218 protein-coding genes, 1 pseudogene and 3 riboswitches (2 of these 222 only partly in view) are annotated in these 230,686 nt (G+C 38.2%); of the genes and pseudogenes, 161 read left to right on the top strand and 58 right to left on the bottom strand.

Annotation, left to right across the window (positions count from 1 at the left end; genetic code table 11):
• The 11 genes from SCI76_RS09020 to rpiA form a co-directional block, all read left to right on the top strand.
• Positions 1 to 749, top strand: the 3' portion of a protein-coding gene (locus tag SCI76_RS09020; RefSeq protein ID WP_407545159.1) for a PTS sugar transporter subunit IIC. It extends 553 nt beyond the left edge of the window; only the last 749 of its 1,302 coding nucleotides appear in the window; the start codon falls outside the window, past its left edge; it ends in the stop codon at positions 747 to 749.
• A 54-nt stretch (positions 750 to 803) separates the two neighbouring features.
• The gene (locus SCI76_RS09015; RefSeq protein ID WP_033578208.1) at positions 804 to 1,070 is read left to right on the top strand and encodes a hypothetical protein; all 267 of its coding nucleotides are present in this window, start codon (positions 804 to 806) and stop codon (positions 1,068 to 1,070) included.
• Between the two features lie 16 nt (positions 1,071 to 1,086).
• Positions 1,087 to 2,403, top strand: a complete 1,317-nt coding sequence (locus tag SCI76_RS09010) for a 6-phospho-beta-glucosidase (RefSeq protein ID WP_394554512.1) — start codon at positions 1,087 to 1,089, stop codon at positions 2,401 to 2,403.
• Position 2,404: 1 nt separating this feature from the next.
• Positions 2,405 to 3,550, top strand: a complete 1,146-nt coding sequence (gene anmK / locus SCI76_RS09005; protein WP_328171663.1) for an anhydro-N-acetylmuramic acid kinase AnmK — start codon at positions 2,405 to 2,407, stop codon at positions 3,548 to 3,550.
• A 17-nt stretch (positions 3,551 to 3,567) separates the two neighbouring features.
• A complete protein-coding gene (locus tag SCI76_RS09000; RefSeq protein WP_013055725.1) occupies positions 3,568 to 3,903 on the top strand; it encodes a PTS lactose/cellobiose transporter subunit IIA in 336 nt (111 codons plus the stop codon).
• Positions 3,900 to 4,988: a DUF871 domain-containing protein gene (locus tag SCI76_RS08995; RefSeq protein WP_394554514.1), complete on the top strand. Its 1,089-nt coding sequence runs from the start codon at positions 3,900 to 3,902 to the stop codon at positions 4,986 to 4,988. Before SCI76_RS09000 ends, SCI76_RS08995 begins: the two co-directional genes overlap by 4 nt.
• 4 nt (positions 4,989 to 4,992) lie before the next feature.
• Complete coding sequence (locus tag SCI76_RS08990) at positions 4,993 to 5,886, top strand: BadF/BadG/BcrA/BcrD ATPase family protein (protein WP_255899518.1); 894 nt, start codon at positions 4,993 to 4,995, stop codon at positions 5,884 to 5,886.
• A gap of 35 nt (positions 5,887 to 5,921) precedes the next feature.
• Positions 5,922 to 6,836, top strand: a complete 915-nt coding sequence (gene murQ / locus SCI76_RS08985) for an N-acetylmuramic acid 6-phosphate etherase (RefSeq protein WP_394554516.1) — start codon at positions 5,922 to 5,924, stop codon at positions 6,834 to 6,836.
• Positions 6,837 to 6,932: 96 nt separating this feature from the next.
• Positions 6,933 to 7,691 carry a carbon-nitrogen hydrolase family protein gene (locus tag SCI76_RS08980; RefSeq protein ID WP_394554518.1) on the top strand — a complete coding sequence of 253 codons (759 nt, stop codon included), beginning with the start codon at positions 6,933 to 6,935 and terminating at the stop codon, positions 7,689 to 7,691.
• 132 nt (positions 7,692 to 7,823) lie between these two features.
• Complete coding sequence (locus tag SCI76_RS08975) at positions 7,824 to 8,414, top strand: hypothetical protein (RefSeq protein WP_048020142.1); 591 nt, start codon at positions 7,824 to 7,826, stop codon at positions 8,412 to 8,414.
• Between the two features lie 82 nt (positions 8,415 to 8,496).
• On the top strand, positions 8,497 to 9,165 hold the full coding sequence (gene rpiA, locus SCI76_RS08970; RefSeq protein WP_028412258.1) for a ribose-5-phosphate isomerase RpiA: 669 nt from the start codon (positions 8,497 to 8,499) through the stop codon (positions 9,163 to 9,165).
• 32 nt (positions 9,166 to 9,197) lie between these two features.
• Here the strand turns inward: rpiA and SCI76_RS08965 are convergent, their stop codons facing one another.
• Positions 9,198 to 9,791, bottom strand: a complete 594-nt coding sequence (locus tag SCI76_RS08965) for a YdbC family protein (RefSeq protein WP_407545158.1) — start codon at positions 9,789 to 9,791, stop codon at positions 9,198 to 9,200.
• A 136-nt stretch (positions 9,792 to 9,927) separates the two neighbouring features.
• On the opposite strand from SCI76_RS08965, the gene SCI76_RS08960 reads away from it, so the two are divergent.
• Complete coding sequence (locus SCI76_RS08960; RefSeq protein WP_063248233.1) at positions 9,928 to 11,859, top strand: hypothetical protein; 1,932 nt, start codon at positions 9,928 to 9,930, stop codon at positions 11,857 to 11,859.
• Between the two features lie 59 nt (positions 11,860 to 11,918).
• On the opposite strand, the gene SCI76_RS08955 is transcribed toward SCI76_RS08960, so the two are convergent.
• A complete protein-coding gene (locus SCI76_RS08955) occupies positions 11,919 to 12,974 on the bottom strand; it encodes a peptidoglycan-binding protein (RefSeq protein ID WP_014461286.1) in 1,056 nt (351 codons plus the stop codon).
• Between the two features lie 569 nt (positions 12,975 to 13,543).
• Positions 13,544 to 14,218 (bottom strand): trans-aconitate 2-methyltransferase, encoded by a 675-nt coding sequence (locus tag SCI76_RS08950; protein WP_048020144.1) that lies wholly within the window; start codon positions 14,216 to 14,218, stop codon positions 13,544 to 13,546.
• 131 nt (positions 14,219 to 14,349) lie between these two features.
• On the opposite strand from SCI76_RS08950, the gene SCI76_RS08945 reads away from it, so the two are divergent.
• On the top strand, positions 14,350 to 15,219 hold the full coding sequence (locus tag SCI76_RS08945) for a LysR family transcriptional regulator (RefSeq protein WP_407545157.1): 870 nt from the start codon (positions 14,350 to 14,352) through the stop codon (positions 15,217 to 15,219).
• Between the two features lie 32 nt (positions 15,220 to 15,251).
• Positions 15,252 to 15,605 carry a DUF4181 domain-containing protein gene (locus SCI76_RS08940; protein WP_323873837.1) on the top strand — a complete coding sequence of 118 codons (354 nt, stop codon included), beginning with the start codon at positions 15,252 to 15,254 and terminating at the stop codon, positions 15,603 to 15,605.
• 37 nt (positions 15,606 to 15,642) lie between these two features.
• Here SCI76_RS08940 and SCI76_RS08935 read toward each other — a convergent pair whose 3' ends face one another.
• The 3 genes from SCI76_RS08935 to SCI76_RS08925 form a co-directional block, all read right to left on the bottom strand.
• The gene (locus tag SCI76_RS08935) at positions 15,643 to 16,575 is read right to left on the bottom strand and encodes an aldo/keto reductase (RefSeq protein WP_048020145.1); all 933 of its coding nucleotides are present in this window, start codon (positions 16,573 to 16,575) and stop codon (positions 15,643 to 15,645) included.
• A 184-nt stretch (positions 16,576 to 16,759) separates the two neighbouring features.
• A complete protein-coding gene (locus SCI76_RS08930; protein WP_230683440.1) occupies positions 16,760 to 17,482 on the bottom strand; it encodes a suppressor of fused domain protein in 723 nt (240 codons plus the stop codon).
• 139 nt (positions 17,483 to 17,621) lie between these two features.
• On the bottom strand, positions 17,622 to 18,332 hold the full coding sequence (locus tag SCI76_RS08925; protein ID WP_028412265.1) for a M50 family metallopeptidase: 711 nt from the start codon (positions 18,330 to 18,332) through the stop codon (positions 17,622 to 17,624).
• Between the two features lie 203 nt (positions 18,333 to 18,535).
• Between SCI76_RS08925 and SCI76_RS08920 the strand changes: the two genes are divergently transcribed.
• Positions 18,536 to 19,735 (top strand): amidase, encoded by a 1,200-nt coding sequence (locus tag SCI76_RS08920; protein ID WP_407545156.1) that lies wholly within the window; start codon positions 18,536 to 18,538, stop codon positions 19,733 to 19,735.
• Positions 19,732 to 20,616 carry a fumarylacetoacetate hydrolase family protein gene (locus tag SCI76_RS08915; RefSeq protein WP_394554528.1) on the top strand — a complete coding sequence of 295 codons (885 nt, stop codon included), beginning with the start codon at positions 19,732 to 19,734 and terminating at the stop codon, positions 20,614 to 20,616. The genes SCI76_RS08920 and SCI76_RS08915 overlap by 4 nt, the downstream gene beginning before the upstream one ends.
• A 38-nt stretch (positions 20,617 to 20,654) precedes the next feature.
• On the opposite strand, the gene SCI76_RS08910 is transcribed toward SCI76_RS08915, so the two are convergent.
• Positions 20,655 to 21,671, bottom strand: coding sequence for an acyltransferase family protein (locus SCI76_RS08910; RefSeq protein WP_407545155.1), 1,017 nt, complete (start codon positions 21,669 to 21,671; stop codon positions 20,655 to 20,657).
• 239 nt (positions 21,672 to 21,910) lie between these two features.
• Here SCI76_RS08910 and galE point away from each other — a divergent pair, with 239 nt between their 5' ends.
• The 13 genes from galE (at position 21,911) to SCI76_RS08845 (ending at position 33,497) form a co-directional block, all read left to right on the top strand.
• On the top strand, positions 21,911 to 22,891 hold the full coding sequence (gene galE, locus SCI76_RS08905; RefSeq protein ID WP_407545154.1) for a UDP-glucose 4-epimerase GalE: 981 nt from the start codon (positions 21,911 to 21,913) through the stop codon (positions 22,889 to 22,891).
• Positions 22,892 to 23,120: 229 nt separating this feature from the next.
• Positions 23,121 to 23,303 (top strand): DUF3973 domain-containing protein, encoded by a 183-nt coding sequence (locus SCI76_RS08900; protein ID WP_013055747.1) that lies wholly within the window; start codon positions 23,121 to 23,123, stop codon positions 23,301 to 23,303.
• A 205-nt stretch (positions 23,304 to 23,508) separates the two neighbouring features.
• Positions 23,509 to 23,898, top strand: a complete 390-nt coding sequence (locus SCI76_RS08895) for a PepSY domain-containing protein (RefSeq protein ID WP_048020148.1) — start codon at positions 23,509 to 23,511, stop codon at positions 23,896 to 23,898.
• A 258-nt stretch (positions 23,899 to 24,156) separates the two neighbouring features.
• Positions 24,157 to 24,843, top strand: a complete 687-nt coding sequence (locus tag SCI76_RS08890) for a hypothetical protein (protein WP_048020149.1) — start codon at positions 24,157 to 24,159, stop codon at positions 24,841 to 24,843.
• Complete coding sequence (locus SCI76_RS08885; RefSeq protein WP_048020150.1) at positions 24,836 to 26,449, top strand: DUF6792 domain-containing protein; 1,614 nt, start codon at positions 24,836 to 24,838, stop codon at positions 26,447 to 26,449. The genes SCI76_RS08890 and SCI76_RS08885 overlap by 8 nt, the downstream gene beginning before the upstream one ends.
• Positions 26,450 to 26,812 carry a hypothetical protein gene (locus SCI76_RS08880; RefSeq protein ID WP_034269884.1) on the top strand — a complete coding sequence of 121 codons (363 nt, stop codon included), beginning with the start codon at positions 26,450 to 26,452 and terminating at the stop codon, positions 26,810 to 26,812.
• 304 nt (positions 26,813 to 27,116) lie between these two features.
• Positions 27,117 to 27,617 (top strand): hypothetical protein, encoded by a 501-nt coding sequence (locus SCI76_RS08875; RefSeq protein ID WP_308012840.1) that lies wholly within the window; start codon positions 27,117 to 27,119, stop codon positions 27,615 to 27,617.
• Complete coding sequence (locus SCI76_RS08870) at positions 27,614 to 28,300, top strand: hypothetical protein (protein WP_028412277.1); 687 nt, start codon at positions 27,614 to 27,616, stop codon at positions 28,298 to 28,300. The genes SCI76_RS08875 and SCI76_RS08870 overlap by 4 nt, the downstream gene beginning before the upstream one ends.
• Before the next feature lie 91 nt (positions 28,301 to 28,391).
• On the top strand, positions 28,392 to 29,069 hold the full coding sequence (locus tag SCI76_RS08865) for a hypothetical protein (protein ID WP_221832715.1): 678 nt from the start codon (positions 28,392 to 28,394) through the stop codon (positions 29,067 to 29,069).
• 110 nt (positions 29,070 to 29,179) lie between these two features.
• Positions 29,180 to 29,857 carry a hypothetical protein gene (locus SCI76_RS08860; RefSeq protein ID WP_088048643.1) on the top strand — a complete coding sequence of 226 codons (678 nt, stop codon included), beginning with the start codon at positions 29,180 to 29,182 and terminating at the stop codon, positions 29,855 to 29,857.
• A 236-nt stretch (positions 29,858 to 30,093) separates the two neighbouring features.
• The gene (locus SCI76_RS08855) at positions 30,094 to 30,258 is read left to right on the top strand and encodes a hypothetical protein (RefSeq protein ID WP_407545153.1); all 165 of its coding nucleotides are present in this window, start codon (positions 30,094 to 30,096) and stop codon (positions 30,256 to 30,258) included.
• A 267-nt stretch (positions 30,259 to 30,525) separates the two neighbouring features.
• Positions 30,526 to 31,299: an EAL domain-containing protein gene (locus tag SCI76_RS08850; protein ID WP_407545152.1), complete on the top strand. Its 774-nt coding sequence runs from the start codon at positions 30,526 to 30,528 to the stop codon at positions 31,297 to 31,299.
• Positions 31,300 to 31,523: 224 nt separating this feature from the next.
• On the top strand, positions 31,524 to 33,497 hold the full coding sequence (locus tag SCI76_RS08845) for a diguanylate cyclase domain-containing protein (RefSeq protein ID WP_407545151.1): 1,974 nt from the start codon (positions 31,524 to 31,526) through the stop codon (positions 33,495 to 33,497).
• Between the two features lie 23 nt (positions 33,498 to 33,520).
• On the opposite strand, the gene SCI76_RS08840 is transcribed toward SCI76_RS08845, so the two are convergent.
• Positions 33,521 to 33,835 carry a helix-turn-helix domain-containing protein gene (locus SCI76_RS08840; protein WP_013055757.1) on the bottom strand — a complete coding sequence of 105 codons (315 nt, stop codon included), beginning with the start codon at positions 33,833 to 33,835 and terminating at the stop codon, positions 33,521 to 33,523.
• Positions 33,836 to 34,124: 289 nt separating this feature from the next.
• Here SCI76_RS08840 and SCI76_RS08835 point away from each other — a divergent pair, with 289 nt between their 5' ends.
• Positions 34,125 to 34,976 (top strand): GRP family sugar transporter, encoded by an 852-nt coding sequence (locus SCI76_RS08835; RefSeq protein ID WP_028412283.1) that lies wholly within the window; start codon positions 34,125 to 34,127, stop codon positions 34,974 to 34,976.
• Positions 34,977 to 35,038: 62 nt separating this feature from the next.
• The gene (gene gdh / locus SCI76_RS08830; RefSeq protein WP_014461262.1) at positions 35,039 to 35,824 is read left to right on the top strand and encodes a glucose 1-dehydrogenase; all 786 of its coding nucleotides are present in this window, start codon (positions 35,039 to 35,041) and stop codon (positions 35,822 to 35,824) included.
• Positions 35,825 to 36,013: 189 nt separating this feature from the next.
• On the opposite strand, the gene SCI76_RS08825 is transcribed toward gdh, so the two are convergent.
• A complete protein-coding gene (locus tag SCI76_RS08825) occupies positions 36,014 to 36,976 on the bottom strand; it encodes a bile acid:sodium symporter family protein (RefSeq protein WP_013055760.1) in 963 nt (320 codons plus the stop codon).
• Between the two features lie 201 nt (positions 36,977 to 37,177).
• Here SCI76_RS08825 and SCI76_RS08820 point away from each other — a divergent pair, with 201 nt between their 5' ends.
• From SCI76_RS08820 to SCI76_RS08760, 13 genes are all read left to right on the top strand, one after another.
• Positions 37,178 to 37,378, top strand: coding sequence for a DUF3311 domain-containing protein (locus SCI76_RS08820; RefSeq protein WP_034269918.1), 201 nt, complete (start codon positions 37,178 to 37,180; stop codon positions 37,376 to 37,378).
• A complete protein-coding gene (locus tag SCI76_RS08815; RefSeq protein ID WP_407545150.1) occupies positions 37,375 to 38,838 on the top strand; it encodes a sodium:solute symporter in 1,464 nt (487 codons plus the stop codon). Before SCI76_RS08820 ends, SCI76_RS08815 begins: the two co-directional genes overlap by 4 nt.
• 843 nt (positions 38,839 to 39,681) lie before the next feature.
• On the top strand, positions 39,682 to 40,989 hold the full coding sequence (locus SCI76_RS08810; RefSeq protein ID WP_033578240.1) for a HAMP domain-containing sensor histidine kinase: 1,308 nt from the start codon (positions 39,682 to 39,684) through the stop codon (positions 40,987 to 40,989).
• Between the two features lies 1 nt (position 40,990).
• Positions 40,991 to 41,914, top strand: a complete 924-nt coding sequence (locus tag SCI76_RS08805; protein WP_048020160.1) for a response regulator — start codon at positions 40,991 to 40,993, stop codon at positions 41,912 to 41,914.
• Positions 41,915 to 42,131: 217 nt separating this feature from the next.
• On the top strand, positions 42,132 to 43,403 hold the full coding sequence (locus tag SCI76_RS08800) for a cation:dicarboxylate symporter family transporter (RefSeq protein ID WP_028407730.1): 1,272 nt from the start codon (positions 42,132 to 42,134) through the stop codon (positions 43,401 to 43,403).
• A 133-nt stretch (positions 43,404 to 43,536) separates the two neighbouring features.
• Positions 43,537 to 43,716, top strand: a complete 180-nt coding sequence (locus SCI76_RS08795; RefSeq protein WP_013055768.1) for a YfhD family protein — start codon at positions 43,537 to 43,539, stop codon at positions 43,714 to 43,716.
• A gap of 499 nt (positions 43,717 to 44,215) precedes the next feature.
• On the top strand, positions 44,216 to 44,680 hold the full coding sequence (locus SCI76_RS08790) for a C40 family peptidase (protein WP_063248216.1): 465 nt from the start codon (positions 44,216 to 44,218) through the stop codon (positions 44,678 to 44,680).
• Positions 44,681 to 44,875: 195 nt separating this feature from the next.
• Positions 44,876 to 45,751 carry an N-acetylmuramoyl-L-alanine amidase gene (locus SCI76_RS08785; RefSeq protein WP_221832736.1) on the top strand — a complete coding sequence of 292 codons (876 nt, stop codon included), beginning with the start codon at positions 44,876 to 44,878 and terminating at the stop codon, positions 45,749 to 45,751.
• Positions 45,752 to 45,968: 217 nt separating this feature from the next.
• Positions 45,969 to 49,283 carry an Ig-like domain-containing protein gene (locus SCI76_RS08780; RefSeq protein WP_407545149.1) on the top strand — a complete coding sequence of 1,105 codons (3,315 nt, stop codon included), beginning with the start codon at positions 45,969 to 45,971 and terminating at the stop codon, positions 49,281 to 49,283.
• Between the two features lie 183 nt (positions 49,284 to 49,466).
• Positions 49,467 to 50,309, top strand: a complete 843-nt coding sequence (locus tag SCI76_RS08775) for an aldo/keto reductase (RefSeq protein WP_048020164.1) — start codon at positions 49,467 to 49,469, stop codon at positions 50,307 to 50,309.
• 94 nt (positions 50,310 to 50,403) lie between these two features.
• Entirely contained in the window at positions 50,404 to 50,616 is a 213-nt protein-coding gene (locus SCI76_RS08770) for a hypothetical protein (protein WP_168760330.1), read from the top strand.
• A gap of 160 nt (positions 50,617 to 50,776) precedes the next feature.
• Complete coding sequence (locus SCI76_RS08765) at positions 50,777 to 50,944, top strand: Fur-regulated basic protein FbpA (protein WP_016766442.1); 168 nt, start codon at positions 50,777 to 50,779, stop codon at positions 50,942 to 50,944.
• 49 nt (positions 50,945 to 50,993) lie between these two features.
• Positions 50,994 to 51,197 carry an IDEAL domain-containing protein gene (locus SCI76_RS08760; protein ID WP_230683439.1) on the top strand — a complete coding sequence of 68 codons (204 nt, stop codon included), beginning with the start codon at positions 50,994 to 50,996 and terminating at the stop codon, positions 51,195 to 51,197.
• Between the two features lie 528 nt (positions 51,198 to 51,725).
• Here SCI76_RS08760 and SCI76_RS08755 read toward each other — a convergent pair.
• The 4 genes from SCI76_RS08755 to SCI76_RS08740 all read right to left on the bottom strand — a co-directional run bounded on the left by SCI76_RS08755 (position 51,726) and on the right by SCI76_RS08740 (position 56,337).
• Positions 51,726 to 53,081 (bottom strand): arsenic transporter, encoded by a 1,356-nt coding sequence (locus SCI76_RS08755; protein ID WP_033578244.1) that lies wholly within the window; start codon positions 53,079 to 53,081, stop codon positions 51,726 to 51,728.
• Between the two features lie 489 nt (positions 53,082 to 53,570).
• Positions 53,571 to 54,680, bottom strand: coding sequence for an o-succinylbenzoate synthase (gene menC, locus SCI76_RS08750; RefSeq protein ID WP_394554544.1), 1,110 nt, complete (start codon positions 54,678 to 54,680; stop codon positions 53,571 to 53,573).
• On the bottom strand, positions 54,677 to 55,504 hold the full coding sequence (locus tag SCI76_RS08745; RefSeq protein ID WP_328175429.1) for a GNAT family N-acetyltransferase: 828 nt from the start codon (positions 55,502 to 55,504) through the stop codon (positions 54,677 to 54,679). The genes menC and SCI76_RS08745 overlap by 4 nt, the downstream gene beginning before the upstream one ends.
• Positions 55,505 to 55,530: 26 nt before the next feature.
• Positions 55,531 to 56,337, bottom strand: a complete 807-nt coding sequence (locus SCI76_RS08740) for a MurR/RpiR family transcriptional regulator (RefSeq protein ID WP_048020168.1) — start codon at positions 56,335 to 56,337, stop codon at positions 55,531 to 55,533.
• Positions 56,338 to 56,528: 191 nt separating this feature from the next.
• On the opposite strand from SCI76_RS08740, the gene SCI76_RS08735 reads away from it, so the two are divergent.
• The 9 genes from SCI76_RS08735 (at position 56,529) to SCI76_RS08695 (ending at position 67,289) form a co-directional block, all read left to right on the top strand.
• The gene (locus tag SCI76_RS08735) at positions 56,529 to 57,899 is read left to right on the top strand and encodes a sigma-54-dependent Fis family transcriptional regulator (RefSeq protein WP_028407737.1); all 1,371 of its coding nucleotides are present in this window, start codon (positions 56,529 to 56,531) and stop codon (positions 57,897 to 57,899) included.
• A gap of 73 nt (positions 57,900 to 57,972) precedes the next feature.
• A complete protein-coding gene (locus SCI76_RS08730) occupies positions 57,973 to 59,289 on the top strand; it encodes an aspartate aminotransferase family protein (RefSeq protein ID WP_048020169.1) in 1,317 nt (438 codons plus the stop codon).
• A gap of 63 nt (positions 59,290 to 59,352) precedes the next feature.
• Entirely contained in the window at positions 59,353 to 60,759 is a 1,407-nt protein-coding gene (locus SCI76_RS08725) for a sodium:solute symporter (protein WP_407545148.1), read from the top strand.
• 130 nt (positions 60,760 to 60,889) lie between these two features.
• Entirely contained in the window at positions 60,890 to 62,227 is a 1,338-nt protein-coding gene (locus SCI76_RS08720) for an MFS transporter (protein WP_028407739.1), read from the top strand.
• A 331-nt stretch (positions 62,228 to 62,558) separates the two neighbouring features.
• Positions 62,559 to 65,588, top strand: a complete 3,030-nt coding sequence (locus SCI76_RS08715; RefSeq protein WP_407545147.1) for an efflux RND transporter permease subunit — start codon at positions 62,559 to 62,561, stop codon at positions 65,586 to 65,588.
• Between the two features lie 166 nt (positions 65,589 to 65,754).
• Positions 65,755 to 65,934, top strand: a complete 180-nt coding sequence (locus SCI76_RS08710) for a hypothetical protein (protein ID WP_230683438.1) — start codon at positions 65,755 to 65,757, stop codon at positions 65,932 to 65,934.
• A 215-nt stretch (positions 65,935 to 66,149) separates the two neighbouring features.
• Positions 66,150 to 66,281 (top strand): Fe3+ hydroxamate ABC transporter substrate-binding protein, encoded by a 132-nt coding sequence (locus SCI76_RS08705; RefSeq protein ID WP_308012829.1) that lies wholly within the window; start codon positions 66,150 to 66,152, stop codon positions 66,279 to 66,281.
• Between the two features lie 105 nt (positions 66,282 to 66,386).
• Positions 66,387 to 66,650, top strand: coding sequence for an autorepressor SdpR family transcription factor (locus tag SCI76_RS08700; protein ID WP_013082079.1), 264 nt, complete (start codon positions 66,387 to 66,389; stop codon positions 66,648 to 66,650).
• Positions 66,651 to 67,289, top strand: coding sequence for an SdpI family protein (locus SCI76_RS08695; RefSeq protein ID WP_048020172.1), 639 nt, complete (start codon positions 66,651 to 66,653; stop codon positions 67,287 to 67,289).
• A gap of 149 nt (positions 67,290 to 67,438) precedes the next feature.
• On the opposite strand, the gene SCI76_RS08690 is transcribed toward SCI76_RS08695, so the two are convergent.
• Together SCI76_RS08690 and SCI76_RS08685 are read right to left on the bottom strand one after the other, a co-directional pair.
• Positions 67,439 to 68,431: a DUF3231 family protein gene (locus tag SCI76_RS08690; protein ID WP_028407744.1), complete on the bottom strand. Its 993-nt coding sequence runs from the start codon at positions 68,429 to 68,431 to the stop codon at positions 67,439 to 67,441.
• 153 nt (positions 68,432 to 68,584) lie between these two features.
• Complete coding sequence (locus tag SCI76_RS08685) at positions 68,585 to 69,100, bottom strand: cupin domain-containing protein (RefSeq protein WP_048020173.1); 516 nt, start codon at positions 69,098 to 69,100, stop codon at positions 68,585 to 68,587.
• A gap of 247 nt (positions 69,101 to 69,347) precedes the next feature.
• Between SCI76_RS08685 and SCI76_RS08680 the strand changes: the two genes are divergently transcribed.
• The 6 genes from SCI76_RS08680 to SCI76_RS08655 all read left to right on the top strand — a co-directional run bounded on the left by SCI76_RS08680 (position 69,348) and on the right by SCI76_RS08655 (position 75,377).
• Positions 69,348 to 69,566: a hypothetical protein gene (locus SCI76_RS08680; RefSeq protein ID WP_034269982.1), complete on the top strand. Its 219-nt coding sequence runs from the start codon at positions 69,348 to 69,350 to the stop codon at positions 69,564 to 69,566.
• Positions 69,563 to 69,823 carry a hypothetical protein gene (locus SCI76_RS08675; protein ID WP_048020174.1) on the top strand — a complete coding sequence of 87 codons (261 nt, stop codon included), beginning with the start codon at positions 69,563 to 69,565 and terminating at the stop codon, positions 69,821 to 69,823. Before SCI76_RS08680 ends, SCI76_RS08675 begins: the two co-directional genes overlap by 4 nt.
• 292 nt (positions 69,824 to 70,115) lie before the next feature.
• Entirely contained in the window at positions 70,116 to 70,862 is a 747-nt protein-coding gene (locus tag SCI76_RS08670; RefSeq protein WP_048020175.1) for an alpha/beta fold hydrolase, read from the top strand.
• A gap of 306 nt (positions 70,863 to 71,168) precedes the next feature.
• Positions 71,169 to 73,700: an EAL domain-containing protein gene (locus SCI76_RS08665; RefSeq protein ID WP_048020176.1), complete on the top strand. Its 2,532-nt coding sequence runs from the start codon at positions 71,169 to 71,171 to the stop codon at positions 73,698 to 73,700.
• Positions 73,701 to 73,757: 57 nt separating this feature from the next.
• Positions 73,758 to 74,402 (top strand): GTP cyclohydrolase I FolE, encoded by a 645-nt coding sequence (folE, locus tag SCI76_RS08660; protein WP_025749591.1) that lies wholly within the window; start codon positions 73,758 to 73,760, stop codon positions 74,400 to 74,402.
• A gap of 48 nt (positions 74,403 to 74,450) precedes the next feature.
• Positions 74,451 to 75,377 (top strand): NAD(P)/FAD-dependent oxidoreductase, encoded by a 927-nt coding sequence (locus SCI76_RS08655; protein WP_048020177.1) that lies wholly within the window; start codon positions 74,451 to 74,453, stop codon positions 75,375 to 75,377.
• A gap of 40 nt (positions 75,378 to 75,417) precedes the next feature.
• Here the strand turns inward: SCI76_RS08655 and SCI76_RS08650 are convergent, their stop codons facing one another.
• Positions 75,418 to 75,696, bottom strand: a complete 279-nt coding sequence (locus tag SCI76_RS08650) for a hypothetical protein (protein ID WP_048020178.1) — start codon at positions 75,694 to 75,696, stop codon at positions 75,418 to 75,420.
• 182 nt (positions 75,697 to 75,878) lie between these two features.
• On the opposite strand from SCI76_RS08650, the gene SCI76_RS08645 reads away from it, so the two are divergent.
• From SCI76_RS08645 to SCI76_RS08630, 4 genes are all read left to right on the top strand, one after another.
• The gene (locus SCI76_RS08645; protein ID WP_240962043.1) at positions 75,879 to 78,359 is read left to right on the top strand and encodes an EAL domain-containing protein; all 2,481 of its coding nucleotides are present in this window, start codon (positions 75,879 to 75,881) and stop codon (positions 78,357 to 78,359) included.
• A gap of 509 nt (positions 78,360 to 78,868) precedes the next feature.
• On the top strand, positions 78,869 to 80,248 hold the full coding sequence (locus SCI76_RS08640; protein WP_168760403.1) for an APC family permease: 1,380 nt from the start codon (positions 78,869 to 78,871) through the stop codon (positions 80,246 to 80,248).
• Between the two features lie 52 nt (positions 80,249 to 80,300).
• On the top strand, positions 80,301 to 81,173 hold the full coding sequence (locus SCI76_RS08635) for a carbon-nitrogen hydrolase (RefSeq protein WP_048020180.1): 873 nt from the start codon (positions 80,301 to 80,303) through the stop codon (positions 81,171 to 81,173).
• Between the two features lie 38 nt (positions 81,174 to 81,211).
• Positions 81,212 to 82,333 carry a class II histone deacetylase gene (locus SCI76_RS08630; protein WP_394531498.1) on the top strand — a complete coding sequence of 374 codons (1,122 nt, stop codon included), beginning with the start codon at positions 81,212 to 81,214 and terminating at the stop codon, positions 82,331 to 82,333.
• 104 nt (positions 82,334 to 82,437) lie between these two features.
• Here the strand turns inward: SCI76_RS08630 and SCI76_RS08625 are convergent.
• The 5 genes and pseudogenes from SCI76_RS08625 to SCI76_RS08605 all read right to left on the bottom strand — a co-directional run.
• A pseudogene (locus tag SCI76_RS08625) lies at positions 82,438 to 82,551 on the bottom strand (flagellin); the annotation flags it as partial.
• A 344-nt stretch (positions 82,552 to 82,895) separates the two neighbouring features.
• A complete protein-coding gene (locus SCI76_RS08620; protein ID WP_048020182.1) occupies positions 82,896 to 83,630 on the bottom strand; it encodes a flagellin in 735 nt (244 codons plus the stop codon).
• A gap of 227 nt (positions 83,631 to 83,857) precedes the next feature.
• On the bottom strand, positions 83,858 to 84,499 hold the full coding sequence (pcp, locus tag SCI76_RS08615; RefSeq protein WP_168760404.1) for a pyroglutamyl-peptidase I: 642 nt from the start codon (positions 84,497 to 84,499) through the stop codon (positions 83,858 to 83,860).
• Positions 84,500 to 84,513: 14 nt separating this feature from the next.
• The gene (locus tag SCI76_RS08610) at positions 84,514 to 85,479 is read right to left on the bottom strand and encodes a DUF979 domain-containing protein (RefSeq protein WP_168760405.1); all 966 of its coding nucleotides are present in this window, start codon (positions 85,477 to 85,479) and stop codon (positions 84,514 to 84,516) included.
• Positions 85,480 to 86,184: a DUF969 domain-containing protein gene (locus tag SCI76_RS08605; protein WP_034270060.1), complete on the bottom strand. Its 705-nt coding sequence runs from the start codon at positions 86,182 to 86,184 to the stop codon at positions 85,480 to 85,482.
• Positions 86,185 to 86,708: 524 nt separating this feature from the next.
• On the opposite strand from SCI76_RS08605, the gene SCI76_RS08600 reads away from it, so the two are divergent.
• The 3 genes from SCI76_RS08600 (at position 86,709) to SCI76_RS08590 (ending at position 90,760) form a co-directional block, all read left to right on the top strand.
• On the top strand, positions 86,709 to 87,668 hold the full coding sequence (locus SCI76_RS08600; RefSeq protein ID WP_168760406.1) for a glycosyltransferase family 2 protein: 960 nt from the start codon (positions 86,709 to 86,711) through the stop codon (positions 87,666 to 87,668).
• Positions 87,661 to 88,035: a GtrA family protein gene (locus SCI76_RS08595; RefSeq protein WP_053074066.1), complete on the top strand. Its 375-nt coding sequence runs from the start codon at positions 87,661 to 87,663 to the stop codon at positions 88,033 to 88,035. Before SCI76_RS08600 ends, SCI76_RS08595 begins: the two co-directional genes overlap by 8 nt.
• A gap of 91 nt (positions 88,036 to 88,126) precedes the next feature.
• On the top strand, positions 88,127 to 90,760 hold the full coding sequence (locus SCI76_RS08590; RefSeq protein WP_407545146.1) for a YfhO family protein: 2,634 nt from the start codon (positions 88,127 to 88,129) through the stop codon (positions 90,758 to 90,760).
• A gap of 61 nt (positions 90,761 to 90,821) precedes the next feature.
• Here SCI76_RS08590 and SCI76_RS08585 read toward each other — a convergent pair whose 3' ends face one another.
• Complete coding sequence (locus SCI76_RS08585) at positions 90,822 to 91,379, bottom strand: HPP family protein (RefSeq protein WP_025749576.1); 558 nt, start codon at positions 91,377 to 91,379, stop codon at positions 90,822 to 90,824.
• Between the two features lie 231 nt (positions 91,380 to 91,610).
• Between SCI76_RS08585 and SCI76_RS08580 the strand changes: the two genes are divergently transcribed.
• Positions 91,611 to 92,402, top strand: a complete 792-nt coding sequence (locus SCI76_RS08580) for a histidinol-phosphatase HisJ family protein (RefSeq protein ID WP_407545145.1) — start codon at positions 91,611 to 91,613, stop codon at positions 92,400 to 92,402.
• A 114-nt stretch (positions 92,403 to 92,516) separates the two neighbouring features.
• Here SCI76_RS08580 and SCI76_RS08575 read toward each other — a convergent pair whose 3' ends face one another.
• Both SCI76_RS08575 and SCI76_RS08570 read right to left on the bottom strand, forming a co-directional pair.
• Positions 92,517 to 92,639, bottom strand: a complete 123-nt coding sequence (locus tag SCI76_RS08575; protein ID WP_080968635.1) for an anti-repressor SinI family protein — start codon at positions 92,637 to 92,639, stop codon at positions 92,517 to 92,519.
• Positions 92,640 to 92,659: 20 nt separating this feature from the next.
• Positions 92,660 to 92,746, bottom strand: a riboswitch (cyclic di-GMP riboswitch).
• Between the two features lie 100 nt (positions 92,747 to 92,846).
• Positions 92,847 to 93,197 (bottom strand): helix-turn-helix domain-containing protein, encoded by a 351-nt coding sequence (locus SCI76_RS08570; protein WP_099330688.1) that lies wholly within the window; start codon positions 93,195 to 93,197, stop codon positions 92,847 to 92,849.
• Positions 93,198 to 93,764: 567 nt separating this feature from the next.
• Here SCI76_RS08570 and SCI76_RS08565 point away from each other — a divergent pair.
• Positions 93,765 to 95,807, top strand: a complete 2,043-nt coding sequence (locus SCI76_RS08565) for a SpoIID/LytB domain-containing protein (protein ID WP_394530580.1) — start codon at positions 93,765 to 93,767, stop codon at positions 95,805 to 95,807.
• A gap of 53 nt (positions 95,808 to 95,860) precedes the next feature.
• On the opposite strand, the gene SCI76_RS08560 is transcribed toward SCI76_RS08565, so the two are convergent.
• Entirely contained in the window at positions 95,861 to 96,319 is a 459-nt protein-coding gene (locus SCI76_RS08560) for a VanZ family protein (RefSeq protein WP_325090466.1), read from the bottom strand.
• 542 nt (positions 96,320 to 96,861) lie between these two features.
• Here SCI76_RS08560 and SCI76_RS08555 point away from each other — a divergent pair.
• The 26 genes from SCI76_RS08555 (at position 96,862) to SCI76_RS08430 (ending at position 130,874) form a co-directional block, all read left to right on the top strand.
• Positions 96,862 to 97,629, top strand: a complete 768-nt coding sequence (locus SCI76_RS08555; RefSeq protein ID WP_394530581.1) for a tyrosine-protein phosphatase — start codon at positions 96,862 to 96,864, stop codon at positions 97,627 to 97,629.
• 312 nt (positions 97,630 to 97,941) lie between these two features.
• Positions 97,942 to 98,835, top strand: a complete 894-nt coding sequence (galU, locus tag SCI76_RS08550; RefSeq protein ID WP_394530582.1) for a UTP--glucose-1-phosphate uridylyltransferase GalU — start codon at positions 97,942 to 97,944, stop codon at positions 98,833 to 98,835.
• Between the two features lie 19 nt (positions 98,836 to 98,854).
• A complete protein-coding gene (locus tag SCI76_RS08545; RefSeq protein ID WP_394530583.1) occupies positions 98,855 to 99,541 on the top strand; it encodes a sugar transferase in 687 nt (228 codons plus the stop codon).
• Positions 99,542 to 99,587: 46 nt separating this feature from the next.
• Positions 99,588 to 100,910 (top strand): UDP-glucose dehydrogenase family protein, encoded by a 1,323-nt coding sequence (locus SCI76_RS08540; protein ID WP_394530584.1) that lies wholly within the window; start codon positions 99,588 to 99,590, stop codon positions 100,908 to 100,910.
• A 38-nt stretch (positions 100,911 to 100,948) separates the two neighbouring features.
• Positions 100,949 to 101,713, top strand: coding sequence for a WecB/TagA/CpsF family glycosyltransferase (locus tag SCI76_RS08535; protein ID WP_394530585.1), 765 nt, complete (start codon positions 100,949 to 100,951; stop codon positions 101,711 to 101,713).
• 97 nt (positions 101,714 to 101,810) lie between these two features.
• Complete coding sequence (locus tag SCI76_RS08530) at positions 101,811 to 102,935, top strand: glycosyltransferase family 4 protein (RefSeq protein ID WP_394530586.1); 1,125 nt, start codon at positions 101,811 to 101,813, stop codon at positions 102,933 to 102,935.
• Positions 102,922 to 103,434 carry an acyltransferase gene (locus SCI76_RS08525; protein WP_394530587.1) on the top strand — a complete coding sequence of 171 codons (513 nt, stop codon included), beginning with the start codon at positions 102,922 to 102,924 and terminating at the stop codon, positions 103,432 to 103,434. Before SCI76_RS08530 ends, SCI76_RS08525 begins: the two co-directional genes overlap by 14 nt.
• Before the next feature lie 100 nt (positions 103,435 to 103,534).
• On the top strand, positions 103,535 to 104,713 hold the full coding sequence (locus SCI76_RS08520; protein ID WP_394530588.1) for a glycosyltransferase: 1,179 nt from the start codon (positions 103,535 to 103,537) through the stop codon (positions 104,711 to 104,713).
• 99 nt (positions 104,714 to 104,812) lie between these two features.
• Entirely contained in the window at positions 104,813 to 106,072 is a 1,260-nt protein-coding gene (locus tag SCI76_RS08515) for a hypothetical protein (RefSeq protein ID WP_394530589.1), read from the top strand.
• Between the two features lie 129 nt (positions 106,073 to 106,201).
• Complete coding sequence (locus tag SCI76_RS08510; RefSeq protein ID WP_394530590.1) at positions 106,202 to 106,765, top strand: acyltransferase; 564 nt, start codon at positions 106,202 to 106,204, stop codon at positions 106,763 to 106,765.
• 56 nt (positions 106,766 to 106,821) lie between these two features.
• Positions 106,822 to 108,300, top strand: coding sequence for a lipopolysaccharide biosynthesis protein (locus SCI76_RS08505; protein ID WP_394530592.1), 1,479 nt, complete (start codon positions 106,822 to 106,824; stop codon positions 108,298 to 108,300).
• Positions 108,301 to 108,414: 114 nt separating this feature from the next.
• Positions 108,415 to 109,854 (top strand): glycosyl hydrolase, encoded by a 1,440-nt coding sequence (locus SCI76_RS08500; protein ID WP_394530593.1) that lies wholly within the window; start codon positions 108,415 to 108,417, stop codon positions 109,852 to 109,854.
• A 77-nt stretch (positions 109,855 to 109,931) separates the two neighbouring features.
• Positions 109,932 to 111,317 carry a sugar phosphate nucleotidyltransferase gene (locus SCI76_RS08495; RefSeq protein WP_407545144.1) on the top strand — a complete coding sequence of 462 codons (1,386 nt, stop codon included), beginning with the start codon at positions 109,932 to 109,934 and terminating at the stop codon, positions 111,315 to 111,317.
• Between the two features lie 32 nt (positions 111,318 to 111,349).
• Complete coding sequence (gene manA / locus SCI76_RS08490; protein ID WP_394530595.1) at positions 111,350 to 112,357, top strand: mannose-6-phosphate isomerase, class I; 1,008 nt, start codon at positions 111,350 to 111,352, stop codon at positions 112,355 to 112,357.
• Entirely contained in the window at positions 112,317 to 114,065 is a 1,749-nt protein-coding gene (locus tag SCI76_RS08485; RefSeq protein ID WP_397377800.1) for a phospho-sugar mutase, read from the top strand. Before manA ends, SCI76_RS08485 begins: the two co-directional genes overlap by 41 nt.
• Before the next feature lie 132 nt (positions 114,066 to 114,197).
• A complete protein-coding gene (locus SCI76_RS08480; protein ID WP_394530598.1) occupies positions 114,198 to 114,950 on the top strand; it encodes a YveK family protein in 753 nt (250 codons plus the stop codon).
• Entirely contained in the window at positions 114,940 to 115,650 is a 711-nt protein-coding gene (locus SCI76_RS08475) for a CpsD/CapB family tyrosine-protein kinase (RefSeq protein WP_279400977.1), read from the top strand. Before SCI76_RS08480 ends, SCI76_RS08475 begins: the two co-directional genes overlap by 11 nt.
• 666 nt (positions 115,651 to 116,316) lie before the next feature.
• Positions 116,317 to 117,198 carry a UTP--glucose-1-phosphate uridylyltransferase GalU gene (gene galU / locus SCI76_RS08470; protein WP_209368451.1) on the top strand — a complete coding sequence of 294 codons (882 nt, stop codon included), beginning with the start codon at positions 116,317 to 116,319 and terminating at the stop codon, positions 117,196 to 117,198.
• A gap of 66 nt (positions 117,199 to 117,264) precedes the next feature.
• The gene (locus tag SCI76_RS08465) at positions 117,265 to 118,518 is read left to right on the top strand and encodes a glycosyltransferase family 4 protein (RefSeq protein ID WP_407545143.1); all 1,254 of its coding nucleotides are present in this window, start codon (positions 117,265 to 117,267) and stop codon (positions 118,516 to 118,518) included.
• A 52-nt stretch (positions 118,519 to 118,570) separates the two neighbouring features.
• Complete coding sequence (locus SCI76_RS08460; protein WP_407545142.1) at positions 118,571 to 119,854, top strand: glycosyltransferase; 1,284 nt, start codon at positions 118,571 to 118,573, stop codon at positions 119,852 to 119,854.
• Between the two features lie 76 nt (positions 119,855 to 119,930).
• Positions 119,931 to 122,657 carry a glycosyltransferase gene (locus SCI76_RS08455; RefSeq protein ID WP_407545141.1) on the top strand — a complete coding sequence of 909 codons (2,727 nt, stop codon included), beginning with the start codon at positions 119,931 to 119,933 and terminating at the stop codon, positions 122,655 to 122,657.
• A 2-nt stretch (positions 122,658 to 122,659) separates the two neighbouring features.
• Positions 122,660 to 123,847 (top strand): glycosyltransferase family 2 protein, encoded by a 1,188-nt coding sequence (locus SCI76_RS08450; protein ID WP_048020205.1) that lies wholly within the window; start codon positions 122,660 to 122,662, stop codon positions 123,845 to 123,847.
• The gene (locus SCI76_RS08445) at positions 123,810 to 125,978 is read left to right on the top strand and encodes a CDP-glycerol glycerophosphotransferase family protein (RefSeq protein WP_407545140.1); all 2,169 of its coding nucleotides are present in this window, start codon (positions 123,810 to 123,812) and stop codon (positions 125,976 to 125,978) included. The genes SCI76_RS08450 and SCI76_RS08445 overlap by 38 nt, the downstream gene beginning before the upstream one ends.
• Before the next feature lie 175 nt (positions 125,979 to 126,153).
• A complete protein-coding gene (locus SCI76_RS08440) occupies positions 126,154 to 126,960 on the top strand; it encodes an ABC transporter permease (protein ID WP_221840228.1) in 807 nt (268 codons plus the stop codon).
• 16 nt (positions 126,961 to 126,976) lie between these two features.
• The gene (gene tagH, locus SCI76_RS08435) at positions 126,977 to 128,665 is read left to right on the top strand and encodes a teichoic acids export ABC transporter ATP-binding subunit TagH (RefSeq protein WP_407545139.1); all 1,689 of its coding nucleotides are present in this window, start codon (positions 126,977 to 126,979) and stop codon (positions 128,663 to 128,665) included.
• Positions 128,666 to 128,789: 124 nt separating this feature from the next.
• Positions 128,790 to 130,874 (top strand): DUF6270 domain-containing protein, encoded by a 2,085-nt coding sequence (locus tag SCI76_RS08430; protein WP_221840230.1) that lies wholly within the window; start codon positions 128,790 to 128,792, stop codon positions 130,872 to 130,874.
• A 34-nt stretch (positions 130,875 to 130,908) separates the two neighbouring features.
• Here the strand turns inward: SCI76_RS08430 and SCI76_RS08425 are convergent, their stop codons facing one another.
• On the bottom strand, positions 130,909 to 131,859 hold the full coding sequence (locus SCI76_RS08425; protein ID WP_098627419.1) for a LytR family transcriptional regulator: 951 nt from the start codon (positions 131,857 to 131,859) through the stop codon (positions 130,909 to 130,911).
• Positions 131,860 to 132,056: 197 nt separating this feature from the next.
• Between SCI76_RS08425 and SCI76_RS08420 the strand changes: the two genes are divergently transcribed.
• The 5 genes from SCI76_RS08420 to SCI76_RS08400 all read left to right on the top strand — a co-directional run bounded on the left by SCI76_RS08420 (position 132,057) and on the right by SCI76_RS08400 (position 138,305).
• On the top strand, positions 132,057 to 132,842 hold the full coding sequence (locus tag SCI76_RS08420; protein WP_099330711.1) for an SGNH/GDSL hydrolase family protein: 786 nt from the start codon (positions 132,057 to 132,059) through the stop codon (positions 132,840 to 132,842).
• A 217-nt stretch (positions 132,843 to 133,059) separates the two neighbouring features.
• The gene (locus tag SCI76_RS08415; RefSeq protein ID WP_407545138.1) at positions 133,060 to 133,812 is read left to right on the top strand and encodes a CpsB/CapC family capsule biosynthesis tyrosine phosphatase; all 753 of its coding nucleotides are present in this window, start codon (positions 133,060 to 133,062) and stop codon (positions 133,810 to 133,812) included.
• Positions 133,813 to 134,091: 279 nt separating this feature from the next.
• Positions 134,092 to 134,859, top strand: a complete 768-nt coding sequence (locus tag SCI76_RS08410) for a tyrosine-protein phosphatase (protein ID WP_098332214.1) — start codon at positions 134,092 to 134,094, stop codon at positions 134,857 to 134,859.
• Between the two features lie 100 nt (positions 134,860 to 134,959).
• A complete protein-coding gene (locus SCI76_RS08405) occupies positions 134,960 to 136,681 on the top strand; it encodes a pyruvate oxidase (RefSeq protein WP_407545137.1) in 1,722 nt (573 codons plus the stop codon).
• 43 nt (positions 136,682 to 136,724) lie between these two features.
• A complete protein-coding gene (locus tag SCI76_RS08400; protein ID WP_407545136.1) occupies positions 136,725 to 138,305 on the top strand; it encodes an FMN-binding glutamate synthase family protein in 1,581 nt (526 codons plus the stop codon).
• 24 nt (positions 138,306 to 138,329) lie between these two features.
• Here the strand turns inward: SCI76_RS08400 and SCI76_RS08395 are convergent, their stop codons facing one another.
• Positions 138,330 to 138,956 (bottom strand): GntR family transcriptional regulator, encoded by a 627-nt coding sequence (locus SCI76_RS08395; protein ID WP_342835663.1) that lies wholly within the window; start codon positions 138,954 to 138,956, stop codon positions 138,330 to 138,332.
• A 294-nt stretch (positions 138,957 to 139,250) separates the two neighbouring features.
• On the opposite strand from SCI76_RS08395, the gene garR reads away from it, so the two are divergent.
• The 4 genes from garR to SCI76_RS08375 all read left to right on the top strand — a co-directional run bounded on the left by garR (position 139,251) and on the right by SCI76_RS08375 (position 143,673).
• Positions 139,251 to 140,153 carry a 2-hydroxy-3-oxopropionate reductase gene (gene garR / locus SCI76_RS08390; RefSeq protein ID WP_407545135.1) on the top strand — a complete coding sequence of 301 codons (903 nt, stop codon included), beginning with the start codon at positions 139,251 to 139,253 and terminating at the stop codon, positions 140,151 to 140,153.
• Positions 140,150 to 141,589, top strand: a complete 1,440-nt coding sequence (locus SCI76_RS08385) for a four-carbon acid sugar kinase family protein (RefSeq protein ID WP_221832824.1) — start codon at positions 140,150 to 140,152, stop codon at positions 141,587 to 141,589. The genes garR and SCI76_RS08385 overlap by 4 nt, the downstream gene beginning before the upstream one ends.
• A gap of 106 nt (positions 141,590 to 141,695) precedes the next feature.
• Positions 141,696 to 143,054, top strand: a complete 1,359-nt coding sequence (locus SCI76_RS08380) for a gluconate:H+ symporter (RefSeq protein ID WP_013055857.1) — start codon at positions 141,696 to 141,698, stop codon at positions 143,052 to 143,054.
• A 139-nt stretch (positions 143,055 to 143,193) separates the two neighbouring features.
• Positions 143,194 to 143,673, top strand: a complete 480-nt coding sequence (locus tag SCI76_RS08375) for a competence protein ComK (protein ID WP_048020218.1) — start codon at positions 143,194 to 143,196, stop codon at positions 143,671 to 143,673.
• 100 nt (positions 143,674 to 143,773) lie between these two features.
• Here the strand turns inward: SCI76_RS08375 and SCI76_RS08370 are convergent, their stop codons facing one another.
• On the bottom strand, positions 143,774 to 144,265 hold the full coding sequence (locus SCI76_RS08370; protein ID WP_045293088.1) for a sigma-70 family RNA polymerase sigma factor: 492 nt from the start codon (positions 144,263 to 144,265) through the stop codon (positions 143,774 to 143,776).
• Between the two features lie 464 nt (positions 144,266 to 144,729).
• Here SCI76_RS08370 and SCI76_RS08365 point away from each other — a divergent pair, with 464 nt between their 5' ends.
• From SCI76_RS08365 to SCI76_RS08345, 5 genes are all read left to right on the top strand, one after another.
• On the top strand, positions 144,730 to 145,476 hold the full coding sequence (locus SCI76_RS08365) for an SGNH/GDSL hydrolase family protein (RefSeq protein ID WP_048020219.1): 747 nt from the start codon (positions 144,730 to 144,732) through the stop codon (positions 145,474 to 145,476).
• Between the two features lie 612 nt (positions 145,477 to 146,088).
• Positions 146,089 to 148,503: a nitrite reductase large subunit NirB gene (gene nirB / locus SCI76_RS08360; RefSeq protein WP_338705315.1), complete on the top strand. Its 2,415-nt coding sequence runs from the start codon at positions 146,089 to 146,091 to the stop codon at positions 148,501 to 148,503.
• 18 nt (positions 148,504 to 148,521) lie between these two features.
• A complete protein-coding gene (gene nirD, locus SCI76_RS08355; RefSeq protein WP_013055862.1) occupies positions 148,522 to 148,848 on the top strand; it encodes a nitrite reductase small subunit NirD in 327 nt (108 codons plus the stop codon).
• 71 nt (positions 148,849 to 148,919) lie between these two features.
• Positions 148,920 to 149,690, top strand: a complete 771-nt coding sequence (gene cobA, locus SCI76_RS08350) for a uroporphyrinogen-III C-methyltransferase (RefSeq protein ID WP_048020221.1) — start codon at positions 148,920 to 148,922, stop codon at positions 149,688 to 149,690.
• Positions 149,691 to 149,714: 24 nt separating this feature from the next.
• Positions 149,715 to 150,551 (top strand): formate/nitrite transporter family protein, encoded by an 837-nt coding sequence (locus SCI76_RS08345; protein WP_053074067.1) that lies wholly within the window; start codon positions 149,715 to 149,717, stop codon positions 150,549 to 150,551.
• 215 nt (positions 150,552 to 150,766) lie between these two features.
• On the opposite strand, the gene SCI76_RS08340 is transcribed toward SCI76_RS08345, so the two are convergent.
• Positions 150,767 to 151,093, bottom strand: coding sequence for a cyclic-phosphate processing receiver domain-containing protein (locus SCI76_RS08340; RefSeq protein WP_014461165.1), 327 nt, complete (start codon positions 151,091 to 151,093; stop codon positions 150,767 to 150,769).
• A gap of 456 nt (positions 151,094 to 151,549) precedes the next feature.
• On the opposite strand from SCI76_RS08340, the gene SCI76_RS08335 reads away from it, so the two are divergent.
• The 8 genes from SCI76_RS08335 (at position 151,550) to SCI76_RS08300 (ending at position 158,644) form a co-directional block, all read left to right on the top strand.
• Complete coding sequence (locus SCI76_RS08335) at positions 151,550 to 152,527, top strand: carbohydrate kinase family protein (RefSeq protein WP_407545134.1); 978 nt, start codon at positions 151,550 to 151,552, stop codon at positions 152,525 to 152,527.
• Positions 152,528 to 152,980: 453 nt separating this feature from the next.
• A complete protein-coding gene (locus SCI76_RS08330) occupies positions 152,981 to 153,844 on the top strand; it encodes a GRP family sugar transporter (RefSeq protein WP_014461163.1) in 864 nt (287 codons plus the stop codon).
• A gap of 262 nt (positions 153,845 to 154,106) precedes the next feature.
• Positions 154,107 to 154,565, top strand: a complete 459-nt coding sequence (locus tag SCI76_RS08325) for a VOC family protein (protein ID WP_048020478.1) — start codon at positions 154,107 to 154,109, stop codon at positions 154,563 to 154,565.
• A gap of 100 nt (positions 154,566 to 154,665) precedes the next feature.
• Positions 154,666 to 154,803, top strand: a complete 138-nt coding sequence (locus SCI76_RS08320) for a hypothetical protein (RefSeq protein ID WP_168760442.1) — start codon at positions 154,666 to 154,668, stop codon at positions 154,801 to 154,803.
• A gap of 166 nt (positions 154,804 to 154,969) precedes the next feature.
• Positions 154,970 to 156,103 (top strand): DUF2087 domain-containing protein, encoded by a 1,134-nt coding sequence (locus SCI76_RS08315; RefSeq protein WP_407545133.1) that lies wholly within the window; start codon positions 154,970 to 154,972, stop codon positions 156,101 to 156,103.
• Positions 156,104 to 156,165: 62 nt separating this feature from the next.
• Positions 156,166 to 157,488: an MATE family efflux transporter gene (locus tag SCI76_RS08310; RefSeq protein ID WP_205827024.1), complete on the top strand. Its 1,323-nt coding sequence runs from the start codon at positions 156,166 to 156,168 to the stop codon at positions 157,486 to 157,488.
• A 110-nt stretch (positions 157,489 to 157,598) separates the two neighbouring features.
• Positions 157,599 to 158,240: a cupin domain-containing protein gene (locus tag SCI76_RS08305; RefSeq protein ID WP_048020225.1), complete on the top strand. Its 642-nt coding sequence runs from the start codon at positions 157,599 to 157,601 to the stop codon at positions 158,238 to 158,240.
• Between the two features lie 131 nt (positions 158,241 to 158,371).
• Positions 158,372 to 158,644, top strand: a complete 273-nt coding sequence (locus SCI76_RS08300) for a hypothetical protein (protein WP_080968639.1) — start codon at positions 158,372 to 158,374, stop codon at positions 158,642 to 158,644.
• On the opposite strand, the gene SCI76_RS08295 is transcribed toward SCI76_RS08300, so the two are convergent.
• Positions 158,595 to 159,425, bottom strand: a complete 831-nt coding sequence (locus SCI76_RS08295) for an LCP family protein (protein ID WP_338705320.1) — start codon at positions 159,423 to 159,425, stop codon at positions 158,595 to 158,597. The two genes, SCI76_RS08300 and SCI76_RS08295, sit on opposite strands and share 50 nt — an antisense overlap.
• A 76-nt stretch (positions 159,426 to 159,501) precedes the next feature.
• Positions 159,502 to 159,873 carry a PilZ domain-containing protein gene (locus SCI76_RS08290; RefSeq protein WP_034270461.1) on the bottom strand — a complete coding sequence of 124 codons (372 nt, stop codon included), beginning with the start codon at positions 159,871 to 159,873 and terminating at the stop codon, positions 159,502 to 159,504.
• A gap of 614 nt (positions 159,874 to 160,487) precedes the next feature.
• Between SCI76_RS08290 and corA the strand changes: the two genes are divergently transcribed.
• A complete protein-coding gene (gene corA / locus SCI76_RS08285) occupies positions 160,488 to 161,459 on the top strand; it encodes a magnesium/cobalt transporter CorA (protein WP_013055874.1) in 972 nt (323 codons plus the stop codon).
• 42 nt (positions 161,460 to 161,501) lie between these two features.
• On the opposite strand, the gene SCI76_RS08280 is transcribed toward corA, so the two are convergent.
• On the bottom strand, positions 161,502 to 164,690 hold the full coding sequence (locus SCI76_RS08280; protein ID WP_407545132.1) for an Ig-like domain-containing protein: 3,189 nt from the start codon (positions 164,688 to 164,690) through the stop codon (positions 161,502 to 161,504).
• Between the two features lie 453 nt (positions 164,691 to 165,143).
• On the opposite strand from SCI76_RS08280, the gene SCI76_RS08275 reads away from it, so the two are divergent.
• The 3 genes from SCI76_RS08275 to SCI76_RS08265 all read left to right on the top strand — a co-directional run bounded on the left by SCI76_RS08275 (position 165,144) and on the right by SCI76_RS08265 (position 166,534).
• Positions 165,144 to 165,653, top strand: coding sequence for an SUKH-4 family immunity protein (locus SCI76_RS08275; RefSeq protein ID WP_223546654.1), 510 nt, complete (start codon positions 165,144 to 165,146; stop codon positions 165,651 to 165,653).
• A 142-nt stretch (positions 165,654 to 165,795) separates the two neighbouring features.
• The gene (locus tag SCI76_RS08270; RefSeq protein WP_328179933.1) at positions 165,796 to 166,074 is read left to right on the top strand and encodes a YesK family protein; all 279 of its coding nucleotides are present in this window, start codon (positions 165,796 to 165,798) and stop codon (positions 166,072 to 166,074) included.
• A 1-nt stretch (position 166,075) separates the two neighbouring features.
• Positions 166,076 to 166,534, top strand: coding sequence for a GNAT family N-acetyltransferase (locus tag SCI76_RS08265; protein ID WP_407545131.1), 459 nt, complete (start codon positions 166,076 to 166,078; stop codon positions 166,532 to 166,534).
• Between the two features lie 748 nt (positions 166,535 to 167,282).
• Here SCI76_RS08265 and SCI76_RS08260 read toward each other — a convergent pair.
• The 4 genes from SCI76_RS08260 to nagA are packed head-to-tail and all read right to left on the bottom strand — an operon-like array spanning position 167,283 to position 170,731.
• Positions 167,283 to 168,008 (bottom strand): SIS domain-containing protein, encoded by a 726-nt coding sequence (locus SCI76_RS08260; protein WP_099330728.1) that lies wholly within the window; start codon positions 168,006 to 168,008, stop codon positions 167,283 to 167,285.
• Between the two features lie 15 nt (positions 168,009 to 168,023).
• Complete coding sequence (locus SCI76_RS08255; RefSeq protein WP_034270436.1) at positions 168,024 to 168,749, bottom strand: GntR family transcriptional regulator; 726 nt, start codon at positions 168,747 to 168,749, stop codon at positions 168,024 to 168,026.
• A gap of 57 nt (positions 168,750 to 168,806) precedes the next feature.
• Positions 168,807 to 169,544 (bottom strand): glucosamine-6-phosphate deaminase, encoded by a 738-nt coding sequence (nagB, locus tag SCI76_RS08250; RefSeq protein ID WP_063247604.1) that lies wholly within the window; start codon positions 169,542 to 169,544, stop codon positions 168,807 to 168,809.
• Between the two features lie 2 nt (positions 169,545 to 169,546).
• Positions 169,547 to 170,731 (bottom strand): N-acetylglucosamine-6-phosphate deacetylase, encoded by a 1,185-nt coding sequence (nagA, locus tag SCI76_RS08245; protein ID WP_048020238.1) that lies wholly within the window; start codon positions 170,729 to 170,731, stop codon positions 169,547 to 169,549.
• Between the two features lie 327 nt (positions 170,732 to 171,058).
• Between nagA and nagE the strand changes: the two genes are divergently transcribed.
• The 5 genes from nagE (at position 171,059) to SCI76_RS08220 (ending at position 175,007) form a co-directional block, all read left to right on the top strand.
• Positions 171,059 to 172,936 carry an N-acetylglucosamine-specific PTS transporter subunit IIBC gene (gene nagE / locus SCI76_RS08240; RefSeq protein WP_048020240.1) on the top strand — a complete coding sequence of 626 codons (1,878 nt, stop codon included), beginning with the start codon at positions 171,059 to 171,061 and terminating at the stop codon, positions 172,934 to 172,936.
• A gap of 115 nt (positions 172,937 to 173,051) precedes the next feature.
• Positions 173,052 to 173,234: a hypothetical protein gene (locus SCI76_RS08235; protein WP_407545130.1), complete on the top strand. Its 183-nt coding sequence runs from the start codon at positions 173,052 to 173,054 to the stop codon at positions 173,232 to 173,234.
• A gap of 151 nt (positions 173,235 to 173,385) precedes the next feature.
• A complete protein-coding gene (locus SCI76_RS08230) occupies positions 173,386 to 174,105 on the top strand; it encodes a DUF554 domain-containing protein (protein WP_033579488.1) in 720 nt (239 codons plus the stop codon).
• A gap of 130 nt (positions 174,106 to 174,235) precedes the next feature.
• Positions 174,236 to 174,610: a VOC family protein gene (locus SCI76_RS08225; RefSeq protein WP_221832828.1), complete on the top strand. Its 375-nt coding sequence runs from the start codon at positions 174,236 to 174,238 to the stop codon at positions 174,608 to 174,610.
• A 79-nt stretch (positions 174,611 to 174,689) separates the two neighbouring features.
• On the top strand, positions 174,690 to 175,007 hold the full coding sequence (locus SCI76_RS08220; protein ID WP_034270421.1) for a hypothetical protein: 318 nt from the start codon (positions 174,690 to 174,692) through the stop codon (positions 175,005 to 175,007).
• Positions 175,008 to 175,060: 53 nt separating this feature from the next.
• Here the strand turns inward: SCI76_RS08220 and SCI76_RS08215 are convergent, their stop codons facing one another.
• Entirely contained in the window at positions 175,061 to 175,378 is a 318-nt protein-coding gene (locus SCI76_RS08215; RefSeq protein WP_407545129.1) for an iron-sulfur cluster biosynthesis family protein, read from the bottom strand.
• Positions 175,379 to 175,895: 517 nt separating this feature from the next.
• Here SCI76_RS08215 and SCI76_RS08210 point away from each other — a divergent pair.
• The 4 genes from SCI76_RS08210 to SCI76_RS08195 are packed head-to-tail and all read left to right on the top strand — an operon-like array spanning position 175,896 to position 180,677.
• Positions 175,896 to 177,590: a DUF6583 family protein gene (locus tag SCI76_RS08210; RefSeq protein WP_310884259.1), complete on the top strand. Its 1,695-nt coding sequence runs from the start codon at positions 175,896 to 175,898 to the stop codon at positions 177,588 to 177,590.
• 14 nt (positions 177,591 to 177,604) lie between these two features.
• A complete protein-coding gene (locus tag SCI76_RS08205; RefSeq protein ID WP_407545128.1) occupies positions 177,605 to 178,828 on the top strand; it encodes an ABC transporter permease in 1,224 nt (407 codons plus the stop codon).
• On the top strand, positions 178,828 to 179,970 hold the full coding sequence (locus SCI76_RS08200) for an ABC transporter permease (protein ID WP_407545127.1): 1,143 nt from the start codon (positions 178,828 to 178,830) through the stop codon (positions 179,968 to 179,970). Before SCI76_RS08205 ends, SCI76_RS08200 begins: the two co-directional genes overlap by 1 nt.
• A complete protein-coding gene (locus tag SCI76_RS08195; RefSeq protein WP_048020258.1) occupies positions 179,967 to 180,677 on the top strand; it encodes an ABC transporter ATP-binding protein in 711 nt (236 codons plus the stop codon). Before SCI76_RS08200 ends, SCI76_RS08195 begins: the two co-directional genes overlap by 4 nt.
• 52 nt (positions 180,678 to 180,729) lie before the next feature.
• On the opposite strand, the gene SCI76_RS08190 is transcribed toward SCI76_RS08195, so the two are convergent.
• The 3 genes from SCI76_RS08190 to SCI76_RS08180 form a co-directional block, all read right to left on the bottom strand.
• Positions 180,730 to 182,085 (bottom strand): hemolysin family protein, encoded by a 1,356-nt coding sequence (locus SCI76_RS08190; protein WP_033578338.1) that lies wholly within the window; start codon positions 182,083 to 182,085, stop codon positions 180,730 to 180,732.
• A 59-nt stretch (positions 182,086 to 182,144) separates the two neighbouring features.
• Entirely contained in the window at positions 182,145 to 182,510 is a 366-nt protein-coding gene (locus SCI76_RS08185; RefSeq protein ID WP_407545126.1) for a MerR family transcriptional regulator, read from the bottom strand.
• Between the two features lie 230 nt (positions 182,511 to 182,740).
• Positions 182,741 to 182,941 carry a hypothetical protein gene (locus tag SCI76_RS08180; RefSeq protein WP_028414212.1) on the bottom strand — a complete coding sequence of 67 codons (201 nt, stop codon included), beginning with the start codon at positions 182,939 to 182,941 and terminating at the stop codon, positions 182,741 to 182,743.
• A 147-nt stretch (positions 182,942 to 183,088) separates the two neighbouring features.
• Between SCI76_RS08180 and SCI76_RS08175 the strand changes: the two genes are divergently transcribed.
• Both SCI76_RS08175 and SCI76_RS08170 read left to right on the top strand, forming a co-directional pair.
• Complete coding sequence (locus SCI76_RS08175; RefSeq protein ID WP_014461134.1) at positions 183,089 to 183,487, top strand: VOC family protein; 399 nt, start codon at positions 183,089 to 183,091, stop codon at positions 183,485 to 183,487.
• A gap of 5 nt (positions 183,488 to 183,492) precedes the next feature.
• A complete protein-coding gene (locus tag SCI76_RS08170) occupies positions 183,493 to 184,359 on the top strand; it encodes a gamma-glutamylcyclotransferase (RefSeq protein ID WP_407545125.1) in 867 nt (288 codons plus the stop codon).
• Positions 184,360 to 184,515: 156 nt separating this feature from the next.
• Here the strand turns inward: SCI76_RS08170 and SCI76_RS08165 are convergent, their stop codons facing one another.
• Positions 184,516 to 185,391: an aldose 1-epimerase family protein gene (locus SCI76_RS08165; RefSeq protein ID WP_063247597.1), complete on the bottom strand. Its 876-nt coding sequence runs from the start codon at positions 185,389 to 185,391 to the stop codon at positions 184,516 to 184,518.
• 142 nt (positions 185,392 to 185,533) lie between these two features.
• Between SCI76_RS08165 and SCI76_RS08160 the strand changes: the two genes are divergently transcribed.
• Positions 185,534 to 185,980 carry a YndM family protein gene (locus tag SCI76_RS08160; RefSeq protein ID WP_016763336.1) on the top strand — a complete coding sequence of 149 codons (447 nt, stop codon included), beginning with the start codon at positions 185,534 to 185,536 and terminating at the stop codon, positions 185,978 to 185,980.
• A 35-nt stretch (positions 185,981 to 186,015) separates the two neighbouring features.
• Here the strand turns inward: SCI76_RS08160 and lepB are convergent, their stop codons facing one another.
• From lepB to SCI76_RS08145, 3 genes are all read right to left on the bottom strand, one after another.
• Complete coding sequence (gene lepB / locus SCI76_RS08155; protein WP_048020272.1) at positions 186,016 to 186,567, bottom strand: signal peptidase I; 552 nt, start codon at positions 186,565 to 186,567, stop codon at positions 186,016 to 186,018.
• A gap of 190 nt (positions 186,568 to 186,757) precedes the next feature.
• Positions 186,758 to 187,093, bottom strand: a complete 336-nt coding sequence (locus SCI76_RS08150; protein ID WP_033578342.1) for a lipopolysaccharide assembly LapA domain-containing protein — start codon at positions 187,091 to 187,093, stop codon at positions 186,758 to 186,760.
• A gap of 677 nt (positions 187,094 to 187,770) precedes the next feature.
• The gene (locus SCI76_RS08145) at positions 187,771 to 188,109 is read right to left on the bottom strand and encodes a YmaF family protein (RefSeq protein ID WP_013055902.1); all 339 of its coding nucleotides are present in this window, start codon (positions 188,107 to 188,109) and stop codon (positions 187,771 to 187,773) included.
• Between the two features lie 254 nt (positions 188,110 to 188,363).
• Between SCI76_RS08145 and SCI76_RS08140 the strand changes: the two genes are divergently transcribed.
• A complete protein-coding gene (locus SCI76_RS08140) occupies positions 188,364 to 188,771 on the top strand; it encodes a DUF1259 domain-containing protein (RefSeq protein ID WP_338705325.1) in 408 nt (135 codons plus the stop codon).
• 198 nt (positions 188,772 to 188,969) lie between these two features.
• Here the strand turns inward: SCI76_RS08140 and SCI76_RS08135 are convergent, their stop codons facing one another.
• Positions 188,970 to 189,722, bottom strand: a complete 753-nt coding sequence (locus SCI76_RS08135; protein ID WP_407545124.1) for a M48 family metallopeptidase — start codon at positions 189,720 to 189,722, stop codon at positions 188,970 to 188,972.
• A 261-nt stretch (positions 189,723 to 189,983) separates the two neighbouring features.
• On the opposite strand from SCI76_RS08135, the gene SCI76_RS08130 reads away from it, so the two are divergent.
• From SCI76_RS08130 to SCI76_RS08110, 5 genes are all read left to right on the top strand, one after another.
• Positions 189,984 to 191,228 carry a methyl-accepting chemotaxis protein gene (locus SCI76_RS08130; RefSeq protein ID WP_407545123.1) on the top strand — a complete coding sequence of 415 codons (1,245 nt, stop codon included), beginning with the start codon at positions 189,984 to 189,986 and terminating at the stop codon, positions 191,226 to 191,228.
• A gap of 206 nt (positions 191,229 to 191,434) precedes the next feature.
• Complete coding sequence (locus SCI76_RS08125; protein WP_407545122.1) at positions 191,435 to 191,941, top strand: GNAT family N-acetyltransferase; 507 nt, start codon at positions 191,435 to 191,437, stop codon at positions 191,939 to 191,941.
• Between the two features lie 47 nt (positions 191,942 to 191,988).
• Entirely contained in the window at positions 191,989 to 193,143 is a 1,155-nt protein-coding gene (locus tag SCI76_RS08120) for an amidohydrolase (protein ID WP_407545121.1), read from the top strand.
• 63 nt (positions 193,144 to 193,206) lie between these two features.
• Positions 193,207 to 193,308: riboswitch (SAM riboswitch) on the top strand.
• Positions 193,309 to 193,376: 68 nt separating this feature from the next.
• Positions 193,377 to 193,619, top strand: coding sequence for a hypothetical protein (locus SCI76_RS08115; RefSeq protein WP_028414204.1), 243 nt, complete (start codon positions 193,377 to 193,379; stop codon positions 193,617 to 193,619).
• Positions 193,620 to 194,086: 467 nt separating this feature from the next.
• Entirely contained in the window at positions 194,087 to 195,700 is a 1,614-nt protein-coding gene (locus SCI76_RS08110; RefSeq protein WP_063247590.1) for a M20/M25/M40 family metallo-hydrolase, read from the top strand.
• A gap of 18 nt (positions 195,701 to 195,718) precedes the next feature.
• On the opposite strand, the gene SCI76_RS08105 is transcribed toward SCI76_RS08110, so the two are convergent.
• Both SCI76_RS08105 and SCI76_RS08100 read right to left on the bottom strand, forming a co-directional pair.
• Positions 195,719 to 196,516, bottom strand: a complete 798-nt coding sequence (locus SCI76_RS08105) for a VOC family protein (protein ID WP_063247589.1) — start codon at positions 196,514 to 196,516, stop codon at positions 195,719 to 195,721.
• A 147-nt stretch (positions 196,517 to 196,663) separates the two neighbouring features.
• Positions 196,664 to 197,047, bottom strand: a complete 384-nt coding sequence (locus SCI76_RS08100) for a CotG/ExsB N-terminal domain-containing protein (protein WP_407545120.1) — start codon at positions 197,045 to 197,047, stop codon at positions 196,664 to 196,666.
• A 113-nt stretch (positions 197,048 to 197,160) separates the two neighbouring features.
• On the opposite strand from SCI76_RS08100, the gene SCI76_RS08095 reads away from it, so the two are divergent.
• Positions 197,161 to 197,607 (top strand): N-acetyltransferase, encoded by a 447-nt coding sequence (locus SCI76_RS08095; RefSeq protein WP_063247587.1) that lies wholly within the window; start codon positions 197,161 to 197,163, stop codon positions 197,605 to 197,607.
• A 256-nt stretch (positions 197,608 to 197,863) separates the two neighbouring features.
• Here SCI76_RS08095 and SCI76_RS08090 read toward each other — a convergent pair whose 3' ends face one another.
• Positions 197,864 to 199,033 (bottom strand): MFS transporter, encoded by a 1,170-nt coding sequence (locus SCI76_RS08090; protein WP_063247586.1) that lies wholly within the window; start codon positions 199,031 to 199,033, stop codon positions 197,864 to 197,866.
• A 175-nt stretch (positions 199,034 to 199,208) separates the two neighbouring features.
• On the opposite strand from SCI76_RS08090, the gene SCI76_RS08085 reads away from it, so the two are divergent.
• Complete coding sequence (locus SCI76_RS08085) at positions 199,209 to 199,403, top strand: hypothetical protein (RefSeq protein ID WP_407545119.1); 195 nt, start codon at positions 199,209 to 199,211, stop codon at positions 199,401 to 199,403.
• A gap of 31 nt (positions 199,404 to 199,434) precedes the next feature.
• On the opposite strand, the gene SCI76_RS08080 is transcribed toward SCI76_RS08085, so the two are convergent.
• From SCI76_RS08080 to SCI76_RS08070, 3 genes are all read right to left on the bottom strand, one after another.
• The gene (locus SCI76_RS08080; protein ID WP_013055916.1) at positions 199,435 to 200,736 is read right to left on the bottom strand and encodes an NCS2 family permease; all 1,302 of its coding nucleotides are present in this window, start codon (positions 200,734 to 200,736) and stop codon (positions 199,435 to 199,437) included.
• Between the two features lie 219 nt (positions 200,737 to 200,955).
• Positions 200,956 to 201,906 carry a sensor histidine kinase gene (locus SCI76_RS08075; protein ID WP_048020296.1) on the bottom strand — a complete coding sequence of 317 codons (951 nt, stop codon included), beginning with the start codon at positions 201,904 to 201,906 and terminating at the stop codon, positions 200,956 to 200,958.
• 17 nt (positions 201,907 to 201,923) lie between these two features.
• Entirely contained in the window at positions 201,924 to 202,622 is a 699-nt protein-coding gene (locus SCI76_RS08070) for a LytTR family DNA-binding domain-containing protein (RefSeq protein WP_048020299.1), read from the bottom strand.
• A 175-nt stretch (positions 202,623 to 202,797) separates the two neighbouring features.
• Here SCI76_RS08070 and SCI76_RS08065 point away from each other — a divergent pair, with 175 nt between their 5' ends.
• From SCI76_RS08065 to msrA, 7 genes are all read left to right on the top strand, one after another.
• Positions 202,798 to 203,535 (top strand): ATP-binding cassette domain-containing protein, encoded by a 738-nt coding sequence (locus SCI76_RS08065; RefSeq protein ID WP_047751424.1) that lies wholly within the window; start codon positions 202,798 to 202,800, stop codon positions 203,533 to 203,535.
• Between the two features lies 1 nt (position 203,536).
• On the top strand, positions 203,537 to 204,703 hold the full coding sequence (locus SCI76_RS08060) for an ABC transporter permease (RefSeq protein ID WP_048020303.1): 1,167 nt from the start codon (positions 203,537 to 203,539) through the stop codon (positions 204,701 to 204,703).
• A 114-nt stretch (positions 204,704 to 204,817) separates the two neighbouring features.
• The gene (locus tag SCI76_RS08055; RefSeq protein ID WP_257041238.1) at positions 204,818 to 204,949 is read left to right on the top strand and encodes a hypothetical protein; all 132 of its coding nucleotides are present in this window, start codon (positions 204,818 to 204,820) and stop codon (positions 204,947 to 204,949) included.
• A gap of 75 nt (positions 204,950 to 205,024) precedes the next feature.
• Positions 205,025 to 205,807, top strand: coding sequence for a phosphotransferase family protein (locus SCI76_RS08050; protein WP_407545118.1), 783 nt, complete (start codon positions 205,025 to 205,027; stop codon positions 205,805 to 205,807).
• 136 nt (positions 205,808 to 205,943) lie between these two features.
• Complete coding sequence (locus SCI76_RS08045) at positions 205,944 to 206,444, top strand: MerR family transcriptional regulator (RefSeq protein ID WP_048020305.1); 501 nt, start codon at positions 205,944 to 205,946, stop codon at positions 206,442 to 206,444.
• 202 nt (positions 206,445 to 206,646) lie between these two features.
• Entirely contained in the window at positions 206,647 to 207,075 is a 429-nt protein-coding gene (locus SCI76_RS08040) for a MarR family winged helix-turn-helix transcriptional regulator (RefSeq protein ID WP_028414193.1), read from the top strand.
• A gap of 153 nt (positions 207,076 to 207,228) precedes the next feature.
• A complete protein-coding gene (gene msrA / locus SCI76_RS08035) occupies positions 207,229 to 208,191 on the top strand; it encodes a peptide-methionine (S)-S-oxide reductase MsrA (protein WP_080754393.1) in 963 nt (320 codons plus the stop codon).
• A gap of 24 nt (positions 208,192 to 208,215) precedes the next feature.
• Here the strand turns inward: msrA and SCI76_RS08030 are convergent, their stop codons facing one another.
• Genes SCI76_RS08030 through SCI76_RS08020 form a run of 3 tightly spaced genes read right to left on the bottom strand, consistent with a single transcriptional unit; the run spans position 208,216 to position 211,973 of the window.
• Complete coding sequence (locus SCI76_RS08030; RefSeq protein ID WP_048020306.1) at positions 208,216 to 209,340, bottom strand: GerAB/ArcD/ProY family transporter; 1,125 nt, start codon at positions 209,338 to 209,340, stop codon at positions 208,216 to 208,218.
• Positions 209,341 to 209,352: 12 nt separating this feature from the next.
• On the bottom strand, positions 209,353 to 210,438 hold the full coding sequence (locus tag SCI76_RS08025) for a Ger(x)C family spore germination protein (RefSeq protein WP_221832899.1): 1,086 nt from the start codon (positions 210,436 to 210,438) through the stop codon (positions 209,353 to 209,355).
• Positions 210,439 to 210,452: 14 nt separating this feature from the next.
• Positions 210,453 to 211,973, bottom strand: a complete 1,521-nt coding sequence (locus SCI76_RS08020) for a spore germination protein (RefSeq protein ID WP_221832901.1) — start codon at positions 211,971 to 211,973, stop codon at positions 210,453 to 210,455.
• Positions 211,974 to 212,175: 202 nt separating this feature from the next.
• On the opposite strand from SCI76_RS08020, the gene SCI76_RS08015 reads away from it, so the two are divergent.
• From SCI76_RS08015 to sigI, 5 genes are all read left to right on the top strand, one after another.
• Positions 212,176 to 213,831 carry an alkaline phosphatase gene (locus SCI76_RS08015; protein WP_394554700.1) on the top strand — a complete coding sequence of 552 codons (1,656 nt, stop codon included), beginning with the start codon at positions 212,176 to 212,178 and terminating at the stop codon, positions 213,829 to 213,831.
• Positions 213,832 to 214,582: 751 nt separating this feature from the next.
• Positions 214,583 to 215,326, top strand: a complete 744-nt coding sequence (locus SCI76_RS08010; protein WP_028414187.1) for a LytTR family DNA-binding domain-containing protein — start codon at positions 214,583 to 214,585, stop codon at positions 215,324 to 215,326.
• Positions 215,327 to 215,485: 159 nt separating this feature from the next.
• Positions 215,486 to 218,509: a PAS domain S-box protein gene (locus tag SCI76_RS08005; RefSeq protein WP_407545117.1), complete on the top strand. Its 3,024-nt coding sequence runs from the start codon at positions 215,486 to 215,488 to the stop codon at positions 218,507 to 218,509.
• 76 nt (positions 218,510 to 218,585) lie between these two features.
• Positions 218,586 to 218,680, top strand: a riboswitch (yybP-ykoY riboswitch).
• Between the two features lie 97 nt (positions 218,681 to 218,777).
• The gene (locus SCI76_RS08000; protein ID WP_048020317.1) at positions 218,778 to 219,593 is read left to right on the top strand and encodes a TerC family protein; all 816 of its coding nucleotides are present in this window, start codon (positions 218,778 to 218,780) and stop codon (positions 219,591 to 219,593) included.
• Positions 219,594 to 219,955: 362 nt separating this feature from the next.
• On the top strand, positions 219,956 to 220,666 hold the full coding sequence (sigI, locus tag SCI76_RS07995; protein WP_407545116.1) for an RNA polymerase sigma factor SigI: 711 nt from the start codon (positions 219,956 to 219,958) through the stop codon (positions 220,664 to 220,666).
• 50 nt (positions 220,667 to 220,716) lie between these two features.
• On the opposite strand, the gene SCI76_RS07990 is transcribed toward sigI, so the two are convergent.
• From SCI76_RS07990 to phaQ, 3 genes are all read right to left on the bottom strand, one after another.
• Positions 220,717 to 220,914, bottom strand: coding sequence for an alpha/beta-type small acid-soluble spore protein (locus SCI76_RS07990; protein ID WP_013055933.1), 198 nt, complete (start codon positions 220,912 to 220,914; stop codon positions 220,717 to 220,719).
• Between the two features lie 143 nt (positions 220,915 to 221,057).
• Complete coding sequence (gene phaP, locus SCI76_RS07985; protein WP_014461097.1) at positions 221,058 to 221,570, bottom strand: polyhydroxyalkanoic acid inclusion protein PhaP; 513 nt, start codon at positions 221,568 to 221,570, stop codon at positions 221,058 to 221,060.
• A gap of 172 nt (positions 221,571 to 221,742) precedes the next feature.
• Complete coding sequence (phaQ, locus tag SCI76_RS07980) at positions 221,743 to 222,183, bottom strand: poly-beta-hydroxybutyrate-responsive repressor (RefSeq protein WP_013055935.1); 441 nt, start codon at positions 222,181 to 222,183, stop codon at positions 221,743 to 221,745.
• 392 nt (positions 222,184 to 222,575) lie between these two features.
• Between phaQ and phaR the strand changes: the two genes are divergently transcribed.
• From phaR to SCI76_RS07945, 7 genes are all read left to right on the top strand, one after another.
• On the top strand, positions 222,576 to 223,175 hold the full coding sequence (gene phaR, locus SCI76_RS07975; protein ID WP_028414183.1) for a polyhydroxyalkanoic acid synthase subunit PhaR: 600 nt from the start codon (positions 222,576 to 222,578) through the stop codon (positions 223,173 to 223,175).
• A gap of 81 nt (positions 223,176 to 223,256) precedes the next feature.
• Positions 223,257 to 224,000, top strand: a complete 744-nt coding sequence (gene phbB / locus SCI76_RS07970; protein ID WP_014461095.1) for an acetoacetyl-CoA reductase — start codon at positions 223,257 to 223,259, stop codon at positions 223,998 to 224,000.
• Between the two features lie 76 nt (positions 224,001 to 224,076).
• The gene (locus tag SCI76_RS07965; RefSeq protein ID WP_013055939.1) at positions 224,077 to 225,165 is read left to right on the top strand and encodes a class III poly(R)-hydroxyalkanoic acid synthase subunit PhaC; all 1,089 of its coding nucleotides are present in this window, start codon (positions 224,077 to 224,079) and stop codon (positions 225,163 to 225,165) included.
• A gap of 121 nt (positions 225,166 to 225,286) precedes the next feature.
• Positions 225,287 to 225,475 (top strand): hypothetical protein, encoded by a 189-nt coding sequence (locus SCI76_RS07960; RefSeq protein WP_080968642.1) that lies wholly within the window; start codon positions 225,287 to 225,289, stop codon positions 225,473 to 225,475.
• A 248-nt stretch (positions 225,476 to 225,723) separates the two neighbouring features.
• Positions 225,724 to 227,079, top strand: a complete 1,356-nt coding sequence (locus SCI76_RS07955; protein ID WP_048020320.1) for a TrkH family potassium uptake protein — start codon at positions 225,724 to 225,726, stop codon at positions 227,077 to 227,079.
• A 367-nt stretch (positions 227,080 to 227,446) separates the two neighbouring features.
• Positions 227,447 to 227,605 (top strand): hypothetical protein, encoded by a 159-nt coding sequence (locus SCI76_RS07950; RefSeq protein ID WP_028407876.1) that lies wholly within the window; start codon positions 227,447 to 227,449, stop codon positions 227,603 to 227,605.
• Between the two features lie 2 nt (positions 227,606 to 227,607).
• Positions 227,608 to 227,781 carry a hypothetical protein gene (locus SCI76_RS07945; protein WP_014461091.1) on the top strand — a complete coding sequence of 58 codons (174 nt, stop codon included), beginning with the start codon at positions 227,608 to 227,610 and terminating at the stop codon, positions 227,779 to 227,781.
• 25 nt (positions 227,782 to 227,806) lie between these two features.
• Here SCI76_RS07945 and SCI76_RS07940 read toward each other — a convergent pair whose 3' ends face one another.
• Entirely contained in the window at positions 227,807 to 229,576 is a 1,770-nt protein-coding gene (locus tag SCI76_RS07940) for a B12-binding domain-containing radical SAM protein (protein ID WP_048020322.1), read from the bottom strand.
• A gap of 193 nt (positions 229,577 to 229,769) precedes the next feature.
• On the opposite strand from SCI76_RS07940, the gene SCI76_RS07935 reads away from it, so the two are divergent.
• A complete protein-coding gene (locus SCI76_RS07935; protein WP_048020324.1) occupies positions 229,770 to 230,489 on the top strand; it encodes a FadR/GntR family transcriptional regulator in 720 nt (239 codons plus the stop codon).
• Positions 230,490 to 230,627: 138 nt separating this feature from the next.
• Positions 230,628 to 230,686: the start of a nicotinate phosphoribosyltransferase gene (locus SCI76_RS07930; RefSeq protein WP_033578365.1), read on the top strand. The gene runs 1,462 nt beyond the window's last position; only the first 59 of its 1,521 coding nucleotides appear in the window; its start codon is at positions 230,628 to 230,630; its stop codon lies off the right edge, out of view.

Below are 230,686 nucleotides of genomic sequence, written 5' to 3'. Positions count from 1 at the left end.
TTGTTGTACTTATGACCATTATTACAATTGTTTTAGGTATCGATCTTCATCATTTAGTTGATAAACTAGTTGCTCCGCTTGTAGAGGCAGGAGATAGTTTAGCAGGAGTATTAATACCGGTTTTCTTAATTACGTTTTTCTGGTCATTTGGAATTCACGGCGTCTCTGTTGTTGGGACAGTGGCACGGCCTGTATGGGAAGTATATTTAGCGAAAAATGCTGAAGCGGTAGCAGACGGAGCTTCAACGCTCCCGTATATTGCACCCGAAACGTTCTTTCAATGGTTTGTTTGGATCGGAGGATCTGGAGCAACGCTAGGCCTTGCTTTAGCAATGCTGTTTTTCTCAAAATCTAAATATTCGAAAGCGCTTTCTAGAACATCTTTTATTCCAGCGGTTTTTAATATTAACGAACCAATTATTTTCGGTTTGCCAATTGTCTTAAATCCTATTTTAATTATTCCTTTTATTATCATCCCGATTATTACAACGATCATTTCATACGCAGCAACGGCGACAGGCCTTATTACTCCAACATACGTAATGGTTCCTTGGACGCTCCCGGCGCCGATTGGGGCATATCTATCGACCGGAGGAGACTGGCGGGCGGTTGTACTGGTCGTTGTCAATATTGCTATTTCTGTTGTGATTTATCTTCCGTTCTTTAAAATGTACGACCGAAAGATGGTTGAAATGGAAAGAAGCGATGAAGCAACGGTTACACCATCCGATAGCTCAGTTCAAATGTAAAGAAAGAGAAGCCAACTTGTTTGGCTTCTATCTCTTTAATAGGAGTGAAGATCAATGTTTGTTCGATTTCGATATAAAACCGTGTTTTTATTTCTGTTGACCATGGTTCTTTGTAACGTTATTTTTACACCTTTGCTGCAGTATGCTGGTTTGTCAGCGCAGCATAGTTTATTTGCCATTACAAGTCTGTCAGCAGCTTTGCTTACAACATTTATTTCTATTCGGCTTTCAACAGCAGCTTTATCTAAAACCGCTGTTTGTATACGCTTTGTTTTGCTCGGGGCAGGGTGCACAGCCGTTACATATTTAGCCGTTTTTTAACAAGGAGGGGCAAGGGATGAAAGTAGTGACAATAGGGGGAGGATCAAGCTATACACCTGAATTGGTCGAAGGGTTTATTAAAAGGTACAATGAGCTTCCAATTCAAGAACTGTGGCTTGTAGATGTTGAAGAAGGAAAAGAGAAGCTTGAAATTGTAGGAGCACTTGCTAGAAGAATGGTCAAAAAAGCAGGTGTTGATATGGAAATTCATTTAACGCTTGATCGAAAAAAAGCGTTAATAAATGCTGATTTTGTAACGACACAGCTTAGAGTAGGCCAGCTTGATGCGCGTATTCAAGATGAACGCATCCCTCTTAAGTACGGAATGATTGGTCAAGAGACAAACGGGGCGGGAGGATTATTTAAGGGCTTGCGAACAATCCCGGTTTTGTTGAAAATTGCCGAGGAAATACACGGGATTTGTCCAAACGCCTGGCTTATTAATTTTACAAATCCTGCCGGTATGGTAACGGAGGCGCTGCTTCGATATGGAAAGCATTCTAAAGTAGTAGGAGTCTGTAACCTGCCTGTACATATGACAAACTCAATCGCCAGCTTGCTTCAAATCGAAAAAGAAGATGTGCACATTGAATTTGCAGGGTTAAATCACTTGGTATATGGGCTGCATGTGTATGCAAAAGGAAAGGAAGTAACGCAAGAAGTCATTCAACTTTTAAGTGATCCAAAGTCTCAAGTAACAATGAGAAACATAGCTCCTATTCCGTGGCAACCGGATTTTTTGGAAGCTCTTGGCGTGATTTTATGTCCTTATCACCGCTATTACTATAAAACAAAAGAAATAGTAGCAGAAGAGCTTTTGGCCTTTCAGTCAGGTACTACGCGCGCTGAAGTGGTCAAAGCATTAGAAGCCGAACTTTTTGAACTCTACAAAAACCCAAATCTAGAAAGTAAGCCTCCGCAGCTGGAAAAACGAGGAGGCGCTTACTACAGCGATGCCGCATGTAATTTAATTTCATCCATTTATAACGATAAAGGTGATATTCAAACATTAAATGTAAGAAATAATGGCGCCATTTCTTCACTGCCAAACGAATCTGCGGTTGAAGTAAACTGTGTTGTAACAAAGCAAGGACCAGTACCACTCGCTGTCGGTGAACTTCCGGTAGAAGTGAATGGACTCGTACAGCAAATTAAATCGTTTGAACGAGTAGGAGCAGAAGCCGCGGTTACAGGATCTTACGAAAAAGCGCTGGTTGCCCTGACCATTAATCCGCTTGTTCCAAGTGACGAACTGGCTAAGGCGGTCTTAGACGAACTGCTTCAAGCTCATCGCAAGTATTTACCCGCTTTTTTTAAGGAAGTGAATGCGTAGTATGTATGCTGTTGGACTTATGTCAGGAACGTCACTGGACGGAATTGATGCAGCTCTTGTGGAGATTGAAGGAAGCGGCTATGGAAGTAAAGTTAAGCTTCTTCAGTTCATTACCATGCCGTTTTCACCGCCGTTAAAAAAAGAAATTGAACAGGCGCTTTCTCTCGAACATTCAAATGTACAGCTGATCTGCAGCTTGAATTTTAAACTTGGCTACGCGTTTGCAGATGCAGTGAAAAGAGTGTGCCAAGAAGCCGGGTTTTCTCTTGAACAAGTAGATGTCATCGGATCGCATGGTCAAACCATTTACCATCAGCCGTATGCTTCAGGAAATACAGCGATGTCTACATTCCAAATTGGAGAGCCCGCTGTTATTGCCTATGAAACCAAAACGAAGGTAGTGGCAAACTTCAGAGTGATGGACATGGCAGCGGGCGGGCAAGGTGCTCCGTTAGTTCCTCACACCGAACGAATTTTGTACAGCCACGCTGATCGTACAAGGCTGCTTCAAAACATTGGAGGTATTGGGAATGTAACGTTGATTCCCCCAAAACACTCTCCTATACCCGTAGTAGCTTTTGATACGGGGCCGGGAAATATGATGATAGATGAAGCGTGTCAGCAGCTTTTTCATGTTTCATTTGATGAAAATGGGTGTTTAGCAGCTGGAGGAACTATTATTTCAGAGCTTTTAGAAGACTGTATGAACCATGATTACATGAATCTTTCTCCTCCTAAATCGACGGGAAGAGAGCTGTTCGGTACACAGTACACAAGGAGACTGCTAGAGAAATATAGCAACCATAAAAAAGAAGATTTGCTAGCTACGATTACCATGTTCACGGCATCATCCGTTGTACATCACTATGAAACATTTATTTTTCCTGCCTATTCTATTGACGAAGTGATTATTGGAGGAGGCGGAAGTTATAACAATACGCTGATGAATATGATTAAAGCCAAGCTAGGGAAGCGCTGCAGCGTGTATACACAAGAAGAAATAGGGATGTCTTCAGAAGCAAAAGAAGCCGTAGCTTTTGCGGTGCTCGCAAATGAAACACTTGCAGGTTATCCAAGCAATGTACCAAGTGCAACCGGTGCTTTGTCTCCTGTAATATTAGGAAACATTACGCCTGCACCACTATAAAAAAGGGGATGGAAGAAATGACAGAAGCAGCAAATATGGAAAATGAAATTTTTGAACTTATTGCATACGGAGGAAATGCTAGGTCACTGGCATATGAAGCGTTAGAAGCAGCTGAAGATTATGATTTTAATAAAGCTGACGAACTTTTAAAGCAGTCTCAAGAAGAGCTTAGTCATGCTCATAAAACGCAAACTGCGCTTATTCAACGTGAATTGAATGGAAAAACAATTGAAAAGTCGCTGCTTTTAATTCACGCACAAGATCATTTAATGACGGCTATTTCAGAGCAAAAATTAATTGAACATATGATTAAGCTTATTAAAAAATTTAAAAAAGAAGGCGAAAATCAATGAAAAAGCTAGGTATTGCGATTTATCCGGAACATTCGACTGTGGAAAAAGATAAAGCGTATATAGCACTTGCGCATCAATACGGATTTACCCGCATTTTTACGTGCTTGCTTTCTGTTGAAGGCGATCAGAAAAAAGTAATGGCAAATTTTAAAGAAATCATTGAGTTTGCCAATGAGCTACAGATGGAAGTAGTAGTGGATATCGCTCCTCGTGTATTTGGAGCGCTTGGCATTTCTTATGATGATCTATCTTTTTTTCAAGAATTAGGGGCTTATGCTATTCGTCTTGATCTAGGCTATACGGGAAATGAAGAGTCCATTATGACCTTTAATCCATACGGCTTAAAAATTGAAATTAATATGAGTAATGCAACAAAGTATGTTGATAATATTTTAAGTTACCAGCCGAATCGAAAACAGCTATTGGGGTCGCACAACTTCTATCCTCATCGATATGCGGGATTGTCGTATGATCACTTTATGAAGTGTTCAGCGTTGTTTAAAGAACATAACCTTGAAACAGCAGCGTTTATTAATTCACCAAATGCTACTTTTGGACCGTGGCCTGTTACTGAAGGGCTTTGTACGCTTGAAATGCATCGCACGCTTCCAATCGACGTGCAGGCTAAGCATCTTTTTAAAACGGGATTAATTGATTGTGCAATCATTGCGAATGCTTATGCATCGGAAGAAGAAATGAAGTCGCTGCGTGATGTTGTTCAGCAAGAGCGCTTTACCTTTAATGTGAACCTGTATGATACGATTACCGAGCTTGAGAAAAAAATTGTGCTAGAAGAGTTTCATTTTTACCGCGGAGACGTATCGGATTATTTAATTCGCTCTACGCAAAGCCGAGTAAAATATAAAAAAGAAGAATTCAAGCCTACGCATACTCCTTCCATTCGAAGAGGCGATATTTTAATAGAAAATGAACTCTACGGTCAGTACAAAGGAGAGCTGCAAATTGCGCTGTTAGACATGGAGAACTCAGGTAAAACAAACGTAGTAGGCCGCATTGCGGAAGAGGAAATTTTCTTATTAAATGAACTGCAGCCATGGGATAAATTTGCTTTTTGTGAGCGGTGATGAAATGGACTATATTATTGGTATTGACGGCGGGGGAACAAAAACAGAAGCCGTTGCGTACAGCTTAGACGGCCAACAGCTCGCTGCTTCAAAAAGCGGTTACGGCAATTTACTCATTAATTACAATACGGCTATTACTCATATTGATGAATGTATTATGGCGTGCAAAACTGAGCTTGCTGGTCATACATGCAAAGGCATTTCACTAGGACTTGCTGGAAGTAAAGCATTATCCAAAGAAGAAATAAAAAGATATTTTTATAATCGTTATCACGTAGAAGTAGGTTTATATGATGACGCCATGATTGCACATGAAGCACTACTGCATGGAAAAGAAGGGATTTTAACCATTGCAGGAACTGGAGCCGTCAGCATTGGTAAAAAAGATGGAGTGTATGAATACGGTGGAGGGTGGGGGCACCTTCTTGGAGATGAAGGAAGCGGATATTGGATTGGTCTTCAAGCACTGATATTGCTGACGAAAGAGCATGATCAAAACCGTCCGTACGGCAGCCTTAGTCAGACAATCTTGCAACATGTAAAAGCAGATACCATACACGATATAAAAAAGCTTGTCTATTCATCTCCTAAATCAGAAGTTGCTTCACTCACTCCGGTTGTTGTACAGCAAGCAAGAAATCATAAACAAGAAGCAAGTGACATTCTTCAACGGGCTGGAAAGAACCTTGCAAACATGACGCTTCATTTGTATAAGAAACAGCGGTTTGAAGGGAGCTGCTTGCTGGCATGCAAAGGCAGCATTTTAACGGAAGTTCCAGAAGTGTTTAATGTTTATAAAAAAACATGTGAAAAAGAAATAAACTATATCCAGTGGGCAACACAGCGAGTATCATCTGCTAAAGGAGCTTATCAGCTGTTCATGAAAGAGTATCAATAGAGAAAAAATGATCGTGGAAAAGGCAGGGGATCACAGTGAACTTAAATCATATCTTAACAGAAAAACGCAATCCGCAAACGTTAAACATTGATGAATTATCAAGCCTGGAAATTGTAAAAAAAATTAATGAAGAAGATCACCAAGTGCCTCAGGCAATCAATAAGGTGCTGCCTGTTATTGCTCTGTTAGTAGATGAAATTGTCAGTGCTTTTAAACAAGGAGGACGTCTGATTTATATCGGAGCAGGTACAAGCGGGCGGCTAGGCGTGTTAGATGCATCTGAATGTGTACCAACATTCGGTACACCTGCCGAACAAGTAGTTGGGATCATAGCCGGGGGAGACAAGGCGCTCCGGCACGCGTTAGAAGGAGCAGAAGATAATAAGAAACAAGCGATAGAAGATTTGAAAGCGATTGATTTATCAAATAAAGATATTCTTGTAGGGATAGCTGCAAGTGGAAGAACGCCTTATACACTCTCAGCGCTTGCGTATGCAAACAGCCTGGGAGCAGTAACGGGCTGCGTTGTAAATTCTCCTCAATCAGCTATGGAACAAGAAGCAAACTATGCAATAGTAGCAGAATCAGGCCCGGAAGTTGTAACAGGTTCTACAAGAATGAAAGCCGGCACTGCTCAAAAGCTTGTTCTTAATATGCTGACGACGGCTTCTATGATTCAAATTGGTAAAGTCTACAGCAATCTAATGGTAGACGTACAGCCGACTAATGATAAACTCGTACAGCGTGCTAAAAATATTATTGCAGAACTAACAGGCGTCTCATCAGAAGAGGCAGCCGAAAGTTTACAAACATACAAAACGCCAAAAGCCGCTATCCTTGCGCTTCTTACTTCTATAGAAGATGATGAAGTGCACCAGCTGCTCGATAAACATGACGGACATTTAAAAAAAGCCATTGCAGAAGCAAAGGAACAGCAGATTAAAGATTAAGCCGCCAGCAAATTAAATTATTTACGTAAAGATAAAAAACTCATGTTACGCTAGTAGCATGAGTTTTTTATGATGTTGGAAGTGGAGGAGCAATGAATGAAAATTGGGTTAGCGCAAGTGAGATTTCCAAAGTCAGCCGTAGAGGGTGTAGAAACGGTAGAAAATTGTATGAAACAAGCAGCAGAAGAAGGATGTAACCTTGTATGTTTTCCAGAATCAATTGTGCCAGGACTTAGAGGAGTGGGTTTTGAAGTTGAGACATACAATCACGAAATTCAACAAAATACGCTTTATAAAGTTAAGTTGCTTGCCAAACGGTTAAAGCTCAACGTAATTTTACCACTGGAATGGCGCGACGAACTTGGTATGCATTTAACTGCTTTTGTAATTCATGAAAATGGAAAAGAATTAGGGTATCAAACTAAAAACCAAATTGATCCAGCAGAAGATCAATTTGGTTATAAGCCTGGAAATGGCCGCCAGTTGTTTGAAATAAACGGCGTGAAATTCGGTATTGTTATTTGCCATGAGGGATGGCGCTATCCTGAAACTGTTCGATGGGCTGCTGTAAGAGGAGCAAGCATTGTGTTTCATCCACAGTTTACTGGTGAAGTACCAGATCCGAAGTTTTATGATTATGCAATGATTGCAAGAAGTACGGAGAATGGTATTTACTTTGCAAGCGTGAATTATGCCTTAGAGAGCCAAAAAAGCACGACTTCTCTTCTTTCTCCAACGGGTGAATGTTTGATAAAAGCGAAAGCTGAAAAACAGGAACTACTAACGTATACGATAGAGCCCGGCAAAGCTAACCGGCTGTTAGCTCAGCGTCTGTTATCAAATTTACTATTGTAAAAAAGTTTATTTTCTCTAGTTAAATTAGCATGTGCGCTTTGATAATCCTTTGGTTATTTCTCCTTATGACGATGTAAACATGAATATGGTATTATCGAAAGTTAAAGGGGTATTAAAAGGTGTGTGGAAACAATGGATCGAAAAAAAGCCGCATCAGTAGCTGGAGCATTGGTCATTGCCGTAGGAATTTGGCTGTTTCAAAGCGGGAAATTTAAAAGTGAAGCCCAGGCAGATAAGTTTACGAGTACGTTTTTGGTCGATCATGAACAAACAGACAATGGATTTGAATTATTTACTTCGGATACCAATCAATATAGCATGTGGTTTCCGCTTCAGTATGTTATTCATAAATCTTCTTATAAAAGCAGTGAAGATGAAAGTGAAGTATGGACAGCATCAACGAAGGAAAATGATTCATACAATGCTGGGAAAATAACGGCTTTATTTTCTAAGAAAAAAAGCAAAGCAGCTCAAAAAAAAATGGATGCGTTTCAGCCTGATTACATGTTAAAAGGTAAAAATGCAACGATTTATGTGAAAAAACAAACAAGAGATGGAAAGCATAGCATTTATCATGCTTATGTGAATGATGATTATTCAAGCAAGTATATTTACTATACGTTTGAACTCAGAAGCAGCGAACAGACAAACAGTACAAAACAGCAGTATTGGGTAGAAAAAATTCTTCTAAATACACAGTTTCAAAAAAACTCAGCTGAATAGTCAGCTGAGTTTTTTTGAAAGGATTCATAATGCTTTTGCTTTTTTATGTAAACGGGTACAATATGAGTAAGGAGGCCTTCGTATGATTGAAAAACAAGCAGTTGGTGAAAAAGCAGCACAATTTGTTGAAGATGGAATGATTGTAGGGCTAGGAACAGGTTCAACAGCTTATTATACAATTGTCAAACTAGGTGAACGAGTAAAAAATGGATTAAACATCAAAGCGGTTCCTACTTCTCAAAAAACAGAAGAACTGGCAAGGAAACTAGGTATTCCTATTGTTACCTTAGCGGATGTTGAATATATTGATATAGCAATTGACGGAGCGGATGAAGTGGATAGCGAACTTTCTTTAATTAAAGGAGGAGGCGGCGCGCTGCTTCGAGAAAAAATGATTGCGTACGCAGCGAAGCGGTTTATCGTGATTGCGGATTCTAAGAAAATAGTGAAGACGCTAGGAGCTTTTCCTCTTCCTGTTGAAGTTATACGTTTTGGCTGGGAAATGACGGCGAAGCATATTCGCAGTGCAGGTTGTGTACCGCAGCTTAGGCTTTTAGATGATCATACGCCGTTTATCACTGATAACGGAAATTATATTCTAGACTGCCATTTTTCAGAAATTGAAAATCCTGCTGTGCTGGAAAAACAGCTTACAATGATTCCAGGCGTAGTAGAAAGCGGTTTGTTTGTAGGAATGACGGAGGAAGTCATTACCGTACAAAATCAAGAGGTTCATATCATAAAAAAATAGAAGCTTTGGCGTCGGGCCTAGGCTTCTATTTTTTAATTGGAAAGAACGTTCCAATTTTTCTCTAATTGGTATATGTATTGAGACGCGTTCAGTACATTTGGATGAACGAAAGTATCAATTGTTTTTTGCGGACAAGCAGATCCGTATAATGAAAAAATGACAAGCTTGCTATGCTCGATTGGTGATACAACGTGAGATAAACAACGATAAGAAGGATTTATCAAGCTTTTTACCATCTCATGAATATCTTCTTTGTCGTAAAAATCGACTTCAATTTCCGTCTTTACTAAATAACGGCTTTCAATGGCGCTGCTTCTATAATAATTGTAGCGTGCTCCGATGAAGTAGGACGGATCTGATGTTGAAACGTCCAAACTCGTATATGTTTGATCCTGCTTGCTTTTATAAAAAATAGAATCATGAGTATGCTTCATGAATTCTTGATAAGTTGTTCCATCTTCCCACAGAGCTAGAATACAAGCATCTGTTTCATCTTCCACGTTCCAACCCCCTAATTGGCCAATGAAACCATTCACGTGTGCAAGAGCAGCCCAATGCTGTTGCGTATATGAAAAAGATGCTTTTTTATCAGTCGGTATGCTGCATTTCACAATTTTTGTCAACATTCTCCCATCACCTCAATTAATTACTTCGATAAATGCAGGAAAAATCCTTCTAAAAAGAGGAAAATGATAGACATATCCCCCCTTTAAAAGCCATACATTTCAAATAGGACAATGTTAGGGAAAGAAGGGGAAATGAATGAAAGTTTTTCGTGCAAAAGCCTGTCAGTCTCCTACGCGAAAAGGCTGGTCAATTATGTTTCAGCATCCGTTTAAAAAAGATGAAAGAGGAAGATCGCACCCGTTTGTTAAACGGTTTATGTATACAGAGCAACACGATGAAATTGACATGTTGGTTGAAGAGATGAATGAACTGCTGAGAGTGCAGGATTTTTGGACAAGTACTGCAAAAGGAAGAGCAAAAGCAAGGTATGATGAACGAGTAGTGAATGCTTTTTATAACGATATTGAAAAAAAGACAAGCGAACAAATTGACAGCGAGTATGAGTACGTTCATGTAATAGGAGAACAAGGAAGCGGCAAAACATCTTTAATCCGCCAGCTTCTTGGTATAAAAAAGGAGTGCGGCTTTCTAGGAATAGGCAGTAAAGGCGCTTATTCTGCTACGTATAAGGTGAAGGATTCTCAACACTATGAAGCTGCCGTCTCTTTTTTTACGCGAAGTGAAGTGCAAAGGAAAGTGGAGAATATCCTACTAAGAAGCGCTGAAGTGTATGCTGAAGGAGGCACGGATTATGACTTGGTCTTTGAGTTATTACACGGAGATTCCTCTTTTAATCTGCGCGCTCTTTTGGGAGATATTCCATACAAAGCCCGTTATTTTAATGATGATGTTCCTTTAAGAATGAGCGACGAAAATAGTTCATTCAAACAATTTGTAGATGCAATTAAACGAGAAAGTGAAATAGTAAAAGACGCTGTTGATCAAGAAGGAAGAGATTTTGCAGAGGTATGGCATAAGCGGCTTGAATGTAGGAAGATCACTGAGCAAATGCTTCTGGCAATTGAATCTCGGTTGAGAGAATACAAGGAAGGAACGTGGGAAATAGGGGAAGACGACTGGCCAATATCCTGCCGTCTCACAGCAAAAGAGCTGTCTTTCTTTGAGCCGCTAACAAATGAAGAAGAAGAAAATAACGGACGCCTTATTTATCCATTGTTTCGTAGAATTGAAGTTTCCGGCCCTTTTTCTTTTAAAAAAGGGGTAGCAATTTGCGAGCATCTATCTGTTGAATATACGGGCACCATCCACGATTCTTTTAAACAAGCAGCTTCTATTTTATACGTACATCATGGGCTTAAAGAATTAGATATTCAATTTCTTCAGCAGCTCATCGTACATGGGCACGGTGCTAAGGTAAACGTTTGTGTTACACACGGAGATTTGCTTACCTCTCCAAGCTGCCGTACGGATTATGCTAAAAAACATGCCATGGCTAAATTAATAGATGGTGCGCTTAAAAGCGTTTCACCTCTTATGAGAAAGCAGCTTCACTACTATTTAACAGTAGGGAATACGTCTGTTTTAGAATGTGTACACCAGGAATCCGAAGAGAGTCACTTTCTGTATAAAGACTTAAAGGCAGCTTTAGTATCAGAAACGAGAAAAAAGCAGCAAGAGCTGCATCCTATTTATTTAAACTTGACTGTCTCGCAGGCTTTTTATGAAGCAATGGAGTCGCTGAACATTCCTTATATGGACAGAGAAACGTGTTTAAACATTTCCTTAGGAGAGAATGAAGGACCGGTACCAGCTATTGCGTCCGCCGTTATTTCATCTGTGTATGAGCATTTTTTAAGTCAGCCGTCTGGATGGTCAAGTACTTATCATTCGGTCACCGACCGACAGCAGGTTATTCAAGAGTTGGCAGGTGAGTTCGCAACCGTCGTTTATTCCTATTTCAACGAACAGCTGCTTGAAAATCCCCGTAATGACTGGCGCGCTCTTTATAAAGAAAAAGAAGACGATCAGCCGTATAAATATAGCAGGGTCATAGAAAGTGTGATTCCTGCCAAAAACGATATCTATCAGCAGCAAATTCTTATGAGAACGGTTTATCAATTGATTAAGTATGTGGTAGAAAAGAAAGACGGCGTAATGGTTCATTAAGGAGTCCGTGTAAAAAGAGGTTTATAAATAAAAAAAACAGAGCCTGATTTCAGGCTCTATTAGCGTTTGGAAATAGCAGTTAACGTATTAGGTCCGGCAACGCCGTCCACTGCTAGCTTATTGTCTTTTTGAAACTTACGCACAGCAGCTTCAGTATTGGCGCCGAAAATACCGTCCGTGCCTTTTGTATCATAGCCAAGCGCCGTTAATTTCTTTTGAAGAGCTTGAACATTGCTGCCTTTGCTGCCTTTTTTAAGCGTTTGTTTTGTGTTAATTGTTGTATCCGCTGGTGGGTTTGTTGGCTTTGGATTTGTCGGATTTGTTGGTGTCGGGTTGGTTCCAGGGTTTCCTAAAGCTTTATACGTTGATGGACCAACAATACCGTCAGCCGTTAAGCCGTGGTCTTTTTGGAACTTACGCACAGCTGAATCTGTATTGGCACCGAACACACCGTCCGTACCTTTTGTGTTATAGCCAAGTGAAGTTAGCTTCTGCTGAAGTTCTTTAACTGCATTTCCTTTACTGCCTTTCTTTAAAACAGTTCCTGTAGAAGGAGCTGGAGTAGAACCTGAGTTTCCAGAAACATTGTACCCGTTTGCTGCTGCAATGTCATTAAATGATTTAGAAGAAGTTGTAATCACAACCGGTGTACCGACGGTCACTTTACTAAATAACCATGCCACTTCTTCATCGTACATACGAACGCATCCGCTGCTTACATATTTGCCAATGGAAGCAGGATTATTATTTCCATGAATAGCATACGTCGTGCCGTATGTACCTCTCGCATTTAGACCCAGCCAGCGGTTGCCAAGAGGATTTCTAGGGTCTCCACCAGGAATGTTCCCTGAGTAATAAGGGCGATTGACAATTTTATTCACTACTTTGAAATGCCCTTCTGGTGTAAGAGACTGCGTGCGTCCTGTTGCGACTGAAAACGTTCGGACAAGTGAACCATTTTGGTAATAAGCCAGTTTATTTGTTGCTTTGTTAATGATAATTAAATGAGATGGTGTTGAAGCAGCTTCTGTTTTTGGAACGCCTACAAACAAGCAGGCTAGAGCTAGAATAGCCGCTATGAGTACGATTGTTGTTCTTGATATTCTATTTGCCATGTGCTGCGCCTCCTTAGGCTGCATTAATGAAAAACTTATGGTGCTTTGAGCAGTGCTATAAATTCTTCACTAATAAAATAAAAGACGAATAGCTGCATTTTCTATACCTGTATGTATGCGCTTAATAAGGAAATCATTAAGTAGAAAGACTTTACTAGCGGGAATTTATAATAATAAGAATAACTAAGTTTTTCTTGATGATTTGTACAACTTTAAGAATATAAGTTTACTAATCTAGCGGATTCACATTTACATAAGCAGCACATCCTTTCCAGTTCTTCATTTTCGTGTAAAGAAATGAAAGCGTTATATAGATTGTTTTGTAATCATATTGTAACATAGTTGTATTTTTTATACCATAAAAAGACATAAAATAGTATAAAAATACTTTATATGGGTTTTATGTACAAAAAATTCAAAAGTTCAGGAGAACGAAGCTATTATTAGATATACGAAACTGGAAAAGAAGTATGCGTAGTTTTGTGGAAATAGATAAATATTCTTATTCGAATATAGGGAGGAACAGAGTAAAAAAACTACTTGCAAAGAGACAAGTAGTTTTTAAACCGTTATTTTTGAGCATACATTACAACAAAATTAAAAAATTTATAGATGCAATCCACCGTGCTAAACCCACTTGCTGTTAGCCAATTTAACTGGTCATGTAAAGTTGCCATTTTATCTAACTTCGTACGTTCATGAGCAGCCTTAATTTGCTCATGCGTTAATCCGCTTGCGGCAATTCTTTCACTCCAGTCTTTTTTATATAACTCTTCAATAATAGAAGAATGGCCTAATACTTGATCGGCATTAATAAATATTCCTCCTGTATGCAGTAAATGATAAATTTGACCATACAGCTTTTGCTTTTGTTCGTCTTCTAAATGATGAATAGCAAGTGAAGAAATCACAATGTCGAATGAGTGTTCAAATTCGTAGCTTGTTATATCTGATACAATAAATTCCATATTCTGTTCGTTTTTAAAGCGCTCCTTGGCTTTTTCAAGCATTTGATCTGACACGTCAATCAACGTGAAATGAGCATCTGGGTATTTTTCTTTGACAAAAGAAGAAAACAATCCTGTACCTGCTCCGATATCAAGTACGCGAAGCGGCTTATTTGAAAAGTGAAGAAGAGAAACGGGAATGGAATAAAAATCAAAAAAACAAGGAATAAGTTTGCGGCGCTGCTCATCATACTGAGAAGCATGAGCATTAAATTTTTCTTTCACGTTATTTTTCATTTTTACAGCTCCTTTATTTGGTAATATTGAGATACATATATCGTATAGAAGTTTGGTAGAAAAGAAAATAAACAAAAATAAGCAGTATTGATTCCAGTTTGTTATGAATAGAAAGAGATGGAGAGAAGAAAATGGAGATCAAATGGTTAAAAACATTCATCATAGCGGCTTCTTATGAAAATTTCAGGCAAGCGTCTGAAGATTTATTTTTAACACAGCCTGCTGTATCAAAGCATATTCAGCGACTGCAGCAAGAGTTAGGTGCTGAGCTTTTTGAAAAAAAAGGTAAATACATCACGCTGACTGAGGCAGGACGCTTTTTTTTGCCTCATGCTCAAAAAATGGTGAGGGCATATGAAGAAGGAGTGGGAAATTTTAAGTTATGGAAGCAAGGATATAACCGAAAACTGACTATATCCGCTGCTCCTCAAATAGCAGCATCTGTTTTACCAAGCCTCATCAAACAATTTGTAGAGAGATATCCCCATATTGAAGTAACGGTTAATATCACAAATTCGTTTCAAGTGGGAAAAGACATCAGCGACAGAAGGTCAGATATTGGATTAACAAGGATGCTTCCGGGTCAGGCAGACGTTTTTTATGAGTTAATTCATAAAGAAAAAGCAGTCTTAGTTGCCCCGTTTTCTGCAGAGGCACGTACGGAACAGGAGCTGTTATCTTCCTACCGGCTGCTTACGAATAATCATCCTGTTTATTGGGAAGATTTACTCCTTCAAATCAAGGCTTGTTATCCTCACATTCAGCTGCTTCCTGTGACGCAAGTAGAAATTACAAAGCGCTTTATTGAAGAAGGTTTAGGCGTATCTTATTTGCCATTTTCTATGGTGAAAAAGGAAGTTGAAAATCAAACGTTAAGCGTCATTTCACAGCAAAAAATTATCCGGCCTTCTTCACATACGTATATCGTAACAAAAGGTGAAACGGAAGAAACAAAGCAGTTTAAGCACTTTTTAGCTGAGACCTTAACAGAAACGAGTTGAAATGATACCATAAAAAGGAAGGGGGGATGGCAATGTATATATTAATAATACTTGTAGCAGCAGCGGTCTTAGCAGACGTTATCTTGAGAAAAGTCCTTGATATCCCTCGCAGCAAATTTTGGGGAAAATATGAGTATGAAAGTCTAGCTTTAGGCCGATGGGATAAATATGTGACGATAGCTTTTGTTCTTTGTCTGTTACTCGATATGATCTTTATGTTTGTCGAGCCTTATATCGTATCGTTCCTATTTTTAGTCGTGAATATTTTGTTGAAATGTATAGATGAATGGAAATACAAACAAGAAACGAAAGAGTACGTAACAAGCTTTGTACAGATGGGATTCTTCTTTACAGCTTTTGTTCTATTAGTCAGCGGAATTGTATAGAAAAAAGAGCTTTACCTATGGCAAAGCTCTTTTTGTATTATTTAAAAATATGATCAATGTCTTTAATTTCAGAAGAAGTGAGCTGAACATCTAATGTTTTTAAGTTATCAAGTACTTGATCAGCGCGTTTTGCCCCTGGAATTAATACATCAATTGAATCGCGCGTTAAGTACCAAGCCAGAACAAGATGAGCTACTTCTACGCCTTTTGCGCTAGAGATTTGACGAAGACGCTCTACTTTTTCTAGGTTTTGCTGAAATGCTTCGCCGATAAAATGAGGCATATCTTCGCGTAGGTCATTAAACTTTGTATTTTTATCATATTTCCCAGCAAGTAAACCAGAAGCTAGCGGAAAGTATGGAATAAATGAAATATGATTTGCAGCCGTATAAGGTAAAATATCGTTTTCTGCTTCTCGCTGAATTAAGTTATATTGGCCTTGTACCACGTCTACATAACCATCTTTATTTGCTTCTTTTAACTGATCTAACGAGAAGTTTGATACGCCAATAGAACGGATCTTACCTTCATCTTTTAATTCTTTTAACGCACCGACCGCTTCGTCTTTAGGTGTGTTTTTATCTGGAAAGTGAATATAATATAAATCGATATAATCTGTTTGAAGGCGTTTTAAGCTATCTTCAACAGATTGTTTTAAAAATGCAGGAGAATTGTCTAGCAGTACTTCATCTCCAACAATTTTATGTGCTCCTTTTGTAGCGATCACCGCTTCTTCACGATTTCCGCGTTCTTTTAGTACTTCGCCAATTAATTCTTCAGAACGTTTAGGACCATAAATGAACGCTGTATCAAGTAGGTTTATGCCATTATCTAGCGCCTTATGAACAAGGTCTTTGCCGACTTCTTCGTTTAGGTTAGGATATAAGTTATGTCCTCCTACAGCGTTTGTTCCAAGTCCAATAGGGTTAACATATAATTCGGATTTTCCAATCTGCACTTTTTCTGCCATGTCTAACGTCCATCTCCTTTTTTATATCTTCTTTTTTACTATAGCAAAATATACCATGAATCGAAAATAGTACGCTCATATGAAAAGCAGCTTTAAAAAAATATGTGAACTTGAGTTACATGTAAATAAGGAGTATATTCTACAGGGCTCTATTTCAATAGCAGAAATAAAAAAAGAACCTCTTTTAAATAAGAGACTCTCTTTTAGTCATGGTAATATGATAACTTTTTGACAGCTGAAATGTTTCAGCGAGCTGCCTGCGTCCTTGCGCTCCTTGTTCGCGCACATAATCTAATTCGTTTGGTGTAAGAAGCTTCATGCTAATCAGTTTAATAGATTCGTAAGGTAAAGAGAGGCTAGCTGAAACAGAAGGAGACTGAACTCCTAGCAATACACCAATATCTCCATTTTTATTTACAAAATGAGGCGGTACGTCCAAATCCGTAAATTCAATTGAAAGAACATCATGTTTCATGAATAGTTCTAGCATATTAGGGTGAGCGGCAGCATTTTGACTCATTTGATAAAGAAGGTCAAATGCCCAGTGATCCTGGATATCCGATAAAGGTCCGCGAAGAGATTCATCATCGCATTCGATATAGAATTCTAATCCCTTTCCTTGTCTTTGGCTCTTTTCTTCAGGTAGTTGAAACGGATCGGACAAGCCGTCGCTTGCTAAAATAACCGTCTCTGTTTTTTGAACACGAATAAAAGTTTGACGTCCAGACGGCCAAGCAGGCCCGCCAAAAAACATGGGATTTAACAAATGAGTTAATACGTCTCCGTCTACATGTCCAATTGTGTTCCAGTAGTCTTTTCTTTTTGAGATTGATTCCTCAAGAACACGCTCTACTTCTTTTTCCTGCTTCTTTTGCTTCCACTTTAAAAATAATGACAAGTATCCCACACCTCTTTACGACTTCATAGTACCCAATATATACCTCATTTAGGGAACTCGTAAACCATTATTTAGTGTATAAAAGTAAATTATTCCTTTAAATTATAAAATTCCCAAAGTTTTCTCGGGGGATTACAGAATTTTGTCTTTAATAAATCAGGTGAAAAATTAAATAAGCCACATAAACGGCCTGTGCGAAAAATAAAAAGCCCCAAAAGCGTGCTGAAAGATGGGTAAGCTGCTTTAAACTTGTAGCGTCACCCGCATCGTTTGGGTATTTGATGCTTAACACAAAAATAATAAAGGCGGAAAATAGAGATTCTACAAGTAACAGTGCACCAACAAACATCATGCTGTAGCGCATAAGCTGTGGATCTTGCAGATAATAGATGCCTCCGAGAATCAAACCGATAGAAAATAGCCATACAATTCCGTATCCGTTACGTACCCAAAGCAGTAAATTAATAACAACAACACTTCCTAACCCGTAAAAAAGCCAGTCGTAGTGGTTGTGAACGAGCAGGTAGAAAAACAAATAAGCCATTGCTGAGCTGAACGGGTAGCCGGCTAAGGCAATAATGACGCGCGGCAGCCATCCACGGGATCCCGCGTAGGTGGCAGTCACAGCTACACCTTCATTATTGGTGTAAAGCTCAATGCGATTGACGCCTTTTCCGACAATAAGCCCCATTAACGCGTGGCCATCTTCATGAAACATCGTATTTAAATTTGAAAAATAACGTCCAATATGCCGAAGCAGCTGATTAATGCTAGGAGCAAATGAACCTATAAATGGAATGCCTCTTGTTAGCACAAAAGCTAATAAAATAAATAAGAAAAGCGTAGTAGATTGTTCCATCGCGATAGTCCTTTTCGTAAAATGATATGTTTCTACTTTACTCGCAAACGTGCTAAAAGGGAAATGAAACGGCTAGTTTCTCTAGGAAAAGAGAAGTTGGGAGACTTACATAATATTAGTGTAAACAGACCTGACACATTCATTGACCAACTTATTCCAAATTTTATATTCTAAACAGATATAAGAAATGAGGAGATGGTTGAATGAAAGATACGTGGAACGCATTTGTAGACAGTGATCTTTACGTACCTCCAACGGGAACGGGGATGTTAAATAACTTGAGTTTTGCGTTAAAAGACGTATTTGATGTACAAGGACATATATCAAGTGCAGGAAATCCGGATTGGCTCGCCACGCATCAGCCTGCAAGCGAACATGCAGATGTAGTAGCTGCTCTTTTAAAAGAAGGAGCTGCGCTAAAGGGAGTTACGCACACGGACGAGCTTATGTACGGACTAAATGGAGAAAACGCGCATTATGGAACACCGGTAAACCCAAAAGGCGCAGATCGAATTCCGGGAGGCTCTTCGAGCGGATCAGCGGTTGCTGTCGCAGCGGGAATAACTGATTTTGCGATTGGAACAGATACTGGAGGATCGGTTCGAATTCCGTCAAGCTACTGCGGTATTTTTGGGTATCGTCCTTCTCACGGACGCATTTCTACAAACGGTCTAATTCCACTTGCTCCAAGCTTTGATACAGTTGGTGTAATGGCTAGAGACGGCCACACTCTGCAAAAAGTAGGAGCGGTTTTATTGAACTCAACGTCGCGTGCTAGCGGTTTTACAAGACTTTATGTAGCAACAGACGTTATGGAACTTGTGGATGAACAAAGCATGCAAGCTCTTGCACCACCTATTAAGCACGTAATGAAGTCTTTTTCTACTACAGAAGAAATAGTAATGGCCCCCCAGGGTTTTTCTACATATATGGAAACTTTTCGTTTGCTGCAAGGAAAAGAAATTTGGCAAACGCACGGAGAATGGATTCAAAAAGAAAACCCAACGTTTGGAGACGATATCGGAAGCCGCTTTCAATGGGCGAGCACTCTTACCTTATTAAATATGAATTATATAGAAGAAAAGCGTCGTGAACTTCGCTATTTTATGTACTCACAGCTTGGAGAAGACGGAATATTAGTGCTTCCTACAGCTCCAGGACCCGCGCCTGTAAAAGATGCAAAAGGACCGGAGTTAGAAAACAGAAGATTGCGAACACTTCAAATGACGTGTATTGCCGGACTAAGCGGACTTCCGCAAGTTACGATACCTGCAGGAGAACTAGACGGTTTGCCAATCGGCTTATCTTTTATTGCAGGATACAACCAAGATGAAAAATTATTAAATTGGGTAAAAGAAAACAGCGATCATATCATTCAAGCATCGGTAAGGAGCGTATCATGAAGTTAGTAAATATAATAGAGCAAGGGAAAGAACAAGCAGCTATTTTAGACAATGACAGCATTCTGCTTATAGAAGATATTAATGCTAAATATTTAACAAACTGGTCTACAACAATTTGGGATCTTATTCAATATAAAGAACTTCGCCACCTTGAAACATGGTACGCCCATAATAAATTTGGTATGAACAGCTCTTTTCCCGCACTGCACTTGCAGGGCAGAAAAACAGCTCCTATCATTAGTAATCCGTCAAAATTGTTAGGCATTGGATTTAATTATGCAGCTTCTGAAGAAAAACTAAAAGACTACGACCGTGCCATTGATCCAGTTAGTTTTTTAAAACCCGCAACCGCCATTATTGGACCAGATGACAGCATTCGTATTCCAAAGCAGTCCTACAAAACAACGGCTGAAGCGGAACTAGCGGTGGTAATCGGCGAAACGTGTAAGGATATAGAGCCAGATGAAGCCATGAACGTAATTGCTGGCTATACGTCAGCCGTTGACGTAACCGCAGCTGATATTCATGCGGCGAATCATCGCTACTTAATGCGAGCAAAAAGCTTTGATACATTTTGCAGTATAGGCTCAGAGTTTATCACAAAAGAAAGCATATCAAACGTGAAATCACTTCAAGTGCGCACATTGCTAAACGGAGACATGCAGCATGAAAATACCGTGTCTAATATGATTTACGACATCGCATACTGTGTTTCATTTTTCTCAAAAGTCATGACGCTGCACCCGGGAGATATCATCTTAACCGGAACGCCGGGACCCGCTGTTATTGAAGACGGGGACTGTATTGAATGTCATATTGAAGGCATGCTTCCATTAAAAAATAAAGTGAAAGACATGAAGAAAGTGCCTCAGCAAATCTAGTAAATAACCCCTGTAAAGAACAGGGGTTACATGACTGTTTATTTCGAAACTGGAAGTGTTTGTCCACTGTCCTTTTTCGGAATAGGAAACGCACCTAAAAATAATGCGTTTGTAAGAAGAAATTGTTTCAACAATACATGACATATTAAAGGAATCAATGTTCCCATTACTATGTATAAAAAGACGGTAGATATGCCGGTGTATTTTTCTATTAAAATAGTAACCGGTACGTGCAAAAACATAATGGTAAACGAGGATTTCCCCACGTATTCAAAAGGCTTACTCCACTTTGTTAAGCTCATTTTTTTGCTTATATATACAAGAATGCTTGCCGCGCAAAGAGGAATAATCAAATCAAGCAGCCATGTATAAACGTTTGCTTTAATATCTAATGTATAAGAAAGAACGCTGAGCTTTTCTAAAACTACAATCAATAAAATGATTAAGCTGCTCAGAATTACGGTGCTTTTTCTCTCAACAAACGAAAAAGCTTGTCTGCTGTAGTATCCAATTGCGTAATAACAAATGGATAGCAAAACAGAATTGGCGCTCCATATAATGTTTTTTTGCTGAAGAAATGGAAAGCTGACATAAATATGAGCGATAAAATAGCATAGAGCTAAGAAAAGAACCATTGAGCTTTTTCTTTTAATCAGTAGAGCTGCATAGGCAAAAATAAGGTGAGTTAAGAATAAACAAGTGACAAACCAAAAAACACCGTAATAGTATCCGAGAGTTCTCCCGCCAATACATAAATGGTAGATGTTTAGTAACACTTCCCGAACGTTAAATGTTTGAACAAAAATAAGGGCTACTATTAACAGGCCAAATGAAAAATAAGGGATAAGTAAACGTATCCATTTTTTCAAAATCCATTCTCGTACTTCTTGTATTCTAGAACGTGGGTGAAACAGATAGCCGCTAATCATAAAAAAGAGAGGCATGTGAAACCAAAAGAAATAATGATGAAAAAAAGGGCTGCCAGAATGCCCTGCCACTACTGTAAGAATACATAATCCTTTTAGCGCATCTAGCCATGAATGGTGTTTGCTCATTAAGCTTTCATTCCTTTAATAAGTAAATTAGTTCCTGGTATATTATCTAATTCTCTGTGAAAAAGAGCAATAAAAATTTCCTTCCCTTTTCTTCATAATGAGTTCATATTGATTGTCTATACTAATAAAAAATATAACCGTATCGCTGCAGGATACTGAAAAATGAAATATTTACAAATGGAAAAGAAACGGGTACGATATCTGTAGCGACACTTAATAAAAAGGAGCTGACTGACAGTATGATTTTAGTCATCGGAGGAGCAGGCTATATCGGAAGCCACCTAGTAAAAGAATTAGTGAAAACAAATAAAGTTGTGGTACTTGATAATCTATCAACGGGTCATCGCTGGGCAATCGATGAGAAAGCGGTATTCGTAGAAGGAAATCTAGGTAATGAGAAAGATTTAGAAAGCGTATTCACAAATCATAAAATTGATGCTGTCATGCATTTTGCTGCTAATAGTTTAGTAGGGGAGTCAGTAACAGATCCTCTTAAATATTATCAAAATAACGTAGCTGCGACGTTAACCCTTTTACAAACGATGATGAAGCACAATGTGAAAAAGTTTATTTTTTCATCTACTGCTGCTACATACGGGATTCCTTCTGTAGATATCATTACAGAAGATACGGCAACAAACCCAATTAATCCGTACGGACGTTCAAAGTTAATGATCGAACAGATTTTAGCTGACTTTGCAAGTGCTTACGACATGGAATATGTTGTGCTTCGTTACTTCAACGCAGCGGGTGCTTACGAAACAGCAGAAATTGGCGAGTGCCATGATCCTGAAACGCACTTAATTCCAATCATTCTTCAGCACCTGCTTGGTGAACGTGAAAACATCTCTGTATTCGGCTCAGACTACGATACTGCAGACGGAACGTGCATCCGTGACTACATCCACGTAACGGACCTAGCGAATGCTCACATTTCAGCGCTTCAGGCACTGTTAGACGGCACGAAGAAAACAGCAACGTACAATCTTGGAAACGGCCTTGGCTACTCTGTAAAAGAAGTGATCGAAACGTGCGAAAAAGTAACGGGTAAAAAAGCGAATGTTGTAATGGCAGACCGCCGCGCTGGAGATCCGGCACGCTTGGTCGCATCTTCTGATAAAATTCACGCAGAATTAGGCTGGAAAGCGCAAATTTCATTAGAAAAAATCATCGCATCAGCTTGGAACTGGCATCAAAACAGCGCAAAAGTAACAAATTAACAAAAAGGCCTCTTTTTTCTTTGAAAGAGGCTTTTTTGTTACGATTAAACTGATTTATGTTCTAAATAATCATTTTTAAAATCCAGTGTTTTAGCCCACGAACAAGCCTTCTTCTTTTCGGACATTTTCGCTAAACAAGCACGACTTTTATTCTTTTCCATATGCTATAGGTAAATATATCACTCACAACTATCTCCGTTTATAAAATAGTCCGCAAGGAGGTTATGATATGTATTACTGTGTAAGATGCTCCAAATTTCATGACGAACAGGAAAAAGAAAACATCTTTCAAAATGGTTTTTACATTGATCCCTATTTGCTTCAAAAAGTCCATCTAGGCATGTGCGTCCACAAATCCCCGTCAATCAAACAAATGAGAGCCGTAGAACGATTCGAAACGAAAAAAATGTAGAATTCACATTCACCAATAAGAAGCTAGATCTAACCAGGTCTAGTTTTTTCAGTGAATAACAGCTTTCTTCAGCTATCTTTCATGTAATATTAAGAGAAATTTAAGACAAGCCCGCTATACTAGTTAGTAGACGTATACATAGGATATGGTACGTTAAGAAATTGAAACAGCAGTCCGTTTTATAAACTAGAAAGGATGGCGTCAAATGATTTCTGAAAAACGATCTCTTTTGTTGAAAGAACAAGCAAAGCTTCTCGCATTAAAAGAATATAAAGGCATTGTCAAATCCATATCGCTGAGTAAAATACTCACTCTTCCTATTTATACAGTAGACATCCTTACGTTAAACGGAGAAGAGCACAAAGTAAAAATTAACGCCGAAACCGGCAATGTTTTGAAAGAAAAAACGATTCCTTTAACCAAAAGCCGTGCAAAAGCATACGCGTTAAGACAGCATAAAGGTATTATCGAATCGATTGTTCTCACTAACAAGCAGTACGAAATTGTCATCCTTGGACTTGATGGAAAAACCCACAGCGTGAAAATTGACGCTGAAATTGATGTGCTGGCACAAGGAGAGCGAAACATTCAGTAAATGGCCTATATTATGTAATCAACCTCACTTTGTTGAAAGTGGGGTTTTCTTTATTGAGAGAAATCATTAATAAAGGTAACAATGATAAAAAAAGAAGTGATTATTTCTTTAAGAGAAAGGGTAAGTGATAGTAAAAAATAACCACTTCCTAATTATGGTTCTTTGATTCGTTCTGCTTATGACTCTCCCATTATAAGTATGATAGTATCGAACATGTATAAAACATAGGTTATAACATAACTAAAAGGGTGTGCGACAATGAAAAAACGTACGAAGACCATTATTGCAGTCATTGCAGGAGCTGCTATTTTAATAGGAGGAATATGGATGATAAACGAAAGCCGATACCCAAACGTCCCTGCTTTTGATGATCACTTTACGCGTGAATTCTTAAACAAAGATAAAAAAGTGGACGATGGATTTTATGAGTTTAAGTCGAAGACCGGGCAGTATACGATGTGGTTTCCGGAGGAGTATCAAATGTTGCATGATGCTTCAGAGTATTACTCTATAAATGGAAAATCATATGAAAATTGGTCTGCTTCATATAGGAATATCGATGAAAAAAATAAATCAATATACTATATTAAAGCTGAATTTTCAAAGAATGATAAGAAATCTGAACCTGTTTATGTGAAGGGATTATTTGAAGAGCAATTAAAGAACAACAATCCTAAAGAAATAGAAACTTCACATACTCGCATATATTATGACTATGCTTATGCATATTTCAAGGGAACTGAAAGGCATGTAGTACATAACAGTAAAATCCATTTACCTAATACTTATACTGCTTATGTAGCAGATAAAAACTCTAATAAGGTTATAGAATTTTCATACGATAGTATAGGTGAAGGTACAGAAACTAGCCAAGAAAAAAGGAAGTTATGGTTTTTGACAATATTAAAAAGTATTAATTTTAGCGAGGGTAAAAGTCGTGAGTGAAAAACCTTTATTAAGTAACGATATAAGAAATAAAATAACTCAGCTTGAGTACAGTGGATTATCAGGAAAAGAAAAAGAGATTACAAGGATTTATAAAGAGGCTACAGGTGAAAATCCACCTAATTTTAAAATATATAGCAGCGTTGAAATGGGAATAGGTAACAAATCTGGGTTTGATGGGGCAGCTATTCATTTCCATGATAAAAAACATAATATCAATGAGGTTTATTATGTTTTTAGAGGAACAGAACCTTCTAAAGATTTTGGAGATGTTGTATATGATGCTTTAGGGATTGGAGCAGGTAAAAGTACTCAACAAATCAATGATGCAAAAAAAATGTATCAGCAAGTTGAAACAAAGATTAAAAGTTCTGATGAAAAACTTAAAAGGTATGGTGATGGACACTCCTTAGGAGGACATTTAATAGTAACTTTGAGCTTAATAACAAAAAGTTTTAAAGATATAAGGGCATTGAATGATGCACCAGTTAATTTAAAACAATTAGAAGCTTTAGATAAAGAATTTGAATTGTATGTGTTTCACCAGACTGGGAAAAAAGATGGAATATCTTCAAAGAAATTAACAGAACTAGCCAACACCTACTACGAAAAACAAAAAGCTACCATCAGCCATACCTGGGTAAAAGGTGAACCTATGCATGCTCAATCTTTTCCAAGCAGCTGGTATGCAGGTAACAAAGTGACGATGCTTGGAGATTTAGATACAGAAGAAATGATTAACATTGGGAAATATCCTTTTCAGAAAGAAGCAAAATGGAACCCAGTGTATATGATAGACCAATTCCGTTATAACCTTGGAGTAAAGACAACATTAGGCGGTTTAGGGTTTGTTAATGATCATGTGAAACAAGAAACGTTACTTAACCTGCCAGAAACACGTGATCAATACCTTGAGAGTGTAAAAAGATATCCTTTTCTTCATTTTGGAGAGATTAAAGCAGGTATAGGAGTAGGAGCAGTAGTAATGGTAAATACATTTACTAGCCCTGGAGCAACATTTCAGCTTGTTAAAGGAATATCTCAAAGTAAACAAGCAAAACTCCACGGAATTAATTATGTTGTCAAATACACAGAAGCTAATGCTATGAAGACGTATTATCAGGTTTTTGATTCAGGATCTCAGGAAGAAATCTTACTAGATTATGAACAAATGAAGAAGTTTGTTTATTACTGTGCTAATGCCATTAAAGATAAAGAAGCAAACTTAAATGCACTAAAGCAGTATTTACATAGTGAAATTAACGAAGTCTTCGAAGCTAAGAAGAAAAAGTTAAAAATGAAGATATCCAGAGAAGAAGCTTCTCCCCAGTCATTTATGGAAAAGGCAGATAAAGACGGCGCTACTCTCGCTTGGTTTGGACAAAAGCGTGTGGCTGAAAAAGTGACGTTTGACAAAACGTTTGACCCGCTAGACGATAGTGTATTTACCCCTGTTGAAGAAATTATTTCTTCTATTCAAGAGGAAGTTACATACTATCAAAAGTTTCTTGAAGCGTTCTTCCAAAATTTCGAGAAGATGATGGAAGCTGACGAATCGGTAGCTTCAGATATTAAAAGCATGAAAGAAGTAGTAGGGGGGATTTAATTGTTTGATTTTGATTTTACACACACAGGAACAACGAGCGGTAAATACATGTTTGAATTTGATGGTGACGACTTCAAAGACGAGCAGGCAAAAAGGATTAAAGAGTTAATCAAAAAGGATCAAGAAGTAAATGAAAAGCTTTGGCATGCTAAAAGCTATTTAGAAAACCAAACGGGTGAGTTTGCGGATGCGGTTAAAAGTAAATTAGAAGCAGCAGAGCGGGGATATACGCTACGAGCTCAGCAGTATGATACTGGAGCATTTCAGCATATTATGAGTTTTATGCATTCTATTAAAGATATGCATAAGAGAGAGTACGAAATTCGATATAAAGAATCAATGGATGAAAGTGAATTAACATAAGGGATACTGCTATTCCTCAGACAGTGGTCTGAGGGATTTTTATATGTTGAACAATTTACATTAAGTCCCGTTTATTTCAAAAGAGTAATAAAGGGAGTGTAGGACAATAAAAAAACGTACGAAGACCCTTCCCGCAATCATTACAGGAGTCGCTATTTTAATAGGAGGAATATGGCTGATAAACGAAAGCCGCTACCCAAATGTTCCAGCTTTTAAAGATCATTTCACTCGTGAGTTTTTGAATAAAGATAAAAAAGTAGACGATGGGTTTTATGAGTTTAAATCAAGGACAGGACAGTATACGATGTGGTTTCCAGAAGAATTTGTAATAGCGAATGACGATGGTCAAGGCTATTCAAAGAACGGACAAAATTATGAAGATTGGAGAGCCTTATCGACTAAAAAATACAAAGGGGAGAATCTAATTGGTCAACTGAACTTGAAATTTTTTGAGCGGAGTATCAAAGATGAAGCTGTGTTTGTAGAGTCTACTTTTAAAAGAAGATTTCACGCCAATAAACCAAAGGTAATAGAAACGAAAGATAAAAAAATCTACTATGATAATGCCTATACTTACTTCAAGGGTACGGAGGAGAAAGTAATTGAGGATAAAAGTAGTTACATACCCAATACATATGTTGCCTACGTAGTTGATGAACATTCAAATAAGACAATTGAAATATCTTATGACTCTATAGGTAATAACTTATCAAAAAATGAAGGTGACAAAACAAATAAGCAATTTTTAAAAATGTTAAAAAGTATTCATTTTAGACCAGAAAACAACGGAGATGTCAGAGGATGAAGAAACGTACGAAGACTATTATTGCAGTCCTTGCAGGAACGGTTATTTTAACAGGAGGAATATGGCTAATAAACGAAAGCCGCTATCCAAATGTCCCAGCTTTTGATGATCACTTCACCCGTAAGTTCTTGAACAAAGATAAAAAAGTAGATGATGGTTTTTATGAGTTTAAGTCCAAGACTGGCCAGTATACGATGTGGTTTCCTAAAGGCTATCAGCTTATAAAGGAGAACGGAGAAGATTACGTAATAAACGGTAATTCTTATGAAAGGTGGATAGCGAAAGAGGTGAATAACAAAGCTGGAAATGCTGGGGGAAGTTATATGGAAATGACATTTTCAAACGCAAGAAAGGCTGAAAATGAATCCTTTACTGTAGACAATATGTTTAAAGAACAGCTAAATGTTACTAAGCCTAATACGTTTGAAACTTCTAGTACAAGAATCTACTATGATTCAGCTTATACATATTTTAAAGGAACACAAGAAGTAATTATGCATCCTAATAAAGAACATGCTCCAAATACATATATAGCATATGTAGCGGATAAACATTCTAATAATGCAATTGAACTGTGGTTTGATAAAAGTGAAAAAAGCAGAAAGAATGATGAAGTAGAAGAGAAAAAATGGTTCCTAACAATATTAAAAAATATTAAGTTCCGTGAGGGAAATGAAGCTTAATAAAGCTCATGTTGAACGATAATTTAAGAAATAAATCAATTTAGCTTAAATACCAAAACCTATCTAGTAAAAATAAAGAGGATGTGCAGATATGAAAAAAAGGATGAAGACCATTATTGCAGTCCTTGCAGGAACGGTTATTTTAACAGCAGGAATATGGCTGATAAACGAAAGCCGCTATCCCAATGTCCCTGCTTTTAATGATCACTTCACGCGTAAGTTCTTGAACAAAGATAAAAAAGTGGATGATGGTCTTTATGAGTTTAAGTCAAAAACTGGGCAGTATGCGATGTGGTTTCCAGAGGAGTATCAAGTTTTACATAAATATCGCGAAGATTACACTAGAAATGGCGAATCATATGAAAATTGGTCAGCCTCTTATATTAAACCCTACGAAAATGATCAACAAACATACGCTATCAAGGCTGAATTTTCCGAGAACGACATGAAATCAGAATTAATTTATGTAGAGAGTTTATTTAAAGAACAATTAGACAGTAAAAAACCTAAACAGTTAGAAACCTCTCATACAAGAATTTATTATGATTATGCCTATACATATTTTCGTGGTACTAACCAACATATAGTACATGACAGTAAAGAAAATCCGCCCAACCTTTATGTAGCATATGTAGCAGATAAAAACTCTGATAAGGTAATCAAATTAATATACGATAGTGTAGGCGAAAATACAGAAACAAATAAAATGGATAGAAAGAAATGGTTTTTTAAAATGTTGCAAAGTATTAAATTTGTTAAGGGAAATTAATTATAAGCAAAAGCTTTTTTTAGCATAAGGGCAACAAATCAAAATGCTAAAGACTATTCAATATATAAGGATTAAAGTTTGTTCCAAACGATAAAGTAGAGGGGACGCCGATGAAAAAACGTTCGAAAGTTATCATGATAGTTATCACAGGAGCCGCTATTTTAATAGGATCAATATGGCTGATAAACGAAAGCAGCTACCCAAACGTCCCAGCTTTTGATGACCACTTTACACGTAAGTTCTTAAACAAAGATGAAAAAGCGGATGATGGGTTTTATGAGTTTAAGTCAAAGACAGGGCAGTATACGATGTGGTTTCCAGAAGAGTATCAAGTTTTACATAAAAATAGAGAGGATTATGCTATCAATAATGATTCTTACGAGAGCTGGTGGGCTGTCTACAATGAAGAAGTTGAAGGTAAAACACAAGCGAATTATATAAAAACTGAGTTTTTAACCAGTAATCCTGCAGATGAGAGTATTCACGTTGAGGCTTTATTTAAAAGAAGATTTGGATTAAGTATTCCTAATAAGATTGAAAACTCACAGACGAGGATTTACTACCAATCAGCTTATATTTATTTCAAAGGAACAGAAAAGCGTGTAATAGTAGATAAGAAGAAACATATTCCTAATACATACTTGGCATATGTAGCAGATAAGCGTTCTAATAAAATAGTACAGATTTCCTTCGATAGCAGCGATAAATATAAAAGCGGTGATGAAGAAAAAAAGCAAGAATGGTTTTTAAAAATGCTAAAAAATATTCGTTTTAATGAAGGGAAATAGTAGAGAATTTATAGAGAAGAAGAGGTAACAAGTTAGATGAAGAAAGTTATAGGATTTGCTTAGCTGTAGGTGCAATATTTTTTGTAATGTCTTGAATGGGCTGTTATCCTTGGTTTTCCAACTAGCATCTATTTATCAACATGAGCAACTTGTCTATGATTACAAACTAACGATAAGAGGTTATTGCGCTAAGTATATAGTAAACGTAAACTTCACATATTAGGTGTTTCTAGCGGTTGATTGGAGGGCAACGCGAAGACTCCTGCGGGAAAAGCGGAGCAGGTGGGACCCCGCAGGAGCGCAAGCGACGAGGAGGCTCAGCGGCCGCCCGCGGAAAGCGAAGCCATGCACGGAAATCAAACGCGGTGTCCCAAGCAATCTATACTAGTCCCTTTATTTAATTTGCTCATCTTTAGATGGGGTTGAGTTGCTTATGTCTCAATCTCTTGTTTGAAACATCCTTTACAGCCTATCTATCAAAAGCATAAAAGCCTCTAAAACACTTCTTTGTTGCTATCATAAGCTTCCAGCAAGTCTCAAAATACCTAAATCACTTAATGGAATCTCTTACTTTTAATGGACAATTATCTGTTTTTAGGATATATTTTTATAAGTTTAGGTTATGGAAGAAATAGTATATTGAAAACGAAAGGTGATTAAACGAAAGAATGGATGCTTATGTTTTAAAGGAACTGACGTATGAAGACTTTCAGTTTGTATATCAGCCTATTTATGCGCTGGATTCGTGGGAGACGCTGGGTTTTGAGGCTTTGCTGCGCACGGCTTTCGCAAAAGGGCAAATTGAAGAGTTGTTTTCACTGGCAAGACGCCATAATTATTTGTACAAGCTTGATACGATGGCAATTGAAGGGGCTATAAAGAACTTTCCGTTTGAGGTATTGAAATCTGAGAATTTATTTATCAACGTGTTTCCATCTACTCTTCTCCACCCGCATTTCCAACGGTTTTTAGCATATCTGTTGAACACCTATAAAAATGCGAAACATCGTATTGTATGGGAGTTAAATGAAACGCTTCATGAAAAAAAATTATGGGAATCGCCTGCTTTTTTTGCCCGAGTAATGAGTTTGAAAGAGGCCGGTTTCAAAATTGCGATTGATGATTTTGGAGCAGGGGCCGCAGCGATGAGGCAGGTAAGCATGTATGAGCCTCACTATATGAAATTGGACCGAAGCTATGCTGAAGGACTAGCCGACTGCAAGCAAAAGAAAGATCTGATTGATTTGCTTGTTAATTATTATCCGCATACGAATCTCATTTTAGAAGGCGTTGAACGAGATAAAGATTTAGCCGCAGCGATTTCGTTAAACCTACATGCTGCTCAAGGCTATTTACTGGGAATGCCGCAGTCAATCTCTTCCTACTTAACTTATAATAAGTACCGCAGTTTATTCAGACGAGAAAGGCTATTGAACTCTTAAACCATAAACTTCACGGAATAGATAATTTATCGTAATATGAGAACGGGTAATTAGACTTACATGCAACGCAGATATCTTGAATTTTTATAAAATTATGTGATTTTGTACGATTGTTAAAATATTTTAAGAGATAAAGAAGACGTGTTGGTTTGGGAGAATGAGTGAATGGCATATCAAAACAAGACGTTTAGTGAAATTCCAAAGGCAGATGGAGGATATTTAGTATGTATAGTGAAGGGGTATTCCAATTTTATTTTATGAATATGCCGCAGCCTGTTATTTTAATTCAGCAAGAAAAACATCAGCTGTATTATAAAGAATGTAACAAGGCAGCTCAGCAATTCTTTGACAAAATGGAAGACAAGATAATCAACAAAGAAAAAAATCTGCTTTTTTACACACTTTGTGAAAAAGCCATTGCCACGAAAGAACCGATTCAATATCAATACATACAGCTTTTTCAGCCCGACCGGCATGCATATGAAGTAACTTTTACTCCTCTTTTTAATCAAGCGACAAACCCTTCACATGTCCTTGTCATGGCTCAAGAAATTCATTATAAAAAAATACAGGAAGAGAGCACGCGCTTGCTCGATGCATTTCTAGAAAACACGGTAGACGCCATTCTAATTGCTGATTGTGATGAGAAGGTCTTAACAGTCAATGGAGCGTTTGAAAAGCTATTTCAGTGGAGAAAAGAAGAAGCTATAGGAAAAAGCCGTCAAGAGATGAACATCGTGTCAAAGAAAGAGGAACAAGAAAGCCTTAAATTAATAGCAGAATTAAAAAATGGCAAGACGCTGTCTCCTTATGAAACAGTCAGGTACACAAAGAGCGGCGAAAGGGTGTGTGTATCTGTTAGCTGTTCACCGATTTATGACTATCAAAATCAACTGGTCGCCTATTCAGTGATTTACCGAGATATCACAGCTATTAAAAGATTAGAATTAGAGCTCATAAAAAGCAAACAGTGGTACAAATCGCTATTTACAAACCACCACCACGCAGTTTGTATGCTGAATTTGGACGGCACAATTTTAAATATCAACAGCGCATTCTTAGAAACGTTGCAGCTTTCTGCAAGCGATGTGCTGCATAAAAATTACCGAGACATTGCTAAAAGACTGGGAGCCTGTAATTACAAACGTTGGAATGTATATGAAGAAATCAGCTATTGCACAGAGCTAACATTCCGAAGAAGCCAACATTCTATACAACATGTGTATATTACAACGATTCCTGTCAAAGTAAATAATCAAACGGTTGGCGCCTATGCAATCTTACACGATATTACGCCTCAAAAAGAAGCAGAAGAACAGTTGGCGTATACGCTGAAAGAACTTGAAAATATAAAATATGCGCTTGATGAATCAGCTAGCGTTATGATTATAAATGCAAGTGGGACTATTACCTATGCAAATGATATGTATGTACAGTATTCAGGTTATGAAAAAGAAGATTTAGTAGGGAAGTATTATCGAGATGCAGGGCTTAATCATGATCATCATGAGCTGCTTGAAACAATAAAAAGCGGAAAAGTATGGCGAGGACAGCTTGAAATGGGGACGAAGCATCATCAGTCATACTGGGTATCGAAAACAATTGTGCCGTTAAAAGATATAGACGGAAATGTTACTCATTATGTATCCATTCATAATGATATTACTGAACAAAAAGCGCTAGAAAATAAACTTCATTTTGAAGCCACTCACGATAGTTTAACAGGTCTTCCCAACCGGGCAATGTTATTAAAAGAGTTAAACAAAGTAATTGAAAAAGGGCAGCAAAAAAGCGATGAGTTTTTTGCGCTTTTGTTTCTTGACTGTGATAATTTTAAGCAGATTAACGATGAATATGGCCATCATATAGGCGACGAATTTCTAAAAGCATACACGAAGAGATTAAAGAGCTGTGTGAGGAAAGGCGATCGTATTTATCGTTTGGGCGGAGACGAGTTTATCATTATTTTAAACGTAACAAACCGACGAGAAATTGAACAAATTGCTAAGCGAATTCACGTATCTCTTCAGCAAAGCTGGAATGTACGGGGCTATTGTTTGCGCACCACAACTACCATCGGCGTCTCTATTTATCCAGAAGACGGGGAATCGACTGCTTCATTATTAAAAAATGCAGATGATGCGTTATATAAAGGAAAAAGAGAAGGGAAAAATAATTATATCCTCTATCAAACGTAAAAAAAGCCTCCAAAGAGGCTTTTTTACTTTATCCATGTTTTTGCCCACTTGCTGACGGGTCCTAAGATCATACCAAGCTCTGATCCTTTTTTAGTTAAGATATATTCAATACGAACCGGACGTTCAGGAATAACGTGCCGGATTACAATTCCTTCTTCTTCTAACTCTTTCATTCGTTCGGTTAACATTCGTTTACTTAAAGAGGGAATGCTGCTGTGAATTTCACTAAAGCGTTTAGGACCGCTCATCAGGACATAAATAATTAATCCATTCCATCTTTTTCCTATTATATCAAACGTTTTCCACACTTTTGGACATAACTCATCAAATTCATTCATTCATGCCACCTACTTTATTGTATATAGGATATTAAAAGTAACCCTTATAATGTTATTATATACTAGCATTTGGATAATGAAAAGGCTATCTTTTTTTATTTTCAAAACTTTCAGTAGCTTGGAAACGCTGTATTGTAAAGTTTTTAAAAAAAGTCACAGAATCGACATATTATTATTGACGTATCAAGAAAAAAGGTCTAAGATTGGTTACATAAAGTTACCTAGTTAAATAAAAGGTACTTTAAATTTACAATTACATCAAGAGTTTGAGAAAGAAGGTTAGTATCAAATGGATATCCTTTTGGCTATTCTTCCTGCGATTTTCTGGGGAAGTATTGTCCTGTTCAACGTTAAATTGGGCGGAGGTCCTTACAGTCAAACGCTTGGAACTACAATTGGTGCGCTGATCTTTTCAGCCGTTATTTATTTCGTAGTTCATCCAGTGTTGACGCCGCTTATTTTTATTGTCGGAATCGTTTCAGGATTATTTTGGGCAGTTGGGCAAAGTAATCAGTTGAAAACGATTGATTATATTGGTGTTTCAAAAACCATGCCAATTTCAACTGGTATGCAGCTTGTGACAACATCACTGTTTGGTGTTATCGTGTTTCACGAGTGGTCAACAACAACAACCGTTATTTTAGGCGTGTTAGCTCTTATTTTTATTGTTATTGGTATCGTGCTAACATCACTAGAAAGCGAAAAAAACCCAGAGCAATCTGGACAATTCAAAAAAGGGATTATTACCCTTATTGTTTCAACAATTGGATACTTAGTGTATGTAGTTGTCGCTCGTTTATTTAATGTAGACGGCTGGTCGGCACTATTCCCACAAGCAATTGGTATGTTAATTGGTGGACTTATACTTACTTATAAACACAAACCGTTTAATAAATATGCAATTCGCAACATTATTCCAGGCCTTATTTGGGCAGCTGGTAACATGTTCTTATTTATTTCTCAACCTAAAGTAGGGGTTGCAACAAGCTTCTCATTATCACAAATGGGAATCGTTATTTCAACGCTTGGCGGTATCTTCTTACTTGGAGAAAAGAAAACAAAGCGTCAGCTTATTTCAATTACGATTGGTATTGTGCTCATCATTTTAGGTGGCGTATTCCTCGGAATGGCTAAAAGTTAACGTTTACGTAAAAGTTAATGATAGTATGTATGAATAAATGAAAACACTAGGAGGATTTTATTATGTATACAGATTTAAAAGATAAAGTAGTTGTAATTACAGGTGGATCAACAGGTTTAGGTCGCGCAATGGCTGTTCGTTTCGGTCAAGAAGAAGCAAAAGTTGTTATTAACTATTACAACAATGAAGAAGAAGCTTTAGATGCGAAAAAAGAAGTAGAAGAAGCAGGCGGACAAGCAATCATCGTTCAAGGCGACGTAACAAAAGAAGAAGACGTTGTAAATCTTGTTCAAACAGCTATTAAAGAATTCGGTACATTAGACGTTATGATTAACAACGCTGGTGTTGAAAACCCAGTTCCTTCTCATGAGCTATCTTTAGATAACTGGAACAAAGTTATTGATACAAACTTAACAGGTGCATTCTTAGGAAGCCGTGAAGCAATTAAATATTTCGTTGAAAACGACATTAAAGGAAACGTTATTAACATGTCTAGTGTTCACGAAATGATTCCTTGGCCATTATTTGTTCACTACGCAGCAAGTAAAGGCGGTATGAAACTAATGACGGAAACATTGGCTCTTGAATATGCGCCAAAAGGTATCCGCGTAAATAACATTGGACCAGGTGCGATGAACACACCAATCAACGCAGAGAAATTTGCAGATCCTGTACAACGTGCAGACGTAGAAAGCATGATTCCAATGGGTTACATCGGTAAACCAGAAGAAGTAGCATCAGTTGCAGCATTCTTAGCATCATCACAAGCAAGCTATGTAACAGGTATTACATTATTTGCTGATGGCGGTATGACGAAATATCCTTCTTTCCAAGCAGGAAGAGGCTAATAGTTTTTAATCGATGTAGAAAAAAGAGACATGGCAAAAGCGCCATGTCTTTTTTTCTATACCTAAGCGAATGCCACCCCCTTGCGGGGTTGGTGGCATTCGCCTAGGTAAAACCTTTTAAGAACTTTTTAAAACCTTTTTGGGAAGGTTCATGGGAGCTTTTTGTGCTTCCCTTATAAGTTTATTGTATTAGCCAGCCATTTTTTTGTTAGAAGAGGGCTGGTTTTTGTCTTTTAGTTTGCTGAAGATAAAGGCTAGCACTGAGCCTGAGATGTTGTGCCAGACGCTGAAGATGGCGCTTGGGACAGCGGCTAGTGGCGAAAAGTGAGTGGAAGCAATAGTAACGCCGAGCCCTGAGTTTTGCATGCCCACTTCCATTGCGACCGCTTTTTGTTTGGCTAGATCCATTCCGCATAAGCGGGCAAAGAAGAAGCCGATTGTAAAACCAAGAATGTTGTGAAGCACGACTACGGCAAAAATGATACCGCCTGTTTTAGCAAGCTGTGCTTGGCTTCCTGCCACAACCGCAGATACAATCAAAACAATCGCGACTACTGAAACAAGGGGAAGAGCTTTGGAACTTGCTTCTGCAGCTTTTCCAAAAAACTTTTTGATCGTAAATCCAAGAGCAAGCGGAATGATGACAACTTGTATAATGGAAATAATAAGAGACATGATATCAATATCGACCCACTTGCTTGCAAATAATAAAATGAGAAGCGGTGTAACGATCGGTGCTAAAATGGTTGAAACAGAAGCGATAGCAACTGCGAGCGCAACGTTTCCTCGAGCCAAAAAGACCATTACGTTTGATGATGTGCCGCTTGGACAGCACCCTACTAAAATAACGCCCACTGCTATTTCTTTTGGTAAATCTAAGCCAATTGCCAAACCGAATGCGAGAAGCGGCATAATGATAAAATGCCCCACCACGCCTAGTGCTACTTCTTTCGGTCTTCGAAATACTTCGCTGAAATCAGACGCTGACAGCGTTAACCCCATTCCAAACATGACAATTCCTAAAAGCGGAACGATATACTTTCCAATCCATACAAAGTGCTCTGGGAATGAGTAGGCAATAACGGAAATTAAAATAACCCAAAGCGTAAACGTTTTTCCTGCAAATGTACTGATTTTCTCTATTGTTTTCATCTGTACGATACCTCCTGCGAACTATAAGAAGAAATTATACTATTTATTCAGAAAAATGAAAACAGTATTTTTGTAAAATAGTACAGAATATTTTATCTTTTGGAGATTATTTCAGTTTAAATGCAAGCATTCCTTCATTGAATGGACAGAATATGTGGTAATATAAAGAAGTTAGTTTTAGAAAGTCGGAGGAGTTTAGTCATGAAATTTATCTATATTTTGTCTGTCCTTCCGTTCGTAGGCATATTAGGGTTTCTTCCCTTTGTTAATGAAGTCACTCCGTTTGTTCTCGGTATGCCGTTCAATATGTTTTGGATGGTGATATGGGTGGTGCTTACGTCCATTATTTTAGGGGTTATGTATAAGCTTGATCCCAGAAATCGGGAAGGGGAAGAAGAATGAATAGTGCACTTATTATTATTTTACTATTTTTAGTGGCAGCTATTTTTCTTGGCATACGATCAACTAAAGGCAAGGATATGAACTTGGAGCAGTGGACGGTAGGCGGACGCGGTTTCGGGGCGGTTTTAGTATTTGTGCTGATGGCCGGAGAAATCTATACAACGTTTTCGTTTCTAGGCGGAAGCGGATGGGCTTATGGAAAAGGAGCTCCTGCACTTTATGTCTTAATTTATATTAGCTTATCATATGTCTTATCATACTGGCTTCTTCCTGTTATTTGGAAGTATGCAAGAGATCATAAGCTCGTCTCGCAGCCTGATTTTTTTGTAAGCAAATATAAAAGCCCTTACCTTGGTGTGCTTGTAGCTGCTGTAGGAGTGATTGCGGTCATTCCTGTTATTGTTGTGCAGTTAAAAGGATTGGGAATTATTGTATCACAAGCATCATACGGCGCCATTTCAATGCCGGCAGCCATTTGGATGGGAGCTATCAGTTTAACGCTGTATGTGATGATATCCGGTATCCACGGTTCTGCATGGACGGCCGTTATTAAAGACATTATGATGCTTGCTGTGATTGGATTTTTAGGTATTTATTTACCTTTTCATTATTACGGAGGATACGGTCCAATGTTTGAAGCGGTGAATACAGCGAAGCCAGGATTTTTAAAGTTTCCTGAGCAAGGATTAAGCGTCTCGTGGTTTATTTCGACCGTTATTTTACTAGTACTTGGTTTTTATATGTGGCCGCAGGTGTTTAGCTCAAGCTATACAGCGAAAAATGCAAAGGTATTTCGTAAAAATGCAATCATTAGTCCTCTTTATACGCTGATGCTGCTCTTTGTATTTTTTGTTGGATTTGCAGCTATTTTAAAAGTTCCTGGTTTAAGCGGAGGAGACGTGGATCTTGCGCTATTACGTATCTCAATCCAAACGTTTGATCCTTGGTTTATTGGAATTATAGGAGGAGCGGGTTTGCTGACAGCGCTTGTGCCGGGATCGATGCTGTTAATGAGTGCGTCAACGCTGCTGGCGAAAAATATTTATAAACCGTTTGCGCCTCAAGCAAGCGAAGCGCATATTGCTCGTTTAGCGAAAAGCTTTGTACCGGTTGTGGCACTCATTTCCGTTTACTTTACGCTAAACGGGGGAACGACGCTATCAACAATTATTTTGATGGGCTATAGTCTAATGACACAGCTGTTTCCATCTCTGCTTTTCAGTTTGAAGAAAAATAACTTTGTAACGAAACAAGGAGCAGCGTGGGGGATTGTTGCTGGAATTATTGTAGTGGCCTATATTACAATCAGCGGCTCTACGATTGGTACGTTATTTCCATCCCTGCCTCAGCAAATGAAAGATATCAACGTCGGGTTTATTGCGCTGCTTATCAACTTTATCGTAATGTGGGCAGTCAGTATGCTCACAAAGCAAAACAAAGCTGAGACAAAAGTATATTAGACGAAGTGAAAAACGAACCATTGATCAACACGCTTGATTAGTGGTTCGTTTTTTTGTTAGGGTCAACGGTAGACCCTTCTAGCAGTTAATTGGAGGGCAAGACGAAGACTCCTGCGAGAAAAGCGGAACAAGTGAGACCCCACAGGAGCGCAAGCGACCGCCCGCGGAAAGCGACGTCTTGCACGGAAATCAACTGCGGTGTCACAAGCAGTTCAGCTCATGTCTCCCGTTTGTTCGTCTTTAGATTAGATTCATCTTATTATATCTCAGCCTCGTTTTTTCTAATCAAACAGCAAAGAGCCAAAGGAATAGGATCATCCTTTGGCTCTTTACGTGGCTTTTAACCGATAATTTGTAAAATTTCCTACATCAACTGATTTACGCTAAAGCGGGAACTCGGTCGTTATAATAAATAACTTCCGATAGGATCTTACACCCTTTAATCTCCTGAAATGTCTTTTTCGCCTCTACCTCTGATTCAAATTCAAACATAGTCGGACTTTGGTTTTTCGAGTAAACGGTAATGATCCACATTGTAAAATAAGCTCCCCCTGTAAAATAATAGTTTTCCTTTTTAGTGTAGCTATCAGGTGATGTAATAATAATTGAATAGTTGTGATACAGCCTCACATTTTAAAAGGTACTTCTACTATACAACAAAAATTACAAAATAAAACAAGAAAATCTAAAAAACTACAAAGAATAATGAAAGAGAATAAATAACCGTTTATATATGGGCTATATTTATAAATGGAAGTGGGAGTGCAAAAAATATAGGAAGAGCGATTGTCTTTTAGATTGCTAAACTATATACTTATGTTCAAAAAGTGCAGGACGTGAACGATGAAAGTTGATACGGTAGTAAAAAAAGATGTTTTACTCATTTTGGTGATGATAGTTGTTGTGCCGCTAGCAGGAGAGCTTAAATATTATCCTTTTCATGATACGTATAGAGTCAGCTTTGCTGTGCCCATTTTTTTCTTTTCACTGCTGCTTTTAAGAAAGGTATCTCCTGTAATACCAGGTATTTTAGTTGCGAGTGCTATAGTGGGCTTTCGAATGTACCTTGATTGGTATAATTACGAATCATTTGATTTTCTGCATTCTTTGCAGATTCGATGCTCAGCAGGGATTTATTATCTTGTTTATGCCATTGCTTTTTCTTGGTTTAAGATTAACGATTTTCATTCAAAGCCGTGGATTATTGGCATATGGAGCATCATCATCGAAACGGTTTCAGGCGGCATGGAACTGCTTTGTATGTATGTGATGGTTCACCATCATATTGTGTTTCCGGAGTTCATGCAAATTTTTATTGTAGGCGTCTTTCGAAGTTTCTTTGTTTTATGTCTGTTTAGCATGATCAAGCTTTACGAAGGGCAGCTGAGAGAACGGCAAATCTCTCAAAAAAATGATCAGCTGCTTGTTGTGCTTTCAAATTTGTATGAAGAATCCATTCATTTGAAAAAAACGCTGCAAGACGCTGAGAGAATTACGAAAAAGTCGTATGATTTATATGAAGAACTACACGAAGCAGATATCCATCAGCTTACTTCGCTGCACGAATTTAGCCAAAAAGCATTACAAATTGCAGGAGAAGTACATGATATTAAAAAAGACAACCAGCGGATATCAGCAGGACTGTCCAAGGTCATTACAAAAGAGGAATTTTCTGAGTATATGGAAATCGAAAGTCTGCTTCAAATCGTCATGCGCAGCAATGAAAAGTATGCGGCGATGTTAGCAAAAGATATTCATTTTTCATATTCGGTTCTAGGAGAGCATCCTCGCTATCACGTGTACTTGTTTTTGTCATTAATTAATAACTTAGTAACGAATGCAGTCGAAGCGATTGAAAAAGAAGGCGCGATTATTATCGACGTCTGCCGAGAAGAAGACCGCATTTTACTATATGTAAGAGACAGCGGTCCCGGTGTAAAAAAAAGGCATGAACGTCTCATTTTTAAAGCGGGATTTACATCCAAATACGCAAAGGACGGGACGCCTTCTACAGGTCTTGGGCTTGTCTACGTTAAGCAAATGACCGAGCAGCTGGGCGGGAGTATTCAATTTATTAATCTTTCTCCAAGCCCCGGTGTTCAATTTACTATAGATTTACCTATTTCTACGTTAATGGGGGATAAGGACTAATATGCGATTTTATATCATAGATGATGACGAAGTCTTTCGTTCAATGTTAGCTGAAATTATTGAAGATAATGATTTAGGAGAGGTTATAGGGGAGGCAGAAGACGGAATTGTCTTAAATGATCAATCTTCTCTATTGCAGCAGATCGATATTTTATTTATTGATTTGTTGATGCCCATTCAAGACGGAATCGAAACCGTGCGCAAAATAAAGGATACTTTTAAAGGCAAAACTATTATGATGTCACAGGTAGAAACAAAAGATTTGATTGGAAAAGCCTACTCGCTTGGCATTGAATACTATATCACGAAGCCGCTTAATCGTATGGAAGTGCTCATGGTCATTCAAAAAGTAATTGAACGAATTCATGTTCAACAATCAATGGAGAAAATTCAAGAATCGTTAAATACCGTACTTAATATAGGAAACCAGCAAAAAACGCCTGCTTCTGGTAAAAAAGAAAGCGATCCGGCAGAAGCGTGCAGGTTTCTTTTAAGAGAACTTGGGATTTTAGGAGAAAGCGGAAGTAAAGATTTAATCGAAATCATCAATTACCTGCATCAAACGGAAAAGAGCACGATGTATGAACAGCATTTTCCTTCTCTCAAAGAAATTTTTGAGAAAATTACCGTTAGAAAGCTTGGTTCATCTTTTACAGAAGACGTGCTGCAAAAAGAAATGAAAGCAGCTGAGCAGCGAGTAAGAAGAGCCATTTATCAGTCTTTAAATCATTTGACCTCTCTTGGGATGGTTGACTTCTTTAATCCTAAATTTGAAAATTACGCTTCTAAGTTTTTCGATTTTTCAATGGTCCATCAGCGCATGAGAGATATAGAAAAAGGAACGGGAAAAAGCAGTACTCCGAGCCGTATAAATGTAAAGAAATTTATCCAAATGCTCTATTATGAAGTCAAACAAACGCTGTAGTAAAAAAACTATAGCGTTTTCATTTTGTAATTTTCTAAAAACTTTTTTGTTAGTTTCAGTAGGTTTGTGTTAGATTTTGTGATGCCTATGATAATGTAATCTTATGAATAAAAGAACTACTTAATAAACAGTTCTTAATGGAATTGTATCTGTTGAATACAGTAAGTGCAAATAAACAGCTTCGAGCTGTTAGAAAAAAGAAGGAAGGTGCAAAGATATGTTCAAAAAGCTTGGATTAGCAGGACAAATTTTAATTGGTTTGATTGCAGGTATTATTGTAGGGGCCATTTTTTACGGAAATCCTAAAGCAGTTGAAGTACTGCAGCCAATTGGAGACGTATTCATTCATTTAATTAAAATGATCGTGGTGCCGATTGTTATATCTAGTATCATTGTGGGCGTTGCGGGTGTTGGTGATATTAAGAAGCTTGGTAAATTAGGCGGAAAAACAATTCTTTACTTTGAAATCATTACAACGGTTGCCATTGTTGTAGGCTTATTGGCAGCTAACTTGCTTCACCCTGGTACTGGTGTGGACCGCAGCGGTCTTGAAAAATCAGATATCAGCAGCTACACATCAACGGCAGAAGCTACAGAGCAAAAAGGATTTGTAGAAACATTTGTTCACATCGTTCCAACGAATGTATTTGAATCAATTGCTGCAGGCGACATGCTGCCAATTATTTTCTTCTCAGTCCTATTTGGACTTGGAATTGCATCCATTGGTGAAAAAGGAAAGCCGGTTTTAAGATTTTTTGAAGGCACAGCAGAAGCGATGTTTTGGGTAACGAATTTAGTTATGAAGTTTGCACCGTTTGGCGTATTTGCATTAATCGGTGTAACTGTATCAAAATTTGGACTAGCGTCTCTGATTCCGCTTAGTAAGCTTGTAATTGTTGCTTACGGCACAATGATTTTCTTTGTATTAGTTGTACTAGGACTTGTAGCTAAATGGGCAGGCGTTAACATCTTCCACTTATTAAAAGTGTTAAAAGATGAATTGCTATTAGCATTTTCAACTGCAAGTTCAGAAACAGTATTACCGCGTATTATTGCAAAAATGGAAAAGTTCGGATGTCCTAAAGCCATTACATCTTTTGTTATTCCGACGGGATATTCGTTTAACTTAGACGGATCTACTCTTTATCAAGCGCTTGCTGCGATCTTTATTGCGCAAATGTACGGTATTGATATGAGCATCACACAGCAAATTTCACTGATATTAATTTTAATGGTTACATCTAAAGGAATTGCAGGAGTTCCGGGCGTATCGTTTGTTGTACTGCTTGCAACGCTTGGATCTGTAGGACTTCCGGTAGAAGGCCTTGCTTTTATCGCTGGAATCGACCGTTTGTTAGATATGGGACGTACAGCGGTAAACGTAATTGGAAACTCACTTGGTGCAATCGTCATTTCAAAGTGGGAAGGTCAATTTAACGACAAAGACAAGGAAGCTTATATTAACGAAGTAACGAAAAAAGTATCGTAATTACAAACATATTTTAGTTGAAGGAAGATCCGAACGAGTAATCGTTCGGATTTTTTCGTTTGAATTTGCTTTGAAAAGTTGGGAATAGTAACTAAAGATGAAAAACAAATGATTGATACAAGGAGGTCACAACATGGGAAGAGCAAATAATCACAAATCATCACATAACAACAAAGGGTCACTGCCTCAAACACCAAAAGAGTTAAAAATTGCTCCGGATCAAGCAAATGAAGAATTTTCACGCGAGTTAGCGCAGCATCATGATGCTAAAGCGAAACAGGACTTAATTTTGAAACAGCAAAAAGAAAAGTAAAAGAAAAAAAGCTGAGACATAATGAAATGAATCCAGCCTAAAGACGAATAAATGAGATACATGACCTGGACTGCTTGTGACACCGCAGTTGATTTCCGTACAAGGCTTCGCTTTCTGCGGGCGGGCGTTGAGCCTCCTCGTCGCTTGCTCTCCTGCGGGGTCTCACCTGCTCCGCTTTTCCCGCAGGAGTCTTCGCCTTATCCTCCAATCAACTGCTAGAAGGAACGAAACAAATAATACTATGTTCACAATCACAAAAAAACGAACCACTAATCAGACATGCTGATTAGTGGTTCGTTTTTCCCTAAGTGAAAAATGCTTTTGTCCCATCCTCTTTTTGATAAACAACTAAAGATAAAAATTCCTAAGTAACCATTTTGTAACATTATTTAATCATAGCGTAATAGTTTTTGAGGCTTTTTTCATTATAATTAAACCGAACACATTGAAAAATAGGTTCATAGAAACGTAACGTTCGGTTACATAATGGAGGAAAAAAATGAAAAAAACCATCATTGGGTCTATAACGGCAGCTGCAGTTTTATTTAGCGGAGCCAGTCCGTTTATTGAACCTGCTCAAACAGTAGAAGCAGCGTCATATTCATACAAAGATACGGCTATTGCTACTGGTAAAAAATTAATAGGTGTTCCTTATAAATGGGGAGGCACAACAACAAAAGGTTTTGACTGCTCTGGATTTATTCAATACATTTTCAAAAAAGCTGGAAAAACACTTCCGCGCACAACGGAACAAATGTATCGAGTAGGGACAAGCGTTTCAAAAGCAAAGCTTCAAAAAGGAGATTTAGTTTTCTTTCAAACGTATAAAAAAGGTCCTTCACATGTAGGCGTGTACTTAGGGAACAATCAGTTTCTTCAAGCTTCTACCTCTAAAGGCGTGACGATTACATCTCTTAGCAACAGCTACTGGAAAGCACGTTATATTGGTGCAAAACGGATTTAACCATCCGTCATTTTTTTGGAAAACAACACTACGTTGTGTAGTGTTGTTTTTGTTTACATATACATAACGTATTGCCAATATTATTTTTAACGTTTTATACGAAAAAAACCATATTCTGTGAGATAATAACGTTAACACATTTTGTACTTTAACATAAGGAATATCCCACTCTATTCGAAAGTTTGGTGAGCGAAGATGAAGCGCTTAGTATGGAGTTATGGAATAGGTATTGTTGCAATAGTAGCAGTACTCTCATTTTTCTTTATGATGAAAGGTCAAACAGAGAAAGCCGTCGTTAGCGGAGATGTACCAAAAGCTCATGCGCAGGGAGAAAGAGTGAAGCAGCCCATCTCACAGTTCCAAGCAGTACAGCCTCATGAAGCAGCTAATGAAGTAAAAAATGTAAAAAACAACATGCCTGAAAAAGCCGATCCTCCTCCGTTTTTAGTCTACATTGACCCTGGTCATCAAGCTCAGGCTAACCTAGAGAAAGAGCCAATCGGGCCGGGAGCAGCAGAAACAAAAATAAAAGTTTCCGGAGGTACATCAGGTGTGGTGACCAAGAAGCCGGAATACAAGCTGACGTTGGAAGCCTCTATGATATTAAAACAGCTTCTCGAAGAAAAAGGCATAACCGTAAAGCTTACTCGCAGTTCTCACGATGTGAATATCAGCAACCGGGAACGAGCGGAGCTTGCGAATAATTCAAAAGCTGACTTACACGTACGTATCCATGCAGATGGTTCTGAAAATACTTCTGTAAAAGGATTTTCTGTGCTCACTCCTGCAGAAGATAATTCCTATACAAAGTCTATTTATCAAAGCAGTTTACAAGCATCTCAAGCTATTCTGACAGAGGTGGAAAAAGATCAGTTTGTCGAAGTGGACGGCATTCGCTATCGCAGTGATCTTTCAGGATTTAACTGGTCGACTGTACCCGTAACGCTAGTAGAGCTTGGGTATATGACGAATTCAGAAGAAGACCGGAACCTGTCTGATCAGGCTTACCTTACAAAGCTGATGAATCATGTTGCAGACGGTATCGTGGCATATGAAGGAATGACAAAATAAAAGGTGGAAAGACCTATAAAAGCGTGTGACTAAATCAATTGATTTATGTCACACGTTTTTTTTGTCGTTCATATGATATAAAAAAGCGTTTTTTTGACAAAAAAATGGACGAGCAGAAAAGAAAACTAGGTAAAATGCTTTAATTTTTATAGAACTGTGTCGATATAACGAGAGATATTAAAATGCGTTAGACAGTACATGAAAATGGGGGAACAAGATGAGAAAGTTAACGGCATTAGCTTTAGTACTAAGCGTACTGCTGTTTCAATTCACGCCGCTTGCTAGCGTGAAAGCTGAAACGGTAGAACCAGTTGTGTCTGTAAAATTAGTAAACTATTTAGGAGATCAGCATGCAATTACAATTAAGCCGTCTTATTTATACACTATTAAAAACTCGGATTTGGTCTTAAATGCAAATACAGAGTATACGGTAACCGCAACAGCTCAAGGTGTCACTTTAAAACAAGGAAGCACTGTCTTAGGTGAATTTACAAGCTTTGAAATTACACCGTCTCTTTATAAAAATCCCGTATCTATTAACGGCAGACAATATTTAGGGGACGTGGCGTTTACAAATGAAAAGGGAACGTATGTCAGACCTGTTAATACGCTCCCGATTGAAGACTATTTAAAAGGCGTTGTGCCAAATGAAGTCTATACATCTTGGAATCTGCAAGCTTTAAAAACTCAGGCGGTAGCAGCAAGAACATACGCAATGAGCTATGCAGGAAAAGTAATCAATGACACGGTAAGCTATCAAGTATACGGTGGCTATACGTGGTATGACAGTACAAACCAAGCAGTAGATCAGACATTCGGACAAGTAGTCACATACAACAATAAATTAATCAACGCCGTTTTCTCATCAAGCAACGGGGGAAGAACCGAATCAAACAGCAACGCTTGGGGAGGGACTCAGCTTTCTTATTTCCCGGTGAAAGAAGATCCATACGATAAGCAGACGCCGTGGACGTTAGCTATTCAAAAAACGCAAATTGATTTAACAGGAAAAGATTTAGCTAACTATAGCGCTTGGTGGAATACGGTTTCTGAAAAAGATAAAACCGTTACAGATAATTTGAAGTCATGGTTAGTAGCCAATAAGCATCCTGGTAAAACGATTAAAATTACGTCTATTCCAAAGGTGAGTTTTTATGCTCCTTCATCAGGAGGTCGTGTGACTAAAGGTGCAATTACAGTGGACTACCTCGTTAAAGGAGATGTAGACAGTTCGCAAAAACTAGTGGTTCATCATTTGGAATTAAAAGATTTAACATCGACGAAGCTAAAATCAATGTTAAACAGCCGTGCGATGCTTAGTCTGCTTGTAACGGAAACAAATGAAACAAGCACATCAACAACTTTTAATGGGAAAGGAAATGGACACGGTGTTGGAATGAGTCAATACGGTGCTCAAAAAATGGCAAGCCTAGGCAAAGACTATCGTGAAATTTTAGATTTTTATTATCCAACGACTACTCTTTTAAGTTTTTATACAACAAAATATCCGCGAAAAGAGCAGGAGCAAGAAGCACCGAAAGATACGGTTGCGCCTGATGCACCTTCAGTTAATGCACTAGGAGATAACCAAACATCGCTTGCGGGCGTGACAGAACCAAATGCTTCTGTTATTGCAAAAGTGGAAAATGAAGTAATTGGAACGGGTCTTGCTGATGAAGCTGGAAAATTTGCAATTACGATTGCCAAGCAGCCAGCAGATACAAAAGTGTCTGTAACGTCTAAAGATGCAGCTGAAAATGAAAGCACGGCTACAGTAGTGAGCGTAACGGATCAAACGCCGCCTTCTGTTCCAATTGTAAATGAAGTAAGTGACCAAGATACGACCGTAACAGGCGTAACAGAAGCAAACGCCGTCGTGACGGTAAAAGCAGGCGATGCAACGTTCTCTGCAGTAGCGGATGGTAACGGTACATTTACTGTTTCAATTCCAGTACAAACAGGTGGAACAACAATAGCGGTAAGTGCAAAAGATAAAGCAGGAAACGAAAGTCAAGCTCCTTCTTTTTCGGTTAAATCTACGTTAAAAGCACCGCTTGCACCAAAAGTAAATGAAGTAAGTGATCAAGACACAATGCTTAAAGGAACGGCTGAAGCAAACGCGGCGGTCATCGTTAAAAACGGAAGTCTTCAACTTGCAGCAGGCAATGCAGATGGCAAAGGAAATTACAGCATCTCAATTGCGAAACAAAAAGCAGGAAGCACGCTGTACGTAACGGCTCAAAATGCAGGTGGAACAAGTTCAGCCACTGCGGTAACCGTACAGGATAAAACGGCACCAGATGTGCCAAAAGTAAACGCAGTAAGTGATCAAGATACAAAAGTTACAGGTACAGCAGAAGCAAATTCTACAGTTACGGTAAAAGTAGGAACTACAACTGTAGGAACGGCTAAAGCAGGTGCAAATGGAGCGTTTTCTGTTTCCATTTCTCATCAAAAAGCGAATACAAAGCTAAGCGTACAAGCAAAAGATGCAGCAGGAAATAGCAGTACTGTATCGACTGTAACTGTTACGGCAAAGCAAAAAGCTCCGGTAAAACCAACAGTTAATGAAGTGAGTGATCGAAGTACAGCCGTTACGGGTACCGCAGAAGCAAATGCAACGGTTGTCATTAAAAACGGAAGTCTTCAGCTTGCAGCTGGTAAAGCAGATGCTAAAGGAAATTACAGCATCTCGATTGCGAAACAAAAAGCAGGAAGCAACCTGTCTGTAACGGCTGGAAACACAGCGGGCGTGAGTCCAGCTGTAACTGTACCCGTGCAGGATAAAACAGCACCCGTTACACCAAAAGTGAACGGTGTAAGCAATCAAGATACAGTCGTAACGGGAAGCACAGAAGCGGGCGCGGAAGTGCATGTGAAAATTGATAAAAAAGTAATTGGCAAAGGAAATGCGAAATCGGATGGAACGTTCAGCATCACCATTCCAAAGCAGCCTGCTGCTACAAAATTAGCTGTTATTGCAAAAGATGCAGCTAATAACTATAGCTCCAATGCGTTTGTAACGGTTAGTGCCGTACAGACAAAACCAGCGCTTCCAACCGTTAATACGCTTACTGAAAAAAGTACAGCGGTAACGGGAACAGGAGAAAAAAATGCGTCTATTTATATTAAAGTAGGCGGAAAAATTATTGCGAGTGGAAAAATTGATGGAAACGGCAAGTTCATCGTGAAAATTCCTGCTCAAAAAGCAGGAACAGAAGTGACGGCCGTGCTGCAAAATAAAGTAGGATACAGTCCGTATAAAATTGTAAAAGTGCAAGATACAACGCCGCCGGCACCTCCGGTGGTTGATGCCGTTACGTCTTTGTCTACATTTATCTCGGGAAAAACAGAAGCAAATGCCGTGATTACGATTAAAAGCGGTACAAAAGTAATCGGATCAGGCAAAGCAGATACTAAAGGGCAATTTAAAGTAACGATTCCAAAACAAAAAGCAGGCGTAAAACTGGCTGTTACAGCAAAAGATGCCGCTGGAAACACAAGTTCAGCAGTCAATATAAATGTTAAATAAAAACAAAAAAGAATTCTCTGCGGAGGATTCTTTTTTTAGTGATTTTTAAGAGGGATAGAAGGTTACTAAAAGGTTACCTTAGAACTTTGAAGTGCCTAACTTACTTTAAAGTGGGTTCTATCTTTTTCTTTTTTTCTGTTTCATAATAACAAATGTAAAGAAATTAGCAGGGGGTTTTTTATAATGAGCAATCATTTGCAAGATACAGTAACACTTCACAACGGAGTCAAAATGCCTTGGCTTGGATTAGGTGTATTTAAAGTAGAAGAAGGGCCTGAATTAGTGAACGCCGTGAAAACAGCTATCGTCAAAGGCTATCGCAGCATTGATACGGCAGCTATTTATGGAAATGAAGAAGGTGTAGGAGAAGGCATTCGCCAAGGTCTAAAAGAAGCAGGTCTTTCACGCGAAGACATTTTTGTTACATCAAAAGTTTGGAACGCAGATTTAGGCTATGAAGAGACGCTGGCTGCTTACGAAACAAGCTTACAAAAGCTTGGCTTAGAATATTTAGATCTATATTTAATTCACTGGCCTGTAGAAGGTAAATATAAAGCAGCGTGGAAAGCATTAGAAACGCTGTATAAAGAAGAAAAAGTAAGAGCTGTGGGTGTAAGTAATTTTCAAATTCATCATTTAGAAGACTTAATGAAAGATACAGACGTTAAGCCTGTTATTAACCAAGTTGAATATCATCCTCGTTTGACGCAAAAAGAGCTGCATGCTTTTTGTCAAAAGCACGATATTCAGCTAGAAGCATGGTCTCCGCTTATGCAAGGAGAATTGCTAGATAACGATGTGTTAAAAGAAATTGCTGAAAAACACGGTAAATCAGTTGCTCAAATTATTCTGCGATGGGATCTGCAAAACGGAGTTATAACGATTCCAAAATCGACAAAAGAACATCGTATTGTTGAAAATTCATCGGTATTTGATTTTGAATTGGATGCTGAAGACGTAAGTAAAATTAATGAATTAAACCAAAATCACCGAGTAGGTCCAGATCCGGACAACTTTGATTTTTAATAGAAGAACTAAGAGGCTGGGAGAAACGTATTTTAGCCCAAGTGAAAAACGAACCATTGATCAACAAGTTTGATTAGTGGTTCGTTTTTTTTTTATGGTGAATACAGCTTCATCTGTTTCGTCTTTCCAGCAGTTGATTGAAGGGAAAGGCAAAGACTCCTGCGGGAAAAGCGGGACAGATGAGACCCCGCAGGAGTCAAGCGACGAGGAGGCTCAGCGCCCGCCCGCGGAAAGCGAAGCCTTGCATGGAAATCAACGGCGGTGTCATAAGCGGTTCAGCACATATATCTCATTTGTTCGTCTTTAGGTTGGATTCAGTTAGTTATGTCTCGGCCTCTTCTTATGCATTATTACATAAATTTAACATTTTCTTCACAGTGAGCTAAAGGACGGGCTGTATCATAAAGAAAGGTCGTGAAAGATAGAGAAATCATTTCATTTTTAAGTGTAAAATAGGCGGTGTAACGATGACAAAACAAGCTTACTCTCACATACAATGTAAAAAAACATCAATGATTGATTTATTGCTGGATGCAGGGGTTTATAAAAAAGGAAATAAGCAGCTATACGAGCTTACGCTTCAAGAACTAGAATCAGAATACGAAGCTGTTGCACAGCAGCGCATATCTCAATGAAATTTTGATACATTGCTAGAATTTGTTATAATAGAGGAAAGGATAGGAGTTGATTTATATCGAAAAGCACCCGACAGACTCGCAGCCCATCCGTATGGATATCCTCGATTCTATATTTGCTAAAATGGTATTAAATAAGGCTATCCGAGATTTTAGAAGAGATCAAATTTTACGTGAAGTCGATCAAACATTAGAAGAAAGAAACAAAGAAAGATTTTTTCAATTAATAGAAGAATTAAAATCAATTTCGTAAAGGGCGTTCGCGCGATAGAATTTGATTTTATCATTTTAGCATATAAAAACAGGTAAGAAGCGGCATGCTTAGTTACCTGTTTTTTTGTCGTTTTATTGTAAAACAAGGCCTTACATAAGAAGTGCACCTTGCTAGTAAACAGACAAAAAGAGCAAGTCTAATGTACTCACTCTTTTCAGAAAGGTATGGGTGTTACTGAGAAAATGAATGTCACTCTCTAAATGTTGCGTGTGGGGTTTAGAAAGTTCTATGCAACTGCATATTTTCTGCTTCATTCGCTCTATGTATTGTTAAAGTAACAATATAACCATATCTTATCACATGAAGGAAATTCGATTCAATATATTTATTGATTTTCTTTTTAAATTGTTCTAAATAATTAGTGAATGTAAAAAATTGTTTTTATTAGGTGAATGTGTATCTATGAAAGAACAATAGAAAAATCTAGTGGGTTTTTATGGAAGACATTTGTTTATTTCTGACGGACTGTAAGCTTCAAAAGAGTACAATCCGTCCTGTAAATCAGTATTAAGAAAAAATGAGCTGAACCCAGTAGAATAGGAGGAAAAGAGTAACGATCGTGGTAAGCGGGATAACAATAAGTGATACTTTTAAATAATCTTTCCATTTTACCTTGATATGATTTTCTTTTAAAATATGCATCCAAATAAGAGAAGCCAGTGTTCCAATCGGCAATAAAAGCGAGCCCATATCACTTCCAATAATATTAGCCAGATAAATGGTTTTAAGAGTAATAGGATCGAGCCCCATTTCAGTCAAGGTAATGGTTCCAACCATCAGGGCAGGGTGATTGTTAAACAAGTTAGAGAGAATAGAAACAAGTCCTCCCATGATAAAGCTTGCTTCAAAAAGTCCTCGATTTACGATTGGTTCGCAAACTTTTACAAGCAGCTCCGTTAACCCTACGTTATGCAGTCCGTAAATAATAACGTACATCGAAAAGGCAAAAACGAAAATGTGCCACGGCGTTTTCTTTAAAATATCAATCGGGTTTGTACGTAAGTGATACCATCTCCAAACAAGCAAGATCAGTGAGCCCAGTACAGCAACCAATTCGATTGGTATGCCGAAATAAGAGGCGACAAATAGGAGACAGCGCATAACAAACACAAATAATAAAACTTTCAGCATAAATTGTGTGCGTTTACGTTTTGTTTCAACAGAAATGCTTCCTTTTAAGGGGTGAAACTGTTTCGTAAAGAAACTTTCTTCTATATCTTTTGAAGCATGCGGCAGTTTTTTTGGCAAATGGCGTTTTACGACCGTATACATGAGCCAAGACATAAATAATAAACCAAGTGTCGCCGGTACAAACATCATCGCCGTGTGCATATAAAGCGACATATGAACAATTTTTAAGGCAATCAAATTGACAATATTACTTACACCTATAGGCGCGCTGGAAGCGGTAGCAATAAGCGCTCCACTTAAAAGGTAGGGGATCTGCTGGTGGGGTTTTAGCTGAAGGTTTTTCAAAAGTAGAATTAAAATTGGAGTGGTAATTAAAATACTGCCGTCATTATTAAATAGTAAAGTCATTAAAAAGCAAAGCAGTTGAATGTACCAATATAATCGGTACCCTGAGCCTTTAGATAAACTCACTAGTCGTGCAGCTGCCCAGTGGAAGAATCCAAAACTTTCTAATATGACGGCCATGACAATGGTGGCAATAATGGTGATAGAAGCGCCGCTTATCTTTGCAAAAATATCAACAATGTCTGATTTGGATACAATCCCTGTAAGCAGGATAATGGCTGCTCCTATGGCTGCCGGCCATGCTTCGTTGATGCCGTTTGGCCTCCAAAAAATGACGAGCATTGTCATTGTAAACACGAAAATGGCAATTCCAATTTCAATATTCATCAGTATGCTCCTTTCTTCTAAAATTTGTAATGAATATACCCTTGCATGTCCCTTACACTCTATTTATATTCATTTATTACTAGAAGGATTGTGCATAAGACCATTTTTGCTAATATGTTTGTTTATCTTGCCAAGGCACGTATCATCTCGGGAGAGGAGCCTACAAGAAGACTAGATCAATCCAATCTAAAGACGAACAAATGTGATAAATGAGCTAGTAGGATCGCTTGTTACGCCGCTGTTGATTTCCGTGCAAGACTTCGCTTTCCGCGGGCGGTCGATGAGCCTCCTCGTCGCATACGCTCCTGCGGGGTCTCATCTGTTCCGCTTTTCCCGCAGGAGTCTTCGTCTTGCCCTCCAATCCACCGCTAGAAGCCACTACATACATGAAACCTACGTTCACGTTTATCATCACAATAAAAAGATCCGAACCATTCATCGTTCGGATCTTTCTTCAACTAACATACTTTTGGTCCAGGATCTTCAAGGTTAGCAAGTATAGGTTTTTTCGTGTAAAGTTAACGCTTGTATCTGGTCACGGTCAGGTTCATAGCCAATGCCTGGTGTATCGGGAACGGAAATAATGCCGTTGTCGACCGTGATTTCCGGATGAACAATATCACGCGGCCAGTATTTAGAGGATGCGGCCGTATCTCCGGGAAGTGTAAAATTAGCAAGTGTGGTAATGGCAATATTATGTGCTCGCCCTACACCTGATTCGAGCATACCGCCGCACCATACGGGCACACCGTGAGTTTGACAAAGGTCATGAATTTTTTTGGCTTCGGTTAGTCCGCCTACGCGTCCAATTTTAATATTAATAATTTGCGTGCTTCCAAGTTTAATAGCTTTTCGAACGTCTTCAGCTGAATGAATGCTTTCATCTAAGCAAATAGGGGTGCGCATGCGGGCCTGCAGTTCAGCGTGATCAATTAAATCATCATGAGCTAACGGCTGTTCTATCATCATTAAATCAAACTCGTCAAGCTGACCAAGGTGATCAGCATCTGCAAGCGTATAAGCAGAGTTCGCATCAACCATTAGGAGAATAGAAGGAAATTCGTTTCGAACCGCGCGCGTCAAGTTAAGATCCCAGCCCGGCTTAATTTTAATTTTGATTCGCTTATATCCTTCATTCAAGCCGGCTTCAATTTTTCGAAGCGTTTCGTCAATCGTAGGCTGAATGCCAACGCTGAGACCAACTTCAATTTGACTTTTACTGCCTCCTAGCGCTTTAGATAGAGAGAGGTTTTGCCTGCGCGCATACAAATCCCAAACAGCGCCTTCTAACGCCGCTTTTGCCATGTAATTGCCGCGAATATGAGCAAAGCGTTGGGATACTTCGTCAGGATGCTGAATGTCTTTCTGTTGAAGCAAAGGAATTAAAAAATCCTCCATAATGTGCCAGTTTGTTTTAAGCGTTTCTTCTTTATAAAAAGGGTCCGCGCACGCTACGGATTCGGCCCAGCCGGATCGTCCGTCTTCGTCTTGAATTTCTACTAAAATAAAATCTCGATCCACTTCTTTTCCAAGACTTGTCGTAAACGGATGAAGTAAATCCATTTTTAAATGCCGTAAAATGACGTGTTTTATCTTCATTTTTGCACCTCTTTTTTCGTTAAGATGTAAAAATGAACGGGCGCGCTGCTTTCTGGATGCTTCATAAAACCTGTTACTTCAAACCCTTTTGTAAAACACGTTTGAAATACGTATCTTGTACGCATCCGCCAGTCCAATGCAAGAGAAGGAGAGCCTTCTTTCATTTGCTGAAAAGCAGCTGGAATAGCTACAGCTACAACCTCATCATTTAACAGTTTTTCATCAATATTTGTAACAGAAGGAAACCCTTCATCCGTTAACGTCCATTGAGTAAGCGATGCCTCCATTATTTGATCTGGCGTATAGGGAGGCTGAGCTCGTGTTGTATCTTCTGCGGATGCCCATTCTACAACGAATCGATCAGAAGGCAAGTCAGCATTTAACGGATCATTCATGTCTCCGTAGCAGTTTTCAATATATGTAGAACAAACGGCTCCAAGCTTTCCAATATTTAAATACCCGTTGGCGCTTTCTAACGGATCATACGTCCAGCTGATATATGAATAGCCCTTTTTTTTACTTTCCTGTCTCTGCGCATGCTTAAGCTTAGCACCAATGCCCATGCTGCGATAGGCAGGATCAACTGCTAGTATATGAGAACATAAGTACACGCAATCTCCGTCAAACCCCGGAAAGCTATATTGAAAGCCAATCAGTTTTTCATCTAAAAACGCACCGAGCACAAGACCTCCGTTTTTAACAGCGGTCAAAGTTTGGTGAACAGGCGTTGCTTCTTCTTCTCCCCAGACGCGGCTTTCTAATGCGCGTACTTCTTCTAGTTCATTGGTTGTTGTAAGTGAACGAATCGTTAAAGCTTCAGTCATATATTTACTTCCTTTCTTTTGATCATTTATTCTAAAAAGATGCCTTGCTCGGCATAGAGCTTTTCCAAGCGTTCCTGCCTTTTTCCAGCCGTTTTTTCATCTCTTTTTTGCATGCTGCTAATGACAACTTGTGATAGGGCAAGAAGCGATAAAATATGTTCGGTTGTGCCGGCTAAAAGCGTGATATCAGCGATTTGACCTACCGGAGACAGACGGCGGTCTGTAATGGCAATTACTTTCGCTCCTTGGTTTTTAGCCTGCTGAGCTACTTCAAGCGCTTCTTTTGTATAGCGCGGCAGTGAAAATACAACAACGGTTGATGCGCTCGTGAGATTGCATAGCGTTTCAAGCAAGAATCCAGTTGGAAAAGATAAAAGAACATGATTGCGAAGCTGATTCATTTTATAATACAGCCAGTAGGCTGCCGTATGAGATTCACGGAAACCCGCAATATACACTTGATCACTTTTGATAAGCGCATCTACAGCTTGAGATAAATCCTTTTCGTCAACGGGGGAAAGCCATTCACTAAAAGGTTTCTTTTCTTCCGCTGCAGAATCAGCTGCATGCTTGCTAGCTGCTTCTTTTGATTCTGCAGAAGAAAGCCATTCTTTTCGCATTAGCTCCTGCAAATCGGAAAAACCATTTAACCCAAGTGCGTAAGCTAGACGAATAACGGTTGTTTCACTGACACCTGCTTCTTTGCCAATTTGCCCGGCCGTGTACAGCGAGCCTTTTTCCATAAAATTAATGAGAAACTCCGCCACTTTTTTCTGACCGCGAGAAAGGTCAGGGAATTTATGTTTGATTAATTCTTGAAATGATTGATTCATATAGCCTCCTAAAAAAAAGAAGTTATAACTTCATAAAAATATATTAATGCATTTTTAACTTCATTTCAATTACTGTTTCAAAATAAAAAGAAGCCTTCGTGATATAATAAATTGATTATTCAAAAATAAATGCCGTTATTCAAAAACGAATTGTGTTTTATTCAAAAGTGAATAGAAAGCGGGGAGCATACATGAATTCAGAATGGAATGAAAATCAGTGGATCCTTCATTCATTAAAAGATGATTTGCTTGTGACGGATGAAAAAGGCATCATTGTCCGAATACATGAAGGAACGGGAAACATTTACGATGTAAAAGCTGAAAAACTGCTCGGAAAGTCTGTGTATGAACTTGAAAAACAAGGACTGTTTACCCCAATCGTTACCCCAATTGTGCTTGAAACAAAGAAGAAAATTACGCTTGTACAAACAACTAAACAAGGCAAGCAAGTGCTCGTTACTGGCATTCCGGTCAAAGATGAAAAAGGCGAGATTAAAAGAATCGTCAGCTATTCTCACGATGTGACGGAGCTGATGGAAATGAAAACATATCTTGATGCGATGGAAGGTGAAATGCAGCGTGTAAAGAGCGAGCTTATGCTGCTGCGGAACCAAAATCTATCAACAGAAGGAATTGTGTGCAACAGCGATAAAATGCAGCACGTTCTTCGTACGGCCGTTCACGTTTCGAACGTAGACGTAAATATTTTGCTTTTAGGGCAGTCCGGAGTAGGAAAAACGCATTTAGCCAAGCTGATACATAACAAAAGTACAAGAAGCAAAGGGCCGTTTATTGAAGTGAACTGCGGGGCGATTCCAGACCATTTATTTGAGGCTGAACTGTTTGGATATGAAGCAGGGGCTTTTACCGGTGCATCTAAAAACGGAAAGGTGGGACTGGTCGAATTAGCAGACGGGGGCACGCTTTTTTTAGATGAAGTGGGAGAACTGTCACCGGCGCATCAAGTGAAAATTTTAAAGCTCATTCAAGAAAAACAGTTTTATTCCGTTGGAGGAAGAAAGCCTAAAACCGTGGACTTTCGCTTAATTGCAGCGACGAATAAAGATTTAGAAAAAGCCGTTGCTGAAAAAGAATTTCGAGAAGATTTGTATTTTCGTTTAAGCGTTGTACCGATTACTATTCCATCTTTGAACGAGCGTCCTGAAGATATTTTTCCGCTGCTCACACATTTTGCCGAGCAGTTTGAAAAGAAATACAACCGAAAAAGAACGTTTGATAATGCGGTTATTCACGCACTGCTTGCACATGAGTGGAAAGGAAACGTACGAGAGTTAATCAATGTGATTGAACACGCGGTGGTTGTGTCTTCACAAACGCTGATTACAATGGAGCATTTGCCGCATTCTCTGCATAGGAAAAAACGGATTCAGCACGTTGAAGAACATGGGGAAATGAAGCTTAATGACGCGTTAAACGAGCTGGAAAAAGAGATATTAGTAAGAGCAAAAAAACAGTATAAAACGACAACAGAAATAGGTGAAGCACTCGGAATCAGTCAGCCTTCAGTTGTTAGAAAATTAAAAAAACATTCCGTTTTTTAACGTCTTTGGCACGCTCTTTGCATGTAAAACAAGTACAAACACATTACTTGATAGATTGCGAGGAGGAAGTCAGATGACGCAGGCATCACTTACACAGTTAATGAACAGTTTACCGGATTTACTAGCACCAAGCATGGCGAAAGATCATCCTAATTTACCGGTGGTAAAAGCAGAGGGCTGCTACTACTACGGAGCGGACGGAAAAACTTATTTAGATTTTACATCAGGTATTGCAACAGCGAATACAGGTCATCGTCACCCTAAAGTTGTACAAGCGATTAAAGATAGCGTTGATCATCTTATGCACGGCCCGTCAGGTGTGATTATGTACGAATCTATTTTACAGCTTGCTGAAGAATTAAAAACAGTATTGCCAAGAGGCCTGGACTGCTTTTTCTTTGCTAACAGCGGAACTGAAGCAATAGAAGGAGCGTTAAAGCTAGCAAAATACGTGACGCAAAGACCTTATACGGTTTCGTTTATGGGCTGCTTTCACGGCCGTTCTCTCGGAGCGCTTAGCGTGACAACATCAAAAAGCAAATACCGGAAATTTCTTCAGCCATCGGGCTTAACGTATCAAGTGCCTTATGCAGACGTGACTCAGTGTCCAAAAGGAGAAGATCCGGAAATCTACTGCGTGGAAAAGCTGGAAAAAGATTTTGACACGTTGTTTAAGCATCAAGTAACGCCGGAAGAAGTGGCGTGCATGATTGTAGAGCCGGTTCTTGGAGAAGGCGGCTACGTGATCCCGCCGAAAGCATGGCTGCAAAAAATAAGAGAAGTGTGTGACAGACACGGCATTCTGCTTATTTTTGACGAAGTGCAAACCGGCTTTGGACGTACCGGCGAGTGGTTTGCAGCTCAAACGTTTGACGTGACGCCTGACATTATGGCAATCGCAAAAGGCATAGCATCAGGACTTCCGCTAAGTGCTACCGTAGCTTCCAAACAGCTCATGGAAAAGTGGCCGATTGGTACACATGGAACAACTTTTGGAGGCAATCCCATTGCTTGTTCAGCAGCACTTGCGACCATAGACGTACTAAAAGAAGAAAAGCTAATTGAAAACTCAAAAGCAATGGGGAAATATGCAGCGGATCAGCTTCAGCATTTGAAAGCGAAGCATGAAGTGATCGGAAGCATTCGTTCAGTAGGACTAATGATTGGAATTGAAATTATTAATCCAAAAACAAAGCAAGGTGACGGAAATCTTCTTCTTGAGATTTTAGACAAATGTTTGGAAAAAGGGGTGCTGTTTTACCTTTGCGGAAATAGCGGAGAAGTGATTCGAATGATTCCTCCTTTAACGATTACAAAGGAAGAAATTGATGCCGGGCTTCGCGTGTTAGACGAAGCATTGACAGAAATCACAAGTCTTCACGTGATCTAAAGCTTTAAGAAGCTCTTTGTTTCAACGAAAGATAGATTGACCCATAATAAGGAGGAATCTGTTATGAACGGACTGGATATGACGGTTATGTTTGTCTATTTTGGCGTATTGGTTGTAGCGGGTATTATTGGCTCGTTAAAAGCAAAGTCATCAGAAGATTTTATTTTAGCCGGGCGAAACTTAGGGATGTTTATGTATTTAGGATGTTTGTCTGCCGTTATTTTAGGCGGAGCGTCAACGATTGGAACGGCTCAGCTTGGCTACGAGCACGGGCTGTCTGGCATTTGGTTTGTGACGATGATTGGACTTGGAATCATTACGCTTGGCACGATTTTTATTAAGCGGATTTCGTCGTTGAAAGTGACCACTATCAGTGAACTGCTAGGAAAAAGATATAACGCTCAAGCGCAAATTATCAGCGCGGTTGTTGCCGCTATTTATACACTCATGGTAACGGTCACTCAAGTGATTGGAATGGGAACAATCATTCATGCGCTGCTTGGATGGAACATGATGGCATCGATGTTAATTGGCGGTTCGATTGTTTTATTCTATACGATTTTAGGCGGAATGTGGAGCGTAACGGTTACTGATATTATTCAATTTGTTGTGATGACGGTGGCGATTTTTGGATTTATGCTTCCGATGAGTGTATCAGAAGCAGGAGGTTTCAAAGCCCTTACTGGAGATTTACCATCATCTTATTTTGATTTTTCATCGATTGGATACGGTCAAATCTTTCAGTATTTCCTTTTGTATACGCTTGGTATGGCAGTGTCTCAAGATATTTGGCAGCGAGTATTTACGGCGCGAACAGAAAAAATTGCGCGAAACGGCTCTATTTTTGCAGGGGTGTACAGCATTGCCTACGCAATTGCTGGAAGTGTAATTGGAATGTGTGCGTATTTGCTGCTGCCAAACGCAGAAAGCAGTCAAAGCATTTTTGCGACGCTTGCGATTCAAATTCTGCCTCAAGGGTTATTAGGTCTCGTACTTGCAGGCGTTTGTTCGGCGCTGATGTCAACTGCTTCAGGAACGCTGCTTGCGTCTTCTACGCTGATTAGTAACGATATCATTAAAAAAGTGTGGCTTAAAAATATTTCAGAGAAAAACTATTTAGTTTTAACCCGTGTGAATACACTTATTGTCGGCGTGCTTGCTATTATTTTTGCTCTTTGGATTCAAGACGTACTTGTTGCTCTAGACGTTGCGTATGCGATTTTATCAGGAGCGATCTTTGTTCCGTTTGTTGTCTCGCTGTTTTGGAAAGACATTCATCCAAAAGCCGGAGTTTCAGCGATTGTTGTCAGTACGCTAGTAGTACTTGGAGGTCTATTGATTGAAGGGCTTTCTTCTACCACGCCAATCCTATACGGCATTTCAAGCAGCATCATTGTAATGGCTGGATTTGCGGTTATGGCTCGAAATAAAGAACTGTCTGATCAAGAAAAGGTTCAAGAAGATATGTGAATAAGGGGGTAAAAAGCTTCTCATAGTAAAGTGAGAAGCTTTTTAGCATTTTGTATGCATAAGTATAGACAACGAACGGCAAGGAGGAGTACACTAGACGCTCAGATTATAGAGATAAGGAGATTGGTACATGAAAAGCAGAACGTCCGTAATGGTTAGTATTGTGCTTGCAATGCTAGTGGCTTCGCTTGATTCAACGATTATGAATACGACGATGCCCGTTATTGCAAAAGAGCTTGGAAGATTTGATTTGTACGCGTGGTCGTTTGCTTCGTACATGATTGCAAGTACGATTTTATCTCCGGTAGCGGGAAGATTATCGGATTTATTTGGCCGCAAAAAAGTATTTGGGTTTGGAATTATTGCTTTTTTAATTGGTTCGATGCTTTGCGGCGTGGCAAATACGATGATTCAGCTTGTTCTTTTCCGTGCGGTTCAAGGAATAGGAGCCGGGTTTATGGTGGCCTTTCCCGCTATTATTGCCGGAGACTTATTTCCAGTTGAGAAGCGAGGGAAAATTCAAGCGCTGTTTACAACGATGTGGGGATTATCAGCTGTGTTAGCTCCGCTTTTAGGCGCTTTTTTTGTGGATTATTTAACGTGGAGATGGATTTTCTTTATTAATTTACCGGTATGTATCGTCGCGTTTCTAGCGTTAATGCCGTATCAAGAAAGCTATGAGCCGAAAAGAGCAAAAGTCGATTACATCGGCGCTATTTTGTTTGGAGCGGGCGTTACCTCACTGCTGCTTGTGACAGTAGTGGAACAAAACCGAATTGTGTATGCAGTCGTTGGACTTATTTTATTAGTGATCTTTTATTTGCATGAACGAAAACATGCTTCTCCGATTGTACCGTTGTCTATGTTCCAAAACAAAACGCTGTCATGGATTAATATTAATGCGTTTATTGGAACGGTGGCTTTATTCGGAACGTCAAGCTACATTCCGTTATTTTTACAGCGAGTAGCGCATTTGTCACTGTTTATGAGCGGAGTGGCGCTGTTAGGAACAGCGGTTGGATGGATGTCTGTGTCCGTGCCTGCAGGTAAATGGATTTTAAAACACGGCTACAGAAAGCTGTTGTTAATCGGGAATGTGCTGCTGGTTGGCTCGGGAACACTTCTGCTTATGCTAAATGAAAGTCACGGCTTCTTTTATGTGTTTTGCGTCATGATTGTACAAGGACTGTCGTTTGGTCTGCTTTCTACGGTTGGAGTCATTGGTGTACAGCAATTAGTAGGAGGACATGAAAGAGGTATTTCAACGTCATTTTTTATGTTTTGCCGAAACATGGGAACAGCAATCGGCGTTACGATTATGGGTGCGTTGCTGACTTCAGGCGGAAGCTTTATGGCAGGCATTCATCACTTGTTTTTATTTGGCTTTGCCGGAAGCATCGTGGCGTTATTAACGTCGTTAAAGATTCAAAACGATACGGAAACAAAGCACAATCGAGCTGCTAGTTGAGGGAATTTATGCTAAATATGTTTATTTTATAAAAAAACGGGAAGAAACCAAATAAGGTCATAGAATTGCCTGAGAAATCGTAGGCATATTCTTCTTCTTCTTTCACTTACTACATGTGGGACGCCGGGTATCGGCGTCTTTTTTTTTTGCTGTAAAAGAGCTGATTATATAAACAAACGCATATACATAAATGATTTTGTTCAAATAATGGGACTTTTTACAAAAATAAGTCTTTAAATGGTAAGGAACATTAGGTATAATTTAGTGGTTATTTAGCATATTTTAGAAATGTTTGACTGAGTTTGTACGAAAAAGTGAAAGGGGATATTTCATGTCATGGGTCACCAAATGGTCGTTCAAAAATAAAGCGGCTATTACCATTATGTCTATTTTAATTTTAGCTTTAGGAGTCATTAGTTATTTTACACTTCCGATGGAGTTCCTGCCGACCGCTGATCAGCCTCAAGTGTCAGTAGTAGTTATGGGGCAAGGAACGGATGCGGATTCTATGGAAAAACAAGTTACGTCACCAATTGAAGAAGCGGTAGCCGGTGTTAAAGGAAAAAGTAACGTGTATTCGACAACGGGAGACGGCTATTCCAAAATCGATATTTCATTTGAATCCAAAACGGATATGAAAGAAGCAAAAACAAACGTTCAAGAAGCGCTGTCTTCGGTGCAGCTTCCAGCCAGCGTATCAAAACCTAATGTTATTCAATTAAATACCTCTATGATTCCCATCGCAGATATTTCACTCACATTTAAAGAAGGATTAACAAGAGACAATCTGGATCTTGCAGAGAAAAAACTGATCCCTAAATATAAAGACATTAAAGGCATTGCCAGTGTTCAAACATATGGAACAGCGGATTCCTACGTGTCTATTAAAGTTGATAATAAAAAATTGTCACAAAAGAACGTGACGATTGATAAAGTCATCAGCGTGTTAGAAGGAAAAAACACGTCGCTTGCAGTTGGAGAAAAAGTCATTAATAACAAGTCGAGCAACATCAATGTAACAGGTAAAGTTGACAGCTTGGACAAAGTGAAAAAGCTGCCGGTGGCACCGAATGTAACGCTAGGCGACCTTGCAAAAGTAGAGGTGAAAAAGCCTGAAGGCGTCGTGACGCATATTAACGGAAAAGATGCACTTTTACTTATTGTGACAAAAGACAGTCACTCAAACGCCGTTAGCATTACAAAAGAAGTGAAAAAACTGTCTCAGCAAATTAACAAAGACTATAACAATGTAAATGCTTCTGTATTTTTTGCAACAGGGGATAGCGTACAAAACTCTGTTCATTCCATGATGAAAGAAGTGTTGCTAGGCGCACTCTTTGCGACCGTTGTCATCATGCTGTTTTTACGCAGCGTTCGCTCTACGTTTATCACAATTGTATCCATTCCGCTATCGCTTTGCTTTACGCTGTTCTTACTGTCTAAATCAGGCGTAACGCTCAATATTTTAACTCTTGGAGGAGTAGCGGTAGCGATTGGGAGATTGGTAGATGATAGTATCGTTGTTATTGAAAACATCTTCCGGAAAATGCAAAAAGAAGAGTTTTCGCTTAGTTTAATTATTGATGCGACAAAAGAAGTAGGTTCTGCTATTACCGCTTCTACGCTAACGACAGTAGCCGTCTTTTTACCAATCGGCCTTGTAAACGGAGGGCTTCAGGACTTTATGCTTCCTTTTGCTCTAACGCTGACGTATTCGCTGCTGTCTTCATTAATTGTGGCGCTTACTGTTGTACCGTTAATGAGTGCGGGATTATTAAAAAATGAAAAAATTCGCAAGCACAAGCAGCCTGTTCGTTTTACAAAAGTCATTACGTGGTCGCTTAATCATAAATGGGTTGTGCTGCTGCTTTCGCTGCTTTTATTTGTCGGATCTATTGGCGCGTACACGATGATGCCTAAAGGAGCGGTGGATAACTCTTCATCTGACTTTGTAGGCACAACGTTAAGCTATCCAAATAACACGCCAATTAAAACCGTAGAAGAAAAATCACTGCAGCTTGAACGCTATATTTTAGCTCAAAAAGAAGTGAAAGAAGTATACATGCAGCTTGGTAATACGGCCGAAGGAGCCAAGTGGGGAGACGTTGGTTCGCCTACTGAAGCTACGTATACGATTACCGTAAAAGACGGTGAAAACACGGATTCGCTAATGAAACGAATTCAAAATCAAAAGAAACTCTATGACGGAGGAGATCTTAGCGTCAGTGCTGCTTCATTAATGGGAGCGTCTACTACTTCCATTACCGTTGATGTAATTGGAAACGACATGAACAAGCTAGAAAAAACGGCAAGCAGCATTAAGAAAGAAATCAGCGATATAAAAGGAGTAGACAAAGTTTCTACGAACCAAGACGAAAAGAAAATGATTTACTCTTTAGACGTAGATCCAACAAAAGCGAATACGCAGCAAGTAGCGCAACAGCTTGGCGTTATGCTGAACAAAACGCCGATTGGAGCGATAGATTTAGAAGGCAAGCAAGCAAACGTATTTCTTGAATCTGTCTTAAATCCAACGTCACCAAAAGAGTTAAAAGATATTTCTATTATGACAGAGACAGGACCGTCACCTGTTTCAAAAGTGGCTTCGCTAACGCAAGCTGAAAAGCCAACAAATCAGTTTCATAAAAATGGAGACCCGTATATTCAAGTAACAGCGGATGTCAATCCAGAAAAGTTTTCAGAGATTAATAAAAACATCCAAACAGCGATTTTTGGAGACGGTAAGAGTAAAGGACTATCGATTTCAAAAGATGTTGACGTTGTAATCGGCGGAGCAAGCACTCAGCAAGGAGAAGATTTCTCTGACTTGTTCATTACCATGCTCGTGTCAATTGGTATTGTGTTCTTAATTATGGTCATCACGTTTAAAACAATCCGTACGCCGTTTGCAATTTTATTTTCACTTCCGCTTGCAGCGATCGGTGCCGTTTTAGGATTATTAATTAGCCGTATTCCAGTAGACGTAACGGCTTTACTTGGAGCACTGATGCTGATTGGTATTGTTGTAACCAACGCCATTGTACTATTAGACCGCGTGAAGCAAAATGAAAAGAAAATGATTATGCGCGATGCCATTGTTGAAGCAGCTGCTACGCGTATGCGTCCAATTGTCATGACGTCTGCTGCTACGATTTGTGCGATGCTGCCGCTTTTATTTAAACAAAGCGAAAGCGGAAGCCTTGTTTCTCAAAGTCTTGCAGTCGTTGTAATCGGAGGATTGGCCGTTGCGACTCTTCTTACGCTTGTAGTCATTCCAGTTGTATATGAACTGCTTCATTTTAGAAAATCGAAAAAACAAAGAATACAGCAAAAACAGCAGGAAGACGTAACGCCGCTATAATGTTTAAAAGAGGTTAGGACATAAGTAATTTAGTTGAAGGAAGAGGCTGGGACAAAAGGATTTTAGACAAAGTGAAAACCGAACCATGAATCAAGATGTTTGATTCATGGTTCGGTTTTTTTGTTAGGGTAAACATAGGTTTCATGTGTGTAAGTCTTTCTAGCAGTTGATTGGAGGGCAAGGCGAAGACTCCTGCAGGAAAAGCGGAACAGGTGAGACCCCGCAGGAGCATATGCGACGAGGAGGCTCAGCGGCCGCCCGCGGAAAGCGAAGCCTTGCACGGAAATCAACTGCCGTGTCAAAAGCGATCCATAGGAGCTCATGTATCTCATATACTCGCCTTTAGATTGGATACATTTCGTTATGTCTCAAACCCTTTTTTACTAATAAGGTGAACGTAGGTTTCATCTCTGTAGTTGCTTCTAGCTAGGGTTGATTTGGTTACGTCCCAGCCTCTTTTTATGAAACCTTTTGGCTAGTAAAACGTATAGTTAGATGATAAAGAAATGGAGGGATACTATGTTTAAAATAAAAGAGTGATGTTCCGTTTGTCAAAAAGAAATTCAGCCGAATGAAGAAGTATGGATGAGAATGAAGTATCCAAGTAAAAGAGGAATGACCGAAATCAAAGCTTTTCTGCATCAAGAAGCGCAGTTTGTATGCATGGACTGCTTTGAAAAAACAAAAAAATGAGTCAAATGCACGTGTTCTCTTTTCAAAATATTGACATATTATACTTTATAGTTTAATATTTAGATAATTATCTAAATACTTAAATATGATGGAGATGAACTTCAATTGAATGAAACGTTTAAAGCCTTAGCCGATCCTACTCGCAGGAAGATTTTAGAGTTGCTAAAAGAGCGGGATTTAACCGCAGGAGAAATTTCCGAGTATTTTAATATGACCAAACCAAGCATCTCAAATCATTTAAAAATCTTGAAGCAAGCGGACCTCGTTCAAGATGAAAAAAGAGGGCAGTTTGTGATTTATTCGTTAAATACAACCGTTTTTCAAGATTTAATCGGCTGGTTTTTCAGCTTTCAGAAAGGAGAGAGTTAAATGAAAAAACACGTATTTCCTTTAGGCATTACCCTTTTCACACTAATTGCATGGCTGGTTGCACTGCCGCATCTTCCAGCTACGATGCCTATTCACTGGGGAGCAAATGGAGAAGCAGACGGATTTGCCACAAAGATAAATGCAATGATTTTAACAGTAGGAATCATGGTACTTATTTATTTTGTCATCGCCTTTGTTCCGCGAATTGATCCGCGTAAAGAAAATTATAAGTACTTTTCAAAAACGTATAACATCCTGTTAAACGCCGTACTGCTATTATTCTTTTTTGTAAATATGAGCACTATTTTACAGGGGCTTGGCTATAACGTACCGATGTCGTACATTGCTCCGATTATGGCTGGACTCGTTTTTATCATTATCGGAAACTACTTGCAGCGCGTGCGCTCGAACTATTTTATGGGGATTCGTACACCGTGGACATTGAGCAATGAAAACGTATGGAAAAAGACGCATCGTTTATCTGGAAAGATCTTTTTTATAGGCGGACTGCTAATTCTTATTAGCGCTTTTTTACCTGATGGATACAAGTCAGTTATCATGTGGGGGAGTATCGTTCTGTGCGTGGCGATTCCTTATCTGTATTCGTACTTGGCGTATAAAAAAGAAATGAATATGTAGTCATACAAAAAAATCCGGTGAACATACCGGATTTTTTTATGGATAACATATCAGCCGTAACGCCACCGTTCGTGTCACGCCGGCTGATGAGAATAAATACAGCATAAAGTATGAAACGCGTTTCAGGTCAAGAGCTGTTATGAAAAAACTTACATTTGCTTACGATCGCTTGCTTCAGGCGGCTTTTCAATCCAGCCGTTTTTAATCATCACTTCGCTGCATCGCCCCGCTACTTTTAAGTCTCTTAAAATACACGCTTCACAGTGCCCGACAATATCAAGCCTCATACTAGTAGTCATTGCCGTTGCGTAATAGGTAATGGCTACTTTAAACATTGCGCCTGCGTGAAACGTCATCAGCTTTTCTGAAAATGGCGCGTGCGTAGACGTTGTGATTTCATTATCCAAAAGCGGAGGGGTATGAAGGTTTTCTTCGTGCATGATGGAAGAATAAAGCTCAATATGCTTGTGGGCCACATCAAGCCCCGTCTCCATGACTTTCCGCACGTCTTTTCGTTTGCTCACTTGTTTGAAGGCAATTAAAAGCGCTTTGGTTGCCATGCTTTTGCGCAAATTAAAATAAATATTTCCGGCTTCCGTTGCGTTTAAAAGGCGCTGCTTTCCTACAAAATCAAGAGCGTAAGTCAAATCTGTGATCGGCTCTTGTTGTTTCGGATTTAAAAAATAAGGAGCCGGTACATAAAGATTTTTTGCTAAAAGCAGGTCGAGAGACCGATTATATACTTCCATCACGTCCAAGTTACACTGATGATAATAATCTCGAAGATCTCGGCGAACGGACACGCTAAATGAAATGCCGTATCCTGCCAAGCCGTGAATCGTCATGTCGTGAAGATACTTGAGCCAAAACGAGTCTGTAAAAAGCGGAGGTGCGTGCAAGTCCACATCTTCATCTGTAAAACCTTTTGGCAGCGGAAAATGTTCAGCATGAAAAATGGCAGTCAGCAGCTCAATATGCTTTTTCGATAGCTCTAGCGAAAAGGCAAACAGCGACCGAATCTCTGCATCCGTGACCGTTGCAAGAACGTGTTTTGCTACACAAACCGCCAGCGTATCCTGCTGATACTGCGCGCATAGACTCGTTATTTCAGGCGAAGTCAAACGCTTGCTTTCTGCGTTCAATTGGCTTTCCTCCTATCTATAAAAATGGTACGTATTTATAAAAAACAGATAAGCATAGTGTGGACAAGGGTGTGTTAAATTATTCCATGAGTAAAGAAGGATAAAAATAGAAAAAAGACCTGCCCGGTAAAGAGCAGATCTTTATGTATTGGTTTATTTTTTATTCAGTGCTTTTTCAATTTCAGGATAGGTAATGCCGTATTTTTTAGAGACGGTAACTAAACTCATAATTTCTTCTTCAGTAGGCGGTCCCACTTGCGGCAGAGGAGCATTTTCGGGAACGGAAGTACCGAGTTCTTTAACGAATGAATCAAAGCCTGCTGGAGAAGCAGTAAGGATAAATTCTGTTTCTTCTGGTCCGGTCACAAAGCGGTGCTGAATACCTCGAGGAGCAAAAACATAATCGCCCGCTGTTGCTTCAATTATTTCTTCTCCTATGTAGAAAATCATTGAGCCGCGCTTTACGTAAAACGTTTCGTCTTCATGTTCGTGAAGGTGAAGCGGGGGACCTTGGTTTGCTGGTTTCACTACGTGTGCTACAGCGTAAGCTCCGTTTGTGTCTTCACCTGATACAAGAAGCGTTACTTTTTCATCAAGAAAATGAAATGTGTTTTGATCGTGCGGCGTACGGTGAAAAGCGTTTGTTAGCTGATTATGAGTTGCTGTCATCCTTTTATCTCCTTAAAAAACATATTTTGAGATTATTGTATACTAATATGAACGTTTTGTGTGTAAATTAATAGTTAAAAAGAATTATTTATTTACATTTATTATCTTTTTATAGTTCTATTGTTATCGATTGTGGATTTTCCATATAATTTCCTTTATCTATTTTCCAAAACTACCCAATATGCTAACATAAAGATAGAACCCTTAAATGGATAAGTGATGTATGAGATGTAAAAGGAGAGTTTCGATGAAGTTGTTTAAAGATGCGTCTAAACGAGAGCATCAAAATTGGAATAAAGCTGTGTCGGCAGGTTTTTATATACTTTTATTGCTGCTGTTTGTGAACGTAATAATGTATACCTATAAAGGTGCCGAGTTAGTGTCGTCATTTTCGATGTTTTGGACAGGGATCATTGTGACGTTTGGCTATCAGTTCATTTTAAATAGAAAAAGTGAGGAAAAATGAATAAACAGCCTTGGCACCGTTCAGAAAAATTTCTGCTGCTGCTGTGCTTTTTTGCACCACCCATCGGTTATATAGCCGTGGTAGTAAATAAGAAAAAGCTCAGCCGAGAGCAGTGGCTGAGTAACTTAACGGTAGCGACTATTTTCATGTCCATATGGATGCTGAAGTTTTTACCGCATCAGTGGGGAATCATTATTTTGTTAACGGGAGTCGGAATCTACTGGTATCACCGAATGTTGAAGAAGTTTAAGAAGTAGATATGTCTCGTTATAAAAAGTTTTTATCCAATCTTAAACAAGCAGGATGCAGTATTTCAATATATCACAAAATACAAAAAATACTGTTTAGGCATTTTTTTGTATTATTTTTTTGTTCTACTAGTAGTATAATAGTAACCGTTGATAAATGAGTATATAGAATTATTGTTTTTGGAAAAACAGTGTTTTTAAACGTTTTATTTCGTGATTTAATTGTTTATACCATAGGTTGTAGATACAGATGACTTTTGACCTAATATAGTGAAAATACGACAGCTGAGGTACTCGGAAAATGAAAGATGCCATTATTTTTTTGCATGGAATTGTAGGAAATCAAAGTGTATTCGCTAAAGAGATGGACGTATTAAAGAAAAACTATTACTGCACTTCATATGATTTTTATCCTTTAAAAAATATAAACCTGGATGATTCGTTTTCATTGCAGGCGTTTGTTGATCAGCTCTATATGCACTACATACAAATGAATATTAAAAAAGCTCATTTGTGTGCACTGAGTTTTGGCTGTCTTATTGCTCTGTCATTTGTACAAAAGTATCCACATATGGTAGCCAGCTTAACGTTTGTAGGAGGCTACTGCTGTAACGTTCCTTCTGTATATCATACCAATCTCCTTCAACTGATGAATAGAAGAAGACAGCTTAGTTATAATGAGTGGTTAAAAGAGTGCGTTCGAGCGCTTAACCCAAATCGAAAAGAAATTCTAGAAGACTCAGAAGCTATATTCTTGGAAAGTGCACGTTTGCTACAGCCTTCTTTGTTTGAAAGAATAGTGCGATTAAATTTGGAGGTAAACTCTGAATTTGTATTGCGTGAAGTGAACGTTCCTATTTTATGGATAATGGGAGAGTACGATGAGTTATATAAAGGAACATTAGTGAACTTAAATCAATACGTCCCTCACGTACAGTATGAGGAGATTAAGAGTGCTGGTCATGTAGCACACATCCACCAGCCCCTTCAATTTATGCAGATTTTTAAACGTTTCCTTCGTCAACAATCTTTTGAAAAAATAAGTTGAAACCATTCTTTTTAAAACCTTAGACACGCAGCAGACAAATTTTTCTCCTTGGATATTTGAAAGAAAACAGTTAGAATATGATAAGAATATAAATTTGTTCTAAAGATGTAAATAAAAGTTTTTATTAATATATGTTTGCATGTTTTATAGCGATTTTAAATTGAGCCAACCAACGAGGTTGGTTTTTTGCATGAATTCATTGTTTTGAGTGAAAATGGGAGCATATAGTCCGATGTAAATTTAGAACACATGAATATGTTTTTAAAAGAATTAGATCAAGTCTTTACTAACAGGAGGCCATCACGAGTGTCGATAAAGAAAAAGTTATCGCTATTTTTTACTTTGTTGGTATTGTGTATTCTACTGGCGAATAATACGCTGCACTACATTCGGTCAAAAAATAGATTGATAGAATTTAATCAAAAGGAAATTACGCTGGTGACAGAAGAAATTGGATACGAAGTAGAGAATTCCAAAAACAGTGCTTTATATTTGGAAGATCGAATGGGACAAGAATTACGAACGGCTTCCATTGCGATACAAAATTCGTTACCGGCTGACTACCATGATATTAGCAATGAACAATTAAAAAAATTAGCTGAAAAGGTTATGGTATCCCACATTACATTACTAGCTGCTGTAGGAGATGATATTATAGGAGTGAGATCTTCTGATGCTGATGAAGTCAATATGTCTACAAAGGATTGGGGATTTTGGTATACGTCTTTTAAGCAGCTGCTTTCTCAACAGCCAGTCACGACGACCCGGGGGTTAACTTTGCCTCATTTCTGGAGCGGGCCAATTGAAGTGGCTTCTAGTAATCCTGATCACATTGATAAATGGGGTTATTATTACGACGGGTCTACTAATTATATTATAAATCCTTACTTTCGCGATAATCATGTGTTTGATGTTGAAAAAAAGTTTGGTCCAACGAATGTTATGAACCGTTTTACCAAAAAACTTGAGGGTGTTCTTGAACTAACTGTTTTTAACCCGGAAACTTTCGGAGAGAAAAATCAAAACGTATATTTAAATGGAAATAAATACATTAGAATAGATGATCGACCCATTTGGTACGGAACATATATGTATCGCAACACCTCACATGACAAAAAGCTAATTCAACATGCCTTAAAAACTGGAAAAACCCAAAGTTATCTTACTGAAATCAATCATAAAAAAATATTAAAAACATTAGTACCGATTAAAGAAAAGAACTCTCCAACTTATGTAATAGGCGTAGTCTATGACTACGGACTTATTGAAAAAGAACTGGAGCAAGAATTAATCAAGCATTTGTTATTGTCTCTTCCTTTTATCTTTCTTGTACTCATCATTAGCTTTATTTTCTCAACTTCCATTACGCGGCCTATTAAACGTATCATGGGGCATGTGAATCAAATTGCCAAAGGTAATTTTGGCAAGGTGCTGAATACAAGAAGGAAAGATGAGCTAGGCGGGCTCGTGGCAAACATCAACGATCTTTCTCGCTTTTTGAAAACATATGTGGATGATTTAAAAAAGAGTCAGGAAGAAAGTGAGTACCATGCGTACCACGACTTTTTGACAGGATTGCCAAACAGAAGGTATTTTAAAGAAGAATTAAACAGGCGATTAATTGAGTCGAAGGAAAAATCTATTAATCATGTAGCCGTACTATTTATGGATATAGATCGATTTAAAGATATTAACGATACATTAGGACATTCAAAAGGAGACAAGCTCATTCAAATAGTAGCCAACCGTATTAAAGAGTGTCTGCCTTCTTCTAACAGCTTTCTTACAAGGCAAGGAGGAGATGAATTTGTTATTTTGTTTAGCGATTTTACCGCGAAAGAAGTCGAACGTATCGCCCAGAAGATGCTTGCATATGTTCAGCAGCCTTGCTACATTGACAATGATGAAATTTTTGTTAGCGTGAGCAGCGGTTTAAGCTTTTACCCAAATCATTCTACGAATTTAGACACGCTTATTACGTTTGCAGACGTAGCCATGTATGCTTCAAAAAGAACCGGTGGGAATAAGGTAACAATTTACCATGACTCTTTAATTAAGAAGCAGACAGAAAGGGTACAAATCGAAACGCGCTTGCGAAAAGCGATTCAAAAAAGTGACATTGACGTTTACTATCAGCCGAAAATAGAAGTAAAGCGCAATGTGATAACCGGCGTAGAAGCATTAGTTCGCTGGAATGATGCAGAGCTTGGATTTGTTTCTCCAGAAGTGTTTATTCCTATAGCAGAAGAAGCTGGTTTGCTTCACTCCTTATGGGAAGTTGTCATGAAGAAAGCTTGTTCTCAAGTGAGCAAATGGAATAAGAGCCTACACGAAAAAATGACGCTAGCGGTCAACTTTTCTGCACGGCAATTTCAAGATCCGATTGTTTTAGTTAAAGAAATCAACCAATTTCTTTCGCTGCATCAATTTGATCCTGCTTGGTTTGAAATGGAAATCACGGAAAGTACATTGGTGACGAACGCGGAAGAAACGATTAAAGCTTTACATTTATTAAAGAAATATGGTATATCAATTTCTATCGATGACTTTGGAACCGGCTATTCTTCGTTGAGTTATTTAAAAAAATTACCAATCGATTGCTTAAAAATCGACCGGTCTTTTATTCAAGATATTCAAGAAGATTACAGCAACAGTGAAATTGCCAAGGCGATTATCAGCCTGTCTCAAAGTTTAAAACTGCAGGTAATCGCAGAAGGCGTAGAAGAAGAATATCAAAGAGCGTTTTTAATAGAAAATGGCTGTCTTCACATGCAGGGATACTTGTTTAGCAAGCCCCTTCCTGCAAAAGATTTTGAAGCAGCGTTTTTAAATAGCTGAAGCAAAAATATCAATTGAAACGAAACTTACTAAGAAAAGGGAAGAGGAAATAGAAACATGGCACTTAGTACACAAAATTTAATTGCTCAAAAATTTTTAGAAACAGTAGGCACGAATTCAACTGAAATAGATAAAAAAATAGGTCAAGCTGACACATTTATGAATGCGGTGAAAGAACTGATTGATTTATGCGGAGATAATCCGGAAAGAGACGGTCTTGAAGAGACGCCGTACCGCGTGTTAAAGGCGTTTTTAGAATACACGGAAGGCTACCGTGAAGATCCGAAAGCTCATTTGGAAAAAACATTCGATGTGAATCACAACGAATTGGTGTTAATACGCGACATTGAATTTCACTCAATGTGTGAACATCACTTTGCGCCGTTCTTTGGCGTTGCCCACGTTGGGTATATACCGGATAAAAAAATTACAGGTCTATCTAAAATCGCTCGTACGGTAGAAGGATACGCAAAGAGATTTCAAGTTCAAGAACGTCTAACAAATGAAATTGCAGATGCAATCGAAGAAGTGTTAGAGCCGAAAGGAGTTATGGTGATTATTGAAGCGAAGCATATGTGCATGTGCGGAAGAGGAATTAAAAAATCTTCAGCTTCTACAGCCACTTCATCCGTTCGGGGAACATTTATGGAAAAACCAGAGGTTCGAGGAGAATTTTTATCTCTTTTACAGCGACAAATGTAAAGAAACAAAAAGCCATATAAGCTGAGAAGCAGAAGCGAGGTGAGCTGTATGCAACACGTTGACGTACTGATTATTGGCGGAGGACCCGCTGGTATTTCTGCTGCCGTGTGGTGTAAAAGGCTAGGCGTTGAGTGCTTGCTTCTTGAAGAGCATGCACAGTTAGGCGGACAGCTGTTTACGATTTATAATGAGATTATTGATTATCCCGGAATACAAGCGGAAAATGGAATTGAGATGCAGCGTAAAATGGTTCAGCATTTTATCGATATGGACTGCTTATATGAAGCGAATACAAAAGTAATTTCCATTGACGAACGTTCTAAAACAGTAAAAGTAAAGCAGCAAGAAACAGAAAAAGAAATTGGCTATACGTATCTTATTTTAGCAACGGGCTCTAGTCAGCGAAAGCTCGGAGTGCCTGGTGAACAGCAAATGATTAACCGAGGAGAAGTATATTCAGCCTCAGCAGACGGCGAACGGTTAAAAGGTAAAAGGGTTGCTCTCATTGGGGGAGGAGACAGGGCTTTTGAAGGAGCACATCTTTTAGCATCACAAGCAAAACAAGTATATCTGATTCATCGTTCTACGCATTTTAAAGCAAGAGAGCAATACGTTGAAAAAGTTCTTTCCGATCCCGGTGTTAAGGTGATAACAGATACCGAAGTGACGGCTATCCATGGAAAGCATCACGTCACATCAATCGATTTAAAAAGTAAAAACAGTGAGTCCGAGAATTTATTAGTAGACGCAGTGCTGATCAGACTAGGCGTAGCGCCCAATGTTGAACTCATTAAAGAAAAAGTCACCACTACACAAAGCGGGCTCATCGTCATCAATGAAGTGCATCAAAGCAGCAACCCATCTATTTACGCAATTGGAGACGCGTGCACGACTCCCTTGTTTTCTAGTATCAGCTCTTCAGCCGGTCAAGGAGCGATTGTAGCCAAGCATTTATCGAGTCTTTTGAATGTTTGATAATATAAGAAAAGCATCTATCAAATTGATAGATGCTTTTTTACGTAACATAATAAAAGAAACATAGCAGAAGTACGTTCACAGGCAGACAAATCGTTTGGAAAAAAGCAGTGTAGTTTTGAGGCACAGCGCTGATTCTTTTTACTAAAATACACTCGGTAATGAAATTAAAAAGAACAATGATAGAAGCGACTGTTATATACGTCCAGACGTTCTGCTGAAACAAACGAGTAAAAAGAGGCGAGAAAAGAAGTAAAAAAGCAGCGGTTTGAAAGGAACCCCTAGAAAATAAAGCATGTTTTTTAGCACTTTGCGTCACGCTATCCCTTCTTTATATGTTTTATTTTACCAAATAAAAAAAGACTTTAAAAACCTTTTCGGCTATCTTTACCTGAGATGTTCCTCATTTGGGGAAAGTAGAGTAAAATATATGTCAAATGTAGCTTATTTTACTAGTATAGAAGAAATAGATAAAGAGATAAAAGGAGGCAGCATGAGACCTTGCCAGATAAAAACACGAAGAAGGATCAGTCGATCATAATCATGAAACATCTTGATCGTTTGAATACACAGCTTTTAAAAGAATACAGTGAAGGTATTTTTTTAATCAACTGTGAAGGCGATATCATGTTTAGCAACGAAGCAGCCTTCAAGCTAACAGGAAACGAGCATAAAGAAAAAAGCCAGCAGCTGACGGCTCTTATACATAAATCAAAACAACAACAGGCACAAGATCGCTTTCAACTTGCTTTAAAAGGAGAAAAAGTTCAGTTTTCGACGATAATTCATCACAAAACAAAAAAAGAACTTTATTTATATATCACTCTTATTCCTATTATCGTAAATGAACAAGTAGCTGGTGTTTATGCCGTATGCCGAGATGATTCAAAAGAGCAAGAGCGCTCTAATCACATTTCTCAATTAGAGACACATTTAAAAATGGAGCAAAAGCTTGCGAATGTAGGAAGCTGGTATTATGACGTCATGGAAGATAAAAGCTACTGGTCGCCTCAGCTGTATAATATTTGCGGATTAAACCCTAAGCAGCTCTTTACTCCCTCTTTAAAAGAAGTTCTTCAATTCGTTAATCGCTGTGACCAAAAAAGGTTAGAAACAGCCGTTATGGAGGCACTTTCAACAGGAGAAAGCTATAACATTGAATACACGCTGATACGGCCAAACGGTGAAGAACGCACGGTGTTTGAGCAAGCAGATGCGCTAGTAGATGAGCAAGGGAACGTCATACAGCTGATTGGCGTTGTGCACGATATTACCGAATCGAAAGTGATTACGAATGAATTGAAGCAAAAAGAACAGCAGTTTCAAACGATTTACAACAATTTGGATGCCGGAATATGGTCCGTTGATGTGCAGAGCAATGAAATGATTTTCTGCTCTAGCGGTGTTAGCAATATTTACGGAGAAGATGCGGCTAAGCTTTTAGGAAATAGAGATCTGTGGAAAAGCTTTATTCATCCAGAAGATAAACTAGCTGTGGCAAAAGGGCAGCATCAATTACAAAAAGGAAAAACGATTCGTCAGCATTATCGAATCTACACAAAAACAGGTGAGATGAAATGGATAAAAGATCGATGCATTCCCACGCTTGACGAAAACGACAACCTGGTGCGTATAGATGGCATTGTTGAAGATATCACCGCAGAAAAAAAGTATATGAATCAAGTTGAATATCTTGCGACTCATGATCATGTGACAAACTTAGCGAATCGGAGAAAGTTTGAAAGAGAATTAAAAAATTTCATTCGACAGATGAAAAAAAATGGAGATTCATTGGCGGTCTTTTATCTAGGGCTTGATCGTTTCAAACATATTAATGATACATTAGGACACGACATAGGTGATCGCTTGCTGCAGTGTATTGCTAATCGCTTAAAGAAGTTCGTGACGCCCCGTGTGATGCTAGCGAGAGTAGGAGAAGATATGCTTGCGGTTTGCTTTTTATCTCTTGCACACATCAATGAATGCCAAAAGCTAGTTGCGGCTCTTTTTCAAGAAATCGAAAAAGAAATTACCGTTGATGACTTTTCTCTCTACGTCACAGCCAGTATAGGAGTAAGCATCTACCCGCATGACGGAGAAGATGTAAAGACGCTATTAACCAATGCTAACCTTGCTATGCGGCGTGCGAAAGAACTCGGACGAAGCGACTGGCAGCTGTATTCGCCGTTAATGGACAGTGAGACGTACAAAAGCTATCACCTAGAAAAAGGGCTGCGAAACGCACTTCTTCAAAATGAATTTTTTATTGAATATCAGCCAAAGGTTCATACAAAAAGCAGAGAGATTGATAGTATTGAAGCGTTAATTCGCTGGAATCATCCGGAATGGGGACGCGTATCACCGGAAGACTTTATTCCTTTAGCAGAAGAAACCAATTTAATTATTGAACTTGGCGACTGGGTAATCGACTACGTCTGCAAGCAGCTGCAGCAGTGGAAGAGTCAAAGTTTACAAGTCGTTCCTGTTTCAATTAATGTCTCGTCTAAGCATTTGCTGAAACGAGGGTTTGTAGAACACGTTCAACAAACGTTAGCCCGTTACAACATCAACCCTTCATTTATTGAATTTGAAGTGACGGAAAGCTCCATTATTCAACATGAAGAACATGTAAAAAAAGTGATGGAAAAGCTAAAGAAAATTGGCGTCACGTTTGCTTTAGATGATTTTGGTACTGGTTTTTCCTCGTTGTCACATTTAAAAGACTTTGAATTTAATACGCTCAAAATCGATAAAACGTTTATCCAACACGCTACCGATAAAGGAAAGCAGCAGGCCATTACAAAAGGCATTTTGTACCTAGCTCATGCTCTTAACATGAAAGTGATTGCAGAAGGCGTTGAAACAAAAGAGCAGCTTGAATTTTTACAAAAGCATAAATGTTCCTTCATTCAAGGCTATATTGTCAGTCCGCCAGTTGCTTATAAACAAATTGCGAAATATTTAAAGAAACGATTTTTATAAAAGGTGATGTCTTATTGAGACATCACCTTTTTAGGTTTGAATATGTTTTCTAAGCGTTCAAATGTAATAAAGCATATAAAGAGACTGATAGATTGTCAAATACGTGAGGAGGGCTGAGAGTGGAAGCTTCGGAAGTGGTTGTTAAGCTAGCCGAAGAAGAAAATGAAGTAAGTTATAGCAGAACCCTATAGAAGTGCTGTTAGCTATAATAAGCATTGGAGAACGGTTTGCGGAAAGTAATGACTGGTGACTTGGAATTTTACGAGTTTACGCAGTAGTATAGGTCAACAATTTTTAAATATGTTAAAAATTCTGACAAAATAAAAGACAAATAAAAAACTATTGGTTATAATAGAAGAATAATGAATGATAGTCAGTCATTGCTCTGTTGGTTATTTACAAATTCAAGTTTTAAAGCCCATAAATGAATGATAGTCATTCATTTATGGGTACGAAAAGTAGAAAGGGGTAGTGTATGAAAAATGTACTAGTTAAGAAGGTGAAACACGATGAAAGGTAATTCAGATATTACATTTGCTCGTACGTTAACGCTCCGATCACTTGTTATTTTAGGGCTTGCATATATGGCTCCAATGACAGTGTTTACTACATATGGAGTTGTGGCTCAAACTACGCATGGCATGGTTTCTATGGCGTATGCTTTTGCTCTGGCAGCCATGCTATTTACCGCATACAGCTACGGGCATATGGCTAAAGAATATCCTTTATCAGGATCCGCTTATACGTATACTCAAAAATCTATAAGTCCTCATATAGGATTCCTGGTCGGCTGGTCTGTGCTTTTAGATTATCTTTTTTTACCAATGATTAATTTCTTGTTAGCGGGAACTTTTTTATCAGCTGCGTTTCCTTCTATTCCATCGTCTCTTTGGATTCTACTTTTTATTGTTATTATTACTTGTATAAACGTGTTTGGTATTCAAATGACAGCAAAAGTGAATGGAATACTTGTTCTTTTTCAATTTCTTGTAACAGCTCTATTTGTTATCTTATCGATTAAAAAAATGATAGAAGGAGAAAGTGATCTTTTGTTCTTTTCTTCTTTACAGCTTTTCGGCTCAGAGGATTCTTTTTCTTTTGTTTTTGCAGGAGCTTCAATTCTTTGTTTATCTTTCCTTGGATTTGATGCTGTGACTACGCTTTCTGAAGAAACGGTGGATCCAAAGAAAAATGTACCAAAGGCTATCTTTCTTGTAGCATTTATAGGAGGAATACTTTTTATACTCGTTTCATATATTACCCAGCTTGTTTATCCAAATTATCATTCATTTAAAGTTGTAGATTCAGCTTCGTTTGAAATAGCAGCCTATATTGGAGGAACGCTCTTTTCATCCGTCTTTCTTGCCGGAATTATCACTTCAACGATTGCATCAGGAATTTCTTCACACGCCAGTGCTTCACGACTGCTTTATGCAATGGGCAGAGAATCAATGCTGCCTAAAAGATTATTTGCCTATATACATCCCAAATATAAAACACCATCACGAAACGTTATTTTTATTGGGGTACTCTCATTAAGTGCACTCGCAATGGACGTCGTTACAGCCGCTTCCTTTATCAATTTTGGCGCGTTGATTGCATTCACATTTGTAAATATCTCTGTTATCTTTCACTATTATATCCGTGGAAAACAAAGAGATTTTAAAGGCACATGCCGTTATTTAATCAGCCCCATTATTGGAGCGGTCTTTACAGTTTGGCTATGGACAAGCTTAGATATAAAATCTATTTCGTTAGGGAGCATTTGGGTTGTTATAGGATTTATTTATCTAGTATACAAGACGTCGTTTTTTACAAAAGCACCGCCGCAATTTGCCTTTGATGAAAAAACAGAGCCAAACCAGCTCAAAACCGAACATATATCTTGATAAATTACATTATTAATTATCTGAAATTTCTAACATAAAAGGAGAGATTAAAATGAAAGAAACAGTAAAGGTTGGTCTTATTCAAGTTGAGTGTGAAGAAAATGTTGAAGCTAATATTAACTATACGCTCAAAAAAATTAAAGAAGCAGCTGCAAATGGAGCTCAAATTATTTGTCTACAAGAACTATTTAACGCTCAGTACTTCCCTCAAAGTGTTTCACCGGCAGGGTATGAGCTGGCTATACCAGCAGAGAGTTCCGTATTAAAAAAAATGGGGGATCTTGCAGAAGAACTAAAAGTTGTGTTGATTGTGCCTTTTTACGAAAAAGCAGCTAGAGGCGTTTATTTTAATAGTGCAGCTGTATTCGATGCGGACGGAACTTGCCTAGGAATTACAAGGAAAAATCACATTCCTGAAGGTCCGAACTATCATGAAAAATATTATTTTGTTCCAGGAAATACGGGGTACCCTGTATATGAAACAAAATACGGAACGATTGGAGTAGGGATTTGCTGGGATGAGTGGTTCCCAGAAGTAGCACGAATTTTATCGCTGCAAGGAGCGGATATTCTATTTTATCCTTCTGCTATCGGTTCAGAGCCTGATCATCCTGAACTATCAACTCGTCCTGCATGGGAAAAAGCTATTTCAGCACACGGGATTTCAAATGGTGTTTTTGTTGCTGCGGTGAACCGAGTAGGAACGGAAAAAGAGATGACCTTTTACGGAGGTAGCTTTGTAAGCAATCCGATGGGAGAAATTCTACAGTCTTTAACGGATGAAGAAGGAATTTTGATTCAAGAAGTTGATTTAAAGGAAATTGATTCAACACGTAATTTGCTTCAGTTCATGCGTGACAGAAGACCAGATACGTACGAATTATTATTAAGAAAAGAAGCTTTGCGTACACCTTCAAACGTGTAAGTTTAACCCTTACTATAAAAAGAAAGGAATGAAACGATATGCTATCTAAAACAAGCTGGATTTGGGATGAACGATTTCTGCACCATGATACAGGAAAAATTCAGTACATATTTGAAGGTGGAGAAGTGGTAGAGCCTTGTGACGAGTTTGAAAACAAGCATCGAATGACCGTGATCAAAGAAATGATTGAAAAAAGTGGTTTAGCACAGCACTTAGTTAGACAATCACCTTATGAAGCAACGGAGGAAGATTTACTTCGGGTCCATACTAAAGATCATATCCAGCGTGTTCAAAAAGCATGTAAAACAGGAACAAGGGAAATTGGACCTGAAGCTTATGCATCTGCTGAAACGGAAGGGATTGCGAGGCTATCCGCAGGTGCCGTTATGAAAGCAGTAGATACCGTAATGGAAAGTGAAACGATAAGTAAAGTCTATGCTCAAATACGCCCACCAGGACATCATGCGTCTTCAGACCAAGCAATGGGCTTTTGTTTTTATAACAATGTAGCTGTAGGTGCTGCTTATGCACTTGAACATTACAGGTTAAAAAAGGTTGTTATCTTGGATTGGGATGTTCATCATGGAAACGGAACGCAAGACATCTTTTATGAACGTGACGACGTACTTGTTATTTCCATTCATGAAGAAGATTATTTTCCATTGGAATCCGGCCAGGTACATGAAATCGGACAAGGAAAAGGGGAAGGATATAATATAAATATACCAGTGCCTCCCCTGACCGGAGATGAAGGTTATCAATATGTATTCGAATCTATCATCGCACCAGCTATTAGTCAATTTAAGCCGGAGCTTATCATAATATCAGCGGGGCAAGATGCAAATGCATTGGATCCTATTTCGCGTTTAATGGTCACAAGAGAAGGGTTTAGATATATGGCAAACAAGATTCGAGAATTAGCAGAAACACATTGTAAAGGAAGGCTCATTGTAGCACAAGAAGGAGGATATAACCTAGCATACCTTCCTATTGCAACCATGGGAGTTATTGAAGGCCTTACCGGTGTAAATGTGAACTGGAAAGATCCGCACGTTTTGCCGCAAAGAAATACACCACCTGCTTTATTCGAAGCAATAGATAATGTTATAAACTATCAGAAAAAGTTTTGGAAGTTTGCTGAGGAGGAAAGCTTTTGTTGAGAAGAGAGGATTTAAGCAATTAATAGGTTAATATGTTAGGAACAAATAGACAAAATTACACGACAAAAAGAGTCTCCGTAATGGAGACTCTTTTAAACTATTAATTAACGTAATAATTGAAGTACATTTTGCGGTTGTTGGTTAGCTTGACCTAACATAGCTTGAGATGCTTGAGATAGAATTGAATTCTTTGTTTGTTCCATCATTTCTTTCGCCATCGTGCGAACATTTGCTTTCACAAATGACTAGACTATATCTTCACCCTCTAAGGAAGTAGGGGTTGGGCACTTCAGGTATAAATAAGCGGAACGGCATATTTTTCACCCTACGGATTTCATCGTCATAGCACAATGCCTTAGACTGTCTATCCTAGTCGTTGAACTTTCTCCAGAGTTTCCTCACAGGAGCTTAGCTGCTGATTGCCCAATCTTTTCTTTTTTTAACCGTTTCGCCTGTCGTTTCCAACTACGCTGTGGTAAGAAAAGCTCTTAGGGGTTTCCAGCAATTCACCCAATTATGATCACTAGCCGTTACCAGCTAGGACGACTGTGCTTGTTGCTACTTAGGCAGCTAAAGCATAATCTACGTCACGGATACGTGATTCCGCAGCTGTTAGGTTTTCAGATGATGTGCTTAGGTTGTTAATCGTGTGATCTAAACGATTTTGTTTAGCACCAAGTTGAGCACGTTCATCTGACACAGTTTTAATTGCTTTATCGATTGTATCAATTGCAGCAGTAGATGTAGGGGCATCTGCACTTAAATCAACACCGTCAATTCCTAAACTAACTGAGTCCATTTTAGCGAAAGTTACATCAATTTTTTGATCTTTATTAGCACCAATTTGAAAAGTAAACTTACCATCAGCTCCAGCTCCACCTGTACCGTCTAATAATTTTTGAGTATTAAACTCTGTATCGGTAGCAATTCTATCAACTTCACCAATTAAGTCAGTAACTTCTTTTTGAATTTCAGCTCTGTCATCTGCAGTGTTAGTGTCACTACTTGATTGAACAGCTAGTTCACGAACACGTTGTAAAATAGAATGTGTTTCATTTAATGCACCTTCACCAGTTTGGATCATCGATACTCCATCTTGAGCATTACGGCTAGCCTGATCCAATCCGCGAATTTGTCCACGCATCTTTTCAGAAATAGCTAGACCTGCTGCATCATCAGCTGCACTGTTAATACGCTGACCAGAAGATAGTTTCTCCATAGATTTTGCTTGTGCATTGTTAGCTGTGTTGTACTGACGGTACGTGTTTAAAGCTGTAATGTTATGATTAATTCTCATTTTCCTTACCTCCGTATAATGGTTTTACTTCTTGGCTTACATCCTTGTATGCAAGAAGTGTCTCGCCCTTGGACGAGATAAAAGTAATTGAACATATTGGGAAAATACGTTCATACTATATATCGACTGAGAGGTAAGGTTGTTTAGAGCTTTCATTAATTTATTTGATGAAAACTTTGTGCGTATAAAAAGAAAAACCAGCTCTTTTTATGAACTGGTTTTTAGTATTAATGAGTAGCTCCACCTGAAACTAAAATGTCATCTTCCGTTACGATAGTGGTTTTTACAATGGAAAGTAATCCCTCCACAATTAAATCCAACGACATACTAGCCTTCCCTGTATGATTAATTGCTTGCTCAGGCAGATAAGGAATATGAACAAATCCGCCTTTAATACAGCAGTTTTGAATCATGTTCATAAGCCCGTAAAATACGTGGTTACAGACAAACGTTCCAGCGGTTTGAGAGACACCGCTTGGAATGCCTGCTTGGCGCAGGTTTTCGACAGCTGCTTTGATTGGCAGTGTCGAAAAGTATGCAGCAGGTCCGTTTTCGATAATAGGGCGATCAATAGGCTGCTGACCGATGTTGTCAGGGATTCGCGCGTCGTCTACGTTAATAGCAACGCGTTCTATCGTAATTCCTTCCCGGCCGCCTGCTTGTCCAACGCAAATGACGATAGAAGGGCTGATGTCTTCTATATACGTATGAAGTTTAGCCATTGATTCGCCAAAAACAGTGGGAAGAGGTTTAGTAACAATGTGATAGCCTTCAACAGCTACGCCGTCCAAAGCTTTTACAGCTTCTAAAGACGGGTTAATGCTTTCACCTTCAAATGGTTCAAAGCCGGTTAGTAATACAGTTGTCATTCTATCAATCTCCTTTAAAAATGGTATACAAGGTAGTACATTAATAGCGTATTTACTACAAACACGGATAAAGCAATCGGTACTTGAGCTTTAATTACTGCGTTTTTATCTTTTAATTCAAGCAGCATGGCAGGTACGATGTTGAAGTTCGCTGCCATTGGCGTTAGCAGCGTGCCACAGTAGCCAGCAAACATGCCGAGCGCTGCCATAATCGCCGGGTTTCCGCCGTGCATATGTACAATCAGCGGAAGTCCAATACCTCCCGTAATAACGGCAAAAGCCGCAAAGGCATTCCCCATGACAATTGTAAATAGCAGCATTCCCAAGCAGTAAGCCAGCACAGCAACAAACGCATAGTTAGTCGGAAGAATGTCACTTACAATATCTGATACTACTGTTCCAACGCCTGATTTTGAAAAGATGCCGCCGAGCGCTGCGAGCATTTGAGGTAAAATAACTGCCCAGCCGACGGCTTGAAGCAAACGGCTTCCTTCTTTAACAGGCACGTCCATTTTTGCTTTAGTGACGCCCATTGAAGCGGAAAATGCAATGACGGCTGCGATTGCCAGTGAAATTAACGTGACTTTTTCTGGGTCAATCAATGCCCAGTTTCCAAACTTAATTTTGCCAAAAAGAAGGGTGCCGATAATCGTAAAAATAGGAATAAATAAAGCCGGTAAAAAGATTTTGTTTTTTAACCTTTGCGCGTGGGCTACTCGTTCTTCAGCAGGTGTTTCCGCTTCATTCGATTTAGTCACGCGGTTAAATGAAGCAAGCATCACCATAATAATGACTAAACACCCTACATAAAAAGGCGGAATGACGTTGCCAAATAAAAACGTAACGGAAAACAGCGCCCAAAACAGAGAAGATCCTAAACGGTTAGGATGGTTGTGATCGCGTGCAATTCGAATTGCGATAAAAGCGACAATAATACCGAGTAAATAGTAGATCGTATCAAGCGTCAAGATGCTTTTCATTTAACTCGCCTCCGTCTTTGAAGATGATGTTGGTTTGTGTTTGGTCATCTTTTTGTGAATTCTTCGGTCTAATTGACGGAAGCGAATGGCGCTGATCAGCAGTGCTGCGATAGCTGTTGGAATACCCCAAAGCGCCATATCCCAGACGTCAACGCGAATGCCCACGGAGTCGAAAAATCCTTTCATTAAAAGAATTCCACCGGTTGCGATAAAGATATCTTCTCCGAAAAACCAGCCCGTATTTTCAGCCGCGGCTGCGTGAGCTCGAATATCTTCTTTGACTTTAGGAGGAAGCTCTCCGTACTTGGCACGAGCTGCGCCTTCGGACATAGGCGCCACTAGCGGACGTACGGATTGAGCATGTCCTCCGATATTTAAGCCGACTGCGGCTGAGATTTCACGGATAAAAAGATATATAAGTAAAACATTTCCAGAAGAAGCGTTTTTGGCTTTTTTGATCAATACTTCCGCTTGTTCCTTTAATCCGTATTTTTCTAACACGCCAAAGATAGGAAGAGTAAGTAAAATAGCCATAGACATATAGCGGTTATCTACAAAGAACTGTCCAAACATCGTAATCACTTCATGCAGTGACAAACCTGACACAAGACCCGTCACGATGCCTGCAACAGTCACAACAAGCAGTGTATTTAAACGAAATAAAAATCCCACTGCCACTAGCAAAACCCCAATTAATTTCAACATAGAAAATCCCCCTCCAGTATGTATAGACTGTGCTGCAAAGTCACCTCCATTGCTTTTCTAAAAAAACAAAGATGTTTTGAGTATAAACAATTCTGAAAATTAAAACAAGATGCTTAAAGCACAAAATTATTTAAACAGTAAAACAAAAACAACTGGCTGTTAAAGGCCGCTTGCTGTCTACTTGACTAGAAATTCATAATTTTGTATAAAAAAGAAGTTTAGAAATGGAAATTAAAGGGTTTTTTACTAGTGAGGGGCTACTTTTTTAAAGAAAAAAACGATATACATATTGAATAAAAATGAATAAATAGTAAAATGATAACTGGATTTCTATAATAAATCTATCCAGTATGAATATTCCTTCTAGTGGATTAGTGAAAAATAGAGAGAAAGAACTATCTATTTGTCTGATAATCAGAGTATTTCTTTGAAAAATAAGGTAAATAGTTGTGTTGGCTGGTGAAAGAAGGGGCATGTATTGTCATGTAGGCAATACGAGAAATTACATAGTTAGGTGGAATGATATGCTTTTGTCAGTAGTAGTACCTTGCTTTAATGAAGGCAATAACGTTCATTCATTTTATGAATATACGACCAATATTTTAGCAGGAGAAGATTTTCAGTATGAATTGGTTTTTGTGAATGATGGAAGTTCGGATGATACGCTTAGCTGCTTAAAAGAACTTTCAGATAGATATGAGGAAGTGTCTTATATTTCATTCAGCAGAAACTTTGGAAAAGAAGCAGCAATGCTGGCTGGGCTGCAGTATGCAGAAGGAGATGCGGTTGTTTTAATGGATGGAGATTTACAGCATCCTCCAGAATTAATTCCACAAATGGTTCATTATTATAGCAAAGGCTATCATCAAGTCATTGCCAAGCGAAATCGAAAAGGAGATGCGGTTATTAAGTCTTCTTTGTCTAAGCTGTACTATAAAATGATGAATAAATTTGTTGATGTTTCCTTGGTGAATGGAGTGGGAGATTTTCGTCTTTTAAGCAGAAAAGCGTTAAATGCCTTGCTTTCTTTAAATGAATATAACCGGTTTTCAAAAGGGCTGTTTTCATGGATCGGATTTAAAGAATATACGATTAACTATGAAAATGTCGTCCGAGAAGAAGGCGAAAGCAAATGGACGCTTAGTAAATTATTAAACTACGGAATTGACGGGGTAATTTCATTTAATAATAAGCCGCTGCGTGCATCGATTTATATGGGAATGGGTGTAACGGTTCTCGGGTTTATATATGTCCTGACGATGCTTGTAAAAATTTTATTTGCAGGAATTGACGTCCCAGGCTATTTTACATTAATATCCGCTATTTTAATTATCGGCGGCTTGCAGCTGACGTTTTTAGGGATAATCGGGGAATATATTGGACGTATTTACTATGAGTCTAAAAAACGTCCGCACTATATTATTGAAGAGGAGACAATGACGGCAAAACATGAAAATCATCAAAAGTGGCATACCCATGCTTAATGCTCAGTTTATACGTTTTGTGATTGTAGGATTTTTAAATACATTTAATTACTACGTGATTTATTTGATTTGTAATTATCTTTTTCATTTTGAATACTTAGTTTCGCATATTATTGGATTTGTGATTAGTATGATTGGCTCGTTCTTTTTAAATTCTTATTTTACATACAAGATTAAACCGACGCTAGCGCAGTTTTTTCAATTTCCTTTAACCTATGTAGTGAACATCACGGTATCAACTAGCGCACTCTATTTATTGGTTGATTTAATGCATATGAACGAAACCGTATCACCTATTTTGGCTTCGGTTATTGCTATTCCTTTTACGTTTGTTATTTCAAAAAAAATCTTAGTTCAAAAAGCATAGAGTAGTAGAAATCTGACAAAGGGCGTCTTTTTGTCAGATTTTTATATGCAGTGTTAACTTTGGCTAAAAATAAAAGGCAGGTAACGCAGTTATGTTTGATCGAAAGAAAATTGGGATGCACGTTGTGGCGGCTGTCATCTTTATGCTGACAATCTTTAGCGTGTATTTTTATTTCTACTTATCCGAAGGTTATATGACCACACGGAATACGGATGCAACGGTTCAACTGCTGTTCTTTCGTTATTTTTTACATGAACAGTTTTTACATGGTGATTTCTTTTGGTCATGGAAGTACGGTTTAGGAGGAGATGTGTTTGCCAATTTCAGCTATTATTATTCAACGTCCGTCTTTTTCCTCCTTACTTTATTTCTAAAATTAGATACGTTAAAAGATGTGCTAGCGTTAAATACAATCATCAGCGCATTAAAGCTTTTTTGCGCCATGATGTTTATGTATGCTTTGCTTCAATACAATAAGCGTTCGTACACGGCTTCCATTGTAGGAGCAATGATTTACGGAGGTTCTAGCTTTTTTGCCGGCTATTCCAACCGGTTTGATTTTATGGCAGAAGCATTTGTATGGCTGCCGCTGTTGATCCTTTCGTATGATCGCTTAGTGGATCAAGGTAAAAAAGGGTTGTTCATTTTTGCCGTATTTGTCGTGATAACAACAAATTTCTACTTTGGCTTCATGAGCAGCGTATATTTAAATATTTATGCCGTGTTCAAATACTTTTTAGCTTCATCATCGTATTCGTTTAAAAGCTTTGTAAAGTATTATATAACGCTCATTAAATACTATATTGTTGGTTTTTTACTTTCATCCTTTGCGTTTATTCCAACCGTATATGCATTTTTACATGCAGGTCGATTTGATAAAGAGTATGATATTCCGCTATTTTATACAAACATTTTTTATCATAATGTGGTGTACAACTTCTTTTATCCTTACTCGGCTTCGCAAACGCTTGGAATGTCAATTGTTGGGTTGATTGCTATTTTGTTAAGCGTACTTTATATCAAACAAAAAGAAATGCTGATTCGCGTATGCTTATTACTCTTTATGATCGGACTGTATTTCTTCCCGTACGCGTATTCATTTTTTAACGGCTTGTCAGCTATGCAGCCAAGATGGATTTATATGCTGATTTTTACCTGTGGAATGGTAGCGGCATATGCAATTGACTATGATAAAAAAGGGTCAAAAGTACGGACGGTTTATTTACTGCTGCTTCTTCTGGGCTTCTTATGGTACACAACCTACGTACCATCACCAAAAGAGCTTCCGAACGATGGCGTTGAAATTATCTTTTTTGTGATTGTACTGATTGCTTTTTTACTTCGTTTTAAACTGAAAAAAGCTGTCTTTTTTGTATGCGTAACAGCCGTTGCTATTGGCAGTATTGGCTACAACAACTTTATGATGTTTACGCAGGATCTAGGAGACGTGCTTGCTCAAAAAGAGTCGACGCTTCAAACGTTTTCAGGAAGCGGATATGACAGTGAAACGGATCAAGAAGTTATTAACTACATTACGCAAAGAGATGATTCATTTTATCGTGTGATGTGGAATCAAATTAATAAAGAAAATATTCCGTTGTACTATAATTATCACGGATTCAGCAGCTATCAAAGCTTGATTCCAGATAATGTCCACAGCTTCTTTAAAGAAACGTATAATATTGCGCAAATGGACTCACCAAGCCGCTACAGTAATTTAGATCAGCGCCTGTATTTAGAAACAGCTCTTATGAATAAATACTATATCGTTAAAAGCGGTGATGCTTTCCAGCCGTACGGTTTTACGTTACTAAAAGAGTTAAACGGATATAAAATTTATAAAAATGATCATTTCCTTCCTATTGGATTTATGTACAATCAAGCAGTTTCGACAAATCAATTTAATGAATTGAATGAAGTACAAAAAGATCAGCTGATGTTAAAAGCTGCAGTAGTTGAAAAGCAAGGGAACTTACCGCAGTTTGATTTGAAAAAGCTTAAAAGTAAGCAGCTGTTTGAAGGAATGGAAAATGTAAAGCTTGAAAATATCGATAAAAACGGAAATGTGTACACAGCACGCGACAATGCAGTTATGCGAATTCCGTTAACGACAAAAGAAACAGGTTCAGGCGAAACGATTCTTAAAATGACCTTTAAAAACCTTACAACAGGTTCGTTAAACTTAGTAATCAACAGAAGAAATTTTGAAAAACGTTCGGTCAATAACATTTACTCATATCCAAAAGACAGCTATGCATTTAATATTCAAAATGCTCAGCGTAACGGAGAAATTACAATTGGGCTATCACCTGGGCAGTATGAGTTTGACGATATGGAAGTGCTTTTTAACTCCTATAAAAACTATGCAGCATCAGTTGATGAGTTAAAACAGTCTGCGCTTCAACACGTGAAGTATGATGAAAACTCTTTACAAGGTGACATACATGCTAAAAAAGCAGGGATGTTATTTCTATCTGTTCCATACAGCAAAGGCTGGCACCTAAAAGTTGATGGAAAAGATGCTGAATTTGAACAAGTGAACGGAACATTTATCGGAGTTCGAGTGCCTAAAGGGAATCATGAAATTTCTATGAAGTATACAACGCCTTATTTTAAAGAGTCGCTGACAGTTTCACTGGCAACTGCTGCAGCGATAGGAATTGTTTTCTTTGTTAAACGAAGAAGAACAGACAGCAATGCTATAGCAGAAAATGAAGTTGCTTGATAAATAATAATGTTTGCTAAAAAGGCTTGGGAAATTAGTTCCGAAGCCTTTTTAACAGAAATCAAACCCAATACCTGGGATACTGCCGATCCTGAAATAAATTGTTATACACAGTAGAAATCAATACAACGACACATGCACAAATCATAATAATACCTAAATATCCCCAGCCTGCTTGAGTATTAATTGCAACAATCGCGCTAGCCGCAGCGGGAGGATGAACGGTTTTGGTAAGAATCATTAAAATAAGAACAAAAGCAAGCACAATCGCAATCGTAATAAGGCTTCGGTGAAATAAACTCCAAATAATAAGTGCAGAAACCGTTGCTAGTAAGTGCCCTCCAAGCACGTGACGAGGCTGTGATAAAGGCCCTTTATGAGCTCCGAAAACAAGCACGCAGCTTGCGCCAATTGGAGCGAGTGCCATTGGATAACCAAGCGCTAGTGCAATCGCACTGCTGATGATAATCGCAATTAAGCCTCCAATAGAAGAAACGACTGCATCTCTGTAATTGATTTTTGGTTCTTCTTTTAGTTCTCCTTTCATCTTTCTAGCATAAGAGCTTAAGTAAGACAGAAAGGGGCTTTTTGTTTGAGCAAAACTTTTTTCAATCTGCATTTCTTCTTTCCTTTCTCCTTTGTAAGTAAAAGTTGTTTGTCAAGTTGTATGTCAGAACCTCTGCTATATTAAGTTAGTTTATAAGAAAAGAAGGGTTGCTGGAAGAGGAAAAAGATCTTTTTTTATTGGAAATACTTTTTATGAACGAAAAAAGGCGGAATAAGGGGGAAAAGGGTCTCTATGTGCAGTAAGAGCAGGAGAAATGTATAATAGACTTAGAGGTGACTAATTATGTATCTAGTAGACTACCATCATCACACGAACAATTCATTTGACTCACAGGCAGTCATGAAAGAAGTGTGCGAACAAGCTGTGAAAAACGGTGTAAACGAAATTTGTTTTACCGAGCACTTTTCATTAAATCCGTTAGCGCCAACGTACGGTCATATGGATTTTGATAAATATGAACGAGAACTAGGGGAATGCAGAGATCAATTTCAAGGCCAGCTAGTGATTAAAAAAGGAATTGAAATTTGCGAGCCGCACTATTTAAAAGAGAAGTATCAAGAAACGATGAAGCAAGAGAACTTTGATTTTATTTTAGGATCGGTTCATAACATTAATAACATCAAGCTTCGTAAACATTTGGAGCTGAACGATAAAGAAGCAATTTACTGCGCTTATTTTAATGAAATGTATAATCTAGTAAGCGAAGCCGACATTGACGTATTGGCTCATTTAGATTTAATGAAGCGCTATGCGTTTGAGCAATACGGCATCTACGACTTTCATCAATTTAAAGATATTCTTGCAGGTATTTTGAAAAAAGCCATTGATCGTAATATCGGAATTGAAATTAATACTTCAGGTATAAGAGGGAAGCTTGGTGAAGCATTGCCGGCACTTGAAGTTGTGAGGCTGTACCGTAATCTAGGCGGAGAAATCTTAACGATTGGCTCTGATTCACACTTTGCTGAAACCGTAGGAGCACATATGAAAGAAGCGATTGAAATGGCGAAGCAGTGCGGATTTACGGAGATTTATACGTTTGACCAGCGTCAGCCAAAAGGAATTCGTATTTAATAGAAGTGTGTTTCACATCTGTTTCAAGCGTTTTTTATACACTTGTTTATATGAGGAAAAATAATGAGCATAAAAGGAAAAAAGCACGCTCTAGTCTGAGCGTGCTTTTTGGATTCAGTTCTGCTTAAACTCTTTTAGAAACGTTCGAACTTCTTCTATGGTCAGCCCCATTGCGCGAGCTGTTTGCATAAGACTTATCCATTCCTGATCGATCGACAGTACATTCTCTTCTTTCATTACGATTCATCCACCCTTTGCCAGGGAACTCAGCCGTCATAGCCAAAAGAGGCCTTAGACCCGAAGCTTTGCGTCACTATTTTTCAATAATTTTGCCTTTGTCTGGATAATTTGTAATAGTTACCATATATAACCTATGTTCATTATATAGTATGTTTGTCATGAATGCTGTCGAAATAGGTCGATTGTCATAAAAAAATCAAATAATTAGTCAACTAATGTATTCATTTTTTTTTTGAATTTTAAATAGGAATGAAATTCAGTAAATTCCTCTTTGGTCATTCCATCGTTAATTGCTTCTTCTATTAAATAAAGCCACTCGTTGCTTAGAGATAGTTTTGAAGAAAATGTAAAATCTCTGCTTCCTGCTTCAATTAATTCATCAATTGTTGTATTAAGAGAAAAAGCTATTTTTTCTAGCATGTGAATAGACGGGTTATTGTTTAGACCTTTCTCTAAATGAGATAAATATGACTTTGAGATACGGGCTTTTTCAGCTAAGCGTGTAATAGAATATCCGTTTTTTAATCGTAAAGTTTTAATTTTGGTTCCTATCACGTTAAGTTCATCCTTTTCATGTATCCTTTTTTGTTCATTATAACGCATATTAGTTTATTTTTATGTATTTAATTATAAAAAAGGTTCTTTATAACGAATCATTTCTTGTTTTTAGAAGCTTTTTTAGTTCGAAAGTCTCTAGTAAAGTTCATGGCTGGTTCACAGAAATCCTTCACAATAAAAATGGAAACCTACAAGACAGGAGAGATAAACACGATCTAGAAAACTGAGTGGACAAAATGGAGCAATCACAGCGAGGAGCTTCCAAGTGACTTGCACAAATAAATGACTAATATGCTCAAAAGTGAAGTTGTGTTTTGGAGTAAGACAAGGAACGAATAGAGAGAGTGAAAAACGGTTGAGAGAAGTGAAAATAAGTGTATGAATGCTGTGAAAGAGATACAGTTCAATACCAAAAAAGCACTGATACCTATCAATGCTTTTTTTATTTAGTTCTACTCAAAGAAATATTTTAAATGAAATTTGCTAAAAAGATTAAAAAATGTCGAAAGTCTGCCGATATAACGAAGGAAAACAGAAAAATAGACAAGGAGACAAGTAGACAGAATGAAAAAGATTTTACCCATTGTATTCATGTTAAGTTTACTGATTACGGTTAGCTATAGTGCTGCAAGTAAGCCTGTACAGGCAGCTGAAACAGAGCCGACGGTATCCGTGAAATTAAAAAATTATTTAGGCAATCAATCCAGTATTAAAATTAAGCCCTCGCAGTCCTATACGATTGCAGACAGCGAAGTAACGCTTCAAGCTAATACAGAGTACGAAGTAAAAGTAGCGGGGAGCAAAGTCAAACTACTGCATAACCAAGAAGCTCTTGGTGAATTCGATAGCTTCACTGCTAAACCATCTACATACGAAGCCTTCCTTTCTATTAATAACAGAAACTACTTAGGGAGCGTACAGTTTACCAACGAAAGCAGCAAATATGTCAGACCCATCAATACAATTCCAATGGAAGATTATTTAAAAGGCGTTGTTCCAAAAGAAGTATATACGTCTTGGCATGCTGATGCGTTAAAATCTCAGGCCGTTGCTGCGAGAACATACGCATTAAGCTATGCAAGTAAAATCATTGATGATACAACAAGCTTTCAGGTATACGGAGGATATGAATGGTACAACAGTACCAGCAGCGCAGTTGATGAAACGTTTGGAAAAGTATTAAAGTACAACGGGGCGTTAATTAATTCTGTGTTTTCTTCAAGCAACGGCGGAATCATTGAATCTGATTATAATGCATGGGGAAAAGCTTCTCATCCTTACTTCCAAGTGAAAACTGATCCGTATGATCCTCAAACAAAATGGTCATTAACAGTTCAAAAACAGCAAATTGACCTATCTACAAAAGATTTGAAAAACCCAAATTCATGGTGGAGTCAAACAAAAGAAGCGGATGAAAAAATTGCAGGAAAAATTAAAGCACAAATGCAAACAGCGACTCAATTTAAAGGAAAAGACATTAAAATTGTAGGCATTTCTAAAATTAGCCTTTATCAGCCAACGTCAGGTCAGCGTATGAGCAAAGGAGATATCAGCGTAACCTACGTAATGAAAGGCGAAGTAGATCAAGACAACAAGCTTGCGGTTAAAACATGGAGTCGAACTGGAGATAAAGCAGATAACATTCGATTTATGCTTGATGGCATCCGCTTTAAAAGTTTGATGGTGACTAATCAAAAGGCAGATACCCAAATCATTACTATTGAAGGAAAAGGAAACGGGCATGGAGTCGGTTTAAGTCAATTCGGAGCAAATTCCATGGCTGCTCAAGGAAAATCATATACGGATATACTAAACTTTTACTATCCAGGCGTAAGCCTAGTCTCTCATTACGAGGACAAATACCCTAAAATTACTATTCCAAATCCAGCTCAAGTAGATCTAATCAAGGCTGGCGATAGTAAACTATCAGGAACAGCTGAACCTAATTCAACCATCTACGTAAAAGTATGGCCGGATGTCATTGCGACAGGAAAAACAGACGCTGCAGGAAACTTTTCGTTTGACGTGCCAACACAACAAGCAGGAACGATGCTCCACGTACTAGTGAAAGGTCAAGGCGGCTACAGTACGTACACAAAAATTTATGTACAGTCTGATTCAGCCCCTGAAGCAGCAAAAGTAAATGAGTTAAGTGAAGGTGATACAAAACTAACGGGAACAGCAGAGCCGAACTCGACGATCTATGTAAAAGTATGGCCAGATACCATCGCGACAGGAAAAACGGATAATGCAGGAAACTTTTCGATTGCAATTCCAAAGCAGCCGACGGGCAGACAGCTTCACGTATTAGTAAAAGGCCAAAGCGGCTATAGTACCTACACAAAACTATTTGTGCAAACGGATCAGGCGCCGGAAGCAGCAAAAGTTAATGCCATTTCAAGCGAGGATACGAAACTTACAGGAAGTGCCGAGCCAAACTCAACAATTTATGTAAAAGTATGGCCAGATATCATTGCGACGGGAAAAACAGATAATGCAGGAAACTTTTCAATTACGATTCCAAAGCAAAAATCTGGAACACTTCTGCACGTGTTAGTGAAAGGCCAAGGCGGCTACAGCACCTATGCGAAAGTGACGGTAAAATAAAAGAATACGAGATTTTCAGCATAAAAAAAGCATGCGATTGGCATGCTTTTTTCTTACTTTGGTACTCTTACATTCGTTCTTCTCGCCCGATATAACAAATATAAAGCAATGGCTGCACCTAGTGAATCAACAGCTACATCTGTGATACGTCCATCCCGGCCGATAATAAACGCCTGATGCACTTCATCTAAAAATGCAAACGCAGCTACACATAGCCATGCTTTTATGTAACGATAGCTCTGCTTTTTTAAATTCCAGTAAAAAAGTAAGCCTAGCATGCCGAAAAAAGAAAGGTGGGCAATTTTTCGTACAATGAACTCAACGTTAAAGCCGTAGCTGTAGGCTGTGAAAAACTCACTGCCAGGGTGCAGTACAGACCAAAGCGTAGCGCTGTGATCCCAAACGGATGAATTCGTCCAGCTAGAAGGGTCCATTACCTCTAAATGCGGAGTGTGGGAGAACTTTGAGATAGATAATAGCAAAAGAACTAATAACACACGTTTTAAAATCATAAAAATACTCTTTTCTCTACAAAATTTTCACTTAATGATAAAAAAAGATGGTGAAAAATGCAAGGAATTAGTTAGAGTATATGACTCCATTGAGCCTTATTAACTACATAATAATTAGGTTAAATTAACTATTTATCGATTTTGTTTTCAATAAAAAAGCAATATTAAAGGCAATGGTTGCGTTTTCAATATAATGAACAAAAAATCGTATTTTTATCAGAAATTTAAAAATAAATAATTCTCTAGGCTCAATAAATACAAGGGTTTCGCTGATAGAATAGGTTTCGTGGAGTTAATTGGAATAAAATTCTTTTAAATGAAAATAGATCTAATTATTATAAAAAATTAGTATACAGTTATAACGTTTATCATGATAATAAAAGACTATTTCAGATACAAAAAACGTCATAATAAGAAGAAATTTAGTCATTTGATAATTTTCGACAAAATAAGACATTGAAGGGTTAATATGCCTATGGTAGTATTTCATAAGTATAAACTAGTTCATATAGCTTATTTGGAGGAAAAGGAGGAAATAAAAAATGATTGATCTTCACTGTCACATTTTGCACGGTATCGACGACGGTGCTAAAACCATAGAAGACAGCTTACAAATGGGCAAACAAGCAGTAAGTGAAGGGATTCATACGATTGTTGCAACTCCTCACCATCAAAATGGCCAATACATAAATGAAAAAAACGAAATTATACAGCGAGTGGAACGATTAAACACGCATCTGCATCAAGAAAATATCCCTCTTACGATATTACCAGGTCAAGAGTCTCGTATATATGGAGAGATTATCAAAGACTATCAAGATGGTAAAATACTCACTTTAAATCAAACAGATAAATACCTGTTTTTAGAACTGCCGTCCAGCCAAGTGCCGAAATTCACGGAAAATTTAGTCTACAATATTCAGTCGGAAGGGTTAACACCTATTATTGTTCATCCTGAGCGAAACAGCCGGCTTATAGAAGATCCCAATATTTTATATAACCTTGTAAACAAAGGAGTTCTTACTCAAATTACCGCATCCAGCTTAACAGGAAGGTTCGGCAAAAAAATTAAGAGATTTTCTATGGATTTAATTCAAGCTAACTTAACTCATATGATTGCTTCTGACGCACACAATCTATCAGGAAGAAACTTCTACATGCAAGAAGCAAGCGAGTTGATTTCATCTGAATACGGAATTGACACGTTATATATGTTTTATGAAAATGCAGAAGCTGTTATAAAAGGCTACGTTTGTTTTCAAGATACGCCCGAGCAAGTGAAGAAGAAAAAGTTTTTAGGAATTTTTTAAAAGACAGAATTCCTGACAACTTTCTTCTTTTTTTAGTGAGGATGGATTAATATTCAATAAAAGTTACAAATATTAAAAAATGGTGATATCTCCTAACCACTATCAAAGGAGATACTCGGCTGTACTGTGGGTGCTCAAACACCTTAGACACGATTGTTGTCAAGAGTATGGTGTGAGGACGGGTTAGATGCCCAAAATTTAATTGTGTAAATACTTATGAAAGAACTGTATATGTACAGCGTTTCCATAAGTATTTACATCTTGTACATACCTAAATCAGTAAAAAAAGAGAGAATGAGGGATGATGAATTGATGAAAAAAGTAAAAAAAGCAATTATTCCAGCAGCAGGACTTGGAACACGCTTCCTGCCGGCTACAAAAGCAATGCCAAAAGAAATGCTTCCAATTGTTGATAAACCGACGATTCAATACATCGTTGAAGAAGCAATTGCTTCAGGAATCGAAGACATTATTATCGTAACAGGTAAAGGCAAAAGAGCGATTGAAGATCATTTCGACTTTGCACCTGAGCTGGAGAATAATCTAGTTTCAAAAGAGAAGTTTGATATTTTAGAAAAAGTACAGCAATCATCGAACGTAGAAATTCATTACATTCGTCAAAAAGAACCAAAAGGGTTAGGGCATGCAGTATGGTGTGCACGTAAGTTTATTGGAGACGAACCTTTTGCTGTGCTGCTTGGTGATGACATTGTACAAGCGGAAACACCATGTCTTCGCCAGCTGATGAATGAATATGAACAAACGTTGTCTTCAGTAATCGGCGTTCAAACGGTGCCTGATAATCAAACGCACCGCTACGGAATTATTGATCCGGTTTCAAACGACGGCCGTCGCCATCAAGTAAATACGTTTGTCGAAAAACCGGCAGCTGGTACGGCTCCTTCGAATCTAGCAATTATGGGACGCTACGTATTTACACCTGAAATCTTTAAGTTTTTAGAAGAGCAAGAAGTAGGAGCCGGCGGTGAAATTCAATTAACGGATGCCATTCAAAAATTAAATGAAATTCAACGCGTATTTGCTTATGACTTCGAAGGAAGACGCCATGATGTGGGTGAAAAATTAGGTTTTATTGAGACTACCATAGAGTTTGCTTTACAGCATAAGGATTTAAGGGAAGATTTGTTAAATGTTATGAACGAAATAGTAAAAAAAGAATTAAATACGTTCGTTGAATTAAAATGAAGTATGAGGGGAGTAACGTATGACACAAATTGCCAAAAAAAAAGCAACCCTCAAGACGCATGCATCCCAGAATTTTGATGAACTTATCGGTAATGAAAGCTTAGTTTACTTAGTACCAAAGAGAACATTAGATATTATAGGTTCTTTAATAGGTATAATTTTATTATCTATTGTATTTATATTGGTAGCATTTGCTATAAAAATAGAGGATCCAAAAGGACCGGTATTTTTTTCTCAAGAGAGAATAGGGAAAAAAGGTAAAATTTTTAAAATGTACAAATTTAGGTCTATGGTTACTGATGCTGAAACGAAGTTAGCAGAACTTCTTCAGTTAAACGAGACCACAGGAGCTATGTTTAAAATGAAAAATGACCCCAGAGTTACAAGGATAGGAAGATTAATTCGTAAAACTAGTGTTGATGAATTACCGCAGTTATTTAATGTATTAAAGGGAGAGATGAGTCTAGTTGGACCACGTCCTCCTCTTCCGAGAGAAGTAGCAGAGTATACGAATTATGACAAAAAACGGTTAATTGTAACGCCTGGGTGTACAGGTATTTGGCAAGTAAGTGGAAGAAGCAATATAGGATTCAAAGAAATGGTTGAATTGGATTTGTACTATATCAAAAATCAATCTATTTTTATGGATGTTAAAATAATCTTTAAAACAATCGTACTTTTATTTGGGTCTAAAAATGCATTTTAAGGAGTATTTTTTGCATTAAATTATAAATTTTACAATGGAGGTATTTATGAAGATTTCAGTGATTGGAACAGGGTATGTAGGTTTAGTTACTGGTGTTTGCTTATCAGAAATTGGACATTTTGTTACTTGTATTGATATAGATCATAAGAAAGTAAACATGATGAAACAAGGGATTTCACCGATATATGAGCCAGGTCTAGAAGATTTAATGAAAAAAAATATTAAAGATGGCCGTCTTAAATTTTCAAGTAATCACAAAAGTAGTTTTATGAATAGTGATGTTATTTACATCGCAGTGGGGACTCCTCAAAAAGCAAATGGAGAAGCTGATCTAACTTATATAGAAGAGGCTGCTAAAAGCATAGCGTATTATATTAATAGTGACACAGTAGTTATTACAAAAAGTACTGTGCCAGTTGGGACTAATGATTATATTAGAAATATAATCATTAAAAATTTATCTAATGATGTGAAAGTAAGTGTAGTTTCTAATCCAGAATTCTTGAGGGAAGGTTCAGCAGTAAAAGATACATTCAATGGTGATCGGATTGTCATTGGTGCCGATAATAAAGAAGCAGCTGACTTTGTAGAGGGAATCTATAAAAATCTTGATATACCAGTGTTTAAAACAGATATTAGAAGCGCAGAAATGATTAAGTATGCTTCAAATGCTTTTCTTGCTACAAAAATTAGCTTCATTAACGAAATTGCTAATATTTGTGAGAAAGTAGGAGCTGATATTGAAGATATCGCGATAGGGATGGGTCAAGATAAACGTATTGGAACAGATTTTTTGAAAGCAGGTATTGGTTATGGAGGGTCATGCTTTCCTAAAGATACAAATGCTTTAGTACAAATTGCAGGAAACAATGAACATAACTTTGAACTTTTAAAATCGGTTATTAAAGTAAATAATAATCAGCAAAAAACTTTGGTTGATAGATTAGTAAATCGTTTCGATGAACTTAAAGGTAAACGTATTGCTATACTAGGCATCGCTTTTAAACCTAATACAGATGATATTAGAGAGGCTGCCTCTATAGTGATAATCAATGAACTTGCCAAGCTAGGAGCAGACATAATTGCTTATGATCCTATCGCAATTGGAAATGCTAAAAAGATATTACCAAAAGAAATAAGCTATGCTTCTTGTGTAAATGATGCTTTATCTGATGCTGATGCTGCTTTAATCTTAACTGAATGGGAAGAAATCAAAGAGATCAACCTTTCAAAACTTTCAAATACTATGAAAGAGCCAATTTTATTTGATGGACGAAATTGCTTTTCTTTAGAAGAGGTTAGAGTAAGTAACGTTGAGTATCATTCTATTGGACGTCCATCCTTAGAAAGAAAACTAGCTGCCCTTTAAAAAAATTTTTCTAATAAAAATAAGTGAGGCTTTCAAGCATGGAAAGAGAAAAGATTGATATTTTCGGCGTGAATTTTGATAATTTAGATATGGATAATGCGGTACAAGCTATTAATAGTTTAATTACTAGAAATAAAAAGGAAAACTCTACGAGTTTCGTTGTAACTCCCAACGTAGACCATTTAGTTAATATCAATAAAAATAAAGACTTCAAAAAAGTATATGAAAAGGCTAGTCTAAAATTAGTAGACGGCATGCCTATAGTGATTTTGTCAAAACTATTTAAAAAGCCATTTAAATCGAAAGTTTCTGGTGCGGATTTAACACCGAAACTGTTTGAATTAGCACGAATTGAAAATCATAGACTCTTTATTTTTGGTTCACAACCAGGAGTTGCGGACAGAGTTGCAAAAATGTATAAAGAGAAATTTGGAGATACCTTTTGCATCGATACTTATTCTCCTCCTTTTGGTTTTGAAAAGGATCCTATCGAGCTTAAACGTTGTATAGATAAAATAAATGATTTTGCACCTGATTTGTTACTGGTATCACTTGGATCACCTAAAGGAGAATTCTTTATTCATAACAATTCTCATTTATTAAAAGTTCCTGTGAGCATTCAAGTAGGTGCTGCTATTGATTTTATGGCAGGGACAGTTAAAAGAGCTCCATTATGGATGCAAAAGCTTTCTTTAGAGTGGTTTTATAGATTTATTAAAGAACCAAAAAGAATGTTTAAACGTTATTTTGTAAATGATATGTATTTTATGAAATTAATTGTTGAAGAGATAAGAAAAAAATGATTGAGCTTTTATAATAGAAGATAAGTTATTAAGTAGTTGTAAAAAGCTTTTTCAGGATGAACTCATTTACTAAAAATTATGAAAGTGGCGAAGTAAGGTGAATTCAGAAAAACAAAAAAATATTAAAGTGGTGATGGTAGGTTCTAGCCTGAAAGTTAAAGGCGGAATGACTACGGTAGTAGAATCTTTCTTGCAACACAAGTTTGAAGAAGGTATTACACTAAAATATATTCCAACTCATATAGAAACTAAAAATAATTTGTATAAAAAATTATTTTTTTTGAAAGGGTTAGTTCAGCTAATAAATGAATTAATTTTTGGAAAAGTAGAAATAATTCATATGCATATGTCGGAAAGAGGAAGCTTTAGTAGGAAATACATTATCTTCAAATTATCTAAGTTATTTAATAAAAAGGTAATTACTCATACACATGGTGCGGAGTTCGAAGAATTCTACAATCAAAGTGATGAACAATTAAAGGGGAAAATAAATAAATTACTAAAAGAATCTGATACAGTAATTACACTAGGAGAAAGCTGGAATAATATAATTAAAAGAATAGAAAATGAATCAAATACTTTCATATTAAGAAACTCTGTTCCCATTCCAGTCAAACAAAACGAACTCAATGATAAAACAATAAAAATATTATTTTTAGCCGTTTTGATAAAAAGAAAAGGTATTTTAGATTTAATAGAAGCCTCAAAAAAGATAATCAAAGAACTTGAAGCTAAAAATAAACAAGTAGAATTTATTATTGCGGGTGATGGTGAACTTGAAAGTTCCTCAAAGGCATTAGTAGAAAAACTAGGGGTAAGTAAACACTTTAGATTTGTAGGATGGGTTAACAATGAACAAAAGCAGGAACTTTTAAAGGAATCAGATGTATTTGTATTACCATCTTATAACGAGGGCTTACCTTTATCTATATTAGAGGCTATTAGTTATGGAATGCCTGTGATTTCCACAAATGTAGGTAGTATCAATGAAGCCGTTAAAAATGAAGAAAATGGATATCTTATAAATCCTGGTGACAAAGAAAAGTTAGCAGATTCTACAATTAAACTTGTAACTGATTCTAATTTTAAACATATGGGTCAAGCTTCTAGAAAAGTAGCGGTAGATCTGTTTGATATTAATAGTTATTTTAAAACGGTAGAAAATCTCTATTTATCCCTAGATCAAAGGAAGACATTAGGTAGCTCACATGGGACTAAGTAATTTATTAATGAAATTAAAATTAATAAGATTAAAAAAAAGAGGCTTGAAAATCGGGGAAAATTGTAAAATATATGATGCACATATTGATTATGGCCACTGCTTCTTAATAGAAATAGGTAATGAAGTTACTATTACCAATAGTTCTATTCTTGCTCACGATGCTTCAACAAAACAAAGTTTGGGAAAAACAAAAGTTGGAAGAGTAGTGATAGGGGATAGAGTATTTATAGGATGGGGAAGTACAGTCTTACCAAATGTTAAAATCGGAAAAGATGTTATAGTAGCTGCTGGAAGTATTGTGAATAAAGACATACCTGATGGAGTCATAGTAGCTGGAGTTCCAGCTGAAATAATTGGTAAAACTAGCGATTACATTGAGAAGAATAGATTATTAATGAATGAAGTACCTGTTTTTTCAAAACCTTGGGATCAGAAGACAGAAAATGAAATGAAGGAAATGTACGAAAAGTTAGAGAATAATATAGGCTTTGATGAGTAAAAACTATAAGCAAAATTAAATTGATGTAATTTTATTACTTTTGAATTATATCAATAAAGCAAAAAAGGTGCTGAACCTTAAATTAGTTGGCGGTGAGACTTTGAAAGAGAATATTGCATTTATTATACCTGCTTTAACGGGCGGGGGCGCTGAAAGAGTTGTAGCAAATTTAACTAAAGGTATCTCAGATGACTATAAAAAGTATATAGTTATATATCATGATACGGAAAATATGTATGAACACAATGGAAATATAATTAATTTGAATATTGGTTCATCTAATAATCTAATAGGTAAATCTTTTAATACAATGCGTAGAATCATTGCTCTAAAAAAATTTAAGAATAAATACAAAATAGATAAATGTATAAGTTTCTTGGATAATCCTAATACAATTAATGTTTTATCAAGAAGTAATGAAAAGTTATTTGTTTCTATTCGAAACCATCAATCCAAAGAATTTAATGGAATGACAAAAAAATTACACGCATTAATAGTGAAAAAGATTTATGCAAAAGCTAATAAGATAATTGCAATTTCTCAAGGAGTAAAATTAGATTTAATAAACAATTTTCATATAGATCCTAAGAAAATTGAAATTATATATAACCCTGTAGATATAGAAAGAATCTCTAATCTTAAAGAAGAATCATTAGAAGAAAGATACCAAACTATTTATAAAAACCCTACCGTTATTACAGTAGGTAGGCTTACATACCAAAAAGGGCAGTGGCACTTAATCAGATCATTTAAAAAGGTTGTCGGAAAAATTCCTAATGCTCAACTAATTATATTAGGAACAGGAAGTTTAGAAAAAGAGCTGAAAACTTTAATAAATGATTTGGGTTTGTCTAAAAACATTCATTTAATAGGTTTTCAGGAGAATCCATTTAAGTTTATTTATAATGCAGACTTATTTGTGTTACCTTCCTTATTCGAAGGTCTAGGAAATGTTATCTTAGAAGCAATGGCTTGTGGAACACCTATTATTTCGACAGATTGTAAATCTGGACCAAGAGAGATATTAGCCCCATCAACGACTTTAAGCACTGAAATAGATAAATTCAAAATTGAAGAGTATGGAATTTTAACCCCTGTATTTAAGGGAGGAATCCTAGGTGCAAAAGATCAAATAGTACCTGAAGAAACTGAACTAAGTGAAGCCATAGTATTATTATTGAAAGATGATAAACTAAGAGGTGAATTGAAAAATAAATCAATTAAAAGAGTAAATGAGTTTAGTTTTAAAAATATTTCCCAAAAATGGTTGGATTTATAGACACATTTACAATACGTGTTTAATCTAGACGAAAAATACATCAAATTAAAATAGTAATCTTACCGGTGTAAGATTAAATTATACTGTGAGGATTAACAAATGAAGCAAAAAAATTTAGCCTCTGATACTATTATAGAAGATAGGTATTTAAGACTACAAAATGGTTTTATATATATATTAATTATTTATACTTTTTTGTACTCCAATGTTGTAAGGTCAATGCTTACGAATTTAGTTCATGTTAATTTATTGTATTCCTTCTTGCCTACGCTTTTAATAATCGGATATTACTTGTACTTCTTTAAAAAGGCAAGTAAATTTGTTATCTATATTTTTTCATTTATATTTTTACTTAATATGACCAGTGTATTTTATTATCATATTGAAGTATCAAGATTTTATAGGTTTTTGTATTCAATTTTGATACCGCTTCTTCTGGTGGGAATACACCTAGAAAAACCAAAGTATACTATAAAAAAGTTTTTGTTATTATATAATATAGTAATAATAATTAATGTAATTTACGGAGTTATGGATTTTATTTCAGGTAAAAAATTACAAATGATGCTAGCTAACTTATTATATAATACTAACTATTATACTAGTATAAATTGGGATATTCAAAGTCAAGTCTACCGGCTTTTTTCTATTCTAGGGCATCCTCTTACTAATATGTTTTTAATAGTTATTTTTATAGGCGTAAACCTTGCTTATAATTATTATTATAAGGAGAAAGCTAGTGTACCTATGTATATTATTTATGGTACCACTATTTTAGGGACACTGGTTTGCAATAGCAAATTTGGTATAATTATTGTCTGCGCTACCTTGCTTTCTATTATAATGGTAGGAAGTAATAAAGGTAGAAATTTAGTTCTCTTACTCATAACTTCAATTAGTATACTAAGTATTGGACCAATCAAACAAAATGTCGTCCAACGATTCCTAATGGCTTCTGAAAGTGGAGATCTTAGTAATGGTAGATTATCAGCTTTAGATTATTTATCAGATAGTAACGTACCACTGCCTCATCTTTTTACTGGAGGGGGAATGGGCGCATCTGATTCTTTGTTACAGTCGGTAAGCGATTTGAATAATATTGAAATGCCTTTTGTAATGTACATGTACGACTATGGAATCTTAGTCACCATATTAATTTATATAATATTCTGTTTATTTCCAATTATTATCTTTGTAAAAAATAAACACTTTTATCTATGTTATATTTATACGTTAATTTTTGTTTTTGCAAACTCTTATAATGGAATGGCTGTAAGTATCGGTATTACTCAAATCTTAACTTTTGTAGCGATGCTATTAATTAATATGTCTAATAAATTAAAGAAACAAATAGATTAAATTCTAAGTTTATATGTACCTAATCTTTAATTGACTAATTCTAATTCAGTTTCTTATTATACAAAAATTATAACTATCAAAAAGCTAATTAAATTAAAATTTAATTAGCTTTTTTTGGAGGGAGAATATATGAGAGATAAGCTCAAGCTTTTTTATTATAAGCTGTATAAATATTTTGGGAATAAACATACTTATTGTAATGATATTGCAATTAGGGAGGCAAAGCTAAGAGGAGTAAAAGTCGGTACAAATTGTAGATTTTTTTGTACAAACTTTTCTTCTGAGGAATATTTAATTGAAATTGGAAATCATGTAACCATTACTAATGGAGTACAATTCATTACTCATGACGGTGGAGCGTGGGTTTTAAGAGGACTGGATGAAAAATACAAATATACTAATATTATTGGCAAAATTGAGGTAGGAAATAACGTATTTATAGGAATGAATGCAATTATACTACCAGGAATAACGATAGGGGATAATTGTATTGTCGCTGCAGGAAGTATAGTAACAAAAAGTATTCCTTCTAATTCCATAGTAGGTGGAAATCCAGCAAAATTGATTTGCAAATTAGATGATTATATTACAAAAAATAAACATACCCTTATAGATACAAAACAATATACTGAGAGTGAAAAAAAAGCTTTTATATTAAATAATTTAGATGAGCTAGTTCTTAAAGCGAAATAACTTTCTAAAGGTATTTACTCAAAGTTTAAACAAGTGAAAAAGGACTGGATTCTATTATGAGAAAAAGTAGTTCAATCTTTTACTTAGTAAGCAGCATAGTATCGGGCATTTCAGGTTTTATACTTATTAGTATGCTTACTAAGAACTTTCTACCTGAAGAGTACGGATATTATTCTCTTATAATTACTACAGTAAGTCTGGCGACGACTGTATTAATTGGGTGGATATCTCAATCTTTAATTAGATTTTATGAAGAATTTGCAAATGAACAAAAGGGAAATTATGTGATTAACACAATAATTTTCACAACAATAATTGTAAACATAATAATACTATTGATAATTATGTTGGTAGTATTTTTTACAAAAGGAAGCAATATTGGAGATTATATCGGAAATTTTCTGACAGTATCATTTTTATTTTTTGTTTCTGAAAGTTTTTATCTTATATTGGGGACTATTCTTAGAGCTAAAAATAATTCTAAATTATATTCAATAAGTGTTATTCTCTATACTGTTTTTAAGCTCATCATAACTATAGTTTATGTTATGCAACATGGAAAAAATATTAGCAGTATTATTTATTACTATAGTATGTCAGGAGTAATTGTAAGTATTTTGATATTTTTAACACAAATAAAAAATATTAGAATAAGTATCAAATATTTTTCAACTACTATACTTGTTGATTTTTTTAAATATGGTATACCCTTAATTGGTCTTTCTGCGATGCAATGGATAATGGCGTCCTCAGATCGTTATATTATTGGAATATTTCGAAATTCTAAGGAAGTAGGTATATATTCTTTATCGTACTCCTTAGCAAACAATATTTTCAGTATATTGACAACGTTTCTCTTATTGAGTGCTTATCCTAAGATAATATCATCGATGAATAAACATGGTAAAGTAGGAGCTGCAAAGTCTATAAGTGATCAACAAAGATATTATTTTCTTATCATAATACCTCTATTTGCAGGTATTACGGCGTTGTCTAAAGATTTAATTTTATATATTAGTTCTTCTGAATACTTAGAAGGCCGAATGACTTTAATAATTTCCGCACTAGGAATGGTTATATATGGTATAACTTTTTATTATAATAAAACATGGGAACTATCTAAAGATACAAAAAAAATATTTTTACATGCTCTGTATTCTGGAGTAATTAATATATTATTAAACATAATATTGGTTCCCCGATATGGATATGAAGCGGCCGCATATACTACATTATTTGCTTATATAATGTATTTATTTATTACTGTGTATCGCTCAAACAAAGAAATGAAAATACCTTTAAAAATCAGGTCTATTTTTAAAATTGTTTTAAGTTCTCTTATTATGTATATATCTGTGTACGTGTATTGTGAAAATGTTAATGTAAAAATTTTACACTTAATCATATCTGCAATAATAGGAAGCGTAGTTTATACAGCTTTATTAGCGATTCTGGGTGAAATTTCAAATGAAATTAAAGTTATAAAAACTTCTATAAATAAATTAATATACAAGTCGAATAGATATTCTAAATAAAACTCTATTTTTTAAATAATAAACCAGTTTATTTTTTATATTTTACCATATTAGTGTTTGTAAAGTTTTTATCATTAGAGAATGCTTTTTAGAGTTAATAGAGGAGGATAACATTTGAAGTTTAAGTTAAATGTAATTATATTCTCTCTGACTTTAGCTTTAATCGTGGGGCTTGCAATTAATACTTTAAGAAGTACTGAATATAATGAAGTTTTTGAAGCTGAAGAAGCTAAATTATCTGGGGTTGAAGTTGATAATAAAATTAAGAATTACTCTGGCGAAGGCTATGTTACTAAATTTAACAAATCAGATGATAATATTGTATTTGACGTAAATGTACCTCGGCAAGGAATATATAATATCAGTATTAAATATTATATCCCCAAAGCCTCTGGTGAGAAATATACATTAATTAATGTAAATGGAGATTATTTAAGGAAATTTTCTTTACCCGCACTAAATACTTTCCAGGAAATTTCAGTGGGGAATTTTTCTCTTGAAAAGGGAAAAAATAATATTATGCTTATTTCCGAATGGGGTTTTTACAATATAGATTATATTAGAATTCAGGATTTCCCAGTGAAAGGTAAATCAACTATAAATGATGAACTTGTAAATAAAAAGGCTAACAATGAAACAAAAAAACTTATGAAATTTTTAGTTAGTATTCAAAAAAGTCGCATTCTTTCTGGGCAGCAAGGTCTAAAGGAAGTCGAATGGATAGATGAGCATTTAGGAAAAAAGCCAGCTGTTGTAGGTTTTGACTTTAGGGATTATTCTCTTTCTCGGGTAAGGCGAGGAGTAAAGTCAAATGAGACAGAAGAAGCAATAAAATGGCATCAAGAAGGAGGCATAGTAAGCTTTAGCTGGCATTGGAATGCACCTAAGGATTTAATAGATGAGCCAGGAAAGGAATGGAGCGAGGGTTTTCGAACAAAAGCAACCACCTTTAACATCCAATATGCTTTATCACATCCAACGTCAGAAGATTATAAGTTATTATTAAAGGATATAGATGCAATTGCCTTGCAATTAAAAAAATTACAACAAGCAAATGTTCCTGTACTATTCCGTCCATTACATGAAGCAGAAGGTGGATGGTTTTGGTGGGGAGCAAAAGGTCCAGAACCAGCTAAAGAGCTTTACCGCCTTATATACGATAGAATTACTAACTATCATAAAATAAATAATGTAATTTGGGTTTGGAATTCCAGTTCTAAAGAATGGTATCCAGGAAACAAATACGTAGATATCGTTAGTTACGATTCGTATCCAGATGCGGGTGATTATAGACCTCAAATTGAAAAATATGCTGAATTAATGTCACTAGTACATGATAAAAAGCTAGTAGCATTATCTGAAAATGGACCTATTCCTGACCCGGATTTGCTAAAAGAATATCAGGTTAATTGGAGTTGGTTTTTAACTTGGCAGGATAAGTTTTTAAAAGATGGCAAGACTAACAGCTTGGAACATTTATCTGACGTTTATAATAATGATTATGTAATAACATTAGATAAGCTTCAAAAATACAAAGTGTATAATTCAAAGTAAGTGAAGTAACCATTAAGGGCTGAGGAGTTAAGTTTAAATAACGAAGGTATATAAAATGAAAAATAGGGGGTAACAATTTGAAATTAATTTTATTGTCTGGTGGTTCAGGTAAGCGTCTGTGGCCTTTATCAAATGATTCTCGATCGAAGCAATTTTTAAAAGTATTAGAAGGCAAAAGTGAAGATAGAAGTTTAGAATCTATGGTTCAACGAGTCTGGAAGCAAATCACTAATGTAGGCTTAGCGAATTCAACAGTTATTGCAACAGGAAAATCACAGGAAGATATGATTAAAAGCCAGCTTGATAATCAAGCTGGCTTAATTATTGAGCCTTGTCGGAGAGACACGTTTCCAGCCATTGCATTAGCAGCTACTTATGTATATAGCGTTCAAAAAGCAGAATTAGATGAAGTGGTAGCTATTTTACCAGTAGATCCATATGTGGACGATAAATTTTTTGATAGGGTCAAAGATTTAGAGAAAGTTGTACAGGAAAGTAATGCTCAGCTTGCTCTAATCGGTGTTACTCCTACTTATCCATCATCTAAATATGGGTATATTGTTCCTAATTCTGAAAAAAGTAATAAAGAACATTTTACAGTAAATCGCTTTACTGAAAAGCCGGATGAAGAGCAAGCTATGTGTCTAATTGGAGAAGGAGCTTTGTGGAATTGTGGAGTGTTTGCTTTTAAGCTGGGATATGTAATTTCAATTCTTGAGGAAAAAGGATTCCCCACTGAATATGAAAAATTATTAAACCAATATGCAACACTTCCTAAGATTAGTTTTGATTATGAGGTAGTAGAAAAAACAGAAAATATTGTTGCGCTTCCTTATAATGGTTATTGGAAAGATCTAGGGACTTGGAACACGTTAACGGAGGAAATGGCAACAACTCAAATTGGTAAGGGTGTTATTAGTAAAGACAGTAAGAACATTCATTTAATTAATGAATTAGATATTCCAGTTACGGTAGTAGGTGCAACAGATTTAATTGTAGCAGCTAGTCCAGATGGAATTTTAGTATCTGACAAAGAAGCTAGTCCTCGAATTAAAGAATTAGTAGGGGAATTTGATAACCGCCCTATGTATGAAGAAAGACGTTGGGGATGGTATCGAGTACTTGACTATACAAAACTAGAGGGTGAAAAAGAAGTATTAACAAAAAGAGTTTGCATTACTTCAGGAGAAAATTTAAGTTACCAGCTCCATGATTATAGAAATGAGACATGGACTATTATTAAAGGAAAAGGCGAATTAATTTTAAATGATCGAATGCAGATAGTCAAACCAGGCGATGTTATACAAATTCAAGCTGGAGATAAGCATGCAGTTAAAGCTATTACTGACTTAGAAATTATTGAAGTGCAGATGGGTTCTCAACTAATTGAAGAAGATATTGTAAGGTTGTTTATGACTTGGGAAGAAATTCAAGACTATGTACTTAAAGTTAAAAAAATCTAGGTAACATGTAAAGTAGAGGAGATGCAAGAAAGTTGAAAAAGCCTATTTTTCTAGAAACATTATTTCAAGAGAGGATTTGGGGGGGAGACAGATTAAGTAAGGTCTATGGCTATCGAACTCCCTCTAATCAAACCGGGGAATGTTGGGCAATTTCAGCTCATCCGAATGGTCCGAGTGTTGTACGGGAAGGGGATTATACGGGCAAAACGATAAGCGAGCTTTGGGATGAGTATCCAGAGATATTTGGACATTTCGATAGCGAAAAATTCCCTCTATTAACTAAAATTTTAGATGCGAACGAAGATTTATCGATTCAGGTTCATCCAAATGATGAATATGCAAATGAATTTGAAAACGGCGAGTTTGGAAAAACAGAGTGCTGGTATATTTTAGATTGCGAAGAAGGTGCCACAATGATTTTGGGGCACCGTGCACAAAGTAAAGAAGAATTTATGAATATGGTGGATGAAGGTCACTGGAATGATTTATTACAGCGTGTAAAAATCAAGCCCGGTGACTTTTTCTATGTTCCTAGCGGTACGATTCACGCGCTTTGTAAAGGTACGCTTGTACTTGAAACCCAGCAGAGCTCAGACACAACCTATCGCGTTTATGACTACAATCGTCGTGATCAGAACGGGAACCTGCGTGAGCTGCACTTGGAAAAGGCAATTGAAGTCACGACCGTTCCCCACATCACATCAAAAGTGGAGCCTGCGTTTATAAAAATGAGCGGTGGATCCATCGTTACGTTTGTAGAAGAAGATTATTTTACGGTCTACAAATGGGATGTGAAGACGGAAATGGAATTGATGCAAGATGCACATTTTCTATTAGCCAGCGTTATTGAAGGAAAAGGAACGCTTTGTACGGAAGACGGAGAATACGCTTTGCAAAAAGGTGATCACTTTATCCTCCCAAATCATGTAGATTCCTTCACCATAAAAGGAACCCTTCAGCTTATTGCATCTCATCCGAACCATAAAGGAGGTCAACATCATGAATTGGAAAACACAGCTAGACAAATGGCTAACATTTAATGCGCTTGATGCCGAGTTAAAAGAAGAGCTCCTTATAATGAAAGAAGATGACAAACAAGCAGAAGACGCATTTTATAAAAATCTGGAATTCGGTACGGGCGGCATGCGCGGAGAGCTTGGAGCTGGAACGAACCGTTTGAATGTATACATGGTAAGAAAAGCAACGGAAGGCCTTGCGTGTTATATAGAAGAAAGTGGAGAACAAGCAAAGAAAAAGGGTGTAGTTGTTGCTTATGATTCTCGTCATAAATCCCCTGAATTTGCTTTGGAAGTCGCAAAAGTGCTGGGGCAGCATGGAATTAAAACCTATGTATTTGATGAGCTTCGTCCAACGCCTGAGCTTTCTTATGCGGTGCGTTATTTAAATGCATTTGCGGGAATCGTCATTACCGCAAGCCATAACCCACCTGAATATAACGGCTATAAAGTGTATGGCGAAGATGGCGGTCAGCTTCCGCCGGCAGCTGCGGATAAGATTATTTCACATATGAATCGTGTTGAAAATGAGTTATCGATTTCTGTAAAAGAAGAGCAAGAGCTTTTAGCAGAAGGATTATTAACGTATATAGGAGCGGAAGTGGACGCTGCTTATACAGAGGACTTAAAAACAATTCAATTAAATCGTAAGCTTGTTGAAGAAGCAGGAAATGAGCTGAAAATTGTTTTTACTCCTTTGCATGGTTCGGGAAATAAGCCGGTTCGTGAAGGACTAAAGGCATTTGGATTTACTAACGTAACGGTGGTAAAAGAGCAGGAGCTTCCAGATCCTGATTTTTCGACTGTACAGTCACCGAATCCGGAAGAGCACGCGGCTTTTGAACTGGCCATCGGATACGGAAAAGAAATAGATGCCGATCTTTTAATGGCAACTGATCCCGATGCGGATCGCCTTGGCGTTGCTGTGAAGGATGGCAGCGGGGAGTATGTCGTTTTAACAGGCAATCAGCTGGGGGCGCTGATGCTTCATTACTTGTTGATTCAAAAGAAAGAACAAGGCGTGCTGCCTGAAAACGGAGCGGTTGTGAAAACAATTGTAACTTCAGAAATTGGCCGTGCCATTGCTTCGAGCTTCGATTTAAAAACATTTGATACGTTAACAGGATTCAAATTTATTGGCGAAAAAATTCATGAATTTGAAAGCAGCGGCGACTATCAATTTCAATTTGGCTATGAAGAAAGCTACGGCTATTTAATTGGAGATTTTGTACGTGATAAAGACGCGGTCCAATCAGCTGTGTTTGCAGCTGAAGTCGCGGCTTATTACAAAGCTCAAAGAAAGTCTCTTTATGATGGCTTGCTTGATATTTTCAGCAAATACGGGTATTACAAAGAATCGCTGCGATCTATTACGCTAAAAGGAAAAGACGGAGCGGAGCAAATTCAAAAGCTAGTTGATGCGTTTCGAGTGAATCCAGTTAAAGAACTGGGAGAAATCGCCGTTACATGTATCGAGGACTATCAATCAGGTGAGCGCGTGCATGTAAAAGAAGATAAGACTGAGTCTATGCCGTTTCCTGTCTCCAATGTACTAAAGTATCATTTTGAAGACGGCACGTGGTTTACGATTCGTCCGTCTGGAACAGAGCCGAAAGCGAAGTTCTATTTTGGTGTGAAGAAAGAATCATTGAGTCAAAGTGAGAAGTATTTAAGAAAAATTGAACAAATAGTCATGGAAAGAGTAAAAAAACCGATTGCGGTGTCGATATAAAGATTGAAAGTAAAAGTAAGAAATGTAAGGATTTCATTTAATTTACAGAAGAATATAGTAAATTTAGGTTTTGTCAATTATAATGAATAGTAGATTGAATTTTTTTGAAGTTACTAAGTTCGGAGGTCAACTATGGAAGAGAATATTAGTTTGCGAGACTTGTTTGCAGTGCTTCGTAAGCGTCTTTGGCTTATTGTACTCATTACCATTATCGCAGCAACTGTAAGTGCCGTAATTAGCTTTTTTGTTTTAACGCCTGTGTACGAGTCGAAAACGCAGATTTTAGTCAATCAAGCAAAAAATGATCAGCAATTATATAGTAATCAAACCGTTCAAACGAACGTGCAGCTTATTAACACGTACAATGATATTATTACAGGTCCGGCCATTTTGGACAAAGTGATTAAAGAATTGAGGCTTGATGAATCTGTTGCAGATTTAAGCAGTAAAATTCAAGTAACAAATGCCAAGGACTCTCAAGTAGCAGAGATTGTCGTACAAGATACAAGTGCGAAGCGTGCAGCTGACATTGCAAATACAACGGCTTCTGTTTTTCAAAAACAAGTGCCTAAGCTTATGAACGTGGACAATGTAAAAGTGCTGTCAAAAGCAGCGCTTGGCGAAAACCCAAGCCCTGTGAAACCTCAGCCTTTATTAAACGTTGCAATTGCTATTGTTGTTGGTTTGATGGTAGGTGTGGGTCTATCGTTCTTACTGGAATACTTGGATAATACGTTAAAAACAGAGCAGGATATCGAAAACATTTTAGAACTTCCTGTTATGGGAGTTATTACAACGATTAAAGATGTACCAAAAGCAACCAACGTACAGCGTCCGGATTTAACTGCTCGCGTACCGCAAAGAGGTGAGACGTTTGGCTCGTAAAACGAAAGAGCAAAGAAATGATAAAATGCTGACGTTAAAAAGACGTCTGCTCGCTCATAACAGCCCGAAAGATCCGGTGGCTGAGCAGTATCGTACGATTCGTACAAACATTCAGTTTTCAGGAACGGACGAAGAGATTAAATCTCTTTTACTGACTTCGAGCGGACCTTCTGAAGGAAAGTCCACAACAGCTGCTAACTTAGCTGCTGTTTATGCACAGCAGGGCTTGAACGTGCTGCTTATCGATGGAGATTTGCGAAAGCCAACGGCACACTACACGTTCCGTCTCGAAAATCATACGGGTCTTACCAACGTGTTAACGAGACAGTCAGCGCTTGGACAAGCGGTTCAAAGTACGGAAGTGCCGAATCTTTACGTCTTAACGAGTGGCCCGATTCCTCCCAATCCTTCTGAGCTTCTTGCTTCTAAGCAAATGGGAGAGGTGCTTGCTGAGATGAAGGAGCGATTTGATATGGTTATTTTTGATACACCGCCGATTTTAGCCGTAGCAGATGCTCAAATTTTAGCCAATCAAGTAGATGCTTCTCTTTTAGTTGTAAGCAGTTCAAAAACGGAAAAAGATGCAGCGTTAAAAGCAAAAGAATTGCTAACGCAGGCAAAGTCGAAATTGCTTGGAGCGGTTCTTAATAATCGTAAAATGGAAGAAGGAAATTATTACTACTATTATGGAAGTAATTAACCTAATTTCTTAAATAACAGGCAGACTTTTTGATAAGGCGTCGAAACCAAAGCGGTTTCGGCGCCTTATTTTTGTTTGCTGTTTTTCAGGCTCCTTTTAAGTTCTGAAAGGCTTCTTTTTTAGCTTGAAAGGTGTTACGCACCTAATTTTTCCTTAGCAATTTATATAAGGAAAGAAAGTGTTACATTTACTGAGGTAGAAATTTCGACAAAAAAAGACATAGAAATACTTACTGTAATGTGCTAATATGAATATTGCTTTTGTTAGGTCTTAAGGCATACGAAAGAAAGATGAAAATATCATTATTATTTTAATTTGACACCTTTTTCCTATATGCATCCAGGCTTATTACTTGATAAGATGGATGGAATTACGCTTGAAACAGCTGTGTCAGAAGGTCTGACATAGTGAAGCATGTTATTTTGCGTTCTAACATGTAATGGCGTACTGAGGAAAAAGATATATTACTATATGTGTAGAAAAAAAGAACGTTTTGTAAAAGAAAAGATAGCTAGTTTGGACAGATTTATAAGTGCAAACCAGGTCATCCTTCTTTTTTGCTTTTAGTGCAAAAATTATCTAATGAAGTCAACATACGGGTAGTGGACGCGGTTTTTAGCGAAAACGGTCGTACAAACACAACTACATAATAAAGGAGAACATAACATGCAAAAAGTAAGAAAAGCGATCATTCCAGCAGCAGGGTTAGGGACACGTTTTTTACCTGCTACAAAGGCAATGCCAAAGGAAATGCTTCCGATTGTAGACAAGCCTACTATTCAATATATTATTGAAGAAGCAATTGAGTCAGGTATTGAAGATATTATTATCGTAACGGGTAAAGGCAAGCGTGCGATTGAAGACCACTTTGATAACGCTCCTGAGCTAGAGCAAAACTTAGCTGAAAAAGGTAAATTTGAGCTGCTGGAGAAAGTTCGCCAGTCTTCAAATGTTGAAATTCATTATATTCGCCAAAAAGAACCAAAGGGATTAGGGCATGCGGTGTGGTGTGCACGTAACTTTATTGGCAACGAGCCGTTCGCTGTTCTTTTAGGAGACGATATTGTACAGGCAGAAACACCTTGTCTGCGTCAATTAATGAATGAGTATGAGCAAACGTTATCTTCAGTGATCGGTGTGCAGACTGTTCCTGAAAATGAAACGCATCGCTATGGTATCGTAGATCCTTCTTCAAACAAAGGCCGCCGCTACCAAGTAGAGTCATTTGTTGAAAAGCCAGCAGCAGGTACAGCACCTTCAAACTTAGCGATTATGGGTCGTTACGTATTCACTCCTGAGATTTTTAAATTTTTAGAAGAGCAAGAAATCGGAGCGGGCGGAGAAATTCAATTAACCGATGCTATTCAAAAGCTAAATGAAATTCAGCGCGTGTTTGCGTATGATTTCGAAGGCAAGCGCTATGACGTAGGAGAAAAATTAGGCTTTATCCAAACATCACTGGAGTTTGCTCTTCAGCACGAAGATTTGCGTAAAGATCTTCTTGTATTTATGGAGCAGCTGTTAAAAGATCAGCAAATCAAAGCGTAAACAGAGAAACCTGCCGGTAGCTTATGTGAGTAGGCTGCCGGTTAAGTAGTATTGGGGTGAAGCTTAATGACAAAAAAAGTACTTGTGATTTCTCAGCATTTTTATCCAGAAATCGGAAGCGCCGGAAACCGGATGAAAAACGTATATAAGCTCTTAAAAGAAAATGATTATGATGTAGATGTTTTGACAACTGAACCAACGTATCCCAATAAGAAAATTTATAGCGATAAGCAGTTTTGGGACGATGATTCATTAGATGAAGAAAATGATGTTACACGAGTGAAAGTAGCCAATCGCAAATACTCCAGAAGCATTATTAATCGCTTATGGTACTACTTAGAAATTGCGTTTCGCATGATTTTATTTATTTTATTTGACCGTAAAAAATATGATGTTATTTTTGTCACGTCGCCGCCTATTTTTATTGCGGTTGTAGGGTTAGTAGCAAAGTATCGGTACCGGACAAGAATGATTCTGGATATAAGAGATTTGTGGCCGGAATCATTAAAGGGAGTCGGAGTATTTAATTATTGGTTTATTATTTATATCTTCAGCAGGTTAGAAAAACTGCTGTATGTAAAAGCCGATAAAATTATCGTAAACAGTCAGCGCTTCAAAGATTTTATCATCGGTAATTACCATATTCCTCTAAACAAAATCTCTTTTATGCCAAATGCTGCTCGCCAAGAAGAAATTTCTCCAATTGAATCAGGTGACGGGCCTTTTAAAGTCATGTACGCAGGAAATATTGGTTTGGCTCAAGACGTCACCATCTTAATGGAACTAGCGAAAGAACTAAATGAGTATGATATTCAGCTGACGGTGATGGGCTACGGATTTAAAAAGCGGGAATTTGTGAAGTTTGCGAAAGAACATAATCTTTCTAACGTGAATTTTATGAAGCCTTCTACCCGTAAAGAATGTTTAAAGACAATTTCAACCCATCATATTGGAATTGTTACGCTTAACGGCAAGGAAGTATTTGAAACGGTATTGCCTGGAAAAATTATCGACTATATGACGTGCAGTCTTCCTATTGTTGGAGCCGTATCAGGTTATGCAAAAACGATCATTGAAACAACAGAAGCAGGAATTGTGGCAAAGTCCCATGAGGCAGAAGAAATGCTAAAACACATTCTATACCTGTATCAAAGACCTTCTCTTCGTAGCGAAATGGCACTAAACAGTCGAAAGTATGTTCAGAAGCATTTTCTGTGGGAACGAAATATCAATGTGTTAATCAATTTAATTGAAAACAGAGTATCTACATATGAAGAGGTGGCTCCTGTAGAAGCGAGAGAAAAAGCCGAAGTTTTATAATTACATAGACTCTTCACTATGAATATCTTAAAAGTAATGACGGAGGATAAAGATGTCTAAGAACGTATGTATGTTTGTGTGGAATCATTTTACCAATGATGCCCGCGTCTTAAGAGAATGTTCTTCATTGGTAGAAGCCGGCTACAATGTGGACCTTATTGCGATTCACGACCGGAAAAATCCACAGCTTAAAAAGAAAGAAGAGCGCAAGGAAGGGTTTACCGTTATTCGTGTAAATAACCAGTTTCCGTTATTACAAATGCTTCTTGGAGCCGCTCGACGTTTGAAAAAAAGTATTCCTTTGCAGCTGCTTGCATTAGTTATACTTGGTCTAGGGTTATGGAAGCTAACAGTCATCACGTTACTAGTAGCTGTTCTTCTTGGACTGTTTGTGACGCCAAAAGCTCGAACGTTTATGGTTCGAGGGTATATTGCAAGTCAAATGGTGAAATACGGATTAAAAAAGAAATATGATATTTATCATTCGAATGATTTAAATACGCTTCCTCAAGGCATTACATGTGCAAAAATTTTGCGCCGGAAAAAGCTAGTCTATGATTCTCACGAAGTGCAAACAAGCCGCACTGGGTACAACAGTCCTATTTACGGAATAATGGAAAAACTTTATATTAAGTTTACGGATGTGATGATTGCTGAAAATCATACGCGTGCTAAATATACGGAAGACTTGTACAAGCTGTATCCCCAGGTTGTTCATAACTATCCGTTTGTTGTGAAGCCAGAGCTGAGTCAATCTGTTGATCTTCATGAGAAGCTCGATATTCCTTCTACTGAACCAATCCTTTTATATCAAGGCGGTGTTCAAGTTGGTAGAGGCCTTGATAAGCTGGTAGAAGCAGCACCGCTGTTCAAACGAGGCGTGCTTGTATTCATCGGTGACGGTCGTATCAAACCGCAGCTTCAGAAAATGGTAAAAGAGCAAGGGCTTGAAGATCGTGTTAAGTTCTTAACAAAAGTACCGGTGGAAGATCTTATGCATTATACGAAAAACGCGTATCTTGGTTTCCAAGTCTTAAATAATATTTGTTTTAACCATTATTCAGCGTCTTCAAACAAATTATTTGAGTATATGATGAGTGCGGTTCCCGTTATCGCCTGCAGCTTTCCTGAAATTCAAAAAGTAGTAGAATCAGAGAAAGTTGGAGTGTGCGTTGACTCACATGATCCAGTGTCGATTGCCAATGGCGTTAACTACTTGCTTGATCATCCTGAAGAACGTGAACGAATGAGCCGTAATTGCTACCAGGCTCGCGAGAAATACAACTGGAATAATGAAAAAGAAATTTTTATTGATATCTACAAAAAGCTGGCATAGTATGTCAGCTAGAATTTTAACCTTCTAAATGTGTGCAGCATGATCACTAATTTTTACAAGAATAGGAATGAGCAACTTGAGTAAATATAAAGTCACCGTCGTGATTGTAAACTATAATAAAGAACCCTATATTTCTCAATGTATTGAGTCTGTTATCAATCAGTCTCTGCAGCCAATTGAAATCATTATTGTAGACGATGGGTCAACAGATAACAGCTGCATCATTTCAAGCCGATATGCTGCAGCACATCCTCATGTTCGTTATTTCACTCAAGAAAATAAAGGAGTAAGCTCGGCGAGAAACAAAGGCTTATCTTACGCAAAAGGCGAGTATGTTGCCTTTTTAGATGCAGATGATTATGTACCGGCTGATGCCTATGAAAGGCTGTATAAAGCCGCAGTGAAATCGGATGCAGACACTGCTGTAGGGAATTTTGAATGTTTTAACGAGTACCGCATTTGGCACTTGGCTTATATGAAGAAAGTCTTTGCAAAAGGCCTTCCTGCCGTACGGCATATTTCTACCCATCAAGAGCTGCATCTTACACCTTCTGTGAGCAATAAGCTGTTTAGAAGAGAATGGCTGCTTCAGCAAAAGATTGTGTTCCAAGAAAACCTTCAAATAGGTGAAGATTTACTTTTTGCACAAAACGCTCTTCATCTTTCAAATAAGACGGCTATGTGTGATTACCCTGTTTTGTACTACCGGGTGAATGAAGAAGAACAGACGCTGTCCAAGCAAGCAACGCTGGCTTTTTTTGAACAGTTAGTCCTTGTTCAAAAAGAGTTAAAGCAATTTTACCATCCATTACATAGAGAGAATGGACTTGTCCATATCGAAAAGCGCCAGCTTGATTTTTTTCTCAGCTCGCTTTTTCGAAAAGCCGCTGCTTTTTCTAAAGAACAATTACATGAGCTTCTTACTGTCAGCCATGCATTTGTTCATATTCTTACAGAAAAAAGCTTGCTAGATCAATTAGATAGCAGAAACAGGCTTCTCTCTCAGATAATTATACAAAAAGATTATGAACCCTTTGTTAAGCTTCTATCTAGCTTTTGTAAAGATTCGTTTACAAACGAACTTGTACAGCAAAATCAAAAAGTGTACAGCAAGCTTATAGAGGAGTATCCTGCCTACGCGCCGTGGCTGGAAATACACAGCTTGCAAGCAGAGCATCGCATTGAAGTAATCAGATTAGAAGGCGCAAATCTTACCATCGGGGGATATGCATTTGTAAAAGGCCTATCTACAGAGGACATACAAAAAGAACTTGTCTTTAAATCCAAAATGGAAACCAAAATTATCTCGCTCGAAAACGAGCTGCGTACAGATGTAAGTTATTTATTTGCTCATAACAAAATTAACTATCATCATGCCGGTTTTCAAACAATCACAATTAATCTAGTAAACCTTCTGCAAAACGGCAGCTGGAACGTGTTTTTACGCTTGAAAGCTGGAGGGAAAGCAGTTGACGAGCCACTGCAGGTGATCCTGGCACAGCTTAGGAATCATGCAAAACCGAATATTACGCACAATGTAGAAGTCTCAGCTTCTTTTAGCGCAAATTCACAGATGAACGTTCGTGTAAAAAAAGTGAACTTTTTAGAGAAGTGTATATCAAAATTAACCGGGATTAAAAGAGCGGTAAGATATGACGTGAGCTTTCTTAAGAAAAGAGACTATCATACATTTTCAGCTATTGTGTTATATAAACTGTTCAATCGGCTGTACCGAAATAAAAGTATATGGTTAATCGGAGAAAGAAAAGATACGGCTCAGGATAATTCCTATCATTTATATACGTATATTCGAACCAATCATAAGCATCAAAATGCGTACTACGTAATCGATAAAAATGCAGAAGATTATCAGCGGATTAAGCATTTGGGCAATATTGTACACTTCAACAGCTTGAAGCATACCCTGTATTTGCTTGTTTCACATAAGACGATTAACAGTTACTCAGAAGCTTCAAATATGTACACGACCGCGTATAAAAATATTATTAAGTACTATCCCGAGTGGCAGCAAAATGAGAAGGTATTTATTCAGCATGGTGTCATCGGAGTAAGCCGAGTGAATCATGTGCTGCATAAAAATCGAATGAACTACAGCCAGTTTGTTGTGTCTTCCCCATTTGAAAAGAAACACATCGTGAAAGAATTTGGCTATGAAGATAATGAGGTGGTTGTGACAGGCTTGGCGCGGTGGGATGCCTTACAGGATACAAGTAAAGGAAAAGAAATTCTTGTCATGCCCACGTGGAGAAACTGGATCAAAACAGAAAAACAGCTGTTTGAGTCCGACTACTGGAATCGATACATGTCGTTATTTAAAAATCCAGACTTCAACCGAATTCTTGAAGAAAGAGACTTAACGGTTACTTTTTTTCCGCATTATCAGATGCAGCAATTAATCGAATCGTTTCCTGTACTTGGAGAGCGCATTCGAATCGCCAGACAAGGGGAAGAAACGGTTCAAAGCTTGTTAAAGCGGCACAGCATATTGATTACAGACTATTCAACCGTATCTTTTGATTTTGCCTATATGAATAAGCCGGTTTTCTTCTATCAATTTGATTATGATGAATTTTACTCAAAGCATTACAATGAAGGACCAATTAATCACAAAAAAGATTTATTTGGAGAAAGAGCGGAAGAAGAACAAACACTTATTAATTTGCTGGAAAAACATCCTGCATCAGGAAATAAACGAGCCAAGCAAATTTCTAATTATATTATAAAAGAAGAAGGGCGTTCTCACAGCCAGCTTTTATTCCAACAATTAAGCGGAGGTAAATAAAGGTGAAAAAACCACTAATATCAGTCATTTTACCAATCTACAATGTAGAAAATTATATTGAAGAATGCTTAGATTCTTTAGTTAACCAAACCATTGGACATGAAAAGTTAGAAGTGCTGATGGTAAACGATTGTTCAACGGATAATACTGCTAAAATCATAGATGAGTATGCAGCGCGTTTTCCTCATTTTAAAGCCATTCATTTACCAGAGAACACAGGGGCACCTGGTAAGCCAAGGAATGTAGGGATTGAACAGGCCACGGGAAAATATCTTATTTTTCTAGATCCAGATGATTATATTCCATTAGACGCATACGAATCTCTTTATGAAGTAGCACATGAAAATAATTCAGATTTCGTCATGGGCAAGATGGTTAGCTTTGATGAAGAAGACGGACGGGAATATGAACATGTAACGTTCAAGAACTATTTGCTGCAAAAACAATACTATAACGTTACGATTAAAGACGCTCCTTTCTTTCTACAAGTAAAGACAGCCGTATATTTAAAACTAGTCAAAACATCTTTTATTAAAAATCATGGCATCTCGTTTATCGAAGGGATGAAAAATGGCGAGGACAAATACTATGACATGCAGCTGTTCACCAAAGCTAAAAAGTTCAGCTATATTCCTAAAGTCATCTATATGTACCGAGCACGAAATGATGAGAAGAACTTGTCGCTGACGCAGCGAGATATCGTAAGCACGGTTGAAAATGACGTAAAAGCAGCTAAGCTGGTCAAGCCTCTTTTAAACGATGAGAGCTATGCATATTTTCAAATTAACGCGTTGAGATCTTTGTTATGGAAAATCTGCGACCCAGACTTTAATCGTCTTGAATGGGAAACGCGATTATATTTAATTCACTTAGTTACGGATGTTGTAAAAGATTATGATAAACGTTTAGTCGAGAAGTATTTAGCTCTTGAAGAGCCTTTCTTGAGCTTAATCAATAAAGGGTATGTTCAAGAAGCGTTAGAATACAATAAAATGCTCGCTTCTCGTCGCTGGTGGTATAAGCAAGGAAGAGAACTGCAAATCGAATATAGAAAGCATTCAAAAATAAGAAAAAGCTTTTCTTGGAAGATTACTAAATTCCTGCGCAACCGCAACATACGATTAAAACAACTAATTAAGAGGAGATATATAAATGAAGGTAAGCGTAGTCACACTTTTGCAGGAAAGTAATATTGAAAATTTTAATAGTGGTCTAGAAGTGCTTAAAAAGCAAACACTTGGCTTTGACAATATGGAACTAATTGTTATTGATCAAGCTGAAAGCAAATCTGAAGAGCAAATTATTGAATTGGCTCAGTTAGCTAAAAAAGCTAACGTTTGCGTACAGCACGATAATAGCCTGAAAGTTGAAGAGTTGAGAGGGAAATATATTAGCTTTTTTGACTTTAATTACAGTACTTCCCCTCACTTGTATAAAAATCTTTGTCGGGAAATGGACAAGCATTCAGTAGATTTTGTTTCTGCTAATTTAATTATTTCTATTAGAGAAGATCGCAATTTAGCAGGAGCTGAAGAGGTAATCGGAGCGGGCGTTAATGCTATGGCCGGTTTAAAGCTCATAAATAAAGAAAGTTTATTAAAAATAGCAGGGGAAAATAAAATAGAGGTGAGCGACTCATTCATTGAGCTGCTGAATATTAATTTTTACCTTCGGCCATTTACTTTTAAATATGTAAACAAACAGTTTTATCGCAACAAGTTTACATTTAATGAATCCTACGTAAATAACTCAATTTCACATATTGGGTATATTGCGGAGCATGTTGATTTATCGGCATCGGAAAAATCCGTTTCATTGGTGAAAGTCCAGTTGTTAAAGCATCTAACTTTTTTATTGGACAAAAATATGTTTACAGATAATTTGTCGGAAGAAGAGCAAGCAGCTGCGTACGACGTATTAAGAAATTTCCTTGGTTTTGTCAGTAAGAAAGAAATTCAATCTAATGATTTAGATGGGTACACTCCTTTATTTAATATGGTAAATAAAAAGTTAGATGAAGAAGCGACTCATTATATTAAATTATTAAGAAGTAAAAGACACTGGTATGAACAAACGAATAAATATAAGCAGTACTTTGAAAAAAATCCATATGATTTAGAAGAATCTCTATCATGGAAGCTTACTAAGCCTCTTCGCTTATTCAGCAAATGGTCCGTAGAGATAAAGCAATGGTTTTATAAGGTGTTTTTGCTAACTTTAGCTGCAATATGGAAGCCCCTTACGTTCAATCGAAAAATTTGGCTGGTAGGGGAGCGGGAAGATCAAGCAGAAGATAATGGATATTTCTTCTTCAAGCACTGCCGTGAAAACTATCCAAAGGAGAAAGTGTATTATATCATCAGCAAAGATTCTCCTCATCTTTACAAGGTAAAGAAGCTTGGAAATGTTATCTATCATTCTTCTTTAAAGCATAAGCTTTATATGCTAGTTGCAGATACTTACATTAGCGCTTGGACATTCGATGAATGCTCATATCCAGCCCCTAAAAAACAGTTCATCAAAATGTTTGGCAAGCAGCTAGCGAAGAAGTTCACTATTTGCTTGCAGCACGGAGTTATTATTCATAATATCTCTCCTTATTTGCATAAAGATCGCTACAATCAAAACCTTATTATTTCTAGCTCTGAATATGAAAAGAAAATTATTCAAAATACGTTAGGATACAGCGATCAGGAAGTAGCCGTAACAGGATTAGCAAGATTTGATAATCTTCATGAATTATCGCTGAAAAAACAAATCTTAATTATGCCTACATGGAGAAGACATCTCTTTAAGATTAATAAAAGCAGCTTTTTAAGATCCGACTATTACAAAGCATACCGAAATTTAATCAGTAATAAAGAATTTCTAGACATGATTGAACGTCATAATATTTCGGTTAAGTTTTATATTCATAATCAAATGCAAAAATTTATGGATAACTTTGTTGTAGAACATCCTAATATTGAATTTTTAGTAAAGAGTACAGCCACGGTTTCTGAGCTTTTGAAGGAAAGTTCTTTGTTAATAACAGATTACTCTTCTGTATCAAGTGATTTTCTATATATGAATAAGCCTGTTGTGATGTATCAATTCGATCCTCATAATAACCATCATGCACCTGTGAAGGAAATCCAATACAGCAATTTAGGCTCAATTGTTTCAAATGAGAATGAATTAGTACAAACTGTTCAAAGAATTGTAGAAAATGACTTTAAGGCTGATAGACAATATGTTAAGAATTCTCAGCGAATCTTTAAGTATAAAGATCAAAACAATTGCCAAAGAATTTATGAAGTTATCAAACAGAAAACATCATAATTGAAACTATTGACCCAATTGAAGTGATACAATAGAATAGTATGCCATCACAGGAAGTGCAAGTTATACTTGCACTTCCTACATGTAAGATGACTTTATTAGGAATAAAGATAGCTATTTTGACCTCGTTCTTAATAGAGTATGTATGAATAAATTGTGCAGAAGGAATTGCTATATGAAATCAATTAAAATTGTTATGCAAGAACAAATCCGTAATTTGTATATGATTGGACGACTCTCCGGATATGAATTAAAAAAATCATATGCAGGAAACCTGCTCGGAAGTTTTTGGATTATCTTAAATCCCTTGTTTCAAATAGGTGTATACTGGATTGTATTTGGATTAGGAGTGCGAGGCGGGCGTGATGTAGAAGGCATTCCATTCTTTATATGGCTAATTTGCGGGCTGATTCCATGGTTTTTTATGAGTGCGTCCATTTTGCAAGGGTCCAATTCAGTCTATGCAAGGTTAAATTCTGTTTCTAAAATGAATTTTCCACTAAGCGTCATACCGACATATGTTATTGTTTCACAAGTATATACCCACTTAATTCTTATGGGCATGCTGCTTGTCATTGTCGTTGTGTCTCAAGGTTTTAGTCATTTAAATGTAATTAGCTTACTGTATTTTATGCTGTCTTCTTTTGTATTTTTACTTTCTCTATCGTTTATAACCTCAACTTTATCAACGATGGTGAGGGACATTCATTTATTAATTCAGACAGCTACACGTATGCTATTTTACATTACGCCAATTTTATGGATTCCTAGTGATAACACCCCGCAGCTGTTGAAGGAAGTGTTTGCGATGAATCCTTTTTATTATTTAGTAGAGGGCTATCGTGATGCTCTATTAACAGGCGGATGGAGGTTAATTACATCTCCATACACAATTGTATTTTGGCTCATCATTTGTGGACTATTTGTTTTTGGTTCAGCGATTCATGTAAAGTTCAGAAAGCAGTTTGTTGATTACTTATAAAAGGTGAATGAAATATATGGGTTATAAAGTCAAGTTTCAGCAAGTAACAAAAAAATACAAAATGTATAATAAACAAACAGATAAGCTGAAGGATTTACTTTGGAACAGAGGAAAAGGCGAATACCACTATGCGTTAAATAAAATTTCCTTTGAAGTGAATGAAGGTGAAATTGTTGGAGTAATAGGCCTTAACGGCTCTGGTAAAAGTACACTTTCGAACTTAATTGCCGGCGTAACTATGCCGAATGAAGGAACGGTAGATATTAACGGAAGCGCCTCTTTGATTGCTATTGGTGCAGGTTTGAATAACCAATTAACAGGTCTCCAAAATATCGAGCTAAAAGGTTTGATGATGGGGCTTAATAAACATCAAATCGAAGAGATTACACCTAAAGTAATTGAATTTGCTGATATCGGAAAGTTTATTAACCAACCGGTAAAAACGTACTCAAGCGGAATGAAATCTAGACTGGGGTTTGCTATATCCGTCAACATTGATCCCGACATTTTAGTTATTGATGAAGCGTTATCTGTTGGAGACCAGACTTTTACAAATAAGTGTTTGGAAAAAATGAATGAATTTAAAGAAAATGGCAAGACCATCTTTTTTATCAGTCATTCGCTTTCACAAGTGAGAAGCTTTTGTACCAAAGCGCTTTGGATTCATTACGGACATGTAAAAGAATACGGAGATATTACTGAAGTAGCAGACCATTACGCTGCTTTTTTAAAAGAATATAACGCTATGTCGAAAGAAGAGCGAGAACAGCTTAAAGAGCAGCAGCTCAGCGAATCAGCGCACGGTCTGCTGATGTCAACAAGCGAAAAAAGCGAAAAGAAAGCCGATAGTAAAGAGGAAGAACCTAGATTTTCAAAAAGATCGCAGCGAATGAAGCAACAAAAAGACAAATCTGCAAAGAAAAGAAGTTCTAAGAAAAAGGTTCTATTATCAGCCGCTACCCTTCTGTTAGCAGGAAGTGCAGGTGTAGTCGCATATGCCGTCAAAAACAACGTTCCGCACGATAAGCCTGCTGTCTCTGAGCAAGCTGCTCCTGCTTCTACTTCTCATAAAAATGATGTCGATAAGGTAGCGGTGAATACTAAAACAGCATTTGTACGTGACAAAGCGGACTTGAAGAGTAATCAAAAGACCATCCTGTCGTTTGGAGAAGTTTATTCCGTTCTTGATCGAAAAAAAGATCCTGATGAAGATATGGAATGGATTAAAGTAAAAGTAGGAGAAGGCCGAGTTGGATGGGTCAGTTCTTATCTTGTTGCTCCTTACAAAGAGGACAAGCAAGTTGTAGCGAAAGAAAATATAGAAACGCTAAATGAGTTTACAAACGTGAAATATGACAGTACAATAGCTAATTTATTACGTCCTTTAGGAGGCTCAGTTGAGCATTTAAGTCAGACGTTTACTAAAACGTTAACTAGTCAACGAGAATCTAACGATGGAAATCTACTGAATTATGGATCTGTACAATACGTATCGCTGAATAATGAAGTTGAAGAAGTTTCACTTCGAAACTTTGATGAAAGCAGCAGTAAAGTACTGGAAGCGTTAAAAGAAAAGCCGGTCTTTACAAATGAGAAAGAAGGATTATACTTCTATCAATCTCAAAATTATTATATAAAAGTGTATGAAGACGTTAAAACAAATAAAATCACTCTTATTTCATTTGTAAAACGTTCAAATACGTAGGTCTTTTAACAGGATATAGCCATATCCTGTTTTTTTAAGGAAATTAACAGCTTGCAAAGCGAAAAATATGCTACTAAAGTACCTGTCAGCGACTAAAAAAGTAAAAGGGCGGTTCAATTAACTTATGACATCTTTTATAAACGATATTCAATTTAATTTACATACTGGCATTATTTATATAAAAGGAGAAAGTAGTATACAAATTTCTGAACAGACTCCCCATGTCATGATTCGAGAAAGAATGGAAGCTGACTGTTTAGCTTTACCGAACAGTTTTGAAATCCAGACGAATTGGAATGAGCAGCAGTTTTCGTTTACGCTTAATCTTCAAGAAGCAAAGAAAATAGTAGAGCAAGGGCAGATATGGGATTTTCAATTTATTGTGGACGAAGAGAAGCACTTGCTAGACATATCACGCGTATCTAACTACGAAACATCTTATTACAGCTCTGAAGGTTCGTTACATACAATGGCTCTGTATACGACAAAGTCAAATACGCTGGCTATATTTGTACGTCCTAAACAGGTGAAGTACGGTATGACGAATATGAAACTAGATGAGCAGACATTAAAGTGCTCTATTGAAATAGACCAGCAAATTGCGCATAGTATTAAAGAGTGCCGGCTGAAGTTTAAAAGAAAGGAATCAGAGGCTGTTCGTATTCATCGCACAGAACTGACGGTTCAAGGAGAAAAGACAAAAGAACGTCATTATTGTTTTACAATCCCTAAAGATAACATTTTCACCCAGGACATTCTTAGACATGGTGATAGTTGGGAAGCCTTCATTGAATTTTCAGACGGTGAATGCCAGGAAATCAGTACTGCTTTTATAATAAAAAAAAATGCTATTGATGATCGTTTTACACCAATTCTTTCGTCCCCTTTATTCAAATCAGTTTTTACTTTAAATGGAAATGGGCAGCTGCATATTAAGATAAATAAAGTAAATATTGACGTTAGACTTCACCAATTTTCTTATCAAGACAACGGAGTTATAGGGCTACAAGGTACAATTAAGTCAATGGAGAATGTAAATCAAAAACTGCAAGCGGTTCAGCTATACCTTCGTCCGAAAGATAATCTATCTCTAAAATGTCTGACGCCTTATACAATAGAGCTGCCTTTTAATGAGACAGAAGGGTCTTTTTACAGTGAGTTTTCTCTTCAAGATCTTTTTAAGCATCAGCGTAAACTAGATCAAACTGGTTTTGATGTACAAATCTTATTACAAGATAAAAAAACAGGATGTGAAGGCGAATACGATATTAGCTTATCAAGCCTTAAAGAGAAGGGCTGGAAATATCAATCCATTGGAAATGGCTTTGAAATAAAGCCTTATGCAACGAAAATCAGCACTTTGGCTTTATGGATGAAAAAAGTGAAGAGTGTAGCTGCCAAAGATCCAGTTAAAATTGCAGTGTACGGATCTTGCTACAGCCGAGCTGCCTTTAACTCTCAGCCTTATTTTAATCCGGATTATAAAGAAAAGTACAAGGTAGTATATACTCAATTTCATTCTAATACGATAAGTACGATGAGTAATCCGATTGAGTATAAAGAAGCGTACTTTAGACAATACAATGAAGCGGAAAAGGGCTTTATTCAAGATGATTTTGAAAAAACCTTCTTTCAAAGAATCAGTCAAACCGCACCTGAATTTTTGATTATCGACTTTTATTCTGATGTATTCCTGGACTTAGCGGTTATTAACAATAAGCACATTATTACGGGAAATTACTTTTTAAGAGGTTCGCAATATTTATACGATGTCTCCGGATCTGTAGAATTCATTAACCGAAAAAACATGGATAGTTATCTTATCCAATGGCGTGATGCGATGGAAAGATTTTCAGCAAAAATTAAAGAGTATCTTCCTGAAGAACGGATCATTTTGCAAAAAGCCCGGAGTATAGGGGAATTTTATAGTAAAAGCGGAGGTAGACAGAAGTTTAGTACGCCAACTGAGCAAGTAGATTTTAATAACTATTTGTACGAATATATGGAAAGATATTTCTTGCAGCTAATGCCGAAGGCTCAAATTATTGATGTAACCAACTATGGATTTATTGGTCATGAGACGTATCCGGATGGTAACTCTATTAATCATTATGAACCAAGCTATTATAAAGAACTAATGAAGCAGTTAGATCATATTGTGATTCGAACGACGGCTAATGGATACAAGGTAAAAGAGTTAACACGCTAAAAAAACGGGCTACTGTGAAAAGTAGCCCGTTTTCTTATTTTACATTTAAATGATCTTTTAACTTAGTAGACAACTCTTGGCGCGTTGCATCTGAAACTGCATAGTAGTAAATGCCGTTAATTTTCTCACCTTGACCGTCTACTTGAAGCTGCTCTACGTTATGACGAGCATCTTTATAGTTGGATTGAATTTGCTTCATATCGTCGAATGTAAGGTTTGTTCTAACATTTGTTCCAATGGCGTCTAAGATATTGCCGTAGTTTGCTAGAGATTGAACGCTTGCTCCTTCGTCAATAACACCTTCAATAATTTGACGCTGGCGCATCTGACGTCCAAAATCTCCGCGAGGATCTTTTTTACGCATACGAGAGTAAGCAAGAGCTTCTTTTCCGTCTAGCGTAAGCTTTCCTTTTTTAAAGCTGTATCCGTCATAATTAAAGTCCAAGTCGTTATTCACCGTTACGCCTCCAACTGCGTCAACAATGTCTTTAAAGCTTTCCATATTAACTTGTACATAATAGTCAACCGGTACGTCTAAGAACTTTTCAACTGTATTTACAGCCATATCGACACCGCCGAATGCATAGGCGTGATTGATTTTGTCAGTCGTTCCTTTTCCAACAATCTCTGTACGCGTATCACGAGGAATGCTGACCATCTTCATCGATTGGTCTTTTGGGTTCACCGTCATTAGAATTAATGAGTCAGAACGCCCGCGGTCTCCTGCACGCTGATCCACTCCTAAAAGCAATATTGAAATAGGATCTTTGTCACTAAAAGAAACTTTCTCAGATCTTTTCTCTGATACATCACGTTTTAAAGGCTCATGAGTTTCTGTGAACGTTTTTTCAACAGAATGCCAAATACTGTAGGCATAAGCACCTACACCAAGGATTAATAATACAATAATACCCGTAACGATTTTTAGTGCTCTTTTTTTCTTCGGCTTTCTCCTTTTACGCTTGCGAGTTTGAGATTCTTCCATATTCATTGTCTCTTCCTTTGCTTAATATATTGATAAAATAAATGAAGTACCTATGTAAGTCATTATTCTTATCTTGAAAAAACTTTTCTGAATCAAAATTACTGAAAAAATGACAAATTTAATCATTTTCCTGCACTTACTTACAAATTATATTATAATAAGAGCAAAAAAGAAAGATATAGTAAGGGAGACAATATATGAAAATTTGGATTAATATTCTAGCAGTCATGGTTTTTATTGCCGCAATTTCAGCCGGAAAAGTGTATTGGAACAACAAGGTATCAGAACAATCTGTTTCCAGGCCAACCAAAGTTGAAGCTTCCAGTGATGCAAGTAATGCAGAGGCTACTTGGAAAGAACACGCTCAAAATCTACCAAAGTCTATCAAAACTAAACTTCAAAAAGCCGAGCAGACAAAAACACCGTTGAAGCTAGTTATTGTTGGATCAGCACCGCATGAAGAAGTAAAAACTACTTGGGGGAAGCTGTTGAAGAAAAAAATTGAAGATACATATGGTTCTTCCTTAATCCAAGTTGAAGTCCGTGAATATAAGGATATGACAACCTTACAGTTTATCAAAAGCGATACATATAAAGAAATTGCCAAGGCAAGTCCAGATGTTTTGCTGTTTGAACCGTTTCTTTTAAATGATAACGGCGTAGTAGGCATTGAGAATACGTTAGACAATGTAGATATTATCTTGACGTACTTGAAACATCAAAATGAACAGCTGGTTACGATTCTTCAGCCGTCAGCTCCGGTTTATAAAGCAAATAATTACCCATCTGATGCCAAGGCATTAGAAGAGTTTGCAAAAGAAAATGACTATGAATATATTAATCATTGGAAAGCGTGGCCGGACTATCAGTCAGAAAAGATTTCAGCTTATTTAACACAAGCGCCTGGTCAGCCTAATGACAAGGGAGAACAGCTGTGGGCACAGTATTTAGAACAGTATTTTACAAATTCTAAATCTAATTAGTAAAGAGCAAGCCTAACCACTTGGTTAGGCTTGTTATGTTTTATAAATAGAAGCACTGGCAAAATGCATTTCAAGACACAATGAGAGCTTGTAAGACATAAAACTTATACATAAGAAACCATTTCTTTTTATATAGAAAAGTCGGCAAGGGGTCTATGATATAATATAATTCATGGAATACTATCCATGATCTGAGGCATAGAAAGAGGAGAAAAAAATGATAGATATATATACCAATATCTTGCCAAATGTGAACAGTGGTCCCAAAAGTGTAGAAGAGTTTTTAGAAATGGCAAATGTATTAGTGAAACAAGGAGTAACAGAAGTCGTAGCAGCCCCTCTTTATGACGGAAAAGATTCCAGCTATAGAGAAGGTGTCGATCTTGCGAATGAATGGTTAAGAAAATCTTCTATTTCGTTAAGCGTTTTACCAGGTCAAAAAGTAATTGCCTCTACCAATATGATTGTATCAAATGAAGAGTATTACACGATGACAATAAATGAAAATGAAAAATATATGTTTTTACACATTCCACAAGACGTGGAAATTGAAGTGTTAGAAAATATTGCTTACGAGCTTCAGCTAAAAGGTATTGTACCGGTTTTAAATGAGCCTGAGTGCCATTCATTATTTGTGGAAAACCCTCCGCACTTGTACAAGCTCGTAAAAAATGGAGCAGTCGTTCAGCTGTCTGCACAAAGTGTGCTGGGCGGCAACGGCAGTAAAGCTAAAAAAGCAGCTTATCAGTTCATTGATCACGGATTAGCACACGTTATTGCATCAGGTGTAAATCGTGAAAATTACCAGCAGTACGGCCTGCAAAAAGCTTATTCAGCCGTTTCTAAAAAATACGGAAACAGTAAGCTCTATCATTTTATGGAAAATGCAGAGGCTATTGCGAGGGGGAAGGCTATTTATAAACAAGAGCCTGAACGCATCAAAAAAACAAAATTTCTAGGAATCTTTTAACTTTTCCCTTTGTACCCTGATTAACTTCTGTTTAATCAGGGTATTTGCATACAAAGACCTATTTTAGACCCTTCTTTTATCATCATTATTTGGAGTTATTTTACAAATTATGTTTGCGTTTTCACATAGAGTGATAGTAAAATATTGTTAGTTAAGTAGATGACAGGAAAGTACGCGGTTTTCCGGGGTTCGTGGTGGTAAATGTCGAGAAGAATACATAGTTTCACACGAGAAATCGTCGTAGAATAGAGCTATACAAGACGCAGGGAGGGAAATAAAGTGATTGATATTCATACGTACATATTGCCTAATATCGATAGCGGACCTGAGGAAGTAGACGGCTTTTTGAAGATGGCACGCTCCTTAGCGGATCAAGGTGTTCAGTCCGTTGTGGCGACGCCGCTTTATGACAGCGATCAAGAGTTTATGAAACACCATTTATTTCTCTATGTAAATGCAGCTAATGAATGGCTCACAAATTCATGTATTCCTCTACAAGTCTTACCAGGTCAGCTTGTCCCTTTATCGCCTCAACTTCTGCGAAACTATGAGCGAAATCAGCTTCTTACGCTTAATCACACCGATAAATATTTGTTTCTTTCACTGCCTGACTATGATGTCTCACCTTATTTTGAAAAGATACTGTCTGATCTTCTAACAAAAGGCGTTGTGCCTATTCTTCGTTCACCAGAATGTCATCCGATTTTCCGAGATCACCCTGAGCGCTTGTATGAGCTTGTTAAAAAAGGCGTACTCGTTCAGCTAAGCGCCGCTAGTATTCTTGGTTTAAACGGAAAAAAAGAAAGAAAAGCGGCGTGTACGTTTATCAAATACCGCTTAGCCCACGTGATTGCCTCCGGCGTTCATGCTCGCAATTACCACGACTATTCACTTTCAAAAGCGTATGATTACATTTCCGATATGTACGGTGCGTCAGAACTTTATTTTTTTATTGAAAATGCAGAAGCGATTATCGACGGTCGTCCGGTGCATCAATTAGACCCTGAGCCGATGAAAAAATTTAGTTTATTTAAATTATTTAGCTGAAAACAAGGGACTTTTCCACAAAAATGGGAAAGTCCCTTGTTTTGTCTTTCTTTCATTGTGGTATGGAATAGAAACAAAGTTAAAGAAAGGAAGGCTGAATATGATAAAAACTACAGCTGGAAAAGCAGCTATGTCGGTATTAAAAGAATGGAAGATTGATCACATTTTCGGTATGCCGGGAGATTCAATCAATCATTTTATGGACAACCTGCGCAGTGAAAAAGATGAAATCGAGTTTATTCAAGTCCGTCATGAGGAAGTAGGCGCACTTGCGGCATCTTCTTACGCTAAGATCACGGGTAAAATCGGCGTGTGTCTGTCAATTGGAGGGCCGGGTGCAATTCACTTGTTAAACGGTTTGTATGATGCTAAAGCAGACGGTGCACCGGTGCTGGTGCTAGCCGGACAGGTGCCTCGTGCGAAGCTTGGTAATGAATCGTTTCAAGAAGTGAATTTAGAACGTGTTTTTGACGATGTATCGGTGTTTAATCACCGAGTAGATTCGCCTGAATCATTTCCGCATCTGCTGCAGCAAGCGATTCGAACGGCTTACGCTAAAAAAGGTGTAGCGGTTCTAGTTATTCCAGATGATATTCCGTCTTCAACAATTAAAATTGATGAAAAAACGCCAATTGCTAATGTATCAAAAACCATTTCTCACAGTGACCCGGAAGATGTAGCTAAAGCGCTTTTAGCCATTAAATACGCAAAAAAACCGGTTATTTTAGCAGGAACGGGTGCCAAGCACGCCAAGCTTGAATTAGCGCAGTTTGCAGAAAAAATTGCGGCGCCGATTATCTTTACGCTTCCGGGCAAAGGAATACTGCCTGATCATCATCCTTATAACCTAGGGCAGCTCGGTCAAATTGGGACAAAGCCGGCGTATGAAGCGATGGAAGAGACCGACTTATTGATTATGGTGGGAACATCGTTTCCGTACCGTGAGTTTTTACCGGACGGAGTTGAAGCGATTCAGCTGGACTCTGACGCCACACAAATTGGCAGACGCTATCCTGTATCGATTGGCTTAGTCGGAGACTCGAAAACGACGCTGTCACAGCTTGCGCATAATTTAGATCATCAAGAAAACCGCCGCTTTTTAGAAGAGTGTCAAGTTAATATGGAAAACTGGTGGAAGCACGTAGAAAAAGAAGAAAACGAAGTGAGTACGCCAATCAAGCCGCAGCAAGTTATTCCTAAGCTGCAAAAAATCGTAGATGATGATGCGATTGTCTCTGTTGATGTTGGGAACGTGACGGTATGGATGGCGAGACATTTCCGCATGACGAATCAAAAATTTGTCATTTCAAGCTGGCTGGCAACGATGGGCTGCGGACTTCCAGCTGCAATTGCAGGAAAGCTTGCTCATCCTGAAAAACAATCGGTAGCCGTTTGCGGTGACGGAGGCTTTACGATGGTCATGCAAGACTTTGTGACGGCTGTGAAGTACAAGCTGCCAATCGTTGTAGTCGTCCTTAATAACAGTGAAATCGGCATGATTAAATATGAACAAGCTATTCAAGGTCACTTGGATTATCAAACGCAGCTTGGTAAAATGAACTTTGCGAAGTTCGCTGAATCGTGCGGAGGAATTGGCTACCGCGTTGAAAAATACGAAGAGCTCGAAACCGCTTTTGAAAAAGCAGCGCTTGCGAATGTTCCTGTAGTGATTGATGTCGTTGTCGCAGATGAACCGCCGCTTCCAGGCAAAATTTCATTCGGACAAGCGGCCAATTATTCGAAGCACATCATGAAAAAGTTCTTTAAAGAACATGAGCTCGAAATGCCGCCGCTTCGAAAAGGACTAAGCAGAATGCTTTAATTAGTGACTCTCCTTACAGGAGAGTCTTTTTAGGAGGGATATCATGGGAGTGTTTGAAATCATTTTACTTATTTTTGGTGCGGTCATGATGCTTGTGATTGTAGTGCCGGTTATTATCGCTATTATTCTTTGGATGAAAGATGAAAAACAAGAAGAGCATTCGGTTTTGAGAAACTATCCGCTGCTCGGGAAAATGCGCTATATTTTTGAGAAAATGGGGCCTGAACTGCGTCAGTATTTATTTTTAAATAATAATGAAGGCAAGCCGTTTTCTAGAAATCAATATGAACAAACCGTTAAGTCAGGCAAGTACCTCAACCGGATGATGGGGTTTGGCTCAGAACGTGATTTTAGCGAACCGGGCTATTATATTCGAAACGCGGTGTTTCCAAAGCAGCGCGACGAAATGAAAGCGGATAATACGCAAAAAATTAAAACGAAAGTATATAAAATGGACGCGGATAACTTATTCAGCCGAAGAGAGCACCGAGAAGAAAAAGAAGCGGATCCGTTTTATTTGCGAGATGAAGATGCGGTCGTTATAGGTCCTTCATGCAAAAATCCGTTTGTTGTAAAAGGATTAATCGGTCAATCAGGCATGAGCTTTGGTGCGCTTGGTGACCACGCGATTACCGCTTTATCCCTAGGATTGGGACGAGCAGGCGGCACGTGGATGAACACGGGAGAAGGCGGACTGTCACCGTATCATTTAAAAGGAAACGTCGATATCATTTTTCAAATTGGGCCTGGGCTTTTTGGCGTTCGGACAAAAGAAGGCGAATTTTCATGGGAAGAATTTAAAAAGAAAAGTGAAATGAAACAAATCAAAGCATTTGAAATTAAGCTGGCACAAGGAGCTAAAACGCGAGGCGGTCACGTAGACGGTTCAAAAGTAACCGAAGAAATCGCAGAAATCCGCAACTTAAAGCCAGGAGAATCGGTAGACAGCCCAAACCGTTTTAAAGAGTTCGCGTCGTATCCTGAAATGTTTGGGTTTATTGAAAAACTTCGAGATGTAGGCGGCAAGCCGGTAGGCATTAAAATGGTTGTCGGAAACACAAATGATCTTGAAGAAATGGCGGCGTATATGAAAGAGACGGGAAGCCGTCCTGACTTTATTACGATCGACGGAGCAGAAGGAGGAACGGGCGCATCGTTTCAAGAATTAGCGGACGGAGCGGGCGTACCGCTGTTTTCAGGCCTTCCTTTTGTGGATGAACTGCTTAAAAAGTATGGCGTTCGTGATGAAGTGAAGCTTTTTGCATCAGGCAAGCTGTTAACGGCTGATAAAATTGCGACTGCTTTATCACTGGGTGCCGACTGCGTAAATATTGCCAGAGGCTTTATGTTTTCCGTTGGCTGTATTCAAGCGCAAGTTTGTCACAATAACCGTTGTCCCGTGGGCGTAGCGACAACAGATCCAAAGCTGCAAAAAGCGCTTATTATTGAAGAAAAGTCATACCGCGTGTGCAACTACGTGCTGTCATTACGTGAAGGATTGTTTAATTTAGCCGCAGCTGCCGGCATTGATTCACCAACGAAGTTTTCAAAAAAACACGTGGTGTTCAAAAACAGCAGCGGACAGTTAGCTGATATTTCTGTAAAGGAAAAGATGTACGTATAAAAAAGCTGCCGGTTGGCAGCTTTTTTATTGTCTTCTTTGAAGCAAATGCAGGCAAAACTCTAAGTCTTTTTGAAGATGCTCTTGCATTAATGATTCTGCTTTTTCAGCATTGCGTTCTTTAATCGCTTTATAAATGTCTTCATGTTCGTCAATTAAAAACGGGCGGTTGTAAAACACCACAGTGTGACGGAATAAGTAAATGATCGACTGCATGCGGTCGATGATATTAATCATTACATCATTGTTGCTTGCGTTCACAATAATAGCGTGGAACCGTTCATTTGCGTTCATAATTTCTTCAAACGAGCCGTTTCTTCCGATGTCTACGCATTCCTTTAATTCTTCTAATTCGTTATCAGACAAAAAAGTCGCAGCAGCTTTAGAAGCTGAACCTTCTAGCAGCATTCGCACTTCAAACAAGTTGCGTAAATCTTTTTCTGTCGGCGACACCACTTTTTTTCGAACAATCAGTCCTTCATATTCTAAGCGTCTGATGGAATCACGAATTGGCGTTCGGCTGAATCCAAGCTCGCTCGCTAATTTTTCTTCGACGATTTTTGTACCGCCTTCAAGCTCACCGTTTAAAATTTTATCTCGAATCATCTCATAAGAAGGGTGATGAGACGAACGAGAACCTTGATTTCTTAACATACTCTACTTCACCTCTAGCATTCGACACGAGAAAATCTCGTCTCTTTCTCTCTTTATTTTTTATCATTTTGTACGCGTATACCCAAATCATACTATAACTTGTGAAAAGGTGGGACGGAAAGTTTCGCTTTTAGAAATAAATTTCATTTAAAAAAAGGCTAGACAAATAAATAAAATGCGAATATGATGAGTGTATACAAAATTATCAGAAATGTATACAAAAAATATTTTAACGTATACATTATTTTTTTGGAGTATATTTGAAAACGTATACAACAAGGGGAGGAAACGAAAATGACAAAACGCGTTGGATTTATTGGACTTGGAATTATGGGAAAACCGATGACACTCAATGTATTAAAAGCAGGTTTTGAGGTAACGGTTTACGATATTAATAAAGCAGCAGTGGAAGAAGTGAAAGCAGCAGGAGGATTTGGAGCAGAAAGCCTTGCTGAAGTTGCGGTGAACAGCGACGTGATGATCACGATGCTTCCAGCTTCACATCATGTAAAAAGCGTAGTTCTTGGAGAAGAAGGGTTGATTCATAGCGCAAAAGAAGGAAGCGTTATCATCGATATGAGTTCCATTTCACCGGTAGCATCAAAAGAAATTGCGGCTGAACTTGCACAAAAAGGAATTCATATGCTAGACGCTCCGGTCAGCGGAGGAGAGCCAAAAGCAATTGACGGCACGCTTGCGATTATGGTCGGAGGAAACGAACACATCTTTGAAAGCGTTTCATCCATTCTTCATGCGATGGGAGCAGAAGTAACGCTTGTTGGAGACAATGGAAGCGGCGTAACGGCTAAGCTTGCAAATCAAGTGATTGTGAACTTAAACATTGCAGCAATGTCTGAAGCACTTGTATTAGCAGCTAAAGCAGGCATTGACGTTGAAAAAATGTATCAAGCGATTCGCGGCGGATTAGCAGGAAGCGCTGTATTAGATGCAAAAGTACCGCTTATTTTAGACCGCAACTTTGTAGCAGGCGGACGCATTGATATTAACTTAAAAGATATGACAAACGTGATGGGAACGGCTCATGACATTGGCGTACCGCTTCCGCTTTCAAGTCAGCTTGTGGAAATTTTCCATGCGTTAAAAGTAGACGGAAAAGCAAGCGATGATCACGGCGGAATTGTACAGTACTATGAAAAATTAGCAAACGTTGAAGTGAAAAAGAAGGTGGAAGCATGATTAAACAAGATGCAAAACGTCTTGTAAGCGACGTGTTTAAAGACATTCCAGCGGTCGATGAGGCACTTGTACAAAAAATGCTCGACGAAGAGCTTCTGACGTTCAACCAAAAAATCATTGTGCTAGACGATGATCCAACGGGCGTTCAAACGGTTAACGGTATTTCCGTGTACACAGACTGGAGCAAAGAGAGCATCAAGCAAGGATTTTTAGAAGAAAACTCCATGTTTTTTATTCTAACAAATTCACGCGGATTTACCGCTTCTGAAACGGAAAAAGCCCACAAAGACATTGCTGCTGTTATTACAGAGGTAGCGGCTGAAGTAGATAAAGAGTTTTTAATTATCAGCAGAGGTGATTCAACTCTTCGCGGTCACTATCCGTTAGAAACAGAAGTGTTAAAGAAAACCGTTGAACAGCACTCCAATCAAGTGCTCCACGGCGAAGTGATTTTTCCTTTCTTTAAAGAAGGCGGACGATTCACAGTTGATAACATTCACTACGTGCAAGATGAAGACTACTTAGTGCCGGCAGGAGAAACAGAATTTGCAAAAGACCGTACGTTTGGCTACAGCAAGTCTCATTTAGGTGAGTGGGTAGAAGAAAAGTCAGAAGGAAAATTCAAAGCAAGTCATACGACGTATATTTCGCTTAGGAGCATTCGTGCCCTTGATTTAGTGACGATCACCAATCAGTTAATGGAAGTGAAAGACTTTAACAAAGTCGTTGTGAACGCAGTGGATTATGTAGACGTGAAAGTTGTGACGATTGCGCTTCTTCGGGCGATGAAGCTTGGAAAGCACTTTATGTATCGAAGCGCTGCGGCTCTAACAAAAGTAATGGGCGGCGTGAGCGACAAAGATCTTTTAACAAAAGAAGAGCTCATTAAAGAAAAGTCGTCAAACGGCGGATTAATTATGGTTGGCTCGCACGTTAAAAAAACAACGGAGCAGTTAGAAGAATTAAAGAAATGCAGCTTCATTGAATTTATTGAATTTGATTGTCATCTTGTCTTAGAACCTGAAAAGTTTGAAGAAGAAGTGAACCGTATTATCAATGAAGCAGAGAAGCTTATTTCACAAGGTCAAACGGTAGCCGTCTATACAAGACGCGAGCGCTTAGATCTTGGCGAAGGGAAAAAAGAAGAAGAGCTTAAATTATCGGTAAAAATTTCAGATGCGGTTACAAGCATTGTTCGCCGCTTGAACGTTCGTCCAAACTTTATCGTTGCAAAAGGTGGCATTACGTCAAGCGATATCGGCGTAAACGGCTTATCCGTAAAGCGCGCGACGGTTGCTGGACAAATCAAACCCGGCATTCCGGTATGGGTAACGGGAGAGGAAAGCAAGTTTCCGGGCATTGCGTACATCATTTTCCCTGGAAACGTCGGAGCCAAAACAACGCTTCGTGAAACAGTTGAATTACTAAGTAAATAGAAAGAAGTGAACGTACGATGTGCGTTCACTTTAGAAAATATTTGAAAGCGTATACATTATTTGGATGTACGTACATGAAAAATGGTCACACTAAGGGGATGAACATATGAATTCAGTATTCGGATTAAGTCATGAAGCAAGTCTTTTGCTGTATGCGATTGTATCGATTGTTGGACTTATCTTTTTAATTGCTAAGTTTAAAACAAATCCGTTCGTAGCACTGATTGTTGCGGCTTTGTTTATGGGTCTTATTTCAGGAATGAAGCTGCCTGATATCGTAACGGCTTTCCAAGAAGGAGTAGCGAGCGTCTTAGGATTTATCGCGATTGTTCTTGGTCTTGGAACGATGTTAGGTAAAATGATGGCAGAGTCAGGCGGAGCTGAGCGTATTGCCCGCACGTTAATTAAAGTATTCGGTGAAAAGAACGTACACTGGGCAATGATGGTTGTAGCCGTTATTTGTGGTATTCCAGTCTTTTTCCAAGTAGGGGTTGTGTTATTAATTCCGCTTGTATTTGTAATTGCCAAGCATACGGGTACGTCACTTATTAAAATTGGTTTATCATTAATTGCCGGTTTAGCCGTTGTTCACAGTTTAGTACCTCCACATCCAGCAGCGATGCTAGCGGTGGATATCTTCAAAGCAGATTTAGGTAAAACGATTTTGTATTCATTAGTTGTGGCATTCCCAGCTGCAGCAGTGGCAGGTCCTATTTACGGATCGTTCATTTCACGCCGCGTTCACGTAGAGCCAACGGGTGAAATTATGGAGCAGTTCACAGAGTCAAAGCATAAAGATCTTCCTGGCTTTGGAATTACGTTATTCACGATTTTACTACCGGTACTATTAATGCTTTTAGCAACAATTACTGGGTTTGTTTATCCAGAAACAAGTACGATTCGCTATGTAACAAACTTTATCGGAAGCCCAATCGTAGCGCTATTAATTTCGCTAGTGTTTGCTTTTTATTCGTTCGGTTTTGCAAGAGGATACAACAAAGATGATTTATTAAAATTCACAAATGAATGTCTTGGACCCGTTGCTTCGATCATTTTAATCATCGGTGCAGGCGGCGGTTTTAACAAAATTTTAACAGCAAGCGGTGTAGGTGACGCGATTGCAGGATTTGCTCAAGATGCACATCTTTCTCCTATCGTACTAGCGTTTGTGATTGCCGGGTTAATTCGTGCAGCAGTTGGTTCAGCAACAGTGGCAATGACAACAGCAGCAGGTATTGTAGCACCCATTGCAGCAACCATGCCAAACGTAAGTCCAGAGCTATTGGTGCTAGCAACAGGCGCAGGTTCTGTAATGCTATCGCACGTAAACGATTCTGGCTTCTGGTTAATCAAGGAATTCTTCAACATGTCAGTGGCCCAAACGTTAAAAACGTGGACAGTGATGGAAACGATTCTATCATTTGCGGCGTTTGCAATGGTTCTTATTTTAGACATTTTTATTTAAAAGAAAGGCGCTGGCTTCAGCGCTTTTTTCTTTGGATATTAAATATATTCAAAACATTTCAAATAATGAGAAAAAAAGACTAGATTTTTCCCGTTTCGATAGTATAGAATAGTTATAAAGTAGCAAAGGGGGTAGATGTATGACAAATAATGAAAACTATCAAATTGGTTTGACGACAAAAGCATTGATTCCAGTGAACGACCCTATACACTGCACAAAGGTGCTGGATGAAGCAGGAGAATACATGCTAAGAAAGACGTGTAAGCAATTATTAGAAGAAGCGTGCATTCGGGAATTAAGTACGTTTAAGGGATCGATTGCCGCCGTTCGAAAAATGTTTCCGTACAAACAGCTTACGCCGCTTGTTATTAATCGTTCACAAGCCATCATTGCGTTTCCGACATCTTCGCCAAATGACTATGGCTGCGCCTGGATTTTTGCCTCTCATGTTCATACTTCACACACGCTTGCTACAGTTGATCCAACCTCCATGCTAATTCACTTCAAAGATGGAACGTTCATTCCAGTGAAACTTTCTTATTATAGTTTAGAAAAAAAGCTGGCCAGAGCGGCTGTTATTCGTAATTACTGTTTAGAAAGTCCGGTTGTCTTGGCATGATCGTTCGATTTATCGAATAAACTTGTCCTACATATGAACAATCGTTTGGACTACACATATGAATGAAAGGAGGAAGCTTATGATAAGCTTCCTCCTTTTCTTACTCCTGAAGAAGCGAGGCCTTTAGCTTTTTGCGGGCTGCTTTTCCCCAGTTTTTAACGGCTCCCGTGGAGACTCCGTATTTGTAGGCAATATCTTTATACGAGTAGCCTTCTAACAGATGTTCGAGTACATAGATTTTTTCTCTTCCCGTTAAATGTTCGATATGCTGCTTGATGATTTCACTTTCTAGCGGAACGGGAAGAGCGTGATCTTCGTTTAGTGAAAGTAGGTTCTGCTCAGCTGGTGTTTCCCGTTCTTCGTATAAAATGGTGCCTTTTAAATGAGATAGGATCGTACCGCGCACGGTTGTGTAGGCATAAGCGGAAAAAGAGCCTTTGCTTTCGTCAAATTTTTGATACGCTCTCCATAAACCAATTAACGCAATTTGATAATATTCGTCGTAGTCTTTGTAAATATGAAATTTTTTAATCATCGACACAATTAATGGATGAAAAGATGAAGCGATTTGATCAAACGAGCTTTTTTGCATGTAGCATTCCTTTTTCAAAAACGCGCTTTTGCTGTATTCCGCCGGTATCTCTACTGTACAAGGGGAAGATCACATGTGCGAATGAGCGTACATTATGTTTTCTTTTTAAGAAACGTGACGTAATTTCCCCGGAAACTTCACGTTTCGCTAGGAAATATGCGAAGTATACGTGTATTTGTAGAGATTTTACGTACGAAAGGTCCCCCATTCCAAATTCTACTAATCTATACTATTTATATATCGATGTAGCAACTCTACCATCACGGAAGAGCGGTGATGGTAGAGTTGCTAGACCTAAGCGGCAGTCACCCTCCCTTGCGGGTTTGCGCCTGCCGCATATGTGAACCTTTTTGGGCAAATTCAGTGAAGTATTTTTGTGGTTGTCCTTTTGTGTTTTCTATTGAATGTAAGTTGGGTGGGCAGAATATAGTTGGTTTTTAAAAAGTGGGTAAAGGGGAGATTGAATGAAGGCGATGGTTGGGGTAAATGTGGCGGCGGCTGTTTTGTGCGGGGCGGTGATGTATGCGGGGACGCAGCACTGGCAGGAGCAAACGGAAGCGCAGGCAAGTGAAGTAAAAACTGCTGTTGTACATAAAGAAAAACAGTTTTCCGACGTATCTGCTTATACAAAAAATCTTCCAGACTTTATCACAAAGCAAATCCAATCATCTATCGCAAATAAAAAACCTTTGACTCTTGTAATTGCCACATCTGCAAAGAAAGCAGGGTGGCCTCAGCAGTTAAAAAAAGAGCTAGCAGCTACATATGGACGTGATGTATTTACGGTTAAAACCCTTTCATATGGTAACGGGACAACGGATGAGCTTTTATCCTCACATATTGCCGATCAAATTGATCAACTTCAGCCAAACATTATTCTGTTTGAAGCACCTCTTAAAAATGACTATCAGCACCTTACGCTAGATGAGACGCTTGAAAATACAGACAAGCTCATTCATCAGCTCAAAGACTTGAAAAAGACCCTTATGGTTCAGCCTTCACAGCCATATATTTCACAAACCGAGTCCTATGAAGAAGGGGTAGAAGCGATCAGGGGAGTATCTGAAGCAAACTGGGTATATTATATGAATCACTCGCTCATTTGGCCGTTTCATTTAGGAGAGTATATCAATAAAGACAGCGGGAATTTAACGAAAAAAGGAAATGAAGTGTGGGGAGAGTATGTTGTGAATTGGTTTACAGGAAAATAAAAGACAAGCCCTGTTTCAAAAGAAATAGGGCTTGTTTTTTTACAATTTTGCTAGATTGTGGCTTTTTCTCGTTTTATAGTAGTAGCTTTTTGTATCTTTACACTTATAAAGCTTAAATCCAATAAACTCTAAAGGAGTCCAAACCTTCTTGATGTTTACGAGTGGCATGCTCATTCTCCGTTCTGTTCTTAATAAAGGTTTTTCTTATTCATTATAAAGAATATAAGGGAGATAGTAAATACTATAAAGAACAGTTTATTTTTTAAAAATTCTTTATAAAGAACTTTTGAGATTTTTATTTTTTACTTATCAACATTTAGGAGTGATTTTTATCATAGCTCAGGTTATTTCTTTTTGTTACATTAACGTTGTGAAAAACATCACAAAATAAAATGCAAAGGATGATCCAAATTAAAACGTAATTAGAGCACTTATTTTTTTTTGCTTGCTGTTAAAGCAATGGAATCGTATACATATCATAACAGTGTTAGATAACCTGACACATAAGTTGAACGATTCAGAAAATTCATATATCTTAAATATATCTTTAAAGATGCATATAAAATATATCTTTGAAACAAGCAGGTATAGACGCCAGGGGAGGAATGGAAGATGCAAAAAAAGAAACTCGTATTGATTGGAAATGGAATGGCTGGAGTTCGAGCGATTGAAGAAGTATTGAAGGTTTCAAGCGAAGCGTTTGAAATTACGATTTTTGGAAGCGAGCCGCATACGAACTATAATCGTATTTTACTGTCAAAAGTGCTGCAAGGGGATACAAATGTTGAAGACATTACGTTAAACGATTGGAACTGGTATCAAGAAAACAATATTACATTATATACGAACGAAACGGTTACGAGTATCGATTCAGTAAAAAAAGAAGTAGCGACAAACAGCGGCAGAGTAGAATCGTATGATGAGTTGATTTTAGCAACGGGCTCTCTTCCTTTTATTCTTCCGATTCCAGGGTCTGATAAAAAAGGAGTTACGGCTTTTCGAGATATAAAAGACACGGATGAAATGCTGCAGGCATCTCAGCAGTATAAAAAAGCAGCGGTTATTGGAGGCGGACTGCTTGGATTAGAAGCGGCGCGCGGGCTGTTAAATCTAGGGATGGATGTATCTGTGATTCATTTAGCTCCGTATTTAATGGAACGTCAGCTCGATCCAACAGCGGGCAAATTGCTTCAAAACGAATTAGAAAAACAAGGCATGAAGTTTTTGCTTGAAAAGCAAACGGCGGAAATTGTCGGAGATGAGCGAGTTGAAGGATTATCTTTTAAAGACGGGACGTTTTTAGAAGCTGATTTGGTCGTGATGGCAGTCGGAATTAAACCAAATGTCCAGCTTGCAAAAGCAGCGGGACTTAATGTAAACCGAGGAATTATCGTGGATGATTATATGCAAACGGATATTCCAAACATCTACGCGGTTGGAGAATGTGCAGAGCATAGAGGAATGGTATACGGATTAGTGGCACCTTTGTATGAACAAGGAAAAGCATTAGCAAAAGCGGTTTGCGGGGCAGAAAAAGTGCCTTATGAAGGATCGGTTTTATCCACGCAGCTAAAAGTATCAGGTGTTGAAGTGTTTTCGGCAGGAGACTTCACGGAAGATGAAGAGAAAAAAGCGATCAAGGTGTTCGATGAACAAGACGGCATTTATAAAAAGCTTGTTTTGCGAGGCAATCAAATTGTAGGAGCCGTTCTTTTTGGAGACAGCAGCGACGGAAATCGACTGTTTTCAATGATTCAAAAGCAAGAAGATGTATCCGATGTCGCAAAAGTGTCGATTTTACAGCCATCTGGCGGTAACGCGGGTGAAAGCTTAGTAGCAAGCATGAGTGCGGATGATATTATTTGCGGCTGTAACGGCGTAACAAAAGGTACGATTGTGGAAGCTATCCAAAAACAAGGATGCTCATCGGTTGATGAAATCAAAGCTTGTACAAGTGCCTCTCGCTCCTGCGGAGGATGTAAACCGCTTGTAGCGGAAGTGCTTCAGCATACGCTTGGCGCTGACTTTGACGCTACGGCTCAAAAAGAAGCGATTTGCGGCTGTACGACTCTATCACGAGATGAAGTGGTCGAAGAAATCAAAGCAAAAGGTCTTTCGCATACGCGTGAAGTGATGAATGTGCTCGGATGGAATAATGAAGAAGGCTGTTCGAAATGCCGTCCGGCGCTGAATTATTATTTAGGTATGGTAAATCCGACCGGATACGTTGATGAACGCGAATCACGATTTGTGAATGAACGCATGCACGCAAATATTCAAAAAGACGGCACGTATTCTGTTGTTCCTCGCATGTACGGAGGCGTCACAAATGCAGAAGATTTACGAAAAATTGCAGATGTTGTTGATAAATATGAAATTCCGCTCGTAAAAGTGACGGGTGGTCAGCGTCTTGATTTGTTTGGTGTTAAAAAAGAAGATTTGCCTAGCGTATGGGAAGAGTTAGATATGCCTTCTGGCTACGCGTACGGTAAGTCGCTGCGGACCGTGAAAACATGCGTCGGCGAACAGTTTTGCCGTTTTGGCACGCAGGATTCAATGGGCGTTGGAATTGCGCTTGAGAAAAAATTTGAAGGACTATGGACGCCTCATAAAGTGAAAATGGCTGTATCTGCTTGTCCGAGAAGCTGCGCTGAGTCAGGTATTAAAGATATTGGCTTTATTGGAATTGACGGCGGCTGGGAAATTTACGTGGGCGGAAATGGAGGTACGCATCTTCGCGGCGGAGATTTGTTATATAAAGTAAAAACAGACGAAGAATTGATGGACATTACAGGAGCTTATTTGCAGTATTACCGAGAAACGGCTAATTACTTAGAGCGTACGTCTGCATGGATTGAGCGCATGGGACTTTCGCACATTCAGTCCGTGCTTGATGACGCTGAGACAAGAAGAGAGCTGAATATGCGTATGGACGAAGCGTTATCTACGTACCGTGATCCTTGGAAAGAAATCGTCGAAAGCAAAAAGACGAAAAAAGAGCTGTTCGAAACAGTTGTCACATCATAATGCTGGGGGGAAATAAAGATGGTGAATAAAAACATTACAAAAGTATGCGTAGGGTCAATTCATGATTTTCCAGTAAGCCTGGGTAAAACAGTGAAAGTAAACGGAAAAGAAATTGCGGTGTTTAAGCTATCAAGCGGAAAAATACGGGCAATTGAAAATCGTTGTCCGCATAAAGGCGGGGTGCTAAGTGAAGGGATCGTGAGCGGCGACTCGGTGTTTTGTCCGATGCACGACTGGAAAATTTGCTTGCATGACGGTAACGTGCAAGAGCCTGACAGTGGCTGTGTAGACACGTACGAAGCATCTGTTGAAGGAGATTTGCTGTATCTTTTAATTGAAGAATAAGTAACGTGGCGCGTTGACTTTCAACGCGCCACAAAAATTCAAGGGGACACACTAAAAGGAGCGAAGCAAAAATGAGAACAGGAAAAGTGTACATTGTAGGAGCCGGACCAGGAGATCCAGATTTGCTAACGATAAAAGCAGCCAAATGTTTAGAAAAAGCAGACGTTATTTTATATGACCGATTAGTGAACCCTGTTCTTCTTCAGTATGCAAAAGAAGGAGCCGAACTTGTCTACTGCGGGAAAAAGCCTGGTGATCACTGCGTTTCTCAAGATGATATTCATGATTTGCTTGTATGCTACGCAAGAAAAGGAAACACCGTCGTCCGGTTAAAAGGCGGAGATCCGTTTATTTTCGGAAGAGGCGGAGAAGAAGCAGAAGTACTCGTTCAAAACGGAATTTCGTTTGAAGTCGTTCCAGGAATTACAGCAGGCATAGCGGCACCGGCCTATGCTGGAATTCCTGTGACGCATCGGGAGCTCAGCCGTTCGTTTGCGATTGTGACGGGACACTGCTTGAGCGGCAAGCCGGAAAGTATTCGCTGGGAGCATTTAGCAAAAGGAGTTGATACGCTTGCGATTTATATGGGCGTTAAAAACTTGCCTTATATTTGCCGTCAGCTTTTAGACGCCGGAAAAAGCGCGGATACGCCGGTCGCTCTTATTGAAGAAGGCACGTCGGTTTATCAACGCACGGTTACAGGCACGCTTGGCACAATCGTAGATACGGCTGCAGAGCAGAAAGTCAGCAATCCCGCGATGATTGTGATTGGTGAAGTGGTGAAGCAAGCTTCTGTTCTTTCTTGGTTTTTGGAAAAAACAGAAGAAAAAGTATGCGTTTAAGATGAATAAAAGGAGGGAACGCTTTTGCTTAAGAATTCACTGCAGTCAATGAATGAGTTAGCCCGTGAAAAAACGAAGCTTGTGAATGATCATTTACCGAGTTATTTGCTGTTAGCTGTTCTTGCGGGTGCTTACGTGGGACTTGGCGTTATATTAGCTCTATCAGTAGGAGCGCCTTTAGCTTCTGCTTCTTTACCGGTCGTTTCTCTTGTGATGGGGTTATCATTTGCTGTTGCTCTCCTGCTTGTCGTATTTGCAGGAGCTGAATTGTTTACGGGGAATCATATGGTTTATACGGTCAGTACGCTATCGGGAGTCACGACATGGAAAGATACGTTCAAAAACTGGACGTGGTGTTTTATCGGAAATGCGATAGGAGCGTTTGGGCTTTGTTTGTTAATTACCGGAACCGGTTTGTTTAAAGGAATTGAACCGAATCATTTACTCATGACGCTGGCAGCTAAAAAAATGAATTTGCCGGTCAGTGAATTGTTTTTTCGCGGCATCCTTTGCAACTGGCTTGTTTGTCTGGCGATTTGGACGGCTTCGCGCACTAAAAGCGATGCAGCAAAGATCATGCTTATTTTTTGGATGCTGTTTGCATTTGTTGCTTCAGGATACGAGCACAGCGTGGCAAATATGACGTTTCTTGGCCTGGCTTTACTGCTTCCGCATCCAGATACGATTTCGGCTGCTGGGCTATTTCATAATTTAATTCCTGTTACGCTCGGAAACATCGTAGGGGGAGGACTGTTTGTAGGAAGCATTTACTGGTTAGTGAATGCTAGGCAGCTAAAAGAAGTTAAAAAACAGCCGGCTGCTCTCTCAGCTGATTTGGATTCTGCTAAACTGTCTAAATAGCAAAAACCGCTCTTTGTACCATATAGTCTGCTTTTAAAGCTATCATAACGGTATTTTAGAGCGGTTTTCTTCTATATAATATAAACTGCTTAAAGCGTATTCACATCTATACGTATCGAACAAGCAGTATTGTTCTTCATTTTATAGAAACAGGATGTCTGTGAGAATTGAATCCGAACAGATTCTGTTGAAATGAATGTGTGAGGGTGCAGATATCATCGAAGAGGCAGAGGGCATCTTAGAATTTTAATGTTGTTTGGCATTTTATGCTCTTTTTGAGCTTCTTTAAAGCAGTTGTACATTGCTTTGCTGCCTAAATGATTAGCGGAGTGAATCGTGATTCGATCGGCATATAAATGGTGTTTTACCATAAAATGCACGAGCATTAATCCATTCCGTGTCTTGCTGAGTAAATCGTGATCGAGTGACAAATGTTCAACATCGAATGATCTTAAAAGATCAATACATTCGTCAATCGTTTCGGCTAAAACATGACCGTCAGGGCATTTGCGATAGTCGTCTAGAAAAACATTGATTTTCATGACTGATTCTCCCTTCCTTGCCTTGTATTTAGTGTAACATACATAATGTCATATACCTACCTAAGTCTATTCGACACGTTTTAAGCTATTCCTTCTTAAATAGGGGTAAAAACACGAATTTTTATCATTATTTACATATTCACGGCGAATAAACAGGAAATAAGGAAAGAGATGTCGAACGAAAAGTGAATAGATAAACAGTTTAAACTGGAAATTAACTTTTTTTATTTTGTGATCTTTGTTTAACAAGGTCATTTAAATCCCAGATTTGACAAGGGATGGAAAAGGTTTAATGAATAAAAGGTTGTGAGAAAAAAACGATAATTTGCGATTTTTTTAAAATAAATTGGAAATTTCTCTTTACGAAAAAGATGTTTGGGACGTATAATTTGATTTAAGGATTTTTTTGGAACATAGTATGACAATATGACAAAAAAGAAAAGTAAGGTGAATAGAATGGGTAAGTTATTTAGTATCGGTGAAGTATTAATTGATATGATTCCAGCTCAAAAAGGTCTTCAATTGAAAGAAGTGGAATCGTTTACGCGTGTGCCAGGCGGAGCGCCGGCAAACGTTGCGGCAGTTGTTGCTACATACGGTAATGAGTCAGCGCTTATTACAAAAGTTGGAGAAGATGCGTTTGGAGACTTTCTAGTAGATACGCTTCGTGAAGTAGGAGTAGGTACTGATATGGTTTATCGTACAGAAGAAGCAAACACAGCTTTAGCTTTCGTTTCTCTGCGTGAAGACGGAGAAAGAGATTTCAGCTTCTATCGTAATCCTTCAGCAGATTTATTGTTAACGGAAGACGAAATTAACCCTGATTGGTTTACAAGCAACGATCTTCTTCATTTCTGTTCGGTTGATTTAGTTGAAAGTCCTATGAAATACGCTCATATGAAAGCGATTAAAAGTATGAAAGAAAAAGGTGGAGTTATCAGCTTTGATCCAAATGTACGTCTTCCACTGTGGAAAGACCATGAGCTATGCCGTCAAACGATTTTAGAATTTATTCCTCAAGCGCACATTGTCAAAATTTCAGACGACGAGCTAACGTTTATCACAGGCATTGAAGATGAACAGCAAGCGATTCAGTCTCTATTTACAGGTGACGTTCAAGTAGTTGTGTTCACAAAAGGTGCAGAAGGCGCAACGCTTTATACAAAAGAAGCTGTCTATGAATCAAACGGTTACAAAGTAGCGGTTGTTGATACAACAGGTGCAGGAGATGCGTTTATTGGCGGATTCCTTTATCAGCTATTAAGCCGCGATGTGTCACAAGAAAACTTAACGGCTATTCTTGACTCAGACCACGATGCTATTTTGCGCTTTGCCAATGCAAGCGGTGCCTTAACGACAACTGGAAAAGGTGCGATCAGTTCCATTCCAGCCAAAGAAGTAGTCGAGCAATTTTGTAAGCCTGTAGCTAACTAAAATGAAAAGGCTTTATCTCTTCTTATTTGCAATCAGCAGAGGCGTCCGTTTCTGCTGATTGCAGATCACATAAGAGGAAAAAGCGAGCTGCGGAGCAAGAAGAAAAAAATTTTTTCTGTTTTTAAAAAATAATCAAAAAAATTTCTAGCTAAATAATAAATGTTCGTGTTAGTATAATACGAGCAGCAAGAAATAGCAGTTTTACCACCATTTATGAAAACGTTATATATTTATCGATGTAGAAAATTTAATAGGATTAAAGAGCGATCCTATTAAATTTTCTAGACCTAAGCGTCTGTTGCCCCCCTTGCGGGGTAGGCATCAGACGCTTAGGTGAACCTTTGGGGGAATATTCAAGAGGCAACAAGTCTGTAGCCCTTGGTAAAAGAAAAGCAGCAGGTCGTTACATACGATGTACATAGATTAGAAATAGGAAAGTAGGTTAAGAGAAAGATGGATATTTTGCTAGGTGTTCTTCCTTCCGTTGCGTGGGGAAGCATGATTTTAGTTAGTATGAAGATGGGCGGTGGACCTTACAGTCAAACGCTTGGAACAATTATTGGAGCTTTAATTCTTTCATTTGTTCAGTTTATGATTGTTCAGCCGGTGTTAACGCCAACGCTTGTTATTGTTGGGATTGTTTCAGGTTTGTTCTGGTCAGTAGGTCAAAGCAATCAGTTTAAAAGTGTTCCATACCTTGGGGTTTCAAAGTCAATGCCGATTTCAACGGGTATGCAATTAGTATCAACAGCTCTTTTTGGTGTTATTGTATTTAAAGAATGGTCAACGCTTCAAACGATTGTACTTGGATCCATTGCGATTCTTTTAATACTAGCAGGCGTGGTGCTTTCTTCATTAGACGGTAAAAAAGAAGGAGCACAAGGGACTCCAGGACAAACGAAAAAAGGAGTTATCACTCTTATCATTTCAAGTCTTGGGTTCTTAGTTTACGTAGTTATCGCACGTATCTTCAACGTAGACGCATGGGCAGCTCTATTCCCGCAAGCAATCGGTATGTTAATTGGCGGCTTAATCATTACATACAAACACAAGCCATTTAACAAATATACGATTCGTAATATCTTACCAGGTCTAATCTGGGCATCTGGAAACATGTTCTTATTCTTATCTCAATCAAGACTAGGCGTAGCAACAAGCTTTTCATTATCGCAAATGGGTATTGTTATTTCTATCTTTGGCGGTATTGTCTTCTTGGGAGAAAAGAAAACGAAGCGTCAATTGTTTTATGTATCTCTTGCGAGTGTACTGATTATTTCAGGCGGTATCTGCATAGGTCTCGCAAAAGCCCACGCTTAATATATCGATGTAGAAAAACCCCCATGGCTAAAGTGCAGCCATGGGGGTTTTTCTAGACCTAAGGGTTTGAGGCACCCCTTGCGGGGTAGCCTCAAACCCTTAGGTAAAGTCAAATTCAAATCCATAGTGCTCTTGGAGATTTCCAAGCTGGACGTTTGTGTGAGTGTTTCTCGTTCTTAAGTATGATTGTTTTTCATTCTTTGTTAGGAAGCTGTTTGGTGTGAAATGGCTTATAGTAGTAGGAAAGGATGGGGGAGAGGCTATGATTAAGAGTATTTATGAAACGCATGTACAGGTTCGGAGTTTGGAGGATTCGATTGAGTTTTATAGACATCTTGGGCTGACGTTTGTTCATAAAATTGAAGAGCGGCGCTGTGCTTTTTTCTTTGTTGGGGAACAAAAGCAAATGCTTGGTCTTTGGGAAACAGACGAAAAAGAGTTGAAAAGAAGTCACTTTGCTTTTGGAATTGAAGCCGCAGATATTCATGAAGCGTTAACGTGGCTGCGTTCAAAAGGTATTGAACCTGAAGAAACGTCGTTTGGAAAACCGCAGACAGAGCCAATTGTTCATACGTGGATGCCGGCGGCGTGCGTGTACTTTAATGACCCTGACGGTAACAGCTTGGAGTTAATTACGCTTTTGAATGATGAGCCCGTTGTATCTAAGGATTTTCCGTATTTAAGTGAATGGAATAAAGAGATCGGGACGAAATTATTTTAGCACAAGTGAAAAACGAACCACTGATCAACGTGTTTGATTAGCGGTTCGTTTTTTTAGTTATGGTAAACGTAGGTTTCATATGTGTAGGTCTTTCTAGCAGTTGATTGGAGGGCAAGGCGAAGACTCCTGCGGGAAAAGCGGAATAGGTGAGACCCCGCAGGAGCATAAGCGACGAGGAGGCTTACCGGCCGCCCGCGGAAAGCAAAGCCTTGCACGGAAATTAACTGCGGTGTCATAAGCGATTTATATGAGCTCGTGTATCTCATTTGTTCGTCTTTAGGTTGGGTTGATTTCGTTATGTCTCAACTTTTTTTATGTAACATAAACGTAGAATTGACATAATAATAAACATATAATATATTTGTTTATAAATTAATAAACAAAATAGAAAGGTGTCTATTTAAATGGTAAACGACTTGTTTTGGGAATCATCTTTTGAAGATATGAAAAAAGGATACGGGGAAAGCGAAGATCACTACCACTGCTTACTGTGCGGTGAAAGTATTGAAAAAGGCATTATTTATCCGGTGGAAGGTGTTTTTTATGAAGCAAAACGTTATATGAAGCTTCATGTGGAACAGCAGCACGGATCTGTATTTCATCATTTAATAGGGCTAGATAAAGAGGTAACCGGTCTTTCAGATCATCAAAAAAATTTAGTGAAGTTTTTTAAAGAAGGAAAAAGTGATAGTGATATTCAAAAAGAAATGGGGATCGGCAGTTCATCCACCATTCGGAATCACCGCTTTACATTAAAGAAAAAAGAGCGTCAGGCAAAAGTGTTTTTAACGCTGATGGAACTGTTAGATGAAGGGGAAGAAGAGAAGGCGGTACCCGTAACAAATACGGTGCCTAGAAGAAATCAGCGCTACAGCGTCAGTGATGAAGAGCGTGAAAAAATTTTAGCGAAGAATTTCCCGCAAGGTTTAAACGGACCGCTTCGCACCTTTCATTTGCAAGAAAAACACCGTCTTGTTGTTCTTGAAGAATTAAGCGGGCATTTTGAGTTTGGCGCAACGTATACCGAAAAAGAAGTAAATGATAGGTTAACACCTTTTTATGACGACTATGCGGTGCTGCGACGCTATTTAATTGAGTACGGGTTCTTAGAGCGCAGCGCAGACGGAAGCAGCTACTGGAGAAAAGGAGAGACAGAGATGAGTATGGACTCAAAAGACTACAAAAAACAAATGAAGCAGCTAGCGAAAGAAGTAAAAACAGAAGGCGGCGTGTATCAAATTAAAAACCTTCACAACGATAAGATTTATATTGGCTCTACGCCTAACGTTAAAACGTTAAACGGCGTAAAGTTCACGTTAAAGACGAACACTCATCAAAATAAAGAGCTTCAAGATGAGTGGAATACGTATGGTGCGGATGCTTTTTCAATTGAGATGCTGGAAACGATTAAAAGAGAAGAAGAAAAAGCACTTTCAAAAAAGGATTTGCTAAAACTAGAAGCGAAATGGTTAGAGAAGCTGCAGCCTTACGGCGAAAAAGGCTATCATTCGCCGAAAGCTGATACAAAGGAGAAATAGGTGTGAAGAATCAACATGTGAAAAGTGAAGTAGTGGAATCAGAAAAATCCGTCAGTAAGCTGATGCTTGTGTTTTTGATTCCGCTTATGTTAAGTAATGCCATGCAGTCCGTTGGGCAGCTGGCAGGGAGTATTATTGTCGGAAGAGCGCTTGGAGTTGATGCGTTAGCCGCTATTTCCGCGTTTTTTCCTCTGTTTTTCCTGCTCGTGTCGTTTTCAATTGGAATTGGGTCAGGAAGTTCCATTTTAATCGGGCAAGCGTACGGGGCACAAAATGAAAAACGAGTGAAAGAAATTATCGGTACCACGCTCACGTTTACCTTTTTGGTCGGAATTGTGCTTGCTGTTTTGGGGAGCATATTTGCTCCGGAGATTCTTCGGATTATGGGAACGCCGGCTAATATTATTGACGTAACGGTTCACTATGCGCGCATTTTGTTTGTGGCGATTCCTGTTTTGTTTTTATACTTTGTTTATACGACGTTTATGCGCGGAACCGGAGACTCTAAAACGCCTTTCTACTTTTTAGTTGTGAGTACGGTCTTAAACCTGATTTTTCTTCCGATTTTAATTTTCGGATGGATTGGAGTGCCAAAGCTTGGCGTGTACGGCGCTGCGTACGCAACGGTGTTTTCAACCGTATTAACGTTCATTATTATGATTATCTATTTGCGTAGGAAAAATCATCCGTTAAAGTTTGACTCATCCATTTCATTAAAAATGGACGGAACGCTGTTAAAGCTGCTTATGCGTTTAGGGATTCCCGCTAGTATCAATATGATTTTAGTTTCTCTTTCTGAAATTGCGGTCATTACGTTTGTAAACGGATTTGGCTCAGACGCTACAGCAGCGTACGGAGCGGTGAACCAAGTGGCAAGCTATGTACAAATGCCGGCAATCAGCTTAGGAATTGCGGTTTCTATTTTTGCGGCGCAGTCGATTGGCGCCAATAAATTTGAGCGTTTAAAAGAAGTGATCCGCTCTGGAATTATGCTGAATTATGTTATTGGCAGCGTGTTGATTTTATTTATTTATCTCTTTTCTAATCAAATTTTAGCTCTGTTTTTAACAAGTCAGCACACGCTCCATATTGCTGAAGAGCTGTTAGTGATAACGCTTTGGAGCTATTTGATTTTCGGTCATGCGCAAATTATTACCGCTACGATGCGAGCAAGCGGTACGGTGCTTTGGCCTACGGTATTTAGTATTATGGCGATTTGGTGTGTAGAAGTGCCCGTAGCCTACGTGTTATCGCAGTTTACGCCTCTTGAAATCAAAGGGATTTGGATTGGATACCCAGCGGCGTTTGTGGTCAGCTTAATCCTGCAGTACAGCTATTATCAATTTGTATGGAAGAAAAAGAAAATTGAACGTCTTGTCGGATAAAAAACGAGTGGAAACGCTCGTTTTTTATTTTTTCTAATTAAAACACCCTTATCAAAGAGTTTTAATAGGATAGTGCATATAACTTTTTAATGAAAAGAGGGTATGACACTATGAGTAAATCTGGATTTGTGCCGGATAATTCAAATATTAAAAAAAGCTCAGGAACGCCTAATCTGTCAGTGAATTATAAGCAAAACGTCCTGTTCAAACGAAACGACCAAAATATAGCGTATCAGCTAACCTCAACTCAGCTGCCTGCCATGCTCGGAGGTGCTTTTGTTGATTTATATATGACGAAAGGGCATATGAGAGAGCCGCACTGGCATCCAAACGCGTGGGAATTAGATGTCGTCGTTTCAGGTGAAGTGCAGGTGTCTATCTTGGACCCTGATACAAGCAGCATGCACAATTACCGAATAAAAGAAGGCGAAGTTGTTTTTATACCGATGGGCTGGTGGCATTGGATTGAACCTCTATCGGAAGAAGCGCATCTGCATCTCTTTTTTAACAATGATCAATTTGAGTCTACAGAAGGATCCGACGTGCTGCGTTTAACGCCTCCGATCGTGTTTCAAAAAGCATACGGAGTAAGCGCAAATGAAGTAGCAGAAGCCGTTGCTCCGATTACCGATACAGTTATCATTGGGCCGCCTAATCATTCTTTTTATCAAAAGAGCTATCTCAAAGATGAACGGGATGAACGAATTGTGGTTAAGATAAATGAAAAAGTAGTGCCTGCTGAAGATAAGTAGCAAAAAAAGAGGCTGGGACAAAAGTCTTTTAGGCGAAGTGAAAAACGAACCATGAATCAAAATGTTTAATTCACGGTTCGTTTTTCTGTTATAGTGAACGTAGATTTCATTTGTTTCACTCCTTCTAGCAGTTGATTGGAGGGCAAGGCGAAGACTCCTGCGGGAAAAGCGGAACAGATGAGACCCCGCAGGAGCGCAAGCGACGAGGAGGCTCAGCGGCCGCCCGCGGAAAGCGAAGCCTTGCACGGAAATCAACTGCGGTGTCACAAGCAGTTCAGCTCATGTATCTCCTTTGGTCGTCTTTAGATTGGTTTCATTTTGTTATGTCCCAGCCTCATTTTCGTGAGGCGTCTTTTATAAAAACAGCTCCTCACGTTCTAAGTGCTTGTGTAGACGGGTTGTGACTTGTTTTTGATTCCATTCGTTTTGCGGAAACTGCTGCTTGTCTACGTGAGCAACGGCCGGCTTATAGGTTTTTTGAATCCGTTTGATATCATTAAAGGTTGCGTTGGTTTCAATGTGATCAGCCAGCGTAAATACAAGAGAATGCAGCTTTGTAACATTGGGAATCGTAGCTGCTTGGCTGAAAATGGCTTTCGCGACGGACAGCTGTCTTTCATGCGCCGTAAAGACGTCTTGTTCATTCCGCTCCTTTAAATAAACAAGTGCTTCTTTTCCGTTAAGGCGAATCGATCCTTTTGGAAAAACAATGTTGCTGTGTTCAAAAGCACGTTTGTTTGTGACGATAATGCCGCCTAATTTATCTACAGCATCGACGACTGACTGCTGATCCATTTTGACATAATAATCAACAGGAAGCTTTGCATATGTTTCGACTTTTTTTACAACAGCATTCATATTTCCTTGATGATAAATGGTTCGCAGTGTTTCATTGCCGAGCTGAGTTGACCCTGGCAAGTGGGTCATTTTTATTGATTCATGCTGCTTATTAACAGTCATATATACAAATGACGTATTTTGATGGTTTTCTTGAATTAAAAGCAGGGAAAACGGTTGTCCTTTTTTTAAATTGACGTGTGTTTTGTTACCATGCTCAAGCGGTACATACGTTTGATCAACGGCAGCTTTCACCGTATGATAGCCTGCAAACGTGATGCTGACAAAACTGACGAGTAAAAACAGTACGAGGCCGCCAATCCATTCTTTTTTTGCTTTGCTGCTCATCGTCTCACCTTTTTCTATCGAAGTCGTTCGTAGTATTGCCATCTTAAAAGGGGAGTAAAACAAATGAGCGCTATTTTTATTGCGTATCTTGCTTTTTCTTGGCGTAGGTTTTGAGCTCTGTAATTAAAATTGCTTGTTCTTCCACATCGTTAAATGCTTCAATGCCATAAAGGTATTCGGTGTGCCGTTTTTCTTTCCACACGCAAAGTCCGGTAATATGGATGGGTTTTTCATTTAAATAAAAGCTGATTTTTAGCTGAATTTGATGGTTGAAAATAGGTAAATCAAGCGGCGTAATTATTTTGATTCCTTTTGGTGAAAGGTCGATAACAGACAAAGGACCTGGCTTAGAATCGATTTCTTTGTTGTCGTATTTAGCAATGGAAAACGTTCCAACAATGGGAGTCTCAAATAAAAAGCGAAACGGTTCTTCACGTTTAAAATGCATGTATCATCAGTCCTTTTCGTAATCTAAGTTTGTTAAGTAAGTATTCGATGAAAGTCTAAAAATTCCTACACGTTTTTCCCCATCACCCATATAATGTTTATCGATGTAGAATATCTACCATGGCCACAGACCGGCCATGGTAGATATTCTAGACCTAATCGTAGGTCACCCCCCTTGCGGGGTTGGTGGCCTACGATTAGGTAGACCTTTGTGGGAGGGTTCGAGAGGTCTGGGGTAGTGCTTGCTGTTTGTAAGTACTATCGTATTATTAACTAGCGGGTATACTAGTAGGGCTTTTGTAAAATAAGGGCATAATAACTTGCTTTTATAGTATCGGAAGTTTTGTTTGAAACTTTAAATGGTGAGGGAAAGGTTTTGAAAAAAGCGCTACGCTAGAGTTGGATTGTATGTTAAAATTAAACTTTGTGAAGTAGCTGTATTACAAGTCAGCGTTCCTTCAACTAATTAGGAGGTGAGATGAATGGGCACTGATGACCCCATTTCGATGAAGGTTACTGCAAAACAAGATAGGGGCAACAAAGGTGTATGTGTTCCTCTCATTTCAACGAAGGAAAATACTCCTTAATGCCTCAATGATGTGAGGTGAAAAATCAATGATTAAAACATACTTATATGATGATGAAACAAAAGAAATGGTAACGAATCTTGATTTAGGAGACGTGCATGAAAAATTGCGCAATCCTGATAATTTGCTGTGGATTGATCTGTATGATGTCCACGGACAAGAGCTTGCTCAAATTGCTAAATTATTCGATTTTCACCCATTGGCGATCGAAGACTGCTTACACGACAGTCCTCGCGCTAAAATGGATGATTACGAAGACTATAAATTTTTCGTTTTTCACGCGCTTCGCTATAACGAAGAAAGTGATGACGAGATTACCACGCTTGAGTTAAATGCCTTTGTCGGATCAAATTACGTAGTGACGATTCATAAACATAAAATGGGCTGGCTTCGCAAAATGGATGCTGTGTGCTCACGCTATCCAAAGTTTATGAACCGCGGCGCCGACTTTTTGCTATATGCTTTGATTGATGGCATCACGGACGAATATTTTCCGATTTTAGACCGAATTGACATGCGTATTGATGAATTAGAAGATGAAATCTACAACAAAGAAGTCCGCGGAGTGACGGAAGAGTTCTTGGCGTTAAAAAGAACGATTATCTTAATCCGTCGCGTTATTCTGCCTCAGCGCCGAATTTTCTTAACGGTTAATGGAAAGTGGAAATTCGACATACGAGAAGAAAATGTTCCTTTCTACATTGACTTGCTTGACCACTTAGAGCGTATTGTAGACTCTGCCGAAACGTTTAGAGACCTCGTAAACAGTGCGCTTGATACGTATTATTCTATTACCAATGCAACTTCATCTGAAAAGCTGAATGTCTTAACGTTAATTTCAACGATTATGCTTCCGCTAACGTTCGTAACCGGATTTTTTGGAATGAACGTACCGATTCCATATCAAAATTCCCACTGGGCTACTGCTGTTATTATTGTTATGTTAATTGTGTTAACGTGGGGAATGTGGAAATATTTTAAAAACAAACAGCTGTTATAACAAAAAGGCACTTGGCTATAAGCCAAGTGCCTTTTTCTTTCTTTATTTTGTCACCGTTTTTGTTGTTGCTTTACTCGTATTGTTCGCTTTGTCTTTTGCCGTTACGCTTAAAACTGTTTTTTCTTTTTGCTTTTTAATTTTTACTGAGTATTGTCCTTTGCTGTTAGCAGCAGCAGAGCCAATGCTTTTTTTGTTTACGGTTACTGTTACGGTAGCATTTGCTTCTGCTTTACCCGTTACAACCGTGCTTTTTGTTGTGACAGCATTTACGCTTGGTGCAGCAGGAGGAGTTTTATCGCTCACTTTTACAGTCGTAGCTTTACTTGTGTTGTTAGCTGCGTCTGCTGCTGTTACGCTGATTGCTGTACCCGCTTTTTGTTTTTTAATCGTTATGCTGTACTGACCTTTTGCGTTAGCTTTTGCTTTGCCGATTTCTTTGTTGTTCACTTTGGCTACAACAGATGCATTTGCTTCTGCTGTTCCTTTAATAGCCGTATCCGCGTCGCTGACTGGATTCACTTTAGGTGCATTTGGAGCAATAACGTCACGCACCGTTACTTTTACTTCTTCACTTTCTTGTTTTTGGCTGTTTGTAGCCGTGATATACAAGACTGTGTTTTCTTTTTGTTTTGGAATCTTCACTTTGAACGCGCCTTTTGCATCAGCTTTTGCCGAAGCAATCACTTGTTTAGCGCTGTTTTTAACATTTACCGTAAAATTCGCTTTAGACGTTCCTGTTACGTATTCATCTTTATTCGTCACGGCTTTTACCGCTGGTTTGGCAGGTGCTTTTTGAACGACTGCACGAATGCTTGTGCTTGCTTTTCCGTTTGTGACAACCACCTGTAAAACGGTATCAGCTTTTTGAGCTGGAATGTTCACAGAGAACGTATTTTTTGCATCAGCTTTGGCAGTGCCAAGTGTTTTTGAGCCGTTCATTACTTTAACAGTTGAACCGCTTTGAGCTTTACCTGTAACAACTTTTTGCGTGCTGACAAATGTATTTACCTGCGCTTGCAGCTGCTGTGCACTTACCGCGCTGTACGCATTTAAACGTCCCCATCCTGATACGTAATCGTAGCCTGGAGCAGGAGGTTCTGCTGGACTTTCTTCGTCATCATATACAGGAGCATCTTTCTCGTCAAACTTAATATCTTTAGCTGTATCCGTTAGGCGTTTTTCAACGTCTTTTGGCTTTAAGCCTGGGTTTTGGGACAGTAATAATCCCGCAACGGCTGCCACGTGAGGTGTCGCCATTGATGTTCCGCTTAAATAAGTAACGTTTCCGTCTGGAACAAGACTTGGAATATCAGAGCCTGGAGCTGTAATATCTAATCCTTTTCCATAGTTTGAGTAGTCAGATACGATATCTAAACGGTTTGACGCGCCTACTGAAATCGCATAGGCAGATGAAGCTGGGTAAGAGAGCTCTTCCATACCGTCGTTTCCGCTTGCTGCTACAACCGTTACGTTATGGTCGTATGCATATTTTAATGAATATTCAAGCACGCGGCTGTAAGATCCGCCAAGGCTTAAGTTAATAACTTTTGCACCGTGATCAACCGCGTATTTAATACCGTACGCAATTTGTTCTGTATCTCCGCTTCCAGATGCGTCTAGAATTTTAACCGGTAAAATTTTCGCGTGAGAATTAATGCCGGCCATTGAATAGTTATTGTTTGCAGAGGCTGCGATAATACCTGCTACGTGAGTTCCGTGTCCATTGTCATCAGTTGCATTCGACGAACGATCCACGTAGTTGTATCCAGTCTTTGTATCCACTACGCCTTTTAAATCAGCAAGTGATGAATCGACGCCCGTATCGGCAACAGCAATAACCGTATCTTTTAATTTTTGCCCGTTTAGTAGTTTTTCAAGCGATTCGTACTGAATATCAGCATGTTGAGTACCGTCATTTTTACCCGTGTTGTTTAATGACCACTGATACGGATATTGTGAATCCATTGAAAGAGCGTGGTACTCTTGAACCGGCTCGATAAATTCAGTTTCAGGAAGTGCCTGAATTTGTTTTGCCGTCATTTTACCTTGAGCAGACGACGTACTGAAGCTTTTTCCATTGCTGTCATCTAATTGGATAACAAACATATTATCAAAAGAAGCAGCTGATTGTTTTAATGGATTAATAGATTCAATGCTTGCTGATTTTGACTGTGCTTTTGTTTTAAATGACTTTGCATTTGCACCATCTTTTAATTTAACAATATAGCGAGTTTCCGCTTTTGTTGAAACGCTGTTTGCGCTGACTAATTTAGCTCTTACTAATACAGACGATACGTTTAAGTCCGTTACGTCTTTTAATTTTGTCTGTGCTGCTACTTTTTCTAAGTCTTTCTTTAAAGCAGTCGGAACAGATTTATAAGCGATGCTGTATAAATCATTGATTGCTTTTTGATCAGCACTTGTAATCATATATGTGCTTGATGCGCCGTTTTTCGCTACATCTGTAAATAAACCTTTTAGCTGAACTAAATCTTTGTATACTTGTTCGCGCATTGATTTATCGATAATCATTTTAGAGCTGATAAACGGAGCGGCTTTGTAGTAAAGAGAAGAAAGGTCTTTTCCGCTTGCTGTTTTTGAAAGCACAGCGTCACGAATCGTACGCAAATCTTTTAAAATACCTTTTCCGTTTTCTTTTTGGCTTGTACTTAATTCAGCCGGGCATTCTTCTTCCATCATTTGAGAAGGAGGAAGTGAAGCGCCTTCATAGCTGATTGTATATGGAACTTCTGTTTTTTCTTCCGGCTGTGGTTCTGGAGAAGTTGAACCATCTTCCGCATCTTCTTCAATCATGTCGTCTTCGCTTCCATAATACTCAACTTTCACATAATAAGGGCCAGTCCAAGCGATTGGAAAATCAAGCTGAGCAGGCTCATCTTTGTAGGAGTATCCCATATAACGGTCAAATGCCACGTTGTTTTTGGCATTTTCAAGGCTAGAGTAAACCGTGATGTTTACTTCATCATCACTTTGAAGCTTAATTCGGTAGTGTGAAAACTTTGCTACCTCTTGCTTAGAAGGATTAATTTTGTACCAATGTGTTTGTTCTGGTTCTGTAAATGTTCCTTTTGCTGCTTTACCAATGCTTAATGTTTTTTCATTAGCAGGAGGATTGCCTGCTGCTTGTGTTTTCAGTAAGCCTAATTGGCTCAAACACAAGGTGAACATTAAAGCAAAAGCAATAAAACGATAAATTGACCCTTTTTTCATGTTAAACCTCCAAAAAAATATAGTAAAAAACAGGAATTACATACCTATTAAACCATAAAGTTTAAAAACTTGTAAATAATTACTGTTGCTTATTTTAGTATTTTGTCAAGTTATTAATCTCGCATAAAAATGGTGAGATAAGTCCTAGTTGCAAAAAGTAGAAAAAATTGGAATAATAAAGATTGAGCCTATTTGTAAGAGGCGAAAGTACGCTGACAAGGGAAGAAGGGAATGAGAATTATTTTTAAAAGCAGAATCTGTTGGAGAAAATCTGATCGGTTTCTTTTTACCTGTGTTTATAAAGGGGAAATCGGGCTATATAAATAAAGATTGGAAAAATTTTCAGTCTAATTAAGTTCATTTGTAGCATATAATACGAGCTGGATTTCTTTTATAATAAACAAAAGCAAAGAAAGAGCAAATGGGGAAAAGGAGTGAAAGAAGTTGTCAAATGTGATGCAACGACAAGAAAAACGAATGAAGTTTGATGCCGAACAGCTTGCACCCCTTGATATTGATAAAGAGACAAAGAAGTTGCTAACAGAAAAAGGATTGCCCAAAGAAGCTTCACCATTTCTAGAGTTCGTTTCATCCAAAGGAAAGCTAACAACATTATGCGAAACATTTGAGTTATCATCTCGCTACCAGCACTATTGGTTTTTAGGAACAACCGGCGCTGGAGATCCAATTTGTCTTCATCAAAAAAACGGTTCGGTTGTGCTGCTCGATACGTCCAACGATGACTGCGAGCGTTTCGTGAATACAACTTTTCCGCAGTTTTTAGCATGCTTAGATGTGTTTGAAGAGCTAGTAGAAGAAACGATTCAAGCAAACGGAGAATCTGCATACTTAGAGCGACACATTCCTGCTGAGGTGCTGCAGCGATGCAAAAAACGTATGAATGAAATTGATGAAGCTTGCTTAGCCCCTTATTCTTTTTGGTTCAAAGAACTTTCTTTTTAATAATATAGTAGAAAAATAGACATGGCCGTTTTGGTCATGTCTATTTAGTTGTGGCTGCAGGATTATTAATATAGATAGAATAAATAAAAATGATAGTATATAATGGATATAAATTCCTTTTTGGGGAGGGAGGAGAGTGTAAATGATTTCTTTATTTGGATTATTGGGTGCTTTCTTCGTGCTGCTTTTTGGTGCGTCGTATTTCTTCTATAGAAGGAACTCGCCCGTGCAGTACGGAATTTCACTTAGCAGCATGCTAATAAGCATATTTCTATTTCTATATAGCATATTTGGAGTTGGCGGCTTTGAAGGAATGGGTCTTGGTGCTTTAGCGGCTGCTTTATTTTTGGCGTCGGTTCTGAGCTTGTTCGTCAGCGTTCTTTTTAATATCATAAATGGACGAGGGAAAGGTGCTGTATAAAATGGGAGAGATAAACTTTAGAGAAGCAGTGCGAGAAGATTTGGATCAAATTGTTGAAATGCTCGCGGATGATATGCTCGGAAGTAAACGAGAACGCTATGAATTACCGCTTCCAGACTGTTATGTCCAAGCATTTCAGGCAATTGATGCGGATCCAAACAATGAGCTGATTGTCGCATGTAAAGATAGTGAAGTAATAGGTGTTCAACAAATAACCTTTACGCCCCACATTGCAAGACAAGGCGGGTGGAGAGCCACGATTGAAGGAGTTCGAACCGCTTCGTCACAGCGCGGAAAAGGGGTTGGCTATCAGCTGATTACATGGGCGATTGAACGAGCGAAAGAACGTAATTGTCAGTTAGTACAATTAACAACGGACAAGGAACGATCGGAGGCTTTGCGTTTCTATCAAAAGCTTGGATTCACAGCTTCTCATGAAGGATTAAAGCTCCATTTGTAATTCGCTGTTAATGGTTGTATCCCCGTGGTAAGAATTTTTTGATTAAAATGAATTTTTTAGTTTAGTTCAATTGAAACGTGGTATACAGATAGTACAGAGCCGATAGAAATTTTTCTAAGGCTACTGTGAAAGGTAAATACTTAGCTTCATGAAGGGACTGGTTTAGTTTTGGAATACTTAACAGCAACTTCAGCAAACGTATTACCTCACATGAAAAGCAGATATTCTGATCTGACAATTGGCACTCTCGTTATGAACCGATATACGTAGCGAAAGGGCCTCACAAGGGCAAATGAACATGAAATAATTAGCATGATATGAAGGGAAGAACCTGCATCAGTTTTGATGCAGGTTCTTTTTTGTGAGATGCGGCAAGAAAACTTATACAAAACTTTGGCAGGAATTTATATGTAAAATCTATAAGTTAAGTATGGTAAATTATTTTAACATTACGGATGAAATCATACATACGATAATTATGAAAGAAGCTAAAAGTCAGCTAGAACATTACCGCAAAAAAATCTTCAAATGAATGCACTACGAAATTTCTTATAACTTATTTGACACTTAAGGTATAAAAGAGTATACTTATGTTAAACATAGTAATTATGTCGGATAAGTAGGTTATGGTGCTGTGAACAAGACTTCTACTGATAAAGAGGAGATCTAGTCCAAATCGTACAGTCCGACTTTGATGAGATGCTTTCAAGCATCTTTTTTTTGTGCAAAAAAACAGCCGCAGGGGCTGTTATAGGGCAGTAATTCTTCCTTTGTAAGCATCAATCAACCGCTGGTTATGTTCATCTGAACCTTCCATGTTTCCGCTTAAAAAGACAGGAGGCGTGATGCCGCGGCTGAGCAGTTTTTGTATGGCTTTAGATAGGACATCATTTAGGATAGCGCCTCCAATTACAGTAGAACCAGAAGCGAAGGAAATGTCTTGCTGATGAAGAAGAACGTCTCCTTTTGGAATATGATTATTAATAACAAGATCCACGACATCATGAAGGTATTTTCCGCTTTTATGTCGCGAAGCCCGGCTCGTGGCATAAGAAGGAGAGGTAAGCCCGATAACAAAGGCGCCTTTTTCTTTTGCAATTAAAGCTACATCAATCGGAACGGGATTTACGCCCGATGTAGAAATGACAATCATGATATCGCCTGGTACGATATCTTCTTTTTCCATAAAGGTGGAGGCATAGTCGTTTTTACGCTCTAGCTGTGAAGAGCGCGAAGCTCCTTTATGAAGCATCAGTTCTTCCACAAAAATAGGATGAATCGGCGCAAGCCCTCCAGAACGGTAAAACACTTCTTCCGTTAAAATATGAGAATGACCGCACCCAAATAAATGAATGAGGTGATGAGAAGCTAATTGCTGTGAGATTTTCTCGGCTGCGGATTCTATTGCCTGCTGTTCATGCGCCTCCACTTTAGCAAGCAGTTTTGTTAGTTCCTGTAGATATAAACTAGACATAAAAAAACTCCTTAGTTAAGATCGTGTCATGTTAATCGTAAACTTATAGCGGTCTGCTCGGTACGAAGATTTCACCACTTCAAGCGGCGTGCCGTCTTGCAAGTACGTATTTCGTTGAATCAGTAGAACGGGTGAATATGAGTTGATTCCAAGATGCTTCACTTCGGTTTCAGAAGCTAAAATGGATTCTAACGTTTGATTGGCTTCGCCAATATTTAGGCCTAGCTCTTCTTCTATATAGCGGTAAAGAGAGTCGTTAACAATGGATTCTGTTAACCCTTTGACTAAGTTAGCGGATACATATACGCTTTCGAGCGCCATTGGCACGTCGTCAGCTAAACGAATACGCTTGATTTCATAAACAGGTGCATGAAGAGAAATGTGCAGCTGCTCGGCAATTTTTTCTGAAGCCGCAATGATTTCAAAGCTCAGCAATTTACTGCTTGGCACCATTCCGCGCGCTTTCATATCTTCTGTAAAACTCGTTAATCCAACGAGCTGCTGCTCCAGTTTTTTTTCAGATACAAAGGTCCCGCGGCCTTTTTGACGATATAAATAACCGTCGTTTACTAAATTGTTAATCGCTTGGCGAACGGTCATTCTGCTGATTTCAAATCGTTCTGCAAACTCTCGTTCAGAAGGAAGCGAATCATTTGGTTTTAACTCTCCGTTTTCAATTTGTTTTTTTAACTGTTCTTCAATTTGATAATAAATCGGAAGAGGTGAGCTTTTATCAATCACTTAAGTTCTCTCCTTTATGTAAACCTCCTCATCTAAAAAAGACGAGGAGGCTATAAATTAAACCGTAGTCGATACTTTAGCTAAAGCTTCTTGGTCCGCAATAATTGTAACACAGTGATGCTTCTTTAAAATAGAAGCAGGGAAGTCTTCTGTGATTTCTCCGTTAAGCAGCTGATACATCGCTTCTGCTTTGGCTTCCCCGGAGATAAGCAGTAAAATTTCTTTACTTTTCATAATCGATTCAATTCCCATTGTAATAGCCTGAGTAGGCACTTCGTCAAGAGAATTAAAGTAGCGCGCATTGGCTTTTCGCGTTGACTCTTCTAACGTCACAATATGAGTAGGAGAGTTGAATGACGTACCAGGTTCGTTAAAGCCAATGTGTCCGTTTTGACCGATTCCAAGAATCTGAAGGTCAATGCCTCCATGATTTTGAATCATTTCATCGTAGCGGCGGCATTCTTCTTCAGGCGTATCAGCCAGCCCGTTAGGAACGTGCGTGTTGCTTACGTCAATATCAATGTGATTAAATAACGCATCTGCCATATAGTAGTGATAGCTGTTTGGATCTTGCGGCTGCATTCCCACATATTCATCTAAGTTAAAGGAAGTAACGTGTTTGTAAGACGTGCCGTGTTCTTTATGATCTTGAATTAAACGATCATATAATCCTTTCGGCGTGCCTCCCGTTGCAAGTCCCAGATTCATATTTGGCTTTTCATGAAGTTTGCTAATCAGCATATCAGCTGCTGTTGCACTCATTTCACTGTAGTTTTTCACTTGGATGATATTCATTGTTAGTCCTCCTTTTGAAAGCTCAATGTGCCTCGGCAAAATGTCATTTCAACATCTAAGTTTTCATTTAACACCACGATATCCGCATCTTTTCCAACTTTAAGGCTTCCTTTTGTATCAAACAGGTTAAGCTGTTTTGCTGGGTTTTCAGCGGTCATCTTTACGATGTCTTCTAATGAGCAGTTCGTAAAGCTCATCGTGTTTTTAATTGCATCGTTCATCTTTAAGATGCTTCCTGCTAACGTTCCATCTGCAAGGGTAGCCGTTGTGTCGTTTACGTGAACAGGCTGTCCGCCTAAATCATACGTACCGTTTTTTAGCCATTTGGCACGAAGAGAATCCGTGATAAGAATCATGCGTTCACTTGTAATTTGATCGTACGCAAGCTTGACCATTTCAGGTCGGCAGTGGATGCCGTCTGTAATCAGCTCTACAAATAATTCATCTCTCAAATAAGCGGCGCCTAATACGCCGGGCTCTCTATGGTGAAGACCGCGCATGCCGTTATATAAATGCGTAATATGAGAAGCTCCTGCTTCGATGGCTTCATCAACTTGATCATATGTGCTGTCAGAATGGCCAATAGAAGCGACAACGTTTGTTTCTTTTAAATAAGAAGTAAGAGATAAGCCGTTTGGCTGCTCCGGAGCTAACGTAACAAGTTTAATATGTCCTCCGGCTGCTTTTTGCCACTCTTGAAATAGTCCCACATTCGGATCTTGAATGTGAGTAGGAGGCTGCGCGCCCGCACGTTTCGGTGAAATAAACGGACCTTCTAAGTGAATACCAACTACTTCAGCATCCGCATCTGTTTGCTCTTCGATATAAGCGCCTGCGTTGCGAAGTGCTTTTTCAACCGCTTCATTCGACTGCGTCATAGTAGTTGCTAAAAAGCTTGTTGTACCTTCTTTTGGAAGCGTGCGCGCCATTGTTTTTAATGCTTCTGCCGTACCGTCCATAGCGTCCGCATTGTTAACGCCATGAATATGCACGTCAATGGCACCAGGAATCACTTTATAGGAAGGAGAAAGTTCAATTACATGGTCTTTCGGCTGCCGTACGTATTGATGGATCTCTCCGATTTCAGTAATTTTCTTGTTCGTTAGTTTAATATACCCGTTTTTTAATGTCTGATTTTCACTATAAACGGTTACATTATAAATAATGATGGATGAATGTGTATCCATACATACACTCCTTTGCTCGTTGTATTGATTTAAGTGTAACGCTTTTTGGAATAGTTGTCTAGACCAGTTGATTCTTTTTGTGAACCAGAAAGTTTTGTAAGGGCTTTTAACATTGATATAGAGAGGTTTTTAAAAAGAAAATTGGTATAGACAACTATATATTTTATGTGCTAGTATGAGTCCATGCAGTAAAACCGCCGTCATTTCAGCTGATTATGTAATCATAGGACAGGGATGAATGCGGTAACTTGTCATCCGATAAATATTGTTACGAAAATCCTTGCTCGTAACATCGGGTTAAATACGTTATACAAAGGGGATAGAAACATGCTGAATTTTTTACAACGTATTGGTAAATCGCTTATGCTGCCAATCGCAGTATTACCTGCTGCGGCATTGCTTCTTCGTTTGGGTCAAAAGGACTTATTAGATATTCCATTTATGGCTCAAGCCGGAGATGCGATTTTTGCGAATTTAGCACTACTGTTTGCACTCGGAATTGCTGTAGGACTTTCAAAAGATGGAAGCGGCGCAGCAGCACTTGCCGGAGTCGTCGGTTATTTTGTTCTAACAAAAGGAACTGTAGCTATTGATAAAGATATTAATATGGGTGTACTCGGCGGGATTGTCTCAGGTGTAACGGCTGGTTTACTATACAATCGTTTCTCAGCGATTAAGCTGCCAGAGTGGCTCGGCTTCTTTGCAGGAAAGCGGTTTGTACCGATTATTACTTCAGTCGTTATGCTTGCGCTTGCAGGAATTTTCGGGGTTATTTGGCCGCCGATTCAAGATCAAATTAACAACTTAGGAACGTGGATTACAGGAGCAGGAGCGCTTGGTGCAGGTATATACGGATTTTTAAACCGTCTGTTGATTCCAATTGGACTGCATCACGTGTTAAACAGCTTAGTATGGTTTGTATTCGGAGACTATCACGGCGTAACGGGAGATTTGAATCGCTTCTTTAAAGGAGATCCAACGGCAGGAACGTTCATGTCTGGATTCTTCCCGGTTATGATGTTTGGTTTACCGGCAGCTGCGCTTGCGATGATTGCAGCAGCTAAAAAAGAAAAACGCAAACAAGTCAGCGGTATGTTAATCGGACTTGCGGTTACTTCTTTTTTAACAGGAATTACGGAACCAATTGAATTTCTATTTATGTTCGTAGCACCGCTATTATACGTTATTCATGCCGTTTTAACGGGAATTTCGATGGCTTTAGCCGTTGCTCTTGGCATTCACGCTGGATTTGGATTTTCAGCAGGGGCCATTGATTTCTTCTTAAACTACGGAATTTCACAAAAACCGCTGCTGTTAGCGGGAATTGGAATTGTATATGCGGTCATTTACTTTGTCATTTTCTACACGCTGATCAAAGCATTAAATTTAAAAACACCGGGACGTGAAGATGATGAAGAAGTAGACACACCAAACGAAACGGTTGTAGCAACAGGCGATAAATATGTGGATATGGCGTCTTATTTTATTGAAGATTTAGGCGGAAAAGAAAACTTAACCGTAATTGATAACTGTGCGACTCGTCTTCGCTTACAAGTAGCTGATGCCGGCAACATTAACGAATCTGCCTTAAAGCGTCACGGAGCGAGAGGAATCATGAAGCTCAGCAAAACAAATGTTCAAGTCATTGTCGGAACAGAAGTAGAGTTTGTTGCAGACGCAATGAATCAATTAGTTAAATACGGCACAGCGTCAACCGCTGCACCTGTTGAACAACAGGCTGTTCAAGCAGATGCACACACAGAGTTTGTGTTACCGTTTGAAGGCGTTGTAAAGCCGCTTAGTGAAGTGGAAGATCAAGTGTTTTCACAAAAGATGATGGGTGACGGCTTTGCGATTGAACCGATTGAAGGAACGCTCGTATCACCGATTAACGGTGAAGTCATGACCGTGTTCCCAACAAAACATGCGATTGGCTTAAAAACAGTAGAAGGAATTGAAATCCTGATTCACGTTGGGTTAGATACCGTGAATTTAAAAGGAGAAGGATTTCAAGCGCTTGTTCAAGAAGGTGACAGCGTTCAACAAGGAACACCTCTTTTACAAGTGGATTTAGAGTATGTTAAAAAGCATGCACCGTCGATTGTGACACCGGTTGTATTTACCAACTTGCCAGCGGATAAAGAAGTGAAGCTGTTAAAAACAGGCTACCAAAAGCAAGGTACAAAAGACGTTATTACATTTTAATAAAAAGGCTGGAACAAACCTGTTCTAGTTAAAAGAAGATCCGAACGATGAAGCGTTCGGATCTTTTTATTGTGATGGTGAACGTAGATTCAATCTATTTAGTTGCTTCTGGCTGTTGATTGGAGGGCAAGGCGAAGACTCCTGCGGGAAAAGCGGAACAGGTGAGACCCCGCAGGAGCATAAGCGACGAGGAGGCTTACCGGCCGCCCGCGGAAAGCGAAGCCTTGCACGGAAATCAACAGCGTTGTTGCAAGCAATCAGCTCATGTATCCTATTTATTCGTTTTTATATGGGGTGATCTAGTTACGTTTCAATCTCTTTTTTCTTTTCTTCATAATTGAAAGAATTTTGTGTTAAAATTTAGGGTGTTTGATACAGCTAGTGTGGAGCAGAGAGGGAGTAGAACAAGTGAAAAAAGAAACGGCATTATTCAAAGTAAAGGTGACAGCATGTTTATTATAGGAGCATTAGTCAATGGATTAGCAATTGTTGTCGGAACATTAATGGGCAAGCTTGCTCACCGCATTCCTGAAAAAGTAAGCGTGACGGTGATGCAAGTGATGGGTTTATCCGTTATCACCCTCGGCTTGCAAATGGGCTTTAAAAGTCATCAGTTTTTAATTGTAATTTTGAGTTTAGCCATTGGAGCGGTTATTGGTGAGTTCATTGATTTAGATGAAAAGCTAAATCTTTTAGGCAATATGATTGAACGAAAATTTCAATCTCAGCAAAATGACAAGCAAACATTTAGTATGTCACAGGGCTTTGTGACAGGAACGCTAATTTTTGTTATTGGAGCGATGGCGATTGTAGGGGCATTAGACAGCGGAATACGAGGCGATCACAGCGTATTGTTTACGAAAGCGGTGATGGATGGGTTTATCTCATTGTTATTAACGACTACGCTTGGAATAGGCGTCATTTTCTCAGCGGTGCCCGTATTTCTGTACGAAGGTATCATTGCGTTATTTGCTACGCAAATTAATGCGGTTGTGCCGCAAGATTTAATGAATAGTATCATTGCCGAAGTCACAGGAGTAGGCGGCGTGTTAATTTTAGCAATTGGAATTAATTTATTAGAAATTATTAAAATTAAAGTTGCTAATTTACTGCCTTCGATTTTAATTGCGGTTGTGATTGTAGTTGTACAGCATACATATTTTTTATGAAGAAAAAGCTTGTGAATAGTATTCGCAAGCTTTTCTGTATATATGAGCAAAAGTTAAGGAAGTAGCAGGTATAAAGTGATACGTGGATAATGGTATAGAATGAACAGAAAAACAAAAAGGAGGATTAAAAATGCCGAGTCCTGTTTTCAACAAAATGAATACGGTATTTATTCACGTATCCAATTTAAAGTCTTCAGTAAAATGGTATAGCGAGCTATTGAGTCAAGAATACAAGATGAGCCAGGTGAAGAACCCTGTTTATAATCTCAAAATTGATGGAGAAACAGGGTTAACGCTGGATGCTGGCCCAGAAGGAACAGAAAAACAAATAGTGGCTAGTCTCCATCCAATTTTTAATTTCCATACGGAAGATATTAAAGAAGCGTATGAATTTGTTAAAGAGCTGGACTATACGATTGATTCTCCGATTACTTTTTTTGATGATTTTTCGTTTTTTACGATAAAAGATCCAGATGGACATGTGGTCATGATTTGTACAGGTTAAGTCGTTAGCTCCAGAAGTTTAAGGTATAGTATACTAATAATAAAACCCTAATGAGATGAAGTAAGGAGAAATACTGCTTATGAAAGACAATCAACCGATTACAGCTCTTATTGCTGCACAAGTGGAGAAGCTAGCACATCAATTTGGCTATGATTTTTTATCTGAAAAACAAGGGAATCAAACGCTTTGTCAAATTCTTCAGCGAGATGAAGACGGATCTATTTTGGCAACGCCGCTTAGTTTTCATTTACATATGAATGAAGACAAAGGGACAGGAGATATTATTTATTACCATGAACAAGGAGAATTTAAGCGTCAGCAGGTGAATGTCTATGAAGAAAATAGCCTTGTGAACGTTTTGTTATTTATCCAAGAGAGGTTGAAGGTCAATCGATAAAAACGATTAACCTAACATATGCAAGAAAAAAAGCAGGGAGCTCCCTGCTTTTTTTATGAATTGATATAACGCAATCCTACGCGGTTATTAAAAATTTGGTTATGACTTTTGAAGACAAAAGCACCTGCTGCATGATCGATCACCAGCTCATTGTCGTACACTTCTTCCATGTCATCATCAACAATAAATTCTAGGTCTTCAACCGTTACAACTTTTTCATAGGGTTGAAGGCTGCGCTTTGAGATGATCTTCATTTCATAAATTGTATTAACAATATCGCAGCTTCCTCGATCAAAAGAAAGCTGAATCATTTGATTTTGTTCCACATTCTGCAACGCTTCTTTTGCAGAAGGAGTGACGTGTATATTCATGATTGTATCCTCCTTTTTCTATCCTCAAATTAAATTGTGTGAAATGTATTTACGAATACTTTATTCGATTTTTATGTCACGGGCAAGAAAAAAGCTTTCTTACTATTATTATTTCCCTTTCTAAACGGAACAAAACGCTGATGTTTTTATCATGTTTTCATAAAGACGTACATACATATCACCTGTATGTGATTATAGAAAAAAGAGATCAGCTATAGAAAAACTGTGCTTTGTAATTCTTAGGTGTAAATGCTTAATTATAGGAATATATTGTAAAAATATAAGAAGATAAGTCATTTACCTATTTTAATAGTTATTGAGATAGTTTTGAATAATTGGTTTTATTTTCAATATATTGGGTACTTAAGTAGAGTACTTTGCACACGATATTGCACCGAAAGACATCGGTTTATCGGACTAATTATTGTCTTATTTTGTCGAAGTAGTAGAATTTATGGAAACCATTCCTTATCATGTACAAAGTGACTAACAAAATACATAGGAGGTTCTGGTGTAGATGAGTGAGAAAGATCAAAACAGAACAACAGACGAAACAGCGGCTTCGCTAGAAACAGCGCCCGCTCCCAAAAAAGCGCCGGCTAAATGGATTATCATTTTGGCAGCTTTAATTGTGATTATTGGAGGAGTAATTACATTTGCTACGGTATTTAAAAAATCTCCTAAGCAATTATACTTAATTTCTGAAGTAAATACGTATCAAAAAGCAGCAGATGAATTAGAAACGAAGTACAGTGAAACGATGGCTTATCAGGAAAAAGCGATGAAGCAGCCTTCTACCACAAATGCTACTGTCAAAGGCGGCTTTAACATGGATTCACTTTCGTATGATCCAAGCTTTAAAATGATTCAAGATCTTATCAGTAAAGCTGAAATTAAAATTAAAGCGGAACAAGATCCGAAAAAAAGTGAAGCATACGGTTCACTGGCTCTTAATATCGGCGGTTCAAAAGCGCTTGACCTAGAAGGTTTTCAAACGAAAGAAAGAATAGGCTTTAAAGCCCCGATTCTAGCAAATGAATATTTCTATTTAAACTTAGACGAATATGGACAGGTAGCGCGTAAGTTCGATCCTTCTTATTCAGGTCCTGAAACGCTTGATATTAACACGAGCAACGTGAGTTTAGAAGACTTAAAGTTAACGGAAAAAGAAAAAACCTACATTGCAAAAGAGTACGGAACGTTCATTTATGATCAGCTAGACAGCGATTATTTTACAAAAGAAAAAAATGTAGATTATAAAACAAATGGCAAAACGCTTCAGTTAACAAGCGTGACGCTTAACATGTCTGACAAAGAAACAAAACAATTTATGGATAAGCTTATTGCGAAGGTAGCAAAAGATGACAAGCTTCATACTATCTATGCAAACCACGTGTCTAAGCTGTTTAAATCTTCGGCAGCAACGAATCCAGAATTAAAAGATATGGCAGATCCAAAAGAATTGAAAAAATCAGTAAAAGAAAGTCTTCAAGACTTCCAAAAAGAAGCAAAAGATACGACTTACCCTGGCGGTGTTAAATCAACCGTGTACGTTCAAGATGATGTTGTTGTAGCTCGCGATATGAACATGGGCGTAAAAAATGCTTCTAACGATAAAGGAAAGATTAACGTCGTAACTAAAAATATTCCGTATGAAGATAACAAAACGGCTAAGCAGTTCAAAGCAGTCCTAACCGATAGCACTACCGATGATGCATTTACGTTTGATATGAAAAATGACGTAACAACGGAAAGTGAAAAGAGAAAAGAAAACATGTCTATTCATTTGTTAACAAAAGATTCAAAAGATGAAGACACGAATATGACGTTTAAAATGAATTCAGTAATCAACGGTAAAACCGATGCAAAACAGACGGCTGACCGTACTTTCTCTTTAGACTTAGGTGATCAAGAAGATCTAGTAATAAACGGAGAAGTAAAGCAGAATCAAGCAATAAGTGCTTCAAAAGGAAAAGCAGATTATTCGTTTGATATTCGTACAAAAATAGGACCAAAAGCAGATCCTGCAAACGTTACGTTAAAAATTGACTCTGCTTCTCAATTAAAAAAATCAGCCTCTATTCCAGAGCTTGACGCATCTAATGCGACAAACGTAAAAGATGTAACGCCTGAAGATATGCTGTCGATTCAAGAAAACTTCGCTAAAAATGTTCAAGGTCTCATGATGAATATGGGAACCGCTGGTTACTAAAAGGTGCAAAGCAGATGAAGATATATTTCTCTTTGACTCTTTTTACATGTAAAGCTCTATTGAAAAATATAAAATCTCTCATACTGCTAATAATGATCCCTGCTCTGTTTTTATTTGGAGCAGGGATCATTATTAGTCAGACCATGCAAGGTGAGGAGAAAGTCAATCGGTTCCCCGTGGCCATTGTGGATAAAGATGATACGGCACAGACGAAGTACGTCATCGAACAGCTGACTGAAGGTAAGCTTCGCAAAATCATGAAGCCGCTTTACACGAATGAAGAGAAAGCTAAACAGCTGCTGCAGCAAAATAAAGTGGCAGCCATTGTAACGCTGCCAAAAGGTTTTAGTCACGATATTGCTCATGGGAAAAATCAGCCTTTACACGTCATTGGAAACAGCAATAAGCCGCTTCAGTCACAGCTGTTTCGCTACGTGATGGAAAGTGCAGCCGACTACACGTCAGCCGCTCAAAGCGGTATTAATACGGTTGATGCCTTTTTAGAAAGAGAAAATGTTTCCGATGAAAAGAGACGCGCAGAATTTAAGAAGAGCTTAGTAACGTTTGGGCTTCATGTATTAGATAGAGGAAGTTTATTTGATGAACAAGTAGAAACGAGTTTCTTTCAGCAGGATATGAAGCAATATTATGTCCTGTCTTTTGCTGCTTTGCTGCTTATGATTTGGAGCTACGGCGGATGGCTGCTTGCTAGTGAAACGCAGACTTCTCCCGTGCTGGATCGAATGAAAACAAGAGGTGTATCGTTTCTTCGCATTTATTTAGCGCAGCTGATGGCTCTGTTTGTTCTTTTGCTACCGGTATCTGTCGTTTTGTTTGGAAGCCTCATTAAAGGACTGAAACTGCCTGTAACCGGTACGTACGGAGAGCTTTTTCTAGGGATAAGCGGAAGTTTGTTTGCTTTTTTATGTTTGTTTTTACTTCTTCGGGTTCTTTTTTTATCACAAAAAGCTTATCAACTAACCGGCATGCTGTTTATTTTGCTGAGTGCGATTTTAAGCGGACATGTTGTGCCGGTCGTCTATTTACCAGACTGGGCGATTGGTTTTCAGAAATGGTCACTCAACACCCGCGTCTTGGAGCTGTTATTTTATGAATTTGATGGATATAACACAAACGAAGCTTTTCTTTACCTTAAGCCTATTCTCATTACGGCAGCAGGAAGTTTTGTTCTTGCTGTTGGCTACGTGATGATTTTGCAAAGGCGGTGGAGAAAATGATGAGTGAAAAAATAAAGCAGCTGCTGAAGCGTCCTATGCTTATTGTCATGATCTTCTTTTTACCTTTAATAGGAACGGTCATCAGCAGCTCATTTTTAGCAAAAGTACAAAGTGATTCAAAAATACCCGTTGCTCTTGTCGATCAAGACCACAGCAACATGTCTAAACAAGTGCTGGATCGACTACAGAAAACAACAGAAATTCAGTTTCTTTCTATGAATGAAGAACAAGCGAGAAAGCAGCTGGCAAAAAATAAAATTGACAGCATTTTTGTGTTTCCTAACGGATTTCAGCAAGAAGTAGAAGCGGGGAATTATCAAGGAGTCATTGATTTGCTTACGCTGCCTTCTTCTGTTGCGACAGAAGCGGTTCGAGAAGTCGTGGCCAGTGAAGTGACACGGTTAACGACAAATGTTAAAGCCGCAAATGAAGTGCGTTTTTTATATAAAGTCTATCACATTCATGCAGGACCGGATTTATGGAAAGAAGCGTATCACTATACCGATAACCAATGGAAACCAAAGCCGCTGATGACAATTGATTACGAGGCGCAAGGAACGAAGAAGCATAAGAAGCAAGGGAGCGTTCAAATGACCGGATACGTGCCGCTATGGGGATTTTTTACGCTTTTACTTTGCTGCATTACATCAGATTGGATGATTAAAGAACGGAGTCATCTTTTTAAACGAATGAAGACGATGCAAAAAGGACTTTATGGTTATATTCGAAGCGTCAGCGCCGCTTATGCTGTGCTATACGTGCTTCAAGCTCTCATCAGTTTTGCTCTATTTAAATGGCTGTATGGAGCAGAGTCTTACGGTGTGCTAGTGTATATGTGTATCTATGTGATCACATGCGTTGCTTTTAGCACGTGGCTTGCAAGTGAAAGTCAGCGAGTTGGCTCTTATTATATGATCAGCGTCGTCATAGTCACAGGACTCAGCATAATAGGAGGGAGCTTTTTCCCGGTAGGAGAGCTTTCTGCAACGATTGAAAGAATAAGTCAGTGGCTTCCGCAGCATCTGCTTCTGTATCAGCATGCGCTGCCGCTTACGCTCATTTGGAAAGAGATAGCTGTTTCCATTGCATGCATATGTTTGTGCGCGTTTAAAATAGTGTGGAATGTGAGGAGCATCAAATGATTGAAATTAACAATGTTAGCAAAACATACGGAAAAAAACGTTCGTTAGCAAATGTTACGCTGACCGTAGAAAGTGGAGAAGTCATTGGTCTTTTAGGACCAAACGGCGCTGGTAAGTCAACGCTTCTGTCTATTTTGTCTACCATTACGGCTCCTTCAAGCGGGAATGTCACGATTGGAGGCTTATCGCTTAAGAAAAATCAAAAAGCGATACGAGAAGTCATTGGCTACGTTCCACAAGACATAGCGCTGTGGGAAGAGCTTAGCGTAAAAGAAAACATGAAAATGTGGAGCAAAATGACTTCACGCTCTTTGTCGAATGAACAGCTTCAGTCTCTTTGCTCAGCTGTACAGCTCGAAGGAAGATGGAAGGATAAAGTGAAAAATTTATCAGGAGGCATGAAGCGAAAGCTGAATATAGCCGTTTCACTTATTCATGAACCGTCCGTTTTGTTAATGGACGAGCCGACAGTCGGAATTGATTTGCAGTCCAAGCTTGAGATCATTCGTTATATTAAACAGCTGGCGGCAAAAGGAAAGACGATTATCTATATCACCCATGATTTGAATGAAATTTTAGGCGTGTGTGATCGGTTTGCCGTATTAAAGGAAGGAAAGCTGGAGTTTGTCGGCACAATGGACCAAGCGAAGGAAAAGACTGGGGAAGACGCAGAAGAGAACGTTGTGTATAAGCTGCTGCATGATTAAGAGTAAACAATCATAAAAAAAGAGCCGCTTCGTGAAGAAGCGGCTCTTTCTATTATGCTTGTGTAACTTCTTGTTCTGGTGAATGGCTTTCAGGCTGCACGCGTTCTTCCTCAGGAAGGGCACGTACTTCCACTTCTTTCATTTGGTGACCGTCCATTTCTTTTGCAATAAACTCGTATCCAAAAAGTTTGAACGATTCGCCTTCTTGAATATCGATATTTTGCATCAGCATCCAGCCGCCGATTGTATCGATATCATCGTTTTCAATTTCGATATGAAGCACTTCGTTGACTTCTTCAAGCAGTACTTTTGAGTTAAAGACAAAGTGCTGATCGCTGATTTTTTGAACAAGCGGCTTTTCATCTGTATCAAACTCATCTCGAATTTCTCCAACGATTTCTTCTAAAATATCTTCAACGGTAACGATACCAGCCGTACCGCCGTACTCGTCAATCAACACGGCCATATGCGTCCGTTTCTTCTGCATCGAGCGCAGTAGGTCTTGAATCGCTACGGTTTCAATTACTTGAATAATAGGATTCATATAAAGTTTCACACTTTGCTTTTTTAACGCATCGTTAATTACGACATCGTTTAGAATCTCTTTGACGTTGACTAAGCCGATAATGTTATCTTTGTCTCCGTCAACGGTAACAGGGTAACGGGTGTAGCGGTCTTCTACAGCAAGCTTTAAGAAATCTTCAATGCTGTCGTCTTCAGAAACAGCTGAAATTTCTGTTCTTGGTACCATGATTTCGCGAGCAACACGGTTATCGAATTCAAAAATGTTGTTCACGTACTTATATTCAGACTGGTTAATTTCCCCGCCTTTAAAACTTTCTGATAAAATAATGCGCAGCTCTTCTTCACTGTGCGCAAGTTCATGCTCTGAAGCTGGCTTTAATCCAAACATGCCAGTTAACAAACGGGCAGAACCATTTAGTAACCAAATGAAAGGGAACATGATTTTATAGAATAAAATTAACGGACGAGCAAACAATAACGTAACTGTTTCAGCTTTTTGAATCGCAAATGTTTTTGGCGCTAATTCACCAACGACTACGTGAACAAACGTTACAAGCGCAAATGCGATAATGAATGAAAGAATATGTGTTAAAGATGCAGCAACACCCAGTTCTTCAAACAGAGGTTCCAAAATCTTCGCAACAGTCGGTTCTCCTAACCAACCGAGTCCTAAAGCAGTAATCGTAATACCAAGCTGACACGCAGATAAATACTCATCTAAGTGTGTCGTTACGGTTTTAACCGCATTCGCTCCTTTTTTGCCTTCAGCAACAAGTTGATCTACCCGTGAACTACGAAGCTTCACAATTGCAAACTCTGAAGCAACGAAAAAAGCAGTGAGTACAATTAAAATCGCAAAAATAATTAAGTTAATGGTTATCAATGAATATACTTACTTTATAGTGCTATAAAGTAAGTAAACACCTCCTGTAAATAATAAATTTACGACAGCAGCAGCAGTAAAGAGTGCAAAAGAGTGACGCTTTCTGGTGAAAGCCGATTCATCATTACTTTTCGATCTTCTTCGTTAAGCTTTTCCATAAGCGGTGCAACTTCTTTTAAACTGTCGTTTAGTACGTAAAATTTGGATGCTAATTCGTCTTTGGAGTGGCTATTCTCGGATTGCTCTATAGAAAATAGAGAAGAAATCTCTTCAAGAGAACGGCCTTCGCTTTTTAATTCTTCAATTAAGTAAAGACGTTTCAGCGCTTCTTCGTTATAAAAGCGATAGTTAGAAGCAGAGCGTTCTGCTTTTAACAACCCAATGTTGGTATAATAGTCAACCGTGCGCTTCGTTACATGTGCCATCTCTGCAAGTTCGCCAATTTTGTATGTCGCAACCCCATCAGAATACCACCTCCTTTAACTATGTCAACCATCACGTGATGGTTTTTATCTACGCAACTATTTATCTTTTATCCTATCGTAATTAAGTATACGCACGTAAGATCAAAAAGTTTCATTTTTTTATTAGCATTCAGTATATCTCAAAATAAGGTAGTTTGACAAAGATTTTATAAAAAAAAAACTCGCTTATATTAAGCGAGTTTTTTAGTAGGATGACGTACGATAATGTGCATGCGTTCATACACATATTGAATACGTTCAGTATATTCTATGAACTCAGAGCTCATTGGAGATAGCTGATCAGCAATACGGTGCATAATAGCAGCTTCTTCTTTTAACGAATCTAAATTTTGAGTTCTGTCAATTCTAGATTTAAATGTTAACGAAATCATGTTATTCACCTCGTTGTTATATTACTTGTTATGAGACACTATGTCCGTGACTTTTATCACTCTAGTCAAAGGTGATAACGTAATTATTTGATGTTTGCCGGCATTTTGTGTAGGATGATTAGAAAAGGGTTTTTATGGGAGAATGAAATGAATTTAAAACGAATGCACCACGTAGCCATTATAGGAAGTAATTATGAACGTTCAAAAGCTTTTTATGTAAATGTGTTAGGATGCAAGATTATAGAAGAAACATATAGAAAAGAAAGAGATTCATATAAGCTAGATTTAGAAGTAGCTCCTGGCTATCAAATTGAGTTGTTCTCGTTTCCAAATCCGCCACAGCGTCCTTCAAGACCTGAAGCGTGCGGCTTACGCCATTTAGCTTTTGCGGTTGAAAGCGTAGAGGATTCCAAGCGTGAACTAGAGCAGCAAGGGATTGATGTGGAACCTATTAGGGTAGATGAACTAACGGGAAAAAAATTCACATTTTTTGCTGATCCGGACGGGTTACCGCTAGAGCTTTATGAAGAGAAAGAGGGGGAATAAGGAGTATGTGCAATTATTTATTTGTATACGGAACGCTTCTTGAAGGAGAAGGTAATCACGGATTGCTGCATCATGCGCGCTCAATTGCCAAACAGGCAAAAACGAAAGGGAAATTATATGACACTAAGCACGGCTATCCTATGCTCGATATTGACAGTGAACATATTACGTACGGAGAAGTATATGAAGTGACCGATCAGCTTATGTGGAAGGCGCTTGATGAATTAGAAGGGTACATTCACGAAGGTCATAAAGACAATGAATATGATAAAGTTGTGCAAACGGTTGAAACGGACCAAGGTGAATTTGAAGCCGTTGTGTATGTAGCAAGAGACCGTTCCCTGCTGCAAGAATTTATCCCAGGCGGAAACTGGCGCGTATGGAAAGAAGATTTATTAGAAGGCATGCTGTATTTTGCTTACGGTTCATGTATGGATAACGATCGTTTTATTAAGCACGGCGTTGACCAGCATTTCCAAGACTGTCTTGGCAGAGCTGTTTTTAAAGGCTATACGCTTCGATATAACCACGTTATTCATGACGGAGGACGTGCAGACATGGTTGAAGAAGGCGGAGTTGTTGAAGGCAAACTGTACCGCGTGCCGCCCGAAGCAATTACGTATTTGTATGGCAGAGAAGGGGTAGATAATAACGGCTATCGTCCTGCTATTATTTCTGTCGAGCATGAAGGTAAGATGGTGGATCATGTTCTTACTTTTTTTGTGTTAAATAAAGAAAAAGAAGTCGCACCTCCGGATCACTATTCGACTGAAATTATTCGAGGAGCAACAGGTATACTCAGCGAAGAATACGTTCAGAAGCTAATAGAGCAAGTACATGCGCTAAAAAATAGCGATGTTGTAAATAATTAATATAAAAAGACGCAGAGACAAAAGTAGTTTAGCTGAAGAAAGCTCCGAACGAGTAATCGTTCGGAGCTTTTCATTGTTATGGTGAACGCAGTCCAGATCATTGATCCCATTTGTTCGTCTCAAGGTTGGATTGATTTTGTTATGTTCTCTGTTGCATTAGCTAAAGGAAACAGAGAATTCTGTTTGAAATACACCGTCTTTTGATAAACGGTTGATGCCTAATTTTTCTTTGAAATTTCCGTTATGGTCATGCGTATCTGCAATTCCAAACCAAGGTTCGATGCAAAGAAAAGGAGCGATTGTATGATTTTCTGCATCATACTTTGACCAAATACCGACATACGGGAAATCATTAAACTGAACGTTAATTTGATTTTCATTAACCGGCGATTTAATTGTAATTCCGTCAATATGGCTAAAAATTAACGCATCATTTGCAAATAAATCTGCGCTTAGCGGCAGCTGGTGTAAATTTTCTGCAGCCCCTTTTTCATGAATAAGAGCGTCTTTTAATACAAATTCCTTCGGCGTAGTTTCAGAAGGCTCTATTTCTAAAAAGTAATCAGAAATCTGCTCGTTTTCACGTAGCGGAATACGAAAAGCAGGGTGGGCTCCAATTGAAAAATACATATCCTCTTTATCTTCATTTACTACTTTCCACTGAAACGTTAATCGATTGTTTTCCAGACGGTAGCTAATTTCAACTGAACATTCAAATGGATATACGTCTTTAAACCGGCCGTTTGTGGCAAATTTCAGTCGTGCTGTTTCGTTTGTTTGCTCAATCACGGTGAAAGTAGAATCACGTAAAAAGCCATGCTGAGGCAAAGAGTATTCGCGCTGATCAACGGTATACTGATCATTTTTTAATCGGCCTACGATTGGAAACAAGACGGGCGATACTCGTCCCCAATAAGCGGGGTCTCCGCTCCACATAAACTGCAGGCCTTTTTCTTTATGAAATACTTCTACAACTTCCGCTCCTTTTTCTTCAATGCTGACTTTCATTTCGCTATTTTCTAGTACAATCATTACAACATCTCCCAAATCATTGTTGTACGCTAGAGCTGTCTCAAACGTACTGGCTTTGCTTATATTATACCCTTCTTGGCAAAAAAGGTATTAATTTCCCTATTTTTGTTCAAATTAATTATAGAAAAAGGAGGGTTCAAATATGAATCATGCAACATTATTGCTCATTAAATTTGCAGCGGCACTTATTGCGTTTGGTATAGGCCTTGATTTGTTTTTTGATGCAACCATCGGAGACATTATTTCCTTTAGCTTGCTAACAACAGTTGTGACATATCTAGTAGTGGATCGAATTGTACTGCCTCGAGTGGGCAATCGCGATGCCATTATTGTTGAATTTGTTCTAACATATATGAGCGTATGGATTTTTGGCACATTGTTATTAGACAGCTACGTTCAAATTGCGTGGGGAAGCATTATTTCTGCAGCTATTATTACATTTGCTGAAGTTTTTGTTCACCGCTACCTATTCAACCATATTGAAACAAAACATACAGCGAGAACGCGTCCGGCTTTTAAGCGAAAACTAGCGTATGACACAGAATTTGCAGAAGAACAGCATGTAGAAAATAAGGAAAATCCAAAATAAAAAGAAAGCTCAATTTTGAGCTTTCTTTTTATATGTTAATGCATAAAAGTCATTTCTTTTAAAGGCCAATATTTCATGTTGACTTCTCCCATGATTGAAGAAATGGGAGTGAGGCCAAAATGTCTTCCGTCCCGGCTTATGCGTCTGTTGTCACCTAGCACTAATACGTATCCATCCGGTATCGTGCCGTCTGGAGACAGTTCGTACGTGGAAAAGTTTTCAGTAAATCGCTCGTAAGCGGGCACTTTGGATAAATATTTATGAAGATGCGGCTCTTTTTTGACCTTGTTATTTATATACAGAACATCATCTTTGTATTCGACCGTTTCTCCAGGTAAGCCCACAATCCGCTTTACTAGAAAATCACTGCTATAGGGAGCTTGTAACACGACAATATCAAAGCGCTCCAGCTTGCTGTGTTTGTTAATAATAATTCGATTGCCTTCGTGCAAAATAGGCTTCATAGAATCGCCTTTTACAGTGTAGGGCTGAAACCAATAGTGCTGAACGACAACAGAAAGCAAAACGGTGCCGAGGATGACGCTTGTGTATGTAAGAATTTCACGCTTTATTTTTTTATTGATCATAATGGATGAACACCTTCTTAACGGTAAGACTATCAATTTAGGTTTTTCATAGAGATATAACAGTGTTGATTGTACCATTCAGAACTAAAGTTTTCCATATCTATCTGTTTATGCGTGTATCCCGAAAATATGCTTGGCGGAACAAAAAATGAAAAAAGCCGTTATTCTTTAAAATAACGACTTTTCTTTATTATAACTGAGCGCGCTCAGTTCGAGTAGCTGGTTGATTTGGTTCTTCTTCTATAACAGGCTCAACAGGCTTATGCTGCTTGATTTCTTCTTCTAGTTCAGCAATTCGCTTGTTTTTCTGTTTCACTTGTCCTCTTAGTTGAACAATTTTTACAAAGCTCAATGAAGCAGCAACAACTCCTCCAAACACAGCCGTTGTTAAGATGATTAAAATAAGAGGCCATTTTTGTGAACCAAATACATAGTTAAATTGTACAGGATCGTTGTTAATTACAGCTAAAACAGCAATGATAAGAGCAAATATAAGTCCTAAAATAAAAAAGCTCTGTCCTTTCATAAGCTGCACTTCCTTTCTTTGCATGGTCATTACAACTTTTATAGCGTAACTACTCATCTTAAGTGTTTGCTATCTTGCTTATAGGTATACGTATCCACATTTAAACAAAATCAAACATTTTCTTGATTATATATATCTTTCTTTTAAAACACAATATATCGATTGATGTAGAAACTTTGACATGTCCAAAGACCTGGTATGTCGAATTTTTGGAATAAGGAGCTCGCTTATCCTTTTTTGCTTAAGCAGGGGGAGAGACTTTCATTTTAATCATATATGTACAAAGAAGCTGTGACATAACCAAATGAATTCAACCTAAAGATGAACAAATGAGATACATGAACTGAATCCCTTATGACACCGGAGTTGATTTCCGTGCAAGGCTTCGCTTTCCGCGGGCGGCCGATGAGCCTCCTCGTCGCTTGCGCTCCTGCGGGGTCTCATCTGTCCCGCTTTTCCCGCAGGAGTCTTCGCCTTGCCCTTCAATCGACTGCTAGAAGGAACGAAACAGATGAAGCTTTATTCAAGTAACAAAAAAACGAACCACTCATCAAACATGTTGATCAATGACTCGTTTTTTACTTGGGCTAAGACCCTTTTGTCCCAGCCTCACTTTTATTAAAGCGGTTATATGAACTCAAGCTGAGGCTTTGGCTTAATGGCATTAAATTATTTCATTATCTATCACCCGGAGCAGGGTGGTCTACACCTTTGACATGATGCCGATGCTGGTTGTCTTCGCTGGTATAAAAGTCATAATAGTGAACATGCATACCGTTGCCAATTGGAATAGCTGGACCAGAGTAGGCTTTGTAATGATGTGTATGTCCGTCTTCAAACACAACGTAGCCCTCTGTATAGTGAATGTGGCTTCCATCCTCGCTTTGAATTGGAGGAGACGTTACATCGAGACACTGATGGACATGTCCTGACGCAACAGAAGTGTAGTCCACTGAGCCATGATTATGATGAGGAACAAACCCTGAAATAAAATCATCTTTGCCTATTTTTTTCATTTTACTTCCTCCTATAAATTCAATTTTTAAAAAACTGTTTAAGTAAATTATTTAAATGGGCATCTGAATTTCTCTTTTTAGTTAAATTCAAAAATACATGCTATTGATATGAACAAAGAAAAATAAATATGACTTTTGATAATCAGGATTTATCAAATGGGTAGTTTTCCTGTGTGTTTGTCGTTTCTACTTGATAACTTTCACATATATTTATTAAGGAAGGACAAGTTATTATAAGAGAGGAAGTCAGCATAATGAGTTGGGAAAATAAAAAGAGTTTATGTCAGGAGTTTGCGAGAATTTTAGGTGGACAAGGCAGTTTAGATGAAAATGGCGTTTGTTTGGTACAAAAGTTTCGTACGATTCGTTTTAAAATTTTAGGGCGTCCAACACGCTCTCCATTAGTTACTCCTCAATTTTTTACTTTTGAAGATTTAGATAGTAAAGGAAAAGCACTGAATCTAGGTGAAACCGTGCTTTTGCAAGAAGAAGTAAATCCATTATTAACGGAGATTAGAAAAAGAGATATTAAGGTTACGGCCGTTCACAACCATTGGCTATTTGAAGAGCCGAGAGCAATGTATATGCACTTTGAATCTGTAGAGCCACCGTTAGATTTTGCACGAAAAGTAAGAGAAGCGTTTAGAGTATTAAAAGGGTAAAAATCAGCTTTATATAAAATCAGTTTAGTCTTACTTACTGCTTTTAAAATTAGATTAATAAACCTTTAAACATGTATATTATATATTTGTTTATAAGATGCAATTGAATGAAGCTATCAGGTTAACTAATTTTTGAGCAGTGAGACTCTTAAAATAAAAAAAGCACGCGTTCGCCGCGTGCTTTTTTTATGTATAAACTTAAAATGCGTTTAGGGTGTTATCGCTTAACCACTGTTTGCGTTCAGCTGCATCTTCGAATAATTCATCTGCATTTGTAAATTGAGAAGCAATGACATATTCAATTGTTGCAAGAGGAGCTGTTAGCAAACGCCAGTTTAATACGATTGTATTATCTTGAGTCGTAGCGTATTCTTCACCTAACTCGTCCCACTTAACAGATTCAGGAGCATTGTCAGCTGCTTTTTTAACAGATTTCAAAGCTTCTTGGAATTTTTCACCTGCGCGGCCTTGGTACCATTCTGTTAATAGTTGTCCAATACCTTCATTTGTTTGCTGCTCGTTCCAGTTTTCAGGTACTGTAGCAATGAATTTTGCACGGAATGTCATTTCAGCCTTTGCTACGTCTCCACGAACGATGTTTAAGCGGTATTGACGCCCTAGGTAAGGGAATTTGTCTCCTTCTTCAAAAGAACCAGTTTTAGCTGCAGAAGCTGCTGCTTTAGGAGCCTCTTTTTTAGCTGTTTCTTTTTTTATTGCTTCTTTCTTTGGAGCAGCTGGCTTTTCCTCAGCTGGTTGTGAACCGTTTAGTTGTTTTAAAATCCATGTTGCTTTGCGTGCGATGATTGAACGCACATTGTTTTCATTAAGACCTCTTGGGATAATAACTTTTACCCCTTCTTTGTCACAAATTTGCACCGTGATATCGGTTCTATTTGGAACGACTTCAATTTTGTAGTCAATTGTTTGATTGCCTGTTTGATACGTATACATAAAATTTTTCGTACTCCTTTCTACAAATCTTCATTTTATAAGCAAAGGTAGAGTTTGGTCAAATGAAAGAATAATCAGACAGTTATCAACTGCTGTTGCAGCGCCTTGCAGAATGATATGTATTCCAATATTTAGTGGAAAAGCGCCAATAATAATTGTTTCAATTCTTCTTTAGTTTTTACAAAAAAATATAAAAATATGCCGATACTACTAATATAGATTAGACATTCTATGTCTTTAGATTGTATAGGGGATGAAAAAATGAAAAAAGCTTTTCAAAGTTTACGCATGAAAATGCTATGTATGATTGCAGCCATGATGACCATAACATCTACTGTAATTGAAGTAACCAATTATTATCTTATTGTAAAACAAGAGCAAGCAGCTTCGATTACGCTAGTGATTACATTTCTGTTTGTTTCTTTTACAACTACCGTGTTCTATTTTATCATACGTCGCTACATAATTGCGGTTGAAAATTTGTCAAAAACAATGAAAGGGATTTCAAACGGCGATTTATCTGTAGATGTTGTTCCTTTGAAAGGGAAAAATGAGATTAGTACACTCATATCTTCATTTAATGAAATGATGACTCACATGAGAATGCTGCGTCAGAAAATAAGTAAAACAAAGAGCACGGTCAGTCATTCCTCAGAGCAATTGCTTGCAAGCATGGAGGAAACAAAAACAGCTGTGACAGAAGTTACGATGTCTATTCAAGAAATTGCTGCGGGTTCTGATAAGCAGTTGCTAAGTGTGGTTGAAACCGAGCAAGCTATGGTGGATATGGCCAAGCTGCTTCAGAAAATCACTGATCATTCTTCAAAGGTACAACAATCGATGAACAGAGCCTCTGAACATGCTTCTACCGGAAATGTTGCGGTGAAAGGTGTGACGAATCAAATGAATAAAATCTATGAAACTGTTAAACTATCGACCAGTGAAGTAAAGGGACTCGAAGATCGTTCCGCAGAGATTGGCCGCATTATTAATACGATTACAAGAATTGCTGAACAAACAAATCTTCTTGCACTTAATGCTGCTATTGAAGCTGCAAGGGCTGGAGAACATGGAAAAGGTTTTGCTGTAGTGGCAGGGGAAGTACGTAAGCTAGCGGAAGAATCTAAAACGTCCGCTATACAAATCAGTCATTTGTTAAAAGAAATTGAAGTGCAGGCAAAGCGGGCTTATCGAAACATGGAAGTGAATACGGAAGAAGTCACGCTTGGTATTTCCACTGTCGAAGATGTAACGCAACAGTTTTCCACAATTATGGAAGATGTCTTTGCCGCTCAAGAACAAATGAACAAAATGACAAAGGCAACAGGAGAGATTGATGGGTATTCGTTCAAAGTAATGGAGTCCGTCATGACCCTTTCGGAGGTTGCTAAACAAGCAGCTGCTTACGCTGAAGAAGTAGCTGCGGCTTCACAAGAGGAGTTAGCATCTATAGAAGAACTTGTGATGTTGGCCGCTAATTTAAAAGCTACGGTAAGTGAGTCCTGAAGTCTATCTTAATATGTACGTAATACGCGCAGCTTTCTGCGTGTATTTGTTTTATTTATATCTTTTATAGAAAACGATAAATAGAATTGACACGTTATCAAAGCAGTTGTATAGTGAGTACGCAAGGCGGCAGTCTGCCTTTTTTAATTCTTAGTAAACTTATAAGTTAAATAAAATATTTAAGTACTATATAAGGAGACAAAGAGATGAAAAATGAATTCCGTTTGGCAACAAATGACGACGCGGATAACTTATTGAACTTAACTCTACAAGCATATAAGCCTATTCGAGAGCTAGGCATTCCTTTCTTAGCAGCTACTGCTGATCTTGCCCTCGTTAAGAAAAATATTTCTCAAAACCTTTGCTATGTATATGAAGAAGATAAAAGAATCGCTGCTACTATATCTATACGAATGCCTTGGGGAGAACATCCAGGTCCGTTTGCTGTTCCGCATTTTTGGTGGTTTGCAGTGGACCCGTCGTTTGCCAGGAAAGGCGTTGGATCTAAGCTGCTGCATCTAGTAGAGGAAGAGGTAATAAAGAATACGTTTAAATCGCCAGGTGTGTCTTTAGGAACAGCAAAAGAACATCCTTGGTTAGTTGAGATGTATGAACGAAAAGGATATGTTCAAGCTAAAGAAAAGCACCTTGCACAAGGCTATACGACCGTATTTCTTTATAAAAAATTCAATGAGGTACACTCTTTGTCGTAAAAGATAGAGAAGTGGTCTAAATTAAGAAATGTGAAAGAGTGATAAATATGACAGATCAATTACTACTAAATATGCTAATAGACATACGCCGTGAGCTGCACCGGTTTCCAGAGCTTTCAATGAAAGAATATGAAACAACTAAACGTATTAAAAAGTGGTTAAAGCACTACGATATTTCTATAGCAGATGCATTCCATTTAGACGTGGGAGCAGTAGCCGAAATTGTGGGAGGAAAGCCGGGACCTACTATCGCTATTCGAGCTGATATTGATGCGCTGCCAATTGAAGAAAAAACCAATCTGCCATTTGCCTCTGAAGTGAACGGTGTTATGCACGCATGCGGACATGATTTTCATACGGCTTCTATAATTGGAGCAGCCATTCTTCTCAAAGAGCGTCAGCAGGAGCTTTGCGGTACGGTTCGATTTATCTTTCAACCGGCCGAAGAAACGGCTTCTGGGGCAAAAATGCTCGTTGAAAAAGGTGTGCTCGAAGGAGTAGAAGCGATATTTGGAATGCATAACAAACCGAATCTTCCTGTAGGAACCATTGGTGTCAAATCGGGACCTTTAATGGCAAGCGTTGATCGTTTTGAAATTGACGTCAAAGGAGTAGGCGGTCACGCAGGTATTCCAGAAAAAACAGTAGATCCGATTGCTGCTGCTGGTCAAATTGTTACTAGTTTACAAACCATTGTCAGCCGTAATCTCAGCCCATTTCAAAATGTTGTTGTCAGCATAACTCAAATCCACGGAGGGAGCTCGTGGAACGTCATTCCTGACAAAGTAACGCTTGAAGGAACAGTGCGTACCTTTCAAGAAGAAGCGAGAGAAAAAATACCGGCTCTTATGAAACGAACTGCTGAAGGGATTGGAGCAGCTTTCGGCGCTTCAGTAGACGTTAAATGGTATCCGTATCTTCCTGTAGTAAACAATGATGATACGCTGGAAAAATTGGTTATTAACGCTGCAGAGAATCTTAGTTATCAAGTGGTAGAAGCTGAACAATCGCCTGGAGGAGAAGATTTTGCCGTATATCAGCAGCGTGTACCAGGATTTTTTGTATGGATGGGTACGGCTGGAGAATATGAATGGCACCATCCTTCTTTTTCATTAAATGAAGAGGCATTACTTGTAGCAGCTTCTTATTTTGCTAATCTAAGCTTTGACTTTTTGAATTCATTCCATTACCAAAAAAATTAAAATATTTTTATTTTTCTATTTACGCGGATGGAATTGTTTGATAAAATAAATTTTAAATTAAAAAAGTTATCACGAGTGGACGAGAGATCTGGCTCTTTGACTCCACAGCAACCTACGAATGTAAGGTGCTCCTACCAGCAAAGCATGTGCTTTGGGTGATAAAACGGGTGAAAAACTCATTTTGCATCTAAGCAAAATGAGTTTTTTTTATTTTTCTAAAAGGAGAGGGTTTTATGAGTCATACAGCAGTTGCAGCACATACAGGAGAGAAAGCATTAAAGGAAGCCGTAAAATTATTAGGAAAGCATTATCAAGTAGCTTATCGTGAATTAGAAACATTTTATGAAATTGTGGTCGAAAACCATGTTCGTACATATGCTGTAGGCATAGATATTAAAGATGTACAAAAAGCAAATGAACTAGAAATTTATTCATCATGCTGTTCCAAGCTTGAGCGAGTAGGCTGTCTTTTATAGAAGTCTGCTCGCGCCTCTATTTTTAAAGTGTTTTTAAATAGAAAGCATGTTTTTTGACAATTGAAGAATCTGGTGGGTATAATCATTACTCACTAGGTTTTAAAATTAATCATAAATTGTCGAAATTTTTACACAAATTAAAGGTTACATTCGAAATGAATTGTGGTATGTTATAAAACAAGAATATTTTATGAAAGGAGCATTGAAATGGAAATGTCTCTTGAACATGGAAACGATGCAGGAAGCGAACAGCTTATTGATCGTATCCTAGACTTTTTAGAAGATGACGAAAAGTAAAAAAAAAGAGTGTGCGGTGCTAGCCCTAGCCGCGCACTCTTTTTTTATCATGTGCGTCAAGGAAGCGCATACTATGATACATAGGGATAGAATGAAAGGGTCTCTGTCAAAGGGATTGACGAATCGTTTTGTTTGATGGAAAATTTAGAAAAAGGAAAGAGATGAAGGGTATGTCGAACAAAACATCTTTGTATCAAACAAAAGAACAGTTAAAGAAGCTTGTAAGCGAATTGGTTTCTATACCTAGCGTGACAGGAACGATGGCAGAAGTGGAAATGGCTGAATCGATAGCGTCGTATTTATTGAAGCTGCCTTACTTTCAAAAAAACGAGCAAGTTGAGCTTCATTCAACAGGAGACGGGCGATCGATTGTCACAGCTTTTGTTGAAGGGAAAAATACGAATAAAACAGTTGTATTAGTCAGTCATTACGATGTAGTGGATGTACAAGATTATGGACAGTGGAAAAAGGATGCTTTTCACGCTGATACGTTAACGAGTACTTTTTATAATGATATGGAACAAGTTCCGGCGCACGTACAAAAAGATATGATAAACGGAGACTGGCTTTTTGGCCGAGGAACGATGGACATGAAAGCTGGTATTGCTCTGCATATCAGTATGATTGAACGAGCATGCAACGGAGAGTTTGACGGAAACATCCTGCTTCTGTCGGTACCGGATGAAGAAGTAAATTCGCTCGGAATGAGAAAAGCAGTGCCTGTTCTTTTAGAACTTGCGTGCAAACATCAGCTGGATTTTTCTCTCATGCTAAATGCAGAACCAGTATTCAGCCGCTATCCTGGTGATCAAACGAACTATGTGTACTCAGGATCGATTGGCAAGATCATGCCAAGCTTTTTGTGTTATGGAAAAGAAACTCATGTAGGGGAACCGCTAGCTGGTTTAAATGCTAATTTGCTAGCTTCTTATTTAACAAAAGAAATAGAACTAAACGTTGATTTTTGCGAAAAAGTAAGAGATGAAACGAGTCCACCTCCTACGGTGCTGATACAAAAAGATTTAAAAGAAGAGTATTCCGTTCAAGTTCCGCACTCTGCCGTTGTATTATTTAATTTATTTATGTTAAACCGCTCTCTTAAAGAAGTAACAGATCTGCTGTTGAAATCGGCTGACCAAGCGGCTTTGAATGTAAAAAAACATTATAATAAAGCTGCTAGGCAGTACGCTGCGGGAATGGAGGGTTCATCCCTTGACGTGAACGTATGGACGTATGAAGAACTTTATACTCATGCAGTCAAACAGCACGGTGAAAAATATGTGCAAGAAATGGAAGCGGCACTTTTGGCACAAGAAGATGATGACAGAAATAAAACCATTAAATTAGTAAACTCTTTAGCTGGTTTATGTAAAGAAGCAGCTCCGATGATAGTCTTATTTTTTACGCCGCCTTTTTACCCGGCCGTTTGTTCACATGATGATCTCTTTGTACAAAAGATTTTGTCAAACGTACAGGCAACTGCCAAAGAGCAATTCCAAGTGGAGCTAGTTGAACAAAGTTATTTTGGTGGAATTTCGGATTTAAGCTATGCCAGCCTGCAGCACCCGCTTCATACATTTAACACGTTAGTAGCCAATATGCCTCTATGGAATAAAGGATATCATATCCCGCTAGAAGAGCTAGAGGAGCTCAAGATGCCGGTGCTGAACATTGGACCGCTGGGAAGAGATGCGCATCAATGGACCGAAAGATTAGACGTTCAGTATTCCTTTGAGATTTTGCCTCACTTCATTTATCAAGCTATAAAAGAAGCACAGAAATAAACATCCGCCCGCGGATGTTTATTTGTTGAATTTAAAAGAAGCTCCTTGTACGGTAATTTGTTGCGGTGTTAGAGCGTGATCCAATTCAACCAAAAATGGACGCTCCCCAACTTTTTTTAATGTATCATGGACAACACCTTGTGTTCCGCTGCAAAAAATAAGGTTTCCTTCATTGACATATAGTTTTTGACAACGTGCATCAAGTAAAGAGTCTTTGTAGCTTTCGCCAGCCTGAACGTCCAGCAGTTTTGTCCATTTGCTGATGGATTCTTCAAGGTTATGTACAGCACAGTAAATGTTTTTTAGCTGCAGCTGACCGGCTTGATGGGAAGAAAGAGCAGCTAGCTTTGGCTTGCGTTTTTCTTCTGGTTCACCCCACTCAATAAAGAAAGGAAAAGGGAGGGCATCATGGTCACCTTCAATAAAACACATTTGCCATTGAAGTCTTTCTCCATCATTAGTTTGACGAGACCCCGCTACAGGGCCTTTTACAGTGTAGCCCTTGTCTTTCAGCTCGGTTATGAGCAAATCCATATCATCTGTACGAAGGGCAAATCGCCCAAAATGACCAAACGGCGTATGTTCGTTAACAAGCTGCTGAATAAGATCATTATCTGTAACTGTTTGAGCTAATGCGATATCTTTAAGCCCAAGCCATTCAATATAGCTGAGGTGAAAATAAGCCAACGTGTTAAAAGTGCCCCATTTTTCATGGATACCGCCTTTAATAACATTTATTCCGTATCCGTTTAGTTCTTTCTGAGCTTTAATAGGATCAGGTGAAAAATGCACAAGATGATCAAACGATAAGTGCATGGATAGGCCTCCTTTTAAGAGAGATTCTTTCCTACTATTATACGTCGTTTTCTTTTTTAAGAAGAGTAAAACGAATGATTATGTAAAATAAAAATCTATAAAAAAGCAAGCCGCGTATGTTTTAAACACGACTTGCTATAGATTTAGTTAGCGGCGACAGCCATGCCCTTTAAAGCAGCAGCCAAATGATTTATTAAACCATGGATATGAGCAGCAAGGTGAACCGCAGCGACAGCGGCGACGGCTAGAACGGCGAGTAGAACGACGAGTAGAACGACGAGTAGTGCGACGAGTAGAACGACGAGTAGTGTGACGAGTAGAACGACGAGTAGTGCGGCGAGTAGAACGACGAGTAGTGCGGCGAGTAGAACGACGAGTAGTGCGGCGAGTAGAACGGCGAGTAGAACGGCGAGTAGAACGGCGAGTAGAACGACCGCGACGGGCAGTTGGCTCTTGGTACATAAATGTTTCAAGCTCAGTAGAAGCAATCGCTTCTGTTGCTTCTCTAATTCTTTCAGCAGTGATATGCATATAAACACCTCCTGGCTAATTCGGTACATAATACAATATGTACAAGGAAGGCGTTTGGATATAGTGAAAACATGGAATTTGTCTAAATTTGTGAAAGAAATGGAGTGGTTTTCATGCTTCAAATCCTCGAACATCAAAGAGTGGATATCGCTCTTCAAATAGTAGCTGTGCAAGTAGAAGCTTATCAAGAAGAAGCAAGGCTCATTGGTTTTTTGGATATTCCTCAGCTTACAGAAAGCAAAGAAGATATTATGAAAAGCAAGGAAGTGTTTATCGGAGAAATGATTGAAGGTAAGCTAGCAGGAGTGCTGTCGTTTGAAAAAGAAAATGAGCGATTAACGATTTGCCGCCTCGTTGTGCGTCCTCAGTACTTTCGAAAAGGAATTGGAAGCCGTCTTTTAACATATGTACTTCAAAAATATTCAGAATGTGAGTGTATGGTTTCCACAGCCGAAAAAAATACACCTGCGATTAAGCTATACGAAGCTCATCGGTTTTCAATTATAAAACACACTGCAGCTGCGGATAATCTTGTGTTAGTAACGATGAAAAGAGATTGAGCCATAGCTAAATTAATCCAAAGACTAACAAATTGGCTACATGAGCTAGTAGGAATCGGCTGTTGCTTTCCCTACAAGGCTTCGCTTTCCGCAGGAGTCTTCGCCTTGCCCTCCAATCACCAGCTAGAAGTACCTACATACATGAAACTTACGTTTACCATAGCAATAAAAAAATCCGAACGCATTGGATTCTCCATCAAGAATCTCGAATCATCGTTCGGATTTTCCTTCAGCTAAAATACTTTTGTCTCAGCATCTATGATGATAGTGTTTGCTCAGAATAATCTAGAGCTGTATGACGCTGAATCAGCAGTAAAGCAGCTAAAGTGACAACTGCTCCGATAATAAAAGGTAGCGTCATATTGAGTTTAAAGGCAAATGCACCAAGCAGAGGGCCAAAAATACGCCCTAAGCTATCCATTGAGGCAGTTAACCCTGAAGCAGAGCCATATCCTACTTTGGTTCTCATCGTAATTAATGAGAGGACACAAGGACGAATAAGGGCATTTCCTGCTGTAAATATGCACAGAAATAAGGTAGCATTAACGGCACTAGAAGATAACAAAATAGACGTAAATCCTATTGCTGAAACCAATAAGCCAATAGCCATCAGTTTTTTTTCATTTCCTTTTTTAAATCGCTGCAGTACACCGCCTTGAATCAGGGCTTGAGTTAAACCGCTCGCCATAAACATCCATCCGATTGTCGTGGGAGTAGCATTGATTTTCGCTATTTGAAAAAATTGAAAAGTAGCTTCTAAACCAGCGAGCGTAAAAGTAGCTAAAAATGAAAGAACATATAAATACTTCATAGCTCCTTGAAAATCTGACGTGAAGTCATGCCATCTGGATGTCTGTATTTTGGCAGCAGGTTCTTTTCGTAACGATTCTTTTAACGTAAAGAATGAGAACGCTGTCATAATCAGTGACAAGATACCAGAGATAACGAAGGGAATAAACAAGCCGAAAGACGAAAGGACACCGCCTAATGCCGGTCCAAAAATAAAGCCTAAGCCAATTGACATCCCTAACAGTCCCATTGCTTTCGTGCGGTTTTCTTCATCTGTACTATCAGAAGCGTATGCAAAAGCACAAGGAATAACAGCTCCTGCAAACAAACCTCCGATGATGCGTGACGTATACATCAGAGTCAGAGAGTTTTCTGCCACCGAAAAAAGAAAAAAGCTTGCGCTAAAGCCAAGTAAGCCCCAAAGTAAGATGGGACGGCGGCCTTTTATATCGGAAAGCTTCCCCCAAAAAGGTGCGGTGATAAAAGATGCGATCGAATAGCTAGCCATTAGTATCCCTAAATTGACCGTGCTTGCACCCGTGGCACGAATAACTTCAGGTACGATGGGGATGATCACTCCAAAGCCGACAAATACCATAAAAATAACAAACATTAACGTTCCAAGCTGTTTGTTCATATGCAATTAAGCCCCTTTCTCTGTAGAACATGCCGTGAGTTTAGTATACCAAATACAAATACGTTTTTTACGTATATTTGGTAAAAAACGCTTTATTTATAAGTGAAGAAAACATGTTAATATTTACCTGTTGCGCTGAAGCTGATACAATTAAAAGAAAAGGGACGTGAAGCAATTGCCAATATGGCTTGTATTTGCTGGGATCATAGGCAGTCTTTTAGGATTTGGGGCGCTATTGGATTATATAGCTAAAAAGAGAAGTATCGAGTTAGATCCAGAAGAAGGGATAAAGAATGCTTCTGATGCAGAACAAATCTATGTAGAAAATTATCTTTATCAAACAAAAGAAAATAACAATCACTTTCAATAAAAAAAGCTTGGAGAGAAATCTCCAAGCTTTTTTAATGAGGTAAAAAGATGAGCTGATAGAGAAATAAAACAGCAAAGACATACACAAGCGGATGAACTTGTTTGCCTTTTCCTTTTACCAGCTTCATTAACGGATAAGAAATGAAGCCAAGCGCAATTCCTGTTGCAATACTTGATGTAAGAGGCATTGCTAGAACAACTAAAAAGGCAGGGAACGCTTCATCAAAGTCATTCCAATTAATTTTAGCTACAGCACCCATCATCAAGCTTCCGACAATAATTAATGCAGGTGAAGTAATAGCTGCTACGCCAGAAACCGAGCTTACAACCGGGCTAAAGAATGCTGCCACGATAAATAGAATGGCTACCGTCACGCCTGTTAGACCTGTACGTCCGCCTGCTGCTACACCAGATGAAGATTCAACGTAAGCGGTTGTTGGGCTTGTACCAAATAAAGCGCCAATCGTTGTACCAAATGAGTCAGCAAGCAATGCTTGACGCACGCGAGGCATCTTATTACCTTTCATAAGACCGGCCTGTTGAGCTACGCCTACCATTGTACCTGTTGTATCAAAAATCGTCACAAGTAAGAAAGAAAAAACAACTGTGTACAAATCATGATGAATAACATCTCCAAAAGCAGCAAAAGGATTTGAAATCATTAAGCCATCTGGAAGGTGAGGAGAAGCAAACAAACCTTTATCAAATGAAAGCTGTCCTCTAAAGAAAGCAATTAATCCGGTAATAATCATACCGAAGAATAAAGCGCCGTTTACATTTAGCGTATATAAAATGATTGTAATCGCAAGTCCAATCAGTGTTAAAACTACTTTCTCAGACTGCAAATCACCAAGTCCAATTAAATTTGATTTATTTGCAACGATAATACCAGCTGAACGAAGCCCGATAAAAGCAATAAATAAACCGATACCAGCACTGATCGCGTGCTTTAAATTGTTTGGAATAGCTTCAATTAATTTTTCACGAAACGATGTTAACGATAGGATGATAAAGATAATACCCGCTACGAATACAGCTGAAAAAGCAGTAGCATAGTCGATACTTCCATTTGAACCAACAACTAAAGCAGCAAAGTATGCGTTCATTCCCATACCGGGAGCAATAGCGATTGGATAGTTAGCTGCAAGAGCCATCCATAGCGTAGCTACGACTGCTGAAATAATAGTAGCTGTAAATACTTGATCAAAAGGAACGCCGGCGCTGGACAAAATAACTGGGTTCACAATGACGATATAAATCATGGTTAAAAACGTTGTAATACCAGCTAAAATCTCCGTTTTAGCATCCGTGTTATATTCTTTTAACTTAAACATAAGTAACCTCCAAAAATAACGAACATTAAAAGCAACATGATATATAATATTCGTTTTTTACTTGAAATGCAATAGATTTGCATATAAAAAATCAAAAACTAAAAAAGTGACGATAAAAGAGCTAAAACAAGTGTGAAATATTTCTTTTTTTCGGTGCTTTTTATAGTGTGTACGTATAGAAGAGGCTCATACGAAAAAAAGCCGCTTGGGCTATAGCGGCTATGTTGCTTGTTTTGAGGAAACGACTATCGGAAATTTTATTTTAATGGAAAGAGTTAAATCGTGATACGTATACTCCAAGCGTCCGTGGTAGTTGGAAACAAGTTCAGAAATGATCCACGTACCAAGGCCTTCGTGGCGTTCTTTCTTTTCTGTAACATGAAAAGAAGTAAACAAGTGATCTTGACGTTCTCGTGATAAAGGAGCGGTAGAATTGCTGATTTCTAAAATGTAAATGCCACTTCGAATCATACTCGAAACGGTTATCTCTTTTTTCTCAGAAGAATGAGCGGCTTCTAAAGCATTATGCAGTAAATTCATGATGAGATTCATTTGGTCAAGGTGCTTTAAAGGCAGCTGTGATAACGGTGAATCTAATTGAACATTCATATGTATTCCCCACGTATGTGCTTGATTCTTGCTTTGATGTACAACAGAAGCAACGTGCGAATGTTCACCTTGAATATATGAATGGGTATCATTCAAAGCTTCAACGTAATCTTGAATATACTCTTGTGCCTGCTGTCTTTGGTTTGTTTCTAGAAGATAGGATACGGCGCTGACATGTTTAATAAAATCATGTCTTTCAGCTCTTAACGCTTGAAAAAGCTCATTGTTTTTTTGAATTTCACGTGAAGCACTGCTTTCCCGGTTGGTTACGAATATGTATTGTTGATAAGACGAAAACATGTCGGTCATGTAACCAATCATTGCGATAACGGTTAGGCCAATACTAAGAGGTGAAGATAGGCTAAATAAAAGCAGGAAAAAAGACGTCAGCACGATTGCTTTTTTTATCGTTAGTGAAGGAGCCGTTTGATATTTCTTTCTCCATATAAAAAATGAACCAATTATAAAAGAACTAAGTAGGAGATGTAAACTAACAGGCAGTTCTTTAAAAAAGAGGAGCACGAAAACAGTTAGTAAAACTAGTGTGTAAAATAGTTTCATTTTAAATAGTGCCTCCTTTAAAAGTACTCTTTTTGCAAGATGTCTAAATTTGTTTTCGTGATTAAAGCTGTTTTTTCGGTGCTTTGAAACATCACGGAGTAGGAGTGCTTAGTATACAGGGAGAAATTTTGAATATAGGAAATGTTGATAATAAAAGCTCGATGCGACCTTAGAAAATGACTCGCTGTTAATTCTTTTTCAATTTCGTTTAATGATTGATAGGTACTAAACTCTCCATTTGTCGTTATGATGGTGGTAGAGCGACCCGTTCGCTCTGCAAATATAATATCTTGTTTGTTCAGCACTTGCATTTCGGTTTTTTGTTTTAAAATCAGCTTATCTCTTGTATCAGCTGATTGTTTTTTTTGATGAAAACGCTGAATGCCTTTTAACAGACGCTCTTTAGAATAAGGCTTCATAATGTAGTCTAAAACGTTGAGTTCAAATGCATGAACGGCAAAGCCGCTGTGCCCAGTGACAAAGATGACTTGAATATCAAGTGCGTAAGCATTGATGAAGTCTGCAAGCTCATAACCTGATAGCTTTGGCATTTCAATATCTGTAATTAATAAATCAATTTCATTTTTTTTAATTTCGTTATAAGCTTCCTCCGCGCTGCTAGTCGAAAAAAGTATGTCTATATCATCTTCTCTTTCTAAAGAAATCCTCAATTTTTCTAAATCATATGAATGATCATCCACTAATCCTACCTTCATAAATAAAAACCCTCTTTGTTTTATTCTATTGGATATTACCACACTATTTTACCATGATTTACAAGATGGAAAGGACGTTTCGCGACATAAAAAACCCTCTTTATGACAAGATGGAAGATGCTGTATAAAAAATAAGCTAAGATAGAGTCAATCACAGTAAAAGGGGAGAGCGGATATGATTGAAATCAAAGGTGTGACGAAATATTTTAAAGAGAAAAAGCAAACAATTGCAGCTGTTCAAGATATTCATGTAACCATCGCACAAGGAGAAATTGTAGGACTATTAGGGGAAAATGGAGCGGGGAAAACAACTCTTTTACGTATGCTGTCGACTGTACTTGAACCATCGGAAGGCCATATGTTCATTCACGGAATTAACATTCATAAACAGCCCGATAAAATAAAGCAAAAAATCGGCGTGCTTTTTGGCGGTGAAACAGGTTTATACGACCGTTTGACTGCGCGTGAAAACTTAGCTTATTTTGCTAAGTTTTATGGAATGAGCAAACATGAAACAAAGATAAGGATTGAGGAACTGGCCAAACGTTTTGGAATGAAAGACTACTTGGATCGCCGCGTCGGAGGCTTTTCAAAAGGAATGCGTCAAAAAGTAGCCATTGCACGCACTATTCTTCATAACCCAGACGTTATCCTATTTGATGAACCGACTACAGGATTAGACATTACATCAGCAAACATGTTTCGTGAGCTTATTAAAAGTCTGCAAAGAGAAGGAAAAACGATTGTTTTTTCCAGTCACATTATGGAAGAAGTGGAGATGCTGTGTCAATCTATCATTATGATTCATAAAGGAAAAATGATTTATCAAGGAACAAATGAACAGCTGTATAAAGAAGAGGAAAGTACAGACTTAAACTACATCTTTATGTCGCGTATCGTGAGGGGGGCTTAATATGATTTGGCATATTTATAAAAAAGAGTTGATTGATTGTTTGAGAGATCGCAAAACGATTATCTTTAGCGTGTTGATTCCGATTCTGTTAAATGTAGGGATTATCTTTTTTGCAGACAAAATGATGGCCAGTGATCAAACAGATTCCATGTCTGTAGCTGTTACAAAAGATTCTGATGCCAGTGTGATCAACTGGTTAAAAAACGATGACAATATTAAAGTAATTGAAAGCAGAAATCCACTCAGTGCTGTAGAACAAGGGAAAGCGTTAGCGGCGTTAAAGCTACCAGACGATTTTTCTTCAGAAGTGCGTAAGATGAAATCGCCAGAAGTTACTGTTTATACGGATTCAGCGAGCATGAACTCAGGTGCTACCGCAGAGTATATACAAAATATACTGAATAAACATCGAGAAGCTATAGTTAGCGAACGCTTAGACCAACTAAATGTGAATAGTCAAACGATAGCTCCGTTTAATGTGGTTGAAAAAGGAGTGTCTAAAGAAGATGACGGCTCTTTAACAATGATTGCGATGTTTGCGCCAATGATTATCATTATGGGCGTTTTAGGTGGCATTCTTCCTTCTGCCAATGATATTTTTGCAGGTGAAAAAGAACGGAAGACGATGGAAGCTCTATTGATGGCTCCTGTCAAACGAACGCAATTACTGGTTGGAAAATGGCTTACGATCTCTACATTCGGTATCGTAAGCGGCCTTTTGTCTACATTGGCATTTGTTTTCTCTGTACGTTATTTAACAACTATATTAAATGATGCACTGCAGCTTAAGGGTCATGTTACAACCTTTATCTTCTCGTTTTTAGTCACCCTTACCCTGCTAGCGCTGCTAGGAGCCATAGTATTATGTATCCTTAGCCTTTTAGCAAATTCGGTTAAAGAAGCGCAGAGCTATACATCTCAAATTATGATGGTAGCGATACTTCCATACTTTTTACTGATGGGAAAATCCGTACACGAACTGCAACCAAGCGGATTTTTAATTCCTATTTATAACGTATTTGCACTTATGAAACAGCTTCTCTACGGTGTCTATGACATGCAGAGTCTAGTCTATACAATAGGAAGCTTGTCGGTTTGTACAGTTGTTTTATTTACGATTGGTTATACGATGTTTACCAAAAGCCGCTGGGTGCTTGGTAAAGGGTAAGAGACTGGGCAAAAGTAGTTTAGTTGAAGGAAGGTCCGAACGAGTAATCGTTCGGATTTTTTTATTAGAATGGTGAACGTAGGTTTCAGGTATGCAGTTAGTTGCTTCTAGCTGTTGATTGGAGGGAAAGACGGAGACTCACCGGCCGCCCGCGGAAAGCGAAGTCTTGCACGGAAATCAACAGCGGTATCACAAGCGCTTCATAATAGCTCATTCAACCCATTTGTTTGTATTAAATTGAAGTGATTTCGTTATGTCTCAACTTTTTTGTAGGGAAAGAGCAACAAAAAGAGAATGTAGAAAGAAAGGGGAGTGAGACAGTTGCATCCTATTATAATAGAAGAAATTCCTCATTCGATAAAAAAGTATGTAAAGCAAATCGAAAAAGTGACGTTTCCAAAGCAAGGGTGTACCTCAGATGTTGGTATCCTTCATACGGCTAGAGGGAGATATGTTTTAAAACGGGCAAAAAGGGAAAAGTACAGAAAATGGTTATATAAGGAATATTATGTATTAAAAAATATACAGGCACTGGCGGACTTTCAAAGCCCGAGCGCTTACAAGTTTGTTCAAACAGCAGAGGAGAGCTGGCTGCTGCTAGAATTTTTTGAAGGAAAGACGGTAAGAGAGTATTTAGAGAAGGAAGATAATGAAAAAAAGCGTGAGCACGTTGTCTATGAAATGGGGCGTCTTCTTGCTCGTATTCACAATGCTGAGTGTCCAGAACGATTAGTGAGTAAGCAGCCGTGGATCCACCGAATGCTGCAAGAGGCAGAGTACAATTTAACCCACTATGAGGTAGACGGGAATCAACGGCTACTAAAACAACTGCAGAAGCAAAACATGATATGCAAACAAGAGGTACTTATTCACGGAGACTACACGATTGATAATGTACTTGTACACGACGGTCAGATAACAGCTGTTATTGACTGGAGCGGAGGAACTTTAGGAGACGCTCGTTATGATATGGCTCTTGCTGTTCGCTTTGAAGACGGAATTTTTACAGGTAAAGAGCGCGCGTCTTTTTTTAAGGGATATGGCAAGCAGATTTCACAGCACGAATTTTGTTATTTTGCAGAAGGTTTATACGAGTTTTTCTAAGCAATAATGACATCATTTTCTTCATTTGTTGAACGTCCACTTTCTTTGACGAATTCATACTAGTTTTGTCACGTATGAAGGGATTTAAAGATTTCTCTCGAAATGGCTAGTAAATGAAAAAATGGAGGGATGGAACATGACGATGAAAACGGTGGATGTGGCAAAGTCGCTGGGAATACATCCAAGTACGGTATTAAAATGGGTTAAAATGGCGAATATCGAGCTAGAGAGAAATGAATCGGGACACTGTGAGTTTACAGAAGAAAATATTGAGGCACTTAGAGACTTTCAAAAAAACCGCAATCGTCAAGCCGTCGTCAAAGTGGTAGAAAAAGTAGTAGAAAAAGAGGAAGTCGTTATATCTGATGAACGTGCACAAGATATGCAAAAGCAGCTTGATCAGCTTTTTTTAAGGCTGATTGAAAATGAAAAGCGTACAGAAGAAAAAGCGGGAGAAGTAGTGACCTTTCAAATTTTAGAGCATCGTTCAGAAATTGATCGATTAAATAAAGTTATTACAAAATTAGAAAATCGAGTAGTAGAACTTGAAAGTCAGTTAAAAAGTGAAGACAGCTTAAAAGGTAAAAAGCCTGTTCCGAGATGGAGAAGCTTTTTAACCGGTATTTTTAGCTACTAGCAGCGATTTACCATAACGGTAAATCGCTTTTTTTATGGAATTTTACGAAAAATACATCAATTCGTACAGACTTGTGGAAAAAAATCTCAATAATAGTTGACGAAACGCTTAGTAATTTGATAAAACTAATTAAGTTAAGAAAGTGAAATACTTTCGTAAATACATATTCGTTATCATGCGATAGCGTTAAGGAGAGTGACAAGTGAAAAAAAGAGAAGAGCTCGTTCAAGAAATGGAGACGCTGTTTCGCTTTGTGTTCAGACAGCTTCGCCAAGAAATTAATGAAGTATACAATTCAGAGCTATCAACAAATGAATTTATGGTGCTTCGTATGCTGGTTGATTCCGGCAGGCAGCGATCAACTGATTTATCAAAGTATCTTCAAGTGTCAGCAAGCCACATTACGGCGGTAACCGACTTGCTTTTGTCAAAAGGCTACATTGCACGCAAACGGTCTGAAAATGATCGACGTATTATTGATATTGAACTGACCAAAGAAGGGCAAGATATTTTTAATGTGATTCAAGAAAAAAAACGAGCGTATTTCCTCGAGCGGTTTGAGCACTTTACAGATAAAGAAATTGAAACGATGAATAAACTGTTTCACAAAATTAAAGGTGATCAAAAATAAAGCGCTTTAAATGCGGAAGAATAATCAGTGAAGATGAGCTTCACTGATTATTTTTTTGTCTTAAAACGGAAAGAGTACAAGAAGCAAGTTAGTTGGTGAGAACATCAAATCAGCGTATAATAATAGAAAGAATACATGAAGGAGGTCATCTTTTTGACAGAACAATATGAAGTAGCAACTTTTGCCGGCGGCTGTTTTTGGTGTATGGTGAAGCCCTTTGATGAACAGCCAGGCATTATAAAAGTTGTATCTGGCTATACAGGCGGTCACAAAGAGAACCCGACGTACAAAGAAGTATGCTCAGAAACAACGGGCCACTATGAAGCGGTCCAAATTACATTTGACCCAGAAGTTTTTCCATATGAAAAGCTTTTAGAACTATACTGGCCTCAAATTGATCCAACGGATGCAGGCGGACAATTTGCGGATCGAGGCGATTCATATCGAACAGCTATCTTTTATCACAATGAGCACCAAAAGGCACTAGCTGAAGAATCCAAGCAACAATTAGAAGCAAGCGGTCGTTTTTCTGAACCAATTGCCACACAAATTCTACCGGCAAAACCGTTTTACGAAGCGGAAGAATACCATCAAGGTTACTATAAGAAAAATAAATTCCGCTATGCTATGTATCGACGAGGATCTGGACGTGATCGTTTTATTAAAGAAAACTGGAAAGACTTTGGCCGCGACGAGCAGCTAAAAACGACATTAACGCCTATTCAATATGAAGTTACTCAAAATGACGCAACGGAACCCCCGTTTCGCAATGAATTTTGGGATCATACAGAAGATGGTATTTATGTAGATATCGTATCAGGAGAGCCGTTGTTTAGTTCAACGGATAAATATGATGCCGGATGCGGATGGCCGTCTTTCACAAAGGCGATTAATAAAGATGAAGTAAAAGAAAACATGGACGTTAGTCATAATATGGTTCGTACAGAAGTACGAAGCAAAACGGCTAACTCTCATTTAGGTCATTTATTTGATGATGGTCCGCAAGATGCAGGCGGCTTGCGTTACTGCATCAACTCAGCAGCTCTTCGCTTTGTTCCGAAAGAAGATTTAGAAAAAGAAGGATACGGGGAATACGCTGTTTTATTTAACAAATAAAATAATATGAAAAAAGAGCGTGATTCAACTTAAAGTTGGCTCACGCTCTTCTTTTTGTGTTTTCTTTTGTTTTACTTTGGCTCGAATGAAGCTATATAGAAAAAGGAAAGGAATGTAGCCATAAATAAAGTAAAAGCCGGTCATAGATAGTCGTGTATTAAGTTGATCAATCGTTTCTCGGTCATCAAAGAAAATAGAAAAGCCAAGGAGTGCAATTAAGGCTAATATGAGAAAAATAGTAGGCGGTTTATTAAATGTTTTACTAAATCCGCGAATTGTACACCACAAGCTAACAGCAATAGTAGGCAGAACAACTAAGAGCCACAGAGCAATTAAAATATATTCAAAACGCTGTAAAAATGGAATTTCAATAATTTTGGCCATCGTTAAAGTTGGCCATATGGTATGAGCTAACTGTCCTTGACTAAAGTAAGCAAATGACACTAATGCTGTGCAAAAATATAAAAAAGTGCTGAACAAAATGCCAAGTTGCCCCCACTTCTGACTAGTAGCGCCATTTTTTATAAAAGGATAGAAAAAAAGCACGGATTCAAATCCCAAATTCTCAAAAGTCATCATTTTAGTTGAAATTAAAAATTCCCATATCGTGTGGTCAAATAAAGGAAATAAATTATTAAGGTGCCCGTATTTCAGCGGGTAAATCAATGCAAGTGCGAGCGGTAAGGGAAGCATAACCCCAAAAAAAGCAATTCCAGTAATCACACGAAACCCACCGGAAACTGTATAGTAAATAATAGGTAAGTAAACAAGGGATACAATCCATGTTTCCAGCTGTGGAAACATCCATATTTGTAAAATTTCTACGTACGTTCGGTAAATGGTTAACGCAAAAATAAAATAATAAGCCGATGCCGCAAGAGTTAAAGCTCCTCCAAGGTATTTACCGAAATATAACCGGTGAATATCAACAATATCGCTGTTTTCACGAGTTAAGATATTAAAAATCATCGCTAATAAAATACAGACGCTGATTGCAGCAAGGAAGATAGATATCCACGCTTCATATCCAGCTCCTTTAATAATGTAACGCTGAAACCCTAGTATTCCAACGCCAATCTGAGTAGAGTGAACTAAGAAAAAAAGAAAAGAAGGGGAAACTTGATTTTCTTCTTTAATTGTATTGTGCATCTTTTCTTCCTCCTAGTTGCTAATACCGGTTTGAATAAGATGAACGCGAGCTTTTACTTCAATATTCATATCCGGATATTGCGCTTTGAATTTTCCACTGTTAAACCCTCGCGTTTTACTTCGAACATAATCTGTAAAACAAATGGGGTCGATTTTGTGCCGCTGAAGCTTCTTAATAAAGGCATCCCCGTCTTTTTCAATATCTTTTTGAAGCGTTTTTTCAACCATTTTAATACGAGTCGGGTCTGTTAAATCTATCCATCCAGGAAATTCTTTTACAAGGCCGTCAACAGTTAAGTGCGCAACAATACTTGGATGCTGATGATTTCCTTTAATTTCATACTTTGTTTTGGTGCGCAAGTTTTGCAGTATAATTTCGCCTTTACGGTCACTTTCTTTAATTTTTACTGAGTAGCGGCCGTGCTTTGTTCCGCTCGTTAGCAGCTTAAATAAAAATGTTTCTTTCATTCCGATGGTTGTAACGACTTTTTGTTCTTTAAAAAGCGCCAGCCCCTTTAATTTAATAGCATCCTTTTCTTGGGATAAAACAGGAAGATAAGGGTCGCGGTCGTCGCTAAAAAAACTGAATAAAAAAATTTGTAAATTGGTGTTAGGCAAGTTTTCTGTTCGGATATTTTGTTCAATCAAATTAGAAATAAACTGATAGTCTTTAATTTTCTTTTTTGTAACGGAGCTCAATAATTCATGTGCGTTGCCATCTGCAATGCTTAATTTAATATTACGTCCAAGGTCTGGATTTCTAGCAATTGTATTTACTAATTCATCCACGCCGTGTGTTGCAAATTCTTTTCCCATGACGATGCTCCGTAGCTGCCCAAAAGCAACTGGAAGAGATGATTTATTGTTTAAGCGAAGTGGAATATCAAATGATGAATTAGCAGTAGCCGCAATAATACTAGGTTCTTCCGTTGGCCCGTACTTATAGATAGGGTATAAAATGGTTCCTCTGACTTTATTGCTTTGAGGAATATAATCATATCCTATGGAGTTAACTACTTGAATTTCGTCAATTGTTTCACGGTCTGCACAGCTCGTTAAGAAAGTAAGGCAAGTGCATAAAATAAGTATTCTCTTCATAACGTTTCCCCGCTTTACTCATTATCTAAATTACTTTTTCGTTTAGTCTTATTCGCTTTATTAGGGTTATAGCGAAAGCGTTCTAAAGGCCGCAAGTAGCTTGGACGCTTTGCTGTATGACTATAGGGCAATCGCAGAAAGGTATCCCTATACTCTGTTGGACGAAACGGAAAAAGCGGAACAAGATAAGGCATGCCCAAAGATTTTAAACGAAGCAAATGAACCAGTAAAAAACAAAAACCAAAGGTGATGCCGACTAAGCCAAACGCAGTGGCAAACAAAATAAACGGAAAACGTAATAACCGGATGGTATTAGACATTTTAAAAATAGGCGTTGTAAAAGAAGCTAAAGCTGTCAGTGAAACAATAATAAGTAAAATATTGCTTGTTAATGCCGCTTCTACGGTTGCTTGCCCAATAACAATCCCGCCTACGATTCCCAGTGTTTGACCTACTTTTGTTGGAAGCCTGGCTCCGGCCTCTCGAAGCAGTTCAATGGTGATTTCTAAAAAAAGTACTTCAATGACCGGTGGAAAAGGAACGTTGGTCCTTGAAAAGATAATAGGTCCGAGCAAATCTTTTGGAAGCATCTCATAATGATACGTGACAATGGCTACATAAAGAGGTGTAGCAAAAATAGAGAAAAAGACGCCTAAAATACGAATAACTCGGAAAAATGACCCTAGAACCCACGGTAAATAGTAGTCCTCAGGTGAAATAAAGAAGTCAAGCAGCGTTGACGGTCCCGTAACTGCGTAGGGTGAACCGCTCGAAAAGAAGGCAGCTTGCCCGTTTAACAGACTAAACAAGACTCGATCAATCCGCTCTGTTGTTAAAAAAAGCGGAAACGCCGTAGAAGAATTATCGGAAATTAATTGATCAAGCATTGTACTATCAAAAATGACGTCGAAATCTATATCTTCCAGGCGCTGCGTCATAGTGTCCACGTGCTGAGGGTTCGTTACGCCTTCTAAATAAACAAGAACGACGCGCGTTTTCGATTTATTTCCTACGGTGAGTTCTTTAAAAATAAGGTTTTCGGAAATGACCGTTTTTCTCATTAAATAGAGATTGACATCTAAATCCTCTACAAAACCAATTTTAGGACCAACGACGCTGAACTCATTTTCCGTTTCATTTTCTTTTCGAAACCCCGTATCAAAGCTTTGAACTTTAATAAGCGCTACTAGCTTATCGTCTTTATGCAATTGAAACATCACATAGCCGCGCAGCATCTTTTCTAAAATTTCTTTTGTATCTTTTGTAACGGAAATATCTTCAATCGGCAGAACGTTTTCAACTTCATATACACTGCTTAACGTGAAGTCTAGTTTTTGAAAAGGCTCAAGTATTTTATCTTCAACACTTTGCATGTTTACAAGTTGCTTAAAATACGTAATGATGTATTTTCGATGCTGCGAGCCAATAGCTAATGTTGTAAAATCACTTGATTTTTTAAATTGTTTAATCAGTTCGTCCAATGTTTTTTTGGGCTGATCGTCTGCATTCTTTTTTTTAAATAAATGTTTAAACATAACCGTGCCCCTCGCATGACTTTCTATTACTGGTAGTTTGTTCATGTACTTCCTTTTTATTCGACTATTTTTTCTCAAGAAGAAAGGAAGAATATAAAGACAAACTTTACACTCTTTTACAGTAGATAAACAGTAGATTTACGTTTGAATGGTAACTTTAGACATGTCGAAGATAATGAAATAAAGGAGCGGGTACATTTATATGAAGAAAAAATTAGCAGGTATTACACTAGCAGGAGCAGTAGCATTGGCCTCGTTTGGTTTAGGAAACTCTCTTATTCAAACGGAAGCAAAAGTGGAGCATAAGTCAGCTAAGAAACCTCAAAATGTCATTATGATGGTAATGGACGGGACGAGCTCAAATGCTACTACACTTGCAAGATGGTACAAAGGAAAACCGTTACATATGGATCAGCTGATGGCCGGGGGAGTACGTGCGTATTCGGCAGAATCTGCTATTACAGATTCCGCTCCGGCAGCTACTGCTTTAGCAACAGGAAATAAATCAAATTCTGGTTATGTAGGTGTGCTCCCTTCAGTAGTGAATACACCTGGGGTTAAACCCGTAGAAAAAGAAGATCAGTTTCGTCCCGTAGCAAACGTTCTAGAAGGAGCAAAGCTTTCGGGGCGCGCGACAGGAATTGTGGCTACTTCTGAAATCCAGCACGCCACACCAGCTGGTTTTTCAGCCCACAACTACAGCCGTGATGATTTTCAAACGCTAGCGGAGCAGCAAGTGTATCAAAACATCGATGTAGTACTTGGAGGAGGTAAGCAATCTCTTCTGCCAGGAAAAGAAGAAAAAAGCCGAAAAGACGGTGAAAACTTAGTCAATGTATTAAACAAAAGAGGATATGACTTTGTAGAAAATAAAAAGGAATTAGAGCAGTCACGCGCCAAAAAAATCTGGGGGAGCTTCGCTGACCGAGACTTAGCGTATGATATGGATCGACCGCAGACAAAAGCAGAACAGCCAAAGCTGTCCCAGATGACAAATAAAGCAATAACAACACTCTCCAAAGATAAAGACGGTTTCTTCTTATTTGTTGAAGGAAGCAAAACGGATTGGGCAGCTCATGCGAATGATCCAGTAGGCATGATTAGCGATGTATTAGCGTTTGATGAAGCAGTGGGCAAGGCAGTAGAGTTCGCTAAAAAAGATGGAAATACGATGGTTATTGCGATTGCTGATCACGGAAACAGCGGTCTTTCAATCGGTAATGCAAATACAACAAAAGGATATGATACCACACCTGTTTCTGCTTATATTGATCCATTAAAAAAAGCAAAAATGACGTTAGAAGGTGCTACGTCTAACTTAAAAGAAGATTTATCAAATAAAGAAGAAGTAGCTGCTTTGTATGGTTTATCAAACCTAACTTCAGAGGAAAAAGCGCAGCTGACTAAAGCAAGAGATAAAAAAGAAATGAGTGCTACACTATCAAAGCTATTAGCCAACCGAGCAAACCTTGGATTCACAACGGGCGGTCATACGGGTGAGGATGTATTTCTGTATTCATACGGCGTCAATCGACCAACGGGGCACTTTGATAATACGGATATTGCCAAACATATGGCTAAGTCAATGAATATTAACTTAAACGAGTTAACAAATGAATTATTTATTGAAGCAAATAAAGCTTTTAAAGGCTCAAATGTAGCGGTGGACTCAAAAGATAAAAACAACCCTGTGCTCGTTGTTACAAACAATAAGCGAACGGTACGTTTTCCGGTAAATAAAGATATTGCGATTGTAAATGGAAAAGAGATGCGGATGGACAGCGTGGTGGTACAGGATAAAAAAGGTCGCTTCTTTGTATCGAAACAGGCACAGCAAATTGTAAAAAATGCAAAATAAGAAATGAATGTAAAACAGGCCGAAGTATAACTTTAGGCCTGTTTTTTTACAGATAATAGATGGATAATTAGATGTATTAGCCTTCAGAGAGGAATGAATTGATTTATTTTACAAATAAATAGCTTTGAACTCTTAAAGGAATGGAAAGTCTTCACCTTTAAATATATGTGATTTATACTATGAAATGGTATAATAATCATAGTTCTAAAAGGAACTAGTTCGGAATACATATGTAAGTTCATAACGTTATATGCTAGAATTTTTATAATAAAATGAATAAAAAATACATAAATTTCTTCAAGTGAAATTAAAAATACAGGGTTGTTAAGGGTTGTATGTAAGTAATTACCTTGAATAAAAAGTAAAAAAATGAATAAAAGTATGGGTGGAAGAATGTAGAACATGTTTTAATAGTAAGAGAAGACAAAATGATTGAAAATAGCGTGTCGCCTTTATTAAAAATATTAAATAAAGATTTTGGCATGCTGATTTACAGATTATAAAAAGGGTATTAAATCATTGTTAGGAAAATAAATGATAATAGATAAACGGTTTTATTTCTTCTTCTAGAAAACCTACAATTATTGCAATATTCCCCATGAACAATCGTTGTGCGTTCCATTAACGATTAGCGTCCGTGTAGATCATTCATCTCAACATAAAAACACTATAAAGATGTGTAGACATGCATAAAACAGAATGGGCAATAGTTCGTACTATACTTTAACATTGTATCCTAGGGGGAGTCAGGATGAACAAAATCAACTTAATTATTGCCGATGATAACGAAGATTCGGTTGAAATTTTAGATTATTTTATAGAACAGCTTCCGGAATTTGAAGTGATTGGCATCTGCAAAGACGGAGAGCAGCTTGTACAGGAAGTGATGGCTAAGAGTCCAGACCTTTTGCTCGTAGACATTAATATGCCTACGATTAACGGTGTAGATGCCATAAAAAAGTGCCTGCGCATTAAGCCGAATTTAAACTTCATTTTTATCACCGGTTATGATGAATTTGCTGTGAAGGCATTCGAGTTGTCGGCACTGGACTACATTGTAAAACCAATTGAAAAAACCAGACTTTATATGGCGCTAGAGCGGGCAAAAAACTCCATTGGAATTGATAAAAATCAGTCAAAAAAGCCAGGTGAGCAATTAAAAAGACTGCCTGTAAAATTTAACGGATCTACTTATTACATTCCAATTGATCAAATTATTTTTATTGAAAAGTCCGGAAAAAAATGCTTAATCTATACTCAATCACGTGTCTATGAGACATATGAAAATATTAGTGATATCTATATGTATTTGAACCCTTCTGTATTCAGTCAAACACATCGGTCTTATATCGTAAATTTGCAGAAAGTTTCGCACATCACACCAAAAAACGAAACATATCTTGTTTATTTCTTAGAAATTGATGAATATGCTCATATCTCAAAATTAAAAATCCAAGACGTTCAAAAACAGCTGCATCAGTTAATGACAAATTAAGAGATGCTGCTTCTTCTAAAATAGTTATGCTGATGAGAGGACGAAGCTTATGTAAGTTTCGTCTATTTCATGTGTCTGCTTTCGGAATAAATGATCGTAATATAGTTCTTATAAGGAGAGTTAGATAGAAGAAGTAACGTTAAAGTGAAAGGAAAGAAAATGATTTCAATTACTGGTCACTATAATGAATTTACCGTATTTCTTGCTGTCATTGTAGGGATTCTTGCCTCTTATACAGCACTTGATATTGTGAGCAAAATGATGAAAAAACAGCGGAACAATTATTTGTGGCTCACATTGTCAGCAACTTCAATGGGGCTTGGAGTGGGGGCGATGCACTATATTGCGATGCTTGCTTATTATGTTCCTGTTAGCTTTCATTTTGATGCTGTACTTTCTGTCCTTGCTTTAATAATAGCGATTAGCGGATCATTAGTTGCGTTTTGGACATTCTGGAAATGGCACACGTCGGTATGGTCAGGGCTCATTTTAGGAAGCAGTATTCTGGGTACACATTATATTGCAATGGCAGCAATCGAAACGGAAGCACGCATTCATTATGCTGTGCTATCTGTTTTGCTTTCTATCATCATCGCTCTGGTCGTTGCATTTTATGCAATGCACTTGTTTTTTCGTTCGAAAAGCGTGAAAGCTAATCCGTTTCTTAAACTTGTTAGCTCTATTTTACTGGGTATTGGTATTTCAGCTATGCATTTCATCAGTATGTATGGAATGAAGCTGCATATTGCACATTCAGTTGCTAGAAGGTGGGGCCAGTGGCTGCCTTATCAAGCGCCGTTTTCCAATATTATTGCAAGTATCACGATTACGCTACTCATTGTCTTCCTGCTCGTTGCAGCTTTTAAGCGTCAGGAAGAAGTGAGGGAAAGTCAATTAAAAGAAGAGTATTATCAATCTCTTTTTAACTACAATCCCAATATTGTGTGTGCAGTTGATTTATACGGCAATATTCAAACGATTAACCCAAAAGGAATCGAGCTGACAGGATACACGTTAAATAAAATGGAGAAAATCCCGTTTCCTTCTATGTTCAGAGAAGCTGAAAGAGCTGAAGAATATATGTGGAAATCCCTGAGGGGAGACTCTGTATATTATGAGGCAAGGCTGATTCGCAAAGATAATCAGCCTGTATACGTTGAAGTCACGCAAATGCCTATTATTGTTCATGATCAAATTAAAGGCAGTTACGTCATCGCCAAAGATGTGACAGATCGAAAAAAGGCTCAACAGCAGCTTCTGGATTTGCAAAAAGATTTAAAACGCACGCTTTCACAGCAAGATGGTACTATTTTTAAATTTGTGAAGAACAGTAAAGGGTATGTCTATACGATGTGCGAAGGCAAAATGATTCGTGAAATGGGATATGAGGAAATAGATGTTGTCGGAAAAACACCTGAGGAATTTTTACCTGAATCCTACGCAAGAGATAATAGGAGTTACTATGATAAAGCATGGGCGGGAGAGAAAGTGTCGTATGAAGTACTTTTGAACGACTTTGCTTACTATACGAAATTAACACCTCATATCTACAAAGGAGAAGTACAAGAAGTTATTGGTTCTATAGTAGATATTACTGATCTTCACGAAGCAAGAGAAAAGCTGGCTAAAAGTGAAAGCATGTATCGATCCGTTCTTTCTACAATGTCAGAAGGCGTGGTGTTTCATGACCTTGAAGGTAACTTAATTGCTGCCAATGCATACGCTGCTAAGATTCTAAACGTGCCTTATGACCAAATGTTATCGGTTAACCCGTTTGGTTTAGACTGGGAAATTATTCATCCTGATGGCACAGCTTTTGCACTCGAAGATATTCCATCTGTCCGCTGTCTTCATACAAAAGAGCCTGTGCGAAATACAGTCATGGGCATTTATTTAAATGAGAAAAAGTTGACTTGGCTTTCGGTGAATGCTGAACCTCTGCAAGAAAGCAAATATTATAAAGGCGTAGTTGTCACATTTTATGATATTACAAAGCAGCAGGAACAAGAACAAGACCTGCTTCATTCCAATCAGCAAATGATTATAGCCAAAGAAGAAGCCGAAAAAGCAAATCAGGCTAAGTCAGAATTTTTATCAAAAGTAAGCCATGAACTTCGAACGCCTTTAAACAGTATTTTAGGCTATGCACAGATATTGGAAGAGCAAGGAGAAAAAGATTTAACAGAAAAACAATTGAATCGTATACGAAAAATTTTAAAAGCAGGTAATCATCTTCTTTATTTAATAAATGAAACGCTTGATTTATCGAAAATTGAATCAGGTCACTTAGCGATTAACCTTGAATCAGTGTCGGTAAAAGAAGCAATTGAAGACGCGCTTAAAATTATGAAACCATTAGCAAAAGATAAGCATAGTATATTTTATACTCGCTTTCACGCATACCAAGAAGTCTTTGTTGAAGTAGATGAACTTCGTTTTCAGCAGATCTTATTAAATCTGCTTACAAACGCCATTAAATATTCACCCGCTTATCGCGATATCATTATCTATACAGACATCACTCAGCATCACGTAGCCATATTGATTGAAGATAGTGGCTTTGGAATTCCAGCCTCAGAATTAAATCGGATTTTTGAGCCTTTCTACCGTGTGAATAGATTAGAAAAAGACGGAACAGGGATTGGGCTGGCGCTTGTAAAGCAGCTTGTTGTCTTAATGAATGGAACGTGCGGAGTGCGAAGTGAAGAAGGAAAAGGCAGTACATTTTGGGTTCGTTTTCCGTTAGTACACCCACCTATTCCTAAACGCGTATCCAATGAAGGGGAAGCCGAGTCATTTTTAGGTTTTTCCATGCCGATCTCAATTGTGTATATTGAAGATAACGATACAAATATTGAGCTTATGCAATCGATTCTTTCTCCATATAAAAACGTTAAGCTCTTAGTTGCCAAAACAGGAGAAAACGGCATCGGGCTAATCAAGTCTATTTCACCGGATATGATCTTAATTGATATTGATTTGCCTGATATGAATGGCTTTGAGGTATGCACACAGCTTCAGCTGGAAAAAGAGTTGAAGCATATTCCGCGAGTCGCCTTGAGTGCAAGCGCGATGCAAAGCGACATCGATCAAGCTTTTTTAGTCGGTTTTAGTGAATACGTAACAAAGCCCATTCATATTTCAACGTTTTTAAACGTATTAAAACGCTTAACAAAAGCTTAACAAAAGTTTAGAGGGCTTTTCATTGACTTATTAGTAGACCTTTTATAAAATAAAAACAACTTAATACATTTACTTCTTACGGAGTAAAGGGGAGTAGCGTCAGGGAAACCTGAAACAAAGTCGTCATTACATGGAGTAATCCATCGGCTTTGTTGGCATAATGATTATGCTTAGCAAGACCTTTGCCATATTTGGCAAAGGTCTTTTTGTGTTTTATTCCGGTAATGAGAATAAATCAACTTATACAAAGAAACGAGAGGGGATTTTTATGGATGCATCGCTTTTGTTAGAATATGGATGGGTATTGCTGGTGCTGGTTGCATTAGAAGGAATTTTGGCGGCGGATAATGCTCTTGTAATGGCCATTATGGTCAAACATTTACCGGAAGAAAAACGCAAGAAGGCATTGTTTTACGGATTAGCCGGTGCCTTTATTTTTAGATTCGGTTCATTGTTTTTGATTTCATTTTTGGTAGATGTATGGCAGCTTCAAGCAATAGGAGCTATTTACTTATTGTTCATTTCCATTAATCATATTGTGAAGCGATATGTGAAAAAAGGTGATCATGAAAAAGTAAAAGAAGCGGACGGAAAAAAGGGCTCAGGTTTCTGGATGACGGTCTTGAAAGTAGAAGTAGCGGACATTGCTTTTGCGGTTGATTCAATTTTGGCTGCTGTGGCTCTTGCCGTTACGTTGCCAACAACCAATCTTCCTAAAATTGGCGGACTCGATGGCGGACAATTCTTGGTGATCTTTGCCGGAGGAATTATGGGACTAATCATTATGCGTTTTGCTGCAACTTGGTTCGTCAAGCTATTAAATACGCGCCCGGGGCTAGAAACGGCGGCTTTTGCTATCGTAGGCTGGGTAGGGGTTAAGCTAGCAGTTTACACTCTTGCTCATCCGGAGTTAGGTATTATTAATGAACACTTCCCTGAATCAAAAGTATGGAAAATTACGTTTTGGGTTGTGTTACTTGGCATAGCAGCTTCAGGCTGGTTTTTATCTAAAAACAAAGAACAAACTGATCTTGAACGTTCAGAGAAAGAAAAAGACTCATTAAAGAAAATTGAAAATCAATAATACAAAAAAACGCGCTTTTAATGCGCGTTTTTTTTGTATTAAGATAAAATACCTAGTTTAAATTGTTTTGGGAAAGGGTAAAAGAACTAACTGATGTTTAATTACTGTATATCCGAATGTTTTGCTTTTTCGTTCATATTCTGTAAAGAACAGAATCAGCGTTGGATAATTCAGTTCAATGAAGTTTATTTCAGTTCATAAACATATATTTCAAATGTATGTTAATTGGTAAAATTGAGCTATTATGGGTTATAATAAAGAGAATTAAAAGGAGCAGAGCGCTTCTTTACCCTGTTCGTCATCAAAAGAATGGATATTAACATGGTATAAAGCAACTGAGTATAGTAAAAGAGGTGAAGCCAATGCTCACAAAAGTTCAAACGCCTCCATCGCTTGAAACGCTTGTACTGACGATTCAGCAAGGGGATAAACAATTACATAACGAAATGATTCAACAATATAAACCGTTTATTGCTAAAGTTGTTTCAGCTGTATGTAAACGTTATATAAGTGAAGCTGACGATGAATTTAGCATTGGTCTGATTGCGTTTAATGAAGCCATTGAAAATTACACAATCCAAAAAGGTCGATCCCTTCTTGCATTTGCGGAACTGATTATTAAAAGAAGAGTCATCGACTATATTCGAAAAGAAAAGCGAAACCAAACGCTGCTCTATAGCCGAATTGAAAATGAAGGTTTTATGCAAGGTAAGGTAGAAAGGGATATATCGCTTTCTAACTATAAAAGGCAAAGTGAAACTTCATGTATTCAAGAGGAAATGACTTATTTTTGTCAGACGCTGGAACTGTTTAAATTAACTCTTGAAGATATTATTAACACGTCTCCTAAACATAAGGATGCAAGGGGAAATGCAGTGGAAGTTGCATCTTTTATCGTCAATGAAAAAGAATTAAGAGATAAGCTGTTTTTAAAGCGGCAGCTTCCCATTCGCTTGATTGAAAAGCACGTCAAAGTGAGCCGGAAAACAATTGAAAGAAACCGCAAATATATCATCGCGATGGTTATTATATTAGCGGGGGACTACGTGTATTTGAAAGATTATATTATGTAAGAAAAAGGCACACGCAGGTGCCTTTTTTAGCCATGTTATGAAGTTATGTTTTATTTTTGTGTGCTGCCGCTTAAGTGAGCTTGAGCTTGTTGCACCAAGCGTTTTGTGATTTCTCCGCCTACTGAACCGTTGCTGCGTGCAGCAGTGTCAGAACCTAGAGTTACCCCGAATTCTTGAGCGATTTCGTATTTATATTGATCTAAAAATTGTTCTACGCCTGGTGTTAATAGTTTATTTGTTCTAGCCATGATTAGTCATCTCCTTTTTTAGTTGTACAGCAGTTCACTGCTGTACCTGTATTATTTGCTGTTTACTATTTTGCATACTGGTAATGGTTTGCAAGAAAGTATAAAAAAGCCCAGCTTTCAAAGAAGCTGGGCTTTTTTATATATTATTTTACAACTGCATATTGCTCAAGAGACTGAGCAAATGATTTTTGAAGAGATTTTACTTGCTCTACGTATGCATCAGATACGTGTTGGAACTCTTGACGCGTTTTCTTTTGCTCTTCTACTAATTGTGTTACTACTTGATGATATTGTTCTTGAGCTTGCTTTACTAAAGAATAGCTTGATTTGCTTTGGTTAAGAGAAAGCTCTTGTAATTTATTTAATGCTTCATGCGTGCGGTTTGTCCATTCTTCATAAGAATCGGCAACAGCGTTACCAGCTGTTTTACGTAAGTTTTCAACTGTTTTTTGTTGAAGATCTTCTAATTCAGCTTTCCACTGTTTGTCTGTTGCTTGAAGTTGTTCAACTGCTTTTGTTACAAATTCTTGCTGTTGCTCAAGTGCTTTTAACGTCCATTGCTCAATTTGTTTGTTTCCGTCTGCAATGTTTTGTAACCCCTTTGTCCATTGTTCCCACATTGCATCAATTACTGTATCATACTTTACTGTTGACATAATCAAATTCCTCCTTGAATAATTTGGTCTGGCGAACAGTTATCGTAATGAACAAAACGTTAAAGAAGAAATTCGTAGTTGTGTAATAAACCTAACATTCCGCGCTCGCTGGTTGACCGTGAAATTTATTTAACATTATATTAGGAAACGCAGATGTACTGCGTGAATCCCTTTAATCGTTTTCTTCCTCTTTTGATTCTTTTGACTTTTTAGAAGAAGAAGAGCTAAAAGGGAACAACATGTCGGTATACATGTGAAAAAATGAATCTAACATGTTTTGATACTGTTCAAGTGAATTAGCCCACATGCTTAAATATTGTTCACCGGCATCTGTTAATGAGTAAATCCGGCGTGCAGGTCCTTCAGCTGACGTATCCCATTGCGATGTAATCAAGTTGTCTTTTTCAAGCTGTCTCAGCGTGCGGTAGACATTTCCTTGATCAACTGATGTGAATCCAAAGCTCATTAGTTGCTGAATGAGCTTGTAACCATGTAGATTCCAACCTCTTAAACTTAAAAGAAGAAAAGGAACCATCAAGTTTTTTGGTGCACCGCTAATCGATTTTTCTAAGTTGTTTGAATTAGAGGTGTTATCTTTTTCACTTGATCCCAAGGTAATCACCCCTTCGAAAAAAGAGAATTTGTTTTCTATATGTGTAATTTACACCTAGATGAAAAAATTGTCAACACTTTAAAACAGGTCTTTCAAATACAGGAAAAAAGAACGATTTTTTGAATTTCGACAAAAAGCGTCAAAAAAATTCAAAAATAAACAAAGATTTAGAATTGTTTATTTTGGAAAACGAATTTATAATAGTACATGTAGGTAATTTTTATAACATTTATAATTTGTTGGTAAGTGAATTGTGAAAAGATTTACATTATCCAATAAATAAACGCAAAATTGGTTGCGTTTACTTAGAGCTTCTAATATGTCGCTTGTCACATTAAGTGTCCATATTGAAAGCCATCACTTTTAACGTACACAAGAAAGGAGATGGAGTTTTGGAACAGCAAAAAGTATTTGATCCGTTTCAAGCATGGAAAGACGTATATGACAAAACCGAATCTTACTGGGGTAAAGTTATTGGGGACAATATGAATCGTGAAGAATTTTCCCAGCTCATGGGAAATGTGCTAAATATGAACCTTCAATATCAACAAGCAGTAAATGAAGTAACGGGGCGCTATCTGCACCAAGTAAATGTACCCACAAAAGAAGATGTAGCAAACGTTGCGTCATTAGTCATCAATGTGGAAGAAAAAGTAGAATTATTAGAAGAGCAATTTGATGATCGTTTTGATGAATTAGAAGCACAGCAAGAAAGTGCATCCGCTTTGAAAAAAGATGTAACTAAGCTGAAATCTGATGTCAAATCATTAGACAAAAAACTCGACAAGGTTTTATCTCTTCTTGAAGGGCAGCAAAAAACACAAGACGAGTTAAAAGAAACGATTCAACAACAAATTAAAACTCAAGGTGAGCAGCTTCAGGCTCAGCTGTTAGAAAAACAAGAAAAATTAGCTGAAAAGCCAAAGGCAGAAGCTAAAGCTGAAGCAAAACCATCAAACGCTCAAAAAACTGAGCAGCCGGCTCGCAAGTAGGGCATAGGGGATTTTAAAACAACATTAACTGCTGTATTTACAGTAAAAATCATCGCTGAAGAAGCAAGGGGGAAATTTTTCATGACAACATTACAAGGTAAAGTAGCAATCGTAACAGGCGGATCTAAAGGTATTGGGGCAGCAATTACACGTGAGCTTGCTTCTAATGGAGTAAAAGTAGCAGTAAACTATAACAGCAGTAAAGAATCTGCAGAAGCAATTGTAAAAGAAATTAAAGACAACGGCGGAGAAGCTATTGCGGTTCAAGCTGACGTGTCTTATGTAGATCAAGCAAAACACCTAATTGAAGAAACAAAAGCTGCGTTTGGTCAATTGGACATTCTAGTAAACAATGCTGGAATTACGCGCGACCGTTCATTCAAGAAGTTAGGTGAAGAAGATTGGAAAAAAGTAATTGATGTAAACTTACATAGCGTATACAACACAACATCAGCTGCGCTAACGCATCTTTTAGAATCTGAAGGCGGTCGTGTTATCAATATTTCATCAATTATTGGTCAAGCGGGCGGATTTGGTCAAACAAACTACTCAGCTGCTAAAGCAGGTATGCTAGGATTCACTAAATCATTAGCTCTTGAACTTGCTAAGTCAGGCGTAACAGTTAATGCAATTTGCCCAGGATTTATTGAAACGGAAATGGTAATGGCAATGCCGGAAGAAGTTCGTGCAAAAGTTGTTGCGAAAATTCCAACTCGTCGCTTAGGGCACGCTGAAGAAATTGCACGCGGAGTTGTTTACTTAGCAAAAGACGGCGCGTACATTACAGGACAACAGTTAAACATTAACGGCGGCTTATACATGTAATAGATGCTGGCCCTGACTTTTGTCGGGGCTGTGCTTGTTAACTAACTACTAATGAAATGAAAGGGTGTGTATATTCGTGGCAATTCCTTACGTGCAAGAGTGGGAAAAACTAATCAAATCAATGCCAAGTGAATATAAAAGTTCTGCAAGACGTTTTAAGCGTGCATATGAAATTATGACAACAGAAGCGGAACCGGAAGTTGGATTAACACCAAAAGAGGTTATTTGGAAAAAGAACAAAGCGAAATTATATCGCTATACGCCAGTAAAAGATAACCTTCACAAAACACCAATTCTACTCGTATATGCACTGATCAATAAACCGTATATTTTGGATTTAACACCTGGAAACAGCCTTGTTGAATACTTATTAAACCGCGGTTTTGACGTGTATTTACTTGACTGGGGAACTCCTGGACTTGAAGACAGCAATATGAAGCTAGATGATTATATTGTGGATTATATTCCAAAAGCGGCGAAAAAGGTGCTGCGCACTTCTAAATCTCCTGATTTGTCTGTTCTTGGTTACTGCATGGGCGGAACTATGACATCTATTTTTGCTGCATTAAATGAAGACTTGCCGATTAAAAACTTAATTTTTATGACAAGTCCATTTGATTTCTCGGATACAGGTTTATACGGAGCATTCCTAGACGACCGCTACTTTAATTTAGATAAAGCAGTAGATACATTCGGAAACATCCCTCCAGAGATGATTGACTTTGGAAACAAGATGCTAAAGCCAATCACAAATTTTTACGGTCCGTATGTAACGCTGGTGGATCGTTCGGAAAATCAGCGTTTTGTTGAAAGCTGGAAGCTAATGCAAAAGTGGGTTGCTGACGGAATCCCATTTGCTGGTGAAGCTTATCGTCAGTGGATTCGCGACTTCTATCAACAAAACAAATTAATCAATGGTGAACTTGAAGTTCGCGGCCGAAAAGTAGATTTGAAAAATATTAAAGCTAATATTTTAAACATTGCTGCTAGCCGTGATCATATTGCGATGCCGCATCAAGTGGCAGCTTTAATGGACGCTGTTTCAAGTGAAGATAAAGAGTACAAATTGCTGCAAACAGGTCACGTATCTGTTGTATTTGGTCCAAAAGCAGTGAAGGAAACATATCCTTCAATCGGCGATTGGCTAGAAAAGCGCTCTAAATAAAATAGAGACGAGGCTGGGACAAAAGTATTTCAGCCGAAGTGAAAAACGAACCATTGATATCAGTGGTTCGTTTTTTTGTTATGGTGAACGCAGGATTCAAGTATGCAGTTGCTTCTAGCTGGTGATTGGAGGGCAAGGCGAAGACTCCTGCGGGGAAAGCGGAACAGGTGAGACCCCGCAGGAGCGTAAGCGACGAGGAGGCTCAGCGGTCGCCCGCGGAAAGCGAAGTCTTGCACGAAAATCAACAGCGGTGTCTCCAGTGTCCATACGAGCTCATGTAGCCCATTTATTTGTCTTTAGATTAGATTAGATTAATTTAATTATGTCTCGACCTCGTTTTTTTGTATAAACAGACAATATTGAGTGAAGGTTCTTTATGCGGCTGCTTGGATTTATGATATCTAATGACAAGTGAGGTGACTTCTTTTATACTAATGTAGTCACCTTCTTGAACATGGGATTTTTTACATGGATATTGCGATTCGTGTAACAATGAGTATGCTTTGGGAAGAAAGAAGAAAACTATTAGTATTATAACAAAAAAAGGAATGTCAGATTATGCCGCAACCATGGAAACGACGAGTAAGGCAGATGTCTTCAGCTCAAATTATTGTTACATTTTACATAGTGGCTGTTACGCTTGGATTTCTATTGCTTAGTATTCCAGAAGCTTTAAAGCCGGGAGTGAAGTTAGCATTTATTGATCGCTTATTTATTGCCGTTAGTGCGGTAAGTGTAACAGGGCTGACACCTGTTTCTACTCCGGATACATTTAGTACGACGGGCTATTTTTTGCTCGCTTTTATCTTTCAAATCGGTGGTATTGGCGTGATGACACTCAGTACATTCATTTGGATGATTTTAGGTAAAAAAATTGGTTTGAAGGAACGTCAGCTCATTATGACAGATCATAACCAATCCCGTTTATCAGGATTAGTTGACTTGATGAGAAACATTTTATTTATTATTTTTGCTATTGAACTAGTTGGCGCCATTATTTTAGGATTACATTTTCTCCGTTACTATTCGAGCTGGACAGATGCGTTTCTGCATGGTTTCTTTGCTTCTGTCAGCGCTACAACAAATGCCGGCTTCGATATTACAGGATCTTCATTTATTCCGTATGCCCATGATTATTTTGTACAAGTGGTAACTGTTATTTTAATTACGCTTGGAGCGATTGGATTCCCTGTGTTAATTGAGATTAAGCACTATTTTTTAACATTTAAAGATAAGCGTAAATTTCAATTTTCTCTATTTACGAAGCTAACGACCATTATGTTTTTTCTGCTGTTAGCAGGGGGAACAATTTTAATTCTTGTGCTAGAGCATTCAGGGTTTTTAGCAGATAAGTCTTGGGATGAATCGTTCTTTTATGCGTTTTTCCAATCCGCTGCTACAAGGAGCGGAGGAGTGGCGACCATGAATATTAATGAGTTTTCACTTCCTACGTTAATTATGATGAGCGCGATGATGTTTATCGGTGCTTCACCGAGCTCAGTAGGAGGAGGAATTCGTACAACGACGTTTGCATTAAATATTCTTTTCCTGTTTTATTACGTAAGAGGAAATAAGACGATTAAAATCTTTCGCCGCGAAATTCATGAAGATGACATTATCAAATCAGTAGCCGTGTCGATGTTAGCTGTGATCATTTGCTCGATTTCTCTTCTTATTTTAAGTATTACAGAACATTTTTCTCTCATTGAGCTTATTTTTGAAGTGTGTTCAGCTTTTGGGACAACCGGTTTATCAATGGGCATTACAGGAGGGCTTTCTGATATCGGAAAATGCGTTATTATGGTTTTAATGTTCATTGGCCGAATTGGCATGTTTTCATTTATCTTAATGCTTCGCCGTCCAACGTCTGGACCGGATTATCACTATCCGAAAGAACGTATCATTATTGGATAAAAGAGGCTGGGACAAAAATATGTTAGTTGAAGGAAGATCTGAACGAGTTTGTTTCTTGATTAAGAATCCAACTCGTTCGGGTTTTTTTATTATGATGGTGAACGTAGGTTTCATGTAGCTGCTTCTAGCTGTTGATGGGAGGGCGAAGCTTATCGACCGCCCGCGGAAAGCGAAGCCTTGCACGGAAATCAACAGCGGTCTCACAAGCGGTTCAAGGCATTTATCCTAGTTGTTCGTATTTAGAGTAAAGTAATTTTGTTATGTTTCAACCGCTTTTTTACAGCTTTTTCTGCTTATATTGCTTAGCAAAAGGCGCATTCTAAGAAAAGGAAGTTCAATGGACTTCCAAGCATAGGAGGGATACATGATGGCAAAGCGTAAAGTAGGATACAAATCAGCACTAACTAACAACAATACACCAAAAGAGAGCCTTTCAGATGCAGAATTTTCTGCTGAATATGCTGGCGGCGAGGAGCCGGCTAAAGGCGCGAATCGCAATTCTAAAAAAGGAAAGCAAGGTAAGTAACGATGAGCAAACATAAACAAAATAATAAGCACATCGCGAGCACCGAAGCAAAACAAAAACAATTACTCCAAGAAGAGTTTGGAACGGAAATGGGCGATCCGAACGCAGCTAAAATATATGAATCCCTTGGAAAGACAAAGTCTGATAAAGAGCATGAAAAGAAAAAAGAATGCTAAAAAAAAACCTCGGATATCCGAGGTTTTAGCTTACAACTGGAAGACCAAATGCTTCTACAGGTGCTGAATAAAGTTTTGTATCATTTGCTTTTTGATCATAATAAGCAAGAAGAACAGATGGTTGTTCATTGATGTGTCCCGTTTGTTTATAATACATATAATCAAATGGAAGAATCTCTAAAACAGTGTGCTTGTATAATTCTTTTTCAACAAGCTGTTCAGCTTCAAAAGCCTGTCCCATGATAGAAGGATTAGCAAGCATTTGCTGATAGTAATGAGAACGGACTTGTTTTTCTACTTTATCGTCCCACCAAGGCTTACGAGGTTTATGCTTTTGGTTTTGTAAATAATCAATTTTCATAAACCCTTCAATCACGTCTTCATTTGAAAAACTTTCTGTTTGAATATACTGGTTAAGGCGTCTGAATAAATCTTCAAGCTGATGACCAATTCGAACCCAGCCCATTTCATCCCAATACGTCCCAAAGTTTTGGAAGAAATCAAAAGGCGTATCATAGCAGTGTTCTACTAAAAATTCGATTGTTTCATCCATTCGGTGGTCATTCCAAAACTTTTCTAAAATATCTTCTACATGCTTGATGCGTACGACATCTGAAAATGGCAAGACGTTATTGCTTAAAATTTCATAAGGCGACTGATCCATGTATTGATAATTATAGCGAGGCGCACTTAAACGTAAGCCAGTGCCGCGAAGCATTTTTAAAAAGCCTAGCTGAAGCTCTTCAGGACGAAGTGCAAATACATCATTAAACGTATTTTTAAATGAGTTGTAATCTTCGTCTGGCAGACCCGCGATTAAATCCAAATGCTGATCAATCTTTCCACCTTCTTTTACCATTGTTACGGTGCGCGTTAATTTCTTGAAGTTTTGTTTGCGTTTGACTAGTTCATTAACGGCATCGTTGGTAGATTGAACGCCAATTTCAAAGCGGAATAATCCTTTTGGCGCGTTATCGTTTAAGAACTGAATAACTTCTGGGCGCATAATATCGGCAGTAATTTCAAACTGAAATACGGTACCTTCACGATGTTCATCAATTAAAAATTGGAACATTTCCATGGCGTAGCTGCGGCTGATGTTGAACGTGCGGTCTACGAACTTAATTGTGCGCGCTCCGTTATCCATCAAATAGCGAATATCTTCCTTTACTTTTTCTCGGTCGAAATAACGAACGCCTACTTCAATAGAAGAGAGACAGAACTGACAGCTAAATGGACAGCCGCGGCTTGTTTCAATATACACAACGCGTTTTGAAAGTTCTTGGCGGTCTTCTTCAAAACGGAAAGGAGAAGGCATTTCGCGCAGATCAATTTTATTGCGCTGTGGGTTAACAACTGGTTTTCCTTCTTTTCGGAAAGCCACGCCGCTTACGTTTTCAAACTGACGCTCGCCGTGAAGTTCATCTAACAGCTGCTTAAATGTTTCTTCACCTTCACCAATAGCGATAAAGTCAGCTTCAGGAATACGCTCTAGCCAGTGAGTTACATCATAGGTTACTTCTGGTCCACCGAATATAATGATGAGCTCGGGATTGATCTTTTTAAGCATTTGTGCGACTTTAATCGTTTCTTCAATATTCCAAATGTAACAGCTGAAACCAATAATATCTGGGTTGCGTTTATATAAATCTGTGACAATGTTCATAGCAGGATCTTTAATCGTATATTCGGCCATATCCACTTTATAGTCAGGCTCGGCATAGGCTTTTAAACATCGAAGGGCTAAAGAAGTATGAATATACTTCGCATTCAATGTACTGACAACAATGTTCATTCAAAAAGCTCCTTTTAACTCGTAATATGAAATCAATTTACTATTTTAGCACATTTGAGAAATAAAGTATAAATACCTTTGCACTTTTGTTGTGGCGGGGAAAAGATTTCGGTAAAATGTAACAGAAACGTAAAAGAAGAAAGAGTCTCGGTTAATATGAACCTTGGTGAACGAAAAAAATGAGGTGGAAAACGTGGAATATAAGCGAATTAAGCCAAAAAAAATATACGAAGAAGTAGCCGAAACGCTTCTTGAGAATATAAAAGAAGGCAGCTTGAAGCCTGGAGACCGTTTGGATTCAGTGCAGCAGCTGGCGGAAAACTTTCAGGTAGGACGCTCAGCTATTCGTGAAGCTCTTAGCGCTTTGCGAGCGATGGGGCTTCTGGAGATGAAGCAAGGGGAAGGCACATTTGTACGCGAATTTAACTCAGACATGCTGTCTTTGCCTGTAACTAGCGCTGTATTAATGAATAAAAACGATATTGAGCATTTGCTTGAAGTGAGAAAAGTATTGGAAATTGGAGCTGTTCGAGCGGCAGCTCAAAAGAGAACGGATGCGGACCTTAAACAGCTGTCTAATAGTCTGGAACAAATGAAAGGAGCGTTTGGCAATGAAGAACTGGGAGAGAAAGCAGATTTTGCTTTTCATTTAGCCATTGCCAAAGCCTCACAAAACCCTCTTTTAGTGAAGCTTATGAATAACGTATCAGAAATGATGATTGAAACGATGAAAGAGACAAGACGCATCTGGCTTTATGCAGAAGAGAAAACGGCTGAACGGATTTATAAAGAGCATCAGCAAATTTATGAAGCTATTCTTTCTCAGCATGCAGAAGATGCTCAGTATTTTATGATGAGTCACCTTGATAATGTTGAACATGTACTAATGAAATACATACCGGAAGAAAAATAACGCCATTTCAGGCAGAAAAGTGCGCTCTAAACAACAGAAAAACTAAAATTCAAGCACCTTCCGATAATTTATGCTTGCTCTATTGTGAAAAGATTTACATAATAGAAACTAGGATTGTCAAATGGAGGGTTACAAAGTATGAAAAAGCAATATAGAGATGATAGTCTAGCTTTGCATACAGATCTATACGAGCTGAA

It is taken from the genome of Priestia sp. HNGD-A6 (assembly GCF_045784335.1).
Taxonomy (GTDB): Bacteria; Bacillota; Bacilli; order Bacillales; family Bacillaceae_H; genus Priestia; species Priestia zanthoxyli.
This window is presented reverse-complemented; position numbering and strand designations above follow the sequence as displayed.

Coding starts and splice junctions, on each gene's coding strand:
- SCI76_RS08120 (WP_407545121.1), top strand. CDS start 191,989: ATGACAGATCAATTACTACTAAATATGCTAATAGACATACGCCGTGAG.
- SCI76_RS08080 (WP_013055916.1), bottom strand. CDS start 200,736: ATGTTTAAGTTAAAAGAATATAACACGGATGCTAAAACGGAGATTTTA.
- SCI76_RS08430 (WP_221840230.1), top strand. CDS start 128,790: ATGACATCTTTTATAAACGATATTCAATTTAATTTACATACTGGCATT.
- phaP (WP_014461097.1), bottom strand. CDS start 221,570: ATGTCAACAGTAAAGTATGATACAGTAATTGATGCAATGTGGGAACAA.
- SCI76_RS08160 (WP_016763336.1), top strand. CDS start 185,534: ATGAATCATGCAACATTATTGCTCATTAAATTTGCAGCGGCACTTATT.
- SCI76_RS08735 (WP_028407737.1), top strand. CDS start 56,529: ATGAATTCAGAATGGAATGAAAATCAGTGGATCCTTCATTCATTAAAA.
- SCI76_RS08535 (WP_394530585.1), top strand. CDS start 100,949: ATGGAAAGAGAAAAGATTGATATTTTCGGCGTGAATTTTGATAATTTA.
- SCI76_RS08670 (WP_048020175.1), top strand. CDS start 70,116: ATGAAAGATGCCATTATTTTTTTGCATGGAATTGTAGGAAATCAAAGT.
- SCI76_RS08775 (WP_048020164.1), top strand. CDS start 49,467: ATGAGCAATCATTTGCAAGATACAGTAACACTTCACAACGGAGTCAAA.
- SCI76_RS08940 (WP_323873837.1), top strand. CDS start 15,252: ATGTATATATTAATAATACTTGTAGCAGCAGCGGTCTTAGCAGACGTT.
- SCI76_RS08135 (WP_407545124.1), bottom strand. CDS start 189,722: ATGTATACGTATCAAACAGGCAATCAAACAATTGACTACAAAATTGAA.
- SCI76_RS08560 (WP_325090466.1), bottom strand. CDS start 96,319: ATGATTTTAAAACGTGTGTTATTAGTTCTTTTGCTATTATCTATCTCA.
- SCI76_RS08380 (WP_013055857.1), top strand. CDS start 141,696: ATGAATTCAGTATTCGGATTAAGTCATGAAGCAAGTCTTTTGCTGTAT.
- SCI76_RS08845 (WP_407545151.1), top strand. CDS start 31,524: ATGTATAGTGAAGGGGTATTCCAATTTTATTTTATGAATATGCCGCAG.
- SCI76_RS08540 (WP_394530584.1), top strand. CDS start 99,588: ATGAAGATTTCAGTGATTGGAACAGGGTATGTAGGTTTAGTTACTGGT.
- SCI76_RS08200 (WP_407545127.1), top strand. CDS start 178,828: ATGAGTGAAAAAATAAAGCAGCTGCTGAAGCGTCCTATGCTTATTGTC.
- SCI76_RS08755 (WP_033578244.1), bottom strand. CDS start 53,081: ATGAATATTGAAATTGGAATTGCCATTTTCGTGTTTACAATGACAATG.
- SCI76_RS08920 (WP_407545156.1), top strand. CDS start 18,536: ATGAAAGATACGTGGAACGCATTTGTAGACAGTGATCTTTACGTACCT.
- SCI76_RS08800 (WP_028407730.1), top strand. CDS start 42,132: ATGTTCAAAAAGCTTGGATTAGCAGGACAAATTTTAATTGGTTTGATT.
- SCI76_RS08780 (WP_407545149.1), top strand. CDS start 45,969: ATGAGAAAGTTAACGGCATTAGCTTTAGTACTAAGCGTACTGCTGTTT.
- SCI76_RS08165 (WP_063247597.1), bottom strand. CDS start 185,391: ATGATTGTACTAGAAAATAGCGAAATGAAAGTCAGCATTGAAGAAAAA.
- SCI76_RS08865 (WP_221832715.1), top strand. CDS start 28,392: ATGAAAAAAAGGATGAAGACCATTATTGCAGTCCTTGCAGGAACGGTT.
- SCI76_RS08420 (WP_099330711.1), top strand. CDS start 132,057: ATGAAAATTTGGATTAATATTCTAGCAGTCATGGTTTTTATTGCCGCA.
- galU (WP_209368451.1), top strand. CDS start 116,317: ATGCAAAAAGTAAGAAAAGCGATCATTCCAGCAGCAGGGTTAGGGACA.
- SCI76_RS08090 (WP_063247586.1), bottom strand. CDS start 199,033: ATGAACAAACAGCTTGGAACGTTAATGTTTGTTATTTTTATGGTATTT.
- SCI76_RS07940 (WP_048020322.1), bottom strand. CDS start 229,576: ATGAACATTGTTGTCAGTACATTGAATGCGAAGTATATTCATACTTCT.
- SCI76_RS08820 (WP_034269918.1), top strand. CDS start 37,178: ATGAAATTTATCTATATTTTGTCTGTCCTTCCGTTCGTAGGCATATTA.
- SCI76_RS08440 (WP_221840228.1), top strand. CDS start 126,154: ATGAAATCAATTAAAATTGTTATGCAAGAACAAATCCGTAATTTGTAT.
- SCI76_RS08680 (WP_034269982.1), top strand. CDS start 69,348: ATGAAGTTGTTTAAAGATGCGTCTAAACGAGAGCATCAAAATTGGAAT.
- SCI76_RS08585 (WP_025749576.1), bottom strand. CDS start 91,379: ATGCAGATTGAAAAAAGTTTTGCTCAAACAAAAAGCCCCTTTCTGTCT.
- SCI76_RS08810 (WP_033578240.1), top strand. CDS start 39,682: ATGAAAGTTGATACGGTAGTAAAAAAAGATGTTTTACTCATTTTGGTG.
- SCI76_RS08180 (WP_028414212.1), bottom strand. CDS start 182,941: ATGATTTCGTTAACATTTAAATCTAGAATTGACAGAACTCAAAATTTA.
- SCI76_RS08290 (WP_034270461.1), bottom strand. CDS start 159,873: ATGCATTTTAAACGTGAAGAACCGTTTCGCTTTTTATTTGAGACTCCC.
- SCI76_RS08480 (WP_394530598.1), top strand. CDS start 114,198: ATGGAAGAGAATATTAGTTTGCGAGACTTGTTTGCAGTGCTTCGTAAG.
- SCI76_RS08305 (WP_048020225.1), top strand. CDS start 157,599: ATGAGTAAATCTGGATTTGTGCCGGATAATTCAAATATTAAAAAAAGC.
- nirB (WP_338705315.1), top strand. CDS start 146,089: ATGCAAAAAAAGAAACTCGTATTGATTGGAAATGGAATGGCTGGAGTT.
- SCI76_RS08325 (WP_048020478.1), top strand. CDS start 154,107: ATGATTAAGAGTATTTATGAAACGCATGTACAGGTTCGGAGTTTGGAG.
- SCI76_RS08045 (WP_048020305.1), top strand. CDS start 205,944: ATGACGATGAAAACGGTGGATGTGGCAAAGTCGCTGGGAATACATCCA.
- SCI76_RS07945 (WP_014461091.1), top strand. CDS start 227,608: ATGAGCAAACATAAACAAAATAATAAGCACATCGCGAGCACCGAAGCA.
- SCI76_RS08185 (WP_407545126.1), bottom strand. CDS start 182,510: ATGGCACATGTAACGAAGCGCACGGTTGACTATTATACCAACATTGGG.
- SCI76_RS08980 (WP_394554518.1), top strand. CDS start 6,933: ATGAAAATTGGGTTAGCGCAAGTGAGATTTCCAAAGTCAGCCGTAGAG.
- SCI76_RS08555 (WP_394530581.1), top strand. CDS start 96,862: ATGATTGATCTTCACTGTCACATTTTGCACGGTATCGACGACGGTGCT.
- nagB (WP_063247604.1), bottom strand. CDS start 169,544: ATGAATATCATCCAAGTGAAAAACTACAGTGAAATGAGTGCAACAGCA.
- SCI76_RS08790 (WP_063248216.1), top strand. CDS start 44,216: ATGAAAAAAACCATCATTGGGTCTATAACGGCAGCTGCAGTTTTATTT.
- SCI76_RS08595 (WP_053074066.1), top strand. CDS start 87,661: ATGCTTAATGCTCAGTTTATACGTTTTGTGATTGTAGGATTTTTAAAT.
- SCI76_RS08260 (WP_099330728.1), bottom strand. CDS start 168,008: ATGTCTAGTTTATATCTACAGGAACTAACAAAACTGCTTGCTAAAGTG.
- SCI76_RS09015 (WP_033578208.1), top strand. CDS start 804: ATGTTTGTTCGATTTCGATATAAAACCGTGTTTTTATTTCTGTTGACC.
- SCI76_RS08935 (WP_048020145.1), bottom strand. CDS start 16,575: ATGGCAGAAAAAGTGCAGATTGGAAAATCCGAATTATATGTTAACCCT.
- SCI76_RS08460 (WP_407545142.1), top strand. CDS start 118,571: ATGTCTAAGAACGTATGTATGTTTGTGTGGAATCATTTTACCAATGAT.
- SCI76_RS08860 (WP_088048643.1), top strand. CDS start 29,180: ATGAAAAAACGTTCGAAAGTTATCATGATAGTTATCACAGGAGCCGCT.
- SCI76_RS08965 (WP_407545158.1), bottom strand. CDS start 9,791: ATGTTGACAAAAATTGTGAAATGCAGCATACCGACTGATAAAAAAGCA.
- SCI76_RS08370 (WP_045293088.1), bottom strand. CDS start 144,265: ATGCAAAAAAGCTCGTTTGATCAAATCGCTTCATCTTTTCATCCATTA.
- SCI76_RS08365 (WP_048020219.1), top strand. CDS start 144,730: ATGAAGGCGATGGTTGGGGTAAATGTGGCGGCGGCTGTTTTGTGCGGG.
- SCI76_RS08580 (WP_407545145.1), top strand. CDS start 91,611: ATGTATCTAGTAGACTACCATCATCACACGAACAATTCATTTGACTCA.
- SCI76_RS08330 (WP_014461163.1), top strand. CDS start 152,981: ATGGATATTTTGCTAGGTGTTCTTCCTTCCGTTGCGTGGGGAAGCATG.
- SCI76_RS08205 (WP_407545128.1), top strand. CDS start 177,605: ATGAAGATATATTTCTCTTTGACTCTTTTTACATGTAAAGCTCTATTG.
- nagA (WP_048020238.1), bottom strand. CDS start 170,731: ATGGATACACATTCATCCATCATTATTTATAATGTAACCGTTTATAGT.
- SCI76_RS08210 (WP_310884259.1), top strand. CDS start 175,896: ATGAGTGAGAAAGATCAAAACAGAACAACAGACGAAACAGCGGCTTCG.
- SCI76_RS08605 (WP_034270060.1), bottom strand. CDS start 86,184: ATGTTGAAATTAATTGGGGTTTTGCTAGTGGCAGTGGGATTTTTATTT.
- SCI76_RS08785 (WP_221832736.1), top strand. CDS start 44,876: ATGAAGCGCTTAGTATGGAGTTATGGAATAGGTATTGTTGCAATAGTA.
- SCI76_RS08465 (WP_407545143.1), top strand. CDS start 117,265: ATGACAAAAAAAGTACTTGTGATTTCTCAGCATTTTTATCCAGAAATC.
- SCI76_RS08850 (WP_407545152.1), top strand. CDS start 30,526: ATGGATGCTTATGTTTTAAAGGAACTGACGTATGAAGACTTTCAGTTT.
- nirD (WP_013055862.1), top strand. CDS start 148,522: ATGGTGAATAAAAACATTACAAAAGTATGCGTAGGGTCAATTCATGAT.
- SCI76_RS08220 (WP_034270421.1), top strand. CDS start 174,690: ATGAAAGACAATCAACCGATTACAGCTCTTATTGCTGCACAAGTGGAG.
- SCI76_RS08060 (WP_048020303.1), top strand. CDS start 203,537: ATGATTTGGCATATTTATAAAAAAGAGTTGATTGATTGTTTGAGAGAT.
- SCI76_RS08010 (WP_028414187.1), top strand. CDS start 214,583: ATGAACAAAATCAACTTAATTATTGCCGATGATAACGAAGATTCGGTT.
- SCI76_RS08740 (WP_048020168.1), bottom strand. CDS start 56,337: ATGAATCAATCATTTCAAGAATTAATCAAACATAAATTCCCTGACCTT.
- SCI76_RS08295 (WP_338705320.1), bottom strand. CDS start 159,425: ATGAGCAGCAAAGCAAAAAAAGAATGGATTGGCGGCCTCGTACTGTTT.
- SCI76_RS08265 (WP_407545131.1), top strand. CDS start 166,076: ATGGGAGAGATAAACTTTAGAGAAGCAGTGCGAGAAGATTTGGATCAA.
- SCI76_RS08100 (WP_407545120.1), bottom strand. CDS start 197,047: ATGCATATCACTGCTGAAAGAATTAGAGAAGCAACAGAAGCGATTGCT.
- SCI76_RS08175 (WP_014461134.1), top strand. CDS start 183,089: ATGAATTTAAAACGAATGCACCACGTAGCCATTATAGGAAGTAATTAT.
- SCI76_RS08545 (WP_394530583.1), top strand. CDS start 98,855: ATGACACAAATTGCCAAAAAAAAAGCAACCCTCAAGACGCATGCATCC.
- SCI76_RS08765 (WP_016766442.1), top strand. CDS start 50,777: ATGACAAAACAAGCTTACTCTCACATACAATGTAAAAAAACATCAATG.
- corA (WP_013055874.1), top strand. CDS start 160,488: ATGATTAAAACATACTTATATGATGATGAAACAAAAGAAATGGTAACG.
- anmK (WP_328171663.1), top strand. CDS start 2,405: ATGTATGCTGTTGGACTTATGTCAGGAACGTCACTGGACGGAATTGAT.
- SCI76_RS08510 (WP_394530590.1), top strand. CDS start 106,202: ATGAGAGATAAGCTCAAGCTTTTTTATTATAAGCTGTATAAATATTTT.
- SCI76_RS08875 (WP_308012840.1), top strand. CDS start 27,117: ATGTGGTTTCCAGAAGAATTTGTAATAGCGAATGACGATGGTCAAGGC.
- gdh (WP_014461262.1), top strand. CDS start 35,039: ATGTATACAGATTTAAAAGATAAAGTAGTTGTAATTACAGGTGGATCA.
- SCI76_RS08195 (WP_048020258.1), top strand. CDS start 179,967: ATGATTGAAATTAACAATGTTAGCAAAACATACGGAAAAAAACGTTCG.
- folE (WP_025749591.1), top strand. CDS start 73,758: ATGGCACTTAGTACACAAAATTTAATTGCTCAAAAATTTTTAGAAACA.
- rpiA (WP_028412258.1), top strand. CDS start 8,497: ATGATTGAAAAACAAGCAGTTGGTGAAAAAGCAGCACAATTTGTTGAA.
- SCI76_RS08685 (WP_048020173.1), bottom strand. CDS start 69,100: ATGACAGCAACTCATAATCAGCTAACAAACGCTTTTCACCGTACGCCG.
- SCI76_RS08805 (WP_048020160.1), top strand. CDS start 40,991: ATGCGATTTTATATCATAGATGATGACGAAGTCTTTCGTTCAATGTTA.
- SCI76_RS08065 (WP_047751424.1), top strand. CDS start 202,798: ATGATTGAAATCAAAGGTGTGACGAAATATTTTAAAGAGAAAAAGCAA.
- SCI76_RS07955 (WP_048020320.1), top strand. CDS start 225,724: ATGCCGCAACCATGGAAACGACGAGTAAGGCAGATGTCTTCAGCTCAA.
- SCI76_RS08105 (WP_063247589.1), bottom strand. CDS start 196,516: ATGCACTTATCGTTTGATCATCTTGTGCATTTTTCACCTGATCCTATT.
- SCI76_RS08485 (WP_397377800.1), top strand. CDS start 112,317: ATGAATTGGAAAACACAGCTAGACAAATGGCTAACATTTAATGCGCTT.
- SCI76_RS08945 (WP_407545157.1), top strand. CDS start 14,350: ATGGAGATCAAATGGTTAAAAACATTCATCATAGCGGCTTCTTATGAA.
- SCI76_RS08995 (WP_394554514.1), top strand. CDS start 3,900: ATGAAAAAGCTAGGTATTGCGATTTATCCGGAACATTCGACTGTGGAA.
- SCI76_RS08335 (WP_407545134.1), top strand. CDS start 151,550: ATGGGTAAGTTATTTAGTATCGGTGAAGTATTAATTGATATGATTCCA.
- SCI76_RS07990 (WP_013055933.1), bottom strand. CDS start 220,914: ATGGCTAGAACAAATAAACTATTAACACCAGGCGTAGAACAATTTTTA.
- SCI76_RS08725 (WP_407545148.1), top strand. CDS start 59,353: ATGAACGGACTGGATATGACGGTTATGTTTGTCTATTTTGGCGTATTG.
- SCI76_RS08815 (WP_407545150.1), top strand. CDS start 37,375: ATGAATAGTGCACTTATTATTATTTTACTATTTTTAGTGGCAGCTATT.
- galE (WP_407545154.1), top strand. CDS start 21,911: ATGATTTTAGTCATCGGAGGAGCAGGCTATATCGGAAGCCACCTAGTA.
- SCI76_RS08400 (WP_407545136.1), top strand. CDS start 136,725: ATGGGAGTGTTTGAAATCATTTTACTTATTTTTGGTGCGGTCATGATG.
- SCI76_RS08960 (WP_063248233.1), top strand. CDS start 9,928: ATGAAAGTTTTTCGTGCAAAAGCCTGTCAGTCTCCTACGCGAAAAGGC.
- SCI76_RS08955 (WP_014461286.1), bottom strand. CDS start 12,974: ATGGCAAATAGAATATCAAGAACAACAATCGTACTCATAGCGGCTATT.
- SCI76_RS08310 (WP_205827024.1), top strand. CDS start 156,166: ATGCTTGTGTTTTTGATTCCGCTTATGTTAAGTAATGCCATGCAGTCC.
- SCI76_RS08150 (WP_033578342.1), bottom strand. CDS start 187,093: ATGAAAGGACAGAGCTTTTTTATTTTAGGACTTATATTTGCTCTTATC.
- SCI76_RS08340 (WP_014461165.1), bottom strand. CDS start 151,093: ATGAAAATCAATGTTTTTCTAGACGACTATCGCAAATGCCCTGACGGT.
- lepB (WP_048020272.1), bottom strand. CDS start 186,567: ATGATCAATAAAAAAATAAAGCGTGAAATTCTTACATACACAAGCGTC.
- SCI76_RS08770 (WP_168760330.1), top strand. CDS start 50,404: ATGGTGAATACAGCTTCATCTGTTTCGTCTTTCCAGCAGTTGATTGAA.
- SCI76_RS08140 (WP_338705325.1), top strand. CDS start 188,364: ATGAGTTGGGAAAATAAAAAGAGTTTATGTCAGGAGTTTGCGAGAATT.
- SCI76_RS08640 (WP_168760403.1), top strand. CDS start 78,869: ATGAAAGGTAATTCAGATATTACATTTGCTCGTACGTTAACGCTCCGA.
- SCI76_RS07950 (WP_028407876.1), top strand. CDS start 227,447: ATGGCAAAGCGTAAAGTAGGATACAAATCAGCACTAACTAACAACAAT.
- SCI76_RS08000 (WP_048020317.1), top strand. CDS start 218,778: ATGGATGCATCGCTTTTGTTAGAATATGGATGGGTATTGCTGGTGCTG.
- SCI76_RS08280 (WP_407545132.1), bottom strand. CDS start 164,690: ATGAAAAAAGGGTCAATTTATCGTTTTATTGCTTTTGCTTTAATGTTC.
- SCI76_RS08145 (WP_013055902.1), bottom strand. CDS start 188,109: ATGAAAAAAATAGGCAAAGATGATTTTATTTCAGGGTTTGTTCCTCAT.
- SCI76_RS08635 (WP_048020180.1), top strand. CDS start 80,301: ATGAAAGAAACAGTAAAGGTTGGTCTTATTCAAGTTGAGTGTGAAGAA.
- SCI76_RS08825 (WP_013055760.1), bottom strand. CDS start 36,976: ATGAAAACAATAGAGAAAATCAGTACATTTGCAGGAAAAACGTTTACG.
- SCI76_RS08730 (WP_048020169.1), top strand. CDS start 57,973: ATGACGCAGGCATCACTTACACAGTTAATGAACAGTTTACCGGATTTA.
- SCI76_RS08975 (WP_048020142.1), top strand. CDS start 7,824: ATGGATCGAAAAAAAGCCGCATCAGTAGCTGGAGCATTGGTCATTGCC.
- SCI76_RS08095 (WP_063247587.1), top strand. CDS start 197,161: ATGCTTCAAATCCTCGAACATCAAAGAGTGGATATCGCTCTTCAAATA.
- SCI76_RS08835 (WP_028412283.1), top strand. CDS start 34,125: ATGGATATCCTTTTGGCTATTCTTCCTGCGATTTTCTGGGGAAGTATT.
- SCI76_RS08005 (WP_407545117.1), top strand. CDS start 215,486: ATGATTTCAATTACTGGTCACTATAATGAATTTACCGTATTTCTTGCT.
- SCI76_RS08030 (WP_048020306.1), bottom strand. CDS start 209,340: ATGCACAATACAATTAAAGAAGAAAATCAAGTTTCCCCTTCTTTTCTT.
- SCI76_RS08125 (WP_407545122.1), top strand. CDS start 191,435: ATGAAAAATGAATTCCGTTTGGCAACAAATGACGACGCGGATAACTTA.
- SCI76_RS08620 (WP_048020182.1), bottom strand. CDS start 83,630: ATGAGAATTAATCATAACATTACAGCTTTAAACACGTACCGTCAGTAC.
- SCI76_RS08840 (WP_013055757.1), bottom strand. CDS start 33,835: ATGAATGAATTTGATGAGTTATGTCCAAAAGTGTGGAAAACGTTTGAT.
- SCI76_RS08655 (WP_048020177.1), top strand. CDS start 74,451: ATGCAACACGTTGACGTACTGATTATTGGCGGAGGACCCGCTGGTATT.
- cobA (WP_048020221.1), top strand. CDS start 148,920: ATGAGAACAGGAAAAGTGTACATTGTAGGAGCCGGACCAGGAGATCCA.
- sigI (WP_407545116.1), top strand. CDS start 219,956: ATGCTCACAAAAGTTCAAACGCCTCCATCGCTTGAAACGCTTGTACTG.
- SCI76_RS08405 (WP_407545137.1), top strand. CDS start 134,960: ATGATAAAAACTACAGCTGGAAAAGCAGCTATGTCGGTATTAAAAGAA.
- SCI76_RS08720 (WP_028407739.1), top strand. CDS start 60,890: ATGAAAAGCAGAACGTCCGTAATGGTTAGTATTGTGCTTGCAATGCTA.
- SCI76_RS08375 (WP_048020218.1), top strand. CDS start 143,194: ATGACAAATAATGAAAACTATCAAATTGGTTTGACGACAAAAGCATTG.
- SCI76_RS08315 (WP_407545133.1), top strand. CDS start 154,970: ATGGTAAACGACTTGTTTTGGGAATCATCTTTTGAAGATATGAAAAAA.
- SCI76_RS08910 (WP_407545155.1), bottom strand. CDS start 21,671: ATGAGCAAACACCATTCATGGCTAGATGCGCTAAAAGGATTATGTATT.
- garR (WP_407545135.1), top strand. CDS start 139,251: ATGACAAAACGCGTTGGATTTATTGGACTTGGAATTATGGGAAAACCG.
- SCI76_RS08170 (WP_407545125.1), top strand. CDS start 183,493: ATGTGCAATTATTTATTTGTATACGGAACGCTTCTTGAAGGAGAAGGT.
- SCI76_RS08395 (WP_342835663.1), bottom strand. CDS start 138,956: ATGTTAAGAAATCAAGGTTCTCGTTCGTCTCATCACCCTTCTTATGAG.
- SCI76_RS08890 (WP_048020149.1), top strand. CDS start 24,157: ATGAAAAAACGTACGAAGACCATTATTGCAGTCATTGCAGGAGCTGCT.
- SCI76_RS08425 (WP_098627419.1), bottom strand. CDS start 131,859: ATGGAAGAATCTCAAACTCGCAAGCGTAAAAGGAGAAAGCCGAAGAAA.
- SCI76_RS08020 (WP_221832901.1), bottom strand. CDS start 211,973: ATGTTTAAACATTTATTTAAAAAAAAGAATGCAGACGATCAGCCCAAA.
- SCI76_RS08915 (WP_394554528.1), top strand. CDS start 19,732: ATGAAGTTAGTAAATATAATAGAGCAAGGGAAAGAACAAGCAGCTATT.
- SCI76_RS08990 (WP_255899518.1), top strand. CDS start 4,993: ATGGACTATATTATTGGTATTGACGGCGGGGGAACAAAAACAGAAGCC.
- SCI76_RS08215 (WP_407545129.1), bottom strand. CDS start 175,378: ATGAATATACACGTCACTCCTTCTGCAAAAGAAGCGTTGCAGAATGTG.
- SCI76_RS08745 (WP_328175429.1), bottom strand. CDS start 55,504: ATGACTGAAGCTTTAACGATTCGTTCACTTACAACAACCAATGAACTA.
- SCI76_RS08075 (WP_048020296.1), bottom strand. CDS start 201,906: ATGAAACTATTTTACACACTAGTTTTACTAACTGTTTTCGTGCTCCTC.
- SCI76_RS08900 (WP_013055747.1), top strand. CDS start 23,121: ATGTATTACTGTGTAAGATGCTCCAAATTTCATGACGAACAGGAAAAA.
- SCI76_RS08950 (WP_048020144.1), bottom strand. CDS start 14,218: ATGAAAAATAACGTGAAAGAAAAATTTAATGCTCATGCTTCTCAGTAT.
- SCI76_RS08025 (WP_221832899.1), bottom strand. CDS start 210,438: ATGAAGAGAATACTTATTTTATGCACTTGCCTTACTTTCTTAACGAGC.
- SCI76_RS08925 (WP_028412265.1), bottom strand. CDS start 18,332: ATGGAACAATCTACTACGCTTTTCTTATTTATTTTATTAGCTTTTGTG.
- phbB (WP_014461095.1), top strand. CDS start 223,257: ATGACAACATTACAAGGTAAAGTAGCAATCGTAACAGGCGGATCTAAA.
- SCI76_RS08230 (WP_033579488.1), top strand. CDS start 173,386: ATGTTTATTATAGGAGCATTAGTCAATGGATTAGCAATTGTTGTCGGA.
- SCI76_RS08675 (WP_048020174.1), top strand. CDS start 69,563: ATGAATAAACAGCCTTGGCACCGTTCAGAAAAATTTCTGCTGCTGCTG.
- SCI76_RS08575 (WP_080968635.1), bottom strand. CDS start 92,639: ATGAAAGAAGAGAATGTACTGTCGATCGATCAGGAATGGATAAGTCTT.
- SCI76_RS08515 (WP_394530589.1), top strand. CDS start 104,813: ATGAAGCAAAAAAATTTAGCCTCTGATACTATTATAGAAGATAGGTAT.
- SCI76_RS08715 (WP_407545147.1), top strand. CDS start 62,559: ATGTCATGGGTCACCAAATGGTCGTTCAAAAATAAAGCGGCTATTACC.
- SCI76_RS08870 (WP_028412277.1), top strand. CDS start 27,614: ATGAAGAAACGTACGAAGACTATTATTGCAGTCCTTGCAGGAACGGTT.
- SCI76_RS08795 (WP_013055768.1), top strand. CDS start 43,537: ATGGGAAGAGCAAATAATCACAAATCATCACATAACAACAAAGGGTCA.
- tagH (WP_407545139.1), top strand. CDS start 126,977: ATGGGTTATAAAGTCAAGTTTCAGCAAGTAACAAAAAAATACAAAATG.
- SCI76_RS08695 (WP_048020172.1), top strand. CDS start 66,651: ATGAAAAAACACGTATTTCCTTTAGGCATTACCCTTTTCACACTAATT.
- galU (WP_394530582.1), top strand. CDS start 97,942: ATGAAAAAAGTAAAAAAAGCAATTATTCCAGCAGCAGGACTTGGAACA.
- SCI76_RS08110 (WP_063247590.1), top strand. CDS start 194,087: ATGTCGAACAAAACATCTTTGTATCAAACAAAAGAACAGTTAAAGAAG.
- SCI76_RS08565 (WP_394530580.1), top strand. CDS start 93,765: ATGAAAAAGATTTTACCCATTGTATTCATGTTAAGTTTACTGATTACG.
- SCI76_RS08130 (WP_407545123.1), top strand. CDS start 189,984: ATGAAAAAAGCTTTTCAAAGTTTACGCATGAAAATGCTATGTATGATT.
- SCI76_RS08590 (WP_407545146.1), top strand. CDS start 88,127: ATGTTTGATCGAAAGAAAATTGGGATGCACGTTGTGGCGGCTGTCATC.
- SCI76_RS08630 (WP_394531498.1), top strand. CDS start 81,212: ATGCTATCTAAAACAAGCTGGATTTGGGATGAACGATTTCTGCACCAT.
- SCI76_RS08600 (WP_168760406.1), top strand. CDS start 86,709: ATGCTTTTGTCAGTAGTAGTACCTTGCTTTAATGAAGGCAATAACGTT.
- SCI76_RS08505 (WP_394530592.1), top strand. CDS start 106,822: ATGAGAAAAAGTAGTTCAATCTTTTACTTAGTAAGCAGCATAGTATCG.
- SCI76_RS08115 (WP_028414204.1), top strand. CDS start 193,377: ATGAGTCATACAGCAGTTGCAGCACATACAGGAGAGAAAGCATTAAAG.
- SCI76_RS08070 (WP_048020299.1), bottom strand. CDS start 202,622: ATGAAGGTAGGATTAGTGGATGATCATTCATATGATTTAGAAAAATTG.
- SCI76_RS08895 (WP_048020148.1), top strand. CDS start 23,509: ATGATTTCTGAAAAACGATCTCTTTTGTTGAAAGAACAAGCAAAGCTT.
- SCI76_RS08015 (WP_394554700.1), top strand. CDS start 212,176: ATGAAGAAAAAATTAGCAGGTATTACACTAGCAGGAGCAGTAGCATTG.
- SCI76_RS08385 (WP_221832824.1), top strand. CDS start 140,150: ATGATTAAACAAGATGCAAAACGTCTTGTAAGCGACGTGTTTAAAGAC.
- SCI76_RS08525 (WP_394530587.1), top strand. CDS start 102,922: ATGGGACTAAGTAATTTATTAATGAAATTAAAATTAATAAGATTAAAA.
- SCI76_RS08270 (WP_328179933.1), top strand. CDS start 165,796: ATGATTTCTTTATTTGGATTATTGGGTGCTTTCTTCGTGCTGCTTTTT.
- SCI76_RS09000 (WP_013055725.1), top strand. CDS start 3,568: ATGACAGAAGCAGCAAATATGGAAAATGAAATTTTTGAACTTATTGCA.
- nagE (WP_048020240.1), top strand. CDS start 171,059: ATGCTGAATTTTTTACAACGTATTGGTAAATCGCTTATGCTGCCAATC.
- SCI76_RS08445 (WP_407545140.1), top strand. CDS start 123,810: ATGAAGGTAAGCGTAGTCACACTTTTGCAGGAAAGTAATATTGAAAAT.
- pcp (WP_168760404.1), bottom strand. CDS start 84,499: ATGACAACTGTATTACTAACCGGCTTTGAACCATTTGAAGGTGAAAGC.
- menC (WP_394554544.1), bottom strand. CDS start 54,680: ATGAAGATAAAACACGTCATTTTACGGCATTTAAAAATGGATTTACTT.
- SCI76_RS08415 (WP_407545138.1), top strand. CDS start 133,060: ATGATAGATATATATACCAATATCTTGCCAAATGTGAACAGTGGTCCC.
- SCI76_RS08610 (WP_168760405.1), bottom strand. CDS start 85,479: ATGAAAAGCATCTTGACGCTTGATACGATCTACTATTTACTCGGTATT.
- SCI76_RS09010 (WP_394554512.1), top strand. CDS start 1,087: ATGAAAGTAGTGACAATAGGGGGAGGATCAAGCTATACACCTGAATTG.
- SCI76_RS08225 (WP_221832828.1), top strand. CDS start 174,236: ATGCCGAGTCCTGTTTTCAACAAAATGAATACGGTATTTATTCACGTA.